This window comes from Yersinia sp. Marseille-Q5920 (assembly GCF_946902935.1).
GTDB lineage: Bacteria > Pseudomonadota > Gammaproteobacteria > Enterobacterales > Enterobacteriaceae > Yersinia > Yersinia rochesterensis.
On record NZ_CAMPQA010000009.1, the window covers coordinates 1 to 192,867 of the forward strand.

Genomic DNA, 192,867 nt, shown 5'->3' on the forward strand with positions numbered 1-192,867 from the left:
GGGGCGCGGTGCTGTCGGTATTCTTGGGCTGGAAAGGGGGGAGCCTGATAGGTAAAGGTGATTTTACCGTGGATGAGGTCGAACACCATGGCGCACCGGACACGCTGACCATTCGCGCTCGCAGTGCTGATTTTCGCGGTTCGCTCAATGCCCGGCGTGAAGTCTCTTATCATGAGACAACGCTGGGGAAAGTAGTGGCGCAAGTGGCCGAGCGCAACAAGCTCACCGCCATGCTGGCCGAGGGGCTGGATGATATCGCTATCTCTCATATTGACCAGACCCAAGAAACTGACGCCAAGTTTATCACCCGGTTAGCCTCACTGAATGGCGCGGTGGCGGTTGTCAAAGCCGGGCGATTGTTGTTTATCCAGCCGGGCAGCGGTGTCACGGCCAGCGGTAAACCCATTCCAAAGATGACCATCACCCGGCAAGATGGCGACCAACACAGCTTTAGTATTGCTGACCGGGGAGCCTATACCGGCGTGAGTGCCAGTTGGTTGCACACCAAAGACCCCAAACCGGCCAAGCCGAAAAAAGTTAAGTTGCAGCGTAAGCCAAAGTTTAAGCAGCTCCGCGCACTGGAACACCCCAAAGCCAAACCGACGCGCACCAAAGCAGCCACAGTGAAAAAACCGGTGGAGGAAAAACAAGGGGATTATCTGGTAGGGTCAGAAAATAACGTTTTTGCTATCACCACGGTTTACGCCACGCAAAAAGCCGCCATGCGCGCCGCTCAATCTAAATGGGAGAAGTTACAGCGCGGTGTTGCTGAGTTCTCTATCACCTTAGCCATGGGGCGCGCTGATTTATTTCCTGAAACCCCTGTCGCGGTCAATGGCTTTAAATCGGTGATAGACCAACAGAACTGGATAATCAGCAAGGTGACGCACAGCCTGAGTAACAGCGGCTACACCACACAACTGTCTCTCGAAGTGTTGTTGTCGGATGTGAGCTATGAGGCTGAATGAGATTCACAATAAGTGATTTTATTGATATTAAATTCACATAAAGCTAATTTTTAAGCGTTTGTAATGCTATCATATTTGCATAAGCAGATAGAGGAGGGGACACCAATATGATGCATTGCCCGCTTTGTAGAACCGCTGCACATGCTCGGTCTAGCCGTTACCTGAGTGAACAAACGAAAGAACGTTATCACCAGTGCACAAATATAAACTGTAGTTGCACCTTTGCTACTCATGAAACAGTTGATCGGATAATTGTTAAGCCGGGGGAAACAAAACCAGCACCACCCCATCCGAGTCGTAATAATCAAGCCGTGTTTTGGTATTAAAATAAGCCTGCGTAAGCGGGTTTTTTTTCGCCCCAATTAACCGATCACCAAAATATCCATCGCCATTTTATCGCCATCGCCATTTCAACAAACAAAAAAGCCAACTCGAAAGTTGGCTTAATGTGCTGATTTAACAGCTAAAATTTGGTGGCCCCTACTGGACTTGAACCAGTGACCAAGCGATTATGAGTCGCGTGCTCTAACCAACTGAGCTAAGGGGCCAAACTTGGACGCTGATTATACGGTAGTTTTTATCCTGCGGTCTAGAGCTGATAAATCAGATGGGTATTTTCTGCGCAATTTTAAGCGTTTTTAAGCATATAGTGGAAAATAGTAAGCCAATATTAGTATCGGAATCAGAGTTTAAGCCAAAAAGAAAAACCCCGGCATGCCGGGGTTTTTGTGTGCTTGTCACTGCAACTGACGATTAATCGTCCAGGAAGCTGCGCAGCACTTCAGAGCGGCTTGGGTGACGCAGTTTACGCAGCGCCTTAGCTTCGATCTGACGGATACGTTCACGGGTGACGTCGAACTGTTTGCCCACTTCTTCCAGAGTGTGGTCAGTGTTCATATCGATACCGAAACGCATACGCAGAACTTTCGCTTCACGCGCGGTCAGGCCCGCTAACACGTCGTGAGTGGCAGAGCGCAGGCTCTCAGAGGTTGCAGAGTCCAGCGGCAGCTCCAGAGTGGTATCTTCAATGAAATCGCCCAGATGTGAATCTTCATCATCACCGATTGGGGTTTCCATTGAGATTGGCTCTTTCGCAATCTTCAACACTTTACGGATCTTGTCTTCCGGCATTAGCATGCGTTCAGCCAGCTCTTCCGGTGTTGGCTCACGGCCCATCTCTTGCAGCATCTGGCGCGAAATACGGTTGAGTTTGTTAATGGTCTCAATCATATGCACCGGAATACGGATGGTACGTGCCTGGTCCGCGATAGAGCGGGTGATCGCCTGACGAATCCACCAAGTTGCATAGGTTGAGAATTTATAACCCCGACGGTATTCGAATTTATCTACTGCTTTCATCAAGCCGATATTACCTTCCTGAATTAAATCAAGGAATTGTAATCCACGGTTGGTGTATTTTTTCGCAATAGAGATAACCAGACGCAGGTTAGCCTCGACCATTTCTTTCTTGGCGCGACGTGCTTTCGCTTCACCGATAGACATACGGCGGTTGATGTCTTTCACTTGCTCAATAGTCAGGCCGGTTTCTTCTTCGATCTGACGTAGTTTCTGCAAGCTACGTTGCACATCGTCCGAAACATCTTTCAGTTTTTCAGACCATGGTTTGCCCATAGCCACTGCTGCCGCAAACCAAGTATCGCTGGTTTCATTGCTGGCAAACAGGGTAACGAAGTTTTTCTTCGGCATTTTGCACTGTTCAACACACAGCTTCATGATGATACGTTCTTGAGTACGAACGCGGTCCATCATGGCACGCATGTTATTGACCAGATAGTCAAATTGCTTCGGCACCAGGCGGAACTGTTTGAACACTTCAGAAAGCTTCAGAATTTCAGCAGCAGCCTTGGCGTGGCTACGACCATTTTTCTTGATCTCCATGCGTGCGTTTTCATACTGCTCACGCAAATCGCTGAATTTCTGGCGCGCCAGCTCTGGGTCGATGCTGTTGTCGTCTTCTTCTTCGTCTTCGTCTTCATCTTCGTCGTCGTCGTCATCCATCTCTTCGGTGGATAATTCAGAACCAACGTGAGTTGCCGTAGGCGCAATATCTTCTTCGGCGTTTGGATCAACAAAGCCGGTGATCAGGTCAGATAGACGGGCTTCGCCCGCTTCAACACGATCATATTGTTCCAACAGGTAAGTAATAGCTTCAGGGTATTCAGCAACCGAGCACTGAACCTGATTGATACCGTCTTCGATACGTTTGGCGATATCAATCTCGCCTTCACGCGTCAATAGTTCAACGGTACCCATTTCGCGCATGTACATACGCACCGGGTCAGTAGTACGCCCGATTTCGGATTCAACACTGGACAACACCTGTGCAGCAGCTTCAGCCGCGTCATCGTCGGTATCAGTGGTGTTCTCGGCCAGCATTAAATCATCGGCATCAGGGGCTTCTTCCAGCACCTGTATGCCCATGTCATTAATCATCTGGATGATGTCTTCGATCTGATCGGAATCGACGATATCTTCCGGCAGATGGTCATTGACCTCAGCATAGGTCAGATAGCCTTGCTCCTTACCACGGGTGACAAGTAGCTTCAGCTGTGACTGCGGGTTTTGCTCCATAAGACGGTATCCACACTTCAGAGTATTTGGGTTGGTGTCGGTCGGCGAAACCGCCAACAATAGCATTTGGGGCTTTTTTTTGTCGCCGTGGCCCGCTATGACGGCATATTGTGGGGATTTTCCCCCACATTTATCGGCAATTAAGCCGTTAGGTGATTCATTTTTTTCTGGCTAACGCCAGATTCAAAGACCAAAGTTCTTTACGTTCTTCGGCGTTTAATCCATGTGTACGATCACGCGCTATGAGTGTTTCCTGACGTTGCTCCAATATGGAGTCATACAGGCTGGTTAGCGTGTCGACAAAAGTCTGTTCAACCATATCCTCAACAATCATGTGGTTCCATGTTGCGAGAGTTTCAAGCTGTTGGCTGAATTTATTATCACGATACAGTTCTAATAACTGCCCGGTTGTCAGCCCTGGTTGAGCCAAACAGGTTTCAACCAATTCTATAAATAACGGCAAACCCGCTAACTTAGCTTGCTCTACGCCCTGTAATGACGGGATGAGTGTTGCGAGTTGCGGATTTTGAACCAGTAGCCCTATAAGTATACGCATGGTTGTGCGTTTTAGCTGGGGCGGCTGATAGCTATTTATATTTTCAGCCAGTTTCGGCATCAGCTTGTCTAATTGGCTGTCATCAAGCAGGCCCAGCTTATTGCCGAGTTGCTGGCGGAGGTAAAGTCGTAAGGTTTCACCGGGTACCTGGCTGATTAAAGGAAGCGCCAGAGTGCTTAATTTGGCTCGCCCGTCTGGGCTGCTCAAATCCACTTGTGGCATCAATGTTTCGAACAAGAAAGTTGAGAGTGGCTGGGCCTCCTCCATCCGTTGTTCGAATGCATCTTTTCCTTCTTTTCGCACCAAAGTATCTGGGTCCTCACCATCAGGCAAAAACATAAAGCGTAGCTGACGCCCATCATTTAGATAGGGCAGCGCCGTTTCTAATGCACGCCAGGCCGCATCTCTACCCGCACGATCGCCGTCATAACAGCAAATTACGTTATCTGTAGCGCGGAATAATAATTGAATATGCTCCGCGGTAGTCGCTGTGCCCAGTGAGGCAACGGCATAATCAATACCAAATTGCGCCAGAGCTACCACATCCATATAACCCTCAACCACGAGCAACCGTGTTGGGTTAGGATGGTTCACCTGCGCTTCATACAAGCCGTATAACTGGCGGCCCTTATGAAAAATTTCTGTTTCCGGGGAGTTGAGGTATTTCGGCACTCCATCACCCAGAACTCGCCCACCAAAGGCGATTACCCGCCCGCGTTTATCGCGAATAGGGAACATGACGCGCTCACGAAAACGATCGTAAGTCCGCCCTGTATCATTAGTCACCAGCATTCCGGCATCGTTCAGCGCGGTACGGCTTTCACCATCGCGTCCAAAGCGTTTTAAAGCATTGTCCCAACCCGGGGGAGCAAAACCGATAGCGAAATGTTGGATAATTTCTTCACTCAAACCGCGACGTTTAAGGTATTCGCGTGCCTGATTGGCGGTCTGGCCCTTGAGTGACTGCTGATAGAAGGCGTTTAGGCTTTCCATCAATTGATAAAGACTTTGTCGTTGATGACGTTCAATTTGGGTGGTGCCGGTTCCTGCCTCGTAAGGCACTTCCAGCCCATGCATAGTGGCTAATTCTTCGATACTTTCGACAAACTCCAGTCTGTCGTAATTCATCAAGAAATCAACAGCATTACCATGCGCACCACAGCCGAAACAGTGATAAAACTGCTTTTCGCCGTTAACGGTGAATGAGGGTGTTTTCTCATGATGGAACGGACAGCACGCATGATAATTTTTGCCTTGCTTCTTCAGCTTTACCCGAGCATCGATAAGATCGACGATGTCGGTGCGAGCCAGCAAGTCATTGATAAATACACGTGGAATTCGTCCGGCCATAAGCCCCTATTCGGTCAGTCCATAAACGAGAACAAGCCGCGCATTCCTTTCGGAAGGCACGGCCTTCGTATGCAACTACTCGATCTGCGCGTTCTTAGAACATAAAAAACTACGCGATGGGGTTACCCCCGAAGAATTAATACAGACGAGTGCGGCGTGCGTTTTCGCGAGCCAATTTCTTCGCGTGACGTTTTACAGCAGAAGCTTTAGCGCGTTTACGTTCGGTAGTCGGTTTTTCATAGAATTCACGACGACGAACTTCAGCTAAAACACCTGCTTTTTCACAAGAGCGTTTGAAACGACGAAGAGCTACGTCGAATGGCTCGTTTTCACGTACTTTAATTACCGGCATGTGCCTCTCACCTCAATAGAAATCGGTTTGCTGCTGGCCAATCGCCAGCCTTCTCAAAATGGTGCGGAATTTTACTTCAATGGATGCTGCTTTGTAAAGCACCACAGCAAATTGAAACAGGCACGCCCCTGTGATGTCGCCCCCGTTCTTTACAAGAAAGTTGGTGCCAAGGGTGCGACGGCCGCTGATTATATACTAAACAGGGCAATTTATCGAATTTATCAACATTATTTTCAAATGTGACAACTATCAACAACATTCAGGATATCAATGCGCCAAAATGCCGTTTTTCCGTTCAATTTAGGATCAGAAATCATGACGGGCGACAGGGTTATGCTAAACTATCGGCCGCACGTGAATGATGGGAAATGTAATGCGAGTTTTGGGTATAGAAACATCCTGCGATGAAACCGGAATTGCAGTGTATGACGAAGAAACCGGTCTGTTAGCTAACCAATTGTACAGTCAGGTTAAATTGCATGCTGATTATGGCGGCGTCGTTCCTGAGCTGGCTTCCCGTGATCATGTGCGCAAAACAGTGCCATTGATTCAGGCTGCATTGAAAGAAGCCAATTTGAGCGCCAAAGACATTGATGGCGTGGCGTATACCGCAGGCCCAGGGTTGGTCGGTGCATTGTTGGTCGGCGCGACTATCGGCCGGGCATTAGCTTTTGCCTGGGGTGTTCCCGCTGTGCCTGTTCATCATATGGAAGGCCATTTATTGGCACCGATGCTTGAAGATAATGCACCGGAATTTCCGTTTGTCGCGTTACTCGTCTCCGGCGGTCACACGCAATTAATCAGTGTGACCGGCATTGGTGAATATCTGTTATTGGGCGAATCTGTTGATGATGCAGCAGGTGAAGCATTTGATAAAACAGCTAAATTACTAGGTCTGGATTATCCCGGTGGGCCAATGTTGTCGCGTATGGCACAGCTTGGCACGGCGGGGCGCTTTACTTTCCCGCGGCCAATGACTGACCGCCCTGGGCTGGATTTTAGTTTTTCCGGCTTAAAAACTTTTGCTGCGAACACCATTCGTTCCAATGGTGATGATGATCAGACTCGTGCCGATATTGCGCGTGCTTTTGAAGATGCAGTGGTTGACACTCTGGCTATCAAATCAAAACGCGCTCTGGATCAAACTGGTTTTAAACGCTTAGTGATTGCCGGCGGAGTGAGTGCTAACCGTACTTTGCGCACTAAATTGGCCGAAATGATGCAAAAGCGTGGCGGTGAAGTGTTTTACGCCCGGCCAGAGTTTTGCACCGATAATGGCGCGATGATCGCCTATGCTGGGTTGATCAGGCTGAAAAGTGGTGTGAATAGTGAGTTGAGTGTGTCGGTCAGACCGCGCTGGCCGTTGGCTGAGTTGCCGAAAGTCTGATCAGAAAGTCTGAGCGGGGCTGCGGCTGCGTTGCCGCAGTCATTCAAAATACTCATGGACAAGAGTCCATTGCATTTTTTCATTCCTTTGCGCCTTACCTCGCTCATGCTCAGTCATTCTGATAGGGGTGTCGAACGGCTGAGTGTTGCCGCAGCCATTCTCGATTTTGAGGAAAACTAATCTTCTTTCTCTTCTAATTCTGCGGCTTCTTCGGCGGGCGTTTTTTGCTTTTTCTTTCTGAGCTTATCCCAGATTTTACTTTCTTTGCCGCGCCATAAACGCTGAATATTATCGTGGTGGCGCATCAGAATCAGGCAAGAAAGCATGGCGACCGGAAAGGTGAATTGCGGCTTGAACCACCAGACGTAAAAAGGAGCAATCAGGGCGCTGATAATCGCACCTAAAGATGAATAGCCGCTCAGTAAAACCGTCAGCAGCCAAGTGCCGGTCATCAAGCCAGTCAGATCCCAGCCAATGGGGGCGATAGCGCCAAATGCAGTGGCGACGCCTTTGCCACCTTTAAAATGGAAAAATACCGGATAAATGTGGCCAAGACAGGCTGCAATAGCGGTAAGACCCAAATACAGTGGCGAAACGTGCAGTAGATAAGCTATCCAAACTGGCAACATGCCTTTCAGCACATCGAAAATCAATACTGTGGCGGCGGCAGTGCGGCCACCAATGCGCAGCACGTTAGTGGCACCGGGATTGCCGGAGCCATGCTTACGCGGATCGGGTAATTTGGCAACCCGGCACACCAGAACAGCGCTGGAAATAGAGCCACACAAATACGCGAAGATAATCATGCCAAGCGCGATAGCACTCATAACACCGCCCTGTTGAATAATGGTCGTTTTAATCGCAACATCAGTGGATAATACGCATATTCGGCTGGAAGTGGTATCCGGCAGGCACAAAAACAGAGAATGACGTGATGGACATCGTATTTATTGAGGAACTCAGTGTCATAACCACCATCGGTGTTTATGACTGGGAGCAGACCATTCAGCAGAAGCTGGTGTTCGATATCGAAATGGGCTGGGATAATCGTAAAGCCGCTGCTAGCGATGATGTAAATGATTGTCTGAGCTACGCAGATATTAGTGACGCCGTTATCAAACACGTAGAATCTCAGCGTTTTGCGCTGGTCGAGCGGGTCGCTGAAGAGATTGCCGAGTTATTGTTACAGCAGTTTAAGTCACCTTGGGTGCGGGTTAAGGTGAGTAAACCGGGGGCGGTCGCTCAGGCGCGCAATGTCGGTGTAGTGATTGAGCGCGGTCAGCGGTCTCACTGATTTTTATTACACCACGACATAAAAATGCAACGCTGTATAGATAATGTGGCCTGAATTATTGATTAACGTGATATTTTTTACATGCTGAAATTGAACGGCATGATTTTGTTAACGGCCAATATAATTTTTCACATTGCCGTTTTTTTGTGGATTTCTATTACAGGGCATTGGGTATCATAGATGACGGATATATATTCGCTGTTTGTAGCTTTTGTTTTGGGCGTGGTTGAAGGACTGACTGAGTTCCTGCCGGTTTCATCTACTGGGCATATGATTATTGTCGGCGAGCTATTGGGCTTTACCGGCGACAAAGCAAAAACCTTTGAAGTCATTATTCAGTTAGGGTCGATTCTGGCTGTGGTGGTGGTGTTCTGGCGGCGCTTATTCGGGCTTATTGGTATCCATTTTGGCAAAGTGCCTCATGAGGGTAAAACCAGCGGGCACCTGACCTTGGGCCATATTTTACTGGCGATGATCCCTGCGGTCGGTTTGGGGTTGGCTTTCCACGACGTCATTAAATCGTTATTTAATCCGCAAAGTGTCATGTACGCCTTGGTTGCTGGTGGTTTGCTCTTACTGGCGGCAGAGTGGTTTAAACCTAAAAATCCGAAGGCCATTGGGCTGGATGATATTACCTATCGCCAAGCCTTTGCTATTGGTTGCTTCCAGTGTTTGGCATTATGGCCAGGTTTCTCGCGATCCGGTGCAACCATTTCAGGCGGGATGTTGGTCGGTGTGAACCGCTATGCGGCCTCTGAATTTTCCTTTATTTTGGCCGTCCCAATGATGCTCGGGGCCAGCGCTTTAGATTTGTATAAAAGTCTACATTTCCTGAGCTGGGGCGATTTACCGATGTTTGCTGTCGGGTTTATTACTGCATTTATCGTCGCACTGATTGCTATCAAAACCTTCCTGTCACTGATTAAGCGTATCTCTTTCGTGCCTTTTGCGATTTATCGCTTTATTGTCGCGGGAGCGGTGTACTGGGTCTTTATGTAACGGCATTGTGGTCACGGAATATAAAAACGCCCTGAATTTTCAGGGCTTTTTTATTTATATCTAGGTAATGATTTAGGGTGAAATCACTTCTTGAGTTTGTTTCCATTGGGCTAAGGCTTGTTGACGGCGGCGTTTCAGTTCATCTCGAATAGCCAAACCTTGTAGCCCACTGGCGACTATTTCCTGCACCGACACTCCATTAGCAATATGGTATGCCGCGCGTAAGTAATCGCCCTGTGGATAAGGGTTTTCTTCAAATCCGGTGCGACCCCGGGCATCTGCCTCGCTGGTCATTATCATCTGCTCAAGGCGCTCTGGTTTGCGCCAAACATCAATAGCATCAAACAGTTTAAGCAGAGTTTCAGGGCGGAGCTTATTCGCCGTATGAATAAGATCGTGGTATTCCGCCACTAGTTTGGCTAAATCACGCACTGGATTCGGCACCCGTAAACGCTGGCATAGCTGCTCGACTAATTTGACTCCTGCAGGGCCATGTCCATGATGATGGGGCCAAAATTCTTTCGGTGTCAGCCCTTTACCTAAATCATGACAAAGCGCAGCAAAGCGCACGTCAACTTCAGGGCTGAGCTGAGCGGCAATAGCTAGCGTCATCAGAGTGTGGATGCCGGTATCAATTTCCGGATGCCATTTTTCTGGTGCAGGCACGCCAAATAGGCGCTCAATTTCGGGGAACAGTACAGCCAGTGCACCGCAATCGCGTAATACCTGAAAATAGATCTGCGGGCTTTGGGTTTTCAGTGCTTTTTCAGTCTCTTTCCACACACGTTCTGGTGTCAAAGCCGAAAGTTCGCCACTTTTGGCCATTGAGGCCATCAATGATTGAGTCTCTGGGGCTACCGTAAAGCCCAAGTGAGCAAAACGGGCGGCGAAACGGGCAACACGCAAAACACGCAGCGGATCTTCACCAAATGCATCAGAGACATGGCGTAACACGCGGTTCTCTAAGTCTTGCCGGCCATTGTAGGGATCAAATAACTCCCCCTCATTACTGCGGGCAATGGCGTTGATGGTCAAATCGCGGCGCAGTAAATCTTCTTCCAGTGTGACATCGGGGGCGGCGTAGCAAGTGAAGCCGGTATAGCCCTGACCTGATTTACGTTCGGTGCGGGCCAATGCATATTCTTCATGGCTGTCGGGGTGAAGAAATACCGGGAAATCTTTACCCACCTGCTGGTAGCCCCGCGCCAGCAGCTGTTCTGGCGTAGCGCCCACCACCACCCAATCCTGCTCGGTGACCGGTAGATTTAATAGGCTGTCGCGTACGGCACCGCCGACCAGATAGATCTTCATATTAACCCTTTGTTCTTGACGTTGTAGCGTTGTTGGCCGCTCTCTTTCACCCGAATTACTTACTTGTGTAAGCTCATCGGGATTCATTCGTTTGCCGCCTAGCTACAATGCCAATGACTGTGGGTTACCCTTTGTTCTTGACGTTGTAGCGCAGGTGTAAAAGACGATTTTATATCTGGTCGCTAAAATTACCAGTCGTCAGTTCAGTATAGTTGGGAGATGGAAACTAATTAAACAGGCTACCCTGGCAGATAGCCTAATTGTTCATTCTGGACGCCGGTAAGCGCTATCAGTTCATCCAGCGATTATTCTTTTTACGGCTGGGTATCAGATGTGGCAGCACTAAACCAATCAGCAGGCCGATACCGGCTACACCGCCACCGTACATAAACCATTGCAGAATAATAGTGCGCTGCTTGTCATCCAATTGCAGATTCACGGCGCTGACTTTCTTCTGAGCAACGATTAACTGGTTTTTCAGTGACTCATTTTCTTTTTGTAATTCGGAAATGACACTATCACTGGCAGCTACTTTTTGTTGCATTTCTGCGGTGCGCTGATTCCAGCTATTATCAATATTAGCCAACTTATCTGTCAGTGTTTTGACCTGTTGTTCAAGGTCAGGAACCCGGACGCGCAAGCTGGGGGTTTCGCTCAATTGATCCAGTGGGATCCAAGTGGTTTTACCTTTGCTATCGCGGATTTGGCCGTAATTTGTGCTGTCATTAACGCTTATCAAGGTAACTTCATCCCCACCTTTTAGCGTGCCAACAATACGGTATTGGTTACCGGGGCCGCTATGAACGTAGGTATCCAGCTCATCAGAGATGTAGCGTTTTTCTTCAGCGTAAGCGCCCAGAGAAATACTGAGACTGAGCACTGTGAGGCAAATTAGGCGTAATTTCTGCATTAGAGAGTCATTTATGAGTGAATTTATGGGACGATAGTAGTGTGTTCAGTTTGCCGACGCAACGCATAAACCGGAATGAGAACTATCTTACTCTCATAGGCAGTGCGGCTTTGGCCATTTTTTTGTTTATTTTAACCGCACTGAAAATTTGTCTTATGAAGCCTTAGGATAGACTTGTAAAAACAGGTTAAAATAGAGTTTGACTCAGGGCTGCCGCGTGCGTGTTTTTTTGTTTTAAAGCAGAGAAATTGGTGTAAAACAGGCAAATCACGGCGAAAGAGGCATAATGCCCGTAATCTCGCAACATACCGGTGTGAATGAAATTATGACCGTTGAAATAGAATTAAAATTTATTGCTACTCCCGCAGCCATTGCTGTTTTACCGGAGCGAATTACCTCTTGGCAAAGCCAGCATTTTGCGCCGCAAACTCTGACGAATATCTATTTTGAAACAGCGGATAACCGTCTACGCCAACATGATATTGGTTTACGAATTCGTGGTTATGACGGCCGCTATGAAATGACGGTTAAAACTGGCGGTAAAGTCGTCGGCGGTTTACATCAACGGCCTGAATATAACGTTGATCTTGATAGTGATAAGTTAGATTTAGCGCGTTTCCCTGCCGATATTTGGCCGGAAGGTTGGGTGGTTGATGCGCTACAAGACGAATTGCAGCCGTTATTCCGTACCGATTTTACTCGTGAGAAGTGGGTAATCACTTACGGTGAGAGCGAGATAGAGCTTGCCCTTGACCAAGGTACAATCTCATCTAAAGCAGCGGATGGCAGCAATGAGCTGTCAGAGCCACTGAGCGAGATTGAGTTGGAGCTCAAAAAAGGTAATCAGGCAGATTTACTGGCACTGGCGGCTGAGCTGGCACAAATCGGCGGTTTGCGTCAGGGGAATTTGAGTAAAGCGGCTCGCGGTTATCATTTGGCACAAGGTAATCCCCCGCGTGAATTGCGCCCATTGTTGGTCTTGCAGCCCGCGCCGAAATCTACCGTCGAACAGGGAATGATTGCGGGGCTAGAAATGGCGTTGGATCACTGGCAATACCACGAAGAGCTATGGTTGCGCGGTGAACCAGCAGCTAAGGCTATGATTATTGAAGCTTTAGGTATGGTTCGCCAAACCTTGGCTATTTTCGGCGGATTGGTGCCACGTAAAGCCAGCACCGAATTACGCGCTTCATTGTTAGCGCTAGAACCCCAGTTAGAGCCGAAAAATGCCAATGCCGAGGTCATCTGCTATAGCGCCGATTATCTGAAATGTAAGTTAGCGCTCACATCGTGGCTGGTGACTGCTGGCTGGCGGCCATTTATGGATGACAAAGCGCTGGCTAAATTTAATGGCTCATTTAAACGCTTCTGCGACATCATGCTCAGCCGCAGTGCCGCTGATCTGAAAGAGGCCTTTGGTCATCATCTGGATGATGATGGCTATTTGGCACAACTCCCGCGTTTAAACCGGCAGATTATGGCGTTCCAATTACTCTCTGGTTTCTATCCACAAAATGAATGGCATCCATACATTGATGGCTGGTTTGGTCTACAACTGGCGATTATGGAACGGCAGGGCCACTGGCGTGATACCGCTCGTAAGGAAGCTTTAGCTCAGCCAGCGTTTTGGCTGAATGGTGCAGCTAGTTAATAGATAGCCGCTTGAGGAATGCTTTATGTTGCCACTCCCTTCGGAATTACAGATTCAGGCGCAGAATATACAGCAGCGCTTTAATGAGTTACCGGCTCCGCCGAGCTTGCGTGAAGAAGATATTGCAGTATTGGCGTTGAGTGATTTTGTCAGTGACATGTTACTGATTCATCCTGATTGGCTGGATGAGCTGCATCAGCAGCCGCCACAACCGCAGGAGTGGCAATTTTATCCACAATGGCTTAGTCAAGCACTGGCCGAGGTGCAAGACGAAGCCGCGCTATTAGCGGCGCTGCGGCTATTTCGTCGTCGGATTATGGTGCGCATTGCCTGGTCTCAGGCGCGAGAGACCAGCACCACGACAGAGACTTTGCAACAGCTCAGTTGGTTGGCTGAAAGCATGATTGTTGCTGCGCGCGATTGGCTATATCAGGCTTGTTGTCGTGAGTTTGGCACGCCCTGTAATGCGGATAATGTGCCGCAGCCCTTGCTGATTTTGGGCATGGGGAAATTAGGCGGCGGTGAACTGAATTTCTCGTCGGATATCGACTTGATTTTTGCTTACCCGGAAAATGGTCAGACTCAGGGCGGGCGGCGTCAGTTGGATAATGCTCAGTTTTTTACCCGCTTGGGCCAACGGCTGATTAAGGCGTTAGACCAGCAAACTATTGACGGTTTTGTCTATCGTGTGGACATGCGTTTGCGCCCATTTGGCGATAGCGGCCCACTGGTGCTGAGTTTTGCCGCACTGGAAGATTATTACCAAGAACAAGGGCGCGATTGGGAGCGCTACGCTATGGTGAAAGCTCGCCTGATGGGCGGTGCGGAAGACCATTACAGCAAGGAACTGCGCCAAACCCTACGGCCCTTTGTTTTCCGCCGTTATATTGATTTCAGTGTGATTCAGTCATTGCGTAACATGAAAGGGATGATTGCCCGTGAAGTGCGCCGGCGCGGTCTGAAAGACAATATCAAACTGGGGGCGGGTGGAATTCGTGAAATCGAGTTTATCACCCAGGTATTTCAGTTGATTCGAGGAGGCCGCGAACCGCGTCTGCAACAGCGCGCTTTGCTGCCGACCTTACAGGCTGTGGCAGAGCTAGGATTATTGCCGGAACAACAGGTGGCCGCGCTCAGTGGTAGCTATCTGTTTTTGCGCCGTTTAGAGAATCTGTTGCAAGCTATTGGCGATGAGCAAACACAAACATTACCCAGTGACGCGCTAAATCAGGCCCGATTAGCTTGCGGTATGGGCTATGCAGATTGGGCTGCTCTGAGTGCCGCGTTAGAGCATAATATGCAAGCTGTGCGCTTGGTCTTTGATGACCTAATTGGCGACGATACCCCCGATATTGGCGAAGATCCTTGCCATGGTTTGTATAAAAGCTTGTGGCAGGATGCATTGGAAGAGAGTGATTTAGCCCCTCTGACTCCGCATTTAGACGAAGCAGCGCGCCGCCAGTTGTTGACCACTATTCATCATTTTCGCCATGATGTTGATAAACGCACTATTGGCCCGCGTGGTCGTGAGGTACTGGACCAACTGATGCCGCGTCTGTTTGCTGAGGTTTGCCCACGGCCCGATGCTAATGTTGCCCTCAGCCGCCTGATTCAATTGCTGCTGAGTATCGTGACCCGCACCACCTATCTGGAATTGCTGGTCGAATACCACGCGGCACTAAAACATGTTATTCGCTTATGTTCTGCCTCTCCGATGGTCGCCAGCCAGTTAGCCCGCTACCCCCTGTTATTGGATGAACTGCTCGATCCTCAATCTCTCTATCAGCCGTTGGAACCCAGCGCTTATCGTGATGAATTACGTCAATATTTGTTGCGGGTGCCACCCGATGATGAAGAGCAACAACTGGAAGCATTGCGCCAGTTTAAACAGGCTCAACAATTGCGTATTGCCGCCGGAGATATCACCGAGGCGCTGCCGGTAATGAAAGTGAGCGATCACTTAACCTACCTGGCGGAGGCCATTATTGATGCGGTTATCCAGCAAGCCTGGGGGCAGATGGTGGCGCGTTATGGTCAGCCCAGCCATTTGCAGCAGCGCGAGGGCCGTGGTTTCGCGGTGATTGGTTATGGCAAATTGGGGGGCTGGGAGTTGGGTTACAGCTCAGATTTGGATCTGGTATTCCTGCTCGATTGCCCGCTGGATGTGATGACAGACGGCGAGCGGAGCATTGATGGCCGCCAATTCTATTTGCGTTTAGCCCAGCGCGTAATGCATTTATTCAGCACTCGCACCTCGTCAGGGATTCTGTATGAAGTTGATGCGCGGCTAAGGCCATCCGGGGAAGCGGGTATGTTGGTGAGCACCGTCGAGGCTTTTGCTGATTACCAACAAAATGAAGCTTGGACGTGGGAGCATCAAGCGCTGGTGCGCGCCCGCATTGTCTATGGTGACCCTGAGTTGCATCAAGAGTTTGATGCCATTCGCCAACATATCCTTTGCCGTCATCGCGAAGACCCGCAATTACAGCAAGAGGTCCGCGAAATGCGCGAGAAGATGCGCAATCATTTGGGCAGTAAACAGCGCGATATCTTTGATATCAAAGCCGATGAGGGCGGGATCACTGATATTGAGTTTATCGCGCAATATTTAGTGTTGCGCTATGCCGCCAGTGAGCCGCGTTTGACCCGCTGGTCTGATAATGTGCGAATTTTCGAGTTAATGGCCAATTACGACATTATGCCGGAGGCAGAAGCGGCGGCATTGACTCGCGCTTATGTCACCATGCGTGATGAGATTCATCATCTGGCCTTGCAGGAGCAATCTAGCAAGGTCTCTGCTGATTGTTTTGCCGCAGAAAGAGCACAGGTAGCCGCCAGTTGGCATAAATGGTTGGTTGCAGCGCCGACCGGCGCATAGATTCCAGTTATTAGCGTAGATTCCAGTTATTAATAGTATGCAAGGTGTCTGTGATATTATCCGGCACCATATATATTCGTCATACTTCAAGCTGCATGTGTGTTGGCCGCGCTCAATCACCCGAGTCATTGACTAGCGTCGACTCATCGGGATTTACTCGCTTGCCGCCTTCCTGCAACTCGAATTATTTAGAGTATAACAAACACAAAATGGGAGCGAAGAGATGTGTGTTTTCGGGGTTAATAACAGCTCACTTTGGGGGGCTAACGTATGAAAGTCACGCTGCCTGATTTTCGCCGCGCCGGTGTTTTAGTCGTTGGTGATGTCATGTTAGACCGTTATTGGTATGGCCCAACCAGCCGGATTTCACCCGAAGCACCGGTGCCGGTGGTCAAAGTTGATACCATCGAAGAACGCCCTGGTGGTGCCGCGAACGTCGCAATGAACATCGCTTCCCTTGGCGCTATCTCCCGATTAGTGGGATTGACTGGGATTGATGATGCCGCGCGCGCACTGACCAGCAAGCTCAATGAAGTGCAGGTGCGTTGTGATTTTGTTTCGGTGCCCACTCACCCGACTATCACCAAGCTACGGGTACTTTCCCGTAATCAGCAGCTCATTCGCCTGGATTTCGAAGAAGGTTTTGATGGTGTTGACCCTCAACCTATCTTTGAGCGCATTCAACAAGCGCTACCACAGATTGGTGCTCTGGTGCTGTCCGACTATGCCAAAGGCGCACTGAACAGTGTGCAGGCGATGATCCAACTGGCGCGAAAAGCCAAAGTTCCGGTGCTTATCGATCCTAAAGGCAGCGATTTTGAACGTTATCGCGGCGCAACCCTGCTGACACCTAATTTGTCCGAGTTTGAAGCGGTGGTCGGTCATTGCAAAAATGAAGAAGAATTGGTGAGCCGTGGTATGAAGCTGGTAGCCGATTTTGAGCTTTCAGCTTTGCTGGTCACCCGCTCAGAGCAAGGGATGACCTTGCTACAGCCGGGCAAACCGCCATTACATTTACCGACTCAAGCACAAGAAGTATTTGATGTGACCGGTGCCGGTGACACGGTTATTGGGGTGTTGGCTGCTGCATTGGCGGCGGGAAATACACTTGAAGAATCTTGCTTCCTGGCGAATGCCGCTGCTGGCGTGGTGGTCGGTAAATTGGGGACGTCGACAGTTTCTCCAATTGAGCTGGAAAATGCTATCCGTGGCCGTGCTGAAACAGGTTTCGGCGTGATGGATGAGCAACAACTGAAAAAAGCGGTGGCGCAAGCCCGCCAGCGCGGCGAAAAAGTCGTGATGACCAACGGCATCTTTGACATTCTCCATGCCGGTCATGTTTCTTACTTAGCCAATGCTCGCAAGCTGGGTGACCGCCTGATTGTGGCGGTGAACAGCGATGCTTCCACCAAACGATTGAAAGGTGAAAAACGCCCCGTAAATCCATTGGATCAGCGCATGATTGTCTTGGGCGCACTGGAAGCCGTGGATTGGGTGGTGCCATTTGAAGAAGATACCCCGCAGCGCTTAGTTGCTGATATTTTGCCGGATTTACTGGTGAAAGGTGGCGATTATAAACCGGATGAAATTGCCGGTAGCGCAGAAGTGTGGGCCGCTGGTGGGGAAGTGAAAGTGCTGAATTTTGAAGATGGTGTTTCGACCACTAATATTATTCAGTCCATCAAGAATGGCCGAGGTTGAGTCTGCTCTAGTTTAGTCGTGTTATGCCCAAATTAATTTGGATATGGGTCAGTTATAAATATAGAAAAGGCGAAGCGTGTGAGTGGACTAAAACAGGAGTTGAGTCTGGCACAGGGAGTCGGGTTGTTGTCCACCTCATTGCTGGGAACCGGTGTCTTTGCCGTGCCAGCACTGGCGGCAATGCTGGCGGGGGCGGATAGTTTATGGGCCTGGCCGCTATTGATAGTGCTGGTTTTCCCGATTGCTATCGCCTTTGCTGCTTTAGGCCGTCATTTTCCCAGTGCTGGTGGCGCAGCCCATTTCGTTACCATGGCATTCGGGCCGAAGCTCGGGAAAGTCACCGGTTGGCTCTTTTTGTCCGTCATTCCAGTCGGTTTACCTGCTGCGTTACAAATAGCTGCAGGTTTCTGGCAAGCCACTTTTGGCTGGAGTGATACCGGGTTATTGATGGTGCAATTGGCGACCTTACTGGTTATTTGGCTGCTGGGGACTCGCAGCGCGGGTTCTAGTGCTAATGTGCAGACATTGATTGCCTTGCTGGTTATCGCGCTAGTGGTGGCTATTTGGTGGCAGGGCGATATTCAGCTATCACAGATACCTTGGCCCGCACCGCAAGATATTTCCCCCTCAAATATGTTTAGCGCGCTGGCCGTGATGTTCTGGTGCTTTGTCGGGCTGGAAGCTTTCGCGCACCTGGCGACAGAATTCCGTCATCCAAAACGTGATTTTCCGCGCGCCCTGATGGTCGGATTGTTGGTCGCCGGGGCGGTCTACTGGGGATGCACAGTGGTGGTACTGCATTTCCATGCTTATGGTGAGCAGCAAGCGGCCGCTGCTTCATTGCCGGGAATTGTGGTGCAATTGTTTGGTGAACATGCGCTGTGGATTGCCTGCATTATTGGTTATTTGGCCTGTTTTGCCAGTGTGAATATCTATACTCAAAGTTTTGCCCGCATGGTGTGGTCACAAGCGCAGGTGCGCCCACAAAGTAAGCTGGCGCAGCTGTCTGCTGGGCAAACACCGGTCAATGCACTGACTGCGGTGGTCGGCAGTTGCCTGCTCTTTACTCTGCTGACCTACTGGCTGTCTCTGCCATTGGATTTACTGATTGTTTACGCCAACGGCATTTTTGTGCTGATTTATTTATTGTGCATGCTGGCGGGTATTCGCTTATTAAGTGGGCGCTCGCGGGTGATGTCGGTGATTGGCAGTATTCTGTGTTGTGTATTGCTGGTGATGATTGGTTGGAAAAGCTTATACGCCTTACTGATGTTTGCACTGCTGTGGATGCTGATGTTCAGACGGCGAGAGTCAGTCATACCGCTATAAAAAGGGCGCCACACGGCGCCCTAATGATAACTGGCGACTAATTTATACCTTACTCGCCTGTCTTATCATCAATCGCGGCTGTTGTATCAACGGCGGCCGGAGCACTGTTGAATTTGGCTTCCAGTTCGCCCATGCGTTGTTCCAACAACGCCAGTTTTTCTCTGGTGCGTAGCAATACTTGAGTTTGGACGTCGAACTCTTCACGATTAACCAAATCCAGGCGGGTTAACTGCGATTGCAGCACTAGCCGAATTTTTTTTTCGACGTCGTCCCCGAATTCGCGAATACCTTTTGGCATAGACTCATGCACCTGGCGGGCGATTTGTTCAATTTTTTTCGGGTCAATCATGGTATTTCCCTAATTAGATGTGAAGTTACTCTTACTAGTGTAATGCTTGCTGCCGAATGTATAAACCTCCGCACATCACCATTTTGGTAATTGCTCCGACGAATCAATAGCGTTATAGTCACAGGGCTTATTCTCAGGGCGGGGTGCAAGTCCCCACCGGCGGTAAATTGTGTTGCGGCATTTCGTGTCGTGGTGCAAAAGCCCGCGAGCGCTCACGTTGTTTCTCTTATCAAAGAGAGCAGGGTAGAGGTCAGCAGACCCGGTGTAATTCCGGGGCCGACGGTTATAGTCCGGATGGGAGAGAGTAACGGTATCTGCCGGGCTTATAGCCCGCTTGCGTTATTTCGGCTATTTCTATTGTTAGATGAAGAATGGCCCTTTACTCCTCAAGACCGCCCTGATTCTGGTAATCCATAATTTTAATGAGGTTTTTTACCATGAATCAGACCCTTCTATCAGATTTTGGCACGGCTGTTGAGCGTGTGGAACGTGCTATTGATGCGCTGCGTAATGGCCGTGGTGTTATGGTGTTGGATGATGAAAGTCGTGAAAACGAAGGCGATATGGTTTTTGCTGCTGAAACAATGACTGTTGAGCAAATGGCACTGACTATCCGCCACGGCAGTGGCATTGTGTGCCTGTGTATCACTGACGAACGGCGTCAACAGCTTGATTTACCGATGATGGTGAGCAACAACTCCAGCCAGTTCCAAACGGCATTTACCGTGACCATTGAAGCGGCTAAAGGCGTGACGACTGGCGTTTCTGCTGCTGACCGTCTGACCACTATCCGCGCGGCAATTGCTGATAACGCGAAACCTGCTGACCTTAATCGCCCTGGTCATGTATTCCCGCTGCGCGGACAGCCAGGCGGCGTATTATCCCGCCGTGGTCATACTGAAGCTTCTATCGATCTGGCGACACTGGCAGGCTACAAACCTGCGGGCGTATTGTGTGAACTGACCAATGACGACGGTAGCATGGCACATGCACCAGAAGTGATTGAGTTCGCTAAATTACATGATATGCCAGTCGTGACTATTGATGATTTGGCTGAGTACCTCCAGTCTCAAGAAAAAAAAGCCAGCTGATTTCTGATGGCAATATCTGCTGATATTGTCTCTGGATAATTTGGTTTACCCACCGGGTTGCTATCATTCTATCGAATAGATCGCCGCCCGGTTATTTTTGACTTTCACCCCCCCGATCTTTGGTATTTTCTCGCTACTTTCCTCTTCAAATTTATTGAATATCTTCATCATCGTTATCCGGCTGTGTAATGAAAAAAAAGCGCGTAATGTACTTCTTATGATTTAAGCGCCACACTTTTTCTTAACAGTAAGGATTATCTATGAACACCTCTCGTATGCCTGCACTGTTTCTCGGCCACGGTAGCCCGATGAACGTGTTGGAAGAAAACAGCCACACTCATGCATGGCGTGCGTTGGGTGAGACGTTACCTCGCCCTAAGGCGATTTTGGCCATTTCTGCTCACTGGTATACCCGTGGTACAGCGGTAACCGCTATGGAAAAACCTCGGACTATCCATGATTTTGGTGGCTTCCCGCAGGCGTTGTTTGATACTGAATATCCGGCCCCAGGCTCTCCAGAGCTGGCAGCCCAGATTCAGCAATTGTTGGCGCCTATCGCCGTGCGAGCGGATACCAGTGAATGGGGGCTAGACCACGGCAGTTGGGGGGTGTTGATCAAAATGTACCCTGACGCGGATATTCCTGTGGTGCAATTGAGTATTGATGGCACCCAACCGGCGGCGTATCACTATGAATTAGGGCGTAAGTTGGCGGTGCTGCGTGAGCAGGGGGTCATGATTGTCGCCAGTGGTAATGTGGTGCATAACTTGCGTATGGTGAGATGGCAGGGCGAAAGCAACCCTTACCCATGGGCGGAGTCTTTCAACCAATTTGTGCGGGATAACCTGAATTATCAAGGTGATAATCACCCATTGATCAATTTTATGCAGCATGAAGGGGCTGAATTGTCCAACCCGTCGCCCGAGCATTATCTACCATTACTGTATGTATTGGGGGGTTGGGATGGTAAAGAGCCGATTTCGATTCCAACCGATGGGATTGAGATGGGGTCGCTGAGTATGCTGTCGGTTAAGCTAGGCTAATACCTTCGCCCTTGACGGCTACAGCGTTGTTAGCTGCGTTCTTTCACCCGAATCACTGACCTGAGTCAGCTCATCGGGATTATGAGCCTCTATGAAGCTCACCCTATGGGCCAGCGCAAGCGCTGTTCAACATGGTTTACAACCAAGTTGTCATTCACTTGCTGCCTAGCTGTAACGCCAATGACTTTGGGTATTTACTGATAAAATTGAACCAAGGGGAAACGTGCCGTTGGGGCCACTTTTAGTTTCAAATACCAGTGCGTGAGCCGTCGGAGCGCCCATAGGTGCGGTAAACCCTTGGCTCACGGTATGTTGTGTAGTCTTAGCCCAAAATGATGTGCGGGTAAAAACGTGACAGATCTTGGGTGATCAATTCACGATCTTCGCGCAAACCAATACCACAAGGCTGATCATTCACCAGCCAACTACCAATTAGGGTATAGCTGTCACCGAACTTAGGTAATGGGTGGAATTGCTGAACAATCATACCCTCTTCACCATATGGCCCATCAACTCGCGCCACTTCTTTACCGTTTTCCACTATCTGAATATTGGCACCTTCCCGCGAGAATAGCGGCTTGGTGACATAATGATCCATAACTGGATGATCATCTTCAGCAAAGTAAGCAGGCAACAGATTAGGGTGATTTGGGAACATTTCCCACAGTAACGGCAGCAGGGCTTTATTGGAAATAATGCTCTTCCAGGCCGGTTCCAGCCAGCGTACGCCAGCATCTTCCAATTTAGTGGAGAACATTTCGCGGAACATAAATTCCCACGGATAGAGCTTGAACAAATTACTGATAACTTGATTATCCAAGTCGGTAAATTGCCCTTTTTCGCCTAAGCCAATTTCTTCCATAAACATGAATTCAGTTGGCAGGCCAGCTTCCAGTGCGCAATCTTGCAGATATTGCACAGTACCACGATCTTCTTCACTGTCTTGGCAGCAAGCCAGATGCAGCAAACTAAAACCATGGTTGTCGCGCAAATCAACAAAACGCTCAATCAGCTTCTCTTGCATGCTGTTGAACTGGTCAGAATCCTGACTCAAATTGCCTGCATTGATCTGGTCTTCCAACCATAGCCATTGGAAAAAAGCGGCTTCATATAGTGAGGTTGGTGTATCTGCGTTATTTTCCAGCAGCTTAGCCGGATTTACACCGTCATAGGCCAGATCAAGACGCGAATAGAGAGAAGGTTGATTAGACTTCCAAGAGCTACGAACAAAATCCCAGCAATGTTTCGGAATGCGGAATTTTGCCATCATTTGATCGCTATTGACTACTTTTTCAACCACTTGCAGACACATCTGATGCAACTCTGCGGTGGTGTCTTCCAACTCTTCAATTTGTGCCAGTGTGAATTCGTAATAAGCATCTTCACACCAGTACGGCTCGCCATACATGGTGTGGAAACGGAAACCAAATTCGGTGGCTTTTTCGCGCCAGTCCGGGCGTTCGCTAATCGCTAAACGTTTCATTAATCAGACCTTAGCCACCCATGCTGCGCGTGCTGGTTTTGGATGATGTCGCGGCACTACGTTGCATAGAAGATTGTTTAGCTACTGACTCACCAAAACCGCCACGAGTGATGGTATTGGTCACCGCAGGTTTCGGTGCCATTGCAGTTCTTGGCACTGTCATGGTGCGGCCCGTGGTGGCTGAACCAAAGTTTTTACCCGTTGCGTCAACAAACTTGCCACTCGCCGGGCTATTTGGTGCTTTAGAGGTAAACAATGGCTGACTTGCACCACCGCCCATCATGCGGCCCATCATATAACCGGCCATCAGTGGCATCCACATACTGCCGCTTTGCTGCGGCGCTGCTGCTGTTGTTTCAGTAGATGATGAAGACGTTGGTACCATACCGGCTTGTGCTGGTGCTTGGGTACACTGTGATTCACCAAATTCAGCCACGCAATCTTCACGGGTTGAGTATTTCGGTGCAGTTTTAGCCGCTTCCTGCAACGCAGTGTTGTAAGCCGTGGTACATTCCGCGCTCTTGGACGGATTTGCTGCAGAGCAATCATCAGCATTTTGATACAAAGAGACGGTTTCATCGGTTTTTTCGCAGCCAGCCAGCATAAATACAGCACTGACAGCTAAAGCTACTGGCGCGAGGCGGTAGCTGCGCCAGGATTTACGGAAAGTCTCTTGATTGATGTTTTGAGTCCGTTTCATCATTATTTGTCTCATTTCCGGGCGTTCAATGCCCTTTCCCAGTAAGTGTCCTAAGAATAGGGGAAATGTGTATGAAATTAAAGCTTGAGGGACGATGAGGTGCAGACTTTACAAAGCTATACGAAATGCTGCGAGTCGCTTCGCTTTTTTCATTGACGAAAGATGCTGGGGAGTCAAGGAGGGAAATAAAAAACCGGGCACAGCTTGATGCCGTACCCGGTGAGTTCACATTCGTAAAAATCAGTTACGGAATGGGTTGCTGTTACCAGCAGCGGCGCTAGCCGGCTGGCTAACAGTTGTCGCACGCGGTGTAGCTCGAGTGCTGGTGCCATCGGCATAAGCATTCTGGTTAGCATCATCCGGTGCCAAGCTGGTGGCTGATGTTGGGACGGGTTTATCCAGTACACCATTCAGGGCCATCAGATCGTTCATGTTCAATGTACCCAGTGCTGACTGGATATTTAGTTGGTTTATCAGGTAGTTATAACGAGCATCGGCCAATTGCTGCTTGGATTGATACAGGTTAGTCGTCGCAGTCAATACATCAAGAATGGTACGCGTTCCTACTTGATAACCTGCTTCCATTGCATCTAATGAGCTTTGGTTAGAAATAACCACTTGCTCATAAGCCTTAATGCTGCTGATGGAGGCTGAAATATTATTAAATGAGGAGCGTACAGTTTGCACCACACTACGGTGTGCGCTTTCCAACTGCTCACTCGCCCCGACGAAATTGTATTGCGCCTGTTTCACTGAGGAATTAGTCGCCCCACCGCTGTACAGCGGTAAGCTCAGTTGCACGCCAATTTTGTTCTGACCAGCATCCATGTTTGCTTGCTGGGTGCTTGGAGTGCCGCCGCTGTAGCGAGTATTGGTGACTGAAGTTGATGCCGTTAAATCGATAGTTGGCATGTAGCCTGTTTCTGCCGACTTAATCTGCTCACGAGCCAAATCTTGGCTCAAACGAGCAGAAAGCAAAGAAAGGTTACGTTTTTCAGCTTCTTTCAACAGATTATTTACCGCTTGTGGGCGTTCTGTCTTCAAGCGAGATACATTCAGCGACGCCAGTTCAGGGTAATAAACACCCGTAATTTGACGCAGATTTTCCAGCGCGTTATCCAGGTTATTACGAGCCGTCACTTCCGCTGCTAACACGGTATCGTAGCTAGCACGGGCGTTTTGCACATCAGTAATAGCCACTAAACCGACATTAAAACGCTGAGTCGTTTGGTCTAACTGGCGATACACAGATTGTTTCTGCGCTTCAGTATAAGACAGGCTATCAATGGCTCTGAGAACATTAAAATAGGCAGTTGCCGTGTTCAAGATCAAAGCTTGTTCATTGGTCTGGAACGTCACGTCCTGAATACCGGCGGCTTTCTCTTGTAAAGTCAGAGCGCGCCATTTAGACATGTCGAAAATGGTCTGAGTCAGTTGTAGAGAGCCTGATGTTGCATTGCTATCCGGGCTGTCAGAGGCATCGCGGAAACCATTAGTATGGGTGTAACCGGCACCTAAACCAAGCTGTGGTAACAGCGGGCTGCGAGCTTCATTAATTTTTTCGTATGCAGCATCGCGGTCAGCCGCAGATTTGCGTAAATCCGGGTTACTATCCCTGGCTTGCTTATAAACTTGCAGCAAGTTCTCTGCCTGGCTCATGCTACTGAAACCAGCCAGACTCAGCCCGATAAGAAGGGGGAGCAGTTTCTTCATTTGCAGTCCTTGTTGTGCAGCAGTTGTGCGGCAATATTACTATGGTAGTTGTCGATAGACGAATTGTTGCCGATTCTATCAGAGTCTGCCAATGGGATAAGGTGGCTGATTGTGCCATCTCGCCTAAATTTACTTAAATCTATCACAAAGCTAAATGACTATTCAGACAACTAACTTGTATCACACTATTTTTGTCAAATAATCTTTATAAAACCGTCTTTATAAAATTGCCAACCTCTATTAGCCTGACTGGCATTCATTCATGCTGTCATTAAAAGTCACTATTCAGGCTAGATACTCAAGTAAGGAAATAAGCTATGACATCAAAACAACCCTCACCGGTGACCTTCGGCACGAAGGATGTGGAAATTATTGCACGTGAAACACGGTACAGGGGTTTTTTTTTACTGGATGTGTACCGGTTTCGTCATCGTTTGTTTAATGGCGAAATGAGTGGAGAAGTTAAACGCGAAATTTTTGAGCGCGGCCATGCTGCCGTGCTATTACCTTACGACCCCGTGCGCGATGAAGTGGTGCTGGTTGAACAAATACGGATTGCCGCCATTGACAGCAGCCGGTCGCCTTGGTTATTAGAAATGGTGGCAGGGATGATTGAAGAGGGCGAAACCGTCGAGGAAGTGGTACGTCGCGAAGCTGAAGAAGAAGCGGGAATTCATGTTGGCCGCTGCAAACCGGTGCTCAGTTATTTAGCCAGTCCCGGAGGTACCAGTGAGCGCTTATCTATCATGGTTGGGGAAGTCGATGCGACGACCGCGAGTGGGGTTCATGGGCTGGCCGATGAAAATGAAGATATCCGGGTGCATGTTGTCAGCCGTGAACAAGCTTATCGTTGGGTTGAAGAGGGTGTTATTGATAATGCAGCCTCAGTCATTGCACTACAATGGTTGGCGTTGCACCATCAATCGCTAAGAGCAGAGTGGCAGTCATAAGAAAGAGAGAAAATAATGGGTAAGCGCTACACACCTGATTTTCCTGAAATGATGCGGATATGCGAAACTAACTTCGCGCAATTGCGTCGTTTGATACCGCGTGTCGATGAAGTGGGTGAAAGCGTGGCTTATCAGGTCAATAGCGCCAGTTATCAACTGACAATTATTGAATCAACCCGCTACACTTCTGTTGTCGAGATTGTGCAAACTGAGCCAGCTAGCAGTCATTGGAGCCTGCCATCTATGGTCGTACGGCTTTATCATGATGCGCAGGTCGCGGAAGTGTGTGCCAGTCAGCAGATCTCCCGCTTCAAAGCAAGTTATGATTATCCGAATAAAAAGTTGCATCAGCGGGACGAAAAGCATCAAATTAACCAGTTTCTTGCTGACTGGTTGCGCTATTGTTTGGCGCATGGAGCGGTGGCAGTTCCAGTTTGTTAGACAGACTTATAGCCTGACCAACTGAGATACAGAGACGTGATGAATCTGGTTGGGAAAGGTGCAAAAACAAGGACACCATTTGGAAAGCCTGTTTAAACTGCCTATGGCGAGTGGGGCCAGGGTTAGAATTTTACAAATAACAGATACCCACCTCTTTGCGGGGGAACATGAGACCTTGCTGGGTGTAAATACTTCTCGCAGTTATCGCGCTGTGTTAGATGCGATTATTGCTGAGCAACACCCCTTTGATCTTATTGTTGCGACCGGTGATTTGGCTCAGGATCATTCCGTTGCTGCATATCAGAATTTTGCTGAGGGTATCTCCCGTTTGCCAGCACCTTGTGTCTGGCTGCCCGGCAATCATGATTTCCAGCCCGCGATGGTGGATGCTCTAGCGAATGCCGATATCGCACCGTCAAAGCAGGTTCTGGTCGGTGATAATTGGCAAATACTGTTATTAGACAGCCAAGTTTTTGGTGTCCCTTACGGTGAACTAAGTGACTATCAATTGGAGTGGATGGAACGCTGTCTGATCGCGTATCCAGAACGCTACACATTGATATTATTGCACCATCACCCGATACCCTCGGGTTGCACTTGGCTTGATCAACATAGCCTACGCAACGCGCATATGCTGGCGGCTGTGCTGACTCGCTATCCGCGTGTGACCACCTTGTTGTGCGGCCATATTCATCAGGATCTGGATCTCGATTGGTATGGTAAGCGCCTGCTGGCCAGCCCTTCTACCTGTGTGCAGTTCAAACCGCACTGTACTAATTTTACACTGGATACTGTGGCACCGGGATGGCGCTACCTCGACTTGCTGCCTGATGGAAAACTTGAAACTGAGGTTCGTCGGTTAGCCAGTGATGAGTTCTGCCCGGACATGGACTCGGATGGTTATTGAATGAGTACGCTTCTATATATTCACGGCTTTAATAGCTCACCCAGCTCAGCCAAAGCAACCACATTCAAAAGTTGGTTGCAGCAACACCATCCTCATATTGAGATGCTGATACCGCAATTACCGCCTTATCCGGCGGAGGCCGCAGAAATGCTGGAAAGCATCGTAATGGATAAAGCCGGGCAATCCATCGGCATTGTAGGTTCTTCCCTCGGCGGTTATTTTGCTACCTGGCTTTCCCAGCGTTTCAGTATTCCCGCCGTGGTGGTTAACCCAGCAGTGCGGCCATTTGAGCTGCTCAGCGATTATCTGGGGGAAAATGAGAACCCCTACACTGGGCAACAATATGTGTTAGAGTCTCGACATATTTATGATCTGAAAGCCATGCAGATTGAAAAGTTGGGATCACCGGATTTACTCTGGTTATTGCAACAAACCGGGGATGAAATCCTCGATTACCGTCAAGCGGTTGCTTATTACACCCCTTGTCGGCAAACAGTAGAATCAGGTGGGAATCATGCCTTTGTCGGCTTTGATCATTATTTCTCCCCGATTGTAACTTTTTTAGGGCTAGCGACCGCTTAATATGGCGGTTTAAGCATCACCCGATACCGTAGGTTTTATTACTGCAGTGGGTATTGAACCGCAGGTCGTGATGGCCTGCCGGGCATGTCACCGCTAGCCTTCCAACCATTAGCCGAATATTAATCAAACCATGACTGAATCCAGCTATAACGCTGATGCCATTGAAGTACTCAGCGGTTTAGAACCAGTGCGTCGTCGTCCGGGAATGTACACGGACACCACGCGGCCAAACCACCTTGGTCAAGAGGTGATTGATAATAGCGTCGATGAAGCACTGGCAGGCCATGCCCGCCGCATTGACGTCATCCTGCACGCCGATCAATCACTGGAAGTTATTGATGATGGCCGTGGGATGCCGGTTGATATCCATCCAGAAGAGGGTGTTCCTGCGGTTGAACTGATTATGTGTCGTTTACATGCAGGCGGCAAATTCTCTAATAAAAACTATCAGTTTTCTGGTGGTTTGCACGGTGTGGGTATTTCGGTTGTTAACGCCTTATCCAAGCGGGTAGAAGTGACGGTGCGCCGTGATAGCCAAATCTACAGCATCGCCTTCGAAAATGGCGATAAAGTGCAGGATTTACAGGTTATCGGCACGTGCGGTAAGCGCAATACTGGGACTAGCGTACATTTCTGGCCGGATGTTTCTTTCTTCGACAGCCCACGTTTCTCTGTGTCCCGCTTGTCACATTTGCTGAAAGCGAAAGCAGTACTGTGCCCAGGTGTTGAAATCGTCTTTAAAGATCAGGTCAATAATACTGAGCAGCGCTGGTGTTATGCCGATGGTCTGACTGACTACCTGATGGAAGCAGTTAACGGCTTGATTACCTTGCCAGAAGTGCCGTTTGTCGGCTCTTTTTCCGGTGATACTGAAGCTATTGACTGGGCGCTGTTATGGTTACCAGAAGGTGGCGAGCTGCTGACTGAAAGCTACGTCAACCTGATTCCGACCATGCAGGGCGGCACTCACGTCAACGGCTTACGTCAGGGTTTACTGGATGCAATGCGCGAATTTTGTGAGTATCGCAATATTCTGCCACGGGGCATCAAACTCTCGGCGGATGATATCTGGGAGCGCTGTGCTTACGTGCTGTCAGTCAAAATGCAGGACCCACAATTTGCCGGCCAGACGAAAGAGCGACTTTCCTCACGTCAGTGCGCGGCCTTTGTCTCCGGCGTAGTAAAAGATGCTTTTAGCCTATGGCTGAATCAGAACGTACAAGCGGCTGAACAGTTGGCTGAGTTAGCTATTTCCAGCGCCCAGCGCCGTATGCGCGCGGCGAAGAAAGTGGTGCGCAAAAAACTGACCAGCGGCCCAGCATTGCCCGGCAAACTGGCCGATTGTACTTCGCAAGATTTGAGCATGACTGAACTGTTTCTGGTAGAAGGGGATTCTGCGGGCGGTTCTGCCAAGCAAGCGCGTGACCGCGAATATCAGGCGATCATGCCGCTGAAAGGCAAGATCTTGAACACTTGGGAAGTCTCTTCCGATGAGGTTCTTGCTTCGCAGGAAGTCCATGATATCTCAGTTGCGATTGGTATTGATCCAGACAGCGAAGACCTAAGCCAATTGCGCTACGGTAAAGTTTGTATCCTTGCGGATGCGGACTCCGATGGTTTGCATATTGCTACCTTGCTGTGTGCGCTGTTTGTTCGCCACTTCCGCGCACTGGTTCGCAATGGCCACGTGTATGTGGCGATGCCACCTTTGTATCGCATTGATTTAGGTAAAGAAGTGTTTTATGCACTGGACGAAGAAGAAAAAGCCGGTGTCCTGGAGCAACTGAAACGTAAACGCGGAAAGCCGAATGTGCAGCGCTTTAAAGGGCTGGGTGAAATGAACCCGTTACAGTTACGTGAAACGACCCTCGATCCTAATACTCGTCGTTTAGTGCAATTGACTATCGGTGACGACGATATTGATAAAACAATGGCCATGATGGATATGTTGCTGGCGAAGAAACGCTCTGAAGATCGCCGCAATTGGCTACAAGAGAAAGGGGATACCGCCGAGATCGAGGTCTGATCGATGACGGGATTTGATCGATGAAAGTGACGTTAGAAGAGTTGCAGGCGTTTATCTCAGTCGTCGACTGCGGCTCAATCACGGCGGCTGCGGAGCAACGCAGCCAGACCACATCCGGTATCAGTCGGGCATTGAGCCGGCTGGAACAGAAACTGGCGACCACTTTACTGCGCCGTACCACTCGGCGGTTGGAGCTGACGGAAGAGGGCGAATTGTTCCTCAATCATGCGCGGCAGATCCTCGGTGCGGTCGATGATGCTGAAGAGCAAATTGCTTTACGGCGACTGAAACCGGCTGGGCGACTGCGGGTGAATGCGGCAGCGCCTTTTATGCAGCATGTGATTGTGCCGATGATCACCGGTTTTTGAGCGCTATATCCGCAAATCATTCTTGAGCTGAATACTGACGACCTGAATATCGATTTGCTGCAACAACGCACTGATATCGCGATCCGCATTGGCGCGCTGCGCGACTCAACTATCCATGCGCGCCTGTTGGGTGCCAGCCGAGTGCGCATCCTCGCTAGCCCAGATTATCTGCAACGCCACGGCACTCCCCATACGATTGACGACTTGGCAAATCACAGTTTGCTTGGTTTTACTCAGCCAGAGTTTCTTAATCAGTGGTCGCTGCCTCATTTGCCGGGCGGGCGGGCGTCGATCATTCCTAATCTGGCTGCATCCAGTGGTGAAACACTGCGTTTATTGGCTTTACAGGGCGAAGGGATCGTCGAACTCTCTGATTTTATGACTCGAGAGGATCAATTGGCGGGGCGCTTAGTTGAAGTGATGGCTGAGCAAACTCTGGAAACCTGGCAGCCGATTAACGCGGTTTATTATCGTAATACTCAGCTTGCCGCGCGCATTACCTGTTTTCTGGATTATGTCAGTGAGCAGATTCAGTTGCAGGGCAGCCATTGGCTAAAAGATCCCCTTCGTTCTTAAAGCCGCAGGGGTGTTGGCCACTCTCACTTACCCGAATCACTTACTTGAGTAAGCTCATCGGGATGCGTTTGCTTGCCGCCTACCTGCAACTTCAATTACTTTGGGGATAAGTTGATTAAGCGTTATCCAAAATGTGGATGCTGACATCCAGTACATCATCTTTAATCACTTCACGATGCTGATGCATATGTTCCATCTGCAAATGTAACTCCAGATGATGAACACTTTGCCATTTTTCCAGCATGAAAATAGAGTCTGGCGAGTTCTTTTGCCAATCAAGCTGAGTCGGCACGTCAATCATTGGCACATAGCCACCACAACCTTCTTCTGCCAGCACCGCCGGTATTAGCTGCTCGATTGCGCCCAGCACTGCTTGGCGACGCCCCAGTTTAACCTTTATTTCTGCAAAAACAGTAATCATAGCAACCCCAATTTATATGTGATATCAAACGGCTTGATGCTTAAAGTTTTCGGCCAAATGCTGACGGTAACGGCTAATGTCACCTTCAATATCGGGTTGTTTAATCACATCGTTACATATAAATGTCGGCAATGGCTTCATGCCAAGGAACTGGTTTGCTTTATGGAAATGCAGGTAAACGCCATCAACTCCGACCCCTTCAAAGAACTGATTTGGATCGGTAAAGGCTTCAAGTGGTGCGTTCCAGGTCACTGAAAGCATATAGGTTTTACCCTGAATCAAACCACCAGAACCATAGCCCTTAGTGGCATCGGAGCGCGTGCGACCATCACTTTGGTACAGGCGGCCATGGCCATAGGTAAAGACTTCATCAATGTATTTTTTCAAAATCCAGGGTTCGCCCATCCACCAACCTGGCATTTGATAAATGACGGTGTCAGCCCAGAGATAATTTTCAATTTCACTTTCAATATCATAGCCTTGGTCAACAGTGGTGATTTTAACCTGATGGCCATTTTCTGGTAGAAAATCGGCAGCTACATTAGTGAGAGTCAGATTGAGCGCCCCTTTGGAGTGCGCAAATTCTTTCATTGCGTTAATAATTAGTATGTTACTCATTAGCATAATCCTATTAAAGCGGTGGGCCAGATACTGCCCAGACCAGAATACTGAGTATGCTAATGGTTTTGCTACCAGAGAGAAATACACAATGATGCATAACACTATTGCTTAAGAAGCAACAAAACCTCGTGATTGGCTCCGCTACTGCTGCCAACACACATCGAGCTGGCCGTGAACCCGCCGCTTGATAGTAGGTACGGCCAATGTTGCAAGACTGAAAGATTGAGATTATCTGTGGGTTGTGACAGTCACCCTGCAGATGAGGTACTATCGCGGGCAGAAATCGACAATGAACTTGCGGTGCCGATCTGCTGACTGACAGTGATCGCCTCCAGAGTCTGAGGATAATTAAGTAATGAGTGATTTGACTCATGACGGTGCAGAACGCTTACCGCTGCACACCTTTACTGAAAACGCCTATCTGAACTATTCCATGTACGTCATCATGGATCGGGCGTTGCCGTTTATCGGCGATGGTTTGAAGCCGGTACAGCGGCGCATTGTCTATGCAATGTCCGAACTGGGGCTGAACAATAGCGCAAAATTCAAAAAATCTGCTCGTACCGTGGGTGACGTGCTGGGTAAATATCACCCGCATGGCGACAGCGCGTGTTATGAAGCTATGGTGTTGATGGCACAGCCATTTTCTTACCGCTATCCATTGGTTGATGGGCAAGGGAACTGGGGTGCGCCGGACGACCCTAAATCCTTTGCAGCAATGCGTTACACTGAATCTCGCTTATCCAAATATGCGGAAGTGTTGCTGGGTGAATTGGGGCAGGGAACCGTTGATTGGGTGCCGAATTTTGACGGCACCATGCAGGAGCCGAAAATGCTACCTGCGCGCCTGCCGAACATTTTACTCAATGGTACCACCGGCATTGCGGTGGGCATGGCAACAGATATTCCCCCCCATAATGTGCGCGAAATTGCGCAGGCGGTGCTGGCACTGATTGATAAGCCAACGTCTTCGCTGGAAGAGTTGCTGGAGTTTGTGCAAGGGCCTGATTTCCCGACGGAAGCAGAAATCATCACTCCGCGTGATGAAATTCGTAAAATTTACCAGAATGGCCGTGGTTCGGTACGGATGCGGGCCTTATGGAAGAAAGAAGATGGCAGCGCGGTGATTACCGCCCTACCGCATCAGGTTTCGGGTGCCAAAGTGCTGGAACAGATTGCCAACCAGATGCGCGCCAAGAAGCTGCCGATGGTTGAAGATTTACGCGATGAATCTGACCATGAAAATCCGACTCGGTTGGTCATTGTTCCGCGAACCAATCGTGTCGATTTGGATCAAGTGATGAACCATTTGTTCGCTACCACGGATCTGGAAAGAAGTTATCGCATCAACATGAATATGATCGGTCTGGATCATCGCCCTACAGTGAAAGGGCTGGTGGAGATCCTGACGGAGTGGTTGGTATTCCGCCGCCAAACTGTGCGTAACCGGCTGAATTATCGTCTGGAAAAGGTATTGAAGCGGCTGCATATTTTAGAAGGTTTATTGATTGCCTTCCTGAATATCGATGAAGTTATTCATATCATCCGCACCGAAGATGAACCCAAACCGCTGTTGATGCAGCATTTCGCGATCTCTGAAACTCAGGCAGAAGCCATCCTCGAGCTGAAACTCCGCCATTTAGCCAAGCTGGAAGAAGTGAAGATCCGTGGTGAGCAAGATGAGTTAGCCAAAGAGCGCGATCAGTTACAGGCATTACTCGCATCAGAACGTAAGCTTAATACCCTGATTAAAAAAGAAATTCAGGCTGATGCGGCCGCGTATGGTGATGATCGCCGTTCGCCGCTGACTGAACGCGGCGAAGCCAAAGCCATGAGTGAACATGATATTGTGCCTTCTGAGCCGGTGACTATCGTGCTGTCTGAAATGGGGTGGGTGCGCAGTGCCAAAGGCCATGATATTGATCCGAGCGGGCTAAGTTATAAAGCGGGTGATAGTTTCCGTGCTGCGGCTCGCGGTAAGAGCAACCAACCTGTGGTGTTTATTGACTCAACTGGTCGTAGCTACGCATTAGATCCGCTGACATTGCCATCTGCGCGTGGGCAAGGGGAGCCACTGACCGGTAAGCTGACCCCGCCACCGGGAGCAACCATTGAGCAGGTATTGATGGCACCGGATGACCAGAAATTGTTAATGGCATCAGATGCGGGTTATGGATTTGTTTGTACTTTCAATGATTTGGTTGCAAAAAATCGTGCTGGCAAAACCATGATTACCCTGCCGGAAAATGCCAAGGCATTGCCACCATTGGAAATATATGGGCCGGATGACATGCTGTTATCCATTACTGCCGCTGGCCGCATGTTGATGTTCCCAGTAGCAGATTTACCTGAGTTATCAAAAGGTAAGGGTAATAAGATAGTCTCGATCCCTGCTGCGGATGCGGCGGCGGGTAAAGATCGGCTGGTATGGTTGTTTGTCTTACCTCCTCAAACATCAATTACTCTTCACTTTGGTAAACGTAAGTTAACCTTACGGCCAGAAGATTTGCAGAAATTCCGAGCCGAACGTGGTCGGAAAGGTTCACCACTGCCTCGTGGGTTACAACGTATTGATCGCGTTGATGTTGATGCGCCAGAGCGTGTAATACCAGCAGATAATGAAGAGTAGTAACCAGTAAATGTAATAGGGAGCGCGCGCAATTTGCGCGCGCTGTCGCGTAACATAATTAGGGTAAGGAATCAGCGCGGTGTTTTGTCTGGAAACCGCTATACTAGCGCCGATTGCGAATTTAAGAGTGTGTGTTTAATAGAAGTAAGTGTTTAATAAAAATAAGTATTTAAGAGGTTGTTATGCTATTAATTTTGCGCACGGTATTGGCAGTTTTATATTGTTTTCTAGTGTGTGTGTTTGGTTCGATTTATTGCCTATTTCGCCCCCGAAATCCACGTAATCTCGCGACGTTTGCTCATCTTTTTGGCCGGATGTCAGTATTATTTGGGATTACGGTTGAGCAGCGTATTCCTAAGGAAGCGGCTAACTACGGTACCTGTATTTATATCGCTAACCATCAAAATAATTACGATATGGTCACGATGTCGAATGTCGTTCAATCCGGCACCGTCACTGTGGGCAAAAAGAGCTTGTTGTGGGTTCCTTTATTTGGCCCATTATATTGGTTAACAGGTAATCTGCTTATTGATCGTGATAACCGCGCCAAAGCGCATGGCACTATCGCCCAAGTAGTTGAACAAGTTAAACAAAAGAATGTTTCCATCTGGATGTTCCCAGAAGGAACTCGTAGCCGTGGGCGTGGTTTACTGCCGTTCAAGACAGGTGCCTTCCATGCGGCTATTGCCGCGGGTGTGCCAATCGTGCCAATTTGTGTGTCCAGCACTAACAATATCAAGTTAAACCGTTGGTCAAATGGCAAAGTTATTGTAGAAATTATGCCGCCAGTTGATACCACCGGTTACGGTAAAGATCGCGTTCGTGAGTTAGCGGAGCATTGTCGCAATCTGATGTTGGCTAAAATTGAGCAGCTTGATGCAGAAATTGCCCAGCAGGCAGCAACTGAAAAATAATCTATATAAAGAATACCCTAAATAATTCGAGTTGCAGGAAGGCGGCAAACAAATGAATCCCGATGAGCTTACATAAGTAAGTGATTCGGGTGATTGAGTGCAGCTAACGCACGTGCAGCTTGAAGTATGACGGGTTTTATTTAAACGACTCTGGTCGTGAGCGTTTTGCCGTCCTTCAGCGTTATTCGCAGTCAGGCAAAATTTTGCAGTAGGTTTGATGGTGGTTTTCCCGGAGAAGATATGTCACTCAGTCGTCGCCAGTTCATTCAGGCTACGGGCTTAGCGCTAGGCGCGGGTTCGTTGCCATTGAGGGCACAGGCTAATAGTACCCAGCAACCCTCGTTGCCTGTCCCACCTTTACTTGAATCTCGCCGTGGGCAACCGCTGTTTTTGACTTTACAGCGGGCGCATTGGGCATTCAGTGGCAAGCAGAAAGCCGCTGTGTGGGGTATCAACGGTATGTATCTAGGGCCGACTGTTCGGGTTTACAGCGGTGATGATGTTAAGCTCATTTACAGCAACCGTTTGGCTGAGCCGGTGTCTATGACTATCAGTGGGTTGCAAGTTCCGGGCACATTGATGGGCGGCGCTGCACGTATGATTACCCCCGGTGTTGATTGGTCACCGGTATTGCCTGTACGGCAACCTGCGGCAACTTGCTGGTATCACGCCAATACGCCCAACCGCATGGCTCCCCATGTTTACAATGGGTTAGCCGGTATGTGGCTGGTGGAAGATGAAGTCAGCAAAGCGATGCCACTACCAAGCCATTATGGTGTTGATGATTTCCCGATTATTATTCAGGATAAACGGCTGGATAACTTTGGCGTTCCGCAATATGACCCGCCAGCAAATGGGGGCTTTATGGGGGATACGTTGTTGGTTAACGGCGCACAAAGCCCATTTGTTGAAGTTTCTCGTGGTTGGGTGCGTTTACGTTTATTGAATGCGTCCAATGCCCGCCGCTATATATTGCAACTGAGTGACGGCCGCCCATTGCATGTGGTTGCCAGTGACCAGGGGTTCCTGCCTGCGCCGGTGATGGTACAGCAACTCTCGTTAGCGCCGGGTGAACGACGTGAGGTGGTTATCGATATGTCGCAGGGGAGCGAAGTGTCGATTACGGCGGGTGAGTCTGCCGGGATTATGGACAGGTTGCGCGGGCTATTTGAACCATCAAGTATTCTGATTTCCAGCTTGGTGCTGACATTAAAACCGACCGGTTTGTTGCCATTAGTCACTGATAATCTGCCAATACGTTTGCTCTCTGATCAGATTTTGGATGGCAATGCGGTGCGTTCTCGCGACTTCCGTTTGGGAGATGATTTGCCGGGAATCAATGGCGTTATCTGGGATATGAATCGGGCTGATGCTCAGGCACAGCAAGGTACTTGGGAACGTTGGACAATTCATGCGGACATGCCGCAAGCATTCCATATTCAGGGTGTTTCGTTCCTGGTGAAAAGTGTAAATGGTGCGCCAGCGATGGCCGAAGATAGGGGTTGGAAGGATACAGTTTGGGTTGATGGCGATGTAGAGTTACTGGTGTATTTCAATCAAGTATCTTCCGAGCATTTCCCGTTCTTGTTCTACAGCCAGAGCCTTGAGATGGCGGATCGTGGGTCAGCAGGACAATTGGTAACACAGGCCGCGCCGACACTCGGATAAGATTAATGGGGTCATTGTTTCGATAGATTATTGTTTCGATAGATTATTGCTTCGACGAATAATTGTCTCGATGAATAATCGTCCAGTGATCCTGTTCTAATTGATGGCGCGAATCATGTTATCAACAGATTTATCCCTCCTCTTTCCATGGATAAATGCGTATAATCGCCGCCCGGTGATGATTTCTTAACCCGAACCACCCCAATTTCCCCCAATTCAAAGAGTATTGCCATGAGTGCCAGCCTGATTCAGCCAGAGCGTGACCTGTTTTCTTATCAGCCTTATTGGGCTGAATGCTATGGCACTGCGCCATTTTTACCGATGTCTCGCGAAGAAATGGACATATTGGGCTGGGATAGCTGCGATATTATTGTCATCACCGGTGATGCGTATGTTGACCACCCCAGTTTTGGCATGGCTATCATTGGCCGCATGCTGGAGGCTCAGGGCTTCCGTGTGGGGATCATTGCTCAGCCAGATTGGACAAATAAAAATGATTTTATGCACTTGGGTGAGCCGAACCTGTTCTTCGGCGTCACCGCGGGCAATATGGACTCGATGATTAACCGCTATACCGCTGATCGCAAATTGCGCCATGACGATGCTTATACGCCGGATAATCAAAGCGGTAAGCGGCCAGACCGCGCCACTTTGGTGTATAGCCAGCGCTGCAAAGAGGCATATAGCCATGTGCCGGTATTGCTTGGCGGAATTGAAGCCAGCTTACGCCGTATTGCCCATTATGATTATTGGTCTGATACTGTGCGCCGCTCAGTCATTGTCGATGCCAAAGCCGATATGCTGGTGTACGGCAATGGCGAGCGGCCACTGGTTGAAGTGGCACACCGTCTGGCTGCGGGTGAGAAAATTGCTGATATTCAGGATGTGCGTAACACCGTTGTGATGCGCAAAACCCCATTACCGGGTTGGAGTGGCGTGGATTCTACTCGGTTGGATAAACCGGGCCGTATTGAAGCTATTCCGAATCCTTATGGTGAAGATTTGCCGTGCGCGACAGACAGTGTTCCCGAGCCGGAAGCCAAACCTATAACCGTACGGGCCGCCAAACCCAAACCATGGGAGAAGACCTATGTCTTGCTGCCATCCTATGACAAAGTGAAAGCAGACAAAGTATTGTATGCCCACACTTCGCGGATTTTACATCATGAAACCAACCCCGGTTGTGCACGGGCTTTGATGCAAAAACACGGCGACCGCTATATTTGGATTAATCCACCGGCTATCCCGCTCAGTACGGAAGAAATGGACAGCGTTTTTGCCCTGCCTTATCAGCGTGTGCCGCACCCGTCTTATGGGAAATCACCTATTCCAGCTTACGATATGATTCGTTTCTCGATCAATATCATGCGCGGTTGCTATGGTGGCTGTTCGTTCTGTTCGATTACCGAGCATGAAGGGCGCATTATTCAGAGCCGCTCTGAAGATTCTATCATTCGTGAGATAGAAGAAATTCGCGATAAAGTTCCTGGTTTTACCGGCATCATCTCTGATCTGGGTGGCCCAACGGCAAACATGTACATGCTGCGCTGCCAGTCGCCACGAGCCGAGCAAACTTGCCGCCGTGCATCCTGCGTTTACCCTGAAATCTGCCAGCACATGGACACTAACCATGAGCCGACCATTTCGCTCTATCGGCGAGCGCGTGATTTGAAAGGGATTAAAAAGATCCTGATTGCGTCTGGTGTTCGTTATGATCTGGCAGTAGAAGATCCACGTTATATCAAAGAATTAGCCAGCCATCATGTGGGCGGCTACTTGAAAATAGCCCCGGAACATACTGAAGAAGGGCCACTTTCAAAAATGATGAAACCGGGAATGGGCAGCTATCAGCGCTTTAAAGAGCTGTTTGATACCTATTCCAAGCAGGCCGGTAAAGAGCAATATTTGATTCCGTATTTTATCTCCGCCCATCCGGGGACAGAAGATAAAGATATGGTGAATTTGGCTCTTTGGCTGAAGAAAAACCGTTTCCGTTTGGATCAGGTGCAAAACTTCTATCCATCACCGCTGGCTAACTCCACCACCATGTATTACACCGGCAAGAACCCGCTGAGCAAAGTGGATTACAAGAGTGAGGATGTTGTTGTTCCGAAAGGAGATCGTCAGCGGCGGTTGCATAAAGCATTGTTGCGTTATCATGATCCCGCTAACTGGCCGATGATTCGCACGGCATTAGAGGAAATGGGGCTGCAAAACTTGATCGGTAGCCGCCGTGAATGTTTGGTTCCGGCACCGACTCTGGAAGAACAACGTGAAGCACGCCGGGCGTTTCGTCATCATACACCGGCGCTGACCAAGCACACTGCTATCACTCGTCAGCGTCAACCGGGTAACCGCACGAATGCAGCCTCAACAGGTAAAGCCCCTTTGGGTAAAACCGTGCAGGCCACTACGGGCAATTCCTCGCCCAAGACCGCAGGTAGCAAAACCGGCGCAAACAGAGCGCCGGTGAATAAACCCGCTGGTGTCGCCAGAGGGAAAGCTAAGCATCATTAATAAGCTGATAAATCAGCGGTCAGGCCCTGGGAGCATCTGGGTCTGGCCCCAGTCGTTTACCGCTATCTAACTTCGAAATTGCCGTCAGTTCATCTTTGTGTAGTTTAAAATCAAATACTTCAAAGTTTTCCCTGATGCGCGCCGGTGTCACTGATTTAGGAATAACAATCAGCCCGCTATCCAGATGCCAACGGATGACTATCTGTGCTGGAGTCTTACCATATTTTTGCGCCAATTCACGAATGATGGCTTGATCGAAAACGCCATCGCCGCCTTGAGCCAGCGGGCTCCAGGATTCTGTCGCAATATGATGTGTGGCATTCCATGCATGGAGCTGCCGCTGCTGGAGCAGCGGGTGAAGCTCAATCTGATTGACAGTCGGGGCAACGCCGGTTTCATCAATCAACCGCTGTAAGTGAGGGATATGGAAGTTACAAACGCCGATACTGCGAATCAAACCTTGCTCTTTCAAGGCGATCAATTCACGCCAGGCACCGACATAGCGGTCTTGTGCTGGGTCAGGCCAGTGAATTAGATAGAGATCCACATAATCGAGCTGAAGTTTTTTCAGACTCTCTTCCAGTGCTTGCTGAGGATTATTTTGGTTACTATTCCACAGCTTAGTGGTAATAAATAGCTCATCACGGGCGACATTGGCCGTTTGCAGCGCCTGACCAACACCCTCTTCATTTTTATAAATAGCCGCTGTATCGATTGAACGATAGCCGATCTCCAGTGCTTTGGTGACAGCAAGCTGTGTTTCTTCAATGCTTGCTTGCCAAACGCCAAGACCGAGTTGTGGCATCAGATTTCCATCGTGCAATTTGATAATGGGTTGCGTCACCATATTGATCTCCTCAGCTAAAATCACATTGTATTTCGCTAAACTATATTATTAGACCGCAGCTTCGTAGATACGTTTGCTATCTGCCAAAGTGATATCACTGTGCTCGCCAAGTGCGGTCATACCGTGCTCTTCTAATTTTTTGATTAAATCAGGAATGGTGCTGCCATCCAGTTTGTAATCAGATAAGCGAGTCGCGACACCCATGTCTTCAAAGAATTGACGGGTCGCTTCAATAGCCGCATCAATGCGTTGGTCTTCAGTGCCTTCACGGAGATCCCAGACACGTTCCGCATATTGCAATAATTTCGCGCGTTTTTGCTGTTTCTTCGCCACTAACAGAGCGGGCAATATCACCGCCAATGTTTGTGCATGATCCAGCCCGTGACGCGCTGTCAGTTCGTGGCCCAGCATATGAGTCGCCCAGTCTTGCGGGACACCGGCACCAATCAGGCCATTTAATGCCATGGTGGCGCTCCACATAATGTTGGCGCGTACATTGTAATTCTCAGGATCAGTTAAGGCTTTCGGGCCTTCTTCAATCAGAGTTAATAACAAACCTTCAGCAAAACGATCTTGAACTTTGGCGTCCACCGGATAAGTCAGGTATTGCTCAATGGTATGTACAAAAGCATCAACTACACCGTTAGCCACCTGGCGCGGTGGTAAGGTATAAGTCACCACTGGATCCAGCACAGCAAAGAGCGGCTGCACATACGGCGAGAAGAAATGTTGCTTATCACCGGTGCTGCGGCGGCTGATAACTGCGCCACTGTTAGCTTCAGAGCCAGTAGCAGGTAAGGTCAGCACTGAACCCATAGGCAGTGCTTCTTTGATATCGCTGCCGGTGGTTTCCAGAATATGCCATGGGTCTTGTGGATAATTGACGGCCGCCGCGATGAATTTAGTGCCATCCAATACTGAACCGCCACCCACGGCTAGCAGGAAAGTGGTTTTTTCTGCTCGGCAAACCTCAACGGCTTTCATTAAGGTTTCATAAGTAGGGTTTGGCTCAATGCCACCAAACTCTAGGTAATCAAAGCCTTGCAGTGCTTGGTGAACTTGGTCGAGTACACCATTTTGTTTGATGCTGCCGCCACCATAGGTAATTAAAATACGTGCATCAGCAGGAATTTCTTTATTCAGTTGCGCTATTTGACCAGTACCGAACAGCACTTTAGTCGGGGTATGAAGGGTAAAATTTTGCATGATTTGTCTTCCAGCTTAGGGTAAGGAACAATAAGAATTAAGAGATTAGTTTGTGGCGCAATAGCTTGCGGATAAATAATTGTTTGCCGCCATATCAGTGGTAGCCATTGTCGGTAACCTGGCGTTATACCTCAATGCACATTTCTGCCTTGCTCTTGCCTATTTCTCTAAATCACTGTAGAAAACTCGCAAAATACTGCACAATTTATGTCGGATCGTTCCAGATAACAGAAGCAGGTGAGGGCGCAATGGTTGAGGTTACGGATATTCAGGTACAGATGGCTGGGATGATTGCTCGTCTGGCTCAAGGCAATGGCTTAACCCCTAGCGCTGTACCAAAGGTGAAAATTCTCTATTCCACCGTACACCAACCGCGTACACCCGTCATGTATACCCCGAGTGTAGTTATTATATTTCAGGGGCATAAAGTGGGTTATCTGGGTAGCAAAGTATTTCAGTATGATCCGAAAAACTACCTGATTCTGACAGTGCCATTACCGTTTGAATGTGAAACTTTTGCCAGCTCGGAAGTGCCGCTGGCCGGGATTTCGATTCATATAGACAGCCAGATGCTACAGGATCTAATTATAGATATTGGTGATGACGAACTCGATAAACCTTTCGGTAATACCTCTGGTGTCAATTCATCTGTATTGACTGAAGAGATGCTATGCGCCACCGAGCGGTTGCTGGATGTGATGGCTAATCCTCGTGATGCCAGAGTGCTTGGCCCACAAATTGTGAGAGAAATCATCTACTACGTGTTATGTGGACAGTGCGGTGGGGCATTACAGGCTTTGGTTAATCGCCATGGGCACTTCAATCAAATTACCAAGACATTGCGGCGTATTGAAAATCAGTTTGCAGATAACCTGAATGTTGAACAATTAGCCGCGGATGTAAACATGAGCGTCTCCGCGTTTCATCATAATTTCAAAGCGGTGACTAACACTTCGCCACTACAATATTTGAAATCTTACCGGCTACATCGTGCGCGAATGATGATGCTACACGATGGGCTAAAGGCCAGTACCGCAGCGAATAAGGTAGGGTATGAGAGTGCTTCACAATTTAGCCGCGAGTTTAAACGCTATTTCGGCGTTACACCGAGTGAAGAAGTCGCCAAGTTACGCACTAACTGAGGTGATATCGATACAAAACGGCGCACTAAGCGCCGTTTAGTTGTTCGAGCGGAGAAGCTTACTCGGTCACACTTTTGCGTTTACACCAGACCAAGACCAGTGTGCCAACCAACCCGACCAATAACAAAACAATCGGCAAAATCATCAGCGCGGTCATGACTTGATTTTCATAATGCTTAACCAGGGGAATATGGCTAAGTGCAAAGCCCAGCCCCACGACACTACCAACCCATAGCAGCCCACTGAGCCAGTTAAAGAACTGAAAACGCGTGCTATTTAGACCTGAAATACCGGCTAAAGTGGGTAATAAAGTCCGGACAAAAGCCAGAAAACGGCCAATAATCAGGGCTGCCAGACCGTGGCGAACAAACAGGTTATGGGCGCGTTGTCGATAATGAGTAGGCAACTGCAACAGCCACCTTTTTACCACTTTGGTATCTCCCAACCATAACCCTTGCAGGTAACTCAGCCAACAACCCAAGCTGGCCGCAGCGGTCAAAATTATCATGGTGGGCCAGAATGCCATGACACCTTTGGCAATCAGTGCACCCGCCAATAGCAACAAGCTATCACCGGGGAGGAAAGAGGCTGGCAGCAAACCATTTTCTAAAAAAAGGGTGGTAAAAAGTATACCGTAAATAACCCAAATCACATTCGGGTCGGCAAGTTTACTAAAATCCTGCTGCCATAAGGCATGAAGGATTTCGCGTAATACATCCATTTCTGTTCCTGTTTGCCTATCGTGTGAGAATATTGTTATAAGGTTTTATCTAGTGTATCGGTAATGGCGCTAATCCACATTGATCTTATCCTCAATAACCGAATTTTTAAGGGCATATATACGTGCCGTTGACACTATTTGTGTAAGAGAGGATGAATGTGCGGAGACTTTGACCGCACATTCACAAACCATAGCGCTCATAAATGTTACTGCGAAGCTTTGATGCGCTCAAACCCAGCGGTTAAATCGTCCTGCAAATCTTGTACATTTTCCAGCCCAATGTGCAAACGGAACAATGTGCCTTTGATTTCCTCACCCTCATATTTGCGGATTGCCCGGATATCCTTGGGTTGATACCCCAGAATCAAAGACTCAAACCCGCCCCACGAGAAAGCCATACTGAAATGGGTAAAGTGGTCGAGATAAGCCTCTAACTGCTGCTGGGTTAACTCTTCTTTTAACTCAAAAGAAAACAAACCATTGCAGCCGGTGAAATCTCGTTTGTAGAATTCATGACCTTTGCAGCCGGGCAGGGCAGGGTGATAGACCGCCGCAACTTCCGGGCGCTGAACCAGCCAGTTTGCGATTTCGATACTGTTTTTTTCATGCTGCTTTAAACGCACACTCAGCGTGCGTAAGCCCCGGCTGGCAAGATAGGCGGTATCAGCATCCACCATTTGCCCCATTAGATAAGAATCTTCGCGTAGTTGCTCCCAACAGCGGGTGTTGGCGACCGCAATCCCCAGCATGGCATCGGAATGACCAATAATATATTTAGTTCCTGATTGGATGGAGATATCAATATCAAAATCCAAGGCTTTAAACAGCACGCCGGCCGCCCACGTATTGTCCATGATGATAATCATCTCTGGAGAAACCGCGCGAATAGCTTTGACTATCGCGGGAATATCTTGTACTTCCATCGTGATGGAACCGGGCGACTCAAGAAAAACCACTTTAGTTTGCGGTGTGATCAACGAGGCTATTTCGGCCCCTATCATGGGATCAAAATAAGTGGTGATGATATTCATACGCGATAAGATTTTATCGCAAAAACTTTGTGCCGGTTCATAAGCCGAGCCAGTCATCAACACATGATCGCCGGTGGAAACAAATGACAAAATGGCATTACTAATCGCGGCGGCACCGCAAGGATAAAGCACACAACCCGCGCCGCCTTCCAGTTCTGTCATCGCTTCTTGCAAAGAAAAATGGGTTAGCGTGCCTCTGCGGCCATAAAATAGCGCCCCATTTCCGCGATTAATTGTGGCGTGCTTTTTGGCTTTTACTGACTCAAAAACCAAAGAAGATGCGCGCTGAATGACGGTATTGACCGAGCCTTGGGTGAATTTCTGACTTCTGCCAGCGCTAACTAAGATTGTTTCCAATTTTTCTATCGTGGGTTTATTTGCAGACATAATCGCTTTGCCACCTTCTCATCAGCATGCCCATTATTCCATGGTCAGCATTCATTATTGGGATGTATTTATTCCTTACGTTAGCATGATGATTGTAATGAGAGGGTAGCTTTCACCATGAAAAAAACTAAAGAGGGTGACTCGCTGTTTTCCGCAGATTTGTAATGGAAAAATGCTGTGTAAGTGACGAAATAGGAAATTTATTAAGGGGAGGCCGTTAGGAGAGGGCTTAATTCATGCAAAAGCGCTCTCTGCAATAAATCCTTTTTTATTTTTACATAAAGTGTCACTCAATCTGTACAGCTCAGAATGTTTATCCGTTGATCCTGCCGCGTAGTCCCTGATATCAGGGGGATTCTTATTTTTTCTCAAAAAATAGGCGTAAATACTAATGATAATTACTATCAATTCCCGGTTTGTTTGATATGATCGGCAGCTGATTTCGTCCTTAAATTGATATGCATATTGGGTGGAGGCGCAGCGTGAAAACAGCTGACAAAAAGATTAAAGACAAATCATTCGTGCAAGGCCGAATGATGAAAGGCGCGATGGCATTATTGCTGGTGGCAGGTTTAACCGGTCATGCATTCGCCGCACCGGGCAACAGTAGCGCAGTCGCTGCATCAGTTACGACACCAACGACGACAGCAACATCAACGCCGTTACCTGCACCGGAAATTACATCTGTAGCAGCCCCTGCTAATGCAGAAGCTGTAGTACCCACAATATCGGTACCGTCAGTTCAGCCATTAACGGCTCCTGCCCCACAAGGCTTGGCGATGGATCTCTCCGTTTGGGGCATGTATCAACATGCTGATGTGGTGGTGAAAGGCGTAATGATTGGCTTGGTATTGGCATCAATCGTGACCTGGACCATTCTGTTTTCCAAAGGGACTGAATTATTCCGAGCACGCCGCCGTTTACGGCAAGAACACGAGGTTATCGGCGCGGTTACTGATCTTGATACCGCGTCTGAGCGAGCAGAGGTTTTCTCTCCAGAGAGCATCAGCGGTCTATTACTGCGTGAAGCGCAAAACGAGCGCCTATTATCGGCAGAATCAAACGATAACAACGGCATTAAAGAACGTACTGCTTTTCGTCTGGAGCGCCGTGTTTCTGCCATTAGCCGCCAAATGGGCAAAGGTAATGGCTTCTTGGCGACAATCGGTGCCATTTCTCCGTTTGTCGGTTTGTTTGGTACTGTTTGGGGCATCATGAACAGCTTTATCGGTATTGCCCACTCACAGACGACTAATCTGGCTGTTGTTGCTCCGGGTATTGCCGAAGCTTTGCTGGCAACAGCACTTGGCTTGGTTGCCGCAATTCCTGCGGTGGTTATCTATAACATTTTCGCTCGCCTGATTGGTTCTTACCGCGCTCAGGTAGGGGATGTTGCTGCACAGGTATTATTATTGCTGAGCCGTGATCTTGATTTGAGCAGCAGCGCTGAAGCAAAGTCACCTAAGCAGCCTCACCAATTGCGTGCGGGGTGATTTATGGCCATGCGGATGAACGATAACCTCGATGAAAGTGGTGAACTGCACGAAATTAACGTGACACCTTTCATCGATGTCATGCTGGTATTGCTGATTATCTTTATGGTGGCAGCACCATTGGCAACGGTTGATATCAAAGTGGACTTACCGGCATCTTCAGCGGTGCCACAGCCGCGCCCAGAGAAGCCGGTTTTTTTGACAGTGAAAGCTGATAATCAGCTGTATGTCGGCGATCAGCAGGTCGACCGCGATACACTGGCGGCGGCGCTGGATAAAGTGACCCAATCTAACAAAGAAACCACCATTTTCTTCCAGGCGGATAAAGTGGTGGATTATGAAACGCTGATGAGCGTGATGGATGCATTGCGTAAATCGGGTTATCTCAAGGTGGGGTTAGTCGGCATGGAAGCGGGTGGCGCAAAATAGTCAATAACAGGCGCGGTGATATTACCGCGCCTGATCTCAGTTTTTAGGTATATTACGGCCAACTTCATCATTTGCTAAGAGTGCTTGCTCCAGGTCTTGCTCCAATTCATGAGCATTCTGAGCCAGATAGAAATTATTCTCCCCAACACACTTTTTCCAGTCAATATCCTCTCTTGGAACATATCCAATACCAATAAATACCATTCTAATGTTATTTTTTTTTATTTTTTCACACATCCCTTTCTCAATAAGTGTTTTAGTAATATTAAAGTAGTTTTTATCTTTATAATCTTCAGGAAGGTTAGCGTTAATATGATTACTATCATCACCGTCAGAAAGAATAATCATTAGTTTTTTGTGATTATTATTTGTTTCTTTAAAAATATTATTTCCAACTAGAATTCCTGAGCTTATTAACGTTGCACCACCCACATCAAAATTTACAACATCAGATAATACTGAATCAGTCATATTACTTTTTTCAATAATATGAGTGTCTAGATTTTTTAAGCAAAACTCATTATTAAGAACATCAGATATAGGTATGTTAATATTTCTCTCTTCGGTTTTATGAGAAATTGAGTCAATTGTCTGTTCGTAGTCAATGTTGTCTGCAATAATTGTCCATATAATTACTGCATAATCAATAAAAGTAGCATATCTAAAAAAAGAAACAGCTTTTGACTTGTTTTTGTCATCAATCATGATTCTTTCAATTTTATCTTTAACGAATGTAACCTTGTCTGTGTCTTGATTTAACTTCCCATACTCAGTGTTTAAAATATCGCCCAATTGTTCTAATCCGTTAAATTTTTTTAATCCAGACGCAGTGTAACGACTCAGATAATTGCCTTTTGACCTGTATTTTTTAGGTACAAATGGGTAGTGACAAAACATTTCATTTTTTATAATCTTTTTACTTCCCCATGAAAATGGCGCAAATCCAATAACATTAATGACATCATTATTGTCTATTTTATCATTCAGCTTTTTTAATATTTTTCTTAATGACTCTATTTTACTTTCAGTTTTCTCAGAATGTTCAAACGACTCATTCATTGAACCAGAATAGTCAGCAACAAAGACAACGTCTGTGGGTTCAGAGTGATTGGAGATATATTTTTTAGCCGCACCACTATCAGTAATATTTATATTACTATTCGTGCTAGTAAGAGCTGTTTTATTTAAAAATAATGCAGGGTAATTCATAGTAATAGCTACATTATATTGGAGATGATTTGTGCTCTTATCTATCACTATTCTTGGTGTTGAAAACTCTTCTAATGGTAAGTATGCCCTGGCATAAGAAGAGACAAGGGCATTATTCTTTTGTTCTTGGATAGCATCAGGATTGTCATTATTTTCAACTGTTAATGCTAATGCAGCTTGCTCTATAGCATCAGAGAGTTTGGCTTTTTTTTGTATAAAAAGAGAGATTTCAAAAGACACAAAAATCAGCCCAATAAAAAAAGGCAATAAAATAATAAATGGCAATAATATTGCACCGCTTTCATTCTTTATAAGCCTCTGTATATTTATAAAAGTAATGTTTTTTTCCAACATAAATAACCTTTACTGTATGAGTGTTGTATTCATATATTTAGATATTAACGTTCGATCGTAATAGAGGATGATTTTATTGGTGCAAATAGGGTTCCAGACCCAGGAGCTGACGATAAACATAATGTCACTTGATAAAGAGGTATCCATCTCCCGGCATTACTGAATGTTGATAACTGAGCTAACTCATTGAGTGGTCTGTTCGGCTCACAAGTCCCAACATTGAAAGACAAACTTTTCGTATTATCAATACTCTTACTTGTGACTGCGGATGACTCGGTTTGATTGAAATGCAGTGTTTCTATATTTATTGCAAGGTTATGAACAGGATTGCCTGAATTTAACAACATATTGTCCGCTAACTGTTTTATTTGATTAACCTTTTCTTGTGTTAATATATAATCATTATTATATAGCCGTGCTCTTTCGCGTACTATTCCAGCTAATGAATATGAAATGCGATCTAACTTTCCAACGTTTGAGTAATAATTCGAGACTGATATTAATGTTTTTATAAAAATAGTCATGATGAAAATAACAAAAACAAACTCAACAATGATTGCGCCATGTGTATTTTTAATTATGTTTATTTGATTATTTTTCTTGTACAAGAATAACCTCTCGTGAGAGTAAAATAGTAGGCCAAGAAGATAAAATAGGAAAAAAAACTGGGCGATATAAATAACTGACACTATATTTAGCTAGCGGAAGTTTATTATTATCTGATGTGTTATGGTTAATCATATCCGAAATGTTTTCACTAAAAATAACATTTGCGTTTAACGCATTGTCCTCAGTGATAAATGAACCTAAAACTCCTTGATGTGAAACTAATTTCTGCCGTAGCATTGAGGTATAGCTAATATCGTCATGCCGTTCTTTATTCTTGGCTGACTTCGCTGCTTCGGAAACTGCCAAATCTAAATTGGCTGAAATATAAAGTAAACGAGCAATCTCAGCACTAAACAGGAGCATGAGTAAAAATAAAATAAAGACGATTGAAAACTCGATAGTGATAGAACCTTTGTTTTCGTACAAAAAAGTAAAGTTCATTTTTCTCATTAGTCAACCTTGCCAGAAAATTTATCTTGATATGGATTACTCACTTGACTGAGGGCTAATATTAATTCATCAGGATTTTTAGCCATTTTTTCAGCTGAAATTATCTTTTTTGCATATTGATGATCATTGAGCTTAACTAATGAGAAAACCAAATTATGTAATATTAAACTATCTTTTTTTCCTGCCAGATAGTCAGGAAGTAATATTCTGACTGCATCAGAATAACGCTCATCAAGTATGGCGATCACTGCGAGGTTATTCATTGCTGTTTCATCAGAAATAAACAAATTTCTGGATTGTTCAATAGCGTTTTTAGCGTTATTTATTTCGCCATTATTGGCAAAAATAATACCTTTTATATTGTGCGCTTCTGCATTTTTTGGCGAAATAACCAATAATTTATCAATAACAACCTTGGCTGCCGTATCATCATTATTGTTAATAAGGTTTTTGGCCTGTAATAAATAAATAGACTCATTGGGTTTATGTGCTATTGGGCTCAAGTAGTATAATGATGATTTAGTATCACCAGCAAGGTAATATGTATTGGCTAATTTTAATCTAATATCATCATCTTCTTTTGTTTTTAATTCATTACGGTATAGAGTAATTAGTCCATTATAGTTTTTTGCTTTGGTTAAAATACTTTCTCGATAAGAAAATTCTTTTTTACTCATGCCATTATTCCAGGAACAACCATTGATCATAAAAGCAAGAATTGAAAACATAATAATTTTTCTAAGTTTTTTATACATAGGTAAGTATCTCCAATATGCTGGGTGATATAACTAATACGATAAATGGAATAAGAATAAAGAGAAATAGCGGGAATGTTAATTTTGCTGATAATTTACTTATTTTTTCCTCTGTTACTAATAATTGCATCTCTCTTATATCTTGAGACAATTTAATCAGTTGTTCATATACACTTGAACCAAAACTAATACTGTATTGAAGCGCACTGCAAAACATTCTTATTTCTGTGGCAGAAGAGCACTGATGAAACTCTTTAATAGCTGATTCTAATCCATTTATCTCTGCATGTTTGGTTATTTTAAGGATCATTCGGCTTAAATCTGAGTTTATTAATGTAAATTTTTTTGCCGTGTAACTGAGAGAGTTATCTATTGTCATGCCGGATTGAACACACGCGGCGGTGATATCAATAAAGAAGGGTAGTGATTTAAGCACAGAATCAGTTCTTCTGGTAATAACGTTTTTTATAACTATTTTAGGGAGGTATAGAGTGGTTATCAGAATTGTTAATCCAATAATCAGTGAACTTCTAAAGCTAATTGTTATTATATCAATTGACAACAATATGAATATTACCGTCAAGAGTGCAACGATAATAATAATTTTGAAATAAATGACCTCTTCCAGAAGAAAAGGAATAGAGATGTAGTTAGACAGGGTTTTATCCTGATTGTTGACTTCTTTTTTATCTTGGTGTTTATCATTTTCGTTTATTTTATTATATATATAAACTCTTTTTACTCTTGATTTTGTTTTTAACAGAAGGATTAACCCTAATGATAACAATAAAATTAAAAATATATTCATAAGGCCTTCCTGAGCATTTTTCTTATTAAGTAAATTCCAATGATTTCACTGGTTATAATATAATAAAATATAATTTCCCCTACAGGATGATTCCATATTGATTCTATGCTGGTAGAATCAATAAAATAAAGTAAAAGAGAAAAGGCGATCGGCATAAAACAAATAATATTGACAGACATTCGTGTCTGAGCAGTCATTACGGCTTTCTTCTGCTCAGAATTTTTATTTTTTGTTATCACCTGTGATAGCCGGCTAGTCAATTCTTTTAATTGCCCCCCTTGTTGAAGATTAAGCAAAATTATTGTAATTAGAAAATAGAATTCAGGGTAATGGAATCTTTTATAGGCATCATAAAAAACAATTTCAGGTGATTCTCCCAGATTTAGTCGACGACAAATAAGGCTCATTTCATGTCCTAGTGGCCCATTTATTTCTTTCCCACAGCGTTCTAGTACTTGATTAATACTGGCTCCACTGCTCACCGCCATGTTTATCATCAAGAGAACTTCTGGAAAGTTTTGTTTAAAAAAAGAATGATGTATTTTTCGGGATAATTTTACTTGAAAAAACACAATACTTATAAACATAAAAATTAAAATGAGAACTATATTAAAATGAAACCATAAAGTATTAATGAAAAAAACACATATTGAATAAATTATTGGCATCGCAATATGCAATTTGTTTTTATCATTAATAATTCCATGCAAATACTGTAACCATTCTGAAATTATTTTTTTATAAAATAAAATAAATAAATTATCACTTACAGATTTCTTTCTATTATCATTGACGATTGATTTTTTGATTTTCATCCATTTAAAATTGCTCAATAATAGCAATAATATACCGGACGACAGTATTATGTAGTAAATCACTTTTCCACCATAGAAAAAATACTATTTAATTCATCAGATAAGTTATATATGTCGGCATTTATTCTAACAGAGGAACGGCTAAATAATCCATGATTGATAAATTCTCCTTGAATCTTACCTTGTTCATCCCGTAATTTTTCTGGTTCAAATGAAAATATATTCTGTAGTATGACATTATCACCTTCCATTCCCATAATTTCGCTAATATAACGTACTTTTCTTGTACCATCACTCATTCGAGAAACTTGTACAATAATATTGATTGCAGATGCTATATTCCGTCGGATAGTAAAGAGAGGCATATTAACCGGGCCCATCATTATCATACTTTCCAGACGGGCAATAGCATCACGGGGTGAGTTAGCGTGCAATGTTGACATCGAACCATTGTGGCCTGTATTCATTGCTTGAAGCATCTCAAAGGTTTCCTCGCCTCGACATTCGCCGATAATTATTCTATCGGGGCGCATTCGTAGCGAGTTAATTACTAAGTCTCGCATAGTGATTTGTCCTGTATTCTCCAGACCCGCTAACCGGGTTTCCATTCTCACAACATGAGGTTGCTCAAGATTCAACTCTGCTGCATCTTCTAAAGTAATAACTCTCTCACTCTTAGAAATATACTTCGATAAAGCATTAAGTAGCGTTGTTTTTCCCGAACCAGTACCACCAGAGACAACGATATTGACCCTACAACTGGCCGCAATAATCAGAAAGTTAGCCATATTGCTACTCATCGCACCCATATCAACTAAGTCTTCTAGTTTTCGGTTGTTATTACTAAACTTTCGGATAGAAAGTACAGTGCCATCCAGGGCTATGGGGCTCATTGCTACATTGATACGGCTGCCGTCAATTAAACGTGCATCTGCTAAGGGGCGGCCTTCATCAATACGACGATTTACCCTTTGCATTAAACGTTTGGTAATATCTGTCAGTTGATTATTATTAATAAATCGCAGATCAGTTAAAGTGATCAGGCCATAGCGTTCAACAAATATCTTATTAGGTCCATTAACCATAATGTCACTAATTGAGTCATCCTCCATCAGCTCTCTTAATGGCCCAAAACCAGTGATTTCATCAGCAATCATTGAAATTATTTTTTTCTGATCCTGAGTTGTTAATTTATATTCATTATCATTATATAAATCATGAAATGTTTGAGATAATAATCCACTGAGTTTACTGTAATCATCAACAAGATTTTCAACTTTATCTATATCAATATTAGCCAGCATTTTTTCGCGAATTAATTCTTGTATAGTTAATGATACTTTCATTGTTTACCTTATATTTTTTAGTGTTGCTATTATTTTTTTTGTCAATGTATTCATATCGCTTGATGAGTCTATCTTTATACCTAATGTGTTTTTAGCTAATGTGTTTATTTTTATTTTTTTTCTACCAAAATAAGTAGGATCATTTAATGAAGACTTTGTGTTTTTTATATAAGGTATATGTATGTCAATAGTTCGATTCAATAATGATTGTATGTCGGCAGTATCTAACATATCTTTGGTTACAGGCCTGCTTTCGTTTAAGCAGAGTATTAGTCTGGTTGCTTTTCTATTATCTCTTTTAAAACGCTCATATAGGCTAATAAATTCTTTGGCGATTCTAACTGACATCATACTATTATCTAACAATATAATGATGCAATTAGATTGCTCAATATAGTCTGTTATTCTTTCCTTTGATGAATTATGAATAGGTTGGTCGAAAATAATAAAATTATGTTTTTTATTTGTTTGATTATCTACCTCACTTAATTTTTTTTCGTTACATAGCATAAGATCTAAGTGTTTATGATATTCAGTGATAGCGGTATTAATTTTTTTCTCTGTTACGAGGTCAAGATCTTGCGATCCTTGATTACCCTGTAATAATAATGTTGGGGATTTCTTTATTTGAGTAATTTCATATGCTAAATGGTAACTGAGTAGAGTCGTCCCTATTCCACCTTTACAACCCAGTACACTGATAAAAAAAGCCTTTCTTTCGGATTCTATCTGAATACCTTTAAGCAATAACTGTGTCAGTTCAGCAGATTGTGACTGTATATTTAAATATAAAATTCCCCTGTCAGTAAACTGCTGTGCAATACTGATTGAATCAATATCTCCGACGAGCACACACCAGCAATCACGCGGTGTATGATTTTTTATTAAATCTAATATTTTCTCTATTTCTTGATCATTACCAATATCAATAATTATACCAATAGTTTGGTCTGGTAAATTAACTAATGATGCAGTGAAAATATTGTCCTCTATTCCTTTAATGTTGTTAATATCGGCCAGTCGTATTTTTTCAGATATTTTCTCTATTAGCCACTTTCTTGTGGAAATAATTGCAATAGTATCTTTTACTTTGCTGGTTTTTTTATTGATTAAATCCTTGTTTAGGATTAATTGCATATGTCACCACTAATACTGGATTTTTTCCTGTTAATATTAACTGCGCATCCAACTTCATGATTTTTAACACGACGATAATCATTAATACTATAGTTACAGACTCTATTTTTAATGTTAACGCTGTCATTTTTAGATGTGATAATGATATTTATTTTGGATTGATTATCTCTCATAAGACAAAATGATCGGTCACTATCAATAGGTTTAATCGTCAGCTTTGCATAGCCCACTTTGGTAAATAATATAATGGTACCTATTATGAGTAATCTCATTTAATAAATCCTCCTTTACGCAGAAACTCTCTGGCCATCTTTTCTCTTTTTGTTTCCATAATGGAACTAAAGTTAAAAAATCGTTCGAGCGTTGAAGTATGCATAAAATCAGGCAACTCCACTTCTTTTTCGGAGACTGGATTCACCAAGTTTACGGTTGCGATCACCACTAATTCAGTTTGGCTCTGTTCTGTCTGTGCATTACGGAAAAATGCTCCTAATAGAGGGATATCACCAATTAGTGGAATTTTACTTAATGATTCTCTCTCCGTGTTACTGATTAATCCCCCTAAAATGAAACTCTCTCCATCTCCCAGTTCTAATGTTGTTGCTGCCCTACGTGTTCTTAATGTAGGGTAGGAATCTCCACCCCTCATATTAAATGTTTTACCTATACTGCTAACTTCTTCATTTAAAGTAATGCGAATACGTTTTTTATCATTAACTTTTGCACCAATGTTTAATTTAATACCAAATTCTTTATAAGTTATTTCTCTACTATTTTGTGTCGTACTTACTATTGGTATTTCGCCACCAACCAGAAAAGATGCACTTTCACCTGATAGTACGGAGAGATTGGGTTCGGCTAAAACTCGAGCAATGGTATCATCGTTAATAGCATGAACTAATGTACTTATCCCTTTGGCATTAAATCTAAAAAATTGGAAAGAACCCACAGAATCGCCGATGGTACTCCAATTAATTCCAACATTTTCAGTGAAATCTTTTGTAACTTCGGCAATGGTGAGTTTGACATTCACCTGATTAGATTGTGGTAATTTTATTTTGTTGATAATACCTAAATAATCAGTAGTATTAATAAGAGAGTTGCTATTTATTATTCTTTTACTACCAACAGCCTCACCTATAATTGTACCGATAGTGTCTTTGGCTTCCTCTGATCCTGCGGTTCCTGTCAGGATATAACCATCACCTATTTTGTTAATTTCCACATGACTTTCTGGATACTCAAGCTGTATTCTTTTATATGCAGCAGCAATGACATTGTTGACAAAAACGACAGATTTTATCATAGGCTTGTTGCTACTATTGAATAATATAAACTCCGCCATTCCTTCTTTTTTTGTATAGACAATAACGCTTTTTTTACCCACTATCTCATAGTCAGCTATGGCTGCTGCAGAAACAAAAACAGTGTCTATCTCATCTTGCGTATTAATAATATATGACTCACCAGTAGATAAATAAACTGATTTAGCATTTGCTCTATTGACTGCAGTTTGGATAGCCGTAATGACAAATAAGAAAAGTAATATATTCCTAATGACGTAGCTTCTCCGAAGTATTCTCATCCTCTTAACTCTCTTGCTGTGCGCAGTTTGGGAATAATGTCATATAAATTTGTTGATATTCTCTTGCTATCATCATTTTTATAGTTAGGAGTTAGAAAAGTATCACCTGTTTTTTCCACTATATGTATCAGATCAAGCTCTTCTATTTTTATTGTGACGGCAATATAACCTGTTAACATATCTTCAGTCTTTTGATTCTTGCTGTTTTTTTCTGATAATTCGTCAGCGGAGTACTTTTTTATTCTTACTACTTTCATGTTAGGGATGATTTTATTGAGGGAGTAGCTCTGTTTTTTCCTATCACTCATATTTTTTGTATTAATAATAGTGCCATGTTCCATCCCTTTCTTATTGTCTGTCTCAAGAACTCTCAATTGGTAAGATATCTCATCACCTACACTCAATGTATTCAGTAAGTAATCATCTTGTTTTTTAGTTGTGAATTTATAGACAATGTAGCCTTTCTGTAAGCTTAGATGGTTAAACTCATCACTATTGGGTGTGGCTAACATGTCTTTAGTAATGTAGGAACCATTGAGAGTGTTCGTTTTTAATAAATAGCTGTTAATGTTAGGGGTTTCAGAGATGTCATTTTTTATTAATTCACTTGACTCGGGGACGGCTATTTTTTTTATGGCGTACTCGCTGTGAGTCAATAGAGTTCCTGATGGCAAATCACTAGTGGCTTGTGCCAATATAATAGTGACTTCCTTTTCATTTTTTGGCGTGAGTAGGCTACTCGTTATTTTTTCATCATTCTCAGAGCTTATAAATAAGCCAGTAATACCTATAGCAATAATAAGAATAGAAATTAACAAAAGAAACTTACGGTTCATAATAATCCTATATTATTATATAAATGACTCGTTCACTATTCAGGATAGAAAAGATAATAAGAAGCCACTAGAAATTGCAACAGCGTAAGGTACACCTCTCTGTTGAATATCAGTACGATTGACTAACATACCTATTATCATGACGACTCCGCCCATAATCGCAGTGTAGAGAATGAAATTGATAGATTGTTCTGTATTCAGCGAAAACAGTAATACAGTTATTAATTTTACATCGCCGCCACCGATAAGTTTAAAATGAAAAATTATATAGCCTATAAATAATGTTAATAAAGGTATGATAAAATCTACCCTATTGTATGAGATATAACTCAAAGCCAGTGAGTTAATTGCCACAGTAATTACAAGCTTGTTGCTAATCGTGCGATGACGAATATCGCTATAGCAGATTAGCAATAATTGTAATGCTAACAATGTGACTAATGGTATTTGTAATATATCCAATCCTCCTTTGAGGATAATGTCATTAAGATGGCAACTTAAAGTTTCCATCTTAATGTTAATAGAGTCTAAATCACTTAGGCTTTGGGTGCTGCTGCAGTCACAGTATCTTTGGCTGATGCCACCAAATCAGTAACCAGAGCAGTTAATGGGCCTTTAGCTGCGGTAATAAGGATACCAGCCAATGCAATGATCATAACGTATTCAATAATAGAGCCGCGATTGTCCTTCATAAACTGCTGGGCATTAATTTGTGTTGTTACATAACCTTTAGTGATTAAGTTCATCATAATCTAGTTTCCTTGTTAAATATATTGGGATTCTTCCCGATATTTCAATTAAGTACAGAGTAGGTATCTCGCTACTACCCGAATCGATATTGTTATTTTCGCCTCGTTCGTAGTGGTTGCTATTAAATGCCTTTCTGGAGGAGGAATCCTTTTTTTAGCCTTATTTGGTCTCTTTAAATTATATTCATTTTAGTATGATAATTAAGGATTTGGCTTATCCCCACTGAATAAGATAATAAGGATTAAGACTGAGAGAAATGAAAGCCAGCAGAAAGAGAAAAAAGCGAGTAAAGATATCAATTTTTTCCAGCCATTGCTTTGCAAAAAACTTTGTTTGCCCTGTGCTAGAGGAATCTGTGGTGCGATACTCTCTGCCGGTAAAGAGATAGCGGCTACCAGGGAAGTATCAGGGGGTGCTGTTATCTGCTGAAGATCGTCATTATGTTGCTGTTCGTCAGAATATTTGCCAACTGTCACTTGGCTTACTGAGCCAGTATAACGGACGCCTTTTCGGGGAATAGTATGAATAAGAGATTCTTTCAGCCCTACCTGAAGAAATGCCTTACGCAGCATATAGAGTTGTCCGTAATAACTGCTTTCACTGACAGCCCCGCGCTGTTCTTTCCATACTTGGTTGATAATCTGTTCTTTTTCAGTGACTCCGTTAAGTAACAGATGCAAAAATCTTAAATTATTTTCAGTTAGCATTACCACTGAACCACCAGGGCCATTTAAACAGCGTTGTGCGGGAGAAAATAGCACTGTTCCTTCTAATTTAAACACAATCTCATTTGTCTCCATATTGGCGGCTACCTATCCTGTGTAAGATGTATATTTATTTTTTGAGTATTTTAAGGTCTTGGGTAACTCAGACTTACGCTAAGTGAGTATTTCTCTTTGATGTTGTGTGCATTGAAAGTGTAGTTACGCCATGTAATAGCTATTGTCAGAGTTATAAATCCGCTGTTTTCCTGTGTTTATTTTAATCCTCAAATTTCTTTAAATAGCTACGCGGCGTATTCTTGCACGATGCAATTGAGCTTAACAAGCAGGTATTTAGCCTGAGTATGTCATTTGCTATTATTACTTATCATCATTTCTTATTCGTTTATTATTTTATCTTTGTTATGAACTTATACTATTCTTCTGTTTTTTGATTATTTTCATGTTTTTTAATTTTAATATATTAAATATAATATTTTCCCGTCATATAGGGAGAGGATGTCGATAAAACTGAAACAGTGATAAATTGAGCTGGAGTTGGAGTAAACTGTATTGCTCTTAGTTATGTCATCGGCTGAGGTAAAGTGAGGCTCTTATGACTATGGATCTATTTTCTCAATTGCTCAATGAGCCTTGGGTTGAAGAATTAGCCCCTGGCGCGTTGGTTCTGCATCATTTTGTATCAGAACAGGCCCCGTCATTATTAGCAGAAGTTGCCGCCATTACCACTGTTGCTCCCTTGCGGCATTTGATTACCCCAGGCGGTTACCGGATGTCAGTGGCTATGAGTAATTGCGGTTCAGTGGGGTGGGTCAGTGATACTCGAGGTTATCGCTACAGCCCAGTTGACCCGCTAACAGAAATGCGCTGGCCCGCGATGCCCGAAAGTTTTATGGCGCTGGCGGTTGCTGCTGCACGGCAAGCCGGTTTTCTGCATTTTCAACCAAATGCTTGCTTGATAAACCGCTATGATGTGGGAGCCAAATTATCTTTGCATCAAGATAAAGATGAGTTGGATTTACGCCAGCCGATTGTTTCAGTATCACTGGGGTTGCCCGCCATATTCCTATTTGGTGGAGCATCCCGTGAAGCTAAATGCCAGAAAGTCTTATTGAGCGAAGGTGATGTGGTGGTGTGGGGCGGGCCATCTCGTTTGAATTATCACGGTGTATTGCCAGTTAAAGCTGGGTTTTCTCCCAGTGTAGGGGCATATCGGATTAATTTGACCTTCCGGTGTACTGGGCGCTCTGAGAAGTTATGAGGTATCAATAAGAAAACCCTCAGTCCCGCAAGACAGAACTGAGGGCGATGATGATACTTGTTAAGGTTTACTGCTGTTTGCTCTCTTTTTTATGTAGCAGCATATACACCGCCGGAATAACTAGCATCGAAAGTAATGGCGCACTCACCATCCCACCGATCATCGGGGCGGCAATTCGCTGCATAACTTCCGAACCGGTGCCACCTCCCCACATAATGGGCAGCAAACCGGCCATAATGGTCGCAACCGTCATCGCCTTTGGCCGTACTCGCAATACTGCACCTTCGTGAATGGCCGCACTCATCTCACTGACCGTCATGGCAATACCGGGTCGTTGATGTTTTTTCACCGCCTGATTCAGATACAAAACCATGATCACGCCGAACTCGGCAGCAACGCCCGCCAGCGCGATAAAGCCGACGGCGGCGGCAACGGAAAAGTTATAGCCCAGCCCATAGAGCAACCAGACCCCGCCAATCAGTGCGAAAGGCAGCGTTGCCATAATTAAGGCGGCATCCCTGACACTGCTGAAAGTGACATACAGCAGCACGAAAATGATCATGAGAGTGACTGGCAGAACAATTTTCAGTTTCGCGGTTGCCCGCTCCAGATATTCAAATTGCCCCGACCAACTGAGAGAGACCCCCTCCGGCAGTTTGACTTGCTCAGCGACGGCCTGTTGCATATCCGTGACCGCTGATTTCAAATCTCGCCCACGTAAATCGACATAAACCCAGTCGGATAAGCGCGCATTTTCACTTTTCAGCATCGGCGGGCCTTCTGTCACTTTGATATCCGCCAGTTCGGATAATGCCACTTGCCCACCGCTGGCAGTGACGACCGGTAAATCACGCAATTTTTGCAGCGAATCGCGGATTTCCCGTGGATAACGCAGATTGATTGGATAGCGTTCACGGCCTTCAATAGTTTCGCCAATGTTTTGCCCGCCGATCACGGTTTCTACCAGCGATTGCAGTTCTTTGACTGAAACACCATAGCGGGCTGCCCGCTTGCGGTCGATATCGATATCCACATAGCGGCCACCGGCCAGCCGTTCGGACAACGCCGAGGTTACGCCCGGCACTTTGCGCACTACCTGCTCAATTTGCTGTGCAACTTGCTCAATTTGTTGCACATTCTTACCGTTTACTTTGATCCCCACCGGGCTTTTGATCCCGGTAGACAGCATGTCCAGCCGATTGCGGATCGGCGGCACCCACAGATTAGCAATGCCGGGGACGTTAACAGTGGCGTCCAGCTCCTCGATTAATTTGTCCATGGTCATGCCGGGCCGCCATTCTTCTTTGGGTTTAAAGCGAATGGTGGTTTCGATCATGGTGAGCGGCGCGGGATCGGTGGCTGTTTCTGCCCGCCCAGCTTTACCAAAGACGGTATCCACTTCTGGCACCGTTTTGATCAGGCGATCCGTTTGTTGCAGTAAATGGCTGGCTTCGCGCACCGAAATCCCCGGCAGGGTCGAAGGCATATACAGTAAATCGCCCTCATCCAACGCGGGCATAAACTCGCTGCCTAAGCGGCTGAGTGGATATAGCGTTGCCAGCAAGAGGATGCCCGCAATGGCCAATGTGGTTTTTGGCCGCGCCAGCACGGCGGTTAATACTGGATGATAAAGGGTTATTAGCCAGCGGTTAATGGGGTTGGCATTTTCGTCAGGAATTTTTCCGCGAATAAAATAGCCCATTAATACCGGCACTAAAGTGATGGCTAAGCCAGCAGAAACCGCCATGGCATAGGTTTTGGTAAAGGCCAGAGGGGAAAACATCCGGCCCTCTTGCGCCTGTAAGGTAAATACTGGAATAAATGACAAAGTGATAATTAATAAGCTGCAAAATAGCGCTGGGCCGACTTCAATGGCCGCTTGTTCTGAAATACGCCAGTAATCCTGACTGACCGGCGTTTGGCCGGGGTGATCCCGCCGCCATTGTTCCAATACTTTGTGCATATTTTCGATCATGACGATCGCCGCATCCACCATGGCACCAATGGCGATGGCGATGCCGCCCAATGACATGATATTGGCATTAACCCCTTGATAGTGCATAACAATAAATGCACCGAGGATCCCCAGCGGCAGGGTGATAATAGCCACCAGTGCCGAGCGGAAGTGGAATAGAAACAGCGAGCAGATAACCGCGACCACTAGAAACTCTTCCAGCAACTTAAATGACAAGCTGTCGATGGCCTGAGTAATCAGGTGCGAGCGGTCATAAACCGGCACAATTTCTACTCCAGCGGGCAAACTGCGCTGAATCTGTTGGAGCTTCTCTTTCACGCCATTGATGGTTTCCAGCGCATTTTTGCCGTAGCGCATCACGATGATGCCGCCAGCGACTTCGCCTTCGCCGTTCAGTTCAGCTACACCGCGCCGCATTTCTGGCCCAATGCGCACGGTGGCAATATCGGACAGTAAAATCGGAATACCCTCACGGACGGTTATCACGATATTCCTGAAATCATCCAGCGTTTTCAGGTAACCGCTGGCGCGCACCATATATTCGGCGGCCCCCATTTCCAGCACTGAACCGCCGCCCTCCTGATTACTGTCGGCAATGGCGCTGGCAATTTGTTGATGAGAGAGATTCAGCGCCCGCATTCTTTCCGGGTCGAGAACCACTTGATATTGGCGCACCATGCCGCCGACACTGGCGACTTCCGAAACATTGGGCACGGTTTTCAGTTCAAACTTCAGTGTCCAATCCTGTAAAGCACGCAAATCGGCCAGACTGTGTTTGCCGGTTCTATCAATTAATGCATATTCATAAATCCAGCCGACGCCGGTGGCATCCGGCCCCAGTGCCGCTTTGGCCTCGGCTGGCAGGGTGGATTGCACCTGGCTGAGATACTCCAGCACTCTTGAGCGCGCCCAGTAGGGATCTGTGCCGTCATCAAATAATACATAAACGTAAGCATCGCCAAACATAGAAAAGCCGCGCACAGTTTTAGCGCCGGGCACTGACAACATGGTGGTAGTCAGCGGGTAAGTGACTTGATCCTCTACTACTTGCGGGGCTTTGCCGGGGTAACTGACGCGAATGATCACTTGTGTGTCCGACAGATCCGGTAGTGCGTCCAGCGGGGTTTGTTGCAGTGACCAAACTCCCCAGGCCGCCATCATCACCGCGCCTAGCAGCACCAACAGCCGGTTACGCAACGACCAACGGATAATGGCGGCAATCATAAGTGGCTCCCATGGATATCCGTGCTGTTATTAGCTTTTACCGGCTGGATGTGGCGGATCTGCGCGCCTTGTTCATTCAGCGTAAAGGTGAAATTGACTTCACTGCCGACGTGGATATCCGGTGATAACTTGCCCGGTGGCAGCAGGAAATCCATGGTCATCGCGCCCCATTTCAACGCGGCTATCGGGCCGTGAGATAAGGTGATTGTGGTGCCATTAATGGCGTTGACTTCCCCCTGTACTGAGTAAATATCGGCCGGTGCTTGCGCGGTGTTTTCCACTGCGGGCGCTTCGGTTTCTGGGGTATCAGCCATCTGCGGCAGGGCACTTTGCAAGCTAGCCTCTGAATCAATCAGGAATTGGCCGGACGTCACCACTTGCTGGCCATTACTCAGCCCAGATTTGATTTCTACCCAGCCGTCCTGAGTTTGCCCGGCACTGACTTCAACCGGCTTAAAGTGACCATTTCCTTCCGCTAGCAACACGGTGTTGCGGCTGCCCGTCAGCAATAAAGCTTCCTGTGGAATAGCCAGCACCGGCTCAAGCGCGGCAGTTTGTGCCGATTGCACATTCAGATACATCCCCGGTTTGAGCTTTTGTTGCGGGTTTTCCACGGTGATGCGTGCTTTTAAGGTGCGGGTCGCGAGATCCATATTGGGCAATAACTCGCTGACTTTGCCGTGGAAGGTTTCACCCGGCCAACTGGCAGTGGTAGCGGCAATTTCACTACCGATCGTGACTAAACTGGCTTGTGATTGCGGGTAATCCACCAGGATCCACACCTGATCGAGGCTGGCTAATTCGAACAGTGATTGGGTCGCCGCCACTTGCGAACCGGCGCGGATATCCAGTTTATTAACATAGCCATTGGCCGGGGATCGCAGCGTCACCCGGGTTTGTGGCTGGCCACTTTTTTCTACACTGCGAATGACCTCTTCTGGCATGAATTGCAGTTGTAACCGCTGACGGGCGGCGGCGGTCAATGCGCTGTCACCCAATTGGCGAATAGCCAGATACTCTTGCTGGGCGGCACTCCAATCGGGGATCCATAACTGTGCCAATGGTTGATTTTTCGTGACCGGCTGCTGATTGGCGCGCACATATAATTGCTCGATGATGCCATTGGCCCGCGCCGCAATGACTTGCACACTGCGTTCGTCTGTCGCCACGGTGCCGTAGCCAGTAAGGCGATGGTTGAGTGCGCGCATTTCTGCCGCCGCGGTGCGCACCCCCAGATTTTGCTGTTGGCGGGCGCTGATTGTCACGCCGCCATCTTCTACGGTTTCACCGGCATAGCGCGGCACCAGTTCCATATCCATAAAGGGTGATTTTCCCGGTTTGTCGAAGCGTTGTCCGGGGGACATTGGGTCATACCAATAAAGCACTTTGCGGCTGCTTTCGGCAGTGACGTCAGAGTGTGCGGCGGCGGTTGGCGTAGAATCTGATGCCGGTTTTCCGAGCAGATAACCGCCGAGGCCGCTGATGACGGCGACGGCCACTAAAGTCAGGCTAAATAGCTTTTTCATCGTGCGCTCTCCTGCGGGGTCAGATAACGGATGGCGGCCCAGGTGCGGGCTAATTCTCTGGCGGCATTGCTGGCATTGAGCTGGCTGTCGAGTAAGGCGCGGCGGGCCTCCAACACGCTGCTTAAATCGCTTTTATTGGCCTGATACTGCGCCATTATCAAGTTAACTCGCTGTTTTTGCAGCGGTAAAACCTCGTCAGTTTGCCGCTGCCATAACTCTTGGGTAGCTCGATATTGCGCTAATAAAGTGTCGAGTTGCGCCCGATGGTCACGGGTCAACAATGTGAGTTGGTCGTTAGCTTCCATGGATCGCGAGACGTCGGCGGCATAGTCTTTATCCTGACGTTGTGAGCGGAACAGCGGCAAATCGACAGTGACCATGACACCCGCCATATCCTCATATTCTTCGGCGCGTTTGGCGTAATAAACTTCAATACCGACATCGGGAGTGGCCGCAATGGCGGATTGTGCTGAACGCGCTTTGGCGACTTCCGCTTCGCGGCTGGCGAGCAATATTTCTGGATGCTGCTGGATAGCATCGCGCAATACGGTGATATCCGCTGGCAGGCGGGAGAATTTGGGCAATGTGCCACTGACGTGCTGAACCTCAATACCGGTCAATTGGGTGAGCTGGGTTTGCGCCAAAGCCACATCGCGCTGTGCGGTGGTTAATCTGTCTTGCATGGCGGATAGGGTTAGGCGCGCATCCAAAACACTGCTGGGTAACGCGCCACCACTGGCGACTCCCGCCCGTTGCAGCGCTATCTGTTTTTCACTCTCCTGCACTAAAATCCTGGCATCCGTCACCGCTTGCTCAGTGAGTGCCAAATCCAGCCAGGCTTGTGCGGTTTCCCTTTGTAACCGAGTGAGAATGGTTTCGCTGCCCGCCGCGGTTTTACGGGCTTCGGCGCTGAGAGTATCGGCCTTTCTTTGTCGTTTATTGCTGCTGACATAATCCTGCATGATACCAATCCGCTGCATGGTCATGCCCTCGCGGGTAAAGCGGCGGCCATTGTTGCCCCCCACCGGCAGGTTTTCAATACCGAATTTCAATTTGGGATCAGGCAGTTGGGTGGCGGAACTGGCCATGTTTTCTAGTGCATTAACCTGATGTTGATTGGCCGATAGCTCGGCTGAGTAGTGCTCAGCAGAAACCAGCGCTTGTTCCAGAGTGATGTCTGCCGCATAGCCCATGGCAGGTAAACCGAATGCGGCGGCGAGCAACAAGCGGGTCAATCCTATCCGCAAGGCAGCGGTGGGCCGCCCCTGTCGAGGGTGATTAGAGTGATTCATGATGGCTCCCGCCTTACGGTTGTTGCGCTGAAATGGCGGTGAGCTGATAGCCCTGTTCAGTCTGGTGGAAGCTGAATGCGACTTGCGTGCCGACCGGGAGCGGGGCGGCAACCAAGTTATTCGGCAGATCGAATGTCATGGTCATCGGCGGCCAGTTTAGGGCCGGAATGGCACCGTGGGCGATGGAAACACTATTGGCATTCCAGGTTTTTATTTGCCCGCTAGAGTGGTAGCTATTGGTGTCTGTGGCGGTGTTTTCAGCCATCATGGCCCCATGATTATGGGACATCGGCATGTTGTCGGCCATCGACGGAGTAGCGGCAAACAGGGGGGCAGAGAATAGAGTAACAGCAAAAAATAATGCACTAATAGTGGCAGATACAGCGTTGAATAAGGAACTCATGGAATAACTCCAAAATAGAATTAGCACAACACACCGCGGGAAAGCGGCCTGAAAGATGTGGTTAACTCTGTCTGGGTCTATTCTCTAAATCGGCAGAAAACAATTTCGGTGGGTGGCCCGACAATGGGTGGCATATGCCAGTCGAGGCGACGCACACCGGGGGCTTGTTGGATATCCGCCAGCACTAACTCAGTGTGAGTTGGCAATGCTGCCAACACCAGCATCCCGCTGTCAGACTGAACTGAATCGGGGATACAATGTTTTTCACACAGGGAGTTTTGCGCCGGGCCGTGGGACATTTCCATCGCCGACAACATTTGTTGCATCGGGTCTGCTTGCAAATGCCCTTGATGCTGACTAAAAACCGGAGAGTCGGCAGGGGCGATATCACACTGATGGCCCGCGATTGCCAGTTGGGTATTCAGGAAAAACCAGCAGGTTACCAGCAGCATACCGCACAGGCGCTTTTTACAGGCGCGCGTTCGGTGCATAAGCTGTGATATTCCCTTAAATGCTGGCATTTTTACCTTGAGTCAGTGGTGTGATGGGGTGATGCTTGCTCGCAAGTATAGGATTATCTCACTGTTTTTAGAATGGTTTTGGCCGGTTACACGGAATAAAATAAAAAGTTTCTGAAATGTTATTCGGCTGAATTTGTTCAATTTATTGTTAAAATTACAGCAGGAAGAGGGCGAAAATTTACTTTTCTTTAAGCAATTCTTATCCCATTAGGATAAAAAAACCGCATTAGGATAAAAAAACGCGCCAGTATGGGCCACCGGCGCGGTTGAAAATAAAAACTTACCAAGAATAACTGACGGTTGCGGTAGCGACACGACCACTGCCATAGAAACAGGCCGCCATTTGTGCGCAACTGGCCACATATTCTTTGTTGAATATGTTGTTGACGTTAACCTGCAAACTGGTGCCTTTCATCGCGGGCAGTGCTTGCCCCAGTTCATAGCGCATCATCCAGTCATATAGTGTTACCGCCGGGACTTTAAAGCTGTTTTTTCCATCGCCCCAACTGGTGCCGATATACCGCACACCGACGCCAGTAGACAAGCCGTCCACCACACCTTTATCAAAGCTATACATTCCCCATAATGAGGCCGAATGATTGGGTGTTCGTGATGGCATTTTGCCTAGTTCAGCGGCATTTTTGGTTTCACGCACTTTGCCTTTCGTGTAGGTATAAGCGGCGATCAGGTTGATATTGTCGTTAATTTCACTGTTTAATTGTGTTTCTATCCCCTGAGACTGAACTTCACCAATGGGAACACTGTAGGCCAGCACTGAGTCGTATTGGCTGATATTTTTCTGACGTAAATCATACAGTGCGGTGGTCAGTAGGGTACTACTGCCCGGAGGCTGGTATTTAATGCCTAACTCGACCTGACGTGCTGTTACGGGGTCTAGTGCACCCGTACCAGGAGCGCCTTTGGCAGTGCTAGGTTCAAATGAGGTGCTGTAGCTGATATAGGGCGAGATACCCGAATCAAAGGCATACAACACACCGCCACGGCCAGTAAATGCTTTATCGTCTTGTTGATCTTGCGTGACGCTTTTACGGTTCATGGTTTTTAACTGTGACCAGTCATAGCGCCCCGACAGCAGGAAATTCCACTTATCCAGCTCAATTTGGTCTTGTAAATAAACCCCGACCTGATCGAGTTTGGTCAAATCACTGCTATTGAGCGACAGGTCACTGTCCTTGATATTCAGGCCATAAGAGGGGGATACCCAATCCAAATTGTAGGCTGGCAGCACTTTACCCATATAGAACCGGCTATCAATACGGGTGCGTTTATAATCTAACCCGGTCAGCACTGTGTGATTTAACTGTCCAGTCCAGAAGTCGGCTTGTAACTGGTTGTCGACCGCAAACTCACCGGTGTTCTGCCGTTCGATTTGCGGGCGACGGGTCATTGTGCGGTTATCTGCCAGTAAATCCATAAAGACCAGATATTTGTAATCTTGCTTGTTGTGGCTGTAACGCAGATTTTGGCGGAATTTAAAGGTGTCATTGATGTAATGTTCAAGGGCATATCCGACGGAAGTTTGCTCGCGTTCAGATTGATCAAATGACGGGTCACTGACGTTAAAATCGTAAGGTATTTTGCCGTAGGGGGTACCAAACACCGTGCCAATTGCCGGTAAGAAGTTACGCGAGCCGGCCTTAGGTTCTTTCTGATAGCTGGTCAGCAAGGTAAAAGTGGTGTCTTCGTTCGGGATGAAAGTTATTGCTGGGGCGATAGCAAAACGCTCCTGCTTATAGGTATTAACTGCATCATCCTGTGTCCTGCCAATCCCATTAAGGCGATAGAGAACTTTACCCTCATCATCTAACACACCGCCAAAATCAAAGGCGGCTTCTGCCCGGCTATTATTACCAGCCCCGACCTGCACTTTATGAATACTTTCGGCTGTCGGGCGTTTGCTGACCATATTGATCAGGCCGCCTGGGTTGACTTGGCCATACAGCACTGAGGCCGGGCCACGAACCACTTCAACTCGCTCCAATAACCATGGGTCAATCTGGCCGCCGCGCCGTGCGCCACCCAGAGAGTTGTAGCTTAATCCATCCAGAAAACGCGGTGCGTAGCCGAAGCCACGAATGATAACTTCATCATTCATATTGGAACCACCGCGATATTCCGGTACGACACCGGCGGTATAACGCAATGCTTGTGCCACGGAAGTTGCACCTTGCTCCTGCATTTGCTGGCTGGTAATCACGGAAATGGATTGTGGAGTACGGATAAGCGGGGTATCGGTTTTAGTGCCGGTTGAACTATTTTTAGCAACGAAACCATCATCTTGTTGCCCGCTACCTGCTTTGGCAACCACCACTAATTTATCTTCTTTTGTCGCCGTTGCTTCTTTCGCGGTGGTTGCCGCGAAAGCCTGTAGAGCCGGTATTAATATAAGTGCAGAGGTTAATAAGGTTTTTGATGCGTAGCTTGCCCGGAATAGCAATTTCCCTGGCATCTTCTTGCCTGAAATATCAAACATGATTTATCCCTACCTAGAAACACAATAATAAAACGTGCTGGAGCCCATCCGGCCTTATACCTTTCATCTTGCAAACTGCAGGTGTTGGTTGCACTCAATAACCCGAATCACTTACTTGTGTAAGCTCATTGGGATTATCTCCTTTACCGCCTTCCTACATCTTGAAATCTATTGGGTTTATTTATTAACCGGTATGGCGATAAGAAAACTTTCTGCCCATTCAATTCCTTCTCGGCACCGCAGAACGCCCTTACTCATATTGCGGGAATAAAGGGGTACTCAAGAATGAACATGCATATGGTATTGCAAATACTAATGGTTCTCAATATTATTTGTATTCACACAATAAACACAAATATATTTAATTTGGTTGCTTGTGGACATACATTGGCTTGATGTGTGGTGTCTTGATGTGTAGTGAATAGAAACTTGGGCAATGAAATCAAAAGGATTGGGTGTGAGCACGACAAATGAACAGATTGATAGCCAGAGTTTGTTAGCAGACCCTCTGGCTGGCAGTGAGTCATGGTGGCAGCAGATTGCACTGCGGGGAACACCGCTGGTGGAGCCGGTTACTGCTGGCAAGGTGAAATTGACATTCCTCTGGCGGGAGCCGCCCGCCAAGGCGGGGAGCGCTGTTTATAGCCGTGTCTATATTGATGTTAACGGCGTGACTGATCACCACAGCCCCAATCCTGAAACGCTACAGCGCCTGGGCCAGAGCAATGTTTGGTATTGGCAGGCTGAAGTGGAATCTGACTTCCGGGGCAGCTACAGCTTTATTCCTGTTGTTGAAGAACACTGTTTGAATTTACCGGAGGGGACACCACAAGAGCGCCGTCAAGCGCAGCGCAATTGGTGGCTCTCATTGATGGATCTCGCTGAAAACGATCCGTTTAACCCTACCGCTCCCCATTACAGCTATCGCGGGAAACCACTTTCGGCGGTGCATTTAGCCGATGCTTTGCCCCAGACGGCCTGGCAGCCCATTGATGCGGGCCAAAAACTCCCAACAGACCCAAAACGGCTGCAACTGATTAGCTGGAATAGCAAGTTGCTCGGTAATAGCCGTAATGTGTGGATTTACCACACACTCGGTGCCGAAGATAAAGCTGAGCGGCCGCTGGTTATTTTACTCGATGGTCAATATTGGGCGCATGGGCAATCGATTTTTGGTGTGCTGGACAGAGAAACTGAAGCCGGACGCCTACCTGCCAGTGTGTATATCTTGATCGACATTATCGACCAACCTCATCGCGCAGTGGAATTGCCCTGCAATCAGGATTTCTGGCAAGCGCTGCAAACGGAGTTACTGCCACAAGTGGCCTTGTTGCAACCTTTCACTGACAAAGCCTCTCGCACTCTAGTCGCCGGACAGAGTTTTGGCGGGCTAGCTTCGCTGTATGCCGGGTTACATTGGCCGCAGCGTTTTGGTTGTGTGCTGAGTCAGTCAGGTTCCTTTTGGTGGCCAGATGTCGACAATTTCAAAGCACTAACCGCCGGAACTGCCGAGCGGCAGGGCTGGCTGACAGAGCAGGTTTATCAAGGTGTGGGCGCTGACCATCCATTGGATATTTTTATGGAAGCGGGCCGTCGCGAAGATGTGATTTATCAAGTTAATGAGGCCATGAGTGAAGCACTGCGGCAGGCTGGGCATCGGCTGCATTACCGAGTTTATTCAGGGGGCCACGATTCCTTGTGCTGGCGTGGCGGCTTGATTGATGGATTGCACTTTTTATTAGGTTCCTCAGATTCAAAATAAGGATATTTACGCCATGAACATTTACGCCATGAACAATGAAACAGAAACACCCACCAACCCGTTTGATAACGAAGATCTGCCTTTTTTTGTGCTGATCAATGAGCAGCAGCAATACAGCTTGTGGCCCCAAATTACGGCGATTCCGGCAGGATGGGAAATTGTTCATGGGCCGCAAAGCCGGGCAGATTGTGTGAAATATCTTGAGGTTAATTGGGCCGACATGCGCCCGGCCAGTTTGATTCGTGCAGAGGCTGGCCTGCAATAACGCGGGCCGTGGGCTAAAGGAATTATCGGATTATCGCGGCTCCACCTGCTGCAATAAATCCTGTGTTGCCAAAAAAAGGAATACCCATCGTGTCAGAGGATTCAATCTCCCTTGTTGCTGCTGTCGAGCTGCCCTTGGTGGCGGCCCAGCCCGGAATCTGGTTTGCTGATCAGTTAAGTCAGCAAAAGAACATGTTTACCGTGGCCCATTATATTGAACTGGCGGGGCCGCTGGAGAGGGAACTCTTTAGCCGTGCCGTTAGCCAAGGGTTGGCGGAGGCCGATACGCTTCATGCGCGTTTTGTTGATGGCGACGATGGCCCGATGCAGCGCATTCCCATACAGCGCCAGGCGGCTGACATGCCTAAGCTGGAGTGGTTGGATTTCAGTGCTCGCGCCGATGGGCGACAGGCCGCACTGACATTGATGTGGGAGGATACTGAGGCTCCGATACAGTTAGATGGCGAGGAGCCACTGTATCGACACTGGGTTATTCGTGTTCCTGATGAAAATGGCAAGCCGCTATGGCTTTGGTATCAGCGTTATCATCATTTGTTGCTTGATGGCTTCAGTTTCACCGCAATTACCCGCCGTATTGCCGATATTTACACTGCATTATTGCAAGGGAAATCTATTGGGGAATCCCCTTTTACCCCGTTTAGCGATGTGGTCAGTGAATATTTGGCGTATGCGGGGTCAGAAACCGAGCTGCGCGATAAGCAATTTTGGCAACAACATACTGCGGATTTACCCGCCGCACACATACTCTCCCCCCTGAACTCGCCCGCCCGGGCAGAGCAAACGGATAATCGCGTATTGCGTCAGCGGATTAATATCGACTCTGACTCGTTTGGCCGTTTACTGGCAGGGGGCGCAGCACAGCGCCTGAGCGCTGCCGATATGGCAATGGCGCTGTTGCTGATTTATTTCGCCCGTATAAGCGGCGAAATGCGCTTGTCGGTAGGGTGCCCGTTTATGCGCCGCATGGGATCAGCCGCCTTGACCGCCACCGGGCCAGTGGTGAATGTGTTGCCATTGCAGATAACGTTACGGCGCGAAATGCAGATTGTTGATGTGGCGCGCGCAGTGGCGTGCGAGCTGAAAACGGTGCGTCAACATCAGCGCTATGAAGCGGAACAATTACGGCGTGATTTGGGGATGGTCGGCTCCCAGCGGGCGCTATATGGCCCGGTACTGAATTTTAAAATGTTCGATTTCGCCCTGAATTTGGGGGAAATAACCGGCGTTACCCACACCTTGGCCTCCGGCCCGGTCGATGATGTCGAGTTTGATCTCTACCTTGATAACGGCCAGTTGACCTTGGAAATGCTGGCAAATGCGCAGCGCTATGACCTCGCCTGCTTACATCAGCATGGTGAGCGGATACAATTCTTGTTGCAGCAATTGGCGACCCAAGCCGAAATCACGGTAGGCGACCTCATATTGACGCCACAGCAGGAGCTGCAACGCATTGATAGTTGGGCTAAAGGCCCGCAATTAAGTCTGCCTGCTGGGGTGGTGTCGGTGCTGGATATTTTCCAGCAGCAAGTGAGTGCGCAACCGGATGCTATTGCGGTGAGCTGTGGCAAGCAAAGTCTGACTTATCGCCAGCTTTCTGACCGTGTGGCCCAACTAGGGCGAGCATTGATCGCCAGAGGAATTCAGGCTGATGATGTGGTCGCGATTGGTATTCCGCGAACTGTGGATTCGCTGGTCGCCATCTTGGGGACTCTGGCCAGTGGAGCAGCTTACATGCCGCTTGATCTGGATTACCCGATGGAGCGGCTCGCCAAAATGTGCGAGGACGCCAGACCGCGCTTACTCCTAGCCCATCAATCGACTGAAAGTTTGTTATCTTCACTGGCTATCACCGGCGAGATGGAAATAGTTTGCCTGAATGAATCGCGCTTCCAGCAGGAATGCACGGTTTTCTCTGTTCGGCCCATTACTGATGCAGAGCGCCAGCATTCCCTGCACGGTGAACATCTGGCATACATGATTTATACCTCGGGTTCGACTGGCCGACCTAAAGGGGTCATGAGCACCCATGGCGGGTTAGTCAATTTGCTCGTGGCGCACCGCACGTACCTGTATGGCCCGGCGATGGCGGAATTTAAGCAGCATAATACCCGCCGAATGCGCGCGGGGCATACCGCATCATTCTCTTTCGATTCCTCTTGGGAACCGCTGTTCTGGATGATGATGGGCTGCGAGATGGTCATTTTTGATGAAGAAATACGCCGTGATGCTTATGCATTGGTGCAGATGATGGATCAGACGCCAATCGACACCATGGACATTACCCCGTCATTCTTTACGCAAATGATCGATAGCGGTTTACTGGAGGTTGGGCATCACCAGCCCGCCTTTATTATGATTGGCGGTGAAGCCGCCACACCGCGTTTGTGGGAGCGGCTGAAACAGCATCCTGAACTGAACGTGGTTAACTTCTACGGCCCGTCGGAATACACCATAGATACCCTCGGCGCGAATATCCAGGTGGCGACGCAACCGGTTATTGGCCGCCCGGTGGCGAATACCGAAGTCTATTTGCTGGATAGTCAACTCGCCAAAGTGCCAATAGGTGCGGTGGGGGAGTTATATATTGCCGGTAAAGGGTTGGCTCGTGGTTATCTGAACCGGCCTGATTTAACCGCGGCGCGTTTTGTGGCCAACCCTTTCCGTCACGGCGAAGTGATGTATCGCAGCGGCGACTTGATGCGCTGGACGGCAGAGGGGCAGTTGGATTTTGTCGGGCGCACCGACCACCAGATAAAAGTGCGCGGTTTCCGGGTTGAGCTGGGCGAAGTCGAAAACGCGCTAGTGGTCTTGCCGGCAGTCAGTAGCGCAGTGGTTATCGCCGAAGCGGTCGGCGCGACCCATCGGCTTATTGGCTACTGCGTGGTACCCGATGCGCAACTGCGCCAGAGTAAAGATCTTAATGCCCGGCTAATGGATCAATTGGCCGCGAGCTTGCCAGATTATATGGTGCCCGCGATCCTGATGGTGTTGGATGAAATGCCGCTGACGGTAAACGGCAAGATTGACAGGCAAGCGCTGCCCGCCCCACAACATCGGCAACAGTTCACCAGCCGGGCACCACAAACCCCGCCGGAAAAGCTGTTGTGTGATGCCATCGCCCACTTGCTGCGTTTGGGCAATATTGGTGCGGAAGATGATTTCTTCCAACTCGGGGGCGACAGTATTTCCGCTATGGCGCTGGGGAGCACTTTGCGTCGCGCCGGTTTCCGCTTGGCTCCGCGCGAGATTTTTGCTCTGCGCACACCGGTTAAAATGGCGCTGGCTTTACAACCCTTAATGAGTTCGCCCGAAGCGGCACCCACGGCATCCTTACCCGAAACACTGTGGCAGGCGGCTGGCGAAAAATATGGCCCAATCGCCGATATTCTCCCGGTATTGCCGCTCCAACAAGGTTTACTGTTCCATGCTCAGTTAGGGCAAGAAGCTAACAATTACAATGCGATCAGCCGTTTTGACCTTCAAGGTGCATTAGACATTGAGTGCTTGCGTGATGCACTGGAAAACCTACTGCGGCGCTACCCGCAACTGGGGGCTATTTTTGACAGTGAGTTGCACAGTGAATCATTACAAATTCTACCGCAGATTCAAGATAGCGCCCGTCGCTGGCCATGGCAGCAATATGACTTGAGCGCATTGACACCGGATCAGCAAACTGCCAAAACCCAGCAATTGGAGCGCGAAGGGCTGGCACGGGATCTGGTGAGTGAGACGGCGGGGACATTAAAACCTTTACTGATTGCCACCTTGATCCGCTACAGCGCCGAGCGCTATTCGTTGATCATCATCGCGCACCATTTGGTGGGAGATGGCTGGTCATCGGCAATTTTGCTGCATGACTTGCTGCATCTCTACGGCAATAAGCCGGAATTAGCGCCGCTGAGTGTCAGTTATGGTGATTTGATTCGCCGCATGACGTCGCGCGACCTGCAATCAGACCGTTTGGCCTGGCAGCAGGCTGTTCGCGGTGTCACGCCAACGATTCTATATCCTGAAACCAATGCCGCCAGCCCGGTACGCGAATGGACTATCGCGCTGGACAGCAAACTGGAAACGGCACTGACCGAGTTGCAACGGCGCGATGGCATCACGCTCAATACTCTACTGCAAGGGGTTTGGGCCACCTTATTGGGCGTGCTTAGTGGCCGTGATGATGTGGTATTCGGCTCACCGGTTTCTGGCCGTTTTAGTGAAATCGACGGTATCGAACAGCACGTCGGGCTGTTCAGTAACACCCTCCCGGTGCGGGTGAAATTGCAGCCGCAATTGCCACTGTTAGCACAGTTGACCGCGTTGCAGCAGCAGCAGATCCAACTACTGGAGCACGATGGTCTGGGGTTGGGGGAGATCCAGCGTCTGGCCGGGGCGAATACATTATTTGATACCTTGCTGGTGGTTGAAAACTACCCGGAAAACAATCAATTACATCAGCAATCTTTCAAGGGTTTGCGGTGTAATGCACTGAATAATCGCGGTTATACCCATTACCCACTGACTTTATTGGTGTTGCCGGGCGAGAAGCTGCATCTGCAACTGGAATACCGTGATGCGGTCGGCGATCCGCAACGATTGGCCCAGCGCTTGGTGATGTTGCTGGAATATTTGGTCTGGCAGCCCGAATTGCCGTTATCCGCCCTGAATTTGCTGACTGCCGATGAAAAAGCGCTGTTGGCAGCCGCCAATGACACTGCCATCGCCCTACCTGCGCTGACACTATGTGATTTGCTAAACCAACAGTCGCAGCTAACACCACAGGCTATCGCCTTATTGGATGCTGATGAAACACTCACTTATCAGCAAGTTAATCAGCGGGTTCAATCGCTGGCTGCCCATCTACGTCAACAGGGCGTGCTGCCCGGTGACCGGGTTGCTGTGGCGCTGCCGCGCTCGGTGAATCTCAGTTTGGCCTTGATGGCTATTTTGGCCGCAGGCGCTGCTTATTTGCCGCTGGATACTGGTTATCCTGATGATCGCCTGGCTTACATGATCAGTGATGCCGATCCACGTCTCCTTATTACGGTCAGCTCTTTGGCTGAGCGCTTTACCGGCCAGGCCCCGCTGTTGCTGCTGGATCAACTGCCCACGCAGGATAAACCGGCGCTGTTGCCCGCCATCCAGATAACGCCAAACCATCCGGCTTATTTGATTTACACCTCCGGCTCGACTGGGCGGCCAAAAGGTGTGGTAGTCACACATGGGGCTATCGTTAACCGCCTGTTATGGATGCAAAATGAGTATCCGCTGGGCGCTGATGACGTGGTATTACAGAAAACGCCGTGCAGTTTTGATGTCTCGGTGTGGGAGTTTTTCTGGCCGATGATAACCGGGGCAAGATTGGTCATGGCGCCGCCAGAAGCTCATCGTGACCCCGAGCTACTGCGTAGCTTGATTGAGGATTATGGCGTCACGACCGCTCACTTTGTGCCCTCAATGCTGGCCGCTTTTGTCAGTGCGATGCATGGGCAGCAGCAGCCTTGCCAGAGCTTACGCCGAGTATTTTGCAGTGGCGAAGCATTGTCACGCGAGCTATCGGAGCTATACCAACAGATTTTTGCTGCTCCATTGCATAATTTATATGGCCCAACCGAAGCGGCGGTGGATGTCACTTATCAACCCGCCTATGGTGATGCTTTGGCGCGAGTGACTGGCAGCAGTGTGCCCATCGGCAAGCCGGTGTGGAATACCCAACTGCGTATTCTCGACACTATGCTGCGGCAAGCCCCGGTCGGCATTTCGGGCGATCTCTATTTGTGTGGCGTACAACTGGCGCAGGGTTACCATGCCCGCCCAGATCTGACTGCCAGCCGATTTGTTGCTGATCCTTATGACCGTGGACAGCGGATGTACCGCACCGGTGATATCGCCCGCTGGCTGCCGGATGGCACAGTAGAATATTTGGGGCGCAGTGACGATCAATTGAAAATTCGTGGGCAACGCATTGAATTAGGTGAGATTGAATCTGCGCTATTGGAGTTTCCTTCAGTCCAGCAAGCGGTGGTGCATGCCCGCACCTTGGCGGGGGCGGAAGGGGCCTTAGCCGGAGCCGATACCCGCCAGTTGGTCGGCTATATTGTGCCGGTTGTCGGATCGGAAAATATTGATTTAGAGGTTTTGCGCAGCCAGCTTAGTGAGCGCTTACCGGCGCATATGGTGCCGGTAGTTATCGTCAGCCTGAGTGCTTTCCCGCTGAGTGCCAATGGCAAACTGGATCGCAAGGCATTACCGGCACCAGTGAATCAGGCGGGCAGTAGTGGGCGCGCGCCACAAGCCGGTTTGGAAAGTCTGATTGCGGGATTATTTGCCCATTTGTTGGGAGTTGAAAGCGTCGGTGCGGATGATGATTTCTTCGCGCTGGGCGGCCATTCTTTGTTGGCAATGCGCTTGGCGGCTGACCTGCGCCGTGAGTTGCAACAGCCCGTCGCGGTGGGGCAGGTGATGGTGGCCTCGACAGTGGCGGCATTGGCAGCCGCATTGAGCCAGCCGCAGTCAGATAAACCCGCGGGTAAAGCTGGTTTCAGCGAAGTCTTGCAGTTGCGTGGTGGTAGGGGCAACCCGCTATTTTGTATCCATCCGGCGTCTGGTTTTGCTTGGCAATTCAGTTTGTTACCGCGTTATTTGCCGGGTAGTTGGCCGGTGCTGGGAATTCAGTCTCCGCGCCCTCATGGGGCCATTGCCACTAGTCGGGATATGGACAGCTTATGTGACCATCATTTGGCGACCTTACGTCAGGTGCAGCCACAGGGGCCATATCACCTAATGGGATACTCATTGGGCGGCACAGTGGCGCAGGCCATGGCGGTAAAATTACAAGCACAGGGCGAGGAAGTGGCTTTCTTGGGGTTGTTGGATACCTATCCGCCGGAAACCCAGGATTGGAATGCGCCGATTGAGGCGGAGGCGCTGGAGGAAGTTGAGCGCGAGCGGGCATTGTTTATGGCGGCGGCGGGCGATGAGCAGCAAGAGAAACGAGAAATGTTTGCGCAAATTCAGGCAAATTATGACGACTCTGTCGGCTTGTTATCAGGGGCTAAAACGCCAGTTTACGAGGGTGAAACCACGTTATTTGTTGCCACCCAAACCCTACCCGCGGGTGAGACTCCCGAGGATATCTGGCGGCCATATGTGAAGCAACTGCGGACATATCATCTTGATTGTTCGCATATCACGATGATGTCGCCGGAGACATTAAAAGTGCTGGGGCCCATTTTGCAGCAAGTGTTTAGTGGGATTAGGTCATTGTAGTTGGGGATGGTGAATAGGTTCGATGTTCTGGTTCGGTTGTTAGAATTTTACTGGTCACTTGGCCTCGGCTGAACCAATCGCCAAAGGGTGCGGGCGCGCACCCTTGTGGAATCCCGCGCTTCGCACGTATCGCCAGCCCACGGCGTGGGTTCCCTCACTCATCATTTCACTGGCGGGACGGCTTTATTATAGCCTCTTCGAGGCTACCCTTCGGCACCATTAGTATGAAAATCAAGTCACCGCAAGGTGGCTTTTTTTTGCCTGTCGTTCAGCAAAGTCCATTATCTTCCGTAAAAGTCTATATAAAACAGCATGTAACATTCTGGTGATTTTTGCCACTTCTCCATTCTGGTATTTCTACGTCCATTAGCAGCCATCATCACTGGGGGTCAAAATGGGGGTCAGCTCGGTTCGGAAAATTTGTGACCCCCAAATATGCGTCAGATATAGGTGGTATCAGCCTTTGTGAAGATCTTAGCGGGGTTGGTTGTAGCATCGGGGGGTATCTCTTTACAAAGGACATTTTTGGGGTGTCCTTTGTAAAGAGATAATTAGGTATTATCGTTTTCTGTAATGCCATTGATTAATATAATGTTTTTATAAGGAAGCCAGTTTAAATTTTGTCTTTATTACCCGTTGACAGCTATAACACTCCAATAGCATAGTGAGCGCTTTCTGGGTTCTATATGGATGTGACCCCCAATGGCGCTGACTGATGCCGCAATTCGAAATGCCAAACCTCGCGATAAAGCTTATAAACTCACTGATGCTCAAGGACTCTATCTACAGATACAACCTCGTGGTACTAAGCTCTGGTACCTTAAATTCCGCATCAATGGAAAGGAAAGCCGCATTGCTTTTGGTGGTTATCCTGCCATCAGCTTAGGGCAGGCTCGAGCTGAGTGTGATAAAGCGAAAGCACTGATCGCGCAAGGCATTAGCCCGACAAATAAGCGTGAGCAAGAAAAAGATATTATACAAAATACGCATACCTTTGAGTTGGTTGCACGCGACTGGCATGCCAGCAACAAGAAATGGTCTGCACAGCATTCTGAGCGCGTTCTGCGTTACTTCGAGATGTATTTGTTTCCTGCTATTGGTCAGCGAAATATCGATGAGCTAAAAATCCGTGATCTACTTGCCCCTTTAAGAGTGGTTGAGCAGACGGGAAAATTAGATGTGGCTGCACGACTGCAACAACGGATTACCTGTGTGATGCGTTACGCTGTCCAGAACGGTTTAATCGAATATAACCCGGCACAAGACCTCGCAGGTGCTTTAGTTACCCGTAAGGCAACTCACCGTGCGGCGCTCTCGCTAGAACGTCTCCCTGAATTGTTATTACGCATGGATTACTACTGTGGCAGGCCATTGACCCGGATGGCGGTAAAGCTATGTCTGTTGGTATTTATTCGTTCAAGTGAACTGCGGTTTGCCAGATGGGATGAAATCGATTTGGAAAGAGCCTTATGGACACTACCGGCAGAGAGGGAAGTTATCGATAAGGTTAGGTATTCGCACCGTGGTTCGAAAATGAAAACTCCTCATCTGGTGCCATTATCCAGGCAAGCTATTGCCGTTCTTGAGCAAATTAAGGCATTAACCCAAGATGAAAATCTGGTGTTCCCTGGTGATCACCATCCCAACCGACCCATGAGTGAAAATACCATTAATAATGCGTTACGCCGTATGGGATACGATACCAAAACAGAAGTTTGCGGTCATGGCTTCAGAACAATGGCCTGTAGTGCTTTGGTTGAATCAGGTATGTGGTCACGTGATGCAGTAGAACGGCAGATGAGCCATCAGGAACGTAACAATGTCCGTGCGGCCTATATCCACAAAGCCGAACATATGGATGAAAGAAGACTCATGGTGCAATGGTGGGCGGATTATTTGGATAGGTGCCGCGATGGGTATGTGGTGCCTTATCATTTCAGTGGAAAGGATTCTCCGGAATGAGCATCAATTAAGGTTTATCAAGTTTTATAAGCTTGGCGTGCATAATTCACCCTTATTTGTGAATATGGGGGACTTATAAAATTGAATGGGAAAAGTACAACGCAGCATCTTATAGATGCTGCGACAGGTAACCACTAGAGTTTTATGTCTTCTGGTGAGTGATGCTTTAGCCAGTCCGCAAGCGCTTCATTCATTCTGGTTTGCCACTTTGGGCCAGAAGCTTTGAATTTTTCAACGACATCAGAGCGCATGCGTATATGTATATCGATTTTAGGATCTGCCTTTGTGGGGCGTCCCATTTTTTTCTTTTTCTTCAGCTCACTAAAAGAAACTAGCTTGATGTTTGGATCTTCAAGTAGCTTCGCGTCAGGATCGGTAGCAACGGCTTTTCTGATCTCCTTGTCTTCCTCTGGGGTTGGAAGAATAGTACCAGGCTTAAGAGTTGGCATATCTTTGCACCTCATGGTTAGTGGCTCTTCGTAGGCTGATAATACGACAAACAGCATCATTTATCTCTGTGAAAACAACAGCATAAATTTTATCACCAAGATATGTTAGACCATACGACAGCCCGAAATATCGTTCTTCTCCATAGACGATATCAATATCTTCTTCTACGACCATTGTATCCCAGTCTAAATCTTTGGCATCTGACAGAAAGACCTTATGTTTTCTTTTATTACTAGCGTCTTTAACTGGATCAAATACTATATCCATATATTTATTGTATCCACAAAAAGTAATTAGTCAAAAATAAATCGTGAACAGCAGAGGCTGTAATGTTTAACTTTATGAAAATAAAGGTGGAAAAACGTATGTAAAAATTACAGGCTTAATAAATTTCATTCTTAAAAGCTATGCAGCTAGCTCTAGAGCAACCCTTTATACCCAACCGGCAATGAGTTGAGTCATGACTCATAATATTGAGTTGTAGAATTATTTTACCTTGCTGCTAAAAAATATAAATAGCGGTTTAGCTAATTGTTTTTAAGGTGTATTATCTTGCAAGATATTTATTGAAGTGATGATTTCACTGTTAGGACTGTTATATTAAAAAACTTACATGCATTTAACTTCTGGTTAGATTGTTACCTTATTAAAATATATAATATTAATAATTGTTCTTGTGGAATGTATTGAGTAGCGGAAGTTTGCCGAGTTATTATTATCTTTTGGGATCCTTATAGAAGGTTAGTAACTAATTTATATTGTTATTAACCATTAGTTGGCTGGTCAAGGTAAAGCCGAGAGCCAAAACATCGTTATGTACTTTTGATAAAACCAGTACCAAGCCTAAATCCTTCCCCCACATTTCCCCCACTTAACTGATCCCCACTTGTTCCCCCACTTGGGTTTTGGCTCGGTGCTCTCAGCCCAGTCATGACACGGGTTTGCTCTCTTTCCCCCATTTAGTGTGTATAGGTAAGTGGGAAGTGGGGGATTCGAGGCTAAATTGGTTAAAAATTCGATGTTCCCCCACTTGATTCCCACTTTATCCCCCAGTTAGTTTCTTGCTGTATTGCTTAATGAATTGGGGCAGATATTCTCCCCGTCAATATGAATCAACCCATCAATTTCCAGCTTGTCGAGCCAGCGGGTAAATTTCTTCGCAACATCAAAACCCATGCCGCGCATATCATCTCTCACCAGCGATTTTGTACAGGCCTCGCCACTGGCGGTACGGGAGCGGATAGATTGCCACAGCGCGATATGATTGGCCGTCAGGCGCTGAATACCCGCCAGTTCGGCCTCGTAGGGTGAGCCTTCATCGCTGACTTCACGCCCCCGATCACACAGCACCAATGAGTTAACTTCTTCGCCATCGTTATCGATATACAGATTGAGCGGCGAGAGGTCATAGGCCCGAGTGGTGGGTTCTTCTGAATCCTTCATTTTGGTGCAACTCAGCACCAGTGCGCCGCCTTCGCCCTCACGACGCACATTGAATTCGACATCTAACGCCGCACGAAAGGCGCTGGAGCCGCGCGCGCCTTTATCCAAATCTTTGCCAGAATGATGGATTACTAGCACCGTCGCGCCGGTTTCTGCCTTGATAAAATCGCAGCCCTGAATAAACGCACCCATATCTTTGGCGGCGTTCTCGTCGGAGCCACCAAAGCAGCGGGCCAGCGTATCCAGCACAATCAGGCGCACCGGTGAGCCGGTTTGTGCGGTGACGTCCTGAGCGGCTTTAATTACCTGTTCGACGCTCTCCGGGCTGGCGGGAAAGACCGGGCAGTCAATGCGGTATAGCGATTCAATCGGTGTGCCACCGTTAAACTCCATTTCCCATGCACGGATACGGCGTGGTACGCCAATGCCGCCTTCGCCAACAATATAGACCACCGAGCCTTGCGTCACACGCCGCGAGGCCCACGGCTTGCCGGTGGCGATATGGCAGGCCCATGAGACAGCCAGAAAGGATTTATATGAGCCGCTGGGGCCATAAATACTGGCCAGCGTATTGCTCGGCAAATGGCCCTTGATATTGTAATCCTGCGGGGTGTTATAACCGTCGGAACCTTTGCGCAACGGCAGGTTGGTGGCAAATTTCACCGGTTCATTGTCAATCAAAGTGAGCGGCATTTTCATATCCATTCCTTGGGATTGTAGAGTTGGCGAAAAAACTCGATACGGGCGGTGTCCGTTCCGGCCTGTTGGCGATAATCATCCCAGTCCGCCTTATCGCCGGTGGGGGGCAGGGTCACCAGCCCATTGACTGCGAGTGCGGCGAGTTCCGCCAGTTGCTTGCCGGGATTGTTGTCAGAGTCGGTTACGTCGTTATCCGCCGCGAGAATAATCTGCGCATCGGGATAACGTTCACGTAATGCCACGGCAACATGGGTCAGATTGTTTGCCGAGATGGCGGCAACTACTGTAGCGGCGACAAATCGTGATATGACCAGACCGGTGGCAAAACCTTCAGTAATGATGATTGTTTGTGACAGGGCATGATGGGTGATGGGGATAAATGAAGATTTAATCCGCGAGCCGGGCAGTAAGCGTTTTTCTCCCCTAGGGTTGATTAACAGCGCACCGGTAGTTTTGTCGCTCAAATCTACCAATGGCAGCACCATGCTGCCCACATTAAAATGCACCCCGCCAATATTTTTAGCGCTGTTGGCGGGCATTAAAAATCCCCGATAAGCCAGTTTCTTATGCAACAGGTAATCACTGGTTCCCTGTGTACAGGTTGCCAGCAGGGCGGTGACTCTTTGTATGATGTCGGTGTGAGGGAGCGGTTCAGTTCTTTCTTTGGCGGGCGGTGTTGGGGTTAAGTCTGTTAAACGGGAGATTTCTCTGGCGGCCTGAATCAAATCACATTGTCGTACCAGAGTGACCAGATCCAGACCATCGCCATGGCCGCAATAGTTGCAGAACCACGTTCCTCGCCCTTTTTTATCATCAAAACGGAAACGGTCTTGACCTCCGCAGACCGGGCAAGGGCCATGTTTGTTGATGCCGGGGATAGGGATGGCTAACGAAGACAGTATGCTGCCCCAGTGGTGTTGTGATGCACGCACGATGTTGGAAACAAACCTACTCATGGTTAGCCTCCTCTGCATGCGGTGCTTCATCCAGCATCAGTTGCAGCAAATCCAGCCGTTCAGCAAGAATAAACAGCAGCAGTTCTTTGGTTGTCAGGTCGGTAATTTCGAGCATTGCCCGTACCAGTGCATGACAGTGATCGACAATTTCTTCAAGCGTGAGTGGGGGAGAGTCAAGCATAGCGCACCCCCGGATGGGTACGAACGTATTGCGGGTACAGACAGTGAAGGGTAGTAGCCATTGGGCTGCCTCCGTTAGGGTGTTTATTAAGCTACCCCCAGAGACGCCAAGCCCATTGGGTGGTAGCCCGAACAAGGTTGGCGTACCGGCCCTAACGGATCCCGGCCTTCCTTTCGAAAGCCTTGCCCGGACTACCATAGACAACAGGTGTGCACGAACATTACCCAAGTACATTCTGTGTATGTATTTGGATACCGTCAAAGGGTTCGGAACGCCAATTCCGGCTACGGATTTTGCCGCAGCGAAAGGATTATACTGCAAAGCGCCCGCCAGAAAAAAATAAAAAATCATTAGTCGCGACCCTCCTCGCGTTTATTTATTCTCTCAAGAATCCAGTTATTCACCTCTTTTTCTACCCATGCGACAGAGCGAGAGCCAAGTTTTACTGACTGAGGGAACTCACCTTGTTTCATCAGGAAATATATCCATGATTTTTTAAACCCGGTCTTCTGCATGACGCCCGATAAGCGAATTAGAGTGATATCTGTCATGGTTAGATCTCCTTGCGGGTATAAACGCGTTCAACATAGCGGCCACGGCCATCACCATGCCCCAGATCCATTGAGGTTAATGCTCTGGCTTCAATGCGGGTAAACCCAGCGGCGAGGTAATAACTGATAGCCTCTTGCGCCCAGGCATAGCGCAGACTGTGGGGGGAGTAGTGTCCGATTAGCCCCAGGCGGGTGGTATGGGAGCGCCAGAAATTCATGGCGGTTTTCAGGTCAGGTTTATCAATCAGTTTGCCGCCGCGTGTTTCTGCAACCCGTTGTGCTTCTTTGACCGCCAGTTTCACCGCTGCACGATCCAGAATACGGGTTTCGCGTGAGCGGCCGCCCTTGGTGCCAAACACCACGGTTAATGTAGCGCGGTTCTGCTCAAGCTCCTTTTGCCATGTTTTCAGCGAGTTGGCACATTGCACCGCCTCTTGTGAACGCAACCCCAACAAACGGGCCAGTTGCAGGGCACAGGCGAATCCTTTGTCCTGCTGTTGGGCGGTGCGCAGGGCGGTTTGATAGACCTTCTCAGGGATGGCGAATTTGGTACCGGCACGGCTGGCTCCCCCTAATCCCAATGCTTTGTTGGTCAATCGTTCGGACAAGACGATTTTATCCCGGCCAGCGGATCGGAAAACGGTACGCAATGCCGCCATTTCGTTATGGAGAGAACGAATAGCGATCCCCTGTGAAACACGGTCAGCAATATAACTTTCAACATGCTTTGCTTTTAGGTGTTTAACATCACGCACCTGAATATTGAGGGCCAGTAAATGTCTGCTAAATCTGTCCATAATTCGAATACGGTCATGAACAGTTTTATGGCTACCGCTAGCTTGCTTAGCCAGTATTTTCATTTCACGGCTTAACTTACTCATAGCGAACTTCTCCCAAACAATTTCAACAAGCTACATATCTCTGGCGCATGGGGAACGGCAGGTTATCTGCCTTGAACGATACCTGTGCGCCAGAGCGGGCAGCAGTTGAGGTATTGCGGGGTATAGGTGATGCACTCGGTGCAGCCTCCTGCTGTTGCAGGTTATCCCCCAGGCTGTTGGCCTGCCTCGGTATTAGTTCAAATATCTTCTAAAAAATGGGTCAGTCTGACATATCGAGTTGTTGTGTCAGATGCATGACGCGTTGAGTGAAGTCGCTTATCTCAAAGGCTGAGGCGGGGTTGTGCTGTGGCGTCACTTTCACACGTAAAAGTGACGCCAGTGGCAACGCGGAACAAGGCAGATGCTAGCAGATGCCTTGCAGCATAGCGGAGCACAGCCAGTAGCGTTTAATACGCACCAGAGGTTGAGACACAAGGGGTCTATGGTAGTTAATTAGTGTATGAATACTTGCGCGATCTCGGTAGTTGACCTGCGGTAAGGCCGTTGCTCTACGGATGCGTAGCTATTCACTTAGTTGAAAACCAATTACAGTATCTTTTAGCGGTAGTACTGCTTGGTTAGGAAATGTTCGTTATTAGTTATTTCGTCAGTGAGAAGAATACGTTTAGCTCCTATTCAGGTGATATCCATTCTAAAATATTAACGAGATACCGCTATATAGCGTTTCTTTTAGGCTTAAGTAATATTTTGTGGTCACCATTAAGGTGTCAGTTTCAGACCACACTTCGTTCCCTATGACATTGGGTTTATGACCACCCGAAGGCGTTTCTCTCAGGTCATTCGTATCATCCTGATACTGGAAACATTGGGTGCTGTCATCTACAGCGAAGTTACATGGGCAAAATTACGGCAAAAACAGGGTAGCCGCAAGTTATTAGAATCTGTAATAAGGAAGAGTAATGAAAGGGCTGTGAAGGGGTGAGTAATTCTAGTTAGAGTGTCAGGGGAGGTAACATAATCGTTCTGCGCCCCAGTTCATTATGGTCATCTTACTGGTACTACTAAATCAACGGGTTTTTAGCGTATTCAGAACAATTTGATACCTAATTCTTTTATAACAATTAGTTAGATAGACTTTAATCATATTAATATATCTAAACTTGAAGGATTGAAATCACATCTATGTACTTGGCTGCAATGGATTCACTAAAAAACTTACAAATTATATAATTTTGTAATATCCTTTCTTAAAGTATGGTTTTTCATTGAGTAAGTATATAAAATATAGCGAAATTGAAGTTATAACAATATGAAAAATATTCACTTATTTATTTCCCTGCGGCCTGAATAAGTATCAATTATCTATAAACTTAAAGTCGTTGAAAATAGTTTCTTAAGTAAATAATTAGTCATTTATCTGTTTTGTAATCTTCCATCAGTATGATGACCTATCTCCGCTCATTAATCTGATGGTTAATTATATTGGTTTAATTCTGCAACCGATATCTATGAGCAAAGTTTTCAAGTCGCCTTTATGAGGTTGTTATGTGGCATAAAAAAATAATAAAAACAGATAGTTCAGAATGGATCGTAAGAAACAGCCTTTACTGGATGTCATCTTTTTGTCGCTGGAAACTCGAGCAGAATGATGATTATTGGTTGATAACTTTCGATACTTTTAGCGATGAGATTCAGTTTGAGTTTGAGCGGTTATTGAATGATTATTCATTGAGAGAAAAACTTCATGCTCAGACGTATAGGATCAGAAATTCTATTATTGATAACGTATTGAAAAGTATAGATATGAGGCTAACAAAATGAGGATAATGCCATTTAACTTTGAGAGGCTAAGTAATGGCTCATTTTTCATCAGCAATCTGGCTGGCTTCCATCATTTTATCTTAGAAGATGAATTCTCTTATCTAACCAATAATTCAATGACAGGGAACCAGAGTCAGGATGAGGAATTAGAGAGCAAACTTTTCATATGTGATGATAAAGAAGAACTTTTTGCCGCATCAGCGCTGAGCTCAGGTTTTGCTAAACGTCTCATGAGTGATCTGGCAGTAAATCCAATTTTTATGATTGTTCCCACCTTAAGATGCGACCATACCTGTAAGTATTGCCAAGTTAGTCGGGCTGCAGTCGGAGCAAGGGGATATGATCTGGATCCTACTCAGATTCCCCACATAGTAAATGCCATTAAAAAACTATCTTCACCTCCGTACAAGATAGAGGTCCAAGGGGGGGAACCCTTATTGCGTTTTGACCTCGTTAAAGAGATTTATGAGCAGTGTGTTCTGGCTTTAGGGATAGAAAATGTGGAAATGGTTATTGCAACCAGCTTGTCTTTGCTGGATGCATCTGTGATTAAATGGGTGAAAAACAAAAATATAATATTCTCGGTCTCATTAGATGGAGAGGAAGTCATTCATAATAAGAATAGAATTCTTGCTGATAATAACGCTTACTTGAAAGCGATGGGTGGGATTTTATCTATCAAGAATGAGTTAGGAAGCCAAAAAATTTCAACTGTAACTACCGTCACAAAAGAGCTTATTAAAAATCCGACCTCTATCATCGATGCTCATTTGTCTCTTGGACTCAAAGATCTGTTTGTCAGGCCAGTAAGCCCATATGGTTTCGCTCATAGAGAAAAGTTTGCGTTTTCAATGGATGAGTATTTCGAATTTTATTCTTCCTTAATTAATGAAATCGTCAAACATAATGAAAATGGAATTCCAGTTGTTGAACATTCAGCTGCTATCCATTTAAAACGCATCTTTAATCCAGGGTTTAGTGGTTATGCAGATTTAAAATCACCCAGTGGGGTTGTCCTTAATTGTATTCTGTTTAACTACGATGGACGAATATATGGCAGCGACGAAAGTCGTATGCTGCAAAAAGTTAATAATGAGGTTGATTTCAGCGCGGGTGATTTTGGAAGTCCGTCATTTTCAAAAAGTGACTACTATCGCAATACCTTAGCTTCATCATTTAATTTCGCATTACCTGGATGTGATACTTGTGCTTACCAACCTTTCTGTGGCGCTGATCCTTGCCAGAACATCAGTGTTCAGGGCGAACCAGTGGGGGATAGAAGTCGCTCTATATTTTGTCAGTACCATAAAGGGATGTTTCGTTTTCTGATGGATACTCTTGCTGAGAATGGGGCTGCAGCTAGGTTATTAAAAAGGTGGGCTTATGTCTGAGGTACTGAGAAACGATATTTTCCATTTTAGTAGTAAAGTAGTGATACCGATTGGTTTTTATCGGTTATGTAAATCGAAGCCGGTAAACCCACAATTTTTTCTACCTAATTTATTTGTAGGTGCTGACAGTCCAGAAACAACAATACCTCAATATTATTCAGGTGCTATTACCAATAAGAGCCTTACCGCTTCAATAGAAGATGGTGATATTGGCGTTGTGAATAATGGCAATATGCTGCGGGTAATACTGTCTCGTAGGGCAAATCATAATACGGTACTGGTCACTGAGAGGTGCAACAATTTATGTCTATTTTGCTCTCAGCCACCCAAAAATATTAATGATGATTGGTTATTGACTCAATCAGCGTTGGCGATAGCATCATTCAATTTGGATGGTATTGTTGGCGTGAGTGGGGGAGAGCCACTTCTTTATGGTGAGGATTTCCTATCATTTTTGGATTTCATTATTGAAAACTCCCCTGAAACATCATTGCATATTTTGACTAATGGTCGGCGGTTTTCTGATGCCAGTTTTGTGGCAAAGATAAAGCAGCGAAGCGACAAACTGAAAATAACTTTTGGTATTCCTTTATATTCTTCCCGCTATAGAGTTCATGATGAATTAGTTGGAAGCCGTGGGGCATTTAGTGAGACGATTCGTGGTCTGATAAATGCTGGAAATTCTGGAATCAATATTGAATTAAGAATCATACCTACTAATATCAATTATCAAGAGCTACCCCTAATTGTTGAATATGCTAGCCGAGTCTTTTCCAATATCAGTCAAATATCTCTTATGGGCTTAGAATCGATTGGTTGGGCGAGAAAAAACTGGGCTGATATTTTTGTTGGGCATAAGGAATGCGCTATTTCGTTATCAGCAGCAGTTGATACAGCTTATAGAGCAGGAATTCCAGTATCGATTTTCAACTATCCATTATGTCATCTCCCTGAGAAGTTATGGGACATATCGACTCAATCTATTTCCGATTGGAAGAACTTTTATCCAGAGGAATGTAGTAGTTGTAGCAAAAAGCCAGCTTGTGCTGGTTATTTCAGTTCATCAAAAGGGCGTTTTCATCAATCTCCGGAACCAATTTTATGAAGAAATTTAATTTTGCCGCGTTACTTCCTGGTTTTTTAGCGCTGAATAATTCAGTTTGGGCAAGTGAGGGGGTCACAGGATCAAATGATCTCTCAGGGCTAATGCTAAACGAAGATAATTTGGTTCTGGCTCCTTTAAATACAGATATACCATTTTATATTGCGGGCCATCGAAGCCATAGTTCTCATCGTAGCCACAGTTCCCATCGTTCTTCTTCCGGTGGTGGGTATAGCACACCATATTATCCAAAGACTTATGGGACTACTACTCCAACTCCTAACTCCTATCCTTCGACTGGAACATCCAGTTCTAGTTCATCATCTGTCAGGTCGTTAAGTTCAGGTTCAGAAACGAGTAAAACAAGGGCAACCTCAACGAATAATGCAAACTCCTCTGTTGGCAGTATTACTTCGGACCCTGAGAAAAGGCGCAGGTTGATCATGCGAGTTCAGTTCGCCTTATTCGATAAGGGCTACTACGACGGAAATATAGACGGGGTAATGGGACCTTCTACGAGAAGCGCTTTGAGTTCTTATCGTATGGATTATAGCCTGCCAGCATCTGACACACTGGATACTCCATTGCTTAATTCACTTGGTATATTGGCAAGATAATTATTGACGATTTTAGTGAGGGGGTAATATGAGATTACTCCTCTCAATTTATTTAGTAAAAAAAAGCAATGTAATTCAATCAGATATTTAAAATAGATAGGGTCAGCCCCAGGTTGGATTTACGTTGAACGATGCTGCGGGACGAAAGCACCACCAGTATCTGTAGATAAAATGACTTTTATCGGATGTATTTACGTGGCGAACCACAACACCTATTCATCCCCAAGAATCTACATTCCAGTCAAGTCTAGTGACAAATCACGCATACGGTATATAATGGATATAACCGATATATCCATTTGCGCGACGAGGTGAGTGATGCCGAGTAGAGTGAACACCGTGCGGCGTAAAGAATTTCCTTATGAAATTAAGACCCTGAGTGGGAACGAGCTGCATAACTTCAATACGCATGCTGATTCTGAGTATTTGGTCATTGATTTGGGGAATGTTAGAGGCCGTCGATCAGACTTTAATAAAACAATAGAGGTGGCGATGAGTGCGGCAATGAACGCAGTGCTGGCCTCTATGCCTGAACTTGCCTCGGTAGCGAAAAAGAGTAAAGAGGCAAGCCTCCCACCGGTGGTTAAGTCGGTTAACGAGGCTGTTGATGGGGCAGGTAAGCAGGCCCGCGCAGCGCGTAACGCTCAGCGCCGTGAGCAGCTTAATGCCAAGATACTTGCAGATTCCGTATGGCTGACAGCGCGTGAATTGTCAGAAAAAGCGAGTTTCAAAAATACCAATCCCAGCGCAGGGCCGAACCGCTGGAAGTCTACTGGCCGAATTTTTGCACTTCAGCTTAATGGAAAAGACAAATACCCCGAATACGCATTAGATGAAGGGTTCCGCCCGATCCCAGTTGTTAAGCAAGTGATATCCCTGTTAGGTGAAAAGAAAACACCTTGGGGGCTGGCTATATGGTTCGGCTCTGAGAACAGTTGGTTAGGTGGGAAAAAGCCGAAAGATGTGCTGGCAACTATGCCAAAGCAAGTTTTGCTAGCAGCACAGGCTGAAGCAGAGGGAGGGGCTCATGGTTGATCCAGACGACAGGATAGTGCTGATCGTCATTATAATGAAATAAAAGGCTTTTTTTATTCAATGTCCTGTCCACACAACGATCTACATGAAAAACTCGCAAGATTTAGCCTTGTATTTTTGATCTATATAAGGTTTTTCGTGAAATTGATGTGGTAGCCTTTAGTTGAATTTATTCAAATATAAAGGATGATATTTTGAATGGTAAGGTTGATAAAATAGACTTAGCTTTCTCTTTCTTTTTGAAAATGAAGCGTGATGGCATTCTTTTCGAATTAGAAGATGTTCAAGATGCGACAGGATGGGGAAAAGCAACAGTAAAAACATATTTTAGTAAGAAATGGAGCAGTTTTCTAAAGAAAACAGAAAAAGGAATATTCGTAGCACCTCAGTTTGACTATTTCAATATAGGTAGCTTTAGACAACATCACAGTCAAACTGAAGCAGTAAAAACTCATTTTTACCATAGTCTATTAGAGAAAGCTGTTGCGGCAAGTGTCACTGCTATTGAAATTTATAATAAACCTGACTTCAAATTTAGGGAGGAAAGTTTTTCAATCTTAATGATTAATGCTTGGGAACTCCTTTTGAAAGCGCGTTTGGTACAATTAAATGATGATAATCAAGATGCAATTTATCAAAAGAGTAAAGGTGATGTTGTATTGTCACAATCAGGTAATCCTAAAACAATATCCGTAAGTAGAGCTATTTCTTTGTTAGAATCAATAGGTGGGTTAAATAAAATAGTTGCTGACAACATTAGATTGTTAATAGTAATTAGAGATGAGTGTGTTCATTTTATTAGTGATGACAATCAGCTATGCCTTAAGATTCAGGCTATAGGTACTGCCTCATTGAAAAATTTCATGACGTTGGCGATGCAATGGTTTGAATATAACTTCAATAGATTCAATTTTTATTTAATGCCGGTGTCTTTCTATCACCTTACCGATATGTGTAGTTTCAGTATTGATGACAACTCCAGAGCTAATGTATTTAAATTTTTAAACGATGTAGAGCATGAACATGACGACGACGATGATTCTAACTTTAGTATATCCCTAAGGTTAGAGACCAAATTAGTGAAAACATCTAGTGATGAAGCTGTACAGTTCCGAGTAACTGATGATCCTGATGCCCCAGAGCTGCATATAGTGGAAGAGGATGCTTTAAAGAACCATCCTTATACATATATGGATCTATGTGAGCTACTTAAAAATCGTTATACTGATTTCAAACGTAACTCAGAATTTAATAATATAATGCGAAGCTTGAAAACACAGGGGGAAAAATTCTGTAAAGAAAGAAAACTTGACCCTAATAACGTGAAAAGTATTTATAAAACTTTTTATAGTTCAAGAATTGTTGAGGAATTCGATAAACACTATATTAAAAAATAAACCAAGCATGAACTGATTGAATTTTATGGAGAAAGTTCTTATCATCAGACGAACTTTCGTCGATTGATGAAGGCGCAAGTATGGCGGTGGTTTACTATGTATCGGTCATCTGCTTGAGAATATATGGTGGTTGCTACAACAACATACTGTAAATTTTAGAAAAAAACATTAAGTCAGTTCTTATGTGAAACGGCATGTATATATATTATAGTTAAATGTAAATAGGTTTAACGATGAACTTAGTAGGGTTGCTATTATGCTAGAAAGTGTTAATTCGTATTCGCATGATATAATTTTATTTCTTATTACAGGTACTATTTCTTTGCTAGCAAAAAGTATGTACAGTTTATTTGTCTCGAAAGGAAAGGATATTAGCCGATACAATTATGAAGATATCTCTTGGGACAAGAAGGCACATGCAATATCAAGATTCAATACACTTTATTTTAGCAATAATACTATCCTAGAAAAGTTAGAACTTAGATTTATTTCTAATTTTTTAATACACCGTAATGAGGCCCACTTTTGTTATGCATTATTAAAATATATCACACTAAAAAATCTTAATATAAATGATACGCTAAAATTAGCAAGAGAACATAGCGGGCTTATCAGAGTAAATAAAAAAGGCTGTACTGACTTAGTTAGGTGGCGAGCGTTTTTTGGCTTTTTCTTGTTCGTTATTTTTTCTGTAGCATTGGGCGTGCTTCTTCCATTGCAAATATCCTCTCTTTGCAATATATTTATCAACTATCTTACTGAATCAAGAGTTCTAACTTTATTTAAAGTGATAAAGTCATTTTCTTGGTTATTTTCTTTCTTGGCAATTTATATTGCATGTAAAGAAATAATATCTTTCCGTAAATTCACTAAATTGATTAGATATGTGAATCTAGCTATCTTGATGGATGAACTTAGAAAACAATCATCTAAAGGTAAAAATTAGTTCCCTCACTGCTATAGTTCATTACAGTAAGGGACTATAATTATCCGTGTGCTGCTTTCGCAAGTGTCTCGCTGATCCACTGATTGGTGCTTTTCCCTGAAACTTCCGCAGCAATATTGATTGCTGAGTGAATTTCTGGTGGGATGCGTAAGCTAATTTTGCCACTGGCTGGGCGCTGTGGTTCACGGCCTTGCTCGGCGCAATAGCTCAGATAGTCATCTACAGCTTCTTCAAAGGCGATACGCAAATCTGCGACGTTATCTGCATGGAAACCGATCACGTCGCGAATACCGGCAACATGACCAATCAAACATTGATCTTCATCGCTGTACTCAATTTTTGCGGCATAATTTTTGTATGTCATTGTATTCATGGTACCACTCCTACAGCTTCAAGAAATGTTCTGGCATCGCGCACTTGGTAGGCTTTTGCTTCCTTGTCGGGATGTGGCCGATGAAATGAAGCCACTATCTTATTAATTTCAAAGCGAACCCGTGAACCACTCCCTTCTGTAGCTATTGCACCCAATGCTATCAATAGAGATTCAATTTTGCGCCACTCCAAATTTGTTGATGTCGGCGTAGCAAAAATAGTTCGTAGCGTTTTGTAATGCTTAGCGTTTAATTTAATCACATTATTGTCCTTAATTGATGTGGTCCTTGCTCGCTAAAGCGCTAAAAATGATATCACATATTGATATCACTTCAAGCAAATAGTGAAAATAGCGATATTTAACCCAAGATCACTGGGTAAAATTATGTATTTAGTCTGTGAATCGAAGAGGCTGATCAACTTGGTGTGGTACTTATTGAGCCACAGGGTGGCAACGAGCCAGGTAAAATATAACACGTCAGCTCCTTTCGTTGGCCTCAAAAATCCCAATGCTTAAAAGACACAAAACTCTCAAGGGGTCAAAAACGGGGTCTGCCACATTTTGAAGTTTAAAAATAAACCTATATTACAAGGTGTTGTGTTTATTTTACGAGTCCGGCCTTCGGGCCAACGCAAGCGTTGTTCAAAACTGCTTCGCAGTGTTGTCGCGTCCCTGCTCATGACGCCTAAATCCGCCGTCCATGGCGGATTTCCCTTGCTCCATTCTTCACTCGGCGGCTCAAATGTGCTTTTAACATCAAGGTCAAAACCGTGGTTTTGATGTTGAGCGCAATCAGGAATATTGCCGACAAGGATGGAGGGTAGAGTGAGCCGCCAGGGATGGCGGCGAAAAGTGCGCTTGAGCATGGATGCGAATCGCGCTGGCTCGTCAGCCCGAAAGACGCAGGAGGGTTTACCCGCAGGGCAATATTTCGCGCAAGCCGCAGGTGCAGGAGGGCCGGCTAGCCCTCCTGCTCGGTTGAGGCGACTGGGATTAAGTGATAACTAAACGAATATCAACCGAAACAATGATTCGATCTGTATTTATGAGTCGGAGGTTAAGTGAACAGTGAAATTCTAACAACCGAACCTGAGTACCAAATCGACTATCAACCAAAACAATGATCCGGTGATCTATCACCCGCCAACTTCATCAATCTTCTCCCCCTCATTGGAAACCTCGTCCCCCATGGTCGCGCGGCGTAATGTCCCGCCACAGACGGCAATAACCCCCCCCGCCGTTGCGGCGATCATACCAAAGGTCAAGGCGCTGAGCGCCGGGGCCATGACTCTCGCTAACACACCTAACCCCAATGCGCCGAATGATTCACCCGCGACAAACTGCACATTCCATAGGCTGTTCACCCGCCCTAATAAGGCATCCGGTGTATGAGTTTGCACTAAGGTATATTGCAGCAATCCACTGATAGACCCCAGATAGCCATATAACAACAAACCGGGCAGAGCCAGATAGAAATTATTGGTCAGCCCTAATGTCCCGATGGCTAAAAAAGCGGCAATAGAACTGTACATCAGCACCATTCCAGGGCGGCGAACTTGATTGACCCAGCCACTGGTAAAGGCCCCGATTGTCGCCCCCAGTGGCACCACTGAGTACATTAAACCAATCTGTGAAGCCCCGACATGATAGGTATTCTCCGCCAGCGCGGGGAACAAAATACGGATAGCCCCAATCATGCTGACCAATGTCCCCAGCAACACCACGGAGCCAACAACTTTATGCCGCAATACAAACGAAATCCCTGTCGCCAATGCCCGTAATGGGTGTTCATGCTGGCTGGTTGTCGGTTTCATTGAGGGCAGACTCAACAGCGGCAACAGAGTTAACATCGTCCCCACCGCAGCAATCCCGTAGTTCCAACCCACTCCGCCATAAACAATCACCAGGCCGCCAATGGCCGGGGAAATCACCGAGCCAAAACGCACAGTCAGCATGCTTAACCCGCCCGCTGCGGCCAGATTTTCTCGCCCGACCAGTGAGGGCGTTGCCGCCATCAATGCGGTCATACCGAGAGCACCAAAGAACCCATCCCAGGCCGCTAAAACATACAAAACCCACAATGAGGGTGTCACAGAGAACGCATTGATACTTAAGCCAATAAAACCTAAACCACAGGTAAAGCGGGCGAATAAAATCAGTTTACGTCGATCAAGTCTGTCCGCTAATACGCCCCCCAGCAATAAGCCAATAAACATCCCCAGCCCATCCAAGGTGACGGCCAGCCCCACTTGCAAGGTGGATCCGGTCATCATTTGTATCTGCACCGGCACCGCAACCGTGAGCATCCCCAGCCCCAAAATGGAAATAAAACGGGCAAAAAACACCGCTCGAAAATTAGCATTTTCTCTTAACAGGCTGAAATCTAAAAGAATCGGTGATTTTGCCATGATGATTTAATCCTTTAATGTAGGTAACAATGACCTGCCATGGTGACAAACGGACATTAATCTTGCCGGGAAGCGGTTTTAGCCAATGCATTCCCATTGTAAGTCGTGTTAAAATACATGAAATTAATACTAATGATAATCAAAACGATAATAACAATCATTTGTAAATAATCATTTATAAACAATCGGCGTTTGTTAAAAAAGAGTCACAATGTCAGCGACTGATTCCCCAAACCAATCTTTACCAAAACGGCTAAAACCAAGCCCTGTTGTTGCTGAAAACGCACAATCCCGCCGGGGACTTTTGTTTTTACTCAGCATAGTTATATTGATGCTCGTGATGGTTGCCAGCCTGATGCTCGGTGCTAAAGCCATTCCTTTCTCTGTTGTCTGGCAAAGTTTGCTGGGCGAACACAACAATGCCGACAGCGTTTTAATACTGGAATCTCGCCTACCCCGCACCTTGATTGGTGTGCTAGCCGGTGCTGCACTCGGGTTATCCGGCGCAGTGATTCAAGCATTGACCCGCAATCCTTTGGCGGACCCAGGGATTTTGGGCGTCAATGCGGGGGCCAGTTTTGCGGTGGTACTTGGTATCACTGTTTTCGGCGTACATGCCATTCATGGCTATATGATTGCTGCATTTATTGGCGCGATGCTCACGACGCTGGTGGTGTATTGGGTGGGAACACAGGGCAGTGGGCGGGTTAATCCTTTGCGGCTGACCCTCTCCGGCGTGGCCATCGGGGCGGTACTCATGGGGATTTCTACCGGCATATCACTGACACACCCGCAGGTCTACGACCGCGTTCGCTTCTGGCAAGCTGGCTCGCTGGACATCCGCGATATGTCGGTGGTGATGGCGGTCGCGCCCGCCATTCTTCTCGGCTGTGTGATTGCCTTGCTGCTGGCTCGGCCCCTCAATGCTATGCATATGGGGGAGGATTTAGCCGCCGCAATTGGCGCGCGCATTGGTCAAACCCAATTTTGGGCTGTGGTCACTGTGACTTTACTCTGCGGTGCTGCTACTGCGGCAGTTGGCCCGATCGCCTTTGTCGGCCTGATGGTGCCGCATATTGCTCGCTGGATTGTCGGGCCGAATCAATGTTGGATTCTCCCATTCACCTTGGTGATGACTCCAATTTTGTTACTGGTTTCTGATATCGTCGGCCGCTTTCTGGTACCGGGTGAATTGCGGGTTTCCATCGTAACGGCATTTATTGGCGCGCCCTTATTGATCTGGCTGGTACGCCGTAATAAAAGGATGACCGCGTTATGAAACCCGCTACTCCGCCATGGCTATTGGGCCGCCCTGATGGCCCAATCAATCTGCGGATCCAACCCCGTAGCCTGATTGTCGGCAGTTTACTGCTATTGGCCTGTTTATTGACGGGGCTGCTGGCATTAAGGGTCGGGACTTTACCGCTCTCTTCCGGGCAAGTATTTTCAGCCCTATTCGGCCAAGCCAGCGGTGCGGCGGATATTATCGTCAACCAATGGCGGTTGCCCCGCGCCATGATGGCGTTGATTTTCGGTGCTGCGCTAGGGATCAGTGGCGCTATATTTCAGTCATTGGTGCGCAATCCATTAGGTAGCCCAGATATCATCGGCTTTAATGCGGGGGCTTATACCGGTGCACTGGTGGCGATTACCCTGTTCAACGGCAACTATTTTGAGGTTGCCAGTAGCGCGCTGGGGGGAGGGTTGCTGTCTGCCCTCGCGGTGTATTTGTTGGCTTATCGGCAGGGGATTCAGGGTTTTCGGCTGATTATTGTCGGCATCGCCATTGGCGCAATGTTAACGGCATTCAATACCTGGCTGACTATCACGGCGTCATTAGAAGCCGCTATGACCGCCGCGGCGTGGGGGGCCGGTTCGCTTAATGGCCTGACGTGGGCCAAGGGCTTGCCGTCGGTGATATTTATCATTATCGCTACCCTGGTGGCTATGTTACTGAGCCGCCGTATGCCGCTGTTGGAAATGGGCGATGATGCGGCGGGAGCTTTGGGCGTTCCGGTCGAAAGAACCCGTTTGGGCTTGATGGCGATTGGCGTGATTTTGATGGCCGCGGTCACTGCGGCGGCGGGGCCTATTTCCTTTATTGCATTAGCCGCGCCACAGATTGCAAAACGTTTGTTGGGCACATCTTCAGTGACGTTGACCGCGTCTGCGCTGATGGGAGCATTGTTATTGATAGCCGCGGATTTGTGCGCTCAGCACCTATTTTCACCTAATCAATTGCCAGTCGGTGTGGTCACCATCAGCATCGGCGGCTTATACCTTATTTGGCTTTTAATCCGAGAGTCCGGACGATCATGAGTAATGCTAGCTCTGCCACCTTACCTCTGTCGCGCTTGCAGGCCGATGCTCTGACCTTGGGTTATGACGGCAAGATTATCAGCAAGAACCTGAGTGTCGCCATTCCTGATGGTGAGTTTACCGTGATTGTCGGCCCCAATGCCTGTGGCAAATCGACACTGTTACGTGCTTTGAGCCGTTTGCTGAAACCGCAGGCGGGCCAGGTGATTTTAGACGGTAAGAATATTGCCAGCCTTGATACCCGGCATGTTGCGCGCCATTTGGGCTTATTACCGCAAAGCTCGCAAGCTCCGGATGGTATCAGTGTGCTGGATTTAGTGGCGCGAGGCCGCTATCCCCATCAGAAATTGTTGCAGCAATGGACACAAACCGACCGGTTGGCGGTCAGCCATGCCATGGAAGCCACGGGGGTCAGTGAACTGGCGGACAGGTCGGTGGATGCTTTATCCGGCGGGCAACGCCAACGGGTATGGATAGCCATGGTGCTGGCGCAACAAACGCCATTGTTACTGTTAGATGAGCCAACCACCTATTTAGATATTGCCCATCAAATTGATTTGCTTGAGTTATTTAGCAATCTTAATCAGGAACATAACCATACGTTAGTGGCCGTCCTGCATGATCTTAATCATGCTTGCCGCTATGCCACCCATATTATCGCCATGCGCGATGGGCAGATAGTGACGCAAGGTAAACCGCGCGACGTGATCACTGCCGATTTAGTCGAGCAGGTTTTTGGTATGCCCTGTTTAATTATTGATGATCCGGTTTCGCATACGCCGTTGGTGATACCGAAGGGGCGATTTTAGTTTTAATTTTTAAGATATAGATGGGGTTTGTTGATGGTGATCTGGTTCAGTTGTGAACGCCCCCAGATCATCCTCCAAAAACTAACCGGTCTGATAAAACATCAAATAATTAAGGTTTAGCCTTAAACATCCCCTCAATCCGTGCCAATAAATGACTCGCACTGTAATAATCTAACCGGAACGTATCATAGCCCGCGGCATAAACTCGATCATGTTCAATTGCTGGGATATGAGCTAAAAACTTATTATTTTTCAGTGCGTCAATCGCCGGTTGGTCGCCGGAGAATAGCAAAATAGTTTCACCGTTAAGGCCCTCGGCCAATTTCTCGCCACCCAGTTGGATGATATCTTTGCGGTGCCCCATGCTGGTGTTGCCTTTCACCGCATCAGGGACTTCTGCCAGTGTGAAGCCCAATTCCTGTAGTAGTTTTCCCTGTGCTGAATGCTCGGTCCATAAATTGGCAGTGCTGCCCGCCGCTTGATAGACAAACGCTGAAATCGGTTGTGGTGGCAGCGTAATATTCTGCTTTACCTCATTGAGTCGATTAGCGAATTTCTCAATAACTTGCTGTGCGTCAGCTTCATGCCCTGTTGCCTGGCCCAGCACGACGGCTAACTCTTGCCAACTTTTGTCATCATAATTAATGACTAATGTGGGGGCGATAACTGACAGTTGCTCATAGAGCTTCAAGGCCGAATCCCCGCCAGTGGCAGAAATAATAATTAAGTCCGGATTCATTCCAGCGACAGCTTCGGCATTGGGTTCCGTCTGGTACATTGGCACCAGTTTTTTGGCCTGTGCAACATCTGACCATTGTGTAAAGAAACCTTGATGGTCAGCCACTGTGGTGTCAGGCACGGTCGCCCCACTGGCAATCACAGGGGCATTGATAGCCAGCAAAGTCCCGGTAATGGTGATACTGGTGGACACAATCCGTTTGGGGGGATGTGTTAGTACCACCGGGCCTTTGGCCGTTTCTACTGTGCGGGTCCACGTAGCTGTACCCTCATTGCCTGATGATGGTGCTTGCTGATCCGCAGTTTCTTCCGCCGGTTTACAGGCAGACAAGCAGAAAATAAGGCCCAAAAGACCCAATTTAGTCAATATTGACCGCCATTTTTTATACTGAATGTAATTGATATAAAAGGACATAACGGCATTTTCTCTTTCTATTTTAAGCCCCAGTTCTGGGGGGATATATAAATAAGATTCATCAATAACATATTTACATTGATTGACAATATGAATTCTTAGTCGTAATTTACCACGCACGAAAGGGAATGATAGTAATTATTATTACCATTACTATTTGCATTGTGATGGAGGTCTTTGTGCGGTACTTCAACTCTGAAGAACATGGCAGCTCTGAAGAACATGGCAGCTCTGAAGAACACGGCAGCTCTGCAGACATGCCCGTTAATTCGCCGTTTTCAGCTGTATCCTCAACATTTCTATTTACTTCAAAACATCAGAGTATCAAAACCCAGGGTATTTTCGAACGAATTAATCAAGCGGCACAAGGCCGTGCTGACCATGAAAATTCACTGCAATCAGCCCTACAATCGGCGTTCCAACGTGCACGTGATGCTGGACAACAACAGCCTATCATCGTCGGGGCCATACCTTTTGATGCCCGTCAGGCATCGTGCTTATTTATTCCGGAACATTATCAGGTTTGTGACCGCCAAGCTTTGGTGGATGCTGCGTGTGTTAATAGCCGCAGAGCGGTTACTGCCCTCACCAGCCGCAGTTTGCCGGATGAAAATGAGTTCAAACATATTGTGGGGGAGGCTGTTGCTGCTTGTCAGTGCGGTGCAATCCATAAAGTTGTGCTGTCCCGTATTCTGGAAATTGATACAGACATCCCGGTTGATAGCGATCAGGTTATGAATCATTTACTGATCCAAAACAGCACGGCGCATCATTTTCGCGTGCCGCTTGCTGATGGTGGCGTATTACTCGGTGCCAGCCCTGAATTATTGGTGCGTAAACATCTGGCTGGGGTTTATACCAATCCGTTGGCTGGTTCGGCGAAACGGCAAGACGACCCACAACATGATTGGGATATTAGCCAGGCATTACTGGATTCAGAGAAAGACCAATATGAGCATCGGCTGGTTATCGACGAAATTCGCCGCTTATTGACGCCACATTGCTCAAGTCTGCATATCCCTTCACAACCTTCATTGATTAGCACCGCCGCGCTGTGGCACTTATCTTCCGCCATCAGCGGTGAGTTGGAAAACCCACAGATGCGGGTGTTAGAACTGGCGAATCTGTTACACCCAACCCCCGCATTGTGTGGATTACCGACGCAAAAAGCCCGCCAGTTAATTCAACAATTAGAGCCTTTTGAGCGGGGGTTATTCAGCGGAATTGTGGGTTGGTGTGATGAACAGGGCAATGGTGAATGGGCGGTGATTATCCGGTGCGCCACGGTACATCCAACACAAGTGCGGTTATTTGCTGGGGCGGGCATTGTCGCTGCCTCACAACCCGCGCTGGAATGGGCAGAAACTGAAGCCAAATTGGGCACCATGCTCAATGCGATCGCCATCACCCGATCAGGAGTGCCGCTATGAGTATTGAATTTACCCGTTGGCCGCAAGAGTTTGCTCGTCGCTATCGCGAGAAAGGCTATTGGACAGACCAGCCGATGACGGAGATGTTGTCTCGCCAGTGCCAGCAGCGGCCAGAGGCGACGGCCATCATTTGTGGTGAGCGCCATATCAGTTATGCGCAGTTCGAGCAGGCAGCGCAGCAGTTGGCTGTGCGCTTAACCCATCAGGGCATGCGCCGTGGCGATACCGCCTTGGTTCAACTCCCCAATTGTGCTGAATTTTATCTGGTTTACTTTGCACTATTAAAAATCGGTGTTGCGCCCGTCAATGCATTATTCAGTCATAACCGATTGGAGTTAAATGCTTATATTGAACAAATCCAACCGCGCTTACTGATTGCTGATGCCAGCCATAACCTGTTTGCCACAGGGGATTATTGCGCCGAATTACAGAAAAAAACGCCAATGCTGGAATTCCTCATTGTGGCGGGAAATACCGATTACGCTCAGTCGCTGGAGGCCTTGTTGTATAGCGAGAGGGGATTTAATGATCGGGATAATGAAACTGCCGAATTTTATCCCTCTGCGGCTGACGAAGTGGCTTTTTTCCAACTTTCCGGGGGCAGCACGGGGACGCCAAAACTGATCCCCCGCACCCACAATGACTATTACTACAGTGTGCGGGCCAGTGCAGAAATTTGTCAGCTCGACGAGCACACCCGCTATCTCTGCGCTTTACCGGCCGCCCATAATTACCCGCTCAGTTCACCGGGGGCATTAGGGGTGTTTTATGTCGGCGGCTGTGTAGTGTTGGCTCCAGATCCCAGCGCGATGAGTTGCTTCCCGCTGATTAAACGCCACCAAATTACATTCACCTCTTTGGTTCCTCCCGCCGTGGCCCTGTGGCTACAAGCCGCAGAGCATTTTTCCGCTGACCTGGCCAGCTTGCAAGTGTTACAGGTTGGAGGGGCGAAACTCAGTGAGTCTCTGGCTCGCCGTATTCCACAGAGACTGGGCTGCCAGTTGCAGCAGGTGTTGGGGATGGCGGAAGGATTAGTGAATTACACTCGCTTTGGTGACAGCGACCACTTGGTGTTTACCACTCAAGGGCGGCCTATCAGCGAGGATGACGAAATTAAAGTGGTGGATAGTGATGGGATGCCCGTGGCTATCGGAGAGGTTGGTGCACTGGTGACGCGCGGCCCTTATACCTTCCGTGGTTATTACCGCAGTCCAACCCATAATGCCAATGCCTTTGATAAAGAAGGATTTTACCATTCCGGTGATCTGGTACAGATGACTGAAGAGGGCTATTTGCGGGTAGTCGGGCGGGAAAAAGATCAGATTAACCGTGGTGGTGAAAAGATTGCCGCAGAAGAGATTGAAAACCTGCTGGTGGCCCATAACGATATTCTTCACGCGGCATTGGTTTCTATGCCGGACGAAATAATGGGTGAGAAAAGCTGCGCATTTATTGTCGTCACGAATACCGATCTGCGGCCAGTAACTTTGCGTAAATATCTGCGTGAGATGGGGGTGGCTGATTTCAAATTACCCGACCGTTTTGAAATCGTCGCCGGCCTACCTGTTACTCCCGTTGGCAAGATAGATAAAAAGCGGTTGCGTCAGGATATTCAAGACCGCCTTAGTACACTTAGCAAATAAGGATTTTATGATGGCTATTCCGGTTCTTTCTGCTTATGACCTCCCTAAAGTGGGGCAATTTCCTGCGAATAAAGTGAATTGGCAGTTTAACCCCGCCCGTGCCGTGTTACTTATCCATGATATGCAGGACTATTTTGTGAGCTTTTATGGTGAAAATAACCATTTGATACAGAAAGTTATCGCCAATATTGCTGCGTTGAGAAATTACTGTAAACAGCAGGGAATACCCGTTATTTATACTGCTCAGCCTAATCATCAAAGTGCTGAGGATCGCGCGCTGCTTAATGATATGTGGGGCGCAGGTTTGAATAATCATCCGGCTAAACAGCGAGTCGTTTCAGAGCTGACACCGGATACGGATGATGAAGTGCTTGTTAAATGGCGATACAGCGCGTTTTACCGCTCACCATTACGCCAAATCATGGCGGATAAGGGCCGTGATCAGTTGGTTATTTGTGGCATTTATGGCCATATCGGCTGCCTGACGACCGCCACAGATGCTTTTATGCAAGATATTCAGCCATTTATGGTCGCCGATGCTATCGCTGATTTCTCTCTGGAAGATCATTTGATGGCACTTAAGTATGTGGCAACGCGCAGCGGGCGGGTGATATTTACCAGTGAAATTGTCGCTAACGTGAACGAAAATGTGATTATTTTCAGTAAAGAAAAGCTAAAACAGCAATTACTGGCTCTGATTGATGAAAATGCTGATGATTTCGATGAAGACGAAAATCTGATCGATTATGGTCTGAACTCGGTGCATATCATGGCGCTAGCCACACAGTGGCGTCAGGAAGGTATAGAACTGAGTTTTGTCGCGTTAGCCAAGAACCCGAGCTTGAATGGTTGGTGGAAACTGCTGGAGCCACAACTTATTGATCGAGACAAAAATGTGTCATTGGTCGGGGCTGAATAATGGCGACTAATCAGGTTTCGTCCGCGAAAAGTACCTGCGCAATAAACAAAGCGGCGCAGATGGATTTTACTGATAAACGGGTGTGGGTCACTGGGGCAGGGCAGGGTATTGGCTATCAAATTGCCAGCCAGTTTGTCGCGCTGGGTGCAGATGTCGTTGGGTTGGATAAAAGCTTTTCGGCGACACAAAACTTCCCTTTTACCACGGCGTTGCTGGATATTAGCAACCCGCAGCAAGTCGCGTTGGTGTGCCAGCATCTATTGAGCCAGGTTCCGCGTATTGATGTTCTGGTGAATGGTGCCGGGATTCTCCGCATGGCAGAGACTGAGGCGCTGAGTCTCGAAGATTGGCAACAGTGCTTTAATGTGAATGTTTCCGGCGCGTTTTATCTCTTGCGCCAGTTAATCCCACAGTTCAAATGGCAGCGTTTTGGCGCGGTAGTGACTATTGGCTCCAATGCCGCGCATGTGCCGCGCATCCAAATGTCGGCTTATTGTGCTTCTAAAGCAGCATTAACCAGCTTTAGTCATTGCGTTGGATTAGAGTTAGCGGCTTACGGTGTGCGGTGCAATGTGGTCTCCCCCGGCTCTACGGATACCCCGATGCAGCGCGGCATGTGGCACAGTGAAGATGCGCAGCAGCGGACGATTGCCGGTTTTCCACCGCAATATAAATTGGGTATCCCACTGGGGAAAATCGCCACCCCGCAGGAAATTGCCAACACCGTGGTGTTTCTCGCCTCGGATTTAGCCAGCCATATTACTCTGCAAGATATTGTGGTAGACGGCGGCGCGACATTGTCTGCTTGATAGGTATTGTCTGCTTGAGCAGTTATGTTTCATTTCTAAGCGCTTCCTCGTGACACCTCACCGCGATAATTTCTTGTGCGTGGGGTGAGTCGTATCTGGCTATTTACCCTTTCGTATTGCTCTTCATGACGGCACTTGCTGCCGATTTTCACTGTTAATGTTACTTTTCGTGAATAAGATTAAATTTAAACTCATTTAAAATCAGTTGATTGTGTCTTTCTCCATTATCTCTTGTTAAATGTTGTGATTTGAATCGCATTTAATTCCCGACTTATCCCTTAGATTTAACTTTAATAAACATTAAATAACTAAAATTAACATTAATATTAATATGCAACACCAACTGCGGTAGTTGACAGGATTATGGCTGACCTTTGTTCCCTGCAAATAATTATAATATGAGGCTTTATTATGTCTGAATCATCAACCGAACCTTTAGTGATACCAAAGGTATTACCGGAGGAGAATCATGCCTATCGTAAAGCGGCATGGCATATTTTACCTTTATTGATGCTGTGTTATGTCATGGCTTATCTTGATCGGGTGAATGTGGGTTTCGCCAAGTTGCAAATGGCTGATGACTTACAATTCTCCGATGCAGTATATGGTTTTGGTGCCGGTATCTTCTTTATTGCCTACTTCTTCCTGGAAATTCCCAGCAACCTGATGTTGCATCGTGTTGGGGCGCGGCTGTGGATTGCGCGCATCATGATAACGTGGGGCATTATTTCGGCGGGGATGGCTTTCGTCACCACGCCGATGTCATTCTATGTGATGCGTTGTTTGTTGGGGATTGCTGAGGCCGGCTTCTATCCGGGGGTAATCCTGTATATTTCTTATTGGTTCCCGAGTAACCGCCGTGGCCGAATGTATGCCTTATTCGCCACCGCAGTGCCATTATCCGGGGTGATTGGTGCACCGCTATCTGGCTGGATAATGGATGCCTTTAATGGTTTCCATGGTTTTGCTGGCTGGCAATGGATGTTTATTCTGGAAGGTATCCCCTCGATACTCATCGGTATTTTGGTGATTTTTAAACTGACGGACAGGATCGCACATGCCAAATGGCTGACTGTTGAAGAGAAAAAAATCCTACAGACCAATATCGATAATGACACACAGCATCATGTCCATAGCAGCCTGAAAGAGATTTTCCTGCAACCCCGAGTCTGGTTGCTCACCCTTATTTATTTCTGCCTGATTTCCGGTTTTTACACCATTGGTTTTTGGTTGCCGACGCTGATTAAAGACAGCGGAGTGACCAATATCTTGTACATCGGTTTATTGAGCGCCATCCCCTATGCGGCGGCGGCTGTGACCATGGTCGTGGTATCACGCAGTGCCGACCGCTTACGGGAACGGCGCTGGCACTTGGCATTAACTGCGACATTGGGTGGAATTGGGATGATCATCTCCGCCAGCTTCAGTGACAACATCATCATCGCCATGGTGGGGTTAACTATAGGAGCTATGGGGGCATTGAGCACTTTACCACTGTTTTGGAGCTTGCCAACGGCCTTCCTTGGTGGCACCGCTGCCGCCGCAGGTATCGCACTGATTAACTCCTGGGGCAACCTGGGGGGCTTCGTCGCACCTTATATGATGGGGTATCTGAAAGATCTGACGCAAAGTACCACCGTCGGGATGTTGATTATTTCCACCATGTTATTTATTGGTGCAGGGTTAGTCTTTTTAGTTCCAGCTAAAACAGTTAACCGCTAACCGCGCAGATAAAAAGGATATGACAATGAACATAATGGTAACGGGTGCTGCGGGTTTTCTGGGGCGTCGATTAATTGAGCATTTACTGACACTGGAGAGTCTGACGGATAGCCAGGGTCATCAGCACAGTATCAATAAAATCATTGCCTGTGATGTGGTGCCGCTGCGTGGGATAGCGAATGAACGGGTGCAGGTCTCTTGTGGTGATATCGCCGATTCATCATGGCTGGCGAATGTTTTTGACCATCAGATTGGCACCGTTTTCCATCTGGCGGCAATTGTCTCCAGTCAAGCAGAAGAGGAATTTGAACTGGGTATGCGCATCAATTTTGATGCCACCCGTGGGCTGCTGGAGCGGGCGCGTCAATTGGGGCATTGCCCTAAAATCATCATTACCAGTTCAGTAGCTGTATTTGGCGGAGAGTTACCGGCAGTGGTGCCCGATGAGCAGGTTTGGGCGCCGCAAAGTTCCTATGGGACGCAAAAAGCATTGAATGATTTATTGCTGGCAGATTATAGCCGTCGGGGATTCGTGGATGGTCGTAGCTTAAGAATGCCGACTATTGTAGTGCGCCCCGGCAAACCTAATCGCGCCGCTTCTAGCTTTGCCAGTGGCATTATTCGTGAGCCATTACAGGGTATTGCAGTAGTTTGCCCTGTTAGCCCACAAACACCCTTGTGGCTGTTATCGCCGAAAATGGCAATTAATAACCTGATTCATGGTCATCAACTGGATGCCAGTCAGCTTAAGTCTGGGCGAGTGATTAATCTGCCTGGGTTATCTGTTCGTGTGCAACAGATAATTGATACATTACGGCGCATTGCAGGTAATGAAGTGGCCGATCTAATTAGGATTCAGAAAGACCCACTCATTGAGAAAATTGTCAATTCCTGGCCTGGAAATTTCGACGCTCGCTACGCTAAATCATTAGGTTTTTGCAGTGATAGGGATATCAACAGCATCATTAATGATTTTATTCTTGGTGATTTACCCCTGAAAGGGCTGAATAATGAGTTGTAGAGATATTAACTTTATATAATAGAAATAATTACCATTAATAATAGTATGGATAATCCATCGGGTTGTGCGGGATACTTAGCATAATCTGGTGGATTTTTATTGTCAGATACAGATTTTTAGCCATAAAGCCGATATAATAACCCTATTCGTAATTATCTCATTAATAATAAAAATATATTTTCATTAGGCTAAATAATATGGTTTTTTTTCGCGGTGTTTTCTTTTTTTTGCTGATGATTATCTCATCTTCATCTTTCGCTATAAACTGCCAGCGAGCAGCAACACCGGTTGAATACACTGTCTGCGGTGATGAAGATCTTCATTGGCTTGATCAGACACTCAGTGATATTTATCAAGCGATGTTAGTGAAATATGATACTGAAACAGTTTATCAGCAGCGGCAAGTATGGGAGAAATCTCTGAACAGTTGCACCAGTAATAACTGTATCCAGCGTGCTTATTTTCAGGGCATTGCCTCTATGTCAGACATTGATGAAAATTTCGACTGGCGTGGTCAATGGTGGAATATCACCAAAGGTAATGACCGGGGTGGTGTTATCAAGGTAACTCGAGTTACGGAGTGGGGATTCAGTATTGATAGCCATGCCTGGTCGGGTGAAAATACCGGTAACTTTAGAGCTGAGGCCCGTAAAGTTGAAGGGCTGGCTGTGATTGATCTTATTGAAAATACAGCAAATTGTCGGCTGTTACTGATTCCAATAAAAGATGGTTCTATTCAAGTACACAGCAATGGCAGTTGGGGTTGTCGCATCTCGATGCCCAAAGATGTTTTTATTGATGGGCAATATGTCCGAGCTGAAAAAGATCCACGCGAAATATCGACTTTACTTTCCATTGGTATTTTTACTGATGTCGAGAATGATAAGATTTTCCGTGAGTTAGTCGGTGAACATTATGCCCAATTTATTGCTTCAGCCAATGTCTATATCTATAGCCAAGACAGGGATAATCGAGGCGCAAAAGTATTATCTACGTGGGTGCGAGGGGCTGCAAATAAACGAGCGTCGATAATTATGTATAATCGTAGCGGTTTGATGTGGGCCGCATATATTGCACCTGACAAGAATGGAAGCCTGCGAGTTCATTATTTTACTAATGTGCCTGAAGACAAAGATAAAAGACCTAAAACTATTGTCGAATGGCAACAAACCTTTATGGATAACTGATATATCTTGCTGGTGAAGGTCGCCGAAGAGCGGGCGGGGTGCTCTTATTCCGACTCAATTAATTGAGTCAGGGCCTATGATTCGCGACAGGAATTTTAAGTATATAAAAAATGGCCAGGGTGTCGAGCAATGAGTGTCGACACCCTGGCCATTTTTATAATGATAATTAACAATATTTTTATTCTAACGTCCCAATCACGTTCAATGACATATCATCAGGTATTTCGTTATAAGACAATACGTTAAGCCCATTGCAGAATAATCGTGCATAGCGTGCAATCAAGGGGCGTAATTGCGGAGTGACCAATAAAATAGGTTGGTGATTCTCCGCTTTCATTTGTTCTTTAATGATAGGCATATTCTGTTGTAGCTGGGTCAGAATATTTGGGTCGACAGGGAAATTATCCAAGACGATCTTTCCTGCTTGCTGTGCCTGATTGAGTGAGCCAAGCAACATATTCTCCAATGCATTATTAATGGTATAAACCGACAGGTTTTTATCATCGCCATTGATGCTATTGACGATCCCGGTGCGCAACGCGTACCGCACATCGGAGGTCAATAAAAGTGAGTCTTTCGTCACATTGGCACTGTCTAATAATGTGGTTGCGATGGTCACAATATCTTTAAGGGAGACATTTTCGATTAATAATTGCCGATAGACTTTTAATAACTCACTAAAATTAAATGCCGCAGCAAAATCTTCCGCTAGTCGAGGTGACAATGACTCCAGCCGTTGGTGTAATTGTGTTATATCGTCGTAATTAAATAACACTGGCAGGTGTTCCCGTGCCACTTTATTGACATGAGTTGCTACCACACTGGCACAATCGACTATTTGATAGCCAAAGTTTAAGGCATTCGCCTTATTTTGTGGCTCTATCCACACCACCGCCAGGCCATAAGTGGGATCTATCGACAAAACACCATCGACTTCCCCGTATTGTTCCGTAGTTGGAATTGCCATTAGCTTATCAATATAAATTTCACCGCCCGCGACTTTGACGCCATTAACATTAATAGTGTACTGAGAGGGCTTTAAACGAAAATTCTCCCGCACTTTAACTTCGGGCAATATGATTCCGCAGGTTTCCGAGATAATTTGGCGCACACCACGCAGCCGCTGGATTAATGGCCGATCTTTCGCTTCGTCAACCAGTGTCACTAATTTATAACCAAGATTCAGGCCGATAGGTTCTACGACGGGTATATTATCCCAATTAATATTGAGTGAGTTATCTTCTGAAATTGCTTGGTTGAGGGTTGTAAGATCGGGTTCAATATTCGCTTGCTGTATTTTTTTACTTTGCTGCCAAGCGGCGAACAGGAGTAATCCGGTGAAGCTGAGAAAGGCAAGATGGGGCATCCCCGGCACAATGGCGAGAATGAACATCACAAATGCCGCAGCATATAAAATGGTCGGTTTTGCTAATAACTGATCTTTAATTTCATCAGTCATATCACCGCCATCACTCACCCGGGTGACAATAATTGCCGCGGCAGTGGCTAATAACAGTGAAGGAATTTGCGCGACCAAACCATCACCAATGGTCAGTAATACATATTGCTGGAATGACTGGCTGGCACTGAGGTCGTATTTAAAAATTCCGATACAAATGCCGCCGATCACATTGATCACCAGAATCATAATACCGGCGATAGCATCACCACGAACAAACTTGGATGCGCCATCCATTGCCCCGTAGAAGTCGGCTTCGCTGGCAACTTCTTTACGGCGTAGGCGGGCTTGTTCCTGATTGATTAATCCGGCGTTAAGGTCGGCATCAATAGCCATCTGCTTGCCCGGTAGTGCATCTAATGTAAAGCGGGCGGAAACCTCAGAAATTCGCTCGGCACCTTTCGTCACGACGACAAAGTTGATGATCATTAGGATGATAAACACCACGAAACCAACAACAAAGTTACCACCAATGACCACTTGGCCAAAAGCTTCAATCACTTTACCGGCAGCACCAACACCTTCATGACCATTGAGTAACACCACTCGTGTTGACGCCACATTTAATGTTAAGCGCATTAAGGTGGCAATCAGTAATACAGTCGGAAATATTGCAAAATCAAGTGGACGTTTACTGTTTACGCTGACCAATAAAACTAATACAGATAACACAATGTTAAAGGTAAATAAAATATCCAATACAATAGGTGATAGCGGCAAAATGACCATTGCCAACATGCAAAGGATTAATATTGGAACAGTAACATGCATATCTCTTACTATATGAGCAAGATAACTAAACTTATTTTTCATCATGGAATTTCTGCATCTCTTTGGGAATACCAAGGTAAGTATTTAATACCGGTTTATTAGCCAGACCAGATCGCCAAGACTTGACCTGCATTACATAGGTCAATACCTGAGCGATGGCGCGATACAACTGGGCTGGAACCTGTTGATTGACCTTGGTGGTATGGTAAATAGCACGAGCTAAAGGAGGGAATTCAACAATTTCAATATCATTATTCTTAGCCACAGTCCGAATGTATAATGCAATATCATCCTTCCCTTTTGCGATAATATAAGGTGCGCTGGCTTTCTCTGGGGCGTATTTTAATGCTACTGAAAAATGTGTTGGGTTAGTAATAATAACATCAGCATTTGGGACGGTTTTATTAATTTGCCCCATGGCAAACTGCCGTTGTAATTGGCGAACTCTATTTTTAATTTCTGGATTACCATCATTACTTTTGTGTTCTAATTTCACCTCCTGCTTAGTCATTTTCATTTTCTTGGTGAAAAGATATTTGCTAAGTGGAATATCGATCGCGGCAAAAATCACAATAATGGCGATGAAATAAACCAAAATTCCGTGATATAAAATAAATCCTTCAGTGATCGCTTCCTGTAGCGGCAATGCCTGTAAACGCAATAAATCGGCCAGCGAGTTATTGACCATCAGGTATAAGGTATAAAGCACGATGCTGCACTTACCGAGCATCTTCAAGACTTCGGTACCATTACTGGCGGAAAATATCTTTTTAATTCCTGCCAATGGACTGAGTTTTTTAAAGTCAGGGATTAATTTTACCGGTGTGAAATTCCAACCGCCAGGAACTAAGGTTGCCAATATACTGACCAGTGGAATCGGGGCTAGCGTAAGCAAGAACTTGAAAAAGATAAACAGGTTGGTCAGCAGTAATTGTTCCAGTGCTGTGGGGTCATCTATTCTGCCCGCTGTACGGCCAACAGCTAAAAATGACTCACGAATCAACTCTTTGTAATAGGGTAAAAATAGCGTCAGGGTGACTAATGATGTCACTAATCCGGCCGCCATAGTGACATCTTTGGAGCGCGGAATATCCCCTTTCTTTCTCGCTTTGGTCAGTTTACCGCTGGTGGGTTTTTCACTTTTCTCTCCGCTGCTGGATGACATCAGTACACCTTCATCCGTTCGAGCTGCGTCAGGATCTCGTTAGTCAAATTGAGATAATGATCCGGCACATTGATGGCCAGTAGCAGTAGGCACAACAGGCCGAACAACATACCTATTGGAAACCCAAGAGAGAAAAGATTCAAGGTCGGAGAAATGCGGTTCAACAAACCGAAAGAACCTTGCACAATCAGCATGATAAAGGTGGTTGGCAGTGCCAGCAGTGTGGCGGATGACATGATCCAACCTAAGCTTAATGCCAGTGATCGTAAGGAGAAATCATTGATAGCTTCGCCCATCGGCCAACTGATAAAACTTTTATACAGGATAGTGACCAGTAACAAGTGCCCATTCATGGTAAAAAAGATAAGTGTGCTAAAGACAAAAATAATTTGTGAAATAACGGTCGTTGAAGCACCACTGGTTGGGTCATTCATCACCGCCATGCCTAAACCCATATTCATTGATAAAATCTGGCCAGCGGCCTGTAGGGCGGCAAAAGCCAGTTGCAGCATGGAGCCAAATAACCAGCCCCACAGGATTTGTTCGCCAGTCAGCAGCAATGAATTCATCGATAATAACTCACCCAAGATCACCGGCTGGCTGAGCATGGGGGTGATTAAAACCGCCAGCAGCAGCGAGGTGCCAATCTTCGCTTTACGGGGAAAAGCGCGATGCTGGAGAACCGGACAAAAATGAAAAAATGCTAAAATACGCACAAAGGGCAGCCAAAGTGCGAATACCGGCGTGGTGAGTGTTTGAATATCTATTCCCATTGCCTGTTACCCAACCAACTGTGCGGCTTGCTGGAAAATAGCAATGGTGAAGTCACTCAGTTTGGTCATCATCCATTTACCGGCAAAGATCAATACCAGCATGGTCATCACCAAGCGCGGTAGGAAACTGAGGGTTTGCTCATTAATCTGTGTAGTGGCTTGAAAGATACTGACCAATAGCCCGGTTAATAAGCTGGGAATAATGGCAACCACCGAAATGATCAATACCAGATGCAATCCTGCGGCAATAATATCTCCTGCAATATCAGTGGTCATCATGCTATAACCCCTGCACGCTGGCAGTCAGCGTCCCGACAATTAATGTCCAGCCATCGCACAACACAAACAGCATTAATTTAAAGGGTAGCGAAACGATGAGCGGTGACAGCATCATCATCCCCATCGCCATCAAAATACTGGCGACAATCAGGTCGATGACCAGAAAAGGTATGTAAATCATAAAGCCAATCTGGAAAGCAGTTTTCAATTCACTCAGCAGATAAGCGGGAGTCACGACGGTAAGATCTTGCTGTTGCGGCTCGCCACTGACCTGAGCAATATCCATCATCTGATCCAGCGACTTACTGCTGGTTTGTGCCAGCATATAATTCTTGAGGGGGATTTCCGCACGGGCCAGCGCTTGCGGTAAGGTGATTTCATCATTCTGAAAGGGAATGACGGCGTCTTGATGGACTTTAGTCCATACCGGGCGCATCACCAGCAAGGTTAGCGCTAGCGCAATACCGGTCAGCACTTTATTGGGGGGGCTTTGCTGCAATCCCAGCGCCTGGCGTAATATTGCCAGCACGATAATAAAGCGGGTAAAGCAGGTCATCATCAGCATCATGATGGGTAATAGGCCAAGCAGCGTCATCAGAATCAGGATTTCAATCTTGACGTTGTAATCCTGACCGGCAGCAGTTTGTGCCGTGCTAAACAGGGTTATCCCCCCCTCCTGCGCGAGGAGAAGAGGGGAATACAATAATCCGCTAATAACCAGGCCACTGCTGATGATTTTAGCTGTCATAGTTGGCAGGCGGCTCAAGGTCATAAAGCGAGTTCACCCAGGCTTTGGCTATTGAAGCTGATAATACGCAGGCCATATTTCTCATTGACCACCACGACTTCAGCCTGACCGAACATGATGCCATTGATTTTAATATCTAGTGGCTCGCCGGCCAGTTTATCCAACTCAATAACTGAATCATTATTCACTGACATCAATTCAGAAAGTGGAATATCCACCGAGGCGACTTCCAGTGTTAATGTGACAGGAATACGGCTGAACAGCGATATTTTGCGTTGCTGTTCATACTGGCTGTTATCCACGGCGGGCACTGTAGCCGTAGGGGCAGAAAGTGGTACGCTAGCCTCATTCTCTGGTGTTGAGAAATTAAAATCCAGATCATTGTCGAGTTCAATTAATTGGTCAGTCATGGTTCATCTCATTAGTTTTTTCATTAAATTCAGATAAAAATAGTTTGCCGCGACTCTCAGTAACCACAGCACTAAATAAGGGTTTCTTGCCAATAAATACTGGGAACCTTTCAGGTAGAGAAGCAGGGATAATATCGCCCTCTTTTATTGCCATTAGGTCAAATAATGTGAGTTCACTACAGCTTAACTGGCTGGTAAGCTGAATAGGTAATTGGCTTACCAATTGATTAAATTGTGTTGATGACAATGTCTGAGTTTTCTTTTCTTCTTTGATTCCGGTGTGTAATGTATTAAGCAGCCTGTCGACATGAGGGGTGTCAATAAGTAGTGTAAAACCGATATTCTCATAATCCTTTAACAAAAAATCCATATGATAGGACCAATTAACAATAGGTGTGGAATTATTGTTTTTGATCACCAATGGCTCACCGAATACTGGCTGATTAAGAATCAAATCAGCTATTTCTATGCTTAGTTTGTTTTTTAGTCTATCTTCTGTCTGGGTTTTCGGTGTGTTATCCACAATGGAAACTATGTTCTTTTCTTTAGTTAAACCATAGTAGTCATTAAGAATATTAAGCAGTAGAGTGCGGTCGATATCAAAGGCAATATTCCCTATCTGGCTACTGAGTGTTTGAGCATTCTTGTAATGACAATCTGTTTTGAACTTAATATCCTTTAACGTGATATTGATTCGATATTTTCTTAAAAAATAGAGGCTGATTTGCTTTTCAATTACCGCAAAGTAGCCACCCACGATTTTGGGTATTTTATGATAAGGACGCCCAAGTTTATTAATGTCCAGAGTCATTATTTCCGGTAGCGAGTCCCTGTTGTGAACTCTCGCTTTAGCTTTATTTGGCTTCATGCTTTATCCAAAATCATAGTCCGAATAATTTCTCACGATCTCGTCAGTGGTTATAGGGATGAGTGAGTTACTTATGTTTTCGTTAGGATGTTAATTAAACCTTCTATTGAAAATCAATACAATAGTAATTTCTTTATTAATTTATTTCTTTTTTATTTTTGAATTAATTGTTTTTCAGTAACACAATGATTTTAAAGGTTTAATTTTTTTAATTTTTATTTAATTCCTTTATTTTCAATAGTAAATATATAGTCATTACCCAGCAGGATTTTTGTCTGGACTTCTAATGATTGAATAACAATGAAAGGATCTAATATTTTATTTTCTTGAGATTTAATAATGCCTTTTTATGTGTCGTGTTATTAACTGTTGAATGTGATTTGTTGGCTTTGCTGGAGAGTGGATACATTATGATGAATATGGCTATGGATGTGTTATCTAAAAATGAACATGGTTTTGTTGCTAATGCCCCCTCCAGTGTGAGCGTATTCTCTCTTGCACGTCGGGTGGCAGAATTCAATGTGCCAGTATTAATCACTGGAGAGACCGGAACAGGTAAAGAGTGTGTGGCAAAATATATCCATCATAAAGCGATGGGTGAGAACGCGCCCTATGTTGCAGTAAATTGTGCCGCTATCCCCGAGAGTATGCTGGAAGCTATATTATTCGGTTATGAAAAAGGTGCATTTACTGGGGCTGTTGCCAGTGTTGCCGGTAAATTTGAACAAGCCAATGGCGGTACTTTATTATTGGATGAAATTGGCGACATGCCATTAGCCTTGCAAGTTAAGTTATTGCGCGTGTTGCAAGAACAGGAAGTTGAGCGTTTAGGTAGCCATAAACGTATTCCGCTAGATATTCGTATTATTGCCTCTACCAATAAAGATTTGAGTGTTGAGATTGCAGAAGGACGCTTTCGTCAAGATCTCTATTACCGTTTATCAGTAGTACCTATTCATATCTCACCGCTGCGCGAAAGACCTGAAGATATTATGCCGTTGGTAAGTGCATTTTTTAATAAATATCGTAATTTTCTAGATGTGAAAATCAATATTACCCCACAAGCTCAGTATGAGTTAAAGACGTATTACTGGCCAGGTAATGTTCGCGAGTTGGAGAATGTTATCCAACGCGGAATTATTATGAGCAATGATGGATTAATCGACATTTCACACTTAGGTCTGCCTGCAACAAGAAATCTGTCCGTATCAGAGGGACAATTGGCGGGAGATAAATTGGCAGAAAATAAGCCGGTATTCTCTACTGAAAATATTCAATCCAATCATGGCGAAAGTAACATTAAATTACGCGGACGTTTGGCTCAATACCAATATATCGCGGATTTATTGCAAAGACACCAGGGAAATAAATCTAAAACGGCCGCATTTTTAGGTATTACACCGCGCGCCTTGCGCTATCGGTTGGCCAATATGCGCGAAGACGGTATCGATATTGAGTGTTACTCATAAGAGGAAGAACGATGGATAAAGTTGGAGCTATCACTATGCCAAATATGCAATTGCCGATGATAGCGGAAATGCAACAGATGGCGGCTATAGCCAGCAATAGTGTTGAGTTTGGCACTGCATTACCACAACCCGCGGGCAGTAGTTTGTTCGCTCAGGTTAACGAGGTGAATTCCCCTTCATTTTCCCGGGTGCTTAAAGGCGCGATTAATAGCGTGGATAACTTACAACATGTGGCAAGCGATAAACAGACCGCAATGGATATGGGCGTCAGTGATGATTTAACCGGCACGATGCTAGCAAGTCAGAAAGCCAGTGTGGCTTTCTCAGCGATGGTGCAGGTGCGTAATAAGCTTACCACTGCACTCGACGAAGTCATGAATACTGCGCTGTAGGGTAAATCGGTGTTAGATAAAATTAAGCAACAATTGCCCGCCATCAGGTTGGGTAAAAATCAAAAAAGTATTCTCATGGGCGCGGTGGCTATTTTGGTCACCGGTGCGATTATTTTCAGCCTTTGGCGCAGCTCGCAGGGCTATACCGCCTTGTTTGGTTCACAGGAGCATATTCCGGTGACGCAAGTGGTTGAAGTGCTGGACAGCGAGGCGATTGCCTATCGTATTAATCCAGATAATGGCCAAATATTAGTCGCGGAAAACCAACTCGGCAAAGCCCGTATTCTGCTGGCAGCTAAAGGTATTACTGCCACATTGCCGACAGGTTATGAGCTGATGGATCAGGAAACCATGCTCGGCAGTAGCCAGTTTATTCAGAATGTGCGCTACAAACGCAGTCTGGAGGGGGAACTGGCGCAAAGCATCATGGCGCTAACCGCCGTGGATTATGCCCGGGTTCACTTAGGAATGAGTGAGGCCAGTTCTTTTGCCATCAGCAATCGCTCAGAGAGCAGTGCATCGGTCATCTTACGCCTAAAATATGGTCAAACGCTGAAAGCGGAACAGGTGGGGGCCATTGTCCAGTTGGTGGCTGGCAGCATTCCCGGCATGAAAGCGGCTAATGTGCGGGTGGTCGATCAGCACGGTGAGCTGTTGTCAGAAGCCTATCAGGCTAACGACAAGGGAATGACAAATGTGAAAAGTGGTGCCGAATTAGCCCATTATTTACAGAGCACGACCGAGAAGAGTATCGCCAATCTACTTAGCTCCGTGGTCGGTATCAATAACTACCGCATCAGTGTTGCAACCCAACTTGATCTGAGCCGTGTTGAAGAAACGCTGGAACGTTATGGCGCAGAGCCGCGTGTCAGTGATGAGAATATTCAGCAGGAGAACGGCAACGAAGACATGGCGATGGGGATTCCGGGGTCGTTAAGCAATCAGCCCTCCGCTCAGCCGAACAACACCAATGCACCTGCAATGATGAGCCGCAGTCAGGCGCAACGTAAGTATGCCTACGACCGCGATATCCGCCATGTGCGCCATCCGGGTTTTAAGCTGGAAAAAATGACAGTGGCGGTCATTTTGAATAAATCGGCTCCGGCACTGGAGAAATGGACACCAGAACAACTGAATGAATTGAAGCGTTTAATTGAAGATGCTGCCGGTATCGACGTGAAACGGGGTGATTCTCTGACTCTGAATATGCTGGCCTTTACTGCGCCGACAGTGATGGAAGAGTCTGTCATTCCGTGGTGGCAAGATGCGACAACTTTCCGTTGGGCGGAGATCGTGGGTATTGGCTTATTGTCGCTGTTGTTCTTGCTATTCGGTGTGCGGCCATTGATAGCGCGGTTATCACGTCAGGATGATAAGCAGGCTACTTCAGCGATGTCCGAAAACATTGACAGCCTGAATGCGGCAAAGACTGCGGGTGAAAAAGGCACCGCAACAGAAGCGATGTTACCAGCCTCTTCCTTCAAAGAAGATGACAACCTGCCACCGCAAGGCTCTGGCCTGGATATAAAAATCGGTCACTTGCAACAACTGGCTCAGTTAGAAACTGAACGTGTCGCCGAAGTCATTAAACAATGGATTAATAATAATGAACGAATCAAACCTCAATCAGAATGATGATGCGGTGGTGCGTGATGGCGCAACTGCTTCTGCCCCGGTACGCAGCCGTTTAGAGCAGGCAGGGATTTTGCTACTGAGTGTGGGTGAGGAAGCTGCGGCGATGGTGATGCAAAAACTGACGCGCGAGGAAGTGGTGTGTATCAGCCAAACTATGTCTCGCTTGCATGGTGTCAAATTGAACCATGCGCGGCAGGCATTGGATGATTTCTTTGTCGATTACCGTGAACAAAGCGGGATCAACGGCGCTTCCCGCAGTTATCTGCAAGGCATTCTGAGTAAAGCCTTGGGCAGTGATATCTCCAAGAGTGTCATTAATGGCATCTATGGTGATGAAATCCGCCATCGGATGACCCGCTTGCAGTGGGTCGGGACACCGCAACTGGCGGCGTTGATTGAGCAGGAACATCTGCAATTACAGGCGGTATTTTTAGCTTTTCTACCGCCGGATGTCGCCGCCGAGGTCTTGGCCTATCTGGATAAAGGGCGGCAGGACGATGTGCTGTACCGGATTGCCAAGCTCGATGACGTCAACCGCGATGTAGTGGATGAACTGGATCGCCTGATTGAGCGCGGCGTGGCGGTATTGTCAGAGCACGGCTCCAAAGTTTTGGGGATCAAACAAGCGGCGAATATCGTAAACCGCATTCCCGGCAACCAGCAGCAGTTGTTGGAGCAACTGGGAGAACGTGATGAAGAGGTGCTCAATGATCTGAAGGATGAGATGTATGAATTCTTTATCCTCAGCCGCCAAAGTGAGGTCACCTTGCAGCGCTTGATGGATGATATCCCGATGAGTGATTGGGCGATAGCGCTGAAAGGCACTGAACCGGTACTGCGCCAAGCCATTTATGATGTATTGCCAAAGCGCCAGATACAACAGTTGCAAAATGCTACCAATCGGATGGGGGCTGTGCCGGTCAGTCGCGTAGAACATGTACGCAAAGAGATAATGGCACAGGTGCGTGCGCTGGCCGAAGCGGGAGAAATCCAGGTGCAATTGTTTGCTGAACAGACCATGGAGTAAGGCAATGTCGATAAAAAATAGCCTGCGCTTTGGCGGGGCGAAAGTGCGGGTTCATCAGTTCCCGCCATTGCGCCAAATCCGCCAGAATTTACAACCAGACGATACCATGGCACTTGATCCGGCGGCCTATCAAAAACAGCTGATGGAGGGTTTTCAAGAAGGGGTCAGTCAGGGTTTTAATAAAGGGCTGTCTGAGGGGAAAGAGGAGGGATATCAAGAAGGTGTCCGTCTGGGATATGACGACGGGTTGAAAAAAGGGCGGGTAGAAGCGCGACAATCAGAAAGTAACCGATTTAATGAAGCTATCGAGCCATTTACCGGTTATATCGAAAAAATGCATGATTATTTAGGTAGTTATGAAAATCGCCGTCGCGATGAGCTAGTGCAGTTAGTCGAAAAAGTGACGCGTCAGGTGATCCGCTGTGAATTGGCACTGCAACCGGCGCAGTTGCTCGCGTTAGTTGAGGAAGCACTGGCGGCGCAGCCGTCAGTTCCCACGCAACTGAAAGTCTATCTTAACCCCGCCGAGTTGGGCCGCATCAATGATGTTGCGCCAGAAAAGGTTAAACAGTGGGGGCTAATAGCCGATCCGGAGATGGCCAGCGGTGAATGCCGAGTGGTCACCGATACCACGGAAATTGATGTGGGTTGCCAGCATCGTCTGGATCAGTGTGTCGAAGCATTGAAAAGCAGCCTACTGCCGGATCAAGACCATGGGTGAGCTAGCGGCACTTGATAATGCATTGAAATCTATAGATAACATTAACCTGGCTAGAGTGGCTGGCCGCTTAGTACGGGTTAATGGCATTTTGCTGGAGAGTGTCGGTTGCCGTCTGGCGATTGGCCAGCGTTGCCGTGTCGAGAGTGCTGAAGACGTCTTTATTGAGGCACAGGTGGTCGGGTTTGACCGAGAAGTCACTTACTTGATGCCATTCAAGCAACCCGATGGCCTGATGAGTGGTGCGCGGGTATTCCCGTGTGAGCTGGACGGCGAACTGATGGTTGGTGATAGCTGGCTGGGGCGAGTGGTTAATGGCTTGGGTGAGCCGATTGATGGAAAAGGGCCACTTGGTGGTGAGACTCCGCTACAACAGCAATTGCCGCAAATTCACCCGCTTCAGCGCCAGTCCGTCAGCACGCCATTGGATGTCGGGGTCAAAGCCATCAACGGCTTGCTGACTATTGGCAAAGGCCAACGGGTAGGGTTGATGGCGGGCAGTGGTGTCGGTAAAAGTATGCTGCTGGGCATGATGACCCGCTACACCCAGGCGGATGTGGTGGTGGTCGGGCTGATTGGCGAACGTGGCCGAGAAGTGAAGGAGTTTATCGACCACTCATTACAGGCCAGCGGTATGGCAAAATCGGTGGTAATAGCCGCACCGGCAGATGAATCGCCCCTTATGCGCATTAAAGCCACCGAACTGTGCCACTCCGTTGCCACCTATTATCGTGATAAAGGCAAAGACGTGTTACTGCTGGTGGATTCACTCACCCGCTATGCCATGGCGCAGCGAGAAATTGCACTTTCATTGGGGGAGCCTCCGGCGACCAAAGGCTACCCGCCCTCTGCTTTCAGTATTATTCCAAGGTTGGCAGAGAGTGCCGGAAACAGCCACGGCAGCGGCACGATGACCGCTATTTATACTGTGCTGGCAGAAGGTGATGATCAACAAGATCCCATCGTCGATTGCGCCAGGGCAGTATTAGATGGGCACATCGTATTATCGCGTCAATTGGCGGAATCCGGTCACTACCCCGCCATTGATATCGGCCAGTCGATCAGCCGCTGCATGAGCCAGATTTCGCCGCGTGAACAGGTGCAATCGGCCCGTTTACTGAAACAATGCTATGCCGATTATATGGAGATCAAACCCTTGATCCCGCTGGGCGGTTATGTCGCCGGAGCCGATCCGATGGCGGATCGGGCAGTGCAGTATTATCCGGCTATTATCGACTTCCTGCGCCAAGAAGTGGATCAACCCTCGCTCTTACCAGCCACACTGGCGCATCTGAACGCGCTCTATCCACCATCTGATATTCAAACACCTGAGGCCCAATCATGAGTGACAAGCTGATGAATACCCTGCAACAGCTACAGCAATTACGGCAACGGGCGCTTAATCAGACCACCAGTCAATTGGCACAGCAAAAACAGCTGTGCCAGCGTTATCAAAACAATATCAATGCCTTGGCGTCGCTAACCCATTTTGCATTAATGCCCGTGGCTGGGGCGGCTTTGATGAATAATAGCGCCAGTTATAAGCGCAATATTCAGCGCGTTATTGACTGGCAAAAACAGGAGCAGGTGCTGGCAAATATTGAAGTGGGCAAGCTGCAAACGCATTTGCAGCAACAAGCTTGTCGGGAAAAAATCGTGGCGGTGGTATTAGCACAGCAACAGCAGCAGTTTTTGATGGAACGGGGGCGGCGTGAACAAAAAAACACTGATGGCCTGGCCGCGCAATGCTGGCAACGACACCGGGCGGGATAAGGTTATCCGCAATTTGAGCACTCATTTTTGAGTGCTTTTTTATGTTTATTTTTTATTGAAATGTCAGTCACAAGAATAAAGATGTGAAACATTCGCCCTAGCATAATAGCCTATAGCGAATGTTTTTTGGTATGAATATTCCATAAATTCAATATGATAAAAATCAAAAGCAGCCATTGAAAAAGAGTGGGAAACGTGTGGCTCAACCTGCATATAAAAAATCTGCCGGAGTCTCGGTTAATGAAGACAACAGATCCATCTGCATGGTCAGCAGCAGACTATTATGCTGGTTTTGCTGGCGACAGGCATCGGCGCGTAAACGTAAGTCCGCCCATAATGCGCCGGCATGTTCGCGGTAATGTATCGGTAAACTCGAGAGCAGCTGGTGCATACCTTCTTTATGGGCAGGAAATTGTAAATCTTGCATTAGCCGCCGGCGTTCAGTGGCAGATTTATCAATCATATTATACAGTTCCATCAACTGTAGATTGAGTGCCTCCAGAGCTTCAGCATCATGGCCTATCATCAACTCGCGCTGCTTTACCAATAACTTTTCCAAGGCAATATAGCGTTTGCGATCTTCCTGAATCGCGACCAATAACTGCTGAGTGTTCTGCTGCTGACTATTTTTCACCGGCTGCATAGTTTCGTTAACTCCTGTGGAAGTTCAGCATCGCCCTGGCGATATCGGCTGTATTCAGTGTGATTTTATCGGCCTGAATAGCGGCTTTAGCTGTGGCGACGCGTTCGCTATCAACTTCGGGCATTTTTTGTAATTTGGCATGTAACTCACCGGCCGATGCAGCATGTTGTGTGGTGCTCGCAATCGCCCGCACAGGGGCAATAGCTTGAATTATTAAGGCATTTTCTGTTTTGGCGGCTGGCGCGGCAATCATCATTTGCCGCCGCTGTGCATTAATTTCCATATGAAGTCACCTATAGTCAGTTACCGATTATCTCGTGTTATCGTGGAGGAGGCCTCCACAACCTGATAAAGCGTCACAGTATGGTCAAAACTTAACTCACTGCCGTTAGCCCTAACTGCTGGCAATTCCTAGCATTCTGACTCTGGCGATATCATCAACTATGGCGGTCACTGTGCGCTTGCTGCTGAGATTTTTCACTTTAATCAGCTCCCCTTTGCGGCCATTTTTCAGCGCCTCGCCTAACATGCGAGCTTCAATGCCATCTTGCTCGGCAATCATTAATATTTGCTGACCACGGGTCACTAATATCGGCTGCTCCAATTGGGAGGGAATCACGACTTGCAGCCCACGAATACGACGTTTAACCGTTAGTCCGACTATCTCATCGGGGTCGGTAATATAACCCCCCTGCGCCGTCGAAATATTCTTTTTCTTCAATTCAATATCGGCAGGTGCCACTAATTTACCGCGTTCAAGGGTGCTTTTTGCCACCCAAACCGGCAGATAAATATCGGGTTTTACCGTGACCGAGACTTCCCAGCCTGTCGCGTCAGGACAGCTGATGTCATAACGCAAACGCGAGATATCGCGCTGCCCACTGGCGGGCGCCGTCACTCTTACACCACTCTGACACCACTTATATCGGCTCACTTCTGACGGAATAAAAATATTCATTTTTACCGTATAGCCCTGCCAGTTTTTATTTTTGGCGGTTTGGTTAATGTCAGCGCTGGCTGCATGTAATGCCTGTGTATAAATCTGTTTTCGAGCATGAATGTCAGCGCTGTTTGCTGCTGCTGCATACAGTGAAATCAGGCTAACAGACAGCAGGAATAACCGCCGTGGAATGCGGATGAATACGGGACGGATTGAGGGGAAATAGCGCTTCCCATTGAACAAGGAAAATAATAAAAAATCGTACTTAATCATGATGTTATAAACCTGGCACGTTGTTTGCATTAATGTGAGTGTTCGTGAGTGCAAACTCGTGTTTTAACATCAAATTAGGACGTGTTTTGTGGGCATTGATTTTCAGAAAGCATTAGGGGTTCACCCTGCGGCGATGCAGCTTCGACTTACCAGAGCAGAACTGCTATCGGCCAATCTGGCCAATGTGAATACGCCAAATTTTCAGGCTAAAGATATTGATTTTGGCGCTGAAATGCAACGGGCAAAACAAGGGGGCATCGGGATAGCCTCTCCTCAAGTTAAGTACCGGTTGCCCTATCAACCCTCACAGGATGGCAATACGGTGGCATTGAATGTTGAGCAGGCAGAATTTTCAAAAAATGCTCTCGATTATCAAACCAGTTTGTCATTCCTCAATATGAAGTTGGTCGGCCTGAAACAGGCAATTGAAGGGAAATAGGGATGTCTTTTAACAATATTTATCGGATATCAGGTTCGGCCATGACGGCCCAGACCATCAGGCTTAATACCATCGCCAGCAACCTGGCGAATGCAGAGTCACCTGCGGCCTCGGCGGCAGAGGCTTACAAAGCGCGCAGTCCGATATTTTCTGCGATTTATTCACCTCGCAGTGCGGCTAATCCTCGTGGCGTTACTGGGGCGCAAGTACAGGTGTTAGATGTGGTTGAAGTGGGAGAGGCGGTACAGCGGTATGAACCTAATCACCCGCTGGCTAACCCGCAAGGTTATGTCTTTTATCCGGCAGTCAATGTGGTGTCCGAAATGGCTGACATGATGTCGGCATCACGCAGCTTTGAGACCAATGTTGAAGTTCTCAACAGCGTCAAAAGCATGCAGCAAAGTGTATTAAAGCTCGGAGAGCGCTAATCATGAATATTAATGAAAGCAGCAGGTTGTCAAAAAACAGTCATAGCTCTCAGATAGCGGAGAGTGAGTTACCCAAAGGTGAAGAACTGAATAACCAGTTCATGAAGTTATTGGTGGCGCAGATTCAGAATCAGGACCCCCTGAACCCCATGGATGGCACTGAGTTTGTCAGCCAAATGGCGCAGCTTTCACAGGTTCAATCCACCGAAAACATGGCCAAGATGTTGCAGAGCAACACTGTGCAGATGGAGAGAGTACAGGCAATGGCGACCGCCAATATGGTGGGGCAGCAGGTGATGGTGGAAAGTGATGAAGTTGAGTTGGGGACACAAATCCAAAATGGGCGGCTGACATTAGAACATGCCGCATCACCGTTGGTGATTCACTTGGTTGATGGTCTGGGGCAGGAGCATCAAATTAGTTTGGGTCAGCAAGCGGCGGGCAGTGTCAATTTCACCATCGATCCGGCCAAGCACAACCTTAAACCTGGCAACTACAAACTCAGTGCGGTCAGTAGCAGTGGGGAAGAATTCATTCCGTTGGAATTAGCCGGTGCTGTTAACAATGTGCGTATTCCACAACATGGCGGCGCAGCGCAATTAAATGTTGCCGGTATTGGCAATGTGCCTTACCACAAAATCAAACAGTTTGGTGCTTAACGCCATTTTCCAATAACCCATTATTTTACAAGAGAATTATTTTATGAGTTTTAGTATTGCCAATACCGGCCTGAGCGCGGTGACTGAACAGTTGAACAGCATCAGTAACAATATCACCAACTCCGGCACCAAAGGTTTTAAGTCGAGCCGAACTGAGTTTGCCTCTATGTATGCTCAATCGCAGCCATTAGGGGTCGGGGTCAGCGGAACCTCGCAAAGTATCAAAAAAGAAGGCTCGATTGATCGAACGGGTAACGCGATGGATTTGGCGATTTCAGGTAGCGGCTTTTTTGTGGTGAAAAACAACAATGGTGAGGATGCATACACTCGTGCCGGGATGTTCACCACGGATAATAATGGTGTATTGGTCAATGCTAGCGGCATGAAATTGCAAGGTTATCCCGCTGATGCTGCCGGTAATGTACAAACCGGTATCATCGGTGATTTGAAGATAAGCACCACTGGCTTGCCCGCTAAAGCGACCAGCAAACTGGACTTTATGGCTAACTTGCCCGCCAGTGACACTCCTCCCGCCAACACGACGTTCACTCCGAGTGATAAAGATTCGTACAACTATATGTCCACGTCGACAGCTTATGACTCCTTGGGCCGTGAACATTTAGTAACGCAATATTTTGTTAAAAGCGCCAATCCGGGCGAGTGGAAAGTGCATTACGGCGTTGACGGGACTACTCTTCTGGCAACGTCGCCAGCACCGCTGCAAAATACGCTAACATTCAATACCTCAGGGGTATTGACTGCGGGTAACAGCCAAACCATTACAGGGCCTTACTCCGCAGCTGGCGCGGAAAATTACAATATTACTCTTGATTACACCGGTACCACTCAGTTCCAATCTGAATTTCTTCCTACCCTGAATAAAGGCAATGGCTACACGGCGGGCACTAAAAATGGTGAGCGCATTGAAAGTGATGGCTCGGTATACGCCACTTTTAGTAATGGTGAGCGGATGCTGCAAGGCAAATTGGCATTAGCAAATTTTGCCAATCCTAATGGGTTAGCTGCGCAGAATGGCACCACTTGGAGTGTCACTGGCAAGTCGGGTGGACCACTCTTAGGTGCGCCCGGTACCGGGTTGTTAGGTGGCATCGAAGTGGGTGCTTTGGAATCCTCCAACGTCGATTTAACCGCTGAATTGGTCGGTTTGATGACCGCGCAACGTAATTACCAGGCGAATACCAAAATCATCAGCACCAATGACAGCATGATGAATGCACTGTTCCAGGTGCTGTAATGGACAAACTTCTCTATACCGCCGTCAGCGGGGCCAACCGCAGCCTGACACAACAACAGATTCATGCCAATAACTTGGCTAACGTCAACACGCAGGGGTTCCGTGCTGATCTGGAACGCGCGACGGCGACACAGGTGCCGGGCGGCGGTTATAACAGCCGTGTAGCGGTGCTCAGCCAAAATGCTGGTGTAGATATGAGCGCGGGCAGTTTGCAAGAAACTGGTCGTGAATTGGATATCGCTATTAAAGACCGTGGGTTGATTGCGGTGCTCAGTGGTGGCCGCGAGGTTTACACCCGTAATGGCCAGATGGATATTGGCCCAGACGGCGATTTAACCATCAATGGCTTGCCAGTATTAGGCGATGGCGGCCCTATTGTATTGCCGCCTTACTCGTCGGTGTCGGTCGCTGATGACGGCACTATTGCCATTATCCCGCAAGACGGCGGTATCAAGACACCGGCGGAAGTTGATCGCATCAAGCTGGTGGATATTCCCGCTAATCAATTGAGCAAAAATAACCGTGGCTTATTGGTCAACCGCCGTGGTGCCGCCGCACGAGACGAGAATGTCCAACTAGTGAGTAAGCATTTGGAAAGCAGCAATATTTCCGCTATCAGCGAAATGACCGCCAGTATTTCCCTCAGCCGTCAGTTTGAAGCGCAAATCAAAATGATGAAAGTGGCGGAAGAGCTGGCGCAATCCGGTAATCGGATCATCCGTGGCAGCTAATACCGCTTTCAGCACAACGTTATTCCATGGATCGTTATTTCATTGATATAGAAATTAGGGAGCAGTCATTATGAATTCAGCTTTATGGGTCAGTAAAACCGGTTTGGCAGCACAAGATGCTAAAATGAACGCCATTTCGAACAACCTGGCTAACGTGAATACCGACGGTTTTAAACGCGATCGTGTGGTGTTTGAAGATCTGTTCTACCAGAACCAGCGCACCCCCGGCGCACCATTGGATCAAAACAATGCGACACCGAACGGCATTCAGTTTGGTAGCGGCGTCAAAGTGGTGGGGACACAAAAGCAATTTACCGTTGGCAATATTAAGGTCACCAACAGTGATTTTGATGTAGCCATTGTGGGCCAAGGATTTTTCCAGGTTGAAACTTCCGATGGCGGCATTGCTTACACCCGTGCTGGTAATTTTTCCCTCAATGCTGATGGGGTACTGACCAATGCGCAAGGTATGCCATTGGTACCACAAATAGAGATGCCAGCAGGTGCCAGAGATCTGGCGATCGCCAAAGATGGCACGGTAAGCGCCCGCATCGGGGGAGAGGCAGAATTCGCTGAACTGGGGCAAATCACCTTGGTCAATTTTGTCAATCCGGCCGGTTTGGAAGCGGTGGGCGGAAATATTTATAAAGAAACCGTTGCCAGCGGTACCGCAACGGAAGGTGTTGCAGGGGAAGAGTCCTTTGGCGCACTGGCGCATAAATCACTGGAAGGCTCCAATGTGCAAGTGGTCGAAGAAATGGTCGACATGATAACCGTACAGCGAGCTTATGAGATGAACGCCAAAATGGTCTCTGCTGCCGACGACATGCTGAAGTTTGTCACTCAGAAGCTGTAATTGGCCGTCGCCTCCGTTGAAAAGTGAATGATGCATGAAAAGGTTTTTATTATTAACACCATTGATGCTGGCGTTGAGCGGTTGTGAAACTCCAGCGCTGCTGGTGCAGAAAGACGATGCTGCTTTTGCACCGCCGGCCAATTTGATCCAGCCGACCACGGTTAAAGAAGGTGGTGGGCTGTTCCAGCCCGCGTACAACTGGTCACTATTGCAGGACCGGCGTGCGTATCGGATCGGTGACATTCTGACGGTCAAGTTGGATGAATCCACTCAATCCAGTAAGCAGGCTAAAACTAACTTTGGCAAAAAAAACGACATGAGCTTGGGTATCCCCGAGATCTTGGGGAAAAAGCTGAACAAGCTGGGGGGATCGATATCCGGCAAGCGTGATTTTGACGGCAGTGCCAATTCGGCGCAGCAGAATATGTTACGTGGCTCGATTACGGTCGCGGTACATCAGGTATTGCCGAATGGAGTATTGGTTATCCGTGGCGAAAAGTGGCTGACTCTCAATCAAGGCGATGAATATATGCGCGTGACCGGATTAGTCCGGGCCGATGATGTTGAGCGGGATAATTCAGTCTCTTCTCAGCGAATCGCCAATGCGCGTATTTCCTACGCTGGCCGCGGCGCGCTTAGTGATGCTAACTCCGCCGGTTGGTTAACGCGCTTCTTTAACCACCCATTATTTCCTATCTAACCAGGAATCAATATGTTACGACGTTATTTTGTGCTGATTGGGTTGTGGTGTGCTCTGCCCGCCGCGATAGCACAACCACTGGGATCACTGGTGGATATTCAAGGGGTGCGTGGCAACCAGCTGGTGGGCTACAGCCTGGTGGTGGGGCTTGACGGCTCTGGCGATAAAAACCAGGTGAAATTTACCGGCCAATCAATGGCTAACATGCTGCGCCAGTTTGGTGTGCAACTGCCAGAAAAAATGGATCCCAAGGTGAAGAACGTGGCGGCGGTAGCGATCAGCGCCACCCTGCCACCGGGTTATGCGCGCGGCCAATCTATTGATATCACCGTATCGTCTATTGGTGATGCCAAAAGCTTGCGCGGCGGTACTTTGCTATTAACCCAATTGCGCGGTGCCGATGGCGAAATTTATGCATTAGCACAGGGCAACGTGATTGTGGGAGGGATGAAAGCTGAAGCGAATAGTGGTTCCAGCGTGACGGTCAATACCGCCACAGTGGGGCGCATCCCCAATGGAGGCAGTATTGAGCGCGAAATTCCGAGTGATTTCCAAAGCAATAGCCAGGTAGTGCTTAACCTGAAACGGCCGAGTTTTAAGTCAGCCAACAATGTGGCATTGGCACTGAACCGTGCTTTTGGCTCTAACACCGCGGTGGCGCAAAGTGCCACTAACGTGATGGTCAATGCACCACAAGATGCGGGGGCACGGGTGGCCTTTATGTCTTTGTTGGAAGATGTGCAAATCAATGCCGGTAAGCAGTCGCCACGGGTGGTTTTCAATGCCCGAACCGGGACTGTGGTCATTGGCGAAGGTGTCAGGGTGCACTCTGCCGCCGTTTCGCACGGTAATCTGACGGTTAGTATCCGTGAGAAGAAAAATGTCAGCCAACCTAATGTGCTTGGCGGGGGGAAAACCGTCACTACGCCAGAAAGTGACATTGAAGTGACCAAAGGACGCAATCAAATGGTTATCGTCCCTACGGGGACTCGGTTGCGCAGTATCGTTAACACCATCAATAGTTTAGGGGCTTCGCCTGATGACATCATGGCTATTTTACAAGCTTTGCATGAAGCCGGTGCACTGGATGCCGAACTGGTCGTAATTTAAGGATGGCAGATGATTGACGCAATAAGTAAATCAGCCCCGGTGGTGCCGGGGAGCTTTACCGGCGAACTCCTGCCACAGGATCTTGAGCAGGCCGCAGTGCAGTTTGAGGCGGTATTTATGCGTACCTTACTGGCACAAATGCGCAAAGCAGCTGAAGCATTGGCTGCCGACGACGACCCGTTTAACAGTAAACAACAGCGCATGATGCGGGATTTTTACGATGACAAACTGGCGTCCACTTTGGCCTCGCAGCGCAGTAGTGGTATCGCTCATTTACTGATTCAGCAGTTAGGTGGGAAATAGCGCGGCTGATTACCCCCTGGGTCATTGGCGCTACAGGGGGCAGCTATTCATATTTAAGTTTGGCCGCTGATTGACCGCTTTTTGCTACTAACGTGTATCTGTTATTTAATTGATTACAGCAGGGAATATCATGAATTTTACCAAAATTGCACAAACTGGCTTACAGGCGGCTCAAGCCGGTCTCTCTGCGGCTGCAATGAACTTATCTAATGTGAATACGCCGGGTTATAGCCGCCAGCGAGCTGAACAAAGTGCGGTTAGCACCGGCGGAAATAATGCTTACAGCGCCGGTAATGGGGTTAATGTCGATGCTTTTAAACGTTTATCTGAACAGTATTTGGTGAGCGAAGGGTGGAAAGCGAGTAGTAATCATCAATATTTTAGCGCCTCTCAAAATGCTCTTAGCAAACTGGAGCATTCACTGGGTGATAAAGAAACTGGTTTAGCGGCGGGGATGCGAGCATTCTTTAATAGTCTGTCATTAGGATCAAATAACCCGTCTTCACCTGCTTATCGTGAACAAGTGGTGAATGAAGCTAAATCGCTGGCGCTGAATTTTAATTATTTTCATCAATCTGCTCAGGAGCAGAAACAGGTTATTGCTACTCAGAGAACCGCGATAATTAGCCAAGTTAATGGGTTAACCCAGAGTATTAACGAATATAACCAAAAAATTGTAAAGCTGGGTTCTGATGGGACCAATACTAACGTATTACAAGATCAGCGCGATCAACTCGTCAATAAATTAAGCGAAATGGTAGATATTAACGTAACCAAAGGGGCTGATGGTGGTTATAATATCTCGATGAAAAACGGTTTGCCCTTAATTAATGGGCAGACAGTAGCCACATTAGCGTTAAATACTGGCAGTGCACAGCCACAGATTGATATCCATTTTGCTGGTAATAGTACGAAAATAAATATGTCTTGCGGTGCTAGCCTCGGTTCTATTAATAATTATGAGCAAGGTTTGTTAAAAGAGACTGAAAGTATTGTACAAGGAATGGCGCAGTTATTAACCACAGAGGTTAATACCCAGTTAGCTGCTGGCTATGATTTAGGGGGGGTGGCAGGTAGTGCATTATTTTCATTTGATGCTTCCAATCCGGCTGGAATGTTATCTGTTACTGATATTAAACCAAGCGAATTAGGTTTTTCGGATAATGCCACTAATGTGGGAAATGCGACTAACCTACATGCATTATTAGCATTGAAAGATAAATCAATCACTATTTCTGGTATCGGACAAACCAGTTTTTCAGATGCCAATACGGCATTGGTTGGAAAAGTTGCCTTTGCCAGTAGTGATAATAAGCAGTCAATTACACAGACTAAAAATGTACTGAATAGCGTGATATTAAATCGCGATAGCTTAAGTGGTGTGGATAGCGATGAAGAAGGAAACAATATTTTAGAGTACAGCAAAGCGTATCGGGCAAATATGAAAGTAATTTCTATCGGTGAGCAGCTTTTCTCTGACTTTCTGGCGCTAATGCGCTGAATATAAAAATATTGACTTAAAATAGGGATAAGTAATGAGAGTCACTAATGCAAGTCTGTCCAGAATAATGATGGACAGTATGGTAAATCGTACGGTTGAATATGCAAAACTAAATGAGCAGCTAACCAGCGGTAAGCGGGTTAATAAAATATCAGATGATCCTGTTGCCAGTATGCAATTGGTTCAATTAGAAAACTCAAAATCAGATGTCAGCCAATATAAAACTAATGTTTTCCGTTTGTCCGGGAATTATTCTGTACAAAAAGCAAGCTTGAATTCTTTAGATAAACAATTGCTGGTGGTGCGTGATAAAATGTTGGCCGCCAAAAATGGTAATCATTCTGCAACAGAGTCTGCGACATTTGGCCGTGAAATAAATTTGTTACTTGATGGGATGATGTCTGATCTCAATACTAAAAACTCCGAAGGGAATTATTTATTTTCTGGGACTAAAAGTAATATTAAGCCTATTGAGTATGACAGCACAACGCAAAAATATACTTTCAATGGTAACAATGAGCGACGCGATGCAGTAGTGGGTAATGGTATAACCTTACAAGAAAATACTGATCTGAGTAGCTCACTTTCAACGTCTGCGAATGATTTAGAGATATTGACTAATTTGAAAAAGTTGGCCAATAAAATGATTGATTCGAGTATTACACCGGCTACTTATAACCAGGAAATTAGCACTAATCTGACGGCCATCGAAACTGCGGCTAAAAAGATTGGCGGTATGTTAACTGAGTTAGGCGCTAAAAAAAATCGTCTTGAACACCTGTCTAATCTTCATGATGACGTGGAAATTGTGAATGCTAATCTGGAAAATGATTTGGCGGGAATTGACATATTTCAGGTTAATGCTGCTATGCAAAGTAATTTTTTATCAACAAAAATTGCCCATAGTATGCAAGCAAAAATAAGTCAGTTATCCCTTTTTAACTATATTTAGGCTAGGAATTTATGCAGGTAAGATCCTCCAGTGTTAGTCCCGGCGTTACCGCTGGGCTAGCGGTTAATAAACGCATTGGCGTTGAACAATCTCAGCAGATAAAGCCGCTAAAGCCGCGGGTCACACCGGCTGCTTTTCCAGAGTCTGGCTACCTTTCGACAGAACCTTTGCGTTACAACGTGCAACTTAATAGCCAATTAACCAGTTTGCAGCAGGCGGATCACTATTTATTAGCGACTGAACGTCAATTGTCAGAGCTTCAACAGGCTATTAGTCATAATCCTAAGGCGATTAAGCAGCAGTCGCTGAAATTATTATCCTGGTTGGAACAAAGAGAAATTGCCTCAGGTGATACAATTGATCGACAGCTCAATATATCCTTAGAAGAAAGCCCAAAAGTTAATTTTACCTTTAAGCAGGCCAATAAGCTGTTGCTGGCGTCAGAGGATGAGACTTTGTTGTTTTCATTAGCCGATGCTGCCAATAGTGTTGTAGCGGTCAAACTTATTGGGCAAAGTTCAGCTAAACACAAAATACTGCAACTCAATAAAGGGTTAGGGCGCTTGGGTATTCACGGTAAACTTGATAATGACGGCCAATTGGCATTCCAGACTGATGAGAAACACTGGCAACGATTAAGCCAGAATTTGACTGTGCGCGGAGAAAGTTCGCATTATCCAGCAGACAAATTCCAATCTGTTGAATTACAGGCCGAGAGTGTATTGGCGGATAAGGTAAAAGAGATTATCGGTCAGCCGTTTATAGCTAAAGAATACATTGAAGATCTACAACAGACATTAACACATATTACTGGCGAATTGCGCCAACTGAATAAATTCAAGAATAATGCTCGTGAACGGGTGGCAGGAATGGCCGGTATTATCCAACCTAACAGTGCAATATCTATTGCGGAGCGATTGGCACACAAACAATTTTCCGAGCGCCCATCTTATGCAACACTATCACATAGTGGTCAAGGCTATCTTCATAGTGCCATTGTCAAAAACTTATTTGTAAAATAATTTTTATTTAACAATAGTAGCCAACATACATGCGGCTTAAAGTATGACGGATATAGGGGAAATTAATCTTTCCCCTTTGTCATATTACTTTCATCCAGAAATATTCCACTCAATCCGTAAAGCAATGGCTGACCGGCTACTGTCATCGGTGTCATAAAAATATTGTTATGGGTCATATAGTCCATAAAACCATCAATCATGCGCCCTGATGTGGGGTTGTTATAGAATATCGGCGTATATTTGAAATTCACTTGTTGGTTCTTCGCCGCTTCTACGGTGAATTTCCCCTTAAAAATAAATCTATTATCATTGGGGTTGGTGATTGTACTGATCACTGCGCCATGGGTTGATGTAATACGGACATCGTAGATCTCTTTTTTATGGGATAACAGATCATAGAACCCCATTTGCATCTCACTATGAGGATTGATGGAGATATCATCAATATGGGTAAGCGCCAATGCAGTAAATGACACACCACACATCAGCAAAATAGGGCTAATTTTAGCAGGCAGGTATTTCATTTATTTTTCTCTCTGTTTCATCATAGATAACGTTATTCAACAAATTGTCGTCTTGCCGCCAATGGTAAATCGTCATATTAAGCTGTTTTTTATCACATTGCGTTTCAACTGAAATAGTGTAATCCAGCCGCCGCAGGGATATATGGTAATAAATAGTCAAATGTGCATTTTTAATTTTAAGGTCTTTATCGATTCTATACAGCGTATCTTTTAGCCGGATATACAGATTGTCGGCATTTTGCTTATCAAAACGGCTGTCATCAATCTGAAACATCCTGATATTGCTATAAGTTCCTTGCTCTTGTTCTGTTGCTTGATAAGTTGCGGCACTCTGCCCTTGAAAGGTTAAATAGAGTGCTATGCAGCAGCCAATAGTGATAATCGCCAGTAAACCGAATAGCTTTTTAGTTTTTTTTGCTGTTCCGGGGGGCTGGGTAGAATTTGTTGTCAGTATTGCAATCGGAGGGGAAACCAGTGGTAACTCGGTGGCAACTTTTTCTGGTGATTCGCTATCTGTACTTAAGAGTTGATGATGAGATAAACCGGCACCCTCTGCTGATGAATTATTCATTTCTTGCGGCGTTTCACGATTTTCTGCCACAGTCTTAAGTAAGGTTTGATCGGCATTCTCGGAAAGATTGTGATTAACCATTAATGGGTCATCAGCGATTTCAACATCACTTAACGCGGGGAGGGCTTCATCTTCTTCAATAATTTCACAGTAAGTTGCGTCTAATAAATAACCGATTTTAGGGATGGTTTGAATAATACGCTGCTGCTTTTTATCATCCCCCAAGGCGACACGCAAAGTGTGGACGGCATTCGGTAAACTATTATTGCCAATAACCCGGCGTTTCCAGACTAAATTGGTCAGTTCATCCCGCGAGAGAATTTGCCCGGAATGTTGCAGTAGCACACTTAGCAGCTTAACTTGATATTCGCCCAGGCGCTTTTGCTCACCGGTTTCCTGATGACTGATAAAACCGGATGAGAGGTCAATAGACCATTTATTAACAATATATTGGCACTTTTTCATTTTAATGTTCGCAGGAATAATCTGAGGAAGCAGATGACCATTATAAAGTTAAGGTTATTTGGTCATTAACGATAAATAGCATACCAAAATCTACCTAGAGTAAAAATTTTTATCCGTATAGTACTGATCTCAATTAAAATATTTGTGTAGGATGCTGCCGTACTATCAAATTTATTATCTTAACCCCCCGATTAAACTGGAGCGCATCATATAAAATTACGTGTTTATGAGCAAGACAAACAAAATGAGGCAATATCGGAATTGTAGCGAATTGAATAATTTAATGACCAATATTGAATAAATAGTCATAAAAAAAGGATATTAATTTAATTTTAAAATTAATAGTGTCGTCTAATCTGCGCGTGTCAATATTAGCCTTTTACCTTGCCAATATAATTTCATTTCACTATTTTATCTTTTTTAATTTCATATTTAATTTTACAGGTGACGGTGACGCTTTTCTCAGATACCGGCAGGGAGCTAATAGGTAGCTCTCGCCAAATAGAGAAAATTATCATGGGAATCACCGTACGCGACCAATCACAAGCTTTTATCGCCGCGAAAGCACTGAACAGATCACAGAGCATGTACAACCAGTCTACCAGCCAATTGTCCACTGGCCTGCGTATTTTGAGTGCTAAAGATGATGCGGCGGGTTCACAAATTGCTGCTGGCCTGAATGCGGCTATCACTGGCCAGAATGTGGCACTGCGTAACAACTCACAAAGCTCTGCGATGCTGGAAGCGGCTAACGGCGCACTGGCCGGTTCCGACGGTATCCTGAACCGTATGAAAGAATTGGCAACCCAGGCAGCGAACGCCACCAATGGTGCTCAAGACCGTGCCGCACTGAATGCAGAATTTAAGTCACTGGGCGAAGAATTGAAGTCTACGCTAGAGAAATCTACTTTTGGTGACGGCACCCTGTTTGCCAGCGGTGGTAAATTAGATGGCAAACTGACCTTCCAGACCGGTGCCAGCGCTACTGATGTGATCGAAATTGATCTTTCAGCAGGCGTGAAAGGTTTGATGGAGACCGTAGCCGGTAAAGCGACAGTCGCGAATTCGGCAGGTACAGTTACAGAGAAAGCACTCGACGGTTTTGAGAAAGCTCTTGCTACTGCGACAGGAAAAGTACGGCCACATAAAAATGATATGGACATAGCGGCAGCAGAATATAAGAAAAAATTTGATGCTGAACTGGTTAAAGCGCTTGCGACTGCGCTCGGTACTGGTACTGCACTTCCGACTGCTGCGCAAACCAAAGCGGCAGAAGCTGCCGCTCACACGGCAATTGCGTCGGAAGAGACATCGCTTACACATACTACCGAATCTGAAGCACATTTTGCTGGTTTGTCACCCGTAGTAGTTGTCACTGCTGGTAGCAAGGTGACGATGAAGGATTTTAAAGAATATCAAGCGTTTGCAGAAAGTGAAATTAATAAGGAGGTTTCTAAGGCTGAATTTGATCTGAAAAACTTTAAGGAGACTGACCCTAACTATCGCGCCGGTGGGATTGAATCCCTTAAGTTGGATACTCTGGATGATGCCCAAGAAGCCATTACTACGCTAACCAAAGCCATTGGTAGCTACAGTTCAGTCACCGCATCACTGGCGGCAGGGATTAACCGTCTGGGTTATTCCAGCGACAACCTGACCAATATGCGTGATGGCAATATGGCTGCTAAAGATTCCATTATGAATGCGGATGCTGTTGCCGCTTCGACTGCACAAAACACCGCAATGTTGCTGATGCAAAGCGGGATTAAAGCACTGTCAAAAAATACCCAAATGGGTCAGATGGTTGCACAGTTGTTCTAATCATTTTTGCTCCTCAAAAATACCGCTGCTATGGCGGTATTTTTTTGGCCGCAATTTGCTTCCTCTTGAGGATAGTAAGGAAGAAACCCTTCCTTGATGAAAATAATATCCATATAAATCAATTAAATAAATGTTGGCACGACTATTGCTAAACTGTAGGTAGTTGAGGGTATTAACCGCTCTATCCTGAAGTGGGTTGCATAAAACAAATTATCGGGGAAACGCAAATGGGAATTGATGTAGATGCATTGAGCAAACAGGTTACCCAAGGTCTGTTCGCCAAAAGAAAAGAAAAACAGCATAAGCTGGAGCAGCAATTAAAAACGCAGCAAGCGGCATTGGATAAACAAAAATCGGGCTTAAGTACTTTTCGTGATGCATTAAAGGATTTAAGTAAAGTCGAAGAAGGTTTACTGAAAAATAAAGCCAGCACCAGCATTAAAGAAGTGGCCACCATTAGTGCCAATGAAAAAGCGCTCAAAGGCAGTTATTCGTTTTTTGTGGAGAAACTGGCCAGCGCCCATCAACTGGCCTATACCGGCCTGACCGATGACAAGGTTAAAACTGAGCAGAGCCCACTGGAGTTAACCGTCAATGGTAAATCTTTTAGTGTTGCACTGAAGGACGTTGATACCCTGGCAGATTTGGCTCATGCCATTAGTCATGCGAATGATAACCCCGGTGTCACCGCCTCGGTGGTGCGCAGTAATGGTCAGCAGATATTATTACTGACCAGTGATAAAAGCGGTGCCGCGAATAAAATAGAATTTGACGGCTCTCGCCCGGCTATTTTTAGCACCGCAAACCAACAAGAACTTTCCCTCGCCGAGGATTCCGTAGTTTATATCGGCGACCCATCGAAAGGTCTGAAAATAGAAAGTAGCAGTAACACCTTGGATAAAGTCATTGATGGTGTGACCCTTGAGCTGGTTAAAGTGCAAAAGGTGGGTGACCCCCTGCTGGAAGTGAAAATTGAAGTCGAACCGGCGCAAACAGAAACGCAAATCAAGAAATTTATCGATGCTTTTAATGGCGCTAAATCTGCCGTCAGTTCAAATAATAATAGCGATTCATTATCCACCGCGTTAAAGCAAAATTTAAATAGCCTGGTCGGCAAACTCTATGGCGGCAAAACCCTTGGCATGATTGGGGTGTCATTTGACCGTAATGGTGATTTGAAGTTAGACAGCAAAAAATTAACAGAAGTACTGAAGACCTCACCAACACTAATAACTGACTTGATGAGCGGCCCCGATGGACTAATTAATAAGCTGGATAAAGCGTTAGACCCTTATTTAAATGCCAGTGACGGTTCGTTAAAAGTGCGTTCAGAGATGTTGGCAATGCGCAAAACATCACTGGAAAGAACCAAGGAAGGGTTAGAAAACAGTTATGCGCGAGCATTAAAAACCAATCTACTCAAATTTAATCGCTTGAATGAAATGATGGATAAGATGCAAAGCACCATGGATATGTTTGATCAGCAGGCGAGATTTTAATGTTATTGGATCAGAACTTTCATGATTATCAGTCAGCGGATATTGGTATCCAAACGGCAGCAGCCACATCACAGCAATTAGTATTAATTATGTTCAATGGCTTAATGGACGAGTTAGTTCGGGCCAGAGGACATATTGCAGCTAAACGTTATGAGCATAAGGCCAAAAGCATTAATAAATGTATTGATGTATTAAATGCACTGACCGGTTCATTGGATTTTACTCATGGCGGGGAACTCGCCAAGAGTACGGCCAGCTTATATAGCCACTGCGTTTATCGGTTATATGACGCCAGCATAAAAATGTCCTTGGAATATATTGATGAAGTGGAAAAGATATTAGTCACTCTGCGTTCAGGCTGGGAAGCAAACAAGGAGAGCTAATGAATGATTTATTGTTAATTAATGAGTGTATCGCCACCTTAGACTTGGCGATTGGGCAACAAGATTGGGAGCAAATAGAGGCCGTAGATAGCCGAGTTATTCAGTGGTTGGCACAACGGTCTGAGAATTCGTTCTCACTGGAACAGCAATCGGCGATGCAGTGCTTAAAGGAAATGTATCAACGGGCATATGAATGCTGTGGTCTGCAAAAGCATCAGTTAAAGGATGAAATAGCCCGCCAGAGAGCAGCACAAGTGGGCATCACCGCCTACGCCACCATGGCGATTTCCGCTTATGAAGATATGGCACAACAAGAGGAGACAAGGTGATTACATTAACCGGCTTTGCTCAGGCGGGTAGCCAACTGGCAGCGGATGTAGGGAATGCTCCCATTGCGGGCAATGCAGAAGAGGGCGGTACTGATCATTTGGTAGGTTTTGATGAGGTATTGTCACAAGCATGGGTACCCCATCAACCGATTTCGTTACGGCCGTCAGTAGTGATGGATTTGATCACGAAATTTGATAGCAATTTGAGAGCGGATGATGCGGCTATGCTGTCGCCGACTGATGAACAGAACCAGCAATTGCTTGATGTATTGCTGCAATTTCATGGGCAGAACTTGCCGGTACAAACTGCACCACTGGCGGTTATTACACCTTTTGGACCTGCGGCTGATAGCCAACAGATAACTGATCAACTTGCAGCAGATAAATCATCACCACTGATGAATCTGCTGAAATTGATTAGCCCACGATTGGATATTACGGCTCAACCGGCAGTGCCAGTAGGGGAAAGTTTGCTTCTTAATCGGATTATGCCAGAGGGAATCAGTGCGGTTATCCCCACAATTCTGAGTCATATTACTAATAACAGTGCTGAAGTGGCCGCTCCTCGGGTGGAGAGTCAACTGACATTAGTGGCTAACCAGAAAGAGTGGCCGCAACAGTTACATAATGCGCTCGGTGAGCGCCTGCAAATGCAGATTGAGGATAAAGTACGACATGCCACTATTCGGTTAGATCCACCGCATATGGGTAAAATTGATATATCAGTGCATATGGAAGGAGGAAAATTACAGGTTCATATTAATGCAAGTCAGGGGGATGTTTATCGGGCATTGCAGCAGAGCTGCGCCGAGTTACGGCAAACATTAACTGGGCAAAATAGTGCTGCTGTAGAGGTACAGATATCGGCGAACAGTCAGCAACAGCAACGACAGCAGCAGAACCAGAACCAGCCGCCGCATACCGATATTTTGGCAGCAGGTCATATTGAGGTTCAAACGAACATGAGTGCCGACGATGGTACGCTCCTCATCACCGTATAAAGGATTATAAATGAACACCCAGAAAAAAACATTTTCAATGAAAGTGTGGGGCTTGTTATTGTTAATTGCATTGGTTGCCGTGGCAGTAATATATCATGATGTCATTTGGGAAAAATTAAACAATAAACCCATTGCTATCAGTAAATCGTTTATACGTGGTAATAAATCAGTTCAATTTGTTGAGATTAAGAACATGATTATCACGCTAAAAGATATCAAAGCCGAGCGCTACCTACAGCTGGAATTAGGTGTGGCAACGGGGGATGATAATGATATTAAGAAAGTTATCGCAATGGTGCCAGTCATTCAATCGGCTACAGTGAACTTACTTTCTCATATGGATTATCAAGCCGTGCGTAATACCTCTATTGTCGATTTACGTCGCCAGTTGATGAATGAATATAAAAAAGACTTTGAAAAATTAAATGCGCCAATGCCATTTGATGATGTGGTGATTAGCCGAATGGTCTTCCAATAATCAATATGGCAATAATAGATACTAATGATAATTTAGCACTGACTCCTGCAGAGGAAGGGAAATATCTGGAAGCGTATTTGCCGCTGGTAAAACGTATTGTCAGACAACTTTCATTTCAGGCCGACAGTGTTATCAGCAAGGAGGATATGCAGCAAATTGCATTGATGGGGCTATTAGAGGCATTACGCCGCTATGGTCACCCTGATGGGCAATTTGCTGCCTATGCTGTCCATCGAATTCGTGGTGCGGTGCTGGATCAATTGCGAGAACATGACTGGCGGCCGCGCCGGTTAAGGCAAAAAACGCACAAGACTAATGAGGCAATACGACAATTGGCCAAGCGATTGGGCCATGAACCGAGCTTTGAGGAAATAGCGGCCGAGCTGCAACTAACAGCGGAGGAATATCAAGAATACCTGCTTTTGGAAAGTGCCAGCGGCATGGAGAGTTTGGACGAAATACTGTCATTAGACACGCCGACTGATGCGTTACAGAGCAGAGAGTTAGAAGAAAGTATTATTATTGAAGATAATCTGAACCATGCTATTGCGTCACTTGAGAAGCGAGAGCAAATGATTCTGCATCTTTATTATCAACAAGAAATGAGTATGAAAGAGATTGCTCAGGTCTTAGATCTCACTGAAGCACGAATTTGTCAGCTAAATAAAAAACTAGTTCAAAAAATTAAATCATTTTTTTAAATTATCGAGGGTGTTATGCAGAAATTATTTGGTCTGCTGGTCATTATGATCTGTGTGATTGGCGGCTATATTATGTCAGGCGGAATATTATCTTCCTTCTGGCAGCCTGGGGAAATTATTATTATTTTTGGTTCCGGAATTGGTGCCATGATATTGGCGAATCCAGGTTATGTATTAAAAGAAATGTGGTATCAAATTGTTGCAGTAACACGCAAAAGTGAATATACCGCTGAGTTTCAGAAACAATTATTAATGCTGCTCTATGAATTGTTGGAAATGGTCGACGAAGGGGGATTGAAACGTCTTGATGAACATATTGAAGTTCCGGCGAATAGCCCGTTATTCCAGCGCTATCCGCTTATTTTACATGATCATCATTTAGTGACTTTTATCTCCGATAATTTCCGCTTAATGGCGATGGGGAAAATTAACCAATACGAACTGGAAGGAATCTTACAGCAGGAGTTATCCGCCGTAGAAGATGAACTGCTGGTTCCCTCACGTTCCTTTCACCGCACCGCAGAAGCCATGCCCGGCTTTGGTATTTGTGCTGCGGTATTAGGCATTATTATCACCATGCAGTCGATTGATGGTTCGATTGCATTGATTGGTATCAAAGTGGCGGCGGCTTTGATTGGCACCTTCCTCGGGGTGTTTATCTGTTATTGCCTGATGGACCCGATGGCTAATGCCATGGAGCAAGAGATGAAAAAGAAGCTGGCATTCTTTGAATGTGTGCGCATAGTGCTGGTCAGTCATGTGGCGGGTAAACCTTCGTTATTGGCGGTAGATGCAGGTCGCAAGATGCTGCCATTAGACAGCAAACCCACTTTTGCCACCTTGGATTCCTGGATTAACAAGTTGATGATGGCAGGCGCGTAATGAGAAGTCATGCCAGAGACGGGCAAACCACCATAATTAGACGCGCGGCCAGAAAAAAACACAGTAGCGGGCATTCTGGCGCATGGAAAGTGGCTTTTGCCGACTTTACCTTAGCGATGATGGCGCTGTTTATGGTGCTATGGATTGTCGGGGTGGTATCGGAGGAAGAGCGGCAAGAAATTGTCGCGCAACTGAATGGGCAAACCATCTTTTCGCAGCAATCCTTTATTTCTATTCCCTCTAAAAGCAAAAGTGGCGGCGGCAAGTTCTCTAACAGCATTGATGGCAAGGAACAAGCGAAAGAAACCAAAAGCAATTTGGCCGTCGAAGTGCCGGAGCCCGAACTGTCTTTGGAAGATGTGGTGGATAAATCACGTAAAGAAATGGAAGAGTTATCCCGCATCATTATGCAAATTACTTCCGCCTACGATGCGCAATCTAACTTGCAAATGGAAGTGGTGCCACAAGGGCTGCGTATTTTGATTCAGGATGATAAACAGCGCGATATGTTCCAGCGCAGCAGTGCGGTATTGACCCCATTCTTTGGCCGGTTACTGGCAGAGTTAGCTCCGGCATTTAATGAGATGGACAATAAAATCATTATTACCGGCCATACCGATGCTTCCCGCTATCGTGATCAAGTGATGTACAACAACTGGAATCTGTCTGGTGAGCGGGCGTTGATGGCCCATAAGGCATTAGTAAAAGGTGGGTTAACTGAGGGGCGAGTATTGCAAATTAATGCCATGGCAGATCAGATGCTACTGGACCCGGCAGAACCCCTTGCGGCAAGAAACCGCCGTATTGAAATTATGGTATTAACCAAAACGGCTTCAGACACCTTATATCAATTCTTTGGCAACCACGGAGAGAATGTAGTGAAGCCTGCAGCAAAGAAAGCGGGCTAGTTATGTTCTTTTTTCACCGTCCAGCTTCCCCTCGAGCTTTTAGGGCTGGGCGGTGTTTTTTACATTATGCCGTCATGCCACAAGCTGCATGTGTTTGCTATCAAGCCCTTCCATGGGCCTCGCCCCTTCACGGCGGCTGTAATTTGCTTACAGTGCTAAATGTTAATAAAAGCTGCACCCAAACATAGCGTTTGGGCGGCAAAAATTAGCGCGGTGTGACAGTGACAGTATTACCATGGGTTGCAATGGTGACTCGTTGCCCCGGCTGGAACTGAGTCACGCCTTGGGCCTGAACAACCAGGAAGGTGGTTCCGTTATCACGGCGAACTTCCAATTCAACTCCGCTACTGCGGTTCATCATGCTCTGCACTTGTTGGCCGACAACACCACCGGCAACAGCACCTGCGGCAGTGCCGAGACGCCGACCTGTTCCGCCACCTATCGTATTACCGAGAAAGCCACCGACAACAGCCCCACCGACAGCACCGGCGACGTTATTCCCATCACCGCCCTGAATAGTCACCGGGCGCACAGAAACCAGAGTACCGTAAGTGACGGTTTGGGCCTGTCCAGCCTGAGAGCTGCTGAACGTATCGCCCGAAAGGGTGTTATTATTTGCGCAACCACTGAGTGTGGCGACGGCGATAGCAACAACAATGAATGGTTTTATCATATAGACCCCTTTTAGCGCATAACCGGTTGAATATTGACCGACAAATGAATCATAGCACGAGTTATTTACCAAAAGTTTGATTTATATACAAAAGATGCAATTAATTCACATTGGTCGTTTTTTAAACATTATGCTGGGCTGATCCATTTTGTAACATTAATGTTTGCCGATTTAGAGGGGGAAAAAATAACTTTAAACCCTTAAAATTAATGAAATTGATAAAAATCTTATTGTTATCTGACTTAATAATGATAAGTTTTTTTTTGCAGTATTATTCATTATTAATTGTGCTTTATGGTTTATATTTACGTCTTTTTTTGTTTCGTTTTTATATGATGTGAAATTTTCATTTTTAGTTAACTAACTAAAATAACTGATATTTAATTAAAGTTACTGGGATTGGTTTCATTGTTGGGTTAATGATATTCAATTCCATCTGCATTCACCAAACCTCCTCCTGACAGATTTTCTATTTCGTGGCAAATGAAATGTTTTGCTGAAACGGTTTTAGTTCACAGATATTTCCCTCGCATTAATTCAATCAATTTCCATTGATAGAGATCAACTTAATTAAAGTTACAGAGTTACAAACTATTAACAGAAAACCATGTTTTTTATAAGGGTATGCCCGTCATCAATATCGGGTATGTAAACAATAGAATAATAATGACAGGGGAAAAAAACATGCTTTCCCAGCATGGCGTTAACCGTCGTGATTTTATGAAGCTTTGTGCCGCATTGGCGGCCACCATGGGGCTCAGCAGCAAGGCTGCCGCTGAAATTGCCAGCACCGTCAGTTCCCCCCAGCGCCCGCCGGTTATCTGGATTGGTGCTCAGGAATGTACTGGCTGTACCGAATCACTGTTACGTTCCACTCACCCGACCATTGAAAACCTGCTGTTGAGTGTTATTTCAATGGAGTATCACGAAGTGCTCTCTGCGGCATTTGGTGAGCAAGCGGAGGAGAATAAACATCGGGCCATCGAACAGTACAAAGGGAAATATGTGCTGGTGGTGGATGGGTCGATTCCACTGAAAGACGGTGGGATTTACTGCATGGTGGCGGGTAAACCTATTGTCGAGCATATCCGCGAAGCCGCGGAACATGCGGCGGCCATAATTGCCATTGGTTCGTGCTCCGCTTGGGGGGGCGTTCCCGCGACGGGGGGCAACCCGACCGGTGCGGTGAGTTTGCAAGCGGCGCTGCCGGGCAAAACCGTGATTAATATTCCTGGCTGCCCGCCTAATCCTCATAACTTCCTGGCGACAGTGGCCCATATCATTACTTTCGGGCGGCCGCCCGCACTGGATAGCAAAAATCGCCCGACTTTTGCTTATGGCCGTTTAATCCATGAAAACTGCGAGCGCCGTCCACACTTCGATGCTGGCCGTTTTGCCCGTCAATTTGGCGACGAAGGGCATCGTCAAGGTTTTTGCCTTTATCACCTGGGTTGCAAAGGGCCGGAAACCTACGGCAACTGCCCGACACTGGAATTCTGCGATGTTGGCGGTGGCATCTGGCCGGTTGGTATTGGGCACCCTTGCTATGGCTGTAATGAGGAGGGAATCGGGTTTACTAAAGGTATTGCCCAATTGGCGAATATCGAGAACCCAACACCGCGTGCTGAGAAACCGCTGATTAATAACCCTGAGGGCGGCGAAATTTCGACCACCGCCACGGCATTGCTGGGCGGCGTGGTGGGGTTGGTCGCCGGTGTTAGCCTGATGACAGTGCGTGAACTGGGGCGGCAACAGAAACAGCGCCGCAAAGATGACGATCACTCATCGCGGGAGGAATAGCCGTGAACCGACGTCACTTTTTCAAATTAGCGTCCGGCGGTGTGCTGTTGGCGGGGCTTTCGCCCAGCACCCAAGCCGAGGTGCAAAATCGGCCGCCGATCCCCGGTGCGCTGAGCATGTTGTATGACTCGACATTATGTGTTGGCTGTCAGGCCTGTGTGAGCAAATGCCAGCAGGTCAATCATAGTGAATTATTTGATCACGGTAAAAGCTATGCCAGCGGTGACGCCCTTTGGGCGGATAATGATAAACTCAGCCCCTATACCAACAATATTATTCAGGTCTGGACTAGCGGCGCGGGAATTCATAAAGATCAATTGGAAGACGGCTACGCCTATATCAAAAAGCAATGCATGCATTGTGTTGATCCGAATTGTGTTTCTGTTTGTCCGGTCAGTGCGCTGCGCAAAGATGCCAAAACCGGCATTGTTCACTATAACCCGGATGTCTGCACTGGCTGCCGCTACTGCATGGTCGGGTGCCCGTTCAATGTGCCGAAATACGATTATCACAATCCCTTTGGCAAGATTCATAAATGTGAATTATGCAATCAGAAAGGTGTCGAGCGGCTGGATAAAGGCGGCTTACCCGGCTGTGTCGAGGTGTGCCCGACCGGTGCGGTGATCTTCGGCACTCGTGAAGAATTGCTGTCAGAAGCACAACGTCGGCTGACTCTCAAACCGGGCGAAAACACCCTTTTCCCACGGCAAACACTCAGCGCCAATGACACCTACGAACATCCGGTCGCTCATTATGACCACCATGTTTACGGTGAGAAAGAGGGGGGCGGCACCCAGGTATTGGTGCTGACGGGGATTCCGGCCGAGAAACTGGATTTGCCGCCGTTGGCAGACTTGGCGACCGGCGCGCGCTCTGAGCATGTCCAGCACACCCTGTACAAGGGCATGATCTTGCCACTGGCGGTGTTGGCCGGTGTCACTGCTTTGGTGCATCGCAATACCCGCGATGAGCGCAAAGACCATGATACTGACCCGCACGATAAAAAGGACGGCCAAGATGACGATGCATAAATCCAGCCCATTGGGTGGGCGGCTGGTCAGTTGGCCGGTGATGCTGTTAGCGCCTTTTGTGGTGCTGTGCGCGCTGTTGATTGTCAAACGTTTGGTACTCGGGCTGGGGTCAGTCAGTGATTTGAATGGCGGCTTCCCATGGGGCATCTGGATTGCTTTCGACTTACTGGTCGGCACCGGGTTGGCCTGTGGTGGCTGGGCATTGGCGTGGGCAGTTTATGTGTTCAATCGGGGGGAATATCACCCGCTGGTGCGCCCGGCGCTGCTCGCCAGTTTGTTTGGTTACGCGCTCGGTGGCCTTTCCATCACCATCGACGTGGGCCGCTATTGGAACTTGCCTTACTTCTTTATTCCCGGCCATTTCAATGTCAACTCGGTGCTATTCGAAACCGCCGTCTGTATGACCATTTACATCGGCGTGATGGCGGTAGAGTTTGCCCCGGCGCTGTTTGAGCGGCTGGGCTGGAAAATCTCACTTAAGCGGCTGAACAAAGTGATGTTTTTTGTCATCGCGCTCGGTGCGTTGCTGCCGACCATGCACCAGTCTTCCATGGGTTCATTGATGATAGCCGCCGGGGCTAAGATTCATCCGCTGTGGCAAAGTTATGAAATGTTGCCGCTGTTCTCCCTGCTAACCGCCGCCATTTTGGGTTTCTCGATTGTTATTTTCGAAGGCTCTTTGGTACAGGCCGGACTGCGCGGGCGCGGGGCAAATGAAGCGCCATTGTTCACGCGATTAACCACCATTATCGACGTGTTCTTGCTGCTGTTTATTCTACTGCGTCTCGGTGAAGTTATCGTGCGCCATAAGACAGAATATCTGTGGCACTTTGACCGCTATGCCATTGCTTTCTGGGCTGAAATTGTCCTGATGGCTTTGCCGCTACTGATTTTCCGTATTCGGCGGGCCAGAGAAGACAGCCGATTACTGTTTATCGGCGCGCTGTGCATGATCGGCGGCGGGGCGCTATGGCGGCTTAATTACTCGTTGTTGGCCTTTAACCCCGGCGGCGGCTACAACTACTTCCCCACCACCAGTGAAATCCTGATCTCCATCGGCTTCGTCGCCATTGAGGTCTGCGCCTACATTTTATTGATTCGGCTGTTGCCGGTGCTTCCTGCTCACGGCCAGTTACATAAGAATAATCAGACAGAGGTAAAGCATGAGCCAACGCATCACCATTGATCCCGTCACCCGCATTGAGGGGCACCTGCGGATCGACTGCGAAATTGAGGACGGCAAGGTCATTAAAGCCTGGTCCTCCGGCACCATGTGGCGTGGCATGGAAGAAATTTTACAAGGTAATGATCCGCGCGATGCCTGGATGATTGTGCAGCGCATTTGCGGCGTATGCACCACTATTCACGCCATTGCTTCGGTACGGGCGGTGGAAAATGCATTAGGGATGGAAGTGCCGGTTAATGCTCAGCATATCCGCAATTTGATTCTGGCCGCGCACAGTATTCATGACCATATTGTTCATTTTTATCAACTATCTGCGTTGGATTGGGTGGATGTGACCTCGGCGCTGCAAGCCTCACCACAAAAGGCGGCAGCCATGCTGAGTGGCTTGTCCAGTTGGCCGTTGAACAGCGCGGAAGAATTCACCCGTGTGCAGCAGAAAATCAAAGATTTGGTCGCCAGCGGGCAGTTAGGTATTTTTGCTAATGGCTACTGGGGCCATCCGGCGATGGCATTGCCGCCAGAGGTCAATCTGATTGCGGTGGCGCATTATCTGCAAGCACTGGAATGCCAGCGCGATGCCAACCGCATTGTGGCGGTGCTCGGCGGAAAAACGCCGCATATTCAGAACCTTGCTGTGGGGGGTGTTGCCAACCCAATCAATCTGGATATGCCCAGTGTGCTCAATCTGGAGCGCCTAATGTTGGTGAAATCCTTTATTGACCGGCTGGGCAGCTTTATTGAGCAGGTTTATAAGGTCGATACCGCGGTGATCGCCGCCCACTATCCGGGTTGGCTCAATCTGGGCAAAGGGGCGGATGACTACCTCAGCGTGCCGGAGTTGCCGACTGACCGCAAAGGGGAAACCTTCCTGCTGCCGGGCGGCTATCTGGAAAACGGCAGCTTCCGCCCGATTGCTAATCACAACGATCCTTACTTGATCAAAGGCATTGCCGAGAGCGGCAAGCATGCTTGGTATCAGGACGACGAGCCGCTGGCCCCGTGGGAGGGCAAAACCAACCCCAATTACACCGGCTGGCAGGAAGATGGCAAATATTCGTGGGTAAAAGCGCCGACTTTCTATGGCAAAACCGTGGAAGTGGGGCCGCTGGCGTGGTTAATGTGCGGCTTGGCCGCCGGACACGCTCCGACTAAACAGCATTTCAGTGATATCGGCGCGGCTTACCAAAAACTGAGCGGGCAGGCCATTACTCCCGAACAGTTACCATCCACTCTGGGGCGTATTATTGGCCGTGCGGTGCATTGCTGTGTGCTGCATGAAACCTTGGCCCAACAATGGACTGCGTTGGTCACTAATATCGGCACCGGTGACGTCGAAACCTTTATCAAGCCGGATATTCCGCTAACCGGCGAGATCCGTGGTGTCGGCTTTGAAGAAGCCCCGCGCGGCATGTTGTCGCACTGGGTGGTTATCAAGGATGGCAAAATCGCTAACTATCAGGCGGTGGTGCCATCGACATGGAACGCCGGGCCGCGCAATTATAATGATGAACCGGGGCCTTACGAGCAAGCGCTGGTGGGAACACCGGTTGCTGATCCTGCCAAACCACTTGAAGTGGTGCGGACCATTCACTCATTCGACCCGTGTATGTCTTGTGCAGTACATATTGTTGATACAACGGGCAACGAAGTGACCAAAGTCAAGGTGCTGTGATGGGGATTTTGGTATTAGGTATAGGTAATTTATTACTCAGTGATGAAGCTGTCGGTGTGCGGATTGTCGAAGCGCTGGAGCAGCGCTTTCACATCCCGCCGGGGGTTGAGGTGCTGGATGGCGGAACCGCCGGTCTGGAATTGATGGAAGCTATGGCTAATCGCGAGCATTTGATTGTCGCCGATGCGGTGCTGACCGGCCAACCACCCGGCAGTGTCGCGGTATTGCGAGATAAAGAAATACCGGCGATGTTCAGCCGCAAGGTGTCGCCGCATCAGTTGGGATTATGTGATGTGCTGATGGCGCTGCAACTGACCGATGAGTTCCCGCGCCAGCTAACTTTGGTGGGGGTGGTGCCGGAATCTCTGGCACCGAATATCGGTCTGACGCCGACAGTCACGCGGGCCATTGAACCGGCACTGGAACAGATTCTGACAGCATTACGCAGCAGCGGGATCACCCTTAAGGCGCGAGAAGAAAGCCATGTCTGATGTGATTGTGGGCCATGAACAAAATCCAGCCGCACTGTTGGAGCAGATATTCGGCCAAATCGCCGCCGATGAGATGCGCGGCTTGCCCTTTTATCGCGACCACATTCCCTTGCGCGCCTGTGGGTTTCAGTTATTTGAGCAGCAATGGATTGGCGCATTATTGACCCCGTGGATGCTGAGTTTGGTGGTTTTACCGGGGCCGCAGCAGAGCTGGCAACGCCGTGCGGTGGGGGAGCGCCTGATGCTGGCACTACCTTGCGGCACCATTGGTTTTATTGTCAGCGAAATGGATTTTACCGTCAGCGAAATAGCCGGTGGTGGCCAATATCTGAGCCGCTCATTGATGTCACCGCTGGACACCTCGCTCAGTGCTGAACGGGCGTTACAACTGGCGGAGCAGAGTGCGCGCATGGCGCTTTCACTGCCGGTGGTGAATGCTGATGCGCCCGCTAATCCCCGGCGGCGGGCCTTGTTTAACAAAGTTAGCCAAATAAAGAATCAGCATGCATGAAATCAGTTTGTGTCTCAGTACGCTGGAGCTAATTGAAAAACAGGCGCGGCTTAACAGCGCCTCACGGATAACCGCGGTCTGGCTGGAAATTGGCGCGCTTTCCTGTATTGAGGAAAGCGCTTTGCGCTTTAGCTTTGATGCCGCCAGCCGGCAGACACTGGCAGAAAATTGTCAATTGCATCTCAGCTACCTACCCGCAGTGGCCTGGTGCTGGGAGTGCAGCAAGAGTGTTGCCATTGACCGGCATGATGCCGGGTGCCCGCATTGTGGCAGTCATGCTCTGCAAGTAGAGAGTGGCAGCAATTTGCAGGTAAAACAGATAGAAGTGGAATAATCCTGAAGGAGTGAATTCCTATGTGTACGACTTGTGGTTGCGCCAGCGGCGAGAGAAAGATCGAGGGCGACGACAATCATCAACATGATGATCACCACCACGACCACCATGACGGTCATAACCATCATCATGACGGTCACCATGATCAGCACCAGCATGAGCATCACAAAACAGCGGCCCCGACGCAAAAGATTCAGCATAAACATAAACACAAATATGTTGCCAAGGGGACACAGCCGGTGATTGTTCATCACCATTATTATTACCATCAGGGTGATGTTCACCATCACTATCACGGTAAAGCGCCGGAGCCGATGGTGGCCACGGAACCGTCAGACACTGACGCGCCCGCCGCAGAGCCCTTCACGCCGCAAGTTCATGCTGACAAGCTGGGGCTGCATTATGGGCAGGGTGAAGCCGGTAGCCATGCACCGGGCATGGGGCAGCGCCGCTTGTTGCAAATCGAGCAGGACGTCCTGAGCAAAAACAATCAGTTAGCCAGTCATAATCGTGAGCATTTTGTCGAGCAACATATTTTGGCGCTGAATTTGGTTTCCAGCCCCGGCTCTGGCAAAACCACCTTGTTGACCACCACCCTGCAACTGCTGGCCGGGCAAGTGCCCTGCGCGGTGATTGAAGGTGATCAGCAAACCACTCATGATGCCGAACGTATTCGCGCCACCGGTGTGCCAGCGATTCAGGTCAATACTGGCAAAGGCTGCCATCTGGATGCGCAGATGGTGCATGATGCCGCGCACCGCTTGAATCTGAGCAATGACAGTCTGCTATTCATTGAAAACGTTGGGAATTTGGTGTGTCCCGCCAGCTTTGATCTTGGCGAACGTCATAAAGTGGCGGTGCTTTCGGTGACGGAAGGTGAAGATAAACCGCTGAAATACCCTCATATGTTTGCCGCCTCCACCCTAATGATTATCAATAAAATCGACCTGCTGCCGTACCTGGATTTTGATATCGAACAGTGCATTCATTATGCCCGTCAGGTGAATCCTGAAATTCAGGTCATTGCGCTGTCGGCCAGCAGCGGCGAGGGGATGGATTTGTGGCTGGAATGGCTGGAGGCGCAGCGATGTGCTTAGGCGTACCCGGCAAAATAGTGGCGGTGGGAGAAGATATCCACCAACTGGCATGGGTAGAAGTGAGCGGCGTAAAACGCGAAATCAATATCGCGTTGGTGTGTGACGCGTCACCGGCTGACTTACTCGGCCAATGGGTATTGGTGCATGTCGGGTTTGCCATGAGCTTACTGGATGAAGAAGAAGCCCAGCAGACACTGGCGGCCTTAGCGCATATGCAGGCGGTGGGGCTGGATTTAGATGATGTCGCTAACGGGGCCAATGATGCGCTACGTTGATGAATTCCGCGATCCGGCGCTGGTCAGTGCATTATTGCAACGGATCGAACACTTATTGCCGCAAATCCCGGATCAACAGCGCTTGCCGTTGCAAATTATGGAAGTGTGCGGCGGTCACACGCATGCGATCTTCAAATTCGGTTTGGATCAATTGCTACCGGAGGGGCTGGAGTTTGTCCATGGGCCGGGTTGCCCGGTGTGCGTGTTGCCGATGGGCCGCATTGACAGTTGTCTGGAGATTGCCGCCCATCCAGCGGTGATTTTCTGTACTTACGGCGACGCCATGCGGGTGCCGGGGCGCAATGGCTCAATGTTGGATGCCAAGCGGCGCGGTGCCGATATTCGGGTGGTTTACTCGCCACTGGATGCCCTGACTCTCGCGCAGCAGCATCCGGATCGCGAAGTGGTGTTTTTCGGCCTCGGTTTTGAAACCACCATGCCCGCCACTGCCCTAACGTTGCAACAAGCCAAACGGCTGGGCCTAACCAATTTCACCGTATTCTGCCAGCACATCACCATCATTCCTACCTTGCGCAGCCTGCTACAACAGCCGGATGTGCGCATTGACGGTTTCCTCGCGCCCGGCCATGTCAGCATGGTGATTGGCACCACGCCGTACGGTTTTATTTGCAGCCAATTCAATAAGCCGCTGGTGGTCACCGGCTTTGAACCGCTGGATATTTTACAAGGGTTGGTGATGCTGCTGGAGCAGAGGGTCAGTGGGCGTTGTGCGGTGGAAAATCAATATCGGCGCATTGTACCCGACAACGGCAACCTGCTAGCGCAACAAGCGCTGGCCGAGGTATTTGTAACCAAAGAGCGCAGTGAGTGGCGCGGGTTGGGTGAAATAGCCGATTCTGGAGTGCAACTTAGCCCGGCTTATCAGGCGTTTGATGCGGAGCGGCGTTTCACCCCGCAGCAACAGCGAGTGGCGGATGATCCGCGATCCCGTTGCGGCGATGTGCTGACCGGGCGTTGTAAACCGGATCAATGCCCTCTGTTTGGTGGCGAATGCACGCCAGATAATGCATTCGGCGCGCTGATGGTTTCCTCCGAAGGGGCTTGCTCTGCCTATCATCAATACCGATAGTTTTTGATATCAGAGTGATGACAAGGCTGACTTGCGGGGAAATGTACCGAATGGGTCGTAACGGCGTAAGCCGTCGGAGTGCCCATCGGTGCAGTCGCCCCGCTAGATACCAAATGATAAATATTGGTTATCGAAACCAATCAATCAGGTCACAACTAAATGAATAAACAAGAGATTACCCTGGCACACGGCAGTGGTGGGCGGGCAATGCAGAGCTTGATCGAATCGCTGTTTTTGGCGGCGTTTTCTAACCCGGCACTGAATGAGCGCGAAGATCAGGCGCGTATTGCGCTGGCAGATCTGGTGGCCCAAGGGGATCGGCTGGCAATATCGACCGACAGCTATGTGATTGATCCTATTTTCTTCCCCGGCGGAGACATCGGCAAATTGGCGGTGTGCGGCACGGCGAATGATGTGGCGGTCAGTGGCGCAACGCCGCGTTATCTTTCGTGTGGTTTTATTCTGGAAGAAGGGCTGCCGATGGTTGATTTGGAGCGCATTGTGCACTCAATGGCGGCCACGGCGCAGCAGGCGGGAATTCAGATAGTGACCGGTGATACCAAAGTGGTGCAGCGCGGTGCGGCGGATAAGATCTTCATCAATACCACCGGTATCGGGGTGATCCCGGCGGATATCCAATGGGGAACCGCGATGATCCGTGCGGGTGATCGGATCATTGTCAGCGGCACCTTGGGCGATCACGGCGCGACTATTTTAAATTTACGTGAAGGTTTGGGTCTGGAGGCCGAGTTAGTCAGTGATTGCGCCCTGCTAGCCCCCTTGATTGCCCCCCTGCGCCATATTAGCGGTGTGCGGGCGCTACGCGATGCTACCCGTGGTGGAGTGACGGCAATTTTGCACGAATTTGCCGCCGCCAGTGGTTGCGGCATGGAAATCAACGAAGCAGATTTGCCACTGAAACCCGCGGTGCGCGGTATTTGCGAATTACTGGGGCTGGATGCGCTCAACTTTGCTAATGAAGGCAAACTGGTGCTGGTGGTCTCTCCCGCAGCACAAGCCGCTGTTTTAACTGAATTACATCGCCACCAACTGGGCCAGGATGCCGCGGTTATCGGACAGGTGACGGAGAATAAACAAGTGCGGTTATGCGGTGCATTTGGGGTCTCGCGGCGATTGGATTTGCCTCTTGACGAGCCGCTGCCCCGAATCTGCTGATCCCATTTGTCCTTGAAGCCGCAGGGGTGTTAGCTGCGTTCGCTCACCCGAATCACTGACTTGTGTCAGCTCATCGGGATTTGCTTACTTGCTGCCTACCTGCAACTCCAATGACTTTTGGGGGCCCATTTGTCCTTGAAGTGACAGGCGATTAACAAGTTGATAAGCGGGGAAATGTGCCGAATGGGTCGTAGCGACGTAAGTCGCCGGAGCGCCCATCGGTGCAGTCGCCCCGCGATCTCCAAGCTATAAAACAGGCTGCTGGCAGCCCCGTGAAGGAGTTTTTGTGGAGATAAACGGCCTCAGTCTGCGGATAAAGGGCAAAGTGCAGGGGGTGGGTTTTCGCCCTTATATCTGGCAACTTGCCCATCGTTTTGGGTTGTCCGGTGATGTCAGTAACGACAGCGCGGGGGTGACGGTTCACTTATGGCAAGCTCCGGCGGTGGCGGACTTTTTACAAGCATTGCCGCAAGATTGCCCGCCATTGGCGCATATTGACAGCATCGTCACCACGCCATACCACTGGGCGCAAGCGCCGCTGGATTTCGTGATTCACCACAGCGGGGCCGGGCAGATGGATACCCAAATCGTACCGGATGCCGCGACCTGTGATGCTTGCCTGAGTGAAATGAATAATCCTGCCAACCGCCGCTACCGTTATCCTTTTATCAACTGCACCCATTGCGGCCCGCGCTTTACCATTATCCACCGCATGCCTTACGACCGGCCCTATACCGCCATGGGTAAGTTTCCGCTGTGCGCGGCTTGTCAGGCCGAATATGACCACCCCGCAGACCGTCGTTTTCATGCCCAGCCCAATGCCTGTGCGGACTGTGGCCCACAACTGTGGTTGACGAAAGCTGACGGGAAGGCTGTGGCCCATGGCTTCACCGCACTAGAGCAGGCCGCCGCTGCACTGTTGGCTGGCGAAATTGTGGCTGTCAAAGGTCTGGGCGGATTCCACCTCGCAGTGGACGCCACCAATGCCGCCGCAGTAGCTCGCTTGCGTGAGCGCAAACAGCGGCCTTCCAAGCCGTTGGCGGTGATGTTACCTGGCATCGACTGGCTGCAAACCTGTGTGCAACAGACTGATAATGATGCATTACTTAGTTTGCTACGCAGCCCAGCGGCCCCCATCGTTTTAGTAGCGAAGCAGCCGGAAAGCCCACTTTGTGCGGCGATCGCACCAGAATTACCCGACATCGGCATTATGCTGCCCGCCAATCCACTGCAACATTTGCTGCTGCAACAGGTGGTGCGCCCGTTGGTCATGACCTCCGGTAATGGCAGCGGCAAACCGCCCGCCCTAAGTAATCAACAAGCTCTAAGCGCCCTGAGTGAGATTGCCGATCACTGGCTATTGCATGACAGGGAAATTGTGCAGCGCGCCGACGACTCATTGGTGCGTCTGACTCAGCAAGGGGCTGAAATGCTGCGCCGCGCTCGGGGCTATGTGCCAGATGCTTTCGAATTGCCGCCGGGGTTTAGTCGGCAACCGGCCATTCTGGCGCTCGGGGCCGACATGAAAAACACCTTTTGCTTACTGCGAGACAGTAATGCGGTGCTGAGCCAGCATCTGGGCGATCTGGCAGACCGCGATATTGCGCAGCAGCAGCAACAGTTATTAGCGCTATTTTGCGATATTTATCATTTTATCCCGCAGGCGGTGGTGGTGGATGCGCACCCCGGTTATATCAGCCACCAGTTCGGCAAAGAGTGGGCCGCGCAGCAAAATATCCCCTGCACAGAAGTTTTACATCATCATGCTCATTTGGCGGCTTGTTTGGCGGAGCATGGCTGGCCGCGTCAAGCTGGGGCGGTGATTGGCCTGGCGCTGGATGGGCTGGGATATGGCGCGGAGGGGAAATTATGGGGCGGCGAATGTTTGCTAGTCGACTATGTGAATTGTGAATATATGGGCGGTTTGCCTGCGGTGGCCTTACCCGGCGGGGATCTGGCCTCTCGCCAGCCGTGGCGCAATTTACTGGCGCAGTTGCAGCGCTTTGTGCCGGACTGGCAAAACCTGCCCGCCGCGGCGGCTATCCCCAAACCGCAGGGGGAGGTACTGGCACGGGCGATTACGCGCGGCATTAATGCGCCATTGGCCTCGTCGACGGGGCGGCTATTTGATGCTGTGGCCGCCGCACTGAATATTGAGCCATCGACCTTAAGTTGGGAGGGGGAAGCCGCTTGCTTGCTGGAAGCGCTGGCATGGCAAAGTTCCCGAACCTCTCAAGCCGTTCAAACTGATCCGCCCGTCACTATGCCACTGCTCGACAATCAATTGGATTTAGCTACTTTCTGGCGGCAATGGTTGGCTTTTGATGCTTCACCGGCTGAGCGCGCTTATGCTTTTCACTTTGCTCTCGCACAGGGTTTTGCCCAGTTAGCCCGACAGACGGCACGGCATTATGGCATTGACACTATTGCCTTTTCCGGTGGTGTGCTGCATAACCGGCTGCTGCGCGAATTACTCTGCGAGCAATTGCACGACTTCCAGCTATTGATGCCCCAGCGCCTGCCCGCCGGTGATGGTGGTTTGGCGCTGGGGCAGGCCGTGATTGCAGCCGCGCGCGGTTGATTATCGGCGGACTGCGCTGTGCCAGAGCTGCAACGGTTTGTCCAGTAGCCGGGGAGTTTTGTTTCCGCATTCCTGGATGGCCTTTATCAACTGGATACTTTGGTGTCTTAATTTTTATCCGATTAGTTTTCTTTTCTGTTAGGGTTTTATTCCCAGATTAAATTTAATTATGGGCCTCTACGGGGGATTTTAATTTTTTAATTTATATCCTGCAAATGTTTTGCCATGGTTTAATATTTAAATGGAGAACATTCTCATTCTTTTGCTTTCCCGGCATTTTTCTACATTTCTGTTTTTTAGTTCCTTAATTAACATATAGGAAAATACAATGGTTATTCTGAACAGTTATAAGATAGCGGCGCTGTTTGCCGTCGGGATATTAGTGGCAGGATGCTCCTCAAAGGTTACAACTAGTGCGCAGTATTCTGGTTTTCTTGTTGATTACAGTAAGTTACAAGAGTCTGAGTCTGCCAGTGGCCAGAAAGTATTGCGTTGGGTTTCCCCAGATTTTAATGTTGAAAAATATACTGGCATTTATTACACGCCATTGATCTATTATCCAAAGTCGAGTCCAACTCAGCGAGTAAGTCAGAAAACATTAGATGAAATATTAGCTTACGCGAATAAAAGACTTAAAGAAGCTGTTAGCCAGCAATTACCGCTCGTCAATTCACCGAAGAAACGGAATATCTTGATTGTACGGGGAGCCATTACGGCGGTTTCTGCTGAAGATAAAGATCTTGAAGTTTATGAAATGATACCCATAGCTGCTGTTGTTGCTGGAACCATGGCGGCGACCGGTAACCGCACTCAGCATACTGCGCTTTATTTGGAATTACAGGTTATTGATTCCAATACCGGAAAACCCGTTATTGTTGTAGTGCGCAAAGCTTATGGTAAGGATATCAGTAATAGCGGCGTACCAATTTCTGCGGAACAAGTAAAAAGTACAATAGATGGATTGGTCTACGATATTGTTAATTTCAAACTGAAAAGCCAACCCACTCAGTAAAACTGCTGCGGCTCAGCCTCTATGAGTCATTCATCCAGAGACTGAGCCGCTTTTCTTGATGTTTTATTTATCGTAATCGGCCTGATGCGTAATATTTAATAATTCATTTAATTTCATTGGCTTACCTAGAAGATAACCTTGAGCTTCATCACAGGTTAATGCTTGCAGATGCTCAAGTTGTTCCGTGGTTTCAACCCCCTCGGCGGTCACTGTCATAGACAGCGCGTGGCCGAGGTTAATAATGCCCTCCACAATTGACTGCCCTTCATGGGACTGCGTTAATTCATCAATAAAACTTTTATCAATTTTCAGACCATCGAATGGGAAACGGCGCAGATAATTCAGTGAAGAATATCCAGTACCAAAATCATCCATCGATAAACGCACGCCGAGGGCTTTCAATGCGGTCATGGTTTTAAAGGCACCATCCGCATCTTCAATCATTATCCGCTCAGTGATTTCCAGTTCCAGTCGATGGCTCGGTAACCCGGTCTGCCGCAAAACTTGTCGCACTCGCTCGATCAGGTGTTGGTTGCGGAATTCAATGGCAGAAATATTGACTGAAATAATCAGTGAGGCGGGCCATGTAGCTGCATCCTGACAGGCTTGAAGCATCGTCCAGTCGCTGATGGCGCTGATCAGGCCGGTTTCTTCTGCCAGAGCAATAAATTGATCTGGCATCAGTAGCCCCAGCACCGGGTGATTCCAGCGCACTAGCGCCTCGGCACCGGTAAGTTTTGTCCCTGCAATGCGATAACGCGGCTGATAATAAAGGTTGAATTCATTGTGTTTAATCGCCTGGCGCAAGAAACGCTCTAATTCGCTGCGTTGCATTAGGCGGTCATTCATTTCACTGGAATAAAAACTCCAGCTGTTGCGGCCACTATTTTTGGCTTCATACATGGCAATGTCGGCAAAGCGCAACAGCTCCTCGGCTTGCATGGAGTCCTGTGGTGCCAGTGCAATACCAATACTGGCACTGATAAAAATATCCTGATTATTAATGACATATGGGCTTTCAATGCGGTCAATAACGCGTGTGCAGAGGTCTTCAATTTCTTTGATTGAAGACAGCCCGGTAATAATTAGAATGAATTCATCCCCCCCTTGGCGAGCGACTAAATCCTGATCGCGCAAACAACTTCTCAGCCGTTCAGAGACCTGATGAAGCACCTGGTCACCCGCAATATGGCCAAAGGTATCGTTAACCGGCTTGAATTTATCCAAATCGACATTGAGGATCACCAACGGATGCGGTGCAGCGGTTAAATTACGCAGCTTACTTTCCAGAAATTCTTTCATTCTCATACGGTTGGGTAAACCGGTCAGCGAGTCATGCAGAGAAAGATGCTGAATTCTCTCCTGTGCTTCTATCTCTTGGGTGATGTCAGAGACGGTGCCACGAAAACCAATGTTTTCATCATTTTTGATGATGGGTTTGGCATAAACGCGGCAAATACGCTTATCACCTTTGGCGGAGAAATAGGTGCATTGCAGTTCATTGCGGGACTCTGTTAAATGCGTGTATTGCAGCCAGGATCGCAGCGGAATATGGTCACAATTGAGCAATGAGTCGAGATTACGACCCAGCCAGCGCTCGACACTAAGCCCGGTAATAGTGAAAAATCGCTGGGAGAGATAGGTGATGCGCAGGTTGGCATCTGTTTCCCATAGCCAATCGGTGGCGGCTTCCGCCATATGACGAAAGCGCTCTTCGCTGGCAATTAATGCCACTTTATTTTCATCGGCAATGTGCGCTTCCGACAGCGCGCGCCGCAGAATCCACCAGCCACTCAGCCAGAGAATAAGAGCAATCAGCGCCAGTAATGGCAGTAAGATATTGAGTAGTTGCGCGCCGGGCATATTTTGGTTCCAGTGCAACGTCACTACACTGTTGTCGTTTGCCGCTAATTCTTTTGATGATGATTGATTTGAAGGTAATTGTGTTGACGATAACTGAAGGGAGGGACTGGACGCCGCATCTTTTTTATCCCGGGCGGTGCGAAGTTGGTGAATACCATAATTTTCCCCCAAAATATTCAATTCGGTTTGGGTCAGTATATTAATAAAGACCAGAACAGACGGAGGGCCAGCCACAGGTTTAATCCGTGGGTCATTGCCGGTAGTTAATATCGCTGCAGCAACAATGGCTGGTACCCCGGCCACATTGACGATTTTCGTGGCGGCCTCTGGTTTTTCGGCCTGACGGCGTACCGAATCAATAAACGGCGTAATATCTTCATCGAGCCAGTCTTGTAGACGGATATTCACCAACTGCCCATTGATGACGGAATAACGGGTTTTCCCCTGTCCATCAATGACAAAAACACCTTCATAGCCAAAGTCTTTATAAAGTGATGGCCCCAGATTTTGGCTAACAAAGGCCCAGTCAGGGTCGACGGTGACATGTAAGTGTTCATAGGCATCGCCCCAATAAGCATTATCTTTTATTCTGGTTTTGATCGATTTTTGGCGCGTTTCCCATGCTTTTTCCAGCAGAAAACGGCTATTGGACTCGGCTTGTTCATTTAATTGTGCAGCAAGATAGATAATGCCCGTGGCGGCAATAATAATGATTGCCCCAACCAGCAAAACCATAGTCCGCAAAGCCCGTTTGGCAAAGAAAACATTTTCCCCTCTGGCCCCCGCTTCTGGTGGGGTGGAGTTTGTCATAGTGAATTCCCTTATACCCATCATCTTTCAAATTGCAGCAGTGTTGGCTGCACTTAATTACTCGGGTCATCCATGGGCAACCCCTATTTGTCATCTTCCCTCACAAAGAAATAGACTGGGTGCGCTGAGAGAATATCTGTCTAATCAGCAGAAAGTGAAAGTGCTGAGATAATATAAACTAGTATAACTCCGCCGAGTTATTATTTTAGCTTAGAATAATATGATGTTTTTCTGCGGTTTTTTCATTAAAAAAGAATAGAAATAAAACCAAACTGACTATCTATCCTTCATGGACAATGAGTCTCAAGTGTTTCGCTGAGCGCTGGGAGGATTGTTTGTACAGCGCCAGAATGATTGTTATTCAGGTTTTAGTCTGCAATATGAATTTTTGCCGCAAGACGTTAAAGTGACTTAAGATTATTATTAATCACGCTAAGTTTATTTACCCCGTACCCACACTAATTGCCCGCCGAGAGTAAGGAATAAATGACCATGTCTACACTGAATTTGGTTCGCAACGCGATAATGGTTAACGCGCAGCGAATCCTATGTGCTCGGCTATCTTCTCTACCCATATATGCTTTTGTGTTAATGCTGGGTATCAGCACACATAGCGCCGTGGCAGCAGCACCTTTACCGGCGGTGACTGTCGCGGTAGTGGTCTCTGCTACCCCAAATACTGCGTTGCAGTTTCTCGGCCGGGTGGAAGCCATTCAGGCCGTGGATGTAACAACCCGCACAGAAGGGTTTATTGCCGCCAGATTGTTTACCGAAGGGCAGATGGTTAAGCAGGGGGATTTATTGTATGAAATTGATCCGGTCTTACATCAAGCATCCGTCACTCAAGCACAGGCGCAATTAGATAGCGCAACCGCCAGCGCTAACCATGCGCAGGTGACTCTCACTCGCTTGCAGCGCTTGGGGAATAATCGCTCGGTAAGTCAGGCGGAAGTCGATGAAGCACAGGCGCAGCGGGATATCAGCCGGGCGGCGGTGGCTCAGGCGCAAGCAAACCTACAAATTCAGCAATTACAACTCGGTTTTACTCGCATTTATGCCCCGATCACCGGCCAAATTGGTCACAGCCGCTTTAACGTTGGCAGTTTGATTAACCCGGCCAGTGGTACGCTGGTCAGTATTGTGCAGCTCGACCCTATTCGGGTAGCTATTGCTGTTAATGAAAGAGATTACATCACCGCCACCTATCAATTATCCGCAGCAAGTGGCGGATCTGCGAGTGAAAACAGCGCACTGGCATTTAAGCATTTTACTCCTCGCATTCAACTGGCGAATGGCAAGCAATATCCGGAAAGCGGCGTCTTTGAATCTATTGATAATCAAATTGATAAACAGACCGGCACTGTGACTATTCGAACTCGTTTTGACAACCCACGGCATTTATTACTGCCCGGCGGGGTGGTGAATGTGTCGCTGGCCGCCGAAACAGCAAAAGCCGTCGCGGCCATTCCGATTGCAGCATTGCAACAGAATAAGCAGGGCCATTTTGTATTGGTGGTAACGGATAAAGATCAGGTAGAAGTGCGGCCTGTCACTCTCGGCGAGCAGTTTGAGCAGCAATATGAAGTGAAAGAGGGGTTGAAAGTCGGCGAGCGAGTCATTGTGTCAGGGCTACAACATGTCCGGCCTGGCATGACAGTGAGCGCCAGTGTTGCACCACCGCTGACTGCGAACTAAGGGGAAAGACCGATGCTACATTTCTTTATCCGTCGCCCCAAATTCGCCATTGTTATTGCATTGGTGATAACCATTGTTGGCTGGGTGTCATTGCATGTGATTCCGGTGGAGCAATATCCGGATATCACCCCGCCGGTTGTCTCTGTCAGTGCGGTTTATCCGGGGGCCAGTGCCCGCGATGTGGCGCAAGCTATTGCCTCCCCGCTGGAAGCTCAGGTCAATGGTGTCAGCAATATGCTGTATATGGAATCCACCAGTGGCAATAACGGCAGCTATCAACTGAGCATCACTTTCGCCAGCGGCACTGATCCGGATATGGCCGCAGTTGAGGTGCAAAACCGCATTTCTCAGGTGAGCGCCCAGCTCCCGGCTGAAGTGAATGAAAACGGCATTTCAGTGCGCAAACGCGCTTCTAACCTACTATTGGGAGTGAGTGTCTTTTCACCCAAACAGACTCATGATGCCCTGTTTGTGAGTAACTACACCAGCATACAGCTGCGTGATGCTATTGCGCGTATCAATGGTGTGGGTGATGTGCAGGTGTTCGGTGCCCGTGATTACAGCATGCGTGTTTGGTTGAATCCACAACGCATGGAGTCGCTGAATGTTAGCGTTCAAGACATCATCGCGGCATTGCAACAGCAGAACGTACAAGCGGCTGCCGGGCAGATAGGTTCGTCGCCGTCGTTGCCCGACCAACAACAAACTCTGACCATCAGTGGACAGGGGCGGCTGACTGACCCACAAGAATTTGCTAATGTCATTATTCGCAGTAATCCACAGGGCGGTATGATTCGGCTGGGTGATGTTGCCCGCGTAGCGCTCGGAGCACAGAATTATCAAGTCAGCGCGGCGCAAAATCAGACAGAATCAGCATTCTTAGTGGTTTATCCGGTGCCCGGTGCCAATGCATTAGAAGTGGCAAATGGCGTGCGCGACGAAATGGCCCGGCTATCAGCGGCTTTCCCGCCGGATCTGACCTATGAAATTAACTACGATTCCACCTTACCGGTCACGGCAACCTTGCATGAAATTGCACTTTCGCTGACCTTGACTCTCATTGTGGTGCTGGCGGTGGTGTATCTGTTTTTACAAAGTATGCGGGCGACCTTTATTGTCGCGCTCACCATTCCGGTTTCGCTGCTGGGCACCTTTGCGGTGCTGTATGTCTTTGGTTACTCGGCAAATACCCTCAGTCTTTTTGCCATAATTTTGGCGCTGACCATTGTGGTGGATGACGCCATTGTGGTGGTCGAAAACGTCGAGCGCTTATTATCGATTGACCCGAATCTCACACCCGCAGAGGCAACCAAGAAGGCGATGAGCCAGATTGCCGGGCCGATTATTGCCACCACCTTGGTGCTGATGGCGGTATTTGTGCCCATTGCGATTTTACCGGGCATTGTCGGTGAGCTGTATCGGCAGTTCGCGGTCACCCTCTCGGCGGCAGTTATTTTGTCCAGTATCAATGCGTTAACCTTAAGCCCGGCACTGTGCGCGGTATTACTTAAGCGCCGGACATTGTCGACTACCGGGGTGTTCGGCGGGATTAACCATGGGCTGGACAGCGCCCGTGATGGTTATGTCACATTGACGGGGAAAATCAGTAGCCGCGCAGTATTCAGTATTGTCGCGCTGTTGTTGGTGGGATTTGCCACCTGGTGGGGCTATACCCGCCTGCCCACCTCATTCTTGCCGGAGGAGGATCAGGGCTATTTCTTCGTCAGCTTACAGTTGCCGGATGGGGCTTCTCTGAATCGGACTCAGACGGTAATGGACCAAATGTATCAACAGGTGACCGCCAATGATGCCGTCGAGGATGTAATAAAAATCACTGGTTTTAGTTTGCTCAGTGGTAATAACTCACCCAATGCCGGTTTTGCTATTGTGATGCTTAAACCTTGGGGGCAACGCCCGCATATTAATCAGGTTCTGGCGAACATTCAGGCCAATTTGGCGGCGATTCCGTCGGCGATGATCATGGCGGTCAATCCACCGGCGATTGCGGGTTTGGGCAGTGCTTCGGGCTTCGATTTGCGCATTCAGGCGCTCCTGGGGCAAACACCGCAAGAACTGGCACAGGTCAGTCAGGGGATCATTTTTGCTGCTAATCAGGACCCGAAACTGAGCCGTGTATTTACCACCTTCAGTGCTTCGGTACCAGAAACCAATCTGAGTATTGACCGAGATCGTGCGGCATTATTACAGGTGCCGGTCAGCCGTATTTTCCAGACCTTGCAGACCTCTCTTGGGGGAATGAATGCCGGCGATTTCACCTTAAATAACCGCATGTTCCGAGTGCAATTACAAAATGATATGGATTTCCGTCAGCGCACCGCCCAAATCAATAGTTTGAATGTGCGTAGTGATAACGGCGCATTGGTCAGTTTGGCCAATCTGGTGACTCTGACGCCTTCAGTTGGTGCTCCTTTTATCAGTAATTTCAATCAGTTCCCTTCAGTTGCTATCAGTGGTTCGGCGGCCGATGGTGCCAGTTCGGGTCAGGCAATGGCGGCGATGGAAGCACTATTGGCGCAGAATTTACCGCAAGGTTATAGCTATAGCTGGAGCGGGATGTCATGGCAGGAGCAGCAAACTGGCGGTCAGGTGGTGTTTATTTATCTGGCTGCGTTAGTGTTCGCTTACCTGTTCTTGGTTGCTCAGTATGAAAGCTGGAGTATCCCGCTGGTGGTCATTCTGTCTGTGGTGTTTGCAGTGGGCGGCGCGGTGGCGGGGTTGTCCGCGATGGGCTTTGCCAATGATGTGTACGCGCAAATCGGGTTGGTATTACTGATAGGGTTGGCGGCCAAGAATGCGATATTGATTGTCGAATTCTCCAAAGCCCGGCGGGAAGAGGGCGCTACGATTGCTCAGGCGGCACAAGACGGTGCTAAACAGCGTTTCCGTGCGGTGATGATGACGGCAATTTCGTTTATTCTCGGCGTGATGCCGCTGGTCTTCGCCAGTGGCGCGGGCGCGATGAGCCGTCAGATTATTGGTATCACCGTGTTTGGTGGCATGTTAATGGCCACCGCCGTAGGGATCTTCTTCATTCCGGCGCTGTATCTGCATATTCAGCGGTTACGGGAATGGACAAAATCGCGCAAACACCCTTCAGATACTGATCCGCAGCATTAATCATTAGCTCAGTCTGCCACCCTGAAATGGGTGGTAGAATCGGGCTAAGTGGTCGCTTTTTGCGTTATTACATTAGGGTTATGATTATCCTCTGGTTTTCCCTACATATCCCGTAGCTTTACAACTATTATTATATACCCGTCATACTTCAAGCTCAGATAAAGCAGAAGTCAAAGAGCTGTTGCAGCAACACCATGATCATATCGAACAGAATATTGAAGATATTGCTCAGCATCCGGACATTAATGAAACCGTTTTGAGAGGAATATCACGGTTCTAATTTGATTTAAATCAAAAAAATCCATTTCTATACAATGGTTTACCTTTCTATTCAAATCTGTCTTTGACCCTCCCCCAAGGGGAGGGTTTAGATTATGGCCCATCCTATTAAAATACATTTCGCTTATCGAAAAAGGACCCACCATAATGAATAAAACATTTGCTTCAGCAACGCGCTTGGCGATTGTTGCTTTTGCCGCCATCACTTTCAGCCAATTTGCCTCCGCGACAACTCAAACAGAATTTTTGGCTCAGCATGGAATATCAGGAAAAACTACTGAGCAAATGATTGAGACAATTGATCAATCCAAACAAGAACGGCCTTTGGCGTATTCAGCCTCAGTCACCGGGACTGAGTTGAAATTATCGGATGGGCAGCAGGAGTTTTCTTTCCCTGTGGGTGATAAGTTCTATCTCTCATTTGCGCCTTATATCAACCAAACCCATCCATGTTTTAATCACAGTTTGTCTGGTTGCCGTGGCGAATTGGCGAATACCACCTTCGATGTGAAAATCACCGATCAAACCGGGAACGTTATCTTGCAGGATAAACTGACCAGCTATCAGAATGGTTTTATTGGTGTGTGGTTGCCACGTAATATAGAAGGGACGATAGAAGTGAATTATCAAGGGATTAAGGCGATATCACCTTTTGCGACCCAAGTTGAAAGCCAAACTTGCATGACGACATTGCGACTGAAAAAATAAACCTTATCAGAGTGAGTCTTAGATTATCTAAAATAATGAAAATCAGCTTAGCGGCTGGTTTTCATTATCCAACCAGCACACAATTTATTGCACTTCACTCGATAATATCATTGCTAAAGTTATCCCTGGTTGGATCTGTCAGTATTTTTTACGTGTAAGATCACAAATTACGCATTCTTATTCAATACGATTTTCCTTTAAAATGATGAGCAGTCGCAGTGCCAAATGATACATTCCCCCCGAATGGGTTGATAAATAAAACTGATTATATTGTTTTTTATTATTGATAGGGAAAATCTTAAAGTTATATAACTCATTGGGAAAGTGAAAGTTAATTAAATTTTTAAAAAAATGACGTGGGATTTTACATAAAAAAAATGAAACAATTTACGCTAATTTAAGTAATAAAATTCCCTTCAATATTGTAGGAAGTTTCCATTATTCGTATGAATAATCTTCTTTTTATTCGTATCAATAGAATATATACACCTAAATAACATGGATATTTTGGTGTTTTATTTCTAATGTTTTAATTAAATTGAGTTTAAAAACTTAAATGCTAATAGATTTCAGATTTTTATGCCTGACGTTGTGTTTGCGGCGATATATTTTTACATATAGTAAATGTTGTTCTAACTTTTAAATATCCGTATAAATAATTAAATTCGAATAAAAAACCATTAGATGTGAATTTTACAGTGGCTTGTAGATAGCATGATATAAAACAAAGCTTTCCGGGTGAATTCGCCTACCGCGAGTCTAAAACACCCTAAATTCAACACGAAAATCGCTTACTTATTAAATGGGTTATTTACCTGGTTATCTGTCGCCTGATGGATAAAGAGCGCTGTCGTCAATACCTTTTCAATAAGATTTAAATCTTTTAAGGATAGATATGAATGCAATTTTTAAAGTTATTTGGAACAGGTCATTGAATATATGGGTTGCTGTAGGAGAATTCGCTAAAGGAAAACAAAAATCAACAACGACCCAGCGCTCTTTTACTTCTCAATTTATCCTCGATACATTAAATCACCATATTCAACCTAAAATAGCTATTTTAGCGGTTGCCGTGATGGGCGCATTGGGCATTCAACCTGCATTGGCTATTACTGCCGCACAATGTACTGCAATGGGCGCGAGTTGCGTGGCGGTGGGAACGGCAGCAAGTTTAGCTACTGCGCTGAGTAATACCGGGGCAGGAAGTACAGCGACAACCATTTTATTAACCGCGAATATTGATCTTTCAGCGACATATTCTTTGGGTATGACAGTAAACCAAGCCACCAATGCACGACAGAATCTGGTGATTGATGGTGGTGGTTATGACTTAAAATTTGCGGGTTATGCTTTCAATATGTATGCGGGCAGCACAAACAATACGGCCTGGGCTGCGGAGAATGCAACATTCAAACTCACCAACTTTAATGATATTACATCAACGCTGGCGACCACCAGCGGCACCATTTCCCGATTGGTGTATGTGCAAGATGCTACCACTCGGTTAGACGTGACTTTGGATGAGATCAACTCAGTCCCCAATGGCAAATTGGTTGCTATGGGGCTTGATGGTGCTGCGGCCGCACCCAATGATTTCGGTAGAGTGATATTTGGCGATATTACCCAACCCGTCACTTTGAATTTCGGCACTTATCGACAATTGGTATTAGCTAACAATATCGCATTTACTGGACATTTCGACTTAACCGCAATAGCCAGCCCTGACTATCCGGCGGTCTTTTGGAGCAATGGTTCAGCAGCGAATAGCGTGCTCACTTTTGCCAGTGGTTCTGATGTGAGTATTACTGGCACGCGGCTGACTAATGGCCTGGCTATTGTTGGCGTGGGGGTGCCATCGTATAACTATATGATTGAAGATGGTGCCAAATTAAGCCTGGTTATCGATGGCCAAAATCCGTTGGGTCTCGCTAACTATGGTGTACAGATTGGCTCTTATAACACGGCTACCGGTTTATTTGGCGCTGGTGCTGTAATTAACATGAATAACCTGGCGGGTGATGTAATCAGTAATGCCCCCAGTACTGTTGCCACTGCATATATTTATAATGGCCCAGCCTCAACGAGAGATGTTATCTATAATCTGGCCGCGGGTTCAAATCTTGTTGTTGCCGCTGGCGCTGGCAATGATGGGATCACTGCCAGCAAAACTCTGGCAGGGACGGGGGGGATTTATATCCGTTCAGCGGCGACCATCTCAGATGGCACGCTAAACACCACCGCCGGCACGGGGATTAATGTCAGTGCTGCCTCATCGGGCAATGTGGTCATTCGTAATGAGGCGGAGGGTACTATCAGAAAAGCGACCGGGATCACTGTCACTGATTCTGGTAGTGGGTCGGTAAATATCACCAACGCGGGTACCATCAACAGCACTACCGCCGGGCTTTCTATTTCCGCTACGACAGCCAAAACAGTCAGTGTTGATAATACTGGCGGGACAATCAGTGCCAGCGGTGGGACGGGTGTTAATATTCTAGCCAATGCGCTATTGAATATGGTCGGGGGAACAATTACCACGACAGGCGCGGCGACCGGGTTTACTTTCGCAGGAACCACCAATAGCCATGTTTTAACTGATTTGATCCTCAATGTGAATGGTGCCGGTGCCGCCTTCTCAAAAGCGGCGGGAGTTAATCTGACGTTAAACCATGTCATCCTCAACACCGTGACTGGCACGGCCCTGGATAGCCTGGCTGGTTTGACGTTTGCCGACAGCGCCAATGGTCGTAATGAAATTAATGTCACTGGCACTGGGACCGGGATTGCGACGGTTAACACGGCGTTAACTGGCTGGAGCCCGGCGGCATTAGATATCAATGTTTCTGGTGCCGGAACCGGGATCAACGCCAGTGGCGGTGGCGTTGATCTTTCCAGTGCCAATTTGAGTGTCAATGTCACTAACAGCGGCGGTACCGGTTTACGCGTCACTGATGGTGCCGTGACAGCCACGACCATTGGTGCGAATGCCAGAATCAATGCAGCGGGTGCCACGGCGATTAATTTTGCAGGTACTACCGCCAAGACATTAAATAACAACGGAACCATTAATGGCGGGGTGATATTTGGCGGAACTGCCGCGAACATAATTAATAATAATGCGATATTGAACGGAACATTAACCACTGGTTCCGGTAACGATACTTTGGTGCTGGGAAGTGCTTCAGAAAGCACTGGTGCGATTAATCTGGGGGATGGCAATAATAACGTCACTATTCAGAACGGTACTCAAGTCTCATCCATTAATACCGGGGTGGGCGATGATACTTTTACTATCAATGGGATGACGTTAGGCAGTACCTATTTAGGTTCTCTGAATGCCGGTACTGGGACCAATACGCTGAATATCAATACATCAACAGATACCTTAGCCACTGGCACTTCTTTACAAGGTTTTGCCAATATCAATCTGACAGACAGCCTGATTACTCTGACATCTGACACTAACATTGGTAGCGGTGCCATTAATATTGACAGTACCAGTGATCTGCTATTTGGCAGCACATTCAATGGCACTCTGAATGCCTCATTAGGCCATGTCGCGGCGGGGGATGGTTTGGCCACGGTGAATAACGGCGCTAACGTCACTCTGAATCAGGCGAATGCTTTTGCCGGGAATTGGCAGGTCGATCAGGGCGGGATTCTCGCCGCCAGCAATAGCAATCAGTTGGGCACGACGGAAATTGCGCTGAATGGTAGGCTGAATCTGAATGGGGTGGCGGTTTCTAATAATGCGCTGACCGGCAACGGCTTACTGAATATCGATCCTGCCAATAATACGTTCAATTTTGGTGTGAATACCGGCACCGCATTTGCCGGCACGGTTGATATGGAAAACAGTATTTTTACTCTGAGTGGGAATAATACCGTTGCATTGAGTAATGCTTCCTTTATTGCCTCTGCGGGTACGGCGGTGGCAGTCGATAATAGCAATCAGGCGGTGGGTAATTTTGCCCTTAATGGCGGTACCGCCGCATTTGCCAGCGGCAGCTTAATCAGTGCTGGCACACTGGCGGTGACGGCTAACAGTAACATCAGGGTTGATCCGGTTCTCACCACTGGCGGGAATTTACTGGATCAGGATACGGGCACTTCAACGCGGTTAATTAACAGCAGCAATGTGCTCTCGTCCACCGAATTGGCGCGGCTGACCTTACAGAATATCCAGGGCGGCAGTCTGGGGGCGAATGCCCCGGTGGATGTCATTCAGGGCGCTAATACTGTGGCGCAGGCGATTTATAACTACGGCTTATCGGGTGTAGGCGGCGGCTTGAGTGTGACCTCGGCGTTGACCCGGTTAGCTTTACTCTCCGGCCAGACATTGACCCTGACATCGCAAGGCGCGGTCAATACCGATCACATCTTACTGGCACAACTGACTGGCGCGGGTAATCTGGCTATTGGCACGAATAACAGCGAAATGACGCTGACGAATACGACCAATAATTACACCGGCAGTACCTCAGTCAATGGCGGGATTTTGAATCTGGGCAGTAATAATGCGCTGGGCCAGACCTCGGCGCTGAACACTGCGGTGGGCACTTCCACCAATATCAATGGCCACAGCCAGACGGTGGGCGCACTGACCAACGCCGGGACGGTCACATTAGGCACTGGCGGGGCGCTCAGCAGCGGCCTGTTGACCAACAGCAATATTCTGAATATCGCGGGCGGTACATTGAACCTGAGTGCCGGCGGGGCTTCCACCGCAACCGGCGGTTTGACCGGCTCCGGCACCCTGAATATCAATGGCGGCGATTTAGCCCTCAGTGCCGCCAACAGCGGTCTGGCGGGGCAAACCAATATTGCCAGCGGTGCTTCCGCCACCCTGAGCGGCGCGGGCACACTGGGCAGCAGCGCGGTTAACGTGCTGGGCGATTTGAACCTGAACGGGGCCAATGCGGCGCTGGCGAATGTGCTGAGCGGCAATGGTGATATCAATACCAACGCCGCAGTGACTTTGACCGGCACGAACAGCTTCAGTGGCGCACATCATATCGGTGCTGCGGGTGAACTGACAGTGACACAGGCCAGTAATCTCGGGGCGTCAACGGCCACAGTTGGGCTGGACACCGCCACCTCGCATCTGGTGCTAAATGGCGTTAGCGGCACCATCGCCAATGCGCTCAGCGGGGTTGCCGGTTCTGTGGTGGACGTCACCACCGGCGCGAACACCAGTCTGACCGGCAATAACAGCAACTTCCTCGGCCAGTATGCTGTGGCGGGGAACAGTAAACTAACTGTCGGCTCAACGAATAATCTGGGCGCGGCGGCCAACATCGCTCTGGCGGGGGCGCAGGATATTCTGGCNGCTGAGTGGCTTTAACGGCACCTTTGCCAATACGGTGACGGGCAGCGGGATATTGCAGGTGACCGGCGGCTCAAATGCCACGCTGACCAGCAGTAATGCGGTCGATAATGCGGTGGCGGTGGATATCGCCAATGCCACGTTGAACCTGACTGACATCGCGTTGTTTGACCACGGCCTGACCGGCAACGGCACCCTGAATGTGGCGAAGAATCTGGCCAGCACGGCATTTGACTTCGGCACCTCGGTGGGCGGGGCATTCAGCGGCACAGTGAACCTGACGAACTCCACTTTTGCCTTAACAGCGGACAACACAGCAGCGCTGGCGAATGCCACGCTGAAACTGTCGGCTAACAACGTCACCACCGTGGGTTCCACCGACCGCACAGTGCATGGGCTGAATCTGAATGGCGGCACCCTGATTTTTGACGGTGCCGCCCCGCAGTCACAGGCCAATGGAGTGGTCAACGTGACCGAACTGGCGCTGAACAGCGGCACGGTCAGTGTCACCGGCACGAGCAACTGGGAGAACACCAACCCGGTCATCGCACCCAACTTGTCGATCCTCGCGCAAGATCGGGGCGACATCATGCTGGAGCTGATCAACGCCAATAACGTCACCGGTAATGTCAACGATCTGGATTTGGTGATCAACGGCACGTCGGTGACATCCGGTGGTCAGGCGGTGCTGTCCACCATCGAGCAGGGCGGGGTGACGGTCGCCAATGCCACTCATAACTATGGCCTGACCAGCAGTGACGGTAGCAGCGGCACGGGTTTGTACGTCAATTACTCCCTCAAAGCGCTGGAATTGTTAACCGGCGGCAATGATGCCTTATTACTGGTCACGGAGAGCGGAGCGACGGCGAATCGGGTATTGAATGCGGCGCTGTCGGGCAACGGCGGTTTGCAGGTAGATGCCAGCAATGGCGCGCTGACACTGGCGAATAGCACCAATACCTACAGCGGGGCGACCACAGTCAATGCGGGTTCGCTGATTCTGGGGGCTAACAATGCTTTTGGGCGCACCTCATTGCTGGATGTGCTCAGCGGGGCCGGCACCAATATTAACGGCCACAGCCAGACGGTGGGCGCACTGACCAATGCCGGGACTGTCACATTGGGTACTGGCGGGGCGCTCAGCAGCGGCCTGTTGACCAACAGCAATATTCTGAATATCGCGGGCGGTACATTGAACCTGAGTGCCGGCGGGGCTTCCACCGCAACCGGCGGTTTGACCGGCTCCGGCACCCTGAATATCAATGGCGGCGATTTAGCCCTCAGTGCCGCCAACAGCGGTCTGGCGGGGCAAACCAATATTGCCAGCGGTGCCACCGCCACCCTGAGCGGCGCGGGCACACTGGGCAGCAGCGCGGTTAACGTGCTGGGCGATTTGAACCTGAACGGGGCCAATGCGGCGCTGGCGAATGTGCTGAGCGGCAATGGCAATATCAACACTAACGCCGCAGTGACCCTGACCGGCACCAATACTTTCAGTGGCGGGCATCATATCGGTGCCACCGGCGCGCTGACAGTGACGCAGGCCAGTAATCTGGGGGCCTCGACTGCCACCATCGGGCTGGACACCGCCACCTCGCATCTGGCGCTGAAAGGGGTCAATGGCAGCATCGCCAATGTCCTCAGCGGGGTTGCTGGTTCGACGGTGGATGTCACTACCGGCGCGAATACCACTCTGACCGGCAATAACAGCGGGTTCCTTGGCCAGTATGCTCTGGCGGGGAACAGCAAACTGACTGTCAGCTCAACGAATAATCTGGGGGCCAGTTCCCGCGTCACCTTGGCGGGTGCACTGGACACTCTGGCACTGAGTGGTTTTAGCGGCACCTTTGCCAATGCAGTGACGGGCAGCGGGATATTGCAGGTGACGGGCAGTTCGAATGCCACACTGACCAGCAGTAATGCGGTTGCCAATGCGGTGGCGGTGGATATCGCAGATGCCACTTTGAACCTGACTGATATCGCGTTGTTTGAACATGCACTGACCGGCAACGGCACTTTGAATGTGGCGAAGAACTCGGCTAGCACGGCGTTTGACTTCGGTGGCGCGGTGGGCGGGGCATTCAGCGGCACAGTGAATCTGACGAACTCCACTTTTGCCTTAACAGCGGGCAATACCGCAGCGCTGGCGAATGCCACACTGAAACTGTCAGCTAATAACGTCACCACCGTGGGTTCCACTGACCGTACATTGCATGGGCTGAATCTGAACGGCGGCACCCTGATTTTTGACGGCGCAGCCCCGCAGTCACAGGCCAAGGGGGTGGTCTCGGTCGCTGATCTGGCGCTGAGCAGCGGCACGGTCAGTGTCACCGGTACGAGCAACTGGAATAATACTAACCCGGTCGTCGCACCCAACTTGTCGATCCTCGCGCAAGATCGGGGCGATATCATGCTGAAGCTGATTGATGCCGCCAGAGTGACTGGCGATGTCAACGTGCTTAATCTGATGATCAACGGCACGCCAGTGACATCCGGTGGTCAGGGGGTGCTGTCCACCATCCAGCAGGGTGGGGTGGCGGTCGCCAATGCCACTCATAACTATGGCCTGACCAGCAGTGACGGTAGTACCGGCACGGGGTTGTTCGTCAATTACACCCTCAAAGCGCTAGACTTGTTAACCGACGGCAATGGGGCTTTATTGCTGGCGACGGAAAGCGGGGCGACGGCCAACCGGGTATTGAATGCGGCTTTGTCGGGTAGCGGTGGTTTGCAGGTAGATGCCAGCAATGGCGCGCTGACACTGGCGAATAGCACCAATACCTACAGCGGGGCGACCACAGTCAATGCGGGTTCGCTGATTCTGGGGGCTAACAATGCTTTTGGGCGCACCTCATTGCTGGATGTGCTCAGCGGGGCCAGCACCAATATTAACGGCCACAGCCAGACGGTGGGCGCGCTGACCAATGCCGGGACTGTCACATTGGGTACTGGCGGGGCGTTAACCAGCGGCCTGTTGACCAACAACAATATCCTGAATATCGCCGGCGGCACATTGAACCTGAGTGCGGGCGGTGCTTCCACTGCGACCGGCGGTTTGACTGGATCCGGCATTCTCAATGTTAATGGCGGCGATTTAGCCATCAGTGCTGCTAATAGCGGTCTAGCCGGGCAAACCAATATTGCCAGCGTTGCTTCCGCCACTCTGACCGGCGCGGGCACACTGGGCACCAGCGTGGTTAATGTGCTGGGTAATTTGAACCTGAACGGGGCCAATGCGGTGCTGGCGAATGTGCTGAGCGGCAATGGAAATATTAACACCAATGCCGCAGTAACCCTGACTGGCACCAATACTTTCAGTGGCGCGCATCATATCGGTGCCACCGGCGCTTTGACCGTCGGTCAGGCCAGTAATCTGGGGGCCTCGAGCGCCACCATCGGGCTGGATACCGCCACTTCACATCTGGCGCTGAAAGGGGTCAATGGCACCATCGCCAATGTTCTCAGCGGGGTTGCCGGTTCGACGGTGGACGTCACCACCGGCGCGAATACCACTTTGACTGGCAATAATAGCGGGTTCCTTGGCCAGTATGCTCTGGCGGGGAACAGCAAACTGACTGTCAGCTCAACGAATAATCTGGGGGCCAGTTCCCGCGTCACCTTGGCGGGTGCACTGGACACTCTGGCACTGAGTGGTTTTAGCGGCACCTTTGCCAATGCAGTGACGGGCAGCGGGATATTGCAGGTGACGGGCAGTTCGAATGCCACACTGACCAGCAGTAATGCGGTTGCCAATGCGGTGGCGGTGGATATCGCAGATGCCACTTTGAACCTGACTGATATCGCGTTGTTTGAACATGCACTGACCGGCAACGGCACTTTGAATGTGGCGAAGAACTCGGCTAGCACGGCGTTTGACTTCGGTGGCGCGGTGGGCGGGGCATTCAGCGGCACGGTAAATCTGACGAACTCCACTTTTGATCTTAATGGCATGAACACATCGGCCCTGACGAATGCCACGCTAAAACTGTCCAGCGGCAATATGACTTCTGTGGCCGATGGTGTCCAAAATATCGGCGGACTGGCGCTGAACGGCGGTACGATACTGTTCAATAACGTGGTGGATAACGCCGGTGTCATCTCCTCGGAAGGAACTTTCGCGGCGAATAGTATCAATACCACCGGTGGGGGAAATGTTCGGGTCAATTTACCTGTCAGTCTTGCACCAAGTCTGGATGGTTTGCCGGTGATGGAGCTGGATGAAGGCGAAATAATTGTTAAATTGGGCACCGGGGCTGCTACCGGTTCTGGGCGCGAATTGACACTGACTGATCAGAACGGTGGCCCAATAAGTGCTGTTTTCTATCAGGGCATCTATAACCCAGGTGGGGGCAATGCTGCGGCGATCGGTTCATTTAATTACGGCCTGACGACCGGGAATGTTTATGACGGTCTGTATGTTAATTATGGGCTGACAGGATTAGAGCTACAGAGCACCGGCAATGATGCTTTAATCTTGACGGCAACGCTGGCTAACAATGGTAAACAATCTAACGATTTGTCTACCCAGATTAGCGGCAGTGGTGATTTGGCGTTTGTTTCCGCAAATGACGGCAGCATCGCCTCGTTATCGAATGCGACCAATAATTACACTGGGGCTACGTGGGTGCGTTCAGGGATTTTACGTCTGGATGCCAATTCTGCGCTGGGGCAAACCTCGCAGCTGGCGATGAGCAATACCACCGCCGTGGATCTCAATGGGACTCAGCAGTCGGTGGGCCAATTAACCACGGAAACGGGCAGTACCCTGAATTTCAATAGTGGCAAATTAGCAGTAACAAACGGCGGCCAAGTGGATGGTGCGCTTAGCGGTGCAGGAGAGCTGGCTCTGAGCGGCGGTACACTCAGTGTCACTCAAGGGAATAGCGGCTTTACCGCTAGCACGGATATTGCCAGCGGTGCCACGGCGCATCTGTATCAGGCCCAAGGTCTGGGAAGCGGGGCGATTAATAATAACGGTATTCTTAACCTGGATAATAACACCGGCGTATTGTCGAACAATCTGTCAGGTGCCAGCGGTAACACCCAACTGACGAATAATGCCAATATCCGACTAGCGGGAGATAACAGTGGCTATTCAGGCCTCTTTACCACGGATTCCGGGGCTGTTTTGACGGCGAATAGCGCCCAAAATCTCGGGAATAGCCGAATTGCCAACAGTGGTGAATTGATTCTGGATACGGCGTCAGTATGGGAGCTGACTAACGCCATCAGCGGGAATGGTGCGCTGATTAAACGTGGTAGCGGAACGGTTAAAATTGAAGGAAGCACGGTCAGTGCTAGCCAAACTACCATTGAGAATGGATTGCTGCAATTGGGCAGTTTACCGGTGATATCGGCGCTTTATGTGGAAGAATCACCGTTAGCGCGTTCATTATCAGTCTCGTTGGCCTCGACTATCGCCAATCTGACCAGCAATGTGCTGATTACCACCACCGGTTCATTAGGTGGCTACGGCAAGGTGACCGGGAATGTTGAAAACAACGGCAGTCTGATTATGCCGAATGCTTTAACCGGCGGTGATTTTGGAACATTTACCATTGACGGTAATTATACCGGTAATAATGGCACAGTGGTCTTCAATACCGTTCTGGCGGGGGATTCGTCAAGCAGTGACCGGTTATTGATTACCGGTAATACCGCAGGGCAGAGTTATGTCACGGTGAATAACATTGGCGGTAATGGTGGGCGGACGTCTGACGGCATCAAAATTATCAATGTCGGCGGTGATTCGGCGGGGCAATTTACCCTTAATGGCCGTGCGGTTGCTGGCGCATATGAGTATTTCTTGTATCAGGGCAGCATTAGCTCGCCAACAGATGGCGACTGGTATTTGCGTACTGAAGTCGATGAGCGCCGTCCAGAGCCAGCCAGCTACACCGCAAACCTGGCGGCGGCGAACACGATGTTTGTCACCACTTTGGCCGACCGTGCGGGCGAAACACTGTACACCGATGTCTTCACTGGTGAAGAGAAAACCACCAGCCTGTGGTTACGCAATGAAGGCACTCATAATCGCTCCCGTGATGACAGTGGTGAGTTGAAAACTCAAGATAACCGCTATGTCATGCAGCTCGGTGGAGATGTGGCGCAATGGAGCCGTAACGCGCAAGATTTGTGGCGTGTCGGTGTGATGGCGGGTTATGCCAATAGCAGCAGTTCTAGCGTGGCGCAGATGACGGGCTATCGCTCCAATGGCTCGGTTGATGGTTACAGTGTCGGGATGTATGGCACTTGGTTTGCTAATAGCCAGGAAAATACCGGTGCATACGTTGATTCATGGCTGCAATACAGCTGGTTTACTAATCAGGTTGATGGGCAGGATCTCACCACTGAGAAATATGATTCTAAAGGTTTTACCGCTGCGGTTGAGAGTGGTTATATCTTCAAAGTGGGGGAAAGTGCTTATAGCAACTTCTTTATCCAGCCGAAAGCTCAGGTGGTGTGGATGGGCGTAAAAGCAGATTCTCATACCGAAACCAATGGCACCTTGGTCACTGGCGAGGGGAATAATAATATTCAAACCCGTTTAGGCGCGAAAGCTTTCATTAGCCCGATTCAGTCCGCCAACAAGGCGAAAGAACCCGCGTTTAAACCTTACGTTGAAGCCAATTGGATCCACAATACTAAAGATTTCGGTACTACATTGGATGGCATCACTGTAAAACAAGCGGGAGCCGCTAATATTGCCGAATTGAAATTGGGTGTTGAAGGCCAGATAAATAAAAAGCTGAACCTGTGGGGTAATGTTGGCCAGCAACTGGGTAATAATGGTTACAGTGATAGCAGCATCACGTTAGGGGTTAAATATAATTTCTAACGGTAATTAATAGTTATCAATAACTAACGGCACATATCAATGGGTATGTGCCGTTTTTTGTGGTTAAAAGTGTGTCGGTAAATATTAATAATGAAGGAATCGGTGGCGAATTATTTTTTGTTTTATATTTTTTAATTTGTTATTTCATTGGATTATTGGTCTTTCTTTTCGTTATTTATCGATACTAAATTTAGCTGATTATCATTTATATAGCATTTAATATGATATTTAATTAAATAAAAAATGAAATTAAATTGACGCGTTATGATTTTTTTTATAAAAAACCAAATATAAAAATATTATACTTTTCATGATGTTAGTTTTTGTTTTTCATTTTCATGGTTTATTCGTCTTTCACCCCGTTAATACTTGGTTTTATCTTCTCCCACACCACGAAATCACTCTATCGCGACAGGAAGTCACGTGTGTTTTCTGTCCGTTTTGGCTATGGCCTCTTTAAAGGGAAAGGACAGGATATGTCATCAGTAGAACCGCAGGAAAACCGGCAAACCGGAATACTTAATACCATTGAGCGCATCGGTAATGCTATGCCGGATATCACCATGCTATTTATTTATGCATTAGGTGTGTGCTGGGCGCTTTCTTTTGGATTGTCATTTATTAATTTCGATTATTATCATCCTCTGACCGGCTCTCAGATCAAAGTGACCAATATGCTGGCACCAGTTGAGCTGGTGACCTTTATTACCACCATGGTCAAAAACTTTATTAACTTCCCACCATTGGCCATTACTATTGTCGCAACACTGGGTATTGGAATTGCCGAGGGCAGTGGCTTTATTCAGGTCATGTTGAAAAAGATGCTTAATGTGACGCCACAGCGCATTTTGACACCGGCGGTCATTTTTATTGGTGTAGTCAGCCATGTTGCATCTGATTCGGCTTATGTGATTTTAATGCCGGTATCGGCCATGATGTTTTATGCCAGTGGTCGACATCCGCTGGCTGGAATTGCCGCGGCTTTTGCCGGGTTGGCGGGTGGATTCTCGGCCAGTTACACCCCATCGATTATTGACCCTATCATGCAGGGTTTTACTCAGGGCGCGGCAAATATTATTGACCCGAGTTATAACGTCAATGTGTTATGTAACTATTTCCTCAGCTTTGGCAGCACCTTTGCGGTGATTCTGGTGTGCTGGTTTATTACTGAGAAAATTGTCGAGCCGCGGTTGATCAAGTCGATGCCCCTGAATGACGATCTCAGTGTGCTACATAACCATGATGAACTGCAAAAAGTGACTCCGCGCGAGAGCAAAGCATTTAAAAAAGCGGGGCTGACTATGCTACTGATGCTGATTGGTCTGGCGGCGGCATTGTACCCGGAGAACTCTTTATTGCGCTCACCAGAGGGAAGTTTAACCCGCCCTGATGCGCCTATCATGCAAGCCATTGTCCCATTACTGTTCTTCATGTTCGCCATTCCTGGCCTGATTTACGGCTTCAGCGCGGGTACCTTTAAAAGCACTAAAGATGTCACCAGCAGCATGGAAAACATCACACGCTCATTGGTCTCGTTTTTAGTTTTCAGTTTCTTCTGCGCCCAGTTCCTATATTCATTCAGTCATTCTAATATCGGCACATTGCTCGCAATCTCGGGCGCTGACTTGTTGCGGACCTTGGCGATGCCCGCTGGATTCACTATTTTAGGGGTGATTCTACTGTCTTGCGCGTTGGATATTATTATTACTTCAGCATCGTCAAAATGGTCGATTTTGGCACCGGTATTAGTACCGATGTTGATGGCGGTAGGTATTTCGCCGGAACTGACTCAGGCCAGCTTCCGCGTAAGCTCCACTGTCAATATCTCGACACCGATGTTTGCCTTCTATCCTTTAATCATTATGTATTGCCGCCAGTATTGCTCTAAGACTGGGGTGGGAACACTCTGCGCCATGATGCTGCCTTATACTCTTGGGCTGACAATTGTGCTCACCCTGATGCTGTATTTGTTCTGGGGATTAGGGATTCCATTAGGGTTCCAGAGCGGCTATACCTACCCGGCGACTCACTAACCGTCTAAAAAATAAAATGAATAAGGAATAATAAATGACAATCGCACTCTCAGAACAACTCACTCAACGTTTTTTCCGCTATCTGTCTGTCAGTAGTCAGAGTGACGCTGCCGCTAGCACACTGCCGAGCACGGCGGGACAGCATAAGATGGCGCAAATGTTGGCCGATGAACTGCGGCAGTTGGGGCTGAAAGATATCGTCATTGATGAACATGCGACGGTAACTGCCCGTAAACCGGGTAACCAGCCTACAGCGCCACGTATTGGTTTTATCACTCACATTGATACCGTTGATGTTGGTTTGTCAGCCGATATCCATCCGCAGCGCTTGCACTTTACCGGCAGCGACCTGTGCTTGAATCCAGAGCAGGGCATCTATCTGCGCACGGCGGAACACCCGGAAATTCTACGTTATCAGGATGAAGAGATTATTTTCAGCGATGGTACCAGTGTGTTGGGGGCGGATAATAAAGCGGCAGTAACGGTGGTGATGACACTGCTGGAAAACTTGAGCGCGGATGATAAGCACGGCGATATTATTGTGGCATTTGTGCCAGATGAAGAGATTGGCTTACTCGGTGCCAAAGCGCTGGATCTGGCGCGGTTTGATGTTGATTTTGCTTACACCATCGATTGCTGTGAACTGGGCGAAGTGGTGTATGAGAACTTCAATGCGGCCTCGGCGGAGATTGATATTGTGGGTGTGACGGCACATCCCATGTCAGCCAAGAATGTGCTGATCAATCCGATTCGTGTCGCTTATGACATTATCAGTGAATTTGACCCGCAACAGACGCCAGAACACACCGAAGGGCGGGAAGGTTATGTTTGGTTCACGGATATGGTGGCTAACCCTAACAGCGCCAAACTGAAAATTGCCATTCGTGATTTTGATAATGCTTCCTTTGCGGCCCGTAAAGCTTCAATTGGCGCGGCAGTGGCAAAGATCTCTGCCCGCTATCCACGCGCCAAGTTAAGCTATTCAGTGACCGATGTTTACAGCAATATCAGCAATTCCATTGGTGAAGATAAAACAGCAATTGAGCTTGTTTTCTCTTCCATGGCGCAGTTGGGGATTGAGCCTAATGTCATTCCGATGCGAGGCGGGACGGATGGCGCGGCGTTATCCAGCAAAGGGTTGTTAACACCCAACTATTTCACTGGTGCGCATAACTTCCATTCGCCATTTGAATTCTTGCCAATCAGCTCCTTTGTAAAATCATATGAGTTGACCCGGACTATCTGCTTATCTGCGGCGAAAAAATAAGCTGTGGTTAAACGGGAGGGGGCGATAGCTCGCTCCCTTTCGCCATTTTATGGCTTAATCTAGTGCTTCTTCCTGCACTTCCAGCACATGATAGGCGGTTGAGCAGAACAGCGAGTTCAAACGCTTCATATCCCCCAATAGCCCCATATGCAGACTGCTGGTTTCAATGCTCAGAACGTTTTGCTGATGCAGGCGCTCGACGTGAGCATGAGAGTAACGGCGGTTCAGCAAGCGGAAACGGTGCTTGGCACGGCGCAGACGCTTAGCATTATTGATATCTCTAGATAAAAATACCGACATGCCCAAATCAAGGTTGGTGACCAATCGGGCATGTAAGGTATTTAATTCCTCAAACCCTTCGGCTGAAAACGGCTTACGTGCATTGAGCGACTTAGCGGCGACATCTGAAGTCATGCGGCCAATAATATCGCCCGCCTGCTGGAGATTGACTGCGGTATCAATGATTTCCGCCCAGCGGCGTGAGTCAATCTCGCCTAATTCATCTTGTTGAATTTGGGCTAAATACAGTTTTATCGCGCTATACAGCATGTCGACTTCATCTTCCAACAAGCTGACTTCATGTTTTTGCTGTTTATTCCCCTCCAACACTTCTTTAAAGCGAAATAGCATTTGCTCCAGCACGTCACCCATGCGCAGGGTTTCTCGCACGGCGTTGGCTAAGGCCAGTGACGGGGTGTCGATAGCGGTAATATCGAGATAGCGTGGCGCTGAAGGCTGGGGAATATTGGGGTCATCACTGATCAACCGGCTGCAAATTCGTGCCATCACGCCAACAAATGGCAGCATCAACAAACAGCGCAGCAGGTTATAGAAAACGTGGAAGTAAATGACCACTTCGGCGGCGGGTAAACTGCGCCCGAACAGCCATTTCCCTAACATATTGACCCAAGGGACAATTAAGATACAGCCGATAACTTTAAATAGCAGGCTCCCCAGCACCACTTGGCGAGAGACGGCATTCTGCCCACGGCTGCTGATCAGGGCCAGCAACCCGCTGCCGAGATTTGAACCAATTACAATGCAGAGCGCGATGTTCAGTGGCACTAAGCCGGTAGCGGCGAGTGTCGCGGTCAGTAGCACGGCAGCCAAACTGGAATAACTGATCATGGCGAACAGCGCGCCAATCAACAGCGCTAGAATGGTATCGCCGGTCAGAGAAGAGAAAATGGCCTGAACTGCGGTCGCCTGTGTAATCGGCCCGGCAGCCGTCACAATCAGTTGCAGCGCCAGAATAATCAGCCCGAGGCCAATACATACGCGGCCCATCTGGCCCACGCGCGCTTTACGTTGGCCGAGGAAGACAATGACCCCACCCAAAATCAGCAATGGCGACAGCCAGGAGAGATCAAAGGTGAGCACCCGCGCCATCAGCGCGGTCCCGACATCAGCCCCTAGCATAATCACCAGGGCTGGAGACAATGAAATCAGCCCCTGCGACACAAACGAAATGACCAGCAACGCGGTCGCATTACTGCTTTGTACCAGTGCGGTGACGCCAATCCCGGCCATAAACGCCGTCGGTTTTTTCTGGATGCTGGCGCTCAGTACCCGGCGCAAATCGGCACCATAAACTCGCATGATACCGGTGCGGACGATGTGTGTGCCCCACACCAGCAGGGCGACAGAAGAAAGCAGATGAAGCAATGTCAGCATAGTCAGTCTCAGTTGGGGTGAGTGGCTCCAGATTAGGTGAAATTGCTCAAGGATTGGTAAATGATATCCAAGAGCTTTTTATTATCAACGGATTGCAAAATTTTTACTGGCTTGCCCTGTGGTGCCGGAATGCCAACATCCAAACGCAGATTTTGCGGGCTAAAGCGCAAGGTCATCCCGCGGGTTAGCGCCCCTTCCAGCGCGACATCGACATAGTCGCTGGTGGTGGTCACGATGCTTTTATCCAGCAACCAGGCGACGACCAAGGCATCATGAACCCAGCAACCCGGCAGTTGCCGTGTTTGCATTGAGTAACTTATCCACGGGCGCAAAGTTTCTACCAGATAACGGCTGAGTACAGAGTCAATTTGTGCAATCTTATCTAAATCCTGATGCAGCAGTTGGGTCTGCGTAGTGACATCCAAAGGTGCCAATGTAATGTTAGCACCGCTGGTCAGTACCACATGCGCGGCTTCGGGATCGATACCAAAATTGGTGTCTTTAAAATAGCCCTCGACATTAAACACACCGCCCATGATAGCAATTTCCGCCACCGATGACGCCATTTGCGGGTAAAGCTGCATGGCATGGGCAATATTTGTCAGTGGGCCGATGGCCACCAAGGTTATTTCGCCGGGGTTATTGCAAATTAATTCGCCGATAGCATGGGCCGCTAAGGGCGCATTGGAGGCCACCATGGGCGGCAGGGGCGTTTGTTGCCAAAGTGCAGTTAATCCATTTCTGGCCGCGCCATTATCCAGCTTGTCGCGCCAAAGCGCCGCCGGCTCCACCAGCGCTTGTGACGCGCCCCGCATGATGGGGATATTCACCCCCAGACGGGTCACTAAATCATGGGCAACAGAAAATCCGACTTCGCTTGGGGTATTCCCCGCCACGATAGTCACTAATTCCAACGCTATTTCTGGGGCGGCGATGGCCAGCGCTAATGCTAAACCATCATCGACATTGGCGCCGGGCACGCCATTTCCTGGGTCACAATCAATAATTAAACGCATATTTTTTTTATCTTTTTATTATGGGAAATCAATTTCTTTGGGTATGGGAGCAGCCGCAGGATTCACCGATCTGTAGCGAAAAATCGAACTCGCGAACTATGGGTTCACCGCTCCAGTTTTTGAGCATCTCGATGGCGGTTTTCGCCATGATATCCAACGGCTGACGCACTGTTGTCAAGGACGGCACGTTATATTCAGACTCAATGGTGCCGTTAAAACAGACCAGCGCCAGATCTTTCGGGACGGTCAGATTATGCTCGGACATGGCCCGCAAACAACCAAAAGCCTGTAATTCGTTAGTTGTGAATAGCGCCTGCGGCAATGGCCCTTTCAGCATTTGCTGTGCGGCCTGATAACCCCCTGGGCGGGTGTATGTGGTCGGGAAAATCCACTCATTGCGCACCCTTAACCCCGCTTGTTGCAATGCATCGCGCCAGCCATTCAACCTATCTTGAGTATTGAGCATATCCAGCGGGCCGCAAATAATGGCGATATCGCGATGGCCATGTTCAATTAGATGCTGTGTTGCTTGAAACGCGGCGGCGCGTTCATCCACACGAATAGCACAGATTTGTTGTGCAGCATCGACGCGGTCGAGCATGACAAAGGGGGTGCCAGTGGTTTGAATTAATTCAATATAAGGATGGCGGTCAACACTGGTATACAACAAGCCATCAACCTGACGATGTAGCAGATTATTGATCAGTTCGCGTTCGCGCTGCCGGTCATCGCCCGCATCTCCCAATAACAACACTTGCCCGTTAGCAAAGGCTTCACGTTGCAGGGCGTGGGCCATGGAAGAAATAAAAGGGTTAGAAATATTGGGAACAATCAGACCATATGTTTGAGTGGTACCGCGAGCTAGTGATCGGGCTATTTCATTGGGGCGGTAACCGGTTTTTTGAATCGCATCAAGCACGCGCTGTTTGGTGGCCGAGGCGACTGGCCGTGGCCCATTATTGATGACGTAACTGACTACCGCGACAGAAGTGCCTGCTTCGCGCGCGACATCAGAACGTGTAATACGACGAGACTGCGGGTTAACCAAAGTTACCTACTTAATCTGAATACAGATGCCATACAACCCTTTCATTTACTTAATACAATATCGGGAATTAGGCTGCTGGCAAAGTCAAATGAAGGGGAAACGTGCCGTTGGGGCCGTAGCGATGCCAGTCGCCAGAATGCCCCAGGGTGCGGTAACCCTTCACTCACCTTATGATTAATAAGTTTGTCAGTAACTTCGAAACCTATTTTACGCGGTTAAATCGCATCTTCTGGCAAGTTGAGGTCACGCCCACGTGTTTCTGGGGCAAAGAACGTGGTGACAAACCCTATCCCGGCCATTACGGCGAAGTACAGCGCAATTGGCCACCAGTGGCCGGTGAATGTCAACATGGCCGCTGCTATCAATGGCGCAGTCCCACCGGACAAAATGGAGCCTAATTCTTTTGCGACTGCCATCTTGGTATAGCGGTTAGTCACACCAAACAGCTCCACACCCCACGCGGCTTGCACACCGAAGATACCCAGTGATGCTAAACCCATACCAACAATGATAGTCCCTATCACGAGAATAGGCTCGCGGGTTTCCAGCAGCATAAATGCCGGGAAAGCATAGATAATCAATAACAGACAGAACCAGCGATAGGTAATGCGGCGGCCAAAGCGGTCTGACAGATAACCCGCCAGTGGAATAATCAGGAAGCCCAGACAGGACGCGATGAACACCGCCATGGTTGGCACTGATTTATCCACCATCAGCACTTTGGCGACATAACCAATCATAAAGCCCTGAGCCAGATAAGACGGGCCGTTCTCGCCGATACGCAAGCCCACCATAATCCAGAATGATTTACTGCGCTGCCAGAAAGTGCGGTTATCCACTTCAACCGTATGCTCGCGCCCCAGTGCCAATGCTTGTTGACGCTGTTGTTCCAGCACCAGTTTTTGGCGTTCAAATACCGGGGTTTCGCGCATGTGGCGACGAATAAACAGTGCAGCACCGGCGATTAAAATGCTGGACAGGAATGGAATGCGCCAGCCCCAATCGAGCAGAGTTTGCTTATCCATTTGCAAGACCAGCAACCACACGAGTGCCGCCAGTAGTGTGCCGCTGTTAGAACCTAATGCAATAATAGACGAGACCAAACCGCGCCTTTTAGCAGGAGCATATTCCCCCAACATCACCGCACCACCAGACAGCTCAGCACCGGCTCCCAACCCTTGCATAAAGCGCAAGAAAGCCAGACAGGCCGGAGCCCACAAGCCGATAGAGGCGTAGCTTGGGATTAGACCAATCAGGGTGGTGGAGGCGCCCATCAAGGTGATGGTGGTAATCATGACCACTTTCCGGCCTTTGCGATCCCCTAATCTTCCGAACAGCAGCGCGCCAATAGGACGGGCAATAAAGCCGACGGAGTAGGTGGCAAAGCTGGACAATAACGCGATTGCAGGTGTTGCTTCAGGGAAGAAGACATCACCAAATATTATGCCAGCAGCTAAACCATAAAGTGCAAAGTCTGCATACTCCATGGCCGTACCGAGCCAGCACGAAAAGGTTGCGCGCCAAAAGTCTTTGCGACCCTCGGGCGTAGCCAAGCGCTCTTCTGCAGCCATGCTCTCTGATGGAGCATTGTCTGCCGCCGAGCTATTTAGTGAAGTCATTAAAAAGGTTCCCCTGGTGTTGAAGCATCATGTTCACGCGTCAATGCGTGTTTATTGGCCTTTACTCAGTCGTCGGGGTCAAACAAGTGAGACTGAGCTTGATAAGGAAATATTAGATAAAATTAATATTAACCAGTCCTTTTAGTGTATCTACCCGCGTAGATAGGTCAAATTAATTATCCTTACTTTAGTGATTGTTCACAAAATTGTCATATATCTGTTCGGTATTTACACGATTTTTGCGGGTGGGCGCAACAAAACTAGCGGTAAGTATCTTAAATTGGGTGCCCCTTACCGCTTTTATTTTGGCCGGATGTCATCACGCTGGCCAGGATAGATATTGACGTAGAAATTGCCGAGCTTCAGTCCGGTAATTATATCTAGATAATCGATTTTTTCTCGTTAAATATAATAATACCAAAGAGGTAGCCCGCGTTTTTATCGTTTAAAATGGATAGATTTATTGTCTGGATAAAATAAAAATAACGTTTAAACACTTTTATTGTGTTTGCTGTGATTAGAATTATCTGGAAATTAGTCTTTAACCGAGAGTATAAATAGCTGAGTGTATGAATGTCTCCTTGATTAAGTGAGAATAGCAATCATGTATATTTATCTCAGATTATACCCATTAGTTTATCTTACCGCGGCTTTTCTCCCCATCACTGCTCTTTGTGGGTCTGCTCGAGATTATTTGAATGCACCTATTGATGCGTGGCTTGGATTTTACAATGCAGGTTATTCATCATCGGTGACACCCGAAGATGGTATGGATATTACCTCTGATGTTAGGGCAAATGTATTATCTCAATCTTTTATGCTTACTCGGACGATGGATTACTGGGGGAGGACGGGCGGTCTTTCTTTGGTGCTCCCTTATCGCTATGTTGAAACCCATTCCGGTGACTTTCGCGCTTCTACTCGAGGAATCTCTGATATTGGCATGTTGTGGCAGATAAATTTATTTGGCGGCCCGGCATTGAGTCGCGAACAATTTCGATCTTTTATTCCTGAGACATTCTCCAGTTTTCATTTTTATCTTGGAACCCCATTGGGTGAATATGATGCTCACTCTGCTCTTAACCCGAGTTCAAACCGCTGGGTTTTCTCGCCGACAGTGAATTATAGTTATACGCCAGACCAAGGCTGGACGTGGCTTTAGACCTATATCACCACGACGGTATTTACCACTAATGATAATTATCAGGTCGCGGGTGCCTCTAAGCTCGGGCAAGATCCATTAGTTATCATTGAAGGTCATGCCAGCCGTAATATTACACCTGAAATATGGCTATCTTTGGATAGTTATTACAATGTCGGTGGTGAAACTCATATTGATAATCTCGCTCAGGATAATGCGGCCAATACCTTGAGATTAGGCACGGGAATCGGCATAAGAGCTTGGGGCGGCGGTGATATTATTGTGAATTACGAACGTGTTGTTGCTAAACCCTCACAGCAGCCTGAATCCCAAACTATCAGGATGACTCTACGCCAGTTTTGGTAAAAAACGAGTTTAACACCGAATAGCCATGCAGTTTTAGTGGAATATAATTTTATTTAAATAATGGCAACAAAAAATGTCGATAAATTAATTAAACACCGAGTTTGAACTCAAGGAATTGAAATTTAAATTTTTTGATACTTATCTTAGAGTCAATGTCTTCTAAGAAATTATTTTTAATTAATGTTTCATGTGGTTAGCATTTTTTATTATTTTTAATACAAGAATAATCTTGCCTTTTTATTGGTTTGGAATGATAAATAATAATAAAGATCTCAGCCAAAACTGTGACTCAGAAATAATGCAACTGTGATTTAGGTCGCTATATTCAGTGGTGGAATATAAATATATTAACGTCGTTTATATATTCTTTAAAAAACCAATAACTGGCATGTGTTATTTTCAATGTGAGGAGTGCAGATATGGAAAGACGTACATTCTTGAAAGGAGCTGCAGCGTTAGGCTTAGCTGCTGGGACATCCACCGCCGGAGCCGTGGCAGCAGGTAATGCAGCAACAGGAGAGCATGCATTGCCAGATAAAATAGCAGCTGCGCTGGCACGTTTTCGTGAAACTATTCCCGCTAATTTTGATAGAGCTTATGTAGAAAATGCCGTCGTCCCTTTCTTCCTGACTAGTTTTTATGAGGGTGAAAGGCCGATGCTACCAATGATCGATCTGAATTTTACTAAAGAGAACGCCTTACCTTATGACCTTTGGGGCTTGATTTATAAAGATTGGAAACCCACGCCCTCTGAAGGGGTGACGGTTTTTCTGCAAGGTTTAGAGGAACGTGGAGAACATAATCTTCGTAAACGTATCTATTTCACAGCAGTGACACCGGATCTGTACCGCCCGATGTATGGGGATAAAGTGGTGGCATTTTTCGATCAATTAATGGAGCCACAGTTCGCCAACAAACCCTTTATGCGCCACTATTTGGATTACTATTTTGATATTTATTGGGATCTACATTTAGGGGTTAAAGGTGATGCCATCCCGAAACAAGTCCGAGAGATTGGTGAGTCATTCAATACGGTATTAGCCTACCGTGATCCATTACAGCCGATTGTTTATGAAAACTACATGACAGTACGCAAACAACTCGATTTCCTCAAACAATGGATTGATGAACGTGTTGATGACATCAACAACGGGCGGACGGCTAATCCAGAAAAAACCATGGCGTGGTATTGGTTGAAAAATGCCGGTAATGGTGAAAACTTCAGTAAGAAAGATATCGTGTTTGAATGCTTCCATAACTTTGTGGCTTTCAGCCAGTGGGGCAATACCTTATTCGGTATTATGTCGCGGTTGAGTGAAAATGAAGGCGATCCGACAGTACGAGAAGCATTTAAAAAAACCATGAGTGGTGATTTCGATAATGCCAATGGTGCACCTTACACACCATTAGAATTATTTGTCATGGAGTTATTCCGCACTATCTCACCGAATGGCGGCAGTATTTCTGCGGTTGAAGATGCGCGAACCTCCGCTTATGGGGAGTCGCCTCACAAACGATTTGGTCTACCTTTTGAGCGCCACAGTTATATCAGCACACCACATACCAGCACCAGTTTTAGCCCTGTTCACTGGAAAGATCCTGACGATTTCTCCCCCGATCGCTATCTTAAAGTTCCCACTAGCGCTGAAATAACCGAAGAAAAATGTCAGCAAATTGGCCTTGCTCGTTGCCCGTTTGATATCACCTCACTGGAGGTAAAAGATGGCCGCAATGTTGCGGTGACGAACAGCGGTTTTGGTACAGTATTTGGTGTAGTAGACGGCAAAGCAAAACCTGTATGTGACTATGCAGGATTTGCACCTTTTGGGTTCAGTTATCGCCGCTGCCCTGGTGAGCAATTGACTATTCAGGTGTTTGAAGATTTTCTGCGTAAAGTATGGCGGGACAAAATTGTGTTCAATAAACTGCAACTGGGCAAACCAGGCCGAGTGCCTATTGGCCCCAATGCCGTCATTGATGACAATATTGGTTTTAGTCGTTAAGTCTCATTTTCCTTTCAAGCCCGCATTCGCGCTGGTGAATCCCCAGAAAAAAGGACAGGCATAGAGAAAATATGATCTACTGATTGTGCAACCAATTCAGCGAGATCAACTCTATGCCTGCCCGTAAAGTATGCCAGAACTTTTTCCGGGGCGCT

The 192,867-nt window shown here is 47.5% G+C and carries 158 protein-coding genes, 1 tRNA gene, 6 pseudogenes and 1 riboswitch; of the genes and pseudogenes, 97 read left to right on the plus strand and 68 right to left on the minus strand.

The window, feature by feature from the left end; genetic code table 11:
* Positions 1 to 968 (plus strand): contractile injection system protein, VgrG/Pvc8 family (locus OVO64_RS13625; protein ID WP_267248832.1); only part of this gene is annotated, 968 nt, incomplete at its 5' end.
* A 107-nt stretch (positions 969 to 1,075) separates the two neighbouring features.
* A complete protein-coding gene (locus OVO64_RS13630; protein ID WP_072083015.1) occupies positions 1,076 to 1,294 on the plus strand; it encodes a DNA-binding transcriptional regulator in 219 nt (72 codons plus the stop codon).
* Positions 1,295 to 1,439: 145 nt separating this feature from the next.
* On the opposite strand, the gene OVO64_RS13635 is transcribed toward OVO64_RS13630, so the two are convergent.
* From OVO64_RS13635 to rpsU, 4 genes are all read right to left on the minus strand, one after another.
* Positions 1,440 to 1,516: transfer RNA gene (locus tag OVO64_RS13635), tRNA-Ile, on the minus strand.
* A 205-nt stretch (positions 1,517 to 1,721) separates the two neighbouring features.
* Entirely contained in the window at positions 1,722 to 3,560 is a 1,839-nt protein-coding gene (gene rpoD, locus OVO64_RS13640; protein ID WP_038638917.1) for an RNA polymerase sigma factor RpoD, read from the minus strand.
* Positions 3,561 to 3,717: 157 nt separating this feature from the next.
* The gene (gene dnaG, locus OVO64_RS13645) at positions 3,718 to 5,466 is read right to left on the minus strand and encodes a DNA primase (protein WP_050291979.1); all 1,749 of its coding nucleotides are present in this window, start codon (positions 5,464 to 5,466) and stop codon (positions 3,718 to 3,720) included.
* Positions 5,467 to 5,602: 136 nt separating this feature from the next.
* A complete protein-coding gene (gene rpsU, locus OVO64_RS13650; RefSeq protein ID WP_001144069.1) occupies positions 5,603 to 5,818 on the minus strand; it encodes a 30S ribosomal protein S21 in 216 nt (71 codons plus the stop codon).
* Positions 5,819 to 6,191: 373 nt separating this feature from the next.
* On the opposite strand from rpsU, the gene tsaD reads away from it, so the two are divergent.
* Complete coding sequence (tsaD, locus tag OVO64_RS13655; protein WP_038638926.1) at positions 6,192 to 7,205, plus strand: tRNA (adenosine(37)-N6)-threonylcarbamoyltransferase complex transferase subunit TsaD; 1,014 nt, start codon at positions 6,192 to 6,194, stop codon at positions 7,203 to 7,205.
* A 176-nt stretch (positions 7,206 to 7,381) separates the two neighbouring features.
* On the opposite strand, the gene plsY is transcribed toward tsaD, so the two are convergent.
* Entirely contained in the window at positions 7,382 to 8,032 is a 651-nt protein-coding gene (plsY, locus tag OVO64_RS13660; protein WP_038638929.1) for a glycerol-3-phosphate 1-O-acyltransferase PlsY, read from the minus strand.
* Positions 8,033 to 8,139: 107 nt separating this feature from the next.
* On the opposite strand from plsY, the gene folB reads away from it, so the two are divergent.
* Together folB and bacA are read left to right on the plus strand one after the other, a co-directional pair.
* Positions 8,140 to 8,499 (plus strand): bifunctional dihydroneopterin aldolase/7,8-dihydroneopterin epimerase, encoded by a 360-nt coding sequence (folB, locus tag OVO64_RS13665; RefSeq protein WP_038638932.1) that lies wholly within the window; start codon positions 8,140 to 8,142, stop codon positions 8,497 to 8,499.
* A gap of 180 nt (positions 8,500 to 8,679) precedes the next feature.
* Positions 8,680 to 9,498, plus strand: a complete 819-nt coding sequence (bacA, locus tag OVO64_RS13670) for an undecaprenyl-diphosphate phosphatase (RefSeq protein ID WP_038638935.1) — start codon at positions 8,680 to 8,682, stop codon at positions 9,496 to 9,498.
* Between the two features lie 72 nt (positions 9,499 to 9,570).
* Here the strand turns inward: bacA and OVO64_RS13675 are convergent, their stop codons facing one another.
* Both OVO64_RS13675 and OVO64_RS13680 read right to left on the minus strand, forming a co-directional pair.
* Positions 9,571 to 10,809, minus strand: coding sequence for a multifunctional CCA addition/repair protein (locus tag OVO64_RS13675; RefSeq protein ID WP_145510058.1), 1,239 nt, complete (start codon positions 10,807 to 10,809; stop codon positions 9,571 to 9,573).
* 289 nt (positions 10,810 to 11,098) lie between these two features.
* Positions 11,099 to 11,719 carry a TIGR04211 family SH3 domain-containing protein gene (locus OVO64_RS13680; RefSeq protein ID WP_050112263.1) on the minus strand — a complete coding sequence of 207 codons (621 nt, stop codon included), beginning with the start codon at positions 11,717 to 11,719 and terminating at the stop codon, positions 11,099 to 11,101.
* Between the two features lie 325 nt (positions 11,720 to 12,044).
* Here OVO64_RS13680 and OVO64_RS13685 point away from each other — a divergent pair, with 325 nt between their 5' ends.
* From OVO64_RS13685 to yjeH, 4 genes are all read left to right on the plus strand, one after another.
* On the plus strand, positions 12,045 to 13,370 hold the full coding sequence (locus tag OVO64_RS13685; protein WP_145510062.1) for an inorganic triphosphatase: 1,326 nt from the start codon (positions 12,045 to 12,047) through the stop codon (positions 13,368 to 13,370).
* Between the two features lie 25 nt (positions 13,371 to 13,395).
* Entirely contained in the window at positions 13,396 to 16,248 is a 2,853-nt protein-coding gene (glnE, locus tag OVO64_RS13690; RefSeq protein ID WP_120011493.1) for a bifunctional [glutamate--ammonia ligase]-adenylyl-L-tyrosine phosphorylase/[glutamate--ammonia-ligase] adenylyltransferase, read from the plus strand.
* Between the two features lie 270 nt (positions 16,249 to 16,518).
* Positions 16,519 to 17,949, plus strand: a complete 1,431-nt coding sequence (gene hldE / locus OVO64_RS13695) for a bifunctional D-glycero-beta-D-manno-heptose-7-phosphate kinase/D-glycero-beta-D-manno-heptose 1-phosphate adenylyltransferase HldE (RefSeq protein ID WP_038638943.1) — start codon at positions 16,519 to 16,521, stop codon at positions 17,947 to 17,949.
* A gap of 78 nt (positions 17,950 to 18,027) precedes the next feature.
* Positions 18,028 to 19,278 carry an L-methionine/branched-chain amino acid transporter gene (gene yjeH / locus OVO64_RS13700; RefSeq protein ID WP_145585646.1) on the plus strand — a complete coding sequence of 417 codons (1,251 nt, stop codon included), beginning with the start codon at positions 18,028 to 18,030 and terminating at the stop codon, positions 19,276 to 19,278.
* A gap of 49 nt (positions 19,279 to 19,327) precedes the next feature.
* Here the strand turns inward: yjeH and ubiK are convergent, their stop codons facing one another.
* Entirely contained in the window at positions 19,328 to 19,627 is a 300-nt protein-coding gene (ubiK, locus tag OVO64_RS13705; protein WP_038638948.1) for a ubiquinone biosynthesis accessory factor UbiK, read from the minus strand.
* Between the two features lie 125 nt (positions 19,628 to 19,752).
* Positions 19,753 to 19,937, plus strand: a riboswitch (FMN riboswitch).
* Between the two features lie 127 nt (positions 19,938 to 20,064).
* Between ubiK and ribB the strand changes: the two genes are divergently transcribed.
* Together ribB and ygiD are read left to right on the plus strand one after the other, a co-directional pair.
* Positions 20,065 to 20,718 carry a 3,4-dihydroxy-2-butanone-4-phosphate synthase gene (gene ribB / locus OVO64_RS13710; protein WP_038638951.1) on the plus strand — a complete coding sequence of 218 codons (654 nt, stop codon included), beginning with the start codon at positions 20,065 to 20,067 and terminating at the stop codon, positions 20,716 to 20,718.
* Between the two features lie 260 nt (positions 20,719 to 20,978).
* Positions 20,979 to 21,761, plus strand: coding sequence for a 4,5-DOPA dioxygenase extradiol (gene ygiD / locus OVO64_RS13715; RefSeq protein WP_145510059.1), 783 nt, complete (start codon positions 20,979 to 20,981; stop codon positions 21,759 to 21,761).
* Positions 21,762 to 22,083: 322 nt separating this feature from the next.
* Here ygiD and OVO64_RS13720 read toward each other — a convergent pair whose 3' ends face one another.
* The 3 genes from OVO64_RS13720 to tolC form a co-directional block, all read right to left on the minus strand.
* Positions 22,084 to 23,244, minus strand: a complete 1,161-nt coding sequence (locus OVO64_RS13720; RefSeq protein ID WP_038638957.1) for a glutathionylspermidine synthase family protein — start codon at positions 23,242 to 23,244, stop codon at positions 22,084 to 22,086.
* Positions 23,245 to 23,254: 10 nt separating this feature from the next.
* The gene (locus OVO64_RS13725) at positions 23,255 to 23,944 is read right to left on the minus strand and encodes a DUF1190 family protein (RefSeq protein WP_038640039.1); all 690 of its coding nucleotides are present in this window, start codon (positions 23,942 to 23,944) and stop codon (positions 23,255 to 23,257) included.
* Between the two features lie 240 nt (positions 23,945 to 24,184).
* Positions 24,185 to 25,657 (minus strand): outer membrane channel protein TolC, encoded by a 1,473-nt coding sequence (gene tolC / locus OVO64_RS13730; protein ID WP_038638960.1) that lies wholly within the window; start codon positions 25,655 to 25,657, stop codon positions 24,185 to 24,187.
* Positions 25,658 to 25,974: 317 nt separating this feature from the next.
* Here tolC and nudF point away from each other — a divergent pair, with 317 nt between their 5' ends.
* The 6 genes and pseudogenes from nudF to OVO64_RS13760 all read left to right on the plus strand — a co-directional run bounded on the left by nudF (position 25,975) and on the right by OVO64_RS13760 (position 31,507).
* A complete protein-coding gene (gene nudF / locus OVO64_RS13735) occupies positions 25,975 to 26,607 on the plus strand; it encodes an ADP-ribose diphosphatase (protein ID WP_038638963.1) in 633 nt (210 codons plus the stop codon).
* 15 nt (positions 26,608 to 26,622) lie between these two features.
* On the plus strand, positions 26,623 to 27,048 hold the full coding sequence (locus OVO64_RS13740) for a DUF1249 family protein (RefSeq protein WP_038638966.1): 426 nt from the start codon (positions 26,623 to 26,625) through the stop codon (positions 27,046 to 27,048).
* Positions 27,049 to 27,127: 79 nt separating this feature from the next.
* The gene (gene cpdA, locus OVO64_RS13745) at positions 27,128 to 27,955 is read left to right on the plus strand and encodes a 3',5'-cyclic-AMP phosphodiesterase (protein ID WP_038638969.1); all 828 of its coding nucleotides are present in this window, start codon (positions 27,128 to 27,130) and stop codon (positions 27,953 to 27,955) included.
* Complete coding sequence (gene yqiA / locus OVO64_RS13750) at positions 27,956 to 28,537, plus strand: esterase YqiA (protein WP_038638972.1); 582 nt, start codon at positions 27,956 to 27,958, stop codon at positions 28,535 to 28,537.
* Positions 28,538 to 28,667: 130 nt separating this feature from the next.
* Entirely contained in the window at positions 28,668 to 30,563 is a 1,896-nt protein-coding gene (gene parE / locus OVO64_RS13755) for a DNA topoisomerase IV subunit B (RefSeq protein WP_042562482.1), read from the plus strand.
* A 20-nt stretch (positions 30,564 to 30,583) separates the two neighbouring features.
* Positions 30,584 to 31,507 (plus strand): annotated as a pseudogene (locus OVO64_RS13760) (LysR substrate-binding domain-containing protein).
* Positions 31,508 to 31,622: 115 nt separating this feature from the next.
* On the opposite strand, the gene OVO64_RS13765 reads toward OVO64_RS13760, so the two are convergent.
* On the minus strand, positions 31,623 to 31,928 hold the full coding sequence (locus tag OVO64_RS13765; protein WP_267248833.1) for a putative quinol monooxygenase: 306 nt from the start codon (positions 31,926 to 31,928) through the stop codon (positions 31,623 to 31,625).
* 24 nt (positions 31,929 to 31,952) lie between these two features.
* Complete coding sequence (locus OVO64_RS13770) at positions 31,953 to 32,546, minus strand: NAD(P)H-dependent oxidoreductase (protein WP_038638982.1); 594 nt, start codon at positions 32,544 to 32,546, stop codon at positions 31,953 to 31,955.
* Between the two features lie 358 nt (positions 32,547 to 32,904).
* On the opposite strand from OVO64_RS13770, the gene parC reads away from it, so the two are divergent.
* The 4 genes from parC (at position 32,905) to OVO64_RS13790 (ending at position 40,277) form a co-directional block, all read left to right on the plus strand.
* On the plus strand, positions 32,905 to 35,178 hold the full coding sequence (parC, locus tag OVO64_RS13775; protein ID WP_004390115.1) for a DNA topoisomerase IV subunit A: 2,274 nt from the start codon (positions 32,905 to 32,907) through the stop codon (positions 35,176 to 35,178).
* A gap of 182 nt (positions 35,179 to 35,360) precedes the next feature.
* Positions 35,361 to 36,092 carry a 1-acylglycerol-3-phosphate O-acyltransferase gene (locus OVO64_RS13780; protein ID WP_038638988.1) on the plus strand — a complete coding sequence of 244 codons (732 nt, stop codon included), beginning with the start codon at positions 35,361 to 35,363 and terminating at the stop codon, positions 36,090 to 36,092.
* Between the two features lie 240 nt (positions 36,093 to 36,332).
* On the plus strand, positions 36,333 to 37,760 hold the full coding sequence (gene ftsP, locus OVO64_RS13785) for a cell division protein FtsP (protein WP_038638990.1): 1,428 nt from the start codon (positions 36,333 to 36,335) through the stop codon (positions 37,758 to 37,760).
* Positions 37,761 to 37,991: 231 nt separating this feature from the next.
* Positions 37,992 to 40,277: a YgiQ family radical SAM protein gene (locus OVO64_RS13790; RefSeq protein WP_267248834.1), complete on the plus strand. Its 2,286-nt coding sequence runs from the start codon at positions 37,992 to 37,994 to the stop codon at positions 40,275 to 40,277.
* Between the two features lie 19 nt (positions 40,278 to 40,296).
* Here OVO64_RS13790 and dkgA read toward each other — a convergent pair whose 3' ends face one another.
* Positions 40,297 to 41,124 carry a 2,5-didehydrogluconate reductase DkgA gene (gene dkgA / locus OVO64_RS13795; protein ID WP_038638997.1) on the minus strand — a complete coding sequence of 276 codons (828 nt, stop codon included), beginning with the start codon at positions 41,122 to 41,124 and terminating at the stop codon, positions 40,297 to 40,299.
* A gap of 48 nt (positions 41,125 to 41,172) precedes the next feature.
* Positions 41,173 to 42,330 carry an alcohol dehydrogenase gene (gene yqhD / locus OVO64_RS13800; RefSeq protein WP_267248835.1) on the minus strand — a complete coding sequence of 386 codons (1,158 nt, stop codon included), beginning with the start codon at positions 42,328 to 42,330 and terminating at the stop codon, positions 41,173 to 41,175.
* A gap of 248 nt (positions 42,331 to 42,578) precedes the next feature.
* Here yqhD and OVO64_RS13805 point away from each other — a divergent pair, with 248 nt between their 5' ends.
* Positions 42,579 to 43,472, plus strand: a complete 894-nt coding sequence (locus OVO64_RS13805) for an AraC family transcriptional regulator (RefSeq protein WP_038639002.1) — start codon at positions 42,579 to 42,581, stop codon at positions 43,470 to 43,472.
* Positions 43,473 to 43,530: 58 nt separating this feature from the next.
* Here the strand turns inward: OVO64_RS13805 and OVO64_RS13810 are convergent, their stop codons facing one another.
* Positions 43,531 to 44,193 (minus strand): DedA family protein, encoded by a 663-nt coding sequence (locus tag OVO64_RS13810; RefSeq protein ID WP_038639004.1) that lies wholly within the window; start codon positions 44,191 to 44,193, stop codon positions 43,531 to 43,533.
* 206 nt (positions 44,194 to 44,399) lie between these two features.
* Positions 44,400 to 45,611, minus strand: a complete 1,212-nt coding sequence (metC, locus tag OVO64_RS13815; protein ID WP_038639007.1) for a cystathionine beta-lyase — start codon at positions 45,609 to 45,611, stop codon at positions 44,400 to 44,402.
* A gap of 482 nt (positions 45,612 to 46,093) precedes the next feature.
* Between metC and exbB the strand changes: the two genes are divergently transcribed.
* Together exbB and exbD are read left to right on the plus strand one after the other, a co-directional pair.
* Positions 46,094 to 47,104: a tol-pal system-associated acyl-CoA thioesterase gene (exbB, locus tag OVO64_RS13820; RefSeq protein WP_267248836.1), complete on the plus strand. Its 1,011-nt coding sequence runs from the start codon at positions 46,094 to 46,096 to the stop codon at positions 47,102 to 47,104.
* A gap of 3 nt (positions 47,105 to 47,107) precedes the next feature.
* Entirely contained in the window at positions 47,108 to 47,533 is a 426-nt protein-coding gene (gene exbD / locus OVO64_RS13825; protein WP_004390102.1) for a TonB system transport protein ExbD, read from the plus strand.
* Between the two features lie 36 nt (positions 47,534 to 47,569).
* Here exbD and OVO64_RS13830 read toward each other — a convergent pair whose 3' ends face one another.
* From OVO64_RS13830 to OVO64_RS13890, 13 genes are all read right to left on the minus strand, one after another.
* A complete protein-coding gene (locus OVO64_RS13830; RefSeq protein ID WP_145585639.1) occupies positions 47,570 to 49,096 on the minus strand; it encodes a TadE/TadG family type IV pilus assembly protein in 1,527 nt (508 codons plus the stop codon).
* Positions 49,097 to 49,140: 44 nt separating this feature from the next.
* Positions 49,141 to 49,704: a tight adherence pilus pseudopilin TadF gene (tadF, locus tag OVO64_RS13835; protein WP_145509434.1), complete on the minus strand. Its 564-nt coding sequence runs from the start codon at positions 49,702 to 49,704 to the stop codon at positions 49,141 to 49,143.
* A complete protein-coding gene (locus tag OVO64_RS13840) occupies positions 49,688 to 50,155 on the minus strand; it encodes a TadE/TadG family type IV pilus assembly protein (protein WP_038639016.1) in 468 nt (155 codons plus the stop codon). The genes tadF and OVO64_RS13840 overlap by 17 nt, the downstream gene beginning before the upstream one ends.
* Entirely contained in the window at positions 50,155 to 50,910 is a 756-nt protein-coding gene (locus OVO64_RS13845) for a tetratricopeptide repeat protein (protein ID WP_038639019.1), read from the minus strand. Before OVO64_RS13845 ends, OVO64_RS13840 begins: the two co-directional genes overlap by 1 nt.
* Complete coding sequence (locus OVO64_RS13850; protein ID WP_038639021.1) at positions 50,903 to 51,718, minus strand: type II secretion system F family protein; 816 nt, start codon at positions 51,716 to 51,718, stop codon at positions 50,903 to 50,905. The genes OVO64_RS13845 and OVO64_RS13850 overlap by 8 nt, the downstream gene beginning before the upstream one ends.
* Positions 51,715 to 52,596: a type II secretion system F family protein gene (locus tag OVO64_RS13855; protein ID WP_038639025.1), complete on the minus strand. Its 882-nt coding sequence runs from the start codon at positions 52,594 to 52,596 to the stop codon at positions 51,715 to 51,717. Before OVO64_RS13855 ends, OVO64_RS13850 begins: the two co-directional genes overlap by 4 nt.
* Positions 52,593 to 53,879, minus strand: a complete 1,287-nt coding sequence (locus OVO64_RS13860) for a CpaF family protein (RefSeq protein ID WP_038639027.1) — start codon at positions 53,877 to 53,879, stop codon at positions 52,593 to 52,595. Before OVO64_RS13860 ends, OVO64_RS13855 begins: the two co-directional genes overlap by 4 nt.
* A 3-nt stretch (positions 53,880 to 53,882) precedes the next feature.
* A complete protein-coding gene (locus tag OVO64_RS13865) occupies positions 53,883 to 55,016 on the minus strand; it encodes a pilus assembly protein CpaE (protein WP_038639030.1) in 1,134 nt (377 codons plus the stop codon).
* A 268-nt stretch (positions 55,017 to 55,284) separates the two neighbouring features.
* Positions 55,285 to 56,601 carry a type II and III secretion system protein family protein gene (locus tag OVO64_RS13870; RefSeq protein WP_038639035.1) on the minus strand — a complete coding sequence of 439 codons (1,317 nt, stop codon included), beginning with the start codon at positions 56,599 to 56,601 and terminating at the stop codon, positions 55,285 to 55,287.
* On the minus strand, positions 56,598 to 57,437 hold the full coding sequence (locus OVO64_RS13875) for a hypothetical protein (RefSeq protein WP_038639038.1): 840 nt from the start codon (positions 57,435 to 57,437) through the stop codon (positions 56,598 to 56,600). The genes OVO64_RS13870 and OVO64_RS13875 overlap by 4 nt, the downstream gene beginning before the upstream one ends.
* Positions 57,438 to 57,476: 39 nt before the next feature.
* Positions 57,477 to 57,899 (minus strand): A24 family peptidase, encoded by a 423-nt coding sequence (locus OVO64_RS13880; protein ID WP_038640045.1) that lies wholly within the window; start codon positions 57,897 to 57,899, stop codon positions 57,477 to 57,479.
* Positions 57,900 to 57,973: 74 nt separating this feature from the next.
* Positions 57,974 to 58,186 (minus strand): pilus assembly protein, encoded by a 213-nt coding sequence (locus OVO64_RS13885; protein ID WP_145510257.1) that lies wholly within the window; start codon positions 58,184 to 58,186, stop codon positions 57,974 to 57,976.
* A 201-nt stretch (positions 58,187 to 58,387) separates the two neighbouring features.
* Positions 58,388 to 58,987, minus strand: a complete 600-nt coding sequence (locus OVO64_RS13890; protein ID WP_038639044.1) for a winged helix-turn-helix domain-containing protein — start codon at positions 58,985 to 58,987, stop codon at positions 58,388 to 58,390.
* Positions 58,988 to 59,504: 517 nt separating this feature from the next.
* Between OVO64_RS13890 and alkB the strand changes: the two genes are divergently transcribed.
* Positions 59,505 to 60,170, plus strand: a complete 666-nt coding sequence (gene alkB / locus OVO64_RS13895; protein ID WP_038639046.1) for a DNA oxidative demethylase AlkB — start codon at positions 59,505 to 59,507, stop codon at positions 60,168 to 60,170.
* Positions 60,171 to 60,237: 67 nt separating this feature from the next.
* Here the strand turns inward: alkB and OVO64_RS13900 are convergent, their stop codons facing one another.
* From OVO64_RS13900 to OVO64_RS13925, 6 genes are all read right to left on the minus strand, one after another.
* Positions 60,238 to 63,369 carry an efflux RND transporter permease subunit gene (locus OVO64_RS13900; RefSeq protein WP_267248837.1) on the minus strand — a complete coding sequence of 1,044 codons (3,132 nt, stop codon included), beginning with the start codon at positions 63,367 to 63,369 and terminating at the stop codon, positions 60,238 to 60,240.
* A complete protein-coding gene (locus OVO64_RS13905; RefSeq protein WP_267248838.1) occupies positions 63,366 to 64,895 on the minus strand; it encodes an efflux RND transporter periplasmic adaptor subunit in 1,530 nt (509 codons plus the stop codon). Before OVO64_RS13905 ends, OVO64_RS13900 begins: the two co-directional genes overlap by 4 nt.
* Complete coding sequence (locus OVO64_RS13910; protein WP_145510254.1) at positions 64,892 to 66,187, minus strand: TolC family protein; 1,296 nt, start codon at positions 66,185 to 66,187, stop codon at positions 64,892 to 64,894. The genes OVO64_RS13905 and OVO64_RS13910 overlap by 4 nt, the downstream gene beginning before the upstream one ends.
* Before the next feature lie 13 nt (positions 66,188 to 66,200).
* Positions 66,201 to 66,590, minus strand: coding sequence for a copper-binding protein (locus OVO64_RS13915; RefSeq protein WP_145510253.1), 390 nt, complete (start codon positions 66,588 to 66,590; stop codon positions 66,201 to 66,203).
* A gap of 77 nt (positions 66,591 to 66,667) precedes the next feature.
* Positions 66,668 to 67,081 carry a hypothetical protein gene (locus tag OVO64_RS13920; protein WP_050291954.1) on the minus strand — a complete coding sequence of 138 codons (414 nt, stop codon included), beginning with the start codon at positions 67,079 to 67,081 and terminating at the stop codon, positions 66,668 to 66,670.
* 310 nt (positions 67,082 to 67,391) lie between these two features.
* On the minus strand, positions 67,392 to 69,605 hold the full coding sequence (locus OVO64_RS13925) for a TonB-dependent siderophore receptor (protein WP_267248839.1): 2,214 nt from the start codon (positions 69,603 to 69,605) through the stop codon (positions 67,392 to 67,394).
* A 457-nt stretch (positions 69,606 to 70,062) separates the two neighbouring features.
* On the opposite strand from OVO64_RS13925, the gene fes reads away from it, so the two are divergent.
* The 4 genes from fes (at position 70,063) to OVO64_RS13945 (ending at position 80,874) form a co-directional block, all read left to right on the plus strand.
* The gene (gene fes, locus OVO64_RS13930) at positions 70,063 to 71,367 is read left to right on the plus strand and encodes an enterochelin esterase (RefSeq protein WP_145510251.1); all 1,305 of its coding nucleotides are present in this window, start codon (positions 70,063 to 70,065) and stop codon (positions 71,365 to 71,367) included.
* 13 nt (positions 71,368 to 71,380) lie between these two features.
* Positions 71,381 to 71,632, plus strand: a complete 252-nt coding sequence (locus OVO64_RS13935) for an MbtH family protein (protein ID WP_042562481.1) — start codon at positions 71,381 to 71,383, stop codon at positions 71,630 to 71,632.
* Positions 71,633 to 71,721: 89 nt separating this feature from the next.
* Entirely contained in the window at positions 71,722 to 78,912 is a 7,191-nt protein-coding gene (locus OVO64_RS13940; RefSeq protein WP_267248840.1) for a non-ribosomal peptide synthetase, read from the plus strand.
* A gap of 702 nt (positions 78,913 to 79,614) precedes the next feature.
* A complete protein-coding gene (locus OVO64_RS13945; protein ID WP_145585952.1) occupies positions 79,615 to 80,874 on the plus strand; it encodes a tyrosine-type recombinase/integrase in 1,260 nt (419 codons plus the stop codon).
* 134 nt (positions 80,875 to 81,008) lie between these two features.
* On the opposite strand, the gene OVO64_RS13950 is transcribed toward OVO64_RS13945, so the two are convergent.
* The 9 genes and pseudogenes from OVO64_RS13950 to OVO64_RS20525 all read right to left on the minus strand — a co-directional run bounded on the left by OVO64_RS13950 (position 81,009) and on the right by OVO64_RS20525 (position 86,357).
* Positions 81,009 to 81,323, minus strand: coding sequence for a BrnA antitoxin family protein (locus OVO64_RS13950; protein ID WP_005175269.1), 315 nt, complete (start codon positions 81,321 to 81,323; stop codon positions 81,009 to 81,011).
* Entirely contained in the window at positions 81,310 to 81,591 is a 282-nt protein-coding gene (locus tag OVO64_RS13955; protein ID WP_145585953.1) for a BrnT family toxin, read from the minus strand. Before OVO64_RS13955 ends, OVO64_RS13950 begins: the two co-directional genes overlap by 14 nt.
* Positions 81,592 to 82,377: 786 nt before the next feature.
* Positions 82,378 to 83,466: a helicase RepA family protein gene (locus OVO64_RS13960; protein ID WP_145509744.1), complete on the minus strand. Its 1,089-nt coding sequence runs from the start codon at positions 83,464 to 83,466 to the stop codon at positions 82,378 to 82,380.
* Positions 83,463 to 84,422, minus strand: a complete 960-nt coding sequence (locus OVO64_RS13965) for a primase-helicase zinc-binding domain-containing protein (protein ID WP_145509745.1) — start codon at positions 84,420 to 84,422, stop codon at positions 83,463 to 83,465. The genes OVO64_RS13960 and OVO64_RS13965 overlap by 4 nt, the downstream gene beginning before the upstream one ends.
* Complete coding sequence (locus tag OVO64_RS13970) at positions 84,415 to 84,603, minus strand: hypothetical protein (protein WP_050120003.1); 189 nt, start codon at positions 84,601 to 84,603, stop codon at positions 84,415 to 84,417. The genes OVO64_RS13965 and OVO64_RS13970 overlap by 8 nt, the downstream gene beginning before the upstream one ends.
* A gap of 81 nt (positions 84,604 to 84,684) precedes the next feature.
* A pseudogene (locus tag OVO64_RS13975) lies at positions 84,685 to 84,954 on the minus strand (ash family protein); the annotation flags it as partial.
* Complete coding sequence (locus OVO64_RS13980; protein WP_145509747.1) at positions 84,954 to 85,154, minus strand: helix-turn-helix transcriptional regulator; 201 nt, start codon at positions 85,152 to 85,154, stop codon at positions 84,954 to 84,956. The gene OVO64_RS13980 and the pseudogene OVO64_RS13975, both read right to left, overlap by 1 nt.
* 2 nt (positions 85,155 to 85,156) lie before the next feature.
* Positions 85,157 to 86,035, minus strand: coding sequence for an integrase domain-containing protein (locus OVO64_RS13985; protein ID WP_145509748.1), 879 nt, complete (start codon positions 86,033 to 86,035; stop codon positions 85,157 to 85,159).
* 22 nt (positions 86,036 to 86,057) lie between these two features.
* Positions 86,058 to 86,357 (minus strand): annotated as a pseudogene (locus tag OVO64_RS20525) (hypothetical protein).
* A 1,184-nt stretch (positions 86,358 to 87,541) separates the two neighbouring features.
* Here OVO64_RS20525 and hxsD point away from each other — a divergent pair.
* The 7 genes from hxsD to OVO64_RS14020 all read left to right on the plus strand — a co-directional run bounded on the left by hxsD (position 87,542) and on the right by OVO64_RS14020 (position 94,305).
* Positions 87,542 to 87,817, plus strand: coding sequence for a His-Xaa-Ser system protein HxsD (hxsD, locus tag OVO64_RS13990; RefSeq protein WP_267248841.1), 276 nt, complete (start codon positions 87,542 to 87,544; stop codon positions 87,815 to 87,817).
* Positions 87,814 to 89,208: a His-Xaa-Ser system radical SAM maturase HxsB gene (gene hxsB, locus OVO64_RS13995; protein WP_267248842.1), complete on the plus strand. Its 1,395-nt coding sequence runs from the start codon at positions 87,814 to 87,816 to the stop codon at positions 89,206 to 89,208. The genes hxsD and hxsB overlap by 4 nt, the downstream gene beginning before the upstream one ends.
* On the plus strand, positions 89,201 to 90,313 hold the full coding sequence (hxsC, locus tag OVO64_RS14000) for a His-Xaa-Ser system radical SAM maturase HxsC (protein WP_267248843.1): 1,113 nt from the start codon (positions 89,201 to 89,203) through the stop codon (positions 90,311 to 90,313). The genes hxsB and hxsC overlap by 8 nt, the downstream gene beginning before the upstream one ends.
* Complete coding sequence (gene hxsA, locus OVO64_RS14005; protein ID WP_267248844.1) at positions 90,310 to 90,927, plus strand: His-Xaa-Ser repeat protein HxsA; 618 nt, start codon at positions 90,310 to 90,312, stop codon at positions 90,925 to 90,927. The genes hxsC and hxsA overlap by 4 nt, the downstream gene beginning before the upstream one ends.
* A gap of 318 nt (positions 90,928 to 91,245) precedes the next feature.
* Entirely contained in the window at positions 91,246 to 91,962 is a 717-nt protein-coding gene (locus OVO64_RS14010) for an integrase (protein ID WP_267248845.1), read from the plus strand.
* A 194-nt stretch (positions 91,963 to 92,156) separates the two neighbouring features.
* On the plus strand, positions 92,157 to 93,359 hold the full coding sequence (locus OVO64_RS14015) for a DUF3644 domain-containing protein (RefSeq protein ID WP_222423490.1): 1,203 nt from the start codon (positions 92,157 to 92,159) through the stop codon (positions 93,357 to 93,359).
* Between the two features lie 256 nt (positions 93,360 to 93,615).
* Positions 93,616 to 94,305, plus strand: coding sequence for a hypothetical protein (locus OVO64_RS14020; RefSeq protein WP_267248846.1), 690 nt, complete (start codon positions 93,616 to 93,618; stop codon positions 94,303 to 94,305).
* 40 nt (positions 94,306 to 94,345) lie between these two features.
* Here OVO64_RS14020 and OVO64_RS14025 read toward each other — a convergent pair whose 3' ends face one another.
* The 4 genes from OVO64_RS14025 to entS form a co-directional block, all read right to left on the minus strand.
* On the minus strand, positions 94,346 to 94,678 hold the full coding sequence (locus tag OVO64_RS14025) for a type II toxin-antitoxin system HicB family antitoxin (protein WP_145585964.1): 333 nt from the start codon (positions 94,676 to 94,678) through the stop codon (positions 94,346 to 94,348).
* Positions 94,675 to 94,938: a type II toxin-antitoxin system HicA family toxin gene (locus tag OVO64_RS14030; protein WP_145585966.1), complete on the minus strand. Its 264-nt coding sequence runs from the start codon at positions 94,936 to 94,938 to the stop codon at positions 94,675 to 94,677. Before OVO64_RS14030 ends, OVO64_RS14025 begins: the two co-directional genes overlap by 4 nt.
* A gap of 270 nt (positions 94,939 to 95,208) precedes the next feature.
* The gene (locus OVO64_RS14035) at positions 95,209 to 95,544 is read right to left on the minus strand and encodes a hypothetical protein (protein ID WP_267248847.1); all 336 of its coding nucleotides are present in this window, start codon (positions 95,542 to 95,544) and stop codon (positions 95,209 to 95,211) included.
* A gap of 270 nt (positions 95,545 to 95,814) precedes the next feature.
* Complete coding sequence (gene entS, locus OVO64_RS14040; RefSeq protein WP_038639066.1) at positions 95,815 to 97,086, minus strand: enterobactin transporter EntS; 1,272 nt, start codon at positions 97,084 to 97,086, stop codon at positions 95,815 to 95,817.
* Positions 97,087 to 97,297: 211 nt separating this feature from the next.
* Here entS and fepD point away from each other — a divergent pair, with 211 nt between their 5' ends.
* From fepD to OVO64_RS14055, 3 genes are read left to right on the plus strand one after another with little or no spacing between them, the layout of a single operon-like run.
* Positions 97,298 to 98,365 carry a Fe(3+)-siderophore ABC transporter permease gene (gene fepD, locus OVO64_RS14045; RefSeq protein WP_038639071.1) on the plus strand — a complete coding sequence of 356 codons (1,068 nt, stop codon included), beginning with the start codon at positions 97,298 to 97,300 and terminating at the stop codon, positions 98,363 to 98,365.
* The gene (fepG, locus tag OVO64_RS14050; protein WP_038639073.1) at positions 98,362 to 99,405 is read left to right on the plus strand and encodes an iron-enterobactin ABC transporter permease; all 1,044 of its coding nucleotides are present in this window, start codon (positions 98,362 to 98,364) and stop codon (positions 99,403 to 99,405) included. The genes fepD and fepG overlap by 4 nt, the downstream gene beginning before the upstream one ends.
* Positions 99,402 to 100,214 (plus strand): ABC transporter ATP-binding protein, encoded by an 813-nt coding sequence (locus tag OVO64_RS14055; RefSeq protein WP_042562479.1) that lies wholly within the window; start codon positions 99,402 to 99,404, stop codon positions 100,212 to 100,214. Before fepG ends, OVO64_RS14055 begins: the two co-directional genes overlap by 4 nt.
* Before the next feature lie 109 nt (positions 100,215 to 100,323).
* Here the strand turns inward: OVO64_RS14055 and fepB are convergent, their stop codons facing one another.
* Entirely contained in the window at positions 100,324 to 101,367 is a 1,044-nt protein-coding gene (fepB, locus tag OVO64_RS14060) for a Fe2+-enterobactin ABC transporter substrate-binding protein (protein ID WP_038639078.1), read from the minus strand.
* 257 nt (positions 101,368 to 101,624) lie between these two features.
* On the opposite strand from fepB, the gene OVO64_RS14065 reads away from it, so the two are divergent.
* The 7 genes from OVO64_RS14065 to OVO64_RS14095 all read left to right on the plus strand — a co-directional run bounded on the left by OVO64_RS14065 (position 101,625) and on the right by OVO64_RS14095 (position 110,098).
* Positions 101,625 to 102,797 (plus strand): isochorismate synthase, encoded by a 1,173-nt coding sequence (locus tag OVO64_RS14065; protein WP_038640059.1) that lies wholly within the window; start codon positions 101,625 to 101,627, stop codon positions 102,795 to 102,797.
* Entirely contained in the window at positions 102,794 to 104,440 is a 1,647-nt protein-coding gene (locus tag OVO64_RS14070; protein ID WP_050291948.1) for a (2,3-dihydroxybenzoyl)adenylate synthase, read from the plus strand. The genes OVO64_RS14065 and OVO64_RS14070 overlap by 4 nt, the downstream gene beginning before the upstream one ends.
* Positions 104,441 to 104,450: 10 nt before the next feature.
* Positions 104,451 to 105,359, plus strand: coding sequence for an isochorismatase (locus tag OVO64_RS14075; protein WP_145510258.1), 909 nt, complete (start codon positions 104,451 to 104,453; stop codon positions 105,357 to 105,359).
* A complete protein-coding gene (gene dhbA / locus OVO64_RS14080) occupies positions 105,359 to 106,168 on the plus strand; it encodes a 2,3-dihydro-2,3-dihydroxybenzoate dehydrogenase (RefSeq protein ID WP_230852385.1) in 810 nt (269 codons plus the stop codon). Before OVO64_RS14075 ends, dhbA begins: the two co-directional genes overlap by 1 nt.
* A 411-nt stretch (positions 106,169 to 106,579) precedes the next feature.
* Positions 106,580 to 107,890, plus strand: coding sequence for an MFS transporter (locus OVO64_RS14085; RefSeq protein WP_038639086.1), 1,311 nt, complete (start codon positions 106,580 to 106,582; stop codon positions 107,888 to 107,890).
* Between the two features lie 25 nt (positions 107,891 to 107,915).
* On the plus strand, positions 107,916 to 108,911 hold the full coding sequence (denD, locus tag OVO64_RS14090) for a D-erythronate dehydrogenase (RefSeq protein WP_120011482.1): 996 nt from the start codon (positions 107,916 to 107,918) through the stop codon (positions 108,909 to 108,911).
* A 197-nt stretch (positions 108,912 to 109,108) separates the two neighbouring features.
* Positions 109,109 to 110,098: a lysozyme inhibitor LprI family protein gene (locus OVO64_RS14095; protein WP_145510249.1), complete on the plus strand. Its 990-nt coding sequence runs from the start codon at positions 109,109 to 109,111 to the stop codon at positions 110,096 to 110,098.
* A 178-nt stretch (positions 110,099 to 110,276) separates the two neighbouring features.
* Here the strand turns inward: OVO64_RS14095 and OVO64_RS14100 are convergent, their stop codons facing one another.
* Genes OVO64_RS14100 through OVO64_RS14130 form a run of 7 tightly spaced genes read right to left on the minus strand, consistent with a single transcriptional unit; the run spans position 110,277 to position 116,571 of the window.
* Positions 110,277 to 112,373, minus strand: coding sequence for a flagellar biosynthesis protein FlhA (locus OVO64_RS14100; protein ID WP_038639095.1), 2,097 nt, complete (start codon positions 112,371 to 112,373; stop codon positions 110,277 to 110,279).
* Entirely contained in the window at positions 112,360 to 113,493 is a 1,134-nt protein-coding gene (gene flhB, locus OVO64_RS14105; RefSeq protein ID WP_038639098.1) for a flagellar type III secretion system protein FlhB, read from the minus strand. The genes OVO64_RS14100 and flhB overlap by 14 nt, the downstream gene beginning before the upstream one ends.
* Positions 113,493 to 114,266 (minus strand): flagellar biosynthetic protein FliR, encoded by a 774-nt coding sequence (gene fliR / locus OVO64_RS14110; RefSeq protein ID WP_038639106.1) that lies wholly within the window; start codon positions 114,264 to 114,266, stop codon positions 113,493 to 113,495. The genes flhB and fliR overlap by 1 nt, the downstream gene beginning before the upstream one ends.
* A gap of 6 nt (positions 114,267 to 114,272) precedes the next feature.
* Positions 114,273 to 114,545 carry a flagellar biosynthesis protein FliQ gene (gene fliQ / locus OVO64_RS14115; protein WP_013650415.1) on the minus strand — a complete coding sequence of 91 codons (273 nt, stop codon included), beginning with the start codon at positions 114,543 to 114,545 and terminating at the stop codon, positions 114,273 to 114,275.
* Between the two features lies 1 nt (position 114,546).
* Positions 114,547 to 115,293: a flagellar type III secretion system pore protein FliP gene (gene fliP / locus OVO64_RS14120; RefSeq protein WP_038640064.1), complete on the minus strand. Its 747-nt coding sequence runs from the start codon at positions 115,291 to 115,293 to the stop codon at positions 114,547 to 114,549.
* Between the two features lie 20 nt (positions 115,294 to 115,313).
* Positions 115,314 to 115,703: a flagellar motor switch protein FliN gene (gene fliN / locus OVO64_RS14125; protein WP_038639111.1), complete on the minus strand. Its 390-nt coding sequence runs from the start codon at positions 115,701 to 115,703 to the stop codon at positions 115,314 to 115,316.
* On the minus strand, positions 115,696 to 116,571 hold the full coding sequence (locus OVO64_RS14130; RefSeq protein ID WP_050291943.1) for a FliM/FliN family flagellar motor switch protein: 876 nt from the start codon (positions 116,569 to 116,571) through the stop codon (positions 115,696 to 115,698). The genes fliN and OVO64_RS14130 overlap by 8 nt, the downstream gene beginning before the upstream one ends.
* Before the next feature lie 410 nt (positions 116,572 to 116,981).
* Here OVO64_RS14130 and OVO64_RS14135 point away from each other — a divergent pair, with 410 nt between their 5' ends.
* Genes OVO64_RS14135 through fliJ form a run of 7 tightly spaced genes read left to right on the plus strand, consistent with a single transcriptional unit; the run spans position 116,982 to position 123,585 of the window.
* On the plus strand, positions 116,982 to 118,040 hold the full coding sequence (locus OVO64_RS14135) for a sigma-54 interaction domain-containing protein (RefSeq protein ID WP_038639117.1): 1,059 nt from the start codon (positions 116,982 to 116,984) through the stop codon (positions 118,038 to 118,040).
* A gap of 11 nt (positions 118,041 to 118,051) precedes the next feature.
* On the plus strand, positions 118,052 to 118,432 hold the full coding sequence (fliE, locus tag OVO64_RS14140) for a flagellar hook-basal body complex protein FliE (protein WP_038639120.1): 381 nt from the start codon (positions 118,052 to 118,054) through the stop codon (positions 118,430 to 118,432).
* 9 nt (positions 118,433 to 118,441) lie between these two features.
* Positions 118,442 to 120,067: a flagellar basal-body MS-ring/collar protein FliF gene (gene fliF / locus OVO64_RS14145; protein ID WP_038639123.1), complete on the plus strand. Its 1,626-nt coding sequence runs from the start codon at positions 118,442 to 118,444 to the stop codon at positions 120,065 to 120,067.
* The gene (locus OVO64_RS14150; protein WP_038639125.1) at positions 120,039 to 121,094 is read left to right on the plus strand and encodes a flagellar motor switch protein FliG; all 1,056 of its coding nucleotides are present in this window, start codon (positions 120,039 to 120,041) and stop codon (positions 121,092 to 121,094) included. Before fliF ends, OVO64_RS14150 begins: the two co-directional genes overlap by 29 nt.
* Positions 121,095 to 121,098: 4 nt before the next feature.
* Positions 121,099 to 121,815, plus strand: coding sequence for a flagellar assembly protein FliH (gene fliH / locus OVO64_RS14155; protein ID WP_038639128.1), 717 nt, complete (start codon positions 121,099 to 121,101; stop codon positions 121,813 to 121,815).
* Positions 121,808 to 123,157, plus strand: coding sequence for a flagellar protein export ATPase FliI (gene fliI / locus OVO64_RS14160; protein ID WP_038639131.1), 1,350 nt, complete (start codon positions 121,808 to 121,810; stop codon positions 123,155 to 123,157). Before fliH ends, fliI begins: the two co-directional genes overlap by 8 nt.
* Positions 123,154 to 123,585: a flagellar export protein FliJ gene (fliJ, locus tag OVO64_RS14165; protein ID WP_038639133.1), complete on the plus strand. Its 432-nt coding sequence runs from the start codon at positions 123,154 to 123,156 to the stop codon at positions 123,583 to 123,585. The genes fliI and fliJ overlap by 4 nt, the downstream gene beginning before the upstream one ends.
* Positions 123,586 to 123,787: 202 nt before the next feature.
* On the opposite strand, the gene flgN is transcribed toward fliJ, so the two are convergent.
* From flgN to flgA, 3 genes are all read right to left on the minus strand, one after another.
* Positions 123,788 to 124,228 carry a flagellar export chaperone FlgN gene (gene flgN, locus OVO64_RS14170; protein ID WP_038639136.1) on the minus strand — a complete coding sequence of 147 codons (441 nt, stop codon included), beginning with the start codon at positions 124,226 to 124,228 and terminating at the stop codon, positions 123,788 to 123,790.
* A 7-nt stretch (positions 124,229 to 124,235) separates the two neighbouring features.
* Positions 124,236 to 124,511, minus strand: a complete 276-nt coding sequence (locus OVO64_RS14175) for a flagellar biosynthesis anti-sigma factor FlgM (RefSeq protein WP_038639138.1) — start codon at positions 124,509 to 124,511, stop codon at positions 124,236 to 124,238.
* A gap of 111 nt (positions 124,512 to 124,622) precedes the next feature.
* On the minus strand, positions 124,623 to 125,441 hold the full coding sequence (flgA, locus tag OVO64_RS14180; protein WP_120011480.1) for a flagellar basal body P-ring formation chaperone FlgA: 819 nt from the start codon (positions 125,439 to 125,441) through the stop codon (positions 124,623 to 124,625).
* Between the two features lie 88 nt (positions 125,442 to 125,529).
* Between flgA and OVO64_RS14185 the strand changes: the two genes are divergently transcribed.
* From OVO64_RS14185 to OVO64_RS14240, 12 genes are all read left to right on the plus strand, one after another.
* Positions 125,530 to 125,880: a flagellar basal body protein gene (locus OVO64_RS14185; protein ID WP_038639144.1), complete on the plus strand. Its 351-nt coding sequence runs from the start codon at positions 125,530 to 125,532 to the stop codon at positions 125,878 to 125,880.
* 2 nt (positions 125,881 to 125,882) lie between these two features.
* A complete protein-coding gene (gene flgC / locus OVO64_RS14190; protein ID WP_038639147.1) occupies positions 125,883 to 126,308 on the plus strand; it encodes a flagellar basal body rod protein FlgC in 426 nt (141 codons plus the stop codon).
* Between the two features lie 2 nt (positions 126,309 to 126,310).
* The gene (flgD, locus tag OVO64_RS14195; protein ID WP_145510083.1) at positions 126,311 to 126,967 is read left to right on the plus strand and encodes a flagellar hook assembly protein FlgD; all 657 of its coding nucleotides are present in this window, start codon (positions 126,311 to 126,313) and stop codon (positions 126,965 to 126,967) included.
* A gap of 43 nt (positions 126,968 to 127,010) precedes the next feature.
* Positions 127,011 to 128,222, plus strand: a complete 1,212-nt coding sequence (flgE, locus tag OVO64_RS14200; RefSeq protein ID WP_145510084.1) for a flagellar hook protein FlgE — start codon at positions 127,011 to 127,013, stop codon at positions 128,220 to 128,222.
* On the plus strand, positions 128,222 to 128,953 hold the full coding sequence (gene flgF / locus OVO64_RS14205) for a flagellar basal-body rod protein FlgF (RefSeq protein WP_050291941.1): 732 nt from the start codon (positions 128,222 to 128,224) through the stop codon (positions 128,951 to 128,953). Before flgE ends, flgF begins: the two co-directional genes overlap by 1 nt.
* A gap of 70 nt (positions 128,954 to 129,023) precedes the next feature.
* On the plus strand, positions 129,024 to 129,809 hold the full coding sequence (gene flgG, locus OVO64_RS14210; protein WP_038639158.1) for a flagellar basal-body rod protein FlgG: 786 nt from the start codon (positions 129,024 to 129,026) through the stop codon (positions 129,807 to 129,809).
* A gap of 34 nt (positions 129,810 to 129,843) precedes the next feature.
* Complete coding sequence (gene flgH / locus OVO64_RS14215; protein ID WP_038639162.1) at positions 129,844 to 130,509, plus strand: flagellar basal body L-ring protein FlgH; 666 nt, start codon at positions 129,844 to 129,846, stop codon at positions 130,507 to 130,509.
* Between the two features lie 12 nt (positions 130,510 to 130,521).
* Positions 130,522 to 131,619, plus strand: coding sequence for a flagellar basal body P-ring protein FlgI (locus OVO64_RS14220; RefSeq protein ID WP_186377472.1), 1,098 nt, complete (start codon positions 130,522 to 130,524; stop codon positions 131,617 to 131,619).
* A 9-nt stretch (positions 131,620 to 131,628) separates the two neighbouring features.
* Positions 131,629 to 131,922, plus strand: coding sequence for a rod-binding protein (locus tag OVO64_RS14225; protein WP_038639167.1), 294 nt, complete (start codon positions 131,629 to 131,631; stop codon positions 131,920 to 131,922).
* 130 nt (positions 131,923 to 132,052) lie between these two features.
* A complete protein-coding gene (gene flgK / locus OVO64_RS14230; RefSeq protein WP_145586688.1) occupies positions 132,053 to 133,423 on the plus strand; it encodes a flagellar hook-associated protein FlgK in 1,371 nt (456 codons plus the stop codon).
* Positions 133,424 to 133,457: 34 nt separating this feature from the next.
* Positions 133,458 to 134,375 carry a flagellin gene (locus tag OVO64_RS14235; protein WP_145586690.1) on the plus strand — a complete coding sequence of 306 codons (918 nt, stop codon included), beginning with the start codon at positions 133,458 to 133,460 and terminating at the stop codon, positions 134,373 to 134,375.
* Between the two features lie 11 nt (positions 134,376 to 134,386).
* Positions 134,387 to 135,397: a hypothetical protein gene (locus OVO64_RS14240; protein ID WP_145586691.1), complete on the plus strand. Its 1,011-nt coding sequence runs from the start codon at positions 134,387 to 134,389 to the stop codon at positions 135,395 to 135,397.
* Between the two features lie 62 nt (positions 135,398 to 135,459).
* On the opposite strand, the gene OVO64_RS14245 is transcribed toward OVO64_RS14240, so the two are convergent.
* Complete coding sequence (locus OVO64_RS14245) at positions 135,460 to 135,921, minus strand: hypothetical protein (RefSeq protein WP_145510089.1); 462 nt, start codon at positions 135,919 to 135,921, stop codon at positions 135,460 to 135,462.
* On the minus strand, positions 135,902 to 136,957 hold the full coding sequence (locus tag OVO64_RS14250) for a winged helix-turn-helix domain-containing protein (RefSeq protein WP_145586693.1): 1,056 nt from the start codon (positions 136,955 to 136,957) through the stop codon (positions 135,902 to 135,904). Before OVO64_RS14250 ends, OVO64_RS14245 begins: the two co-directional genes overlap by 20 nt.
* 516 nt (positions 136,958 to 137,473) lie before the next feature.
* On the opposite strand from OVO64_RS14250, the gene OVO64_RS14255 reads away from it, so the two are divergent.
* From OVO64_RS14255 to lafU, 9 genes are all read left to right on the plus strand, one after another.
* Positions 137,474 to 138,778: a flagellin gene (locus OVO64_RS14255; protein ID WP_267248848.1), complete on the plus strand. Its 1,305-nt coding sequence runs from the start codon at positions 137,474 to 137,476 to the stop codon at positions 138,776 to 138,778.
* A 227-nt stretch (positions 138,779 to 139,005) separates the two neighbouring features.
* The gene (gene fliD, locus OVO64_RS14260) at positions 139,006 to 140,277 is read left to right on the plus strand and encodes a flagellar filament capping protein FliD (protein WP_267248849.1); all 1,272 of its coding nucleotides are present in this window, start codon (positions 139,006 to 139,008) and stop codon (positions 140,275 to 140,277) included.
* Positions 140,277 to 140,660 (plus strand): flagellar export chaperone FliS, encoded by a 384-nt coding sequence (gene fliS, locus OVO64_RS14265; RefSeq protein ID WP_032819579.1) that lies wholly within the window; start codon positions 140,277 to 140,279, stop codon positions 140,658 to 140,660. Before fliD ends, fliS begins: the two co-directional genes overlap by 1 nt.
* Positions 140,660 to 140,989, plus strand: a complete 330-nt coding sequence (locus OVO64_RS14270) for a hypothetical protein (protein WP_049561234.1) — start codon at positions 140,660 to 140,662, stop codon at positions 140,987 to 140,989. The genes fliS and OVO64_RS14270 overlap by 1 nt, the downstream gene beginning before the upstream one ends.
* On the plus strand, positions 140,986 to 141,990 hold the full coding sequence (locus OVO64_RS14275; protein ID WP_267248850.1) for a flagellar hook-length control protein FliK: 1,005 nt from the start codon (positions 140,986 to 140,988) through the stop codon (positions 141,988 to 141,990). The genes OVO64_RS14270 and OVO64_RS14275 overlap by 4 nt, the downstream gene beginning before the upstream one ends.
* A 10-nt stretch (positions 141,991 to 142,000) precedes the next feature.
* On the plus strand, positions 142,001 to 142,468 hold the full coding sequence (locus OVO64_RS14280) for a flagellar basal body-associated FliL family protein (protein WP_087795666.1): 468 nt from the start codon (positions 142,001 to 142,003) through the stop codon (positions 142,466 to 142,468).
* 5 nt (positions 142,469 to 142,473) lie between these two features.
* Positions 142,474 to 143,169, plus strand: coding sequence for a FliA/WhiG family RNA polymerase sigma factor (locus OVO64_RS14285; protein WP_145586701.1), 696 nt, complete (start codon positions 142,474 to 142,476; stop codon positions 143,167 to 143,169).
* A gap of 15 nt (positions 143,170 to 143,184) precedes the next feature.
* Entirely contained in the window at positions 143,185 to 144,051 is an 867-nt protein-coding gene (motA, locus tag OVO64_RS14290) for a flagellar motor stator protein MotA (RefSeq protein WP_145510096.1), read from the plus strand.
* Entirely contained in the window at positions 144,051 to 144,959 is a 909-nt protein-coding gene (gene lafU / locus OVO64_RS14295) for a putative lateral flagellar export/assembly protein LafU (RefSeq protein ID WP_049561216.1), read from the plus strand. The genes motA and lafU overlap by 1 nt, the downstream gene beginning before the upstream one ends.
* A 205-nt stretch (positions 144,960 to 145,164) precedes the next feature.
* On the opposite strand, the gene OVO64_RS14300 is transcribed toward lafU, so the two are convergent.
* The gene (locus OVO64_RS14300) at positions 145,165 to 145,632 is read right to left on the minus strand and encodes a glycine zipper 2TM domain-containing protein (RefSeq protein WP_032819574.1); all 468 of its coding nucleotides are present in this window, start codon (positions 145,630 to 145,632) and stop codon (positions 145,165 to 145,167) included.
* 666 nt (positions 145,633 to 146,298) lie between these two features.
* Here OVO64_RS14300 and hybO point away from each other — a divergent pair.
* The 13 genes from hybO (at position 146,299) to OVO64_RS14365 (ending at position 159,888) form a co-directional block, all read left to right on the plus strand.
* A complete protein-coding gene (gene hybO, locus OVO64_RS14305; protein WP_145510097.1) occupies positions 146,299 to 147,432 on the plus strand; it encodes a hydrogenase 2 small subunit in 1,134 nt (377 codons plus the stop codon).
* Between the two features lie 2 nt (positions 147,433 to 147,434).
* Complete coding sequence (gene hybA / locus OVO64_RS14310; RefSeq protein WP_038639211.1) at positions 147,435 to 148,463, plus strand: hydrogenase 2 operon protein HybA; 1,029 nt, start codon at positions 147,435 to 147,437, stop codon at positions 148,461 to 148,463.
* A complete protein-coding gene (gene hybB, locus OVO64_RS14315) occupies positions 148,450 to 149,649 on the plus strand; it encodes a Ni/Fe-hydrogenase cytochrome b subunit (protein ID WP_038639214.1) in 1,200 nt (399 codons plus the stop codon). The genes hybA and hybB overlap by 14 nt, the downstream gene beginning before the upstream one ends.
* Entirely contained in the window at positions 149,627 to 151,321 is a 1,695-nt protein-coding gene (hybC, locus tag OVO64_RS14320; protein WP_038639217.1) for a hydrogenase 2 large subunit, read from the plus strand. Before hybB ends, hybC begins: the two co-directional genes overlap by 23 nt.
* Entirely contained in the window at positions 151,321 to 151,812 is a 492-nt protein-coding gene (locus OVO64_RS14325) for a HyaD/HybD family hydrogenase maturation endopeptidase (protein ID WP_032819569.1), read from the plus strand. Before hybC ends, OVO64_RS14325 begins: the two co-directional genes overlap by 1 nt.
* The gene (gene hybE / locus OVO64_RS14330) at positions 151,805 to 152,323 is read left to right on the plus strand and encodes a hydrogenase-2 assembly chaperone (protein WP_267248851.1); all 519 of its coding nucleotides are present in this window, start codon (positions 151,805 to 151,807) and stop codon (positions 152,321 to 152,323) included. The genes OVO64_RS14325 and hybE overlap by 8 nt, the downstream gene beginning before the upstream one ends.
* On the plus strand, positions 152,316 to 152,657 hold the full coding sequence (hypA, locus tag OVO64_RS14335) for a hydrogenase maturation nickel metallochaperone HypA (RefSeq protein WP_038639226.1): 342 nt from the start codon (positions 152,316 to 152,318) through the stop codon (positions 152,655 to 152,657). Before hybE ends, hypA begins: the two co-directional genes overlap by 8 nt.
* Positions 152,658 to 152,677: 20 nt before the next feature.
* Complete coding sequence (hypB, locus tag OVO64_RS14340) at positions 152,678 to 153,754, plus strand: hydrogenase nickel incorporation protein HypB (RefSeq protein ID WP_145586705.1); 1,077 nt, start codon at positions 152,678 to 152,680, stop codon at positions 153,752 to 153,754.
* Positions 153,745 to 154,029, plus strand: coding sequence for a hydrogenase maturation factor HybG (gene hybG / locus OVO64_RS14345; RefSeq protein WP_145586741.1), 285 nt, complete (start codon positions 153,745 to 153,747; stop codon positions 154,027 to 154,029). The genes hypB and hybG overlap by 10 nt, the downstream gene beginning before the upstream one ends.
* Positions 154,016 to 155,119, plus strand: a complete 1,104-nt coding sequence (gene hypD / locus OVO64_RS14350; RefSeq protein ID WP_145510104.1) for a hydrogenase formation protein HypD — start codon at positions 154,016 to 154,018, stop codon at positions 155,117 to 155,119. The genes hybG and hypD overlap by 14 nt, the downstream gene beginning before the upstream one ends.
* 159 nt (positions 155,120 to 155,278) lie before the next feature.
* The gene (gene hypE / locus OVO64_RS14355; RefSeq protein WP_267248852.1) at positions 155,279 to 156,295 is read left to right on the plus strand and encodes a hydrogenase expression/formation protein HypE; all 1,017 of its coding nucleotides are present in this window, start codon (positions 155,279 to 155,281) and stop codon (positions 156,293 to 156,295) included.
* 286 nt (positions 156,296 to 156,581) lie between these two features.
* Positions 156,582 to 158,876: a carbamoyltransferase HypF gene (hypF, locus tag OVO64_RS14360; RefSeq protein ID WP_145510100.1), complete on the plus strand. Its 2,295-nt coding sequence runs from the start codon at positions 156,582 to 156,584 to the stop codon at positions 158,874 to 158,876.
* A 328-nt stretch (positions 158,877 to 159,204) separates the two neighbouring features.
* Positions 159,205 to 159,888 (plus strand): DUF3313 domain-containing protein, encoded by a 684-nt coding sequence (locus tag OVO64_RS14365; RefSeq protein WP_038639243.1) that lies wholly within the window; start codon positions 159,205 to 159,207, stop codon positions 159,886 to 159,888.
* A gap of 63 nt (positions 159,889 to 159,951) precedes the next feature.
* On the opposite strand, the gene OVO64_RS14370 is transcribed toward OVO64_RS14365, so the two are convergent.
* Positions 159,952 to 162,561, minus strand: coding sequence for an EAL domain-containing protein (locus tag OVO64_RS14370; protein WP_038639246.1), 2,610 nt, complete (start codon positions 162,559 to 162,561; stop codon positions 159,952 to 159,954).
* A 525-nt stretch (positions 162,562 to 163,086) separates the two neighbouring features.
* Here OVO64_RS14370 and OVO64_RS14375 point away from each other — a divergent pair.
* The 8 genes and pseudogenes from OVO64_RS14375 to pepT all read left to right on the plus strand — a co-directional run bounded on the left by OVO64_RS14375 (position 163,087) and on the right by pepT (position 183,845).
* A complete protein-coding gene (locus OVO64_RS14375) occupies positions 163,087 to 164,256 on the plus strand; it encodes an efflux RND transporter periplasmic adaptor subunit (RefSeq protein WP_230852387.1) in 1,170 nt (389 codons plus the stop codon).
* A 12-nt stretch (positions 164,257 to 164,268) separates the two neighbouring features.
* Positions 164,269 to 167,394: an efflux RND transporter permease subunit gene (locus OVO64_RS14380; protein ID WP_267248853.1), complete on the plus strand. Its 3,126-nt coding sequence runs from the start codon at positions 164,269 to 164,271 to the stop codon at positions 167,392 to 167,394.
* A 148-nt stretch (positions 167,395 to 167,542) separates the two neighbouring features.
* Positions 167,543 to 167,674, plus strand: a pseudogene (locus OVO64_RS14385) (hypothetical protein); the annotation flags it as partial.
* A 146-nt stretch (positions 167,675 to 167,820) separates the two neighbouring features.
* A complete protein-coding gene (cueP, locus tag OVO64_RS14390; RefSeq protein WP_038639256.1) occupies positions 167,821 to 168,381 on the plus strand; it encodes a copper-binding periplasmic metallochaperone CueP in 561 nt (186 codons plus the stop codon).
* Positions 168,382 to 169,276: 895 nt separating this feature from the next.
* Positions 169,277 to 169,804: pseudogene (locus OVO64_RS20650) on the plus strand (ESPR-type extended signal peptide-containing protein); the annotation flags it as partial.
* A 969-nt stretch (positions 169,805 to 170,773) separates the two neighbouring features.
* Positions 170,774 to 180,545, plus strand: a pseudogene (locus OVO64_RS20535) (autotransporter outer membrane beta-barrel domain-containing protein); the annotation flags it as partial.
* A gap of 476 nt (positions 180,546 to 181,021) precedes the next feature.
* Positions 181,022 to 182,578 (plus strand): AbgT family transporter, encoded by a 1,557-nt coding sequence (locus OVO64_RS14400; protein WP_267248854.1) that lies wholly within the window; start codon positions 181,022 to 181,024, stop codon positions 182,576 to 182,578.
* Between the two features lie 34 nt (positions 182,579 to 182,612).
* The gene (pepT, locus tag OVO64_RS14405) at positions 182,613 to 183,845 is read left to right on the plus strand and encodes a peptidase T (RefSeq protein ID WP_267248856.1); all 1,233 of its coding nucleotides are present in this window, start codon (positions 182,613 to 182,615) and stop codon (positions 183,843 to 183,845) included.
* A 54-nt stretch (positions 183,846 to 183,899) separates the two neighbouring features.
* Here pepT and OVO64_RS14410 read toward each other — a convergent pair whose 3' ends face one another.
* The 4 genes from OVO64_RS14410 to OVO64_RS14425 form a co-directional block, all read right to left on the minus strand.
* A complete protein-coding gene (locus OVO64_RS14410; RefSeq protein WP_145510227.1) occupies positions 183,900 to 185,519 on the minus strand; it encodes a Na/Pi cotransporter family protein in 1,620 nt (539 codons plus the stop codon).
* 32 nt (positions 185,520 to 185,551) lie between these two features.
* The gene (locus OVO64_RS14415; protein ID WP_038630670.1) at positions 185,552 to 186,535 is read right to left on the minus strand and encodes a nucleoside hydrolase; all 984 of its coding nucleotides are present in this window, start codon (positions 186,533 to 186,535) and stop codon (positions 185,552 to 185,554) included.
* A gap of 28 nt (positions 186,536 to 186,563) precedes the next feature.
* Positions 186,564 to 187,559 (minus strand): LacI family DNA-binding transcriptional regulator, encoded by a 996-nt coding sequence (locus OVO64_RS14420; RefSeq protein ID WP_050292411.1) that lies wholly within the window; start codon positions 187,557 to 187,559, stop codon positions 186,564 to 186,566.
* Between the two features lie 239 nt (positions 187,560 to 187,798).
* Positions 187,799 to 189,202 (minus strand): MFS transporter, encoded by a 1,404-nt coding sequence (locus OVO64_RS14425; RefSeq protein WP_038630672.1) that lies wholly within the window; start codon positions 189,200 to 189,202, stop codon positions 187,799 to 187,801.
* A gap of 604 nt (positions 189,203 to 189,806) precedes the next feature.
* Here OVO64_RS14425 and OVO64_RS14430 point away from each other — a divergent pair.
* Entirely contained in the window at positions 189,807 to 190,364 is a 558-nt protein-coding gene (locus OVO64_RS14430; protein WP_230852390.1) for a transporter, read from the plus strand.
* Between the two features lie 764 nt (positions 190,365 to 191,128).
* Positions 191,129 to 192,712, plus strand: coding sequence for a hypothetical protein (locus OVO64_RS14435; RefSeq protein ID WP_038630674.1), 1,584 nt, complete (start codon positions 191,129 to 191,131; stop codon positions 192,710 to 192,712).
* Positions 192,713 to 192,867 lie beyond the last annotated feature (155 nt).

Bases quoted from the DNA above. Each gene is read 5' to 3' on its own strand.
- OVO64_RS13630 (WP_072083015.1), top strand. From the start codon at position 1,076: ATGATGCATTGCCCGCTTTGTAGAACCGCTGCACATGCTCGGTCTAGC.
- rpoD (WP_038638917.1), bottom strand. From the start codon at position 3,560: ATGGAGCAAAACCCGCAGTCACAGCTGAAGCTACTTGTCACCCGTGGT.
- dnaG (WP_050291979.1), bottom strand. From the start codon at position 5,466: ATGGCCGGACGAATTCCACGTGTATTTATCAATGACTTGCTGGCTCGC.
- rpsU (WP_001144069.1), bottom strand. From the start codon at position 5,818: ATGCCGGTAATTAAAGTACGTGAAAACGAGCCATTCGACGTAGCTCTT.
- tsaD (WP_038638926.1), top strand. From the start codon at position 6,192: ATGCGAGTTTTGGGTATAGAAACATCCTGCGATGAAACCGGAATTGCA.
- plsY (WP_038638929.1), bottom strand. From the start codon at position 8,032: ATGAGTGCTATCGCGCTTGGCATGATTATCTTCGCGTATTTGTGTGGC.
- folB (WP_038638932.1), top strand. From the start codon at position 8,140: ATGGACATCGTATTTATTGAGGAACTCAGTGTCATAACCACCATCGGT.
- bacA (WP_038638935.1), top strand. From the start codon at position 8,680: ATGACGGATATATATTCGCTGTTTGTAGCTTTTGTTTTGGGCGTGGTT.
- OVO64_RS13675 (WP_145510058.1), bottom strand. From the start codon at position 10,809: ATGAAGATCTATCTGGTCGGCGGTGCCGTACGCGACAGCCTATTAAAT.
- OVO64_RS13680 (WP_050112263.1), bottom strand. From the start codon at position 11,719: ATGCAGAAATTACGCCTAATTTGCCTCACAGTGCTCAGTCTCAGTATT.
- OVO64_RS13685 (WP_145510062.1), top strand. From the start codon at position 12,045: ATGACCGTTGAAATAGAATTAAAATTTATTGCTACTCCCGCAGCCATT.
- glnE (WP_120011493.1), top strand. From the start codon at position 13,396: ATGTTGCCACTCCCTTCGGAATTACAGATTCAGGCGCAGAATATACAG.
- hldE (WP_038638943.1), top strand. From the start codon at position 16,519: ATGAAAGTCACGCTGCCTGATTTTCGCCGCGCCGGTGTTTTAGTCGTT.
- ubiK (WP_038638948.1), bottom strand. From the start codon at position 19,627: ATGATTGACCCGAAAAAAATTGAACAAATCGCCCGCCAGGTGCATGAG.
- ribB (WP_038638951.1), top strand. From the start codon at position 20,065: ATGAATCAGACCCTTCTATCAGATTTTGGCACGGCTGTTGAGCGTGTG.
- ygiD (WP_145510059.1), top strand. From the start codon at position 20,979: ATGAACACCTCTCGTATGCCTGCACTGTTTCTCGGCCACGGTAGCCCG.
- OVO64_RS13720 (WP_038638957.1), bottom strand. From the start codon at position 23,244: ATGAAACGTTTAGCGATTAGCGAACGCCCGGACTGGCGCGAAAAAGCC.
- OVO64_RS13725 (WP_038640039.1), bottom strand. From the start codon at position 23,944: ATGAAACGGACTCAAAACATCAATCAAGAGACTTTCCGTAAATCCTGG.
- tolC (WP_038638960.1), bottom strand. From the start codon at position 25,657: ATGAAGAAACTGCTCCCCCTTCTTATCGGGCTGAGTCTGGCTGGTTTC.
- nudF (WP_038638963.1), top strand. From the start codon at position 25,975: ATGACATCAAAACAACCCTCACCGGTGACCTTCGGCACGAAGGATGTG.
- OVO64_RS13740 (WP_038638966.1), top strand. From the start codon at position 26,623: ATGGGTAAGCGCTACACACCTGATTTTCCTGAAATGATGCGGATATGC.
- yqiA (WP_038638972.1), top strand. From the start codon at position 27,956: ATGAGTACGCTTCTATATATTCACGGCTTTAATAGCTCACCCAGCTCA.
- parE (WP_042562482.1), top strand. From the start codon at position 28,668: ATGACTGAATCCAGCTATAACGCTGATGCCATTGAAGTACTCAGCGGT.
- OVO64_RS13765 (WP_267248833.1), bottom strand. From the start codon at position 31,928: ATGATTACTGTTTTTGCAGAAATAAAGGTTAAACTGGGGCGTCGCCAA.
- OVO64_RS13770 (WP_038638982.1), bottom strand. From the start codon at position 32,546: ATGAGTAACATACTAATTATTAACGCAATGAAAGAATTTGCGCACTCC.
- parC (WP_004390115.1), top strand. From the start codon at position 32,905: ATGAGTGATTTGACTCATGACGGTGCAGAACGCTTACCGCTGCACACC.
- OVO64_RS13780 (WP_038638988.1), top strand. From the start codon at position 35,361: ATGCTATTAATTTTGCGCACGGTATTGGCAGTTTTATATTGTTTTCTA.
- ftsP (WP_038638990.1), top strand. From the start codon at position 36,333: ATGTCACTCAGTCGTCGCCAGTTCATTCAGGCTACGGGCTTAGCGCTA.
- OVO64_RS13790 (WP_267248834.1), top strand. From the start codon at position 37,992: ATGAGTGCCAGCCTGATTCAGCCAGAGCGTGACCTGTTTTCTTATCAG.
- dkgA (WP_038638997.1), bottom strand. From the start codon at position 41,124: ATGGTGACGCAACCCATTATCAAATTGCACGATGGAAATCTGATGCCA.
- yqhD (WP_267248835.1), bottom strand. From the start codon at position 42,330: ATGCAAAATTTTACCCTTCATACCCCGACTAAAGTGCTGTTCGGTACT.
- OVO64_RS13805 (WP_038639002.1), top strand. From the start codon at position 42,579: ATGGTTGAGGTTACGGATATTCAGGTACAGATGGCTGGGATGATTGCT.
- OVO64_RS13810 (WP_038639004.1), bottom strand. From the start codon at position 44,193: ATGGATGTATTACGCGAAATCCTTCATGCCTTATGGCAGCAGGATTTT.
- metC (WP_038639007.1), bottom strand. From the start codon at position 45,611: ATGTCTGCAAATAAACCCACGATAGAAAAATTGGAAACAATCTTAGTT.
- exbD (WP_004390102.1), top strand. From the start codon at position 47,108: ATGGCCATGCGGATGAACGATAACCTCGATGAAAGTGGTGAACTGCAC.
- OVO64_RS13830 (WP_145585639.1), bottom strand. From the start codon at position 49,096: ATGTTGGAAAAAAACATTACTTTTATAAATATACAGAGGCTTATAAAG.
- OVO64_RS13840 (WP_038639016.1), bottom strand. From the start codon at position 50,155: ATGAGAAAAATGAACTTTACTTTTTTGTACGAAAACAAAGGTTCTATC.
- OVO64_RS13845 (WP_038639019.1), bottom strand. From the start codon at position 50,910: ATGTATAAAAAACTTAGAAAAATTATTATGTTTTCAATTCTTGCTTTT.
- OVO64_RS13850 (WP_038639021.1), bottom strand. From the start codon at position 51,718: ATGAATATATTTTTAATTTTATTGTTATCATTAGGGTTAATCCTTCTG.
- OVO64_RS13860 (WP_038639027.1), bottom strand. From the start codon at position 53,879: ATGAAAGTATCATTAACTATACAAGAATTAATTCGCGAAAAAATGCTG.
- OVO64_RS13865 (WP_038639030.1), bottom strand. From the start codon at position 55,016: ATGCAATTAATCCTAAACAAGGATTTAATCAATAAAAAAACCAGCAAA.
- OVO64_RS13870 (WP_038639035.1), bottom strand. From the start codon at position 56,601: ATGAGAATACTTCGGAGAAGCTACGTCATTAGGAATATATTACTTTTC.
- OVO64_RS13875 (WP_038639038.1), bottom strand. From the start codon at position 57,437: ATGAACCGTAAGTTTCTTTTGTTAATTTCTATTCTTATTATTGCTATA.
- OVO64_RS13885 (WP_145510257.1), bottom strand. From the start codon at position 58,186: ATGATGAACTTAATCACTAAAGGTTATGTAACAACACAAATTAATGCC.
- OVO64_RS13890 (WP_038639044.1), bottom strand. From the start codon at position 58,987: ATGGAGACAAATGAGATTGTGTTTAAATTAGAAGGAACAGTGCTATTT.
- alkB (WP_038639046.1), top strand. From the start codon at position 59,505: ATGACTATGGATCTATTTTCTCAATTGCTCAATGAGCCTTGGGTTGAA.
- OVO64_RS13900 (WP_267248837.1), bottom strand. From the start codon at position 63,369: ATGATTGCCGCCATTATCCGTTGGTCGTTGCGTAACCGGCTGTTGGTG.
- OVO64_RS13905 (WP_267248838.1), bottom strand. From the start codon at position 64,895: ATGAAAAAGCTATTTAGCCTGACTTTAGTGGCCGTCGCCGTCATCAGC.
- OVO64_RS13910 (WP_145510254.1), bottom strand. From the start codon at position 66,187: ATGAATCACTCTAATCACCCTCGACAGGGGCGGCCCACCGCTGCCTTG.
- OVO64_RS13915 (WP_145510253.1), bottom strand. From the start codon at position 66,590: ATGAGTTCCTTATTCAACGCTGTATCTGCCACTATTAGTGCATTATTT.
- OVO64_RS13920 (WP_050291954.1), bottom strand. From the start codon at position 67,081: ATGCACCGAACGCGCGCCTGTAAAAAGCGCCTGTGCGGTATGCTGCTG.
- OVO64_RS13925 (WP_267248839.1), bottom strand. From the start codon at position 69,605: ATGTTTGATATTTCAGGCAAGAAGATGCCAGGGAAATTGCTATTCCGG.
- OVO64_RS13935 (WP_042562481.1), top strand. From the start codon at position 71,381: ATGAACATTTACGCCATGAACAATGAAACAGAAACACCCACCAACCCG.
- OVO64_RS13945 (WP_145585952.1), top strand. From the start codon at position 79,615: ATGGCGCTGACTGATGCCGCAATTCGAAATGCCAAACCTCGCGATAAA.
- OVO64_RS13950 (WP_005175269.1), bottom strand. From the start codon at position 81,323: ATGCCAACTCTTAAGCCTGGTACTATTCTTCCAACCCCAGAGGAAGAC.
- OVO64_RS13955 (WP_145585953.1), bottom strand. From the start codon at position 81,591: ATGGATATAGTATTTGATCCAGTTAAAGACGCTAGTAATAAAAGAAAA.
- OVO64_RS13960 (WP_145509744.1), bottom strand. From the start codon at position 83,466: ATGAAAATGCCGCTCACTTTGATTGACAATGAACCGGTGAAATTTGCC.
- OVO64_RS13965 (WP_145509745.1), bottom strand. From the start codon at position 84,422: ATGAGTAGGTTTGTTTCCAACATCGTGCGTGCATCACAACACCACTGG.
- OVO64_RS13970 (WP_050120003.1), bottom strand. From the start codon at position 84,603: ATGCTTGACTCTCCCCCACTCACGCTTGAAGAAATTGTCGATCACTGT.
- OVO64_RS13980 (WP_145509747.1), bottom strand. From the start codon at position 85,154: ATGACAGATATCACTCTAATTCGCTTATCGGGCGTCATGCAGAAGACC.
- OVO64_RS13985 (WP_145509748.1), bottom strand. From the start codon at position 86,035: ATGAGTAAGTTAAGCCGTGAAATGAAAATACTGGCTAAGCAAGCTAGC.
- hxsD (WP_267248841.1), top strand. From the start codon at position 87,542: ATGTGGCATAAAAAAATAATAAAAACAGATAGTTCAGAATGGATCGTA.
- hxsB (WP_267248842.1), top strand. From the start codon at position 87,814: ATGAGGATAATGCCATTTAACTTTGAGAGGCTAAGTAATGGCTCATTT.
- hxsC (WP_267248843.1), top strand. From the start codon at position 89,201: ATGTCTGAGGTACTGAGAAACGATATTTTCCATTTTAGTAGTAAAGTA.
- hxsA (WP_267248844.1), top strand. From the start codon at position 90,310: ATGAAGAAATTTAATTTTGCCGCGTTACTTCCTGGTTTTTTAGCGCTG.
- OVO64_RS14010 (WP_267248845.1), top strand. From the start codon at position 91,246: ATGCCGAGTAGAGTGAACACCGTGCGGCGTAAAGAATTTCCTTATGAA.
- OVO64_RS14020 (WP_267248846.1), top strand. From the start codon at position 93,616: ATGCTAGAAAGTGTTAATTCGTATTCGCATGATATAATTTTATTTCTT.
- OVO64_RS14025 (WP_145585964.1), bottom strand. From the start codon at position 94,678: ATGAATACAATGACATACAAAAATTATGCCGCAAAAATTGAGTACAGC.
- OVO64_RS14035 (WP_267248847.1), bottom strand. From the start codon at position 95,544: ATGCTCAAGCGCACTTTTCGCCGCCATCCCTGGCGGCTCACTCTACCC.
- entS (WP_038639066.1), bottom strand. From the start codon at position 97,086: ATGGCAAAATCACCGATTCTTTTAGATTTCAGCCTGTTAAGAGAAAAT.
- fepD (WP_038639071.1), top strand. From the start codon at position 97,298: ATGTCAGCGACTGATTCCCCAAACCAATCTTTACCAAAACGGCTAAAA.
- fepG (WP_038639073.1), top strand. From the start codon at position 98,362: ATGAAACCCGCTACTCCGCCATGGCTATTGGGCCGCCCTGATGGCCCA.
- OVO64_RS14055 (WP_042562479.1), top strand. From the start codon at position 99,402: ATGAGTAATGCTAGCTCTGCCACCTTACCTCTGTCGCGCTTGCAGGCC.
- fepB (WP_038639078.1), bottom strand. From the start codon at position 101,367: ATGTCCTTTTATATCAATTACATTCAGTATAAAAAATGGCGGTCAATA.
- OVO64_RS14065 (WP_038640059.1), top strand. From the start codon at position 101,625: ATGCCCGTTAATTCGCCGTTTTCAGCTGTATCCTCAACATTTCTATTT.
- OVO64_RS14070 (WP_050291948.1), top strand. From the start codon at position 102,794: ATGAGTATTGAATTTACCCGTTGGCCGCAAGAGTTTGCTCGTCGCTAT.
- OVO64_RS14075 (WP_145510258.1), top strand. From the start codon at position 104,451: ATGGCTATTCCGGTTCTTTCTGCTTATGACCTCCCTAAAGTGGGGCAA.
- dhbA (WP_230852385.1), top strand. From the start codon at position 105,359: ATGGCGACTAATCAGGTTTCGTCCGCGAAAAGTACCTGCGCAATAAAC.
- OVO64_RS14085 (WP_038639086.1), top strand. From the start codon at position 106,580: ATGTCTGAATCATCAACCGAACCTTTAGTGATACCAAAGGTATTACCG.
- denD (WP_120011482.1), top strand. From the start codon at position 107,916: ATGAACATAATGGTAACGGGTGCTGCGGGTTTTCTGGGGCGTCGATTA.
- OVO64_RS14095 (WP_145510249.1), top strand. From the start codon at position 109,109: ATGGTTTTTTTTCGCGGTGTTTTCTTTTTTTTGCTGATGATTATCTCA.
- OVO64_RS14100 (WP_038639095.1), bottom strand. From the start codon at position 112,373: ATGATGAAAAATAAGTTTAGTTATCTTGCTCATATAGTAAGAGATATG.
- flhB (WP_038639098.1), bottom strand. From the start codon at position 113,493: ATGTCATCCAGCAGCGGAGAGAAAAGTGAAAAACCCACCAGCGGTAAA.
- fliR (WP_038639106.1), bottom strand. From the start codon at position 114,266: ATGGGAATAGATATTCAAACACTCACCACGCCGGTATTCGCACTTTGG.
- fliQ (WP_013650415.1), bottom strand. From the start codon at position 114,545: ATGATGACCACTGATATTGCAGGAGATATTATTGCCGCAGGATTGCAT.
- fliP (WP_038640064.1), bottom strand. From the start codon at position 115,293: ATGACAGCTAAAATCATCAGCAGTGGCCTGGTTATTAGCGGATTATTG.
- fliN (WP_038639111.1), bottom strand. From the start codon at position 115,703: ATGACTGACCAATTAATTGAACTCGACAATGATCTGGATTTTAATTTC.
- OVO64_RS14130 (WP_050291943.1), bottom strand. From the start codon at position 116,571: ATGAAGCCAAATAAAGCTAAAGCGAGAGTTCACAACAGGGACTCGCTA.
- OVO64_RS14135 (WP_038639117.1), top strand. From the start codon at position 116,982: ATGATGAATATGGCTATGGATGTGTTATCTAAAAATGAACATGGTTTT.
- fliE (WP_038639120.1), top strand. From the start codon at position 118,052: ATGGATAAAGTTGGAGCTATCACTATGCCAAATATGCAATTGCCGATG.
- OVO64_RS14150 (WP_038639125.1), top strand. From the start codon at position 120,039: ATGAACGAATCAAACCTCAATCAGAATGATGATGCGGTGGTGCGTGAT.
- fliH (WP_038639128.1), top strand. From the start codon at position 121,099: ATGTCGATAAAAAATAGCCTGCGCTTTGGCGGGGCGAAAGTGCGGGTT.
- fliI (WP_038639131.1), top strand. From the start codon at position 121,808: ATGGGTGAGCTAGCGGCACTTGATAATGCATTGAAATCTATAGATAAC.
- fliJ (WP_038639133.1), top strand. From the start codon at position 123,154: ATGAGTGACAAGCTGATGAATACCCTGCAACAGCTACAGCAATTACGG.
- flgN (WP_038639136.1), bottom strand. From the start codon at position 124,228: ATGCAGCCGGTGAAAAATAGTCAGCAGCAGAACACTCAGCAGTTATTG.
- OVO64_RS14175 (WP_038639138.1), bottom strand. From the start codon at position 124,511: ATGGAAATTAATGCACAGCGGCGGCAAATGATGATTGCCGCGCCAGCC.
- flgA (WP_120011480.1), bottom strand. From the start codon at position 125,441: ATGATTAAGTACGATTTTTTATTATTTTCCTTGTTCAATGGGAAGCGC.
- flgC (WP_038639147.1), top strand. From the start codon at position 125,883: ATGTCTTTTAACAATATTTATCGGATATCAGGTTCGGCCATGACGGCC.
- flgD (WP_145510083.1), top strand. From the start codon at position 126,311: ATGAATATTAATGAAAGCAGCAGGTTGTCAAAAAACAGTCATAGCTCT.
- flgE (WP_145510084.1), top strand. From the start codon at position 127,011: ATGAGTTTTAGTATTGCCAATACCGGCCTGAGCGCGGTGACTGAACAG.
- flgF (WP_050291941.1), top strand. From the start codon at position 128,222: ATGGACAAACTTCTCTATACCGCCGTCAGCGGGGCCAACCGCAGCCTG.
- flgG (WP_038639158.1), top strand. From the start codon at position 129,024: ATGAATTCAGCTTTATGGGTCAGTAAAACCGGTTTGGCAGCACAAGAT.
- flgH (WP_038639162.1), top strand. From the start codon at position 129,844: ATGAAAAGGTTTTTATTATTAACACCATTGATGCTGGCGTTGAGCGGT.
- OVO64_RS14220 (WP_186377472.1), top strand. From the start codon at position 130,522: ATGTTACGACGTTATTTTGTGCTGATTGGGTTGTGGTGTGCTCTGCCC.
- OVO64_RS14225 (WP_038639167.1), top strand. From the start codon at position 131,629: ATGATTGACGCAATAAGTAAATCAGCCCCGGTGGTGCCGGGGAGCTTT.
- flgK (WP_145586688.1), top strand. From the start codon at position 132,053: ATGAATTTTACCAAAATTGCACAAACTGGCTTACAGGCGGCTCAAGCC.
- OVO64_RS14235 (WP_145586690.1), top strand. From the start codon at position 133,458: ATGAGAGTCACTAATGCAAGTCTGTCCAGAATAATGATGGACAGTATG.
- OVO64_RS14240 (WP_145586691.1), top strand. From the start codon at position 134,387: ATGCAGGTAAGATCCTCCAGTGTTAGTCCCGGCGTTACCGCTGGGCTA.
- OVO64_RS14245 (WP_145510089.1), bottom strand. From the start codon at position 135,921: ATGAAATACCTGCCTGCTAAAATTAGCCCTATTTTGCTGATGTGTGGT.
- OVO64_RS14250 (WP_145586693.1), bottom strand. From the start codon at position 136,957: ATGAAAAAGTGCCAATATATTGTTAATAAATGGTCTATTGACCTCTCA.
- OVO64_RS14255 (WP_267248848.1), top strand. From the start codon at position 137,474: ATGGGAATCACCGTACGCGACCAATCACAAGCTTTTATCGCCGCGAAA.
- fliD (WP_267248849.1), top strand. From the start codon at position 139,006: ATGGGAATTGATGTAGATGCATTGAGCAAACAGGTTACCCAAGGTCTG.
- fliS (WP_032819579.1), top strand. From the start codon at position 140,277: ATGTTATTGGATCAGAACTTTCATGATTATCAGTCAGCGGATATTGGT.
- OVO64_RS14270 (WP_049561234.1), top strand. From the start codon at position 140,660: ATGAATGATTTATTGTTAATTAATGAGTGTATCGCCACCTTAGACTTG.
- OVO64_RS14280 (WP_087795666.1), top strand. From the start codon at position 142,001: ATGAACACCCAGAAAAAAACATTTTCAATGAAAGTGTGGGGCTTGTTA.
- OVO64_RS14285 (WP_145586701.1), top strand. From the start codon at position 142,474: ATGGCAATAATAGATACTAATGATAATTTAGCACTGACTCCTGCAGAG.
- motA (WP_145510096.1), top strand. From the start codon at position 143,185: ATGCAGAAATTATTTGGTCTGCTGGTCATTATGATCTGTGTGATTGGC.
- lafU (WP_049561216.1), top strand. From the start codon at position 144,051: ATGAGAAGTCATGCCAGAGACGGGCAAACCACCATAATTAGACGCGCG.
- OVO64_RS14300 (WP_032819574.1), bottom strand. From the start codon at position 145,632: ATGATAAAACCATTCATTGTTGTTGCTATCGCCGTCGCCACACTCAGT.
- hybO (WP_145510097.1), top strand. From the start codon at position 146,299: ATGACAGGGGAAAAAAACATGCTTTCCCAGCATGGCGTTAACCGTCGT.
- hybB (WP_038639214.1), top strand. From the start codon at position 148,450: ATGACGATGCATAAATCCAGCCCATTGGGTGGGCGGCTGGTCAGTTGG.
- hybC (WP_038639217.1), top strand. From the start codon at position 149,627: ATGAGCCAACGCATCACCATTGATCCCGTCACCCGCATTGAGGGGCAC.
- OVO64_RS14325 (WP_032819569.1), top strand. From the start codon at position 151,321: ATGGGGATTTTGGTATTAGGTATAGGTAATTTATTACTCAGTGATGAA.
- hybE (WP_267248851.1), top strand. From the start codon at position 151,805: ATGTCTGATGTGATTGTGGGCCATGAACAAAATCCAGCCGCACTGTTG.
- hypA (WP_038639226.1), top strand. From the start codon at position 152,316: ATGCATGAAATCAGTTTGTGTCTCAGTACGCTGGAGCTAATTGAAAAA.
- hypB (WP_145586705.1), top strand. From the start codon at position 152,678: ATGTGTACGACTTGTGGTTGCGCCAGCGGCGAGAGAAAGATCGAGGGC.
- hybG (WP_145586741.1), top strand. From the start codon at position 153,745: ATGTGCTTAGGCGTACCCGGCAAAATAGTGGCGGTGGGAGAAGATATC.
- hypD (WP_145510104.1), top strand. From the start codon at position 154,016: ATGCGCTACGTTGATGAATTCCGCGATCCGGCGCTGGTCAGTGCATTA.
- hypE (WP_267248852.1), top strand. From the start codon at position 155,279: ATGAATAAACAAGAGATTACCCTGGCACACGGCAGTGGTGGGCGGGCA.
- OVO64_RS14365 (WP_038639243.1), top strand. From the start codon at position 159,205: ATGGTTATTCTGAACAGTTATAAGATAGCGGCGCTGTTTGCCGTCGGG.
- OVO64_RS14370 (WP_038639246.1), bottom strand. From the start codon at position 162,561: ATGACAAACTCCACCCCACCAGAAGCGGGGGCCAGAGGGGAAAATGTT.
- OVO64_RS14375 (WP_230852387.1), top strand. From the start codon at position 163,087: ATGGTTAACGCGCAGCGAATCCTATGTGCTCGGCTATCTTCTCTACCC.
- OVO64_RS14380 (WP_267248853.1), top strand. From the start codon at position 164,269: ATGCTACATTTCTTTATCCGTCGCCCCAAATTCGCCATTGTTATTGCA.
- cueP (WP_038639256.1), top strand. From the start codon at position 167,821: ATGAATAAAACATTTGCTTCAGCAACGCGCTTGGCGATTGTTGCTTTT.
- OVO64_RS14400 (WP_267248854.1), top strand. From the start codon at position 181,022: ATGTCATCAGTAGAACCGCAGGAAAACCGGCAAACCGGAATACTTAAT.
- pepT (WP_267248856.1), top strand. From the start codon at position 182,613: ATGACAATCGCACTCTCAGAACAACTCACTCAACGTTTTTTCCGCTAT.
- OVO64_RS14410 (WP_145510227.1), bottom strand. From the start codon at position 185,519: ATGCTGACATTGCTTCATCTGCTTTCTTCTGTCGCCCTGCTGGTGTGG.
- OVO64_RS14415 (WP_038630670.1), bottom strand. From the start codon at position 186,535: ATGCGTTTAATTATTGATTGTGACCCAGGAAATGGCGTGCCCGGCGCC.
- OVO64_RS14425 (WP_038630672.1), bottom strand. From the start codon at position 189,202: ATGACTTCACTAAATAGCTCGGCGGCAGACAATGCTCCATCAGAGAGC.
- OVO64_RS14430 (WP_230852390.1), top strand. From the start codon at position 189,807: ATGTATATTTATCTCAGATTATACCCATTAGTTTATCTTACCGCGGCT.
- OVO64_RS14435 (WP_038630674.1), top strand. From the start codon at position 191,129: ATGGAAAGACGTACATTCTTGAAAGGAGCTGCAGCGTTAGGCTTAGCT.